Source organism: Paenibacillus terreus (genome assembly GCF_042138595.1).
Taxonomy (GTDB): domain Bacteria; phylum Bacillota; class Bacilli; order Paenibacillales; family Paenibacillaceae; genus Paenibacillus; species Paenibacillus terreus.
In genome coordinates, this window is record NZ_JBHIRX010000008.1 from 1 (window position 1) to 230,686 (window position 230,686).

Below are 230,686 nucleotides of genomic sequence, written 5' to 3' on the forward strand. Positions count from 1 at the left end.
TTGGTGTTTGGTGTTTGGTGTTTGGTGTTTGGTGTTTGGTGTTTGGTGTTTGGTGTTTGGTGTTTGGTGTTTGGTGTTTGGTGTCTGGTGTTCGTTACCTGATGTCTGATGCCTGTTACCTGTTGCTTCTTCATACAGCTTTGCATGATTATCCCGTTTGCTCAGAATGTGGGGGTTGGGGAGCCTAAGGGAAGGAATAAAGAGAAAAGAGATACGAAAAAAAGAGGCAGCTTTAGTGGGATGTTCGACTTGAAATAGGAACATATGTTTGGCATAATGACAATAAGAACATATATTCTTATTTTGTTGATTCGGGGGCGAGCAGACATGGAAGTCCAAGCGGAAACGGAACTTCAATCCTTTAGCAGCCGTTTTCACAACGAGCAGGACTGCTTGGAGGCATTGATCGCGATGAAGTGGCCGAATGGCTTCGTCTGCCCGCGTTGCGCTCATACCCGCTGCAGTCGTCTGACTTCCCGGCGCATTCCCTTGTTCGAGTGCGCCAGGTGTGCGCATCAAACGTCGGCTTTGGTGGGCACGATTTTTGAACGAACCCATCTCCCCCTGACCAAGTGGTTCCAGGCGCTGGAGTTGTTCCTGCTGCCCGACGGCATCTCGGCGATGCGGCTGAGCCAGGTGATCCAGGTCACCTACAAGACCGCCTGGTTGATGCTGCACCGCATCCGCCAGACCATCGGGGAGTTCGATGCCCGGGAGCTGCTCTGCGGAGACGTGAAGGTGAACAGCGACCTGTATGGGCGTAATCCGGCCCGGCCACAGTTTCCTCATCCGCATGCTTCGGCAGTCGTAGCGGGATGCACGGTCACGGAGTCGGGCGAGCCGGAGCAGGTCAAAATCCGTCTGTTCCCGCAGATGAGGGGAGATAGAAACAGAGCGAATCGACTCGAACTCGCTGCGTTTATCCATGAACAGGTATATGTCCGTGCATCGGCGGTACAGTCGTTCCCTCAAGCCTTTCGGCTGTATAGACCCTTGCGGAAAGTCGTGAGTGAGGCGTGGACATCGCTGAAGAGTACATATGTTGCCTTGGGAACAAAATACCTGCAGGCGTACCTCAATGAGTACACCGTACGCCGACGACTGCGCCTGACCGAAGGGGAAGAAACGATGTGGCAGAAGTTGTTGTACATGGGCGTGGCGATTCCGGCGATCCCTTACCGCCGACTGATCGCGCGCCAACCATTTCAGCCTCTTGCGGCTGCGTCCTGATCACAGGGCTTGAGCGAGGAAAGGTGAGCATGATGTGCGTGGCTCGAACGGTGTGGGTTAGGATGAACGAGGACATCGAAAAAATTCAGGTTCAAGCGGCAACGAGGGCCAGACAGAGTCTTTTATTATTTCAGGGCTTTGCTCCGCTCCCACTCCTTCTCTCGCGGTCGGTTTCACATCACCTAAACGCTCTGCTTTCTGCTAAGATCACCTCATAATCTCGAACCGATCTGCTTTCTCCTAAGATCACCTCATAATCTCGAACCGATCTGCTTTCTCCTAAGATCACCTCATAATCTTGAACCGATCTGCTTTCTCCTAAGATCACTTCATAATCTCGAACCGATCTGCTTCTCCATAAGGCACGATCAAAAAATAATAGACCCATTCGATGGTCTTGAATAGCGTAACAACAGGCATTTTCGTGCCACACTTGATCCGTTATTTTCTTTAACGCGCCTAAAGTCTTTTTTCGGTTCCCGGTTTTCTGTTTTTCTTTACCTGATCCAACGGGATAATCGTGCAAGGCTTCCGGGCAGCGAGTTCACATGCCTTGCCACGATCGACGGGCAGCTTGACTGTCAAGCACGGATGATTAGGTGGAGTCCATAAAATGAGTTCACTTAATTTTCGCAGCATGAAACTGGCAAACTTGCAAGGAGGGGATTCGAATTCCTCAGAACCCAGCCAGCAGCTACAAAGGTTTAATTGGATTTGTGCTCTGCGAAAGTCGAGTAATAAAAAAGTCGAGAACAGGAACTGAAGTGCATCCCATTTCTCGACCATTTGTCCTTCACATCTGTGCGTTACCATGGTGATTTTCATCATTCAAGCCTGTCTGTTAGTATTTCAAAGTTAGTATTTCAAAGCTACTTAAGCAGCAAACCTTACTCAGTCCTGCGGCTGCCAGGTGAATGTAACGGCCGCGTGTGAGGGCAGCGTGTAGGCAAAGGATTTTGTGCCCTGCCTTACGGTAAATTCCCGGCTGTCCGCCGATACGTTGACGGCAATCAGCACTATCGTTCCATCCGGATTGCGAAAGGCGGCGTTTTCGATGCTGCCGGCCTGCTGCGTTGAATCAATGCGCACCGCGCCAGGCTGAACAAATTTGCTCGCATGCCCGATGGCATAATACTCTTCATTTTTCGTCACCGCTCCGGTGGCCGGATCGATGGTTACGACTCCGCGGCAGTTCTTGCATCCGCCATTAATCGGGCCTCCCTCGGGATCAAGCGCCATATTCCAGAGCAGCACATTTTGCGCCCAGTTGCGGGTTCCCCCGATAATCAAATTGGACAATTGCCAGCTCAAGTTGCCTCCGAAATCCGTGCTCCAGGCCCCTCCGCTGCATTCCGTCAAATAAATATGCTTATCAGGATAAGCGTCATGCATTCGCGACATGACATCAGGTGATCCCGAATAGCAGTGGTAGGCGGTGCCGTCAATATACCGGCTGGCCCCTTCATCGGAAAGCAAGGTACCCGCGTAATTCTCGCCAATATCCCAATTATGATCAAAGCCTATAATTTTCGTATTCAGCCCGTTTGCTTTAAAGGCAGGCCCAAGGTAATCCCGTATAAATTTTGCCTGCTCCAGCGCGCCCATGCTCATGCTTGGATAATCAGGGGTCGTGAACTCGGGCTCATTCTGCACCGTCACCGCCTCGACAGGGATTCCCGCCTGTTCGTAAGCTTTAATATAGCGGACAAAATACTCCGCATATGCGGAATACACACGCGGGTCAGTATAATTCAGATACCAGCCGTTCAGCGTTTTTTCGCCAAACTTCATCCAGGCCGGAGCGGTCCAGGGAGTCCCAACCAGCTTGATGCCTTCCTTTTTCTTCATTATATTCTGCAGCAGTTCCATGACATCGGCATCCTTGGCGACAGAGAAACGGTTCAGTTCATAATCCGGCTCGCCTGAATCCGTATCATCATAGGTATAGCTCGCAGGCTGCCCGTTCTCATCCACCGAATAATCGGAGGCCCCGATGGTATGCCGGATATAATGGATATTAATCCCCTGGGAAGTAAACAGGTCATTTAAAAGCGCATCCCTTTGCGTTTCAGACATCCTATGATTGATCAAATAAGCTGATGAGCCCGTTACAGCCGCCCCAAAACCCTCGATCGTTTGATAGGCAATTTGCGGATTTACATCAATCGTCAGCTCATCGCTGCCGCTGGCTGCATGCTCCGAAAAATGCTGTGCTGTCTGTGGTGTCAGCAGATTAACACGATCCGGCGTAGTCAACCATACGCTTGCATCCTCTTCCCGGGATGGCGGCTGCCGGTCCTGGTGCCCGTAAAAGCCACCAATTCCCCAAAACAGGAGCACACCGCACACGATGACCGCCAACAGCGGAAGAAGGATTCTGGCCATAAACTTGAAAATCTTCGCTCTGTTATCCCGCATGCTCCCCGCCTCCTTTTCGTATGAAAAAAGAGCCGGGGCAGACGCCCCGACTTCATTTGTATAACCGTATGACTGATAAAAGATTCCTTTACCCGTTGATCTTATTTTGCCTGTTTGGAATTCTTATCCTGATTGCCCTTCCCGGCATTCTTGGCCTCTGGAATTGTTACCTTTCCTTCGAGACGGATATCCGCAGATGAGCTTCCCACGTAAATCGGCACCTCGCCGGATGGCATAACCCATTGATCGGATTTTTCATCCCAGTATGACAAAGCTTTGTTATCCAGCTGAATGGTTACACGCTGCTGCTTACCCGGTTCAAGCTTGATTTTCGCAAAGCCCGCGAGCTGCTTGGGCGGCGTATCCACAGGTGCGGGCAGCTTGCCTGTATACACCTGAACCACCTCGGAGCCGGACACTTTACCGGTATTGCGCAGGTTCAGGGACACCTCCACGGTGCTTTCCTTTTTCCCGCTCTTATCCGCTTTGGTTTTCAGATTGCTGTAGTTAAACGTTGTATAAGACAATCCGTAACCGAAGGCGAAAGCGGGCTTGATGCCTTCCTTCTCGTAGCCGCGGTAACCGACATCAATACCTTCGGAGTAATCCCCGTTGCCATTGATGCCAGGGAACTGGGCTTCACTGGACACAGGTGTCGCTTTTTCATTGACAGGGAAAGTGACAGGAAGCTTGCCAGACGGATTCACATCACCGAACAGGATGTGGGCAAGAGCGCTGCCCTGCTCCTGACCGGCATACCATGCCTGGATAATGGCCGGTACGTCATGCTGCCAGCCGTCCATTTCAACCGCCCTGCCGCTCATCTGAACCACGATAGTCTTCGGATTCACAGCAGCAACGGCTTTGATCAGCCGGTCCTGATTGTTCGGGAGCTCCAGGTCAGAGCGGTCCACATAACCTTCACTGTCATACGTACGGGTCACAATGACCGCAACGTCGGACTTGCGGGCCAATTCAACAGCATCTTTAATGAGCTTATCCTGCACGTCGGCCGGCGGCTCCCAGCCGAAGCGGATCATGCCGCCGTAATCACTGTCGTCGAAGTTCGGCGAATCGGTGCGGTACTCAATACGTACGCTATGCTGTTCACCTTTCTTCAGGGTAATGCTCTTTTCCGTGGTTTCCAGTTTGGTTCCTTTATTGTCAATGAACAGTTCTCCGTCAAGGTACAGCTTGCCTGAACCCATGCTTGAGATCGACAGCTTGTATTCGCCTGTTTCAGGGGCGGCGATGACCCCCGTCCAGCGTGCCGACATCATGGAGTTGAACTTTGTCGGAACAGGGTCCACCTTCGGGGATCTGGCATTGAAGTCGAAATTATAAAAGCCCAGATTCATATTCACTTGTTTGTCTGTGTGCACAAAACCAGGGCTTCCTTCCATGGCGGCATTATCCCAATATTCCCCGCGCAGGCCGTTCTCCCCTTCATCGTAAGTGGCATATCCGACGCTGGCGCCTTTCTCCTCAGGAACAGCAGGATGGAGCAGAGAAGAAGGCACTGCGGACGGTCCGGGAATGATATCACCAGCCGTGATCGGGTCGCTGCCCGGCGCGTATTTCACATCCACATCATTACCCGCCCGCTCGCGAATGCCTTTGAGCGGACTGACCGAATACGTTGGATTGACTTTGGAACTGCCGCCTCCGGCTGCCGAACCATTATCAGCGTCCGGACCAATTACGGCAATCGATTTCAGCTTGTCCGCAGACAGCGGAAGCATGTTGTTATTGTTCTGGAGCAGCACCATGCTGTCTTCGGCAATTTTGCGAGCCAACGCGCCGTCTGCTTTAGCATCAATCAGATTGTTTTTGGCCGGATGATCAAACAATCCTTTTTCAAACATCTGCTGCAAAATGCGGCTTACCATGTCATCAAGGCGTTCTTCGCTGACTTCACCCTTCTTAACGGCGGCCAAAAGCTTGTCTCCCCACATATTATATGGAACACCCGGTGTTTCCAGATCGAGGCCCGCATTGGCGGAAGTCGCGGTACTCACGTTGGCGCCGTAATCGCTCATGATAAAGCCGTCAAAGCCTTTTTGGCCTTTCAGGACATCATTCAGCATCTCATCATTGTCACAGGCTGCCACGCCATTGATTTTATTAAAAGAGCACATGGCAGCACCCAGACCCGCTTGTACCGCCGATTCGAACGGCCGCAGATATACCTCCTGAATTGTACGTTCATCCGCTTTAACATTGGTGGTAAAACGCTCGGTTTCCTGGTTGTTCAGCAGGTAATGCTTGGCCGTAGCAATAACCGGATTGCTCTGAACCCCCTTCACATAAGCCGCCCCCAGCTTGGACTGCAGCAGCGGATCCTCGCCAAGCGATTCAAAGTTGCGCGAACCCCACGGCAGACGCGCGATATCAAGTCCAGGGCCCAAAAATACATTATGGGTTGTATTATAAGCCTCTTTGCCAAGCAGGTCACCGTACTGTGAAGCTGCTTCCGTATCCCAGGAAGCGGCCAAAGCAATCGGTGCAGGCAGGGCCGTCGCCTGCTTATCCTGGACGTCCGGATTGGCAACACGTATGCCAGCCGGCCCGTCAGCCATTTTTAGAGCCGGAATTCCCAATCTCTCTATGCCTTCGTTATAAAAACCGTAATTATTATTCACGTCACCGGTTACGAAATCTACTTTCTCTTCCAGCGTCATGGATTTGAGCAGCAAGGCCGTACGCTCCTTTGCGGATAACGACGCATTCATCCACGGCTTGTCGACGGCGGCCCCTTCCGCAGAGCTTGTGTTGAACGGTGCCATCACCATGGCGATCATGACTGCCACAACAGTCAAACGAATTACCAGCGGTTTCACTCTCACTCGTTGTTCACCTTCCCAATATGTATTTGCACACCCGAGCAAGGATATGCTGCCGGGCAGCAGCCAGCCTGCCCCCCTCTCAAACAGGCAGGCCGGCTGAACCCCTTAACACACTAGCCGATACAGCAACCGAATGCACTAGCCACATACTGGAAAGTGAGGGCAACAAAAGATATTAGGACCAGAATGAAATCGCTTTATGATTCTTGTAACAAAATGTTTAAGAAAAAGTAACAACTTTGTATCTTTTGGATAATAGAAGTTAAAAATGAGCTTTTGTACCCGGTCCCAATTTTCCTTCATTTTACTGTATTGTCTGTATAAGTTAGGTTATTCGTTTCTTCATTTAAAAAAATCCGCCGCAAAAGCCAGGTTCGGCTTTCGCGGCGGACGTACGTTATGGACGATATAAATTAAAATGCAGGAAGCGCAATATCGGCGTAGTTATCCTCAAAAAATTTCTTCACTTCCGGACCGCTCATGCGCTCCGCCAGCTTGCGGATTGCCGCAGAATCCTTGTTGTCTTCTCGCGCTACCAGCGTAATCGCAAATTTGGAGTCAACATCCTCTTTGATCAGGGCATCCTTTTTCGGCGTCAGGCCAAGCGGTGCGGCATAGGCGGGAGTCATCGCCACCAGATCAACGTCATCCAGCGTACGGGCCAGCATCAGCAGGTCGACTTCCTTGAACTTGAAGTGCTTCGGATTTTCCACAATATCCGCCTGGGTGGCGTTGATGCCTGCGCCTTCCTTCAGCTTAATCAGGCCGTTCTTCTCGAACATAACCAGCGAACGTCCGATATTGGAGGGGTCATTCGCCATGGCGATGGTCGCGCCTTCCGGCAGGTCCTCGATTTTCTTGTAACGCTTGGAATATCCGCCGTAAATCGCGTGATAGATCGGCTGTATCCCTACCAGATGTGAATCGTTTGCTTCATTATATTGTTCCATGTAAGGAACGTGCTGGAAGAAGTTAGCGTCCACTTCACCGCTGGCCAGCGCCGTATTCGGCTGTACATTATCGGACAGAACTACAATCTCCAGATTAATGCCGTCCTCTTTGAGCAGTGGCTTCACCAGCTTAAGCACATCCGTCATCGGCGGAATCAGCGTCGCGACCTTCAGCGTCGTTTCTTCCTTGGCTCCCGCGGCCTGATCGGCATTCTCCCCTGCAGTCCCCGATTGGCCGGATTGCTGTCCGCAGCCTGCTGCGATCAGCAACATGGCCGCAAGCAGCAGCATCAGCATTTTATTTTTCATATTTCGCATGGAATAACCCCCGTCTGTTTATTTTTTTCTAATTCAGGTAAAAGCCTCCCGGTTACCGTTTATCCAATAGCCTGGACAGCGCGCTGCCGGCAAACTGGATGAGTTGTACCAGGATAATCATAATGATAATCGTAAATACCATAATTTCTGTCTCAAAACGCTGATAGCCGTACCGGATGGCAAAGTCCCCCACGCCACCGCCGCCGACAACCCCCATAACCGTGGAATAAGAGATGAAGCTGATCGTTGCCGTGGTCAGTCCCAGTACGAGCCCGGAGCGCGCCTCCACATACAGGAATTTCACAATCATCTGGATTGTCGACGCGCCCATGGAAGAGGCGGCTTCCATCACCCCACGCGGAACGTCCAGCAGGGATTGCTCCACCAGTCTCGCGTAGTAGGCAATCGCCACAACCGCCAAAGGAACGGCCGCAGCCAGTGTGCCCAGCGCGGTTCCGACGATCAGACGTGTAAATGGAATCAAAAACACGACCAGCAGCAGAAACGGAAATGAGCGGACAATGTTTACGAAGGTGTCCAGAACCGTGAACAGCAGGCGATTCGCGTAGGGTTGTCCCTTTCTGCACAAAAACAAAACGGTCCCCAGCGGAAGACCGACGAGCAGCGCAGCCAGTATGGAAATACCGACCATGACAAAGGTTTCGCCGATGGCCTGCCAGATCTCGGACTGATATTTCATAACATCCGCCATCATCTGATCAAGCATCACCCATTCCCTCCAGTTCATCCGCCGCTACCGTCCGCACAATCTGCCCCTGCTCCATGATAGTCACCCGTCTGCATATCTTCTTTACGACGTTCATATCATGGGTCACGATGAGAATGGTCACGCCATAGGTTTGGTTCACATGGCGCAGCACCTCCAGAATGTCCGCGGTCGTCTGCGGGTCCAGCGCAGACGTCGGCTCATCGCAGAGCAGCACCTTCGGACCGTTGGCCAGTGCTCTGGCAATCGCCACCCGCTGCTTCTGTCCGCCGCTCAGCCGGGAGGGATATTGCTCTGCCTTATCCTCCAGCCCTACGAATTTCAGGCATTCCTCGATGCGTGCAAGCCGCTCCCGCTTCGGCACCCCGGCAAGCTCCATGGCCATGGAAATATTTCGGCTGACGGTGCGGTTCAGCACAAGATTATATTGCTGAAAGATCATGCCGATTGAGCGTCGGGCCTCCCGCAGCTGTCGGGCGGACAGAGCCGTCAACTCCTGCTCCCCGACAAAGACCTTGCCCCGATCCGGCCGCTCCAGAAGATTGACCATGCGCAGCAGCGTGGATTTGCCCGCTCCGCTGGCGCCGATAATGCCGTGAATCGTTCCTTTCGGAATATGAAGAGTAACGTCCCGCACCGCTTCCAACTGACCTTTTGGCAAGCGGTAGGTTTTGCTGACATACTCCAGTGAGACGATAAGCCACTCCTCCTTCCGACAAACAGGCCCACTGTATTACTTATTTATAAATCTGTTACATCGTCTGTGCACCTGTAAATTATAGGACATGAACTTATCTGTGTCACTATTTTTAATCTCAACCCCTTTTCACCACGTCAAAATTATTTTCAATCAGCAGCCAGTTTTGCGGAAAGCTGAGGCCCAGCTTCCAATAGCTCATCCCCCGCAGCCCCAGTTCTTTGACCAAATTGAATTTGGCCTGAATCGAACGGGCATCTTCAAACCATACCTCATGCTCGCTGCCTTCCCCGGTCGTATAGCGGAAAAACGGCGCCTGCGCCCTTGTGCTGTATTGAATCGCCACGTTATTGTCGGCCGCGATCCTGATCGCCTGCTGCGGACTGACTGCCCTCGCAACGGTTCCCTGCACAAACGGCAGGGTCCAGTCGTATCCGTACAGGTTTTGCCCCATCATGATTTTGGAGGCGGGCATTTCCGTCAGCGCATACTCGATGACCTTTCTTACCGGACCGATTGGTGAAACAGCCTGAGCCGGACCACCGCTGTACCCCCACTCATAGGTCATGATCACGACAAAATCGGCGATTTGCCCGTGTGACCGATAGTCATGGGCTTCATACCACGGTCCGGCCTGTGTGGCGCTGGTTTTGGGGGCGAGTGCGGTGGACATCAGCCAGCCTTGCTGCCGAAAGCGCGTTTTGGCTTTGCGCAAGAAATTGTTGTATGCCTCCCGGTCGGCCGGCCGCAAAAACTCGAAATCGAAATGGATATCCCGAAATCCATATCGGTTGGCGGTATTCACAATATTGTCCAAAAACCGGTTCTGAACGGCAATATCATTTAGCAAAATGCGCCCAAGCTCATTGCTGAACTGCCCGTTCTCCTGATTCGTAATGGCCATCATCAGCACAACCCGGTTGGCACCGGCGATCTGCGCAAAATCGTTCAGCAGCGGCTCCTTTAACGATCCGTCCCTGAGCGCTTGAAAGCTGAATGGCGCCAAATACGTCAAATGCGGGGCGGCTTCCCGCGCTCCTCGCACCAGCGCCGGAGCAACCGCTGTCCCATGCGGCTCCACGTAAGCGTTAAATTCGGCGTTCACACTGGAACGGGGCGGGATGTACAGCCGAAATCCAACCGACAGTGTCTGGTTTGGCGAAATCCCGTTCACACGTGCCAGTTCCTGATAAGTCACAGCAAACCGCCGGGCAATCGACCATAGGCTATCGCCCCGTCGGACCCAATAATAGCTGCCCGCAATGGGAATCACCAGAGTTTGTCCGATCACGAGACGCTCCGGGTTCGGCAGTTCATTCGCTTGGACAATATTCTCATAAGGAATGCTGTATGCTTCAGCAATGCTGTAGATTGTCTGATTGGCCTGGACAACATGAATCTGCATGCTGGTCCCTCCTCACCATAAGGTAACACTGCCACTATCCTATGAAGGGAAAGGATTGGCTTATTCCCTCGTTATCAGAACGCAGGCAGGGTGATTTCGGCGTTATTCATCCCCACACGGAAATGGAGGACATCCCGCATCAGTGAAAAATCAGACATGACAACCCCAGTTGAAGAATATTTTATTTACTGTTCTCTGCAAAAAATGCGAAATTAATGTTATCATTCATGACATATTCAATTTTTCGGAATCATCTCGGCAGCTCATTAACAAATCGTTGTTACGTTTTATTACAAATCATTTATTATACTGCTTTGTTGGTTAAAGGAGGGGGTCGAGTGAACAGATGGCTGGGCCGGTCATTAAAGAGAAAGCTGTCCTTTATTTTAATCCTGGCAATGATCATTCCGATTATATCTTTAGGCTTTTTTTCATACGCTACCGCATCCTCCCTCTCAGAAGAAAAAGCCAAGCTCACAGGCATGAATATCCTGCGCCAGCTCGATACCCAGCTCCAGCTGATGGTTAAGGATGTCGAAAGCATGTCGGTTTTTCTGATCGGCGATGAAGACGTACAGCAGTATCTGCGCGCTTCCCGCAGCAATGTCGTACTGCGCACCTCCATCATCGTTTTTCTTACCAATCTGGTTTTCTCCAAAGATTATATCGCCAACATCAGCATCATTCCGAACGACAGCAAAGAAGTCATATCTTATTCAGCCAAACAGTTTCAAGGACGTTCATTTGCCCTGCCGGAGGACAGCACACTCTCTGAAGAGGCTCCTTCCGAAAAGCTCTGGTCCATCCCCTCCGGAGAAGAAGCGGCAGCCGCTGGAAACACGATTACACTGACCCGACCGATCCGCAGCACCTATACGTACCAGCCGCTCGGTTTTCTCGCCATCAGTCTGAATCAGAAGGTCATTTCACGCTACCTCTATCATTCCGGCATGGAAGGTGACGGGTATGTGCTGCTGCTGGACAGGGATAATCGCATTATAGCCGGACAGGAGCAAGTATCCGGCGCAAGGGATCTGGCCACACTCTTCCCGGGGATCCATCTGTCGGAGACTTCCTCCGGCTTCCTGAATTACGGGAAGGGCAGTGATCGAATAACCCTGATGTATTATAAGATGCCCAATACGGATTGGACGCTGGTGGGTGTTATTCCTTTCGCTCAATACAGCAGCGAGAACCAGTATTTGCTCCGGCTGACCGCACTGGTCATTGCGGCCGCAGCCCTCATTATTGCGGCGATCCTCCTTTTTCTGATCTCCACCATCACCAGGCCGCTGCACCGGCTGTCCGTATTCCTGAAGCAGGGCAACCTGGAGGACAAGCTCCCCGTTCCCTCTGTGGATGAGGTTGGCCGGCTCATTATCAGCTATAACCGTTTAAGCCGCCGCATTCGGCGCCTGACCGCACAGGTCAAGGAGAACGAAGCCCGCAAAAAAGAAGCCGATTTGCTTGCGCTGCAGGCTCAGATCAATCCCCATTTTCTTTACAACACGCTTGCCTCCGTCCATTGGATGGCCTTGATGAACAGGGACAGCGGCATTGCCGTGATGGTGGACTCGCTGAGCAGCTTCTTGCGGTTCAGCTTGAACCAGGGCGAGGAGTTCTGCGAGGTTCAGCAGGAGATCGCCCATGTGGAAAGCTATGTACAGATTCAATCCATCCGCTACCCGCAGCAATTTACGGTGGATTTCGAGGTCGATCCCTGCTGCAGGCACCAAAAAATGCTCAAGCTGCTGCTGCAGCCCTTGATCGAGAACGCGATTCTGCACGGTGTGCTGCAAACCGGGGAGCATGGCCGCATAAGTATCAAAGTAGAACCATCAGACGATGAGATGAGGTTTACCGTTCAGGATAACGGGGCAGGCATGAGCCCACAGGTGTTGGAGCAGCTCCGTTCTTCTTTATCGATGGGAACACAGCCCCGTTCCGGAAGCGGCAGCTACGGGCTGCGTAATGTGCACAGCCGTCTCACGATGCACTATTCCGGAAATACGGGTCTTCATATCGAAAGCGAGCAAGGACGCGGCACCAGGGTTTCCTTTAAGATTCCAGAAAGTATAAACTTCTTGGCATAAGCTTCCTGGAAGCGCAAGAAAAACTTCCGCTAAACGCGGTCTGGCTTCTGTGAATGTACATCGATAGACGTTTTTCTTACCATTCCCTGCATTGGAGGAGATGAAGCGTCAACAACTCATGACTCAAGTCACGAGCTTGTCTCTGCCTACTTCGTAGACAGTGCTTGCGCTTCGCACAAGCCTTTTAGACTTATTCCTAACCGGTAGTGCGAACGCACCTTATCGTGCTCCTACCTTAGCGTGTTGGAACATCAGGACGGTTGACCTCGCCCCTACAACAAGAGCTATACTCCTGTTGTACCTGTACCGATGTACTCGATTCCTTTGCGGTACAGATTCATAGCGCCAATTCGGTCATCGTTCGAGCGATAGTGGCAGTTTCGGCATTCAAAAGCATGCATCTTTTTGTTTCGATTGGCTCGTTCCATATGTCCGCATTTCGGGCAGGTCTGGGACGTATACTTGGGATCGACTGCGATGACACCCTGTCCATTCAGTTGAGCCTTGTACTCCAACATCTCACGGAACTGGTGAAATGCCCAGGATACCGACACATACCGATGGCGAACACATACTTTTTCTGTTGCGGAACGAACATGCTTTAAATTTTCGATCACAAACAGAGTGCCTTTCGGATACGTTTCAACGAGTGCCTTGGTTACTTGATGGTTAACATCCGTAACATAACGGTTTTCTCTTGAACCGATCTGCTTGAGTCGTTTGCGAGCCGATGGGGTTTGTCTCATCTGAAGTTGTTTGCGTAAGGCTTTATATTGGCCTCGTTTGTGTTTCACCGTTCGTCCAGGATAAAACGTCGTCTGGCTTTGAGTGTCGTAGGTAGTGGCAAGAAAGTTAATTCCCAGGTCAATTCCTACGATGTGATTGACCTTTGTAGGATCCAATTCAGGGAACTCCTTGGTCATGGAAATATGCAAAAACCACTTCTTGCGTTTGTACACGAGCTTGGCCGTGCCCCATTTCCATGTCCCGTCAAAGAAGTGCTGCATGCCTTGTTTTTTGTAACGAAGCTTCACTCGCCCGTCCAGTGTGTTTATGCTAAACCGATCTTGGTTCAAAGAATAATCTCGATTCCATACCAGATCATATTCAGGTCGTTTGAATTGAACCAGGCTCCAATCGTGTCCGTTGGATCGGGCAGAGGTATAGCGAGCGATAACGGTTCTGATCACCGATTGCGCCATTTGGCTTTTCAAACCAAAACGACTTCGCAGCTCTCGATAATACAAGTCATGGAGTGCACGCTGACGTAATTCTTTGGTTTGAAAGATCATTGCAGAAAGATAGTTACATGCTTCGCGGTAGGTATGGATGGTCTTGGTGAGCATTTCTGTATGCTCATGCGGGACATCGATTTGGATTTTTGCTGTAATGGTCGGTATCGGATTCACCTCTTTTCACTGCATTCAATATAGCACACGATGTTAAATTCTCATGACGAAAGGAGGAAGCATGGACCTTTCGGCTTTCGAGCTACCAATGGTAGCCCTTATGCCGAGCACAATTCCTCACACGGCTAAAGTCGAGTGTGTCCATGCGCCGTTATGAAGCTGCTGATTGTGGACGATGAGGTTATCATACGCAACGGGCTAAGCACCGTAATCCCCTGGAAAGATCACGGTTTTACACTTCTCAGGCCTGCCGCTTCAGCGGAAGAAGCGCTCAGCCGTTTCCCGGGGGAGCAGCCCGAGATCGTGTTTACCGACATTCAGATGACGGGCAAAAACGGCCTGGACATGACCGCCGAAATTAAGGAAGCCTATCCGCAGACGGAAATCGTCGTGCTCTCCGTTCATGACCAATTTCAATTTACACAGCAGGCGATCCGCTACGGCGTAGCTGATTATATATTAAAAACGAGCAGCCCGGAGGAAATCATCAATGCCGCTGAAAAAGCGCGCAGCCGAATCCTGAGCAGAGCCGGACAAAGATTAGGCAGCAAGCCGGATGCAGATAAAAAAACGCTACAAATCAGCATGCTTGAAGATATGCTGCTGAACGGCCGCGTGTCCGAAAACGGGGAGCTGAACGAACTGGACAGCCTGCTGCCTGGAATCAGGCTGCCTCTGTCCCCGGACAAGCTCCTGCTGCCGCTGCAGGTGCTGATGATATCGCTGTTCTCCGGACAGCAAGACAACCTGACCGATGACGCGGTGTCCAAAATGGAGCAGGAGCTGAATAGCAAGTTCCCCGCCGCCTGCCTTCGGAAAGGGCAAAAAATGCTGGCTGTCATCAATCTCCACGAAGTTCAGAATCCTAATGCACGGCTCCTGGAGACAGTCGAGCATATCGAGCAAGAATTGGGCTTGCGCCTGTTCATTTCTGCCGGGTCAGTTGTTCAGAGCCTGCACCAGCTCCATTCCTCCTTTATTCAGGCCAAGCAGACCCACGGTTACCGCTGGTTTGCCGGCGGCGCCCGGCTGGTGACGTTCGACCAGATACAGGGACGGAAAGGAATCGATTTGGCCCGCTCCCCTGAGGATGAAGCCCGCCTCATAAGGGCGCTCAAGAGCGGGGAACGGGGGGAGCTGCGTCTGTTGTCGGAAGATTTATGCACAGCGGTTCGGGCCAATCCGCAGGCTACTCCCGAATCCTTTCACGCCTATATCCAGCTGCTGCTGATGACAGGCTACCGGTGGCTGGAGCGTTCCGCCCGGGACAGCGGTGCTGAAATGCCTGCGTCCGGGCTGCGGATGCCGTCACTGGAAACACTGCTCGCCGATCCCGAAGGGGCGTTTACCCTCCATCTGGAGGAAATGATGAATATCTATCTGACATGGTCCGACAGCACCAACTTGTATATCAAAGAGGCCATCGCTTTTATCCGCGGCAATCTTGTCCATAACATCACGCTGCAGCAGGTTGCCGCCCACATCCATGTTCATCCGAATTATTTAAGCGATTTGTTTAAACGGGAAACCGGAAGAAACTATATTGAGTTTGTGACTGCCGAACGGATGGAAAGAGCCATGGCTGCCCTTTCTGGAACCTCTCTTCGTGTTAAGGAAATCGCCAAAAACGTCGGTTATGAGGACATGAAATATTTCACCCAGCTTTTCAAACGCCATACCGGACTCACTCCGTCAGAATACCGCAGCAACTGCTGAATTTTATCCCCCCTCCCCTTAACTCTCTCCCCTTACCTGCGGGCGGGAGTTTTTATATTATAGGAGAAACATTTACGGATGGAGGTAAGAAAACATGACAAAAACATTCAAAGTTCTTATCACTGCACTTACACTGTGTCTGATCGTGGCCGGTTGTGGGGGCGGCGGAGGCAGCGACACAGGTGCCGCTGGAAATACCGGAAGCGGCGGAAGCGGTGAAAAAATAACGCTTTCCATCTGGCACAACTATTCCGGTGACGACCTCCGTGCGCAAACAATGCGCCGCCTGATCGACGAGTTTCAGCAGGAGCATCCGGATGTGACGGTGGATTCGCAGCCTATCCCTACCGACGCCTACCGCCAACGCATTCAAACGGTGGCAGCTGCCAAGGAAATGCCGGATCTGTTCCTTACCTATGCGGGCAGCTTCACGGATGAATTCCAGAAAGCAGGTCTGATTCAGCCGATTACATCGGTGCTGGAAGAACACAAGGACTGGGCCGACGGATTCCTGCCAGGGGCAACCGATATCTACAATTATGATGGCGATATTTATTCCGTCCCTGTCGCCATGTCTGCAACCTCCTTCCTTTTTTATAACAAAGAACTTTTTGAACAAAATGGCGTCAAAGTCCCTGCGACATGGGAAGAGCTGCTGGCAGCCATCGAAACGTTCAAAAAGGCAGGCATTACGCCAATCGAGCTTGGCAACCAGGCTCCATGGGTGGCGCAATCGACCCTGTTCAGCGTACTGGCTGACCGTGTAACGGGCAGTGACTGGTTCATGAACGCCAAGGACGGCAATGGAGCCTCCTTCACGGACCCGCAGTTCCTGGAGTCTTTAAATTACTTTAAGCAGTTGGTAGATTCAGGTGCATTCCCGGAAGGCGCCAACAGCCTGGATAATACGCAGGCTGAGCAGCAGTTCATTCAGGGCAATGCCGCCATGATCATGAACGGCGCATGGTCCATCAGCAACTGGGCCGCAGCCGCCTCCGAAGAGCAAATGAACAAGGTAGGCATTACGGTATTCCCTGCCATGCCGAACGGTCTTGGCGAAGCCAACACCATTACCGGCGGTCCCGGCGGCGGCTTCGTGCTTAACGCCAATCTCGAAGGAGAAAAGCTGGAGCTGGCAAAAGAGCTGTTCTACAAGCTGAGCAATGCGGATGCGCAAAAGGCGATTGCGGAAAGCAACTCCATGGTCATGTACAACGTGGACATTGATGAATCCAAAGTAACTCCTTTGTTCTATACAGCATTTAATCTCGTTAAGACACTCAAATTCAGCCCTGTATATGATCTGTATCTGTCCGCCGCAGGCGGTGAGGGCATCAACAACGGACTGCAGGAAATTATGCTGGGCGGAGAACCCGCCTCCGTGGCAGAGAAGCTGCAAACCACACAAGCAGCTGCTGCAGGCAAGTAACTTTTTTTGAAAATACAAATCATCGGCCCGCACCCATTGGGTGCGGCTTCCACTTGACCGGCCAAATGCCGCGCATTTGGTACAGCAGAAAAAGGAGGAGGAGGTTATGAGCACTGCCGCCGCACGTTTAAGAGGCTTTCTTTTACTCTGTCTGGTGCCTTCCATTGTTCTCTATGGATTTTTCGTCATCGTTCCTATCATCTGGTCAGCCTACTATGGCTTCTTTGACTGGAGCGGGATCGGTACAGCCAAGTTTGCCGGCTGGTCCAATTACATTGCGGTAATACAGGACCCGCTGTTCTGGCGCTCGTTCAAGAACAACATTATCATCGTCTGCGCATCGGTGTTCGGACAGGTTCCCATCGCCCTGGTGCTGTCGCTGCTGCTGCTTCGCAACCGCTGGTTCTATCGTGTCATTCGCTCCGCTGTGTTCATGCCGATGGTGCTGTCCACCGTCGTCATTGGACTGATCTGGAAGTATATCTATCACCCGCAAATCGGTATCTTGAACCTGCTGCTGAATTCGGTGGGCTTGAAGTCCTGGGCGCAGCCCTGGCTGTCCGATCCGGATATCAATATGTACGCACTCTCCGTGCCGATCATCTGGGCCAACATCGGTCCGTATCTGATTATTTTTATCGCTGCCATTCAAAATCTGCCCTCCGAGGTAGAGGAAGCCGCACTGCTTGAAGGGGCCACAGGGCCGAAGAAGCTGTTCTACATTACGCTGCCGATGATCTGGAATACGATCAAGGTAGCCGTGATCATGTGCATCGCGGGCAGCCTGAAGGCGTTCGACCAGGTATTCGTCATGACACACGGTGGCCCGGCTCACACGACCGAGCTGCTTGCGACTTATATGTACAACAGCACTTTCGCCGTGTACCGCTATGGCTACGGTTCGGCGATTTCAACCTTGATTGTTGTGCTCAGCGCGCTTCTGATCCTGCTCAGCCAGATCCTTATGAACCGAAACAAGCTGAAGGAGGGCTGATGCCTGATGAAACAACAACCTGATCTTATCTCCGGACTGCCGTTCGCCCGGCAAGGGGGCAGCAGGAAACGGCAGCCGGTTTCGCTTTGGATAAGGAATGCCCTGTTGGCATTCTATGCGCTGTTGACTCTTTATCCGTTGTATTGGCTTTTTATCAGCGCCTTTAAGACCAATGAAGAATTTTTCACACGCCCTTTCTCACTGCCGCAGGCCCCGTCCTTCGACAATATGATCCGCGCGTGGAAGCTGGCGGGCATGGGGCAGGCCATGATGAATTCTGCCATCGTGACCGTATTGGCTATGATTCTAACGCTGATCCTTGGAGCGATGTGCGCATTTGCTCTTTCGCGCTTCAGATTCCGGCTGCAGGGCGCCATCATGGCTTACTTCCTGCTGGGCATGCTCATCCCGATTCACAGCACGCTCGTCCCGCTGTTCATCATGCTGAAGAACATCGGCATGCTCAATACGCATTGGGCGCTGATCCTGCCTTATACGGCCTTCGAGCTTTCCCTTGCCATCTTCCTGATTGCCGCCTATATGACCTCCATTCCGAAAGAGGTTGAGGAAGCAGCACTGATCGACGGTATGGGCTATTGGGGGTTGTTCTTACGCATCATTCTGCCTCTGTCCGTCCCCGGCATGGCGACGGTAGCGATTCTCGCTTTCCTCCGTTACTGGAACGAGTTCGCCTTTGCCCTCGTGTTCATCAACTCACAGGCGCTCAAGACACTGCCGCTGAGCCTGTCCATCTTTTCCGACGGATTCGGGACAGACTACGGGCTGACCATGGCCGCCATGGCGATTGCCGTGGTGCCTACCATCGTGATTTATCTGATTTTCCAGGAGCAGATTATGAAGGGAATGGTCGCGGGGGCCGTGAAGGGGTAACGGCGCCTGCAACGAGACGCTCCGAGAACGAAGCATTCCTACAATCGCTGTTGACCCTCCGGGCCAATGGCGACCGCTGCGATTTCTAAAACGGCAAAGGTCGAGAACAGGTGTAAGCCCCCCTATTCTCGACCTCTTTTACACCTTATGCCCACCCGATCCGTGTTATGGATGGGGTTCGGACCGGAAAGCTCTTATTGCTGCAAAATTCAGCCTTTTTCGCTTTTATCGGACAGAGGTGCAGTTATCTGTACATTTTTCGGCCAATTAGACTCAGATCTTGACCGATAAGGTCCGTGTCGTCCGAAAGGTTGATCAAATGCCGCTTCTTTTTACAATTAGAGTCTCTCCAGTCCGCGAGGGCAATTATAGATAACAAGCACCCAAAAAGAGGCTTCCCCATAAAAATAACCTGCCCCTAGAGGAACTCAGCTTCCGGGGGCAGGTTATTTACATTTATACTCTTGCCGCCGTCAATTATCTCACGATCAAACCTGGCTTCAGCTTAAGCCCGGTGACCCGTTTGGCGTCGTTGATTTTAATGCAGCAGCATATTCAGAACCGCAGACCTCATTCGGTTACACGGCAACCTCACTGCCATCGGAAACAGGCACGGCTTGTTTGAGACATAGGGCTGGAATACGGTTCAGCTCTCTCCCGGGTAGCGAAGTCCCCACTGGCTGCGGCATGCATCCAGCAGCTTCATAATGCCCAGCGATTCCTCCAGTGTAATCGTTGGGCTCTCCGTAAGGCCTTCGCTCAGGCAGCGGCCTACTTCCTCCGCCTCGAAGGCGTAGCCGGTCGAAACACGGTCATCGTTGAAGGTCTCCGCCTCTTGGCCTCCGATATGCAGTACCGCCGTATTGGAATTCAAGAAGGACGGAATATGAATATAACCCTCGGTTCCATGGATATAGGCGTCATTGGTCAGACCGAGACGCACCGCTCCGTTCAGCATCGCTGACCGGCCGCCGCTGTAGGTCAGCATGATCGAGAACTCCTCATCGACACCCGTCTCCCCGATATGTGCCTTGCTGTATATATCCTCCGGCTCATAACCAAAGATCATGGAAGCGAAGGAAACCGGGTAGATTCCCGCATCAAGCAGCGCCCCGCCCCCCAGTTCGAGGTTCAACAGTCTGCCCTCCGGATTCCAGCCTGAACGGAAGCCGAACTCGGCCTTCAGCAGGCGCACCTCGCCGATCTTGCCGGCATCCAGCCATTCCCGCACTTTGCGGATCGCTGGCAGGAAGCGGGTCCACATGGCCTCCATGAGGAACAGATTTTTTTCCCTGGCAAGCTTGATCAGTTCCTCCAGCTCACCGCTATTAATCGTAAAAGGCTTTTCACACAACACAGCTTTACCCGCATTCAGGGCGGCCAGCACAGCTTCCTTGTGGAAAGGATGAGGTGTCCCGATATACACGGCATCCACTTCGGGATCGCTTAACAGTTCCTCATAGCTCCCATAGGCATGGGGAATCTGATACTTCCCCGCAAATTCGTTGGCGCTTTCGATTGATCTGGAGCCGACTGCATACAGCTCCCCATTCGCCACATGAGCAAAATCAGCCGCAAATTTGCCGGCAATCCAGCCTGTGCTGATAATGCCCCATTTCACTTTCTTCCCATCATTCTGTCCCATCTCTCCGCCTCCTCAAAGTGATCATCCACACTTGCCGCAAGCTGTCCACAGATATGTAATCGATTTCTTTTCCATTTTAGCAAAACCACGTACGCAAAAAAAGGTGATGCCTTCTTAATCCTTTAAGGCATCACCTTTTTTTCATCTGTCCGCTCTATCTAACGTGGCTTAATCCGCCTCCACATACTTCCATTCATCTTCAGGCATGTAATATTCATCTGACGAGAAGCGCTGCTCCTTGAACGGATCGGCTGTATTATGAAAGCCATTGCTCTCCCAGAATCCCGGACGGTCTTCCTTCATGAATTCAATCCCGCGAATCCATTTGGCGCTTTTCCAGAAATAAAAAGCAGGTACGACCAGACGCAGCGGCCAGCCATGCTTGGCGGTCAGCGGCTTGCCGTCATAGTTCCAGGCCAGCAGCACATCGTCCTTCAGCAAATCCGCCAGCTTCAGATTGGTTTCATAATCCGGATCAGCATGAATCATGACATATTTCGCTTCAGGCTTGACCTTGATTTCCTTCATCAGATCCGAAAAACGCACACCCTCCCAAGGGGTATCGAACTTGGACCAGCGGGTCACACAATGAATGTCGCTGACCGTACGGGTTACAGGCAGCGCCTGCAGCTCATCAAAAGTAAACGTTCGCTCCTCCTCCACCTCTCCGAAAATACGCAAATCCCATGCGGCCAAATCGTATTCGGGCACCGCTCCTTCATGCAGGATGGGAAAGCTCTCGGTGAGCGTCTGTCCGGGCGGCAGGCGGCGCGCCCGCTCCGCATCCAGTTCGGGACGCTCCGGCACCCGGGCCGCCTTAAGACGGTCGGCTTTGTTCTGCATCTGCTTCTCCTCCTATTACGAGTTTCAGGAGCTCGGTTCACTCCGGTTATATCTATCTGTATAAAACTATACCCTGATTGTCAACCCGTTAGCCATCCGTACAGCTACCGTACGTCCAGTGCATCGAAGTACGGATACATGCTCCCTGCCCATCCGGCAGCAGCAAACATCCCTATAAAATAAACCATCAGCCAAGCATCCGCCCGTGAGTACCCGATCACATAATAATACGTACGCTTCGCATCCGAAAATCCTTTGGCTTCCATCGCAACAGCAATGCGCTGCGCGCGGCGGATGCTTTGCGCAAGCAGCGGGATGGCATACATTTTGATTCTGGCATACAGATTCCAGCGGCCGACATGACGCTGCGCTCCCCGGATGGCCAGTGCATGCCGGAGCGTCTGGAATTCCTCGACCAGGATGGGTATCATCCGCATTGCCGCAAGAAAGCTGTATGCATATTTCGGAGGAAGCCGCCACTGCTGCATCAGGGAATAAAACAGCTTCACCGGCCGGGTCGTAAGTCCGAACAGCAGGCCTGCAGCGGCCATGCAGATGGCTCGGCAGCCCAGGTGCAGCCCCCGGTAAAAGCTTTCCTCCGTAATATGCACCAGCCCCCATTTCCACCATGTCGTTTCTCCTTTTCCGAAAAACATCATTCCTGTCGAAGTGGAGATAAAGATCAGGATAAACGGGGAAGCGTATAACAGCAGCCGTTTCCACGGATGCCCGGCCCCCGTAAGCAGCAGCAGCATTCCCGCCGCAAGATTAATCATGATATTCAAATTATGAATCCATATCACAGCCGGAAACAGCAGGGCGAACAAGAGAAGCTTCAAGCCCGGGTTTACCTGGTGCAGCCAGGTCTCGCGATGGGGAAAAGTCAGCTGCACAGCTCAACCCTCCCATTCCGTACCCGCCATTCATCCGTGCAGTAACGGCGGACCACTTCGGAATCATGGGTAACCATGATCACCGCTGTGCCCGCCCTGCGGAGTGATTCGAGCAAGTCCAGAATCGCAAAGGTGTTGCGGGCGTCCTGGCCGAAGGTGGGCTCATCCAGCAGAAGGACTTTCGGCTCACGGATGATGGCAGTTGCGATGCTTAAACGGCGTTTCTGCCCGAGCGAGAGCTGATAAGGATGCCTGTCCTCCAACTTCAGCAAGCCGAAGCGGTCAAGCAGCTGCCGCACCTTCGTCTTCCGCTGCTCCGCGTCCGGGAAATCGAAGAAAATTGAATATTCCACTTCTTCATATACCGAATTGGTGACGAACTGAAGCTCCGGATTCTGGAATACAAATCCTATGTTTTCGGCCAGCTGTTCTGTTCGGCCTGCAGTCCGTTCGCATACCTCGTACCGGCCGTCCGTCTTGAGCAGGCCCATCATGGACAGGAGCAGGGAGCTTTTGCCCGCTCCGTTCGCACCGGTGATCCCGATCCATTGACCTGGGAATACCTTCGCTTCCCCGACCCGAATGACGTCCGTTCTGCCGCGCATTCCGGCAAAACCGCTGAGCTCCAGTACCGGAGAAGCGTCGTCGTGGCAGGATGAACTCCCTTTTAAGCAGGACACCGCTCCTATAACCGGCTCAGCCGATGCAGTGCTCAGGAGACGCGGAGAAGCCGCTTCCGTCCACACCCCCGGGTACCAAATGCCATACTCGCTTAACCTTTCCCTCTGTGTGGAGAACACCTCATCAGGCGTCCCGTCGGCAATAATTTCTCCAGTGTGAGACAGAACTGCAACCCGGTCCACCTCATGAATTACTTCACTGATCTTATGCTCCACGATAATGAGCGTCTTGTCCGCCGATATGTTGCGGATCGTGTCCCAAACCTGTGCGGTCCCCTCTTCATCCAGCAGCGCTGTCGGCTCATCCAGGAACAGCACCTCCGCTTCCGCTGCCAGCACAGTCGCAACAGCAAGTCGCTGCTTCATTCCCTGTGACATTTCCTGAATGGGCATGCCTGCTATTGCCTCTGCCAATCCGACATGTGCCAGGCAATCACGGATGCGGAAGGGCATTTCCTCACGCGGAATCCGGCGGTTTTCCAGCACAAAAGCCAGCTCTTCATCCGCAAAAGGCATGCAAAACTGAGTATCAGGGTCCTGAAACACCACTCCGGAACGTTCCGGGACAATGACTTCATCGCATTTCATCGGCACCTCCACAGCAGCGGGGATCAAGCCGCTCAGCACCTGGAGCAGCGTTGATTTGCCGCAGCCGCTCGGTCCGAGCAGCAGCAGCTTCTCCCCTTTACGGACGGAAATGGACAATTCTTGGAAGAGCAGGTTTTGCTCTCCAGGGAACTTCAGCCTCAGGTTGGTAACACCCGCCGCAGCAGAGAAATCAAGCCCCATGCTCAATCCAGCGCCTCATAATCTTCCCTAGAGACGGGACGCAGCGATTGAGTCACACCTGTCAGCTCTAGCGCTTTCGAGAGATAATAAGCGAAGAAACCCGCAATCACGACACTTCCGAGCAGACGCAGGCCGATGAACAACGTATAGTTCCATGCCGTCAAGGATTCAATGTAGCCGTAATAGAAATCAAGGATAAGCGATCCGGCTGCCGCGCCGACTGCGGCCAGACTCGTTACAAGCAGATTATTTTTCCGGTACAGGAACAGGGCAAAAAACAGCTCCGCCCCCAGCCCCTGCAGCAGTCCGTAATACAATGTGGAAATCCCCCATTCGCTGCCCAATAAAGCGCTGACGGTTGAAGCGGCCACCTCCGCCAGAACGGCCACCCCCGGCTTGCGGATAATAAGATAGGCAAACGTTCCTGCCATAAACCACATTCCATAAGTAATTTGCTCCGCATGCAGGCCCAGCGGTTTAACCATGTCATAAGCCGGACCCCAAATTTTGTACACAATGCCGAATACCACCGCAATCACAATGGTGACCAGAATATCGGTCAGTTTCAGCTTGCTTCCCCTTTTAGGACTCAATGCTGTCATATCCTCTAACTCCCCCATTCAAAATAAAATAAAAAAGCCCGCCCCGATCCGGGCAGGCAGCTGCGCAGTATGAATTCATTTGCTGTCAGTTATCCCGGCAGGGCAGACTGCGGGAAACAGCAGGCAATCAGCTGCGGCGTTTCCGCCTGCAGGGCTGTTGCATGCATACTGACTGCATTTGTTCTTCTCTACGCTGGCATTACCCAGATCAGATTTCACGGTCGGCGGCATGCGGCCACCCTCTCAGCCTGACTTCATCAAGCTCCCGATTCTTTTTGGAATCATGAATAATGTACACCACATTTACAAAGCTGACAATATCCCGCCTGCAATAGTCCCGGAATACATTACCGGTTCAGACAGGGTTTCACTCTTCATAGGAATGTAGTATACTCATAAAAAAACGAACAAATGTTCCTACACAAGGAGGCATTGCCCATGGCTCGAAAAACCTATGAACAGACGACGACCAAGCAGACCCTGAACCGGGTTAAGGCCGAAAGCATGCCTTTTGACTGGTCCATTAATCCTTACCGCGGCTGTGCGCACGGCTGCCATTTCTGTTATGCCAGAGCCTTCCAGAGCTATATCGGCAAAGAAGCGGACGATGAGTTTCAGAACCATATTCTCATGAAAATGAACGCACCCGAGGCGCTGGAGGCCCAGCTGTCCCGGATGGCGCGCAAATATAGCTATGATATCGGCGAATTGGTGGACCGTATAGGCCACGTTGCCATCGGCACCGCAACCGATCCTTATCAGCCGGTGGAAGGTAAAACGAAAATTACGCGCGAATGTCTAAAGGTGCTTGCGAAATACCGGATTCCCACCAGCATTACGACACGCTCCCCTTTGATTTTGCGTGACCTCGACGTGCTGCGGGAAATGAATATTACCTCTGTAAATATCAGTCTGGGCACACTCCACACGGAGATTATCCGCAGGATGGAGCCTGCCGCCCCGCTGCCGGGCAAACGGCTGGAGACTGTCGGAGAACTGTCTGCAGCAGGGATACGAACCGGATTGTTCATCGCTCCCATTCTTCCCTATCTGACCGATTCGGCCGAAGATCTGAAGGGTCTGTTCTTGGCTGCACAGCAGCATAAGGCATCGTTTGCGATGACCTCCATACTGAGGCTGACACCAGACGTAAAAGCATGGTTTCTGCATGCCTTGGAGCAATACTACCCTCATCTTCTGCCCGCATACAGGAAGCTATATAGAGGAGCTTATGCAGATTCCGATTACAGGGAGGCGAAGAAAGCGGAAATCCGCAGCCTGCGTGTGCAATACGCCCTGCAGGACGATGTACCGTCCACTCCCCAGACCGCGTATATCAGCCAGGCAAGCTCCTGTCCAATGACCCCTTTTGAGCATGCTCTATCCCCTTCTGTTTCTAAAACCGGTCCGGAAGTGGAGCAGCTCAGCTTTCAATTCTAGCACGGACAAACAAGTCTGAGGACATGTCCCACCGTGATCCTCAGGCTTGTCTTGTTTGCGCAAATTATTCATCTAACATAGATATAATGAGCCTTAAAACCCATAGACGAATATCATCAATTCTGTTAAAAAATGTGTAGAAAGATAAATATCTTTCAAATCCCATAGACAAGGAGGTTATTCATCATCAAGCTCACATTACCAACCTATAGGTAAAAGAGTGTTGACCATTTGATGAAACCGCTGAACCTTCCTTCCGCTTTTACTCCACTAGTATCCAGACCGATCAGTCTTCTGCTAACAGACTTTATTTGTCCGTGCATTCCATAACATTCTGAAACTCCATACTCAGAAAGGCAGGAATCGATATGTTAAAATTCAGCCTTCGTTCTTTCAAAAGAGTGGGCCGCCTATGGTGTACACCGCTGCTCTGCCTGACGCTTGCCGTATCTGCACTCGGCTTGACCGGCCCGGCTCCCAAGGCGAGCGCAGCCGGAGAACAAAAACCTTTCCCGCAGCAGATCAGCTATTCGGGAGTCATCAAACCCAATCATGTAAGCCAGGCGTCCATGAACCAGGCCGTTGCTTCCTATTACGATTATTGGAAGTCGGCTTACCTGCGTAATGATCTGTCCTCCCTGCCCGGAGGATACTATGTAAGAGGCGACATCACCGGCGACGCGGAAGGCTTCGAGCCGCTTGGCACCTCCGAAGGCCAGGGCTATGGCATGGTCATCACTGCCCTGATGGCTGGCCATGATCCGAATGCCCAGACCATCTATAACGGCTTGTTCAAAACGGCGCGGGCCTACAAAAGCTCCGGCAATCCGGCCCTGATGGGATGGGTGGTTGCGGATGACCCCGCAGCCCAGGGACATTTTGGCTCAGCCACAGACGGAGACCTTGACATTGCCTACTCCCTTATCCTGGCCCATTACCAATGGGGCTCCGGTGGTGCAGTCAACTATTTGCAGGAAGCGACCAATATGATCAATGCTATTAAATCCAGCTACGTGACCACCAACAACGGGCTTAATCTGGGCGACTGGGACTCCAAAACGACCTATAATACGCGCCCGTCCGACTGGATGCTCAGCCATCTGCGTGCCTTCTATGGGGTCACAAACGACCAGACCTGGCTGAATGTCATCAATAACCTGTACAGCAAATATACGCAGTTCAGCAGCACGTACTCACCGGCTACCGGCCTGATTTCCGACTTTGTCGTGGGCAATCCCGCTCAGCCCGCCGGCCCGTGGTTCCTGGATGAATCCCAGTATACGGGAGCCTATTACTACAACGCTGCCCGTGTTCCGCTGCGCATCGTCATGGACTACGCGCTGTACGGTGACCAACGGGGTAAAACGATCTCCACCAAAATCGCCGGCTGGATCAAAGGCAAAACCGGCGGCAATCCGGCCAATGTCCGGGACGGCTACCAGCTTAATGGAACGGTGTTTGGCGGATATGCTACCGCCGTGTATGTAGCCCCGTTTGTTGCGGCAGGTGTGTCCGATAGCAGCCATCAGGCCTGGGTCAATGCCGGCTGGGACTGGATGGTCAGCCACCGCGAGAATTACTTCAGCGACTCCTACAACCTGCTCAGCATGCTGTTCATTTCAGGCAACTGGTGGAAGCCCGGCTCCGGTGGAACGCCGCCTCCCGCTTCAGGCACGAATCTGGCGGCGGGAAAGAACGCACAAGCAAGCTCTATGGAAGCAGTCGGCTTTGAGCCTTCACGCGCTTTCGATGGCAGTACCTCGACCCGCTGGGCCAGCGCGGAAGGCATCGACCCGCAATGGCTCTACGTGGATCTGGGGAGCACACGGAGCATCAACAAGATCATCCTGAACTGGGAAGCCGCCTATGCCACCAGCTACCAAATCCTGGTGTCTACAGACGGCGGCAACCCTGTCAATTTGACGACGGTATATTCCACGACCAGCGGACAAGGCGGCATCGAGACAATTGACTTCCAGGCTGTAAATGCCCGTTATGTCCGCATGCTGGGTACAGCCAGAGGCACACCGTACGGATATTCCCTGTATGAATTCGGCGTATATGGGCCAAGCTGATATAGCACCCAGGCCATAGACTTCCTCGTTAATGAACCCCGGTCAGCAGCAAATTTTGCCGCTCCGGGGTTCGTTTATTGGGAATTACGAGGATCCTGCTTCGCTAAGCGTTCCATACTTCCTGCAGTGCGGAACGAAAGAGCTTATCCAACTGCTGGTCATATGCATCCTCAGCCTGCCTCAGCGAAGGAGCGGTCTGTTCGTAATAGGCGATTCGCTCCTGAATAAAAGCATTCAAAGGTTTAAGCTGTGGCTCCAGATCCAGCTCCTCCCCGGCTTTCTTGCGCTCCAGCAGCTCTGTAATGATGTCATACAGCACGGAATCGGCCGGAAGCTGATCTTCGATCAGCTTATCGAATAAAATCGGCGGCATACTGTCATGATTTTCAATCCAGCCACAGGCCAACAGCGGGCGAAGGACATAAAAGTATTTTTTAATCTTCACCTGTTCGCCCTGCAAATAGTCCCGGAAATTGCCCTTCGCCATGTTCAGATAATGATACATACATGACTTCGGTGAAAAAGTTAAGGGCGAAATACCCCGGATTTGCTCGGCAACAGAATACTTTTCATAGTACGGCAGTGGAGATTGCAGCCATTCCAGCAGCGGCGGATTTGACTTGCGAAACAGCTTCAACGCCTTTTTCAAATCCCAGCCATTGATATCGAGCATGCCGCTTATGGGCTTCTCAATCACATCCCTCTTCTCAAAGAGCGACAGATACCATTCCACCGGCCGCACATATATAAACCGCACGTCATAATCGCTGTCCCGGGACGGAAATCCCCACGCCCGGCTGCCGGATTCGCATGCATATATGATTCTGACCTGCTCCTCCCGCTCAATACGCCGCAGTTCTTCCAATATTCTGGTGTTCATTTCAGTTTCAGACATGTGCTTCTCTCTCCTCTCGTTGCATCCGTTTAGTACCTGTATCATCTCCTATTCCTTTTCTCCTGAAAACGGTGAAAGTATGACGAGACCCCCCAAGATTAAAAATTCCTGTTACAATGTGGAAATGGGCTTTATTTGAAAACGGGGGGCTGAATATGGCCAAAGAAAGCTTCGACAAAGAAATCCAGTTCCTGCGCATGCTCGTATTAACGAGTGGCGCATACGGCCGTCAACAGTTTGCCGAGCGGCTCGGGATTTCTGTACATACGTTTGACAAGACATTGCGGCGCTTGAAGGAGATCGTACAAACCGTGCAGCGGAGGCTGCCGGAAGATCAAGGTAACGATTTTGCCGAAATGCTGCGTTATACCTATTATGATTCAACAGACCCGCTGCTGCTGTTTCTGTTCCGCGCCAAATCACTCAAGGAGACGGAAAGCGTGCGTCTCAGTAAAATCGTAACTGCGCTGCAGGAGCAGCCGCTCACCGTGCTTGAGCTGCTGGATCAATGCTGCAGCGATCTGCCTCCCGAGGCCGCTCTGCCGGATGAGAAGACCGTGCGCTCTGACCTGAAATACCTGGAGGAGGCTGGGGTCATCCGCAGGGAGCCTGGAGGAAGACCGTACCGTTATGCTGTTCGGAATGAATTGATCACTATGCTGGATGATGAAGAGCTTAACAGGTTGTATGATTTTGTGGATATTATGGCCAACACTCATCTTCCTTCGGTGCAGGGGTACCTGCTGCGCGACAATCTGAAGAAATCGCTGCGCCGCCTCTCTGCGGAGCGGGACATTGCAGAGCCTTTTCTCTATAAATATCACTATTATTCCCGCATTCTGGACGAAGCGCATCTGCATCCGCTGCTGCAGGCCATCCGGCAGCGCCGCAGCGTCTCGTTCCTATACTTTGCCGCAGGCAAGCGCAGCATGTACGGGTCCCGGAACACCAATCCGCTTTTTGCCAAAGAAACCGATGGCCGACTTCAGCGTCTGCTGCCGCTGCAGGTCGTCCATGATCACCAGTATGGCCGCTGGTATTTGCTCGGATATGACCGGCGGGGCATTGTCAAGATCAGAATGGAGGGCATTACACAGCTTCAGGAGGAAGAACCCGTATCAGAGGAGGAATTCACCGCCAAGCTGCAAGTGCTGGAAGAGCGGACACGCTGCAGTTGGCTGATCGATACGGGGCAGCCCGTGAAGATTAAGGCCCGTTTCTTCCGGCCCGAGGGGGCGAAGCGTAATTTCATTAAAGAACGCGTCCTCCTGCAGGGGCAGTGGGGAACCATCACGGAAGAAGACAGCGATTCCTTCATTTATGAGATCACGGTCAACGGCACAATGGAGATTAAGCCGTGGCTGCGCAGCTTCGGTTCAAGCTGCGAGGTGCTCGAACCTGCCCGCCTGCGCAGCGAATTCATTGCGGAATGGAAGGAGATTCAAGCGTACTATGAGCCTGTTCGAGAAAATATTTAACTACCAGCTTATTTCACGGCTCGACGAATCCGGCGCTTTTGCCACTACTTCGCAGGAACGGTCGTGGCTGCGCACGATGCTGGCGGACACGGCTGCCGAGAAGGCGTTTCTGCCGGTAACACTCGCCAAGTTGCGTTCGCTGCTGGAAGAGGATGAACCGCTTGATCCTGCCTCCGCCCTTGCCGAGAAAGCGGGCCTCCCGCCCGCTTCAGTCTTTCATCCGCTGATCCCCGAGCTGCGCACATGTATTGTGAACCATGCCGGGATTCGCATTTCCTTTCGGCTGCGGAACGGCAAGATGCATGAGGATTTGCATGGCTTTCCCTACAAGCTGGAATTTTCCATGGTCAAGCGGGACTGGTCCCTGCTCTGGTATAACATGAGGCATCGTTCCTTCATGTGCACCAAGCTGGAGAACATCGTTTCAGTCAGAGAGATGCCCCTTGACCCGGAACAGGCGGCCCAACTGGCGGCACGCATCGATTCCATTGTAGATTCGCGGAGGGAGCAGGCCGTCCTTGAAATTGTTCCTTTATATAATCCCGAGCTCTCCCGTATCCTGTACGCCTTCTCCTGCTTCGAGAAGGATGTGGTCTACCTGGACGAAACAGACACCTACCGCATGACCGTGACTTACCAGGCGGATGAATCTGAGTACGTGCTGTCCAAAATCCGGTTTTTGGGCAAAAGGGTCAAGGTGGTGGAAGGCTCATACCTCCTCTCCCGCTTGAGAGAAACGGCCTCCAAAGCTCTGGCTCGCTACGGTGTCACGTAGTAGAATCCCTGTGTTTATGCGCTGCTTTGGAAGGCTTTCTTCTCAGGCCCGTTGTCAGTTAAACTAGCGTTGCAGCACATCAGGCAAGGTACATTATCAGGACTACAAGTTGTCTTGTGCAAGAGGGGATGAAGCTAAAAAAGTCGAGAACAAGAGGCTCTTCTGTTCTCGACTTTTTTGTCAAATCGGAAATCAAAAAGGATTGCCGATTTCCTCATTTAGTTTGGGCATGCACGGTGCCTCAGGTCAATAAGCCTTGTAAAGTACTCCGTTTCAAAGCCGACTGCATTATGGCAGAGCTTTCCCTCTTGCACTGACATACAGGGTGTACCATTCTTCCCGGGTCATCAGCTCCGCCTGACGTTCCGCATCCTGACAAGCAGTAATGCGTTCAGGATTGGCCGTACCGATGACTGGCTGGATCAGGGCTGGATGCTTCATCAGCCAGGCGAGCACAATCGCCTCCCGCGTTGTCCCCTTTTCCTCTGCCAAACGCTTGACCAGCTCTGCTGTCCGCACAATATGCTCAGGCTCATCCTCCAGCGCTCTGCCGGAGAAGCGTCCCTGCGCGAGCGGCCCCCAGACCTGGATCTGGATATCCTTCGTGCGGCAAAACTCCATTAAGCCTTCTGCAAACCGCACAGCCGTGCCAGCCTGCTGGTTGACATGTACTGTTTCATCAAGGAAGTGCAGATGCGCCAGGCTCATCTCCAGCTGATTGACGACAAGCGGCATGGACAGGCTGCGCTCCAGAAACTGGATCTGCCCTGCACTCATATTCGAGACACCGAAATGACGGACTTTGCCGGATTCCTTCAGTTTTGTGAAGGCAACGGCCACCTCTTCCGGCTCCACCAGCGGATCTGGACGATGAAGAAGCAGCACGTCCAGATAATCCGTGCCCAGCCGTTTAAGGGACCCTTCTACCGATTCAAGAATATGCGAATAGGAGAAATCAAACATGCCCGGCAGTTCCCCCTCTGCCAGACGAATGCCGCACTTGGATTGAATCACAATCTGCTCCCGCAGGCCTGGCTGCGCTTTCAGAACCTTCCCGAATGTTTCCTCCGCTTTGCCTTTGGCGTAGATGTTAGCATGGTCAAACATTGTAATGCCGATGGAGCGTGCGGCTTCCACCGCTTTTTCAGCTTCCTTTATATGATCCTGCGTGATAGGCTCGCTGTTCCAGCCCCCGCCAAACGGCATGCATCCCAGTACCAGGCGGCTGTCCGTAATCCCCCGCTTCTCAATTGGCATGATTCTCATAGTGCATCTGTTCCTCCTCCGATTGGGATAAGTATAGAATGGATTCACGATCCACTCTATCTTACACCCAACCGGAGCAGGCTGTCATGAACTAATTGAAACGTTTACATTTGAAATATTCAACCAAAAATCCCCATGCTTATGTACCGCTCGCCAGTATCAGGGGCGATGCACAGCACACGTTTACCCTTGCCGAGACGCCGCGCTTCCTGCAGCGCCGTCCATACGGCGGCCCCGCCGGACGGGCCGATCAAAATCCCTTCCCTCACGGCCAGCTCCCGCACAGTCGCGATCGCATCCTCATCCTCAACCTGGATAATCTCATCATAAACTCCGGTGTTCAGGATGTCTGGAATAAAGCCGGGGCTTGTCCCCACCAGCTTGTGAGGACCGGGCTTTCCTCCGGACAATACCGGTGAGCCCTTCGGCTCGACCACCACGATCCGGATCTCCGGCAGATGTTCACGCAGCACCTCACCAGTGCCTGTGATGGTGCCTCCTGTGCCGGACGACGCCACAAATACATCCAGCCTTCCTTCCATCTGCTCCAATATTTCCAGGGCGGTCGTGGTGCGGTGAATGTCAGGATTCGCTGGATTTTCGAACTGCTGCGGAATGAAGCTGCCTTCAATTTCCGCCCCCAGTTCCTGTGCTTTGCGGATGGCGCCCGGCATCCGTTCCTCGGCCGGGGTCAGCACCACCTCGGCTCCATAGGCCTTCAGGATGTTAATCCGCTCTTTTGTCATATTGGACGGCATGACCAGGATCGCCCGGTAGCCCTTGGCGGCGGCATTCATGGCCAATCCGATTCCCGTATTGCCGCTGGTCGGCTCAATGATCGTTCCGCCCGGACGGAGGCGCCCGTCCTTCTCCGCCTGGGCGATCAGATTATAGGCCGCCCGGTCTTTCACACTGCCGCTCGGATTAAACATCTCCAATTTGACATAGACATCGGCATCCTCCGGACCTGTCAGCCTGCCCAACCGGACACAGGGGGTATCCCCGATTAATTCAGTTATATGTTGAACCACTTTGGCTGTCATTTGATCCCCCGCTCCCCCTCACCGATCAGGTCCAGAAAAGCCGCAGGCAGCCTGAACTGCCGGTTGTTGACGAGAATACTGCTGAATTCGTCCTCCGATTGCAGTGCATTGTTCTCCTTGATCTCCTTGATGTCGGTATGGAGGCGTTCCATTTTGCGGTCCAGTTCATCCGCGGCATCAGCGGCAGCCTTCAACTCCTGCAGGAGATGCTCCGGAACGGACTGATTGTATTTGTAAAATATTTTGTGCTCAAGACTGGCCCAGAAATCCATCGCGATGGTGCGGATTTGGATTTCTACGCACACCCGCTCCTGACGGTCCGACATAAACACCGGCACCTCCACCAGCATATGCAGACTTTTATACCCGTTCGGCTTGGGGTAGCGGATGTAATCCTTGATTTCCAGAATCGTGAGATCATCCTGATTTTCAAGCATGCTCTTAACCCTGTAAATGTCTGAAATAAAAGAGCAGGTAATGCGGAGACCGGCAATATCCTTAATGTTTTTTTTGATCTCATGAAGCGATATTCCGCTGTTTTTCCGGTATATTTTTTTCATAATGCTTTCCGGAGACTTCAACCTGGATTTGGTATGCTCAATGGGGCTGTAATCATGCAGGGATTGAAACTCTTCCTTGAGAATTTCCACTTTGGTTTCAATTTCATCGAGCGCAAATTTGTACATCATCAAAAAACGTGTTAACTCGGTTTTAATCTTTTTAAACTGTTCTATCTGTGCTTGTTCACCCATGCGGAATCTCCTTTGCTTGTAAAGCGCGCGCCCTGGTAACGGAAAGCTGTACAAAATCTTATCCGTGCTGATTAGGCGGCAAACGATTATGTAATTATCATATCATTGATTGGCTCAGCTTTCGAATTTCAGCCTGTATGCAGACCTGCCGCTGCAGGTTTTTTAAATTTTTACGTTTCCTTTATCCATGACAGGCTGTCAAATGCTATACTGAACAGAAACCGATAGATACATACAAATAAGGATAGGAGAATGAATCTTCATGAATACTAGCAGTCCCAATGTAAAGGGAAAAGACCGCTTTCCCTTCTCTTTGCTATGCCTGACGCTTGGGGCCTTCGCCATCGGGATGACCGAATTCGTCATTATGGGTCTGCTTCCCAATGTGGCTCAGGATTTGGGGGTGACGATTCCCCAGGCCGGGCAGCTGATCACCAGCTATGCCATCGGCGTTGCTGTCGGCGCGCCCGTGCTGACGATCCTCACCCATAAGGTTCCGCAGAAAAAGCTGTTATGTCTGCTGATGATCATTTTTATTCTTGGAAATGCCTTATCTGTCATCGCGCCAAGCTACGGTTTTCTGATTGCTGCGCGTATCGGAACTGCCTTTGCTCACGGCACCTTCCTTGGAGTCGGGTCCCTGATGGCCGCCCGCCTTGTCCGTCCGGAAAAAAGGGCCGGGGCTGTGTCACTGGTTCTGTCCGGACTGACCGTCGCCAACATTGTTGGCGTGCCGTTCGGTACGTTCATCGGACAGCAGCTGGGGTGGCGTGCGTCTTTCGCCGCCATTGTCATTATGGGGTTAATCTCCCTGGTAGGAATCATACGCTTTATCCCGGTTATGCGACAGGATCAGCATACAAGCATTGCCCAGGAAATCCGGAGCCTTGTGAATCCCCAAGTGCTGCTGATGCTGCTTACGGGGGCGTTTGCTTGTGCCAGCCTGTTCGCGGTATTTACTTACATTACACCACTGCTGATGGATATCAGCGGTTTTGCCGAGGCAAGCATCACATGGATTCTCGTTCTTTTTGGCATTGGGGTAACTATCGGAAACATCGTCGGAGGACGGCTGGCCGACTGGAAGCTGATGCCGTCCCTGATCGTCAACTTTGGCGTACTGGCCGTCATTCTGGCTGTACTGACCTTTGCTCTCCAGAGCAAAGCCCTGGCGATCATCACCGTCTTTATTTGGGGAGTCGCCGCGTTTGGCATGATGCCCGGGCTGCAGGTGCGCATCATGAACCTGGCGTCCGAAGCTCCTTTGCTCGCATCGACCAGCACCCACTCCGTGCTGAACCTCGGCAACGCCAGCGGCGCTTTTCTAGGCGGTGTGGTCATTACGTACATGGGGCTGCAGCAATTGCCTTGGGTATCCGGGATCATTGCTCTGGCCGGGATGGCGGGAGCGCTTGCCAGCCTGGCGCTTGAACGCCGTCTGAACTCCACTGACAAGCAGCCGGTGAAGCTGGGCAGCTCAGCCTAACTATATTTTTAACAATGAGAGGGACTTCCAGACAGCAGACTTGGAAGTCCTTTTTCAGCTTTAACCAGAAGTAGCAAATTTTCCAGTTAGCAAGCGAGTAAACAGGCGAAAACATAACTTTATCGTGGGAGTGTGAAATATGAAAAAAATATTATTGGCTTGTATCATGATAATGATGATGTTAGCATCGGCTTGTGGAAATGTTGAGACGACATCAAATCCAAATACCTCTAGTGAGCCTAAACCTGCAACGGAAGAGTCTATTATTCCAAAAAACACAGCCGATTGTCTTAATACAGAAGTTATAAATTTGGATAGTGAAACTGAGAAATATTTCTATGGAACTTGGAAAGTTGAGAAGCTTTTAGGATTTGCAAATTCATATAATGATGCTTCTGAATATCCAACAGGACAAAAATTTATTGGAGATGAAATTATAATCAAAAAAGACTTTTTTTCATCAAAAGGACTAAAAAACTATAAGGAATATCAATATGAACTAAAAAATCCAATATATAAGATTACAGCGACATGCTATAACTCTGACTCTTTTTATAGATTGTATAAAATAGATATCCCAGACTTAAATATAAATGATGTAGTAAAAGCAGTAGATATAAGTGACATATCTACAAAACTTAGCATACCTGTAAGTGTAAGTTTTTTTGTTGTTAATAACGGTAGGCTTATCTTGTTATCAGAGGCAACTATTTTTGAGCTTGAAAAAATGACTGATTAAATGAAGGAGCCTAGCCATTTTCTGTCTTGTGCTAAGGCTGGGCGGATGCAAGCTACTCTCCTTCATGCTCCAGCACAAACAGCCCTTCATCCTCCTCCCACTCTACATAAGCGAGCTGCTCGCGGTCGTCATAGCCCATGCGGTGCAGCTCGGCAAACAGCCAATTTATATCCTTTCCGATCTTGCGCAGGTTCTCTTCGTCAATCTGGCCATCCTCCAGCATCCGCAGGGCATAATCCGGCTTCTTGTCCTCCAGCTTCAAGTCACCGCGCTGTACATTGTCGTACTGCGGCTTTTTCAAAATGCTAATTGAACCGTTGGTTTCAAAGATCGCATAGGCGACTTCCTTAACCGCGAACACATCCTTCTGCCGCAGCAGCATGCGCAGCTGCTCCAAATCGAGACGATTGCGCTTTAGCTCCTTCAGATTCACCTTGCCATTCCTGATCAGGATGGAAGGCGCTCCTTCAAGCGGGCCGCGCAATCTCTTCACATACTGGGTGATTTTCTCGAAAACGTAAGACAATATCGCCCACAGCATCAATGCAAACAGCAGCTCGGGATAATGAACATCGTCCTGGTAGATGGTATTGCCAACCAGCTCGCTAAGCACCAGGGATGAGACGAAATCAAAAGGCGTCAGCTGGGAAATTTCTTTTTTTCCGAGAAAACGGGTCAGCACCCATAACCCGGCAAAACTGATTGCCAGTTTAAAAGCGATCATTCCGTAATCCATCGTGTTCCCTCCCTCGTTCCGGATAAAATTAATTACCCAGTTCACCGGAGGCGCCTCTAGGAATAATTGTCATCTGTCAAAGCACCTGTTTTCAGTGTTCACGTACAACAATCCATTCCTTTTGAATACTCATACATAACATGCATTATCACTCAAAGGAGGTTGATAAAATTTGTCTATTAACAAGTATTCTACCGGCCCTGTCGAAAATGCCGTTGGTAACGTCGGTGCTCCAGGGGAATCCAGAACCTTTTTTGTCAAAGCGTTAAATAACGGACACAAAGCAGCTAGAGTAAAAATTTTGTTATACCGTTTGAATGGCTCCAAGGTGCTTGTGGAAACCAGAACCTTCACACTCCCCGCCCAATCCTCTAATTTTCGGGCTTTGAATGTTGCAAATTTACTGCAATTTGAGGTTCAAATCAAAACAGACAGCCCCCGTGTGCTGGTGTCCGGATGGGGTAAGAACGCAAAAGGACGGCTCGTGGCCGCACATCGTTTTGTCCAGGAGGAACTGATTAAAATCAAGAAAAAACGGCGTCATCACCTCGGCGCTTAAGCATAAGAAAACAAAATCCCCTTCCTCTGGTCGATCTCGGCACAGAGGAAGGGGATTCATCTATAGAAGCGGGGAAGTGTGGGAATTTTATTCATGGTCGCCCCAGTCTATGTCAAGCTCCCAAGAGGTTGAATTCTCCTGTAACATACGGTCGCCAAAGCTTACGTTTAATCCTCTATTCCCCTGGACATTCTAAATTTTACATTGAGGATTAACAAAGGAGGCGCTGATGAAATGCCGCAGTGGGCTCTGGTCATTTTACATACGCTTGTTGCCATTCTGGTACTGTTCGTCATCACCAAGCTGCTCGGGAAAAGACAGGTGTCACAGCTCTCCCTGTTCGAATATATAACAGGGATTACGATCGGTAGCCTTGCCGCATACATCCCGCTGGAAAGCCCTGATACCTGGTACCTCGGTGTCCTCTCGCTGGTTGTATGGAGCCTTGTTTCTCTGGCCATCGAATACTTCCAGATCAAAAGTCAAAAATTCAGAAACATGGTGGATGGAACGGGAACGGTCCTCATCAAGGAAGGAAAAGTGCTGGAGGACAATTTGAGAAAAGAACGTGTATCCATGGAAGAGCTGATGAGCCAGCTGCGCAGCAAAGGAGCCTTCAAAGCCGCGGATGTGGAATTTGCAGTGATGGAGAATAGCGGCGAAATCAACATTTTGCTGACCAAAGAGAATCAGCCTCTTACGGCAAAAATGATCGGGCTTACCCTGCCTGCCGAGAAGGAACCGCAAAGCGTTGTGGTGGACGGCCAGATCCAGGAGAAAGAACTATCTGAAGCGAAAAAGGATAAAAAATGGCTGCAGTCCGAGCTGGGCAAACGCGGCGTAGAGCTGAGTGATGTGTTTCATGCACAGGTAGAATCAGACGGCCGCCTGCACCTTGACCTATATGATGACAAACTGCAGTCCGGCCAGCCTGCACAGCCCAATACGCTGTTGGCCGCGCTTGAGTCCTGTCAGGACGAGTATAAAAAGCAAACTGCCAATGCCAAGGATCAGCGCAGCAAGCAGCTTTATGAAGAAGGTTATGCCCAAATGACAAGGCTAATCAAGGAAACCCGGAAGAAGTTAAACGCCAAGAGCTAAAAAAGTCTGCCCCTGCCAAAAATCAGCTTTTCCTCACATCCCGGCATCCGCCTACATAGGATGTAAGAAAAACATCTGGAAACTAACGGATCGGGGGCAGAACATACAGATGGCAAGATTATCATTTGAAACGTCCTTGCGCAGCGCAATCGTTGCGGCGGCGCAAGCGTTGAACCGCAGCGGTGTCTCTTTCGCCACCTTTGAACGTGCTTACTGCAACCAGCGTTTCTGGATTCTGACCTCCAGGGGCGGATTCCAGATCAGACCGGAGGTTACTCCTGCTGACGGGATACGCAATATATTTTTGGAGGGCCGAAAATACGGGTTTGAATGCGCCACCGCCATGGTGATAGTGCTGTACAAGGCGGTGCTGGATTCCATCGTGGAGAGCGAGTTCAATCGCCTGTTTGCAGGCATGCTGCTGTATGACTGGCATTATGACAGTGATTTGCGCCTGATTGAGGTGCAGGGCAGCAGTCGCTCCGTTCCGGGGGACATCCTTTATTTTAAAAATCCGGATGTGTCGCCCTTTACACCTGAATGGAAAGGGGAAAATGCCATCAAGCTTGGTGATGATTTATACTACGGCCACGGAATCGGCATCCGTTCCGCAGAAGGAATTATCCAGACACTGAATAGCCACCGCCGTCCCGGCAGCACGGTATCGGCCTATTTAACAGATCAGGTCCTTTATCCGGATTTCAATTATTTGTCCCGTTTCGCACCAGGCTACAACACAGCTGCGGATACAACACCGCAACGGATCGAAGCGGGCGAAGGCGCGATCACGGCCGCCGTGGGCAGACGCCAATATATCCGCTACTGAATGCGGAAGGATTACGCAAAAAAGAGCATTCCCGTTCGATTTTATTCCGGGATGCTCTTTTTTTGATTCATGGCATTATGCGGATCGTTCATCCTGGCCGCCAGTATTGTTATTCCGTAACTTAAAAGAAGGACGAGCCCATTATGCCAACTTCATCCTTCTTGTGTGAAATTACATATTTAATAGGGGATTTGATTTAGTCGTCGTCCCCGTCGTCGTCATCCCAATCATGATCATCATGGTCTTTATCCACGGAGAGGACTTTGCCGGTATTGGCATCAATCTCCACATCGGCCTTACCGCCGCTGATGCTCACTTCAACCTCATATTCTAGGCGGCCGCCATCCCGGTCAAGGTCCAGTTCCAGCACTTTACTGCCCCCAGCCGCTTTGAGGGCAATCTTTACCGCTTCCTGTCTACTTACCTTCGCTGCCGCAGCGGAAGCCGTGGAAGCTTCGGTTTCGTCCGCCGCTTTATAATCGTCATCACCGGCATCATCATCCGTCCTTACACCCAGCGACTTGCCTGTATAAGCATCGATCAGCACATCGACATCCTGACCGCTGCTCTTCTCGATCTCTACCTCATAGTATAGAGCGCCGCTGCGGTTTCTTTCCAGTTCCACGCTTTCCACGGTTCCCTGCACAACAGCCAATGCCTGCTGGCTTGCCATAGCAACCCCAATTCGCTGCTTGGTATTCTGACCGTAGGTTGCCGAAGACGCATTCGCCTGGCCAAGCAGGGCGTCAGCACCGTAGATGCCGCCAAGCAGAAGGGCTCCAGCCAGTATGCCGATTCCCAGTTTCCGTTTTGTTGTCATCATGTCGATTGTCCTCCTCATGTTTCCAGCTGCTTACGTTATCAATATAACGGAGCAAAATGAGAACATAAGGAAAGCTAAATTAAAATTTGATGAGAAAACGCTAAAAATCAGCGTCACCCGCCTCATCTTCGTTCCGGTGCTATTCGTCATCCTCCTCCGGGTCATCCTCTTCATCCCAGGCTACCGACATAATTACCCCGGATATGGCGTTCACCTGCACGATAGCTTCGCGCTCATCGGGGGTATCAATCTCAACAAGATAGTACCGCACTCCTCCTTCAGTCCTGAAGTCCACATCTTCCACTTTACCCTGTACCTGCTGCAGGGCGATGTTTTTGGCTTCTTTGTCTGTTACAATACGAGCCGTTCTGACAGGCTCGGCATCCTCTTCCAGCTTCTCTTTCCCCTCATCCTGCTTGCCGGCTGAAACTGAATCTGAAGTAATCTGCGTATCGGTGCTTGCCTCCGCCTCTGCTCCCTTCCCATTCTTCATCTGAGTCTGCTGAGCCGCTTCGTCTGCTGACTGGCTCTCCCCTTGCTGTTCTGTCGGAAATGCGGCAGCCAGCTGCTCCTGTGAAAGCTCGCCGTCCAGCCGCTCAATCGATAGTATACTGCCTTGCTCCGCATCCACTTTCAGCTCATACAGGCCTGTGTGGGACTTCATCTGAAGCAGGTAAGCATCGCTTTGCAGCGAGACATCCAGCACTTCACCGGGATACTGGGCCAGCACTGCCGATACCGCCTCTTCCTCCGACAAAGCAGCGGCCTTGTTCTTCTGCGCATTCCATACCGTGCCGATGCTTATGATGCCTGCAATCAGCAGCACCGCACATAGGCTCCACAGGATAGGTTTCATTGAGTCATCACCTCGGGTTCATTGCTATTCCCGCAGCATACTACGGCCACATTAAAATTGGATGAGAACTTGGACTGCCCGGCTTACTCCTCCGGGCTTGCCTTAATCCAAATGACGGCAGTCGTCCCGACTCCCTCCAGGCTGTCAAGTTCCAGCCGGATGTCTGTAGCCTCGGCAATCTCAGCGGCAAGGGCAAGCCCCAGCCCGGCTCCGCCGCTTGTTCTCTTTCTTGCCTCATCCACTCTGTAAAACCGGTCGAACACCTTAGTTAAATGTTCTTTGGGAATACCAACTCCGCGGTCGGTGATGCGGATGAAGCGCTCCGCATCCGATTCGCCCACCGTTAGGGTGATCTGATCCTCGCTGTACTTGCGCGCGTTATCCAAAAAGATAAACAACAGCTGCTTCAGCTTCTTTTCATCGGAGTATGCATAAGCCGCCCGGCTTCCCGCCGCTTCCACCTCGACTTCACGGCCGTAAGCGTTGCGGAACGCCTTGGCAGATTCCGCCGCCAGCCGGAACAGGTCGATCTTCCCCTTCGTGACATTCCACTGCTCCTTGGGACTGGCCAGCAGCAGAAGCTGCTCCGTCATTTCCTTCATCCGCACGGCTTCGGAATGAATAGCATCCACGGATTCCTGAAACAGCTCGGGACGCTCCATCCCTCGCCTTTTCAAAAGGCTCGCATAACTTTCGATAATCGTAATCGGCGTTTTCAGCTCATGGGAAGCATTGGATACGAATTTTTCCTGCTTCTCATAGTTGCTCTGAAGCAGGTCGATCATTTCGTTAAAGGTGACGCCCATATCGACCAGTTCATCCCTTGACCGGGTATCCAGCTCCATCCGTCGAAACCTCCCGCTTCTCCGGATCTCCTTCATCGTGGACGTCATGCCTTTGATCGGCTGCATGATCAGGCGTGCCAGCACCCGGCTGGATATGAGCACAGGCACCAGCGCCGCCGCCGTAACTCCGATCAGTACCAGCCGCAGGGCCGCAAGGGTGTCCATGACAGCCTGCATGCTCTCCGTCAGCTGTACGTTCATAATTTCACCGTTCGTCCAGATGACGGGAACGGAGACCAGAATATAGCTGTGGCCCTCAAATTTTATTCTTTTCACGGACAGATTCGGATTATAAACGGCTTCCATTCGGCTCAGCTGTGAGGCAGACGGGGAGGTTACCGGGGCCGGTCCCTTCCCCTGCTGCCGCACGAGCCTCAACATGCCGTCAACAGGAACATACGCGCGCAGCAGCTCCTCTACGGCGATCTGGCCGGAGGCCTGGCGCATGCCCGCCGCTATTCTCGCCCCTTCCGCTTCCGCCCGCTGCATCTGGCTGCTGTCGGACAGGGAGCTGAACGTATAATAAATGGAAAGATTCATGACGATGAGCAGAACGGTGAAAAGGACGGACGAGTACAGATGGATTTTGCTGCGCAGTCTCACGGCGCCTCCCGCAGGACGTAACCGACGCCGCGTACGGTATGGATCAGCTCCGGCTCACGGTTAAAATCGATTTTTTTACGGACATAGCGAATATACACGTCGACGACATTAGTCTCACCGGCATAGTCATATCCCCACACCGCCGCCAAAATCTGATCACGATTTAGAACCTGCCTCTTATTACGCAGCAGATAGACCAGCAGATCGAATTCACGGGGCGTAAGCTCCACGGGATCATCCCCGCGAATAACCTCCCGAGTGCTTTCGTTAACCCTCAGGTCGGATGCCGTCAGCCAGGCTTCCGTATTCACGCCGCCTGCTGACGCAGCGCGCAGCCGGAGAGCGGCACGGATACGGGCCAGCAGCTCCTCTATCTGAAACGGCTTAGTTATGTAATCGTTCGCCCCGAGATCCAGGCCGGATACTTTATCCTCGACAGATCCCTTGGCGGTCAGCAGCAGAATGGCCGTCTGCGAATCCTGGGTCCGGATGCGCCGCAGCAGCTCAATACCGCTCATGCCTGGCAACATGACATCCAGCAGGATCAAATCGACACCGCCTGCACGGTATACTTCCAGAGCATCCAGACCATTATCGGCCTTAAGTACACGGTAGCCCTCACATTCGAGTTCGATTTCAAGCAGCCTTGCGATCTTCTTCTCATCCTCGACGATCAGTATGCACTCGTTCATTCCCTAGTTCCTCCCTGCTATCCATGGGCCTCCGGCTGCATTATCCCTTGGCAAGCTCACGATGGAGCAGCGACAATACGCCCCGCAGTTCTCCGACCGGAAGCTGCCCCGGAGCGGACGAACGGCCGGCCGAGCCGAAGGTGACAGCCGAACCGAACAGTTCGCCGGCCAGGCGGCTGATCACCCCTCGTCCTGTCATGGACATCGTAATGAGCGGGCGATCGGCATGCTGCTCTCTCATGATGCGCGTAGCCTCCAGCAATGTGAGAACGTCAGCCGTGCTTTCCGGCATGACTGCCATTTTAACGATATCCCCACCCAGCTCCTGGGCTCTGCACAGCCTGGATACAATCTCTTCTGCCGGAGGGGTTTTGTCAAAATCATGATTGGACAAAATGACCGCCACCCCGGACGCATGAGCGGCTTCAACCAACTCTGACACATACTGCTCCTTGTTGAACCACTCGACATCGATCATGTCTGCCTGCCCCGTGGCTGCAGCCGCTTTATTCAAAGCCACATAATCGGCAGGAGCAATGGGCCGCTGCCCTCCCTCATCAGCGGTCCGGAAAGTAAACAGCAGCGGAACCTCTCCGAGCTGCACGCGCAGCTCGTTCAGCGCTTTCTTCACCCTTTCGATATCATCCGCATGCTCGTAAAAATCGACACGCCACTCCACGATATCAAGATCAAGCGTACGCAGCTGCTCAACTTCTGCAATCAGCCTGGACAGAGTCTCCCCCGTGATCGGCACGCATATCTTGGGCTCTCCTTCTCCGATGACCACGTTTTTTACCTGGACTGTTTTGTACATCGTCTCTGCTCCTTTGGCATGTCTTCGTCTATTATTAATCTACAACGGCCGCTCTCAGCTCTACAAGCGTCCGCAGCACATGATCGATCAGCTCCGGAAGATCCTCCATCTGTTCTTCGTTGATTTTGCGGCGGAAATCTAGCTGCATCGTATTCAGGAATGACTCCGCTTTCTGCCCGTAAATATAACTGATCCGCTGCGCCAGATCCGTGGTCTGCCCCCAAATTCCGCGCACGGCCTCTTCCAGCCGCGGACATTCAGCTGACACATCCCGGACAGGCAGCATAAACCGCAATTGCAGACGGCAGCCCGGCTCCTCTCCCTCCTGCTCCAGAATCTCCGCAGCCAGCTCGCGCAGGGAAGCCTCCAGACGAATCTCGGCCGTAATCCTCTCATCCCCGGACACCTGGAACCGGATGGCGAATTCTCTCGCCATCACCGACATCTCCAGCCTGTCATCACGCCCGGTGACACGAATCACGCCATCAATATTATCCAGATCATAGATCTGGTTCTCTATAGCCACTTTTAAATTATCAAATACGGTGGGATCAAACACGGTTTTTTTCACCTCTGCAGATATGTATAGTCCATTTCAGCACACAGGATTGCCGCCGTGCAAAGCAAGAAAGCAGGCCTTCTGCGGCCTGCTGCTCCACGTTTTCCCTTAATATTGCGTGTTCAAAAAGTCAGGTTTTCAGCACCGAGAAGGTTGAATGAAGCCTGGGACTGAGGAGCGGAGCGTACTTAGGGTACGTGAGCACCGGAGGGCCCGGCTGAATTCAAGATTCGATGTCGAGTCCACTTCCTGATTTACTTCGTGATCAAAAGATGACTTTTTGAACATCCTCTATTATATCCTTACGATTCGTCGGCTGCAAAGCGTAGCCCAATCTGCTGTCTCGCTTCCTCCATCACCTCGGCCACCGCCAGCGAGTTGGCATGGGAATTGATCTTGCTGTCCCGGTCACCACACTTGATCATATCGATAAACTCAAGGGCTTCATAATACATCGGCTCATGAATTTGCGGTTTGGTCAGGTCTTCCACATTGCCGTCCCGATAATGAATTTTCACATCGTACGGCTGGTTGATCTTGTCAATGACCATCGTCCCAAGCTCGCCCTGGATTTCCGCAGGAAGATAGGAGTTGGAGATTTTGGAGTGCATCACCACACCCTCCATATCCGGGTAACGCATGACCATGCTTCCTTCCCCGTCCACGCCGGAAGCCAGCATGACACCGGTAGCTTTCACCAAGTCAGGCTTTCCAAACAGTGTGACCATTGGATAAAGACAGTAAATGCCCAGGTCCATCAACGAACCGTTGGAAAATTGAGGATTGAACGCATTCAGCAGTTTTCCTTCTTTATAAGCATCGTAACGGGAGGAATATTGACAGTAGCCGGCAAAATAGCGGCGGATCGGGCCAAGCTTGAAAAGATTTTCCTGTATTACTTTAAAGTTCGGCATGAGCGTAGATTTGAGGGCTTCCATCAGCACCACGTTGTTCTTTTCCGCTGCGGCGATCATCTCCCTCACCTCGCGCGCATTCGAAGCCATCGGCTTCTCGCACAGGACATGCTTGCCATGATTCATGCACAGGATCGCCTGCTCCGCATGAAGCGAATTCGGACTTGCGATATAGACGGCATCCAGGCTGCCCTGCTCAAGCATTTCCTGCAAATCCGTGAAAACCTCAGGCATATTGTATTGAGCGGCAAAGGCTCTGCCCTTCTCTTCCGTGCGGGAGTATACAGCGGTCAAAGCGAACTGCTCGGTTTCAAGCGCCCCCTGAATGAAGCGCTCCGTAATCCAGTTAGTTCCGATGATGCCGAATCGTATCAAAACATCTCATTCCTTTCACGAATAGTTATCATGATGACTATTTTCTCACTTGCGCATGTACCTGTCCATACAAATCCTGTATATGCCATTTCTTTTGCCGGACGGAAATTGCAAAAAAACACACATTAATGATGATAAAACGTTGTTTTACGATGTTATAGAGCTGTTATATTCATTTTAAAGATCGTTTAACGAATAAACAAACCCGGACCGCATCAGCGTATAGTGCAGGCTGATATCGAGCCGGGTCTTTTCTGTGATTACTTTTGATCCACTGATTCTATTTGCTCACTTCAACCTTGGCCAGTTTTTCATAATACTGAACCAGGCTGCCATGGTCGCTGTCTCCAAAGCCATCCACCTTCAATGCCTGCATCATTTCCATGACGCTGGCCGTCAGCGGCAAGGGCACACCTACTTCATGGGACGTTTCCAAAACATTGCTTAAATCCTTGATATGCAGATTAATCCGGAAACCGGGATCAAATTTGCGCTCCATCACAAGCGGCGCTTTGGCATCCAATACCGTGCTGCCTGCAAGCCCCCCGCGAATAGCCTGATATACGAGCTCAGGTTGAACACCGACTTTACTTGCCAGCACAAAAGCCTCCGACATCGCCGCAATATTAATAGCCACAATGATCTGGTTCGCAAGTTTGGTGACATTCCCCGCTCCAATATCACCTGTACGAACGACCGAGGCGGCCATCGCCTTCATCACATCATAACATTGATCAAAAACTTCCTGTTTTCCCCCGACCATGACGGAAAGCGTACCCTCAATCGCCTTTGGCTCTCCCCCGCTGACTGGAGCATCAAGCATTTCAATGCCTTTCTCCGCCAGTGCTGCCGCAATCTCCTGACTGGTCAAAGGAGCAATGGAGCTCATGTCGATCACCACCGTGCCCGGCTTGGCTCCTTCGAATATTCCGTCTCTGCCAAGCACAACATCTTTCACCTGGGGTGAGTTGGGCAGCATGGTAATCACGATATCCGTCAGCTCCGCTACGCGCTTGGGCGAAGATGCAGCCGTGGCGCCTGCTGCCACCAACTCTGCCGCCGCTTTATTGGTCTCAAGCACGACCAGCTCATAACCTGCTTTGATCAAATTTTTGCTCATCGGTTTACCCATAATTCCAAGGCCAATAAATCCTATTTTCATATCCTATCCCTCCAAAGTTTTAAAAAATGAATATCAGAGAGCGCCCATGTCCTGCAAAATACTTTTCAGTTTCGTTCGATTCACCTCAGAGGCGGCTGTATTTGGAAGAATCGAGGCACCTACAGGGACACCAATCAGATTCATGGCTTCTTTTGTGACCACAGGAAAGCTGGCCAGATTAAACGCCATCCGGAGCGGCGCCAGTTTAAATTGTGCTTCCAGCGCTCCCTGCAAATCTCCATTGATATATTTGTCATATATTTCAACGACGAGAGCCGGTACGATGTTAGCGGTTGATGCCACACAGCCCACAGCTCCATAGACCAATGAAGCCAAAATCATGACATCTCTGCCGGCCATCACTTTAAAGTCTTTGCTTCGGGTCCTGCGTATATATTCTGCAGTCAAGGTCATGTCCCCGCTGCTGTCTTTCATACCAACCAGGTTTGGGATATCAGCCAATCTTTCAATAAGGTTCGCGGAAATGTTATTTCCGACGCGATCCGGATTGTTATAGAGAAGAACAGGGAGAGATGTTGCTTCCACTATTTTGCGAAAATGCTGGTACAATTCTTCCTCCGTGGGTGTGAGGAACATAGGGGGCAGGATCGTCAATGCCTGGGCCCCCAGGGCTTCCCCCATTTTTGCCAGCGTCACACATTCCTTCGTCGTAATCGCACCAATTCCCATGTATACGGGAACTCTTCCGTTAACCTGATCAATGGTAGTACGAACGGCTCTCTCCTGCTGCTCACGGTCCAATCCATAAAACTCTCCATTGCTGCCAAGCGATAAAATCCCGTGTACCCCTCCGGCAAGAACGTGCTCCACCACGTTGCGAAGCCCTTGCTCATCCACAAGTTCATTTTCGTCTACCGGTGTCACAATAGGGGGGATGACTCCCCGAATCCAGGTTGTATCCATGTGCACTCTCCTCTCACAAATTGTTTTTGTCAGCATTCTCAGGTTACAGGTGCAGGGTTAAATAATGCCAAATCGTTGTGGATCCCCCAGTGATCCGCCCATGTCTTCTTGCGCCCACTGGCGACATCCAGGATCAGGTGGAATAATTCCCAGCCCACGTCTTCTATGGTCGCTTCTCCGGTTGCAATTCGGCCTGCATTCAGATCAATGAGATCATGCCATTGCTCAGCCAAAGAATTTCTGGTGGAAACCTTAATCACAGGAGCTACAGCCAAGCCGTATGGCGTCCCTCTGCCCGTAGTGAACACCTGTAAATTGATGCCGGAGGCTAGCTGCAAAGTTCCGCATACAAAGTCGCTGGCAGGTGTTGCCGCAAAAATCAATCCCTTTTCTGCAGCCCTTTCCCCGGGAGATAAAACGCCAACAATGGGGCTGGTGCCTGATTTAACAATGGATCCGAGCGATTTTTCCACCACATTGGCGAGCCCGCCCTTTTTATTCCCGGGTGAGGGATTGGCGCTCCGGTCTGCCTGACCGCGCTGTAAATATTCGTCATACCACTGCATCTCCCGAATCAGGGCCCGGCCGACCTCTTCACTGGCTGCGCGGGGAGTTAATAAATGAACGGCATCCCTGACTTCCGTTACCTCTGAAAACATAACCGTCGCGCCTGCGCGTACCAATAAATCAGCGGCAAAACCTACTGCCGGATTAGCGGTCACCCCGGAAAAGGCATCACTCCCCCCGCACTGCAGACCGACTACCAGATCGGAAGCGGGGCATGTGACACGCTGACGCCGATTCAGCTTATCCAGCCGGGCTTCAGCCATCTCCATAATGGACTTGACCATGGGAATAAATCCGGCATGCTGCTGTAGGGATACGATTTTGCCCATATCCCCGTCCGGCACCAATCTTTCGGGAACCAGCTTCTCACAGCCTAACCCGACAACCATAAGCTCCCCGCCGAAGTTCGGATTCTGAGCCAGGTTTTGAATCGTTCGAATGGGAATCACCGCATCCGGCGCATTAATCGCAACCCCGCAGCCATAATTATGGGTTAATGCTACGACGTCCTCGACATTTGGATATTTGGGCAGGAGCTCTTCTTTTATTTTCTTTACGGCATATTCCAGCACTCCGACAACGCATTGCACACTGGTCGTAATCCCCAGTATATTTTTCGTTCCGGCACTGCCATCCTCATTGCGATATCCCTCAAACGTGTAACCTTCCAATGGGGGGAGCCGCTTCGGCACATGGGTTGCAATCGACAGTTCCTCCAGACGGGGAGGGGTCGGCATTTGGATCAAAGCCTCCTCGACCCAGCTGCCTTTTGCAATCGTTTTCAATGCAAAGCCGATCATTTCACCATAACGAATAATGGGCTCACCTTCACTAATATCATGCAGCGCTACTTTATGCCCCTGGGGTACTTTACTGATCAGCTCGAGACCGCAAGGAAATTTCGTCCCTTTAGGCAGCCCGCCTGTATTAACGATAATGGCAATATTATCTTGCGGATTCACTTTTATATATAGGGGTTCTTCACTTTCGGTCTGTTTTATAGTCATGTCGGTTATCTCCTATCCGTACGAGATTCCAGAAAATCAGATTTGCTTTAACTCAAAACGTTTAATCTCTCCAACGATAAACAAATAACAAATGATTACCATAAAGGCATTGGCCCCGACAAAAATGAGCGCCCCATTAAAAGAGCCCGTTGCCTGCAGAATATACCCGATCACGATGGGTGTCGTAATCCCTGCGAGATTGCCAAACGTATTGAACATTCCGCCGCTCAGTCCCCCCATCTCTTTGGGAGAAGTATCCGATACAACCGCCCATCCCAATGCGCCTATGCCTTTCCCGAAGAAAGCCAAAGCCATAATGGAAACGACCAGCCAATCCACTTCTACATAATTGCAGATCACCATGGAGGTCGACAGAAGCATGCCAATGACGATTGGGATTTTTCTCGCTGCTGACAAGGACTTTCCTCTTCTTAGCAGGAAATCGGAAATGATCCCTCCCAAAATTCCGCCTGCAAATCCGCAAAGGGCGGGCAGTGAAGCAACAAAGCCGGCTTTCAGAATGGACATTCCGCGCTCGGTAACAAGATAGACAGGAAACCAGGTCAGAAAGAAATAAGTAAGCGTATTCAAACAATATTGCGCAATATAGATTCCCAGTGTCATACGATTGGTAAGCAGCTGCTTTAAGTAACCCCATTTGGGCGTGCTTTGTTGACTTCCCTCCTTAGCCTGATCCAGATGAACAAGGGCACCGCCTTCCTCAATATATTCCAGTTCCGCTTTATTTACTTTGGGATGATCTTTCGGGCCATATACCGTCTTCACCCATACACCGCACATGGCCATACCGACAAGGCCCATAATGATAAACACGAATTTCCATCCGAAAGAGCTTGTGAGCCAGGCCATAATGGGAGCAAAGATGACTGTTGCAAAATATTGGGCTGAATTAAAAATAGCCGATGCCATGCCGCGTTCCTTGGTCGGAAACCAGGCCGATACGATTCGGCTGTTCGCCGGAAACGACGGAGCCTCCGCCAAACCCACCATAAAACGAAGCACAAATAACATCACGATCGTCAACCCTGCGCTAAAGAATCCTACGAAACCCTGCAATAACGTAAACAGTGACCAGAAAAAAATGCTGAAGGTATAGATCTTTTTCGAGCCAAAGCGGTCAAGAAACCATCCTCCGGGCAGCTGACCCAGCACGTATGCCCACGAAAAAGCCGAAAATACATATCCCATAAGAACCGGATCCAGGCCAAGCTCTTGCGACATGGGGGTCCCGGCGATCGATATCGTTGCACGGTCGGCATAGTTAATCGTCGTGATGACAAACAGTATAAATAAAATCATGTAGCGGACACGGGTTTTCTTTCCATACTCTACCCCAGGAGAAACTTGGTTTGAAACCTTCGGACTGTGTATAGCCATGCTTCAGTAGCCCTCCCTAAAATGTTTTAGTATTACATGCTCACCCGTGAGTTGAATAAAACGCTTTCAAAACACCTCCTCAATATCTTGTTCTTTTTCCAAAACCATCGTAATCTGTAAGCATACAAGAAGTAAAAGTCATAAATCTTAGTTTTCTCTTAATAAATTTAAGAGCAAGGAAGGGGAATTCTGATCATGGACTTAAAGCAGCTGGAATATATCATCCACATTGCAGAAGAGAACAATATCACGAAAGCCTCGGAAAAGCTATTCATTACCCAATCCGCATTAAACCAGCAGCTTTTAAAGCTTGAGAAAGAGCTAGGCACACAGCTATTTGTCCGTTCAAGGAATAATTGGCACCTGACACAAGCCGGCAAAATTTATGTAGAAAACGCTAAAAATATACTCAGAATCAAAAAAGATACGTATAACCAGATCAACGATATTCTTGAAACAAGGGAAGGAAATTTAGTTATCGGGTTAACGCCGGAACGCGGTACGCAAATGTTTGCCGCGATCTATCCAACTTTCTACAAAAAGTTCCCAAAGGTAAAAATTGACCTGATCGAAATGCCCGTCAAAAAACAGCAGGTTGAAATTTTGCAGGGGAACATCGACATCGGTTTTTTAACTCTGCAGGATTTTCAAAAAACGAATGATAACTACATCCATTTATGCTTTGAAAGCATTATTTTAGGTGTTCCCTCTGCTCATCCCCTTGCACAAGTGGGCGGAAAACTCGGCGAGCCCCTTCCGGAAATCAGTCTGAAGCTTCTGGAAAACGATTCTTTTGCTGTCATGCAAACAGGCTCCACCCTCAGGGAAATCTTTAATCATTTGATCAATGAAGAAAACATAAGCCCTCATATTTTATTGGAAACCAGAAGCTGTCATACTTTATTTGAAATGGTTGCTCAGGGCATTTGCTGCTCCGTATTTCCCATTACTTATGCAAAGCCAAGCTCTGCGGTATCCTATTTTTCCATTCGTCAGAACCCGGTGTGGGAAGTAACGGCCAGTTATAAAAAGGACAGCTACTTGAGCAATGCGGCAAAAGAGCTGATTGCCATGGCTACGGATTATTGGCTCGACAGGGTACAGGTTTGCTCGTGAAGCTTCTCCGATTTCTATTTTAAAAAAGGTCGATCGCAGGTGTACTTCCCCCCTGCGCTCAACCTATGGTGCTTATGACTGACTTTATACGAACTATCTTTCATCTATCAACCAGCTATAACACATGGTATAATATGCCTAACAACAGAATGGCTTGGATGGGTGGTCGGCTAGTCTCCCGGAAGGGAGGTGAGGCCCGTGGAGGTTTATCAAGCGATATCATTGATGATTGCATTCGGAGCGTTAATTGTAACGCTTATTGGTGTGGTCATTACGATCGTGATTGCTCTGAACCAAAGCAAAAAGAAATAGACCGTCCCAGTGGAAGGGTTGACGGTCTATTTCTCGGACCCAAACTTTGAACACACAGCCTACCGCTCTTCAAAGCGGCTGTTGCCAAGAGTGGGGATGTTACCAGCATCCTTCACTCTTTTTTAGTATATACAACCTTTACTAAATAATATCACACCTCTTGCTGATTGTTAATCACATGTTCTTCTATACTTTTCTATTTTCATTTTTGGAGGAAAATGGCTTAGTCTTTATATGGGTCGAATTCGTTGGCCCCGGCCATGCATACACCGATGGGCTTCAGCACATGCAGCACCTCCAGCGTCTCCTTGTGCGCATCCAGCACCTCCTGCAGCTTGCGGTACACGAACGGGCTTTCATCCGTTCCTGCTCCGCGCAGCTCGACACCGTAATTGCGGACCGCCGTTTCCATCTGGGAAACCGTAATTTCACCCCCGGTTCGGGTGCGGGTCTTCCAGTTCATTTTTCCAGCTGCCCGGGTACGGCTCATAATGCGGCCTGCTCCATGAACCGTGCTGTAAAAAGCGTCCTGGTTCTCCGCCGTGTCTTTTCCTTTCACAATATACGCCATTGACCCGGCCCATACCGAATGAAATCTGGCGGGCAATTTCGTCCATGATCTTTCCGATGCGCGGCAGCACCTCGTCTGCCGTCAAATGTGTCCGCACCGCCTTGTTGCCTTGCCGCATGCGATATCATACCCCACGCCTGACGGGGAAATTTGTCCCTCATAAGCGACTACACCGCCGATCGGCTGGCTGTAGCCTTTATGATGGTCAGCCATCAGCAGCGCCTGCATGACATTGCCCGTTGCCGCGCAGATTACCTATCCTTATTTTTACGAACAGGGTGAAAGTATGACGACGTCTTTCGGCGTCTTTCTATGTTTTCTGTCAAAATCATAGATTTGTGTTGATATTTTCCATACTGGCTATTATGATAGTTTTGAAAGGAGGTATGATACATAATTTCTTAATTCAGTCTGCCAACCGGAGTCAGAACTCTTGAGCCCTCCCCTTGGTACATAACGCGCGGCGTCCAGCGAAATCCGGAAATTGTAACCGGCCTAGGCTAAAACGCTTCTTACGGCGAAAGTCTGACCTCCAATCGTTTTAAATTTAAAACAGGAGGTATATGTAACCATGACCAAAGCTGGCATCCGCAAATTTTTCCCGATATTTCTCATCACACTTCTCCTAACAACAAGTATAGGCAATAATATCATCACGCAGTCCGCATCCGCAGCGGCATCCAACGCAACGATTACATTAACAGCCGATAATGAATATACCCTTTATCACAATGGTACCCTGGTAGGCTCAGGAAATCAGTGGACGCAGGCTAACACTTTTAAGTTAGACCTGCAGCAGGGCAAAAATGTGATCGCCGTCAAGGCAACCAATCTTGAAATGCAGGCGGGTCTTCTCGCAGATCTTGTATATCAGGAAGAAAGCATCGTTTCCGATTTTAACTGGAAAACGACGGCAACCCATACCGCGGGGTGGGAGCAAACCAATTTTGATGATACTTCCTGGCAGCACGCAACGGATTTCGGAATGTACGGGATGTCTCCCTGGAACAAGTCTGTGACTGGAATGCCGGACAATACATCCGCCCGCTGGATCTGGATAGGAGATACCTACAATAATCCTTCGGTTAAAGAGGCCTATTTCCGCATGGAGTTCACGGTGTCTGACGATGGTCTTGATATCAGTAATCCGATTACAAACGTAGGCGAATTCGCCAATGTGCAATATAAGCTTAAAAGCAACATTCCTATGCCAAGCCTGATCAGGCAGAAAATAGGCATTACAGGAGATATGTTTACTGAAATCCCTGCAACCGGCAGCTTCTCGATTACTGCAGCTGAGTACGCACAGCTTTCGTCCACACTTGTAACCAATCAAATTTACCTGGATGAAGCGACCGACCAATCCATTAAAATTACCAAGGTGGCTGCCATCCTTACTTCATCCGGCTATGTTGTCGAGTACGCCATCCCCCAATTTGAAGAATTATTTGAATATTACAGCATTCCTGAACAAACCGTCACGTTTGATCAGAGCAACCTGGTCTATCCATCCGGCGGCTCCATTGTCTCCTTTTCAGATGTCTTGTCCTCCGTCTATAATGACGTTCCATCAGCGGTCTATTCGGATGTCCCCACATCTGTGTACACGGACATGGTTACATTCGGTGCCGATGATTTCATATCCTGCAGCAAATCCGGCTCTGACTTCGTCTGTAATTTCAAAAAAGAGCTGATCAACCAAAAGAGCGGCGGCAAGGAAACTCTCGTGGAAGCGGGCGGAACGCTGACCCTCAAAGCCCCAAAGCTCAAGGGAACTTACAAACATAATAAATTTGATCTGAAATTTACTGCAGGTGAAAGCGCCAATGTGTACGTTAAAGGCAAGGCACAGTTTGAAAAGGAAATTAAAGTGCCGCTTTACGGACTGGAGCTGGATGCCGGAAAAGTGGGGAAGGCGACGGTTGGCATCTTCCTTGTCATCGGCATTGATGGAAACGTCAGCTTTGAATTTGTTGTCGACCAGGGTTATTCCCTTGAAGCAGGAGTGAAAGGAAAAAACTTCTTATACATCCCTCGGCTTGGCACGATTAAGCCTTACAGCAGTGTGGACAGGCATTTAAACGTTACACACCAGATTGAAGGCACATTAACCGCCAGAGCGGGCGCACAGGCGGAAGTGGGTTTAGAGGTGCTCGGTATCAGTCTTGTGGGGGTCAAAGTGTTTGCGGGAATCGAGGGTAAGGGAGCCTGGACAAGCAGCCTCAATGTTCCATATACCATGACTTTGACGATTGACGCGCTGGTAGAGGGGGACGCTACTGCTATCGGCAAAAATTTTGATCTGTTTGAATTCCGCTGGAACCTGGTGAATCTGAGAAAAGAGCCGTCATCCGGCAGTTCAACCAATCTGGCATTGGGGGCAACAATTACCGCCGATTCCACCTATCCCGGATATTCGGTAACCAGGATCAATGACGGTGACCGCAACACGACGGTTGGCGAGGCTTATAGCTGGGCCAATGATAACAGGACGCCTCTGCCTCAATATGTAACAGTTGAAATGCTCAAGGCAGCCAGCATTAACCGGATTGATCTGTATACTTCTTCCGGATATCCCCTGGCCGATTACGATCTCGAGTACTGGAACGGCTCAGCCTGGGCCAGCCTCGTGAAGATCACCGGCAATACGGAAACGTACAGAACCCATTCATTCGCAGGCGTACAGACCTCCAAGGTGCGGGTGGTCGCCCGCAAAGGGCCTTCCCATCAGCTTGGTTATGTCCGTATTAATGAGTTGGAGATTTACGGAGCGGTGAACGTAGCCCGGTCTGCTTCCATTACAGCGGATACGACCTTTCCTGGTTACTCTGTTGCCAGAATCAATGACGGTGACCGCAACACCACAGTCGGTGAGGCTTACAGCTGGGCCAACAATTACGGCTCGCCTCTGCCGCAGCATGTTGTCGTCTCTTTTAGCCAGCCCGCAGCCATCAGCAGGATCGAGCTTTATACATCCACCGGCTATCCAATGGCCGATTATGACTTCCAATACTGGAATGGCTCGTCATGGGTAAATCTGGCCGCAGTTACAGGCAACACGAATGAGTACAGGTCCCATTCCTTCCCTACAGTCCAGACATCCCAAATCCGGGTGGTCGCGCGCAAAGGGCCGAGTCATCAACTTGGATATGTCCGTATTAATGAGTTGGAGATTTATTAAGTTTTAAGAACAAGTAAAAGATGCCGCCTTGTATTCGAAAGACGGCATCTTTTATTTAAACCAGCCATTATCCTTAAAGCGGGTAACGGCCTCGATCCGGTTGCTGACATTGAGCTTGTCGAGGATCACCGAAATATAATTGCGGACCGTGCCGGCCGTAAGATACAGCGCGCCGGCAATCTCTTTGGTCGTCTTGCCCTCGGCAATCATCAGCAGCACTTCCTTCTCCCTTTCGGTCAGCGGATTCTCCTCTCCAAATGCTCCATCCACTAGCTCGGGAGCGTATATTCTTCGCCCGGCCATGATGCTGCGGATGGAGAAAGCCAGTTCCTCGCTCGGGCTGTCCTTCAGCAGGTAACCATGTGCGCCTGCCTTCAATGCCCGTTCAAAATAGCCGGGACGCGCAAAGGTTGTCAAAATAAGTACTTTACAGCCAAGCCCTTTCATCTCCTCGGCGGCCTCCAAACCACTTTTCAACGGCATTTCGATATCCATAATGCAAACATCCGGCTGGTGCAAACGCACCAACTGTACGGCTTCCTCACCGTTTCCCGCTTGGCCGACGACCTTCATATCCTCTTCCAAATCCAGCAGGGAAGCCAGAGCCCCAAGCAGCATTCGCTGGTCTTCGGCGATTACAATCGTGATCATTTATCTGCCTCCTTTACCGGCTGTTCAAGAACATTGGGAACCTGTATGATCAGCCTTGTGCCATTGTCTGAACGGACAACCATGCTCCCATTGACAAACTCAAGGCGCTCTTTCATGCCGCGCAGCCCATTTCCCCGGAAATGAACGGTCTCCTTAGGCAGGCCTGTTCCGTTGTCTTCCACTGTTAATGTCAGCTCCGTTCTGGACGGCTCAATCCTGACGCAACAGGCGCTTGCGCTGCTGTGCTTGACAATATTCGTCACTGCTTCCCTAAGGCACATGCTCAGCACATTCTCATTCAGCAAGGAAACGTTTGTCAGATGGGGATCACCCTCTACAGTAAGCGTGATTTGGGCCGCCTTCAGCATTTGCCGAATCCGGGAAATTTCATCCTCAAGACTCGTCCCCCGCATCTCGGTAACCATATCCCGCACTTCCTTCAATGCATTCCTGGCTGTCTGACGCACATCTTCGATTTCGGCCTTGGCCCGTTCCGCATCCTGAGTGATCAGCTTGCCTGCCAGGTCACTTTTCAGCCCGATCAAAGATAGCTTCTGACCGATCGTGTCATGCAGATCCCTGGCTATGCGCTGTCTCTCCTCCAGCTTGACCAGCTCGGAGATTCTTTTGTTGGCGTCATTCAGTTCTCCCATCAGACGGTCACTTTTATTCCTGTTATACGTGGTGACAGGCAATAGAATGATGCCAAGCGTACTGACCAAAACAAAAGGCAGCTGTGAAATGAACACCGGATTCCGTGAAACGAAACCGTAATTGATCGTTGCAATGGCCGTCACAAGATGAATCGTGTATAACGTGACAAAACCGGCCCGGTTCCGGATATTCCCGATAAAGAACGCCAGAAAGAGTGAAAAATACACATAGCCGAACAAAAGCGTCATCGTAATGGAAATCATAATTTGCATGCTGGTCCAGAAGTATACGAGCCAGCCCTTTGACAGAAAAGACAAAACATAACAAGCAAAAAAAGCGATAATCATAATACAGCCCAGTACGACCTGATACGTAGAGGACGAACGAAATATAAAGTAAAATGGGAGAATATACAGGACAACCCATACATATGGACTAAGCCCTGTACTGCGATGAAAAATCTGATACCATTTCTGCATTGCCGTCCTCCCTGTGCCGCTTCTGATCACTGAACCGTTTAGCGTTTCAATCATTTTAACACAATTTCGGCTGAGGATTATTCACCTTGAACATTGGGCTTGGTGATGATCCGATTAGGCGCAGCATCAGGCTTGCTCTGCTTCCGTTTCACACTGCTGTAACCTACAAAAGCCTTCCTTTCCTCATCCCACAGCCGGAATTGCAGCGATTGCAAACTGGTTCGAATGGTGATGGTCGTCGCTTTCTGCAGCGGGGGCGCGGCATTATGAGCTTTTTCCAGATTGTAATTCGGTACCTTCGGACTCAAATGATGAACATGATGGAAGCCGATATTTCCCGTAATCCATTGCAAAGGCTTCGGCAGTTTATAGTAAGAGCTTCCTTCCACGGCCGCGTTCACATAGCTCCATTCTTCATCATGCTCAAAATACGATTCCTCAAACTGATGCTGTACGTAAAACAGCCAGATCCCCAGCATGCCTGATACAAAAAAGATTGGCGCCTGTACCAGCACAAAGGCTTGCCAGCCGATAGCCCAGCACAACAGGGTATATAAAATAACAATGGAAACATTGGTGATGTGGGTATTTACTCTCTCTTTGCGTTTGGCCCCTTTGCGGTTAAAGCGGTATGAAAACAGAAACACATAGATGGGCCCGGCAACAAACATGACGAACGGATTGCGGTACACACGATATGCCGTTCTCGTCCAAAAGAATGCCTGCGCATATTCCTCAACCGTGAGCACCCACATGTCTCCCGTTCCCCTCTTATCCAGGTTGCTGCTCGTTGCGTGATGGATCGCATGCGTGTTCTTCCACTGCACATATGGACAAAGTGTAATAATGCCTGTGATGGTGCCCAGAATATCATTGGCACGACGGCTTTTGAAGAAGGACTGATGACCGCAATCATGAAATATAATGAACGTGCGTACAACAAAACCGGCCGCGAGGATCGTAATGGGAAGTGTGAGCCAATAGGATACGGCGAGGCTTAAATAAGCCGCATACCAAAGCCCAATCAATGGTATAAGGGTGTTGGCAAGCTGGAATACACTCGATTTTTCATTAATTTGTTCATACGGGGCAACTTCCTTTTTCAAACTGGACAGGTTGTCATGTCGGGTCATACGTTGTTCCTCCTCCATATTGTCGCAAGTGCTGCCGTATTAAAACCTCCGGATGCACCCTATACCTATCATAGATAAATGCATCCGGAGCAGGTAGTCACAAACGTCAATGCTGGAGTATGACAAATGTCATATAGGCTACAAAAAACGGCAGGCAAGGAATGTCCTTGACCTGCCGTTTTTCAATGAGCCAAGCTCTGCGACTGGGATATCTGAGCTCTATCCTCCTTGGCTTCCGCCTTGCTCAGCTTCCTTTTCTCAACCGCCATCAAGACTAAAATGATCGCTGCAAATGCACTCAGCAAAATGAGCATGCCGCCCAGCTCGGGAATAAAATAGCGCAGCTCGCCACCTTTAAACCCCATGCCACGCAGAAACTTGAAGTGCCAGGTCAGAGGCAGGATGTTGCTGACAGCCTGCAGCGGACCGGGCAGCATCGCTACAGGAAGCTGGGCACCGCTCAGCAGGAATGAAGGCATCATCAGAATCATGATTCTTCCCGATGCTTTTGCCGGAGTTGCGGCACTCCAACCAAGTGCCATCGCAAACAGGCTGAGCGTTGTCGTATACAGCATAAACGGAATGAACATTTCCAGCATGCCCGCTTCAAACCTCAGTCCTCCAAGCTGCTTGATCAAACCGATGGACAGGAAGAACGAGATACATCCAACCAAAGCGTACGGCAATACCCGCAGCAGAAGCCCTACGGGATGATTCAATTCCTCCTGCAGACGCCCCTCTGCCCGCAGACGGGGAACAATGGACAGGCCAGCACTGCCGATCAGGGAAAGCATGACCGTATTGACAAATCCTATTACCGAGCTCATCAACGTGCTGCTGGTCGGATTGTACAGCAGTCGCTGCTGGACCACCATATTGGAGGTCATGCCTGAAATCTGGCTGTCGGTCAAACCAACAGCCTTCAAGCTACCGGCAGCAAGCGCAGCATTCTCTGCCGTGATTACTTCCGTTCCCCCTGTCCGCAAGCTGGCTGTGGCCTGTGCGACGGTATTGTCCACATAGAAGCCAATATTGCTTTGTTTTCCCTGCAGTCTGTTTGCTTCCAGTCCCGCGGGAAGGTAAATCACTGCAGAAAACTGTTCATTATAGAGCAGCATATCCGGATCGGTATCATTCTCGAAGACCCTTTTAACATTGATATACTGGGAAGCATCCAGCTTGGTAATCAACTGACTGCTATACGAGCTATGGTCCAGATCAACGACAGCAACCGGCCCTTCATTGATCTGGCTATTCTTAAAAACATAACCGAACACTGCTGCAACGACGATAGGCACAAGCAGCAGAATAAAAACGCTCTTGCCGCCAAGCATATGCTTCCATTCATCAATCAGCGCTTTCATCCACCTGTACCTCCACTGTCATGCCCGGAAGCAGATTTTCAGTGCGCGGCACCCGCACACGGACCTGAAATGAGCTGGTATCCGACTGTCCCTTGTCACGGCTCATTCTCATATTGGTGTATTGCGGGGCAGAAGTAACGTACTCCACCGTGCCTTCGACATCCTGCTTCAAGGCCACAATATGAGAGGTTACTTTGGAACCGGCCTGGAATTTGGCGACATCCTCTTCACCCACATAGAGATCGTAGTACAGTTCATCCGTTTCGATCATGATGACCGTAGAACCTGCGGATACGTTCTCCCCAAGCTTGGGCACAACCCTCGTTACTTTACCGTCTACAGGAGCCTTCAATACTGTACGGTCGCGCTGCAGCTGCAGCGATTTTAACTGGACCTGCAGAGCCTCCTTCTGCTTCACCAGCAGATTCACATTGTATTTCCCATTCTCGACTTCATCTCTGGACTGCGAGGTCTGGTTCAATGCCTCTTTGGCTTTCTCGGTCTTAAGACGGGCCTGCTCACGCTCCTCGGCTGTGGCTCCTGCCTGCATTTTCTCCAAGGAAGCCTGCTGCTGTGCAACCGCATTTTGCGCGATATCCGCTTGTTTGGATGCCGTTGCTACCGACGCATTGGCAATTTCGAGCTGACCCCGTGCCGTTTCGAGTGCGATTTTGGCCGAATCCAGGTCATTTTGTGCCTTGTCCAGGTCTGCCTGGGTCGCTACACCGCTCTCTTTTAAAGCTTTGACCCGGTTGTAGCTCGTCTGGGCCAGATCAAGCGACTTCTGCCGGGATGTGACCGTCTTTTTCGCGATTTCAACATTTTGTTTGGCTGTCTCCACTGCCGTTAATGCATTCTCTGCAGATTGTTTCGCAGACGCGACCGCCAGCTGCTGCTGCCGGATATCCTCGGCCCGGGCCCCTTGGTTCACCTGGCTTTCGGCTGTCTGTGCCGCCTGAATGTCAAGCTGGGCCTGCTTCTCGGATTCAGTGATTTTATCTGACTGGATGTTAAGCGAGCCCTTGGCCTGGTCAATTTGCACGTCCATCTGGGCAATTTGCGATTTCAGCTTTACGATTTCAAGATCTTTGTCCACCGGGTCCAGGGTCATGAGCACATCTCCCTTTTTGACCCGCTGCTCTTCCTTGACGTTAATGGTGCTGACCTTGCCGCCTACTCCCTGAAAAGAAGCATTCACTGTATCTGCGGCAAGCAGGGTGTCCTTCTCTTGCGCAGCCATGCTTACTGCGTCCTTGCCGCTCATCGCCATTAATATCCCTCCAGTGCCAAGGGCGACAACCAGTAGAATATAAGGGATAAATTTCTTTAGCATATCTATTCTCCTTTTTAAAAATAATTTATAAGCCGTCATATAGTACGACGTCGAATTATTAGGGAAAGAAGGGTTCAACTATCTTTGAACCTTTCTAATCCGGTGCGAAGCTTATGCAGAAGTCCCACAAATATCTTATGATCTTCCTCTGTAAAATCCTGCATTAGATTCGAGACAAAGGAAGCATACATTGGCACCACCGTATTTATATGCTCCACACCCTTCTCCGTCAGGTGAATGGCTGTCATTCTGCGGTCATTCAGGCTGGCCCGTTTGATATAACCGTCGCGTTCAAGACCGTCAATCACACTGGTCATCGTGGAGCGCGTAACCCCCGAGTAAACAGCCAGCTCCGATGGAGTCAAGGCTTTTCTATACGCAAACAAAGGCATCAAGATTTTCATTTTGCCGACCGAGAGATTGTGCTCGGACAACTTGCCGCTCATTTCATTGTATACTTCATGAGTTGTGTGTATGTAAGTCATCATGGTGTACAGGGAATCCCACTCCAATTGAGGAAAATGCTCCGCCAGCTTTCGTACCCGCACTTCCACTTCGTTACCTTTGAAGTTGACATCAAAGTTCATTTCCGCACTCCTTTCATAATTATTCGCAATCATATAATACGGCACCGAACTAATTTTGGTCAAGATAAAAATGGAATGGGCGTAAGGTACACAAAGAAACCGTTCCTTGTGATGTCGAATCAAAATTCCATTTACCAGGAGACGGTTTCTTTCCATTTTGCATTTTTTACGATTTTATGGATTTCCGGCAAAACGGCATCCTACCCTTTGACCGAGCCTGCCGCAATTCCTTCCACAATCCGGTCGCTCAGGATGAGGAACACCAGCAGAATGGGCAGGATGCTGATCATTAACGTGGCACCGATGGCTCCCCAGTCTGTCGTATACTGGCCGATGAAATTTTGCACACCGACCGTCAGCGTCTTATATTGATCCGAGCTGATAAAGGTATTCACAAAAATGAACTCATTCCAGTTGTAGATCATGTTAATGATCGCGGTTGTCGCCATGACGGAAGAAGTCATCGGCAGCACAATCCGGAAAAACATCCGGTTCACGGAGCACCCGTCCATCACCGCCGCCTCCTCCACCTCTCCCGGCAAAGCGTAATAAAATCCGAGCAAAATCATGATCGTAGTCGGCATATTAAAGGCGACGTAAGAGATGATCACGGACAGCGGGCTATCCGTTAAATGCAGCTTCTGGAACATGCTGAACAAAGGAATCAGCGTGGAATGGACGGGAATCATCAGCCCGACCATAAACAAGCCCAGCACAATGGAGCTGCCTTTCCATCTCATGCGCGTGACCGCAAAGGTGACAAAGCTGGCCAGCAGCACCGTGAGCACGAGCGATACGATCGTAATCCAAACGCTGTTCATGAAATAAGTGCCGATATTGCCGCTGCTCCATACCTTGACGTAATTATCCCAATGCGGCTGCGGCGGGATGGCAAAGGGCGGCAGATTGAACACTTCCTGATTGTTTTTCAGCGAAAAAAGCAGCAGCCAGATTAACGGGAGAAGCTGCAGGACGGCTGCGGCAATGAGAACCACGTACAGCAGGCCAGTTCCTGCCCGGCTCCATATCCCCCTGCTGTTCCCCAATCCGCGGTTCATTGCATACTGGGCCATCGTTCCTGATTTCATAGAGGCCCCTTCCCTCCTTTCCACCTATGAATACTGAATCGTATCCTTTGTCGCCGTTACCTTGCGGATCACAAATGTTGCGGCCAGACAGATGATCAGCAGAAAAAATGCGACAGCGCTCCCATAACCGAAATCAAAACCGCGGAAGGCCTGATGATACATATAAGATGCCATGACTTCACTGGCCCCGTTCGGCCCGCCGTCGGTCATAACATAGATCAGGTCAAAATATTTCAGAGACCCGACAAACGACAGAACAACCGTAACCTTAATGACCTCGCTCACAAGCGGAAGCTTGATGCGCAGCGCGATCTGCAGCGGGTTGGCCCCGTCAATCCGTGCCGCCTCAATGAGCGATTCGGGAATATTTTTAAGCCCGGCATAATAAATGAGGATATAAAAACCCGCATACTGCCAAATAATCGGAATAAACAGCGCAATCAGCACAATGGAGGGCTCCGCCAGCCAGGCTGGCGGGTTTTGAATGCCCATGGACATTAATACAGTGTTCAGCACTCCATTGGTGGGATGGTATATCTTCATCCACAGCTGTGCAATCGCTACCGAGGACAGCAGCATGGGAATCAGATAAATTTTGCGCAGCAGGTTGGCGCCTTTGATTTTGCCTGACAGCACAAGCGCAATCAGCAGGTACCCAATCAGGCTGATGCCTGAAAACAGGGCCAGCAGCAGCGAATGGTACGCACTCTGCCAAAAGGCGGCATCCGCTAACAGATCTTTGTAATTATCCAGCCCCACAAAGATCATGGGAGAGATGCCGTCCCATTCGTTCAGTCCGTAGTATCCTGTCAGCACGATAGGAACGTAGATGACCGCCAGCAGCAGAAGCAGGGACGGCAGCACGTACAGAGCGATGATGAATTTGTTGGACATGACTTTATTCACGGCTAGGGTCCTCCTCTCTCTATCCGGCTGCGGTCAATTGCCTTTCTCCACCGCCTGCTTGTGCTCCGCTGCAAACTGCTCCGGCGTTGTCGCTTTACCGAACAAGGCCTGAATCATATTGAGATGCACCTGGGCTGCATTCGGCTTCATCTTCACATCCGCGAACAGCGTGATGCTGCTGGCGTTGTTCAGCTCGTTCAGCAGCTCCACATACAACGTTGGCAGATTCCCTTTGGAGGTGTCCACCTTGGTCGCCGGGATGACGCCCGCGTCCGTAACGGATTGCTCGCCCCATTTTGCCACAAAATATTCCACAAACCTCTTCGCTTCTTCCTTCACCTTGGAGTTCTCCGCTACGAACAGGCCCACGCCGGGACCACCCACCCAACTGTTGATATTGCCTTTGCCGCCGTTCACAGTCGGGAATTTGAAAAATCCGACAGAGTCCTTAAATTCCTGCGGAATATCCGGGTTGGTTGTAAAATTCGGCAGCTCCCACGTACCCATCAGATACATGGCAGCTTTCCCGTTCATGAACTCCGATTTGCCTTCATCATTGGACAGTCCGTTAAAGCCTTTGTTAAACGCATTCATATCCACCAGGCTTTGAATTTCAGCCGCCGCCTGAACAAGACCCGGATCTTCGAACGACCCGGTGCCGTCGATGGCCTTGGCCAGCGCTTCATTCCCGGCAATGCGGTCAGCCAGATACATGTACCAGAGCGATCCGGTCCACCGGTCTTTATTGCCAAGCGCTATAGGTGCGACACCATTGCTGGCAAGCGTTTGCACAACCTGCTTGAATTCATCGTAGGTCGTAGGCACCTGAAGGTTATATTTTTCAAAAATGGCCTTGTTGTAATAAATAGGCGAAATGTTCAGCTCGATGGGCAGCGCATAGGTTTTGCCGTCCACGGCGTATGCTTCCGTCGTTCCTGCCACAAACTTGTCCTTAAGCTGCTCCCCGTTCAGCAGGTCGTCAAGCGGTGTGAACAATCCGCCTTTCACATAAGGCTCCATAAATCCGGCAGCCCACGTAATTCCGATATCCGGCAGCTCGTTGGACGCAGACAGCACCTTCAGCTTGTTTTTGTACTGCTCGTTTTCCAGAACCTCCTGCTTGATGATCACATTTGGATGATCCTTCTGATACTGCTCGATGATCTGGTTGACCAGCTTGTTCTGCTGTGCCGAGCTGCCAGCCGGCCATAGATGCATCATGTTGAGCGTAATTTTGTCGCCTCCGCCGCCAGCCTGCGAATCCCCGCCGCTTCCTGTATTTCCTCCCGCTCCGCCGCATCCGGACAGTACCAGCATCAGCGCGAGCATAACGATAAACCCTGCAAACACTTTGTTTTTGGACATTCCCAAATCCTCCCCCAGTGTGATTACAAGCTTTTAATGTAACCGCTATCAAAAATCATTGTAGCACCGGGTTTTCATCGTTCACAGATCACAGTCATTGGCAATAACTCCACTATTATTGGATTTCTTCCGGAATGCCTGCCATCTGCTGTCTATACCGGCTTGGACTTACGGATTCCAGCTCCTTGAACACTTTAATAAAATATTTATCCGTCCTGTACCCAACCCGGCTGCCGATCTCCGCCACCGAGAGCCGGGTTTGCAGCAGCAGCTCCTTGGCACGCTGAATGCGCAGCCGGGATACATATTCACTGAAGGGCGTCCCTGTCTGTTCTTTAAAAAGCACGCTGAAATAGCTGGCGTTCAGATGAAGACGCGCCGCCATATCCGCCATCGTTAACGGTTCGTGGATATGCTCTTTAATATAGTCCAGCGCTTCCTTTACCGGCTCGCTTAAAGCTGCCTCCCTGCCGCCAACCTTGAGCAGGGTGGGGTCTACCAGCTTCTCCAGCTTTTCATGCAGCTCTCGCTCTTCCTCCAGCCTTAACGCCTCACCGGCCGCCTTCAGCAGCTCCTGCTTGTCGATCGGCTTCAGCAGATAATTGACGGCTCCAAGCCGCAAAGCCTGCTGCACATAATCAAATTCCGCATATCCGGAAATGACTACAATGCACGGCTTGCGTGCATGTCCTTCCAGGGAACGGATCAGGTCCAGACCGCTGATTTCGGGAAGCCTGACATCCGTAATCAGCAGGTGAAACGCCTGCTGCCGCAGTTTATCCAGCGCCTCCACCCCGTTCTCCGCCGTTTCAATCCGGTACTTTCCGCTGCCTGAGGTCTCAAGCGTCTGCTTAATGCCCTGCCGGGTACGCGGCTCGTCATCCACGACCAGTATCGTTTTTAACGTCAGTTCCATGCCCGCCGCCTCCATTTCCATTAGGAATGTCAAATGAAATCACCGTCCCCGCTCCAGGTGAGCTGACGATCTGCAAGCCATCGATTTCCCCGTCCGCTCCTGCGTAATACAGCTTTAACCGCTGCTGGACATTGGCCAGCCCCATGCCGGTTCCTTTCCCGGCAACAGACGGCCCTCCCTGCAGCGCTCTGTATAATGCCGCGTATGTATCACGATCCATGCCCGGGCCGTTATCCGATACGGCAACTCTTGTCCAGCCCTGCCGTGCGGAATGCCCGATTTGTACCTCGACAACTCCGTTCCCTCTGCTGTTCTCGACACCATGCAGGACTGCATTCTCCACAATCGGTTGCATGAGCAGCTTCGGAACAGGCATCGCAGCAAATTCATGAGGCATATTAATATGCCATGTCAGACGTTCCCCCAGCCTCATCTCCATAATTTGAAGATAACGCCTGATGTGCTCCGTCTCCTCGCCGATGGTTACCCATCCATCCCTGCCCTGTTGATCGATGGTATAGCGGAACAGCCTGGACAGGGACACCATCAATCCGGCCAGCTCCTCCTCCCCTTTATCCTGCAAGGACCAGTTGAAGGCCTCCAGCGTATTAAACAGAAAATGCGGATTAATTTGCGCCTGCAAAGCCTTCAATTCGGTACGGCTCTGCAGCACCTCTTTCTCGTATACCGCCCGGATTAACTCATTAATATTGGTAATCATGGCGTTGTACGTATGGTTCAGTTCCCGCAGCTCCAGTGCGGCAGGAGACTCGGGCTGCAAAGCCAGCGCGGCGGGGCGGGATTTGCGCATCGCCCGGATCAGACGGCTGATGGGCCGGGTAATCATGGTGGAGAGGAGAAAGGACATCATCAGGAACAGCAGGGTGCCGATGACACATGAGACGAGCATAATCGTCCTGAGCACCGAAAGGCCTTCCGTTACGAAGCTCACCGGCGTAAGCACCAGCAGCGTCCAGTTCGTTCTGTCCGAGTGCTGCTCCACTTTGACATATTCCCGGTCCCTGAATTTCACCGTCTGACCGCTGCTGTTCAATAGTCCCAACAGATCGGAGGCAGGAATGCCTCCGCTGCCTACCAGCTCCCCTTTTTCGTCCACCAGTAAGATAGACTCCCCGCCGCCGCTCCCGGCTATGGGATCATTCAATTGGAAGTAGCTGCGCTGTACACGGGCAATCAAATATCCTCCACGTGAAAACCAGCGGTCCAGCAAGCTGACCTGGCGAATGGCCAGCAGCGACTGCGGGTCATTCGGATCAACGCCGATCCAGACCAGGCGGCCTTTTTGCCGGTTGGCCTCCGTGATATAACTGCTGTCAATCCGGCTGTCCAAGGTCCCTTCGCGCAGCGGAAAGAGCAATGTGCCATCGGCATCGTACAGTTCGAGTGATCCGACGCTGGGCATGTAGGCCTGGTAGCTAAACATAATCTGCAGCAGGGATTGACGCTGACTGAACGGGACCTTCCGGCCGCTCAGCTCCTTCAGCAGCAGCTGCTGCACTCCCTGATGATTGGCCACCTGCTCCGTCAGGCTGTCAATTTGCCCGATCAGCGCATCCAGACGCCCATTGGCCTGCACCGCCGTCTGCTGGATGTGCCTCTCTGCGTTGTTCTTCAACACATAAGATACTCTATTGTAAATGAATGCCCCCGTCACCCCGATCATGATCACCATAACGAAGAAAAAACCGATAAAAATCTGATTGCGCAGTGTATTTAAGTTTTTCCATCTTTCCCCCATCGACTTCGCCCTCTCAAATTGTTATCTCACACAAACAAATATACACGAGATTAATTGATAGCGATTACAAAAATATTGTTTACGGCTTTGCTCGTTGTGTTTAAGCTGAAGGCAAAGCACTGAACGACTATGAAACGCCTTATAATGAAGGGACATTTTATCTGCCTTATCCCGTTGGATGCGATATAGGCAGAGTCTATTATTATGGGTTCCTCCATCAAGCAACGACTGCTATAATACGCTTAAGGGAGTGATTCGACTATTGAAGCAGAGCAAGTCCTCAAGATGCTTGAGACCGTTTTAGATGCTAAACTCAAACCTCTCCAACAAGAAATGACGGATATGAAGCAGGACATTACTGGTATTAAGCAAGAATTGACTGATATGAAGCAGGACATCACTGGTATAAAGCAAGAAATGACTGGTATGAAGCAGGACATCACTGGTATAAAGCAAGAAATGACTGGTATGAAGCAGGACATGGTCGATATGAAGCAAGATATCAGTGGTTTGCATAACAAATTGGATTTGCTCGCCTCCGAGCAACCGGATGATACCTTGGCTTTGCTGCAAATCATAAATACCAAACTGGACATCATTCAGAAGGATGTTGAATTTACTTTTTTGAAAACCTCGAAAAATGAGCTGGAAATCAACCGTTTAAAGACACAATGAAAGGCAGTAATGACTCGTATCGCGGGTCATTGCTGCCTTATTTGTCAAAATTAGATCACCGGTCTATCACCTATTCTAATTCAGTAACAAAGAAATCGACCACGGATAGAGGGACAGCTTCCGTGCTTTGTTGCTGCTGTTAACTGTTATATGGCGCACCTAACTCAATGATGTTGTGATCCGGGTCCAGAATAAAAATCTGCGCAAACCCGGCCACGCTGTCAGGACGCGCCTCATAACTGACGCCAATGTTCTCCAGCCAGGCAACGGTCTTCGAGTAGCTCTTCACCCAAATGGCAAAATGGCCGTCCGTCGTATCGATGCCCTTGGTGCGCAGCGTCTCCCCAGGCGGATGCTCCAACAGATGCAGCTGTTGATCCGCACCTACGGCATACCATACTCCTTTGGACCGGAACGGCGGCCGTTCGATTTCCGGGAAACCAAGCACCTCCGAATAAAACTTCTTTGCTCTTACAAGATCTCTTACAGCCAGACTTACGTGATGCAGACGTTCAAATTCTATCATTTTCGTGCCTCCCAAGTTTTCATGGATCCATTACAAATTCAATAAATTAACGTATACTTGAGGAAAATCATACCAAAGGGGTTAATATGAACTTTTACTCATTTTACTCACGCCTCGGATTTACATTCTTTATTTCTATGGCCTTGACATTATCAGCAGCCGGAGCACCTGTTCACGCCACTATAGAATCAGGTACGGGTCCCCGTCTTAACGGGGAATATGACGCAGCCTCCACGGGGGATATTGCCTATGTCGCTGCCTCTTCCTCTTTCTCCGGCAAGGATACTTTGATGCTATACAACCCGCTCAATCCGGAACAGCCGGACGGCAGGGAGTTGTACACTTCCAGCGGAAGTCTGCTGGATCCCGCTTTCTCGGCTGACGGAACTAAATTGGCGTTCATAGAGACCTGGGGCCAGGCCGGTTTTTTGCGGTTAACCTCTATGGATGACGACGACAACACGGTAAGCGCAATTAAAGTGCTTGATTTGCAGACAGGCAACCTGAGCAACATGATTAAAGTAGAGCATGCGATTTCTGAGATAGAGTTCGCGCCAGACGGAAAATCCGTGTTTTTTCTGCAGGCAGAAACAGCTAAATCCGTGCTTTTCAATCAAACTATAAGCAAAACTACCTTTGATGTTTATCAGATTCAGATAAATGCCAGCGCTCCAGTCAGACATACACAGTTGAAAAGCTCTGAAATCGAATCATTAAAAATCGCTCCGGATGGACAGTCTTTCTATCTTGCATTCCCAAGCGGTTCCCTGTCCAATAACCAGTACAAACAGCAGATCAGGGAGTTTCCTCTCGGAAGCGGTAATAATACCGGTTCCGCCATTTCCCATAGCAGCAATGAAAGATTATCCGAGTTCTCATGGAACAAGGACCAGACCTTGCTGTATTATCATTCGGAAGCCCGATCAGATCAAGACGGCTCTTATAAAGATAAGCTGTTTGTGTACAATCCTGTGACGAAAACGGACAAGCAGCTCACCACGCCGGACGGTTATGTCCACCGGCCTGTGGCCGTAGGTGACCGGCTGTATTTTATGACAGGCCTCACCCGTTTTGGATACGGCCAATCCGTATTATACGCCATGCCGGCAGCCGGCGGCGAGCCTGTTCCAGTGGAGCTTCCTGCGCCACCGGACAAGTCCCTCATCATTCCGCTTTAGCCCGTATGCCAGCGCCGCAACTTGCGGCGCTTTTTTCCTCTCCTATCCCGGATCTTACAGGCGGGAAGCCGGGCGGTTACGTGCCGGAAATGACGCGCCAAGCCTCCCCAATCCTTTGGCGAAATCATGCAAGCTCCTGACATTCGTGAGAAATTCATAGCTCAGAACGGAGCTTTGTTCCACGATCCGTGTAGCAAGATGACCTGTGACCTTGAACTGCTGTCTATGGATATCATCTCTTTCCAGCCTAAATTGAAGCTCGGGTTCAATGGCACTAAACCAACCCGTTTCCTTATATGTATTGCATAACGCTTCCGCCTCTGCCTGCCAGTGCAGGAGACTTCCACTTTCCAGATACGGACCATCCACTTCACCGGCAAAATTCAGGCATTCGACCCGCATTCGGCATTTCAACCAGTCAATATCCGACGCATCCAGCATTGCTTGAGGCAATTCGTATCCGTATACGCAGATTAAAATCCGGTCTTTTCCATCACTTGAGACCAGTTCAGCCGATGGATAGCTTTCCAGCAATTCCTTCCACTCTTTTCCGGACATTTGACTATCCCCCTCTACGTCAACAGCTTACCAGATAGCGGTTTTGGAAAACAATAGTAACCAACTGAAATAGAGCGTCTGCTTGTATCCTTTAACTCTTGAATTTATGGAAAACAAACAGGCCGGCTTCTGCCGACCTGCTTAACAGGACGGGTCCTGATTTACAGCGAATCAAAATTGAACAATGTATCCTGTGCTTGCAGGGCGGCCCCCATAACGATGGCTTTGTCGCCCAGCTGCGCATATTTGAAGGCCATCTGCATCGGAATAGGCTCGGAGACGGTGAGCTTGTATTTTTCCTCAACCAGCTTGCGGATTTCGGGGTAGTCCTCCAGAATCGGACCGCTTAATACCAGAATTTCCGGGTTATATAAATACAGACAGTTGGTGATCGTGACGGCGATGTAGACGGCCACCCGGTCCAGCAGGTTCAGAGCCCAGAGCTCTTGCTTGTTGTAATGCCCGATCAGTTCATGAACGGAAGTAATGGGAACAAAGCGCGCGGCCTGACGAATCATCGCTTTCTCTGTGACAATGGTACCCAGACAGCCGATTTTCCCGCATTTGCACTGCTCTCCGTTGATATCCACCGTCACATGCGATATTTCACCGGCCAGGTTGTTTTCTCCCCGGTAAAATTCTCCGTTCATAATAATGGCTACGCCGACACCCGATCCGAAGCCAAGCAGAACCGAGCTTTTGGAGTATTGTGCCGCACCGTAGCGGTATTCGGCCTTGGCGAGCATCTTCAGGTCATTATCGACGATAACCGGGTAGCCTGTCAGCCTTTCAAGGATGCCGGCCGCATGGATCTCACTCCAGCCTAACTGAACGGAATGGTTCACGACCCCTGAACTATGGTTGACAATGCCCGGAAGTCCAAGGCCGATACCTGCGATTTTGTCAGGCTTCAGATCCTGTTCCCGGATTGTGCGATTCACCGCTTCAGCGATGAACCGCAGTGTTTCCTCCGGAGCTTGAGCGAGCTCCATGCTGACTTTTTCCATGTAAAATACGTTGTCCGTAAAATCCATAATTCCGATCCGGCACATCCCCTCGGACAGATCCACACCGATGGTGTAAAGGGCATCTTCCCGGATATCCAGCAAATTAGCCTTCCGCCCCACCCCGCCGGACAGCAGCTCTGTTTCTCTCAGAAACCCTTCATTTTCCAGATCCTGTACGATCCGGCTGATGGATGTGGCGCTCATGTCCGTAATTTTGGCGATCTCCGCCCGCGAAATGGGCCTCCTGCTCTTCACGATGTCAAGCACCCATTTTTTATTCTGTTTCTTGATAAAACCGTTATCGTGCTTCTTCATGGGAATCGTCTGTCCTCCCGCTTTCGAATCGGTTTCCAGCCCCTTCCATCGTAAGCGACATGGACAGCTTGCCGCAAGTTCGTTGATCACGGCAGTGTGTTCGCAAGACTCGGTTATGTCTAATTGTCAGCAGACCCAGTGTTATCCCTCACGCCCGTTCAGCCTGACGACAGTCTCGTTCTCTTCTCACACCTCCTCCCAGAACCGCTTGACATTGGCCATGCCGATTCTGGAGCCGACTTCGCAGTCTTCCATTCCTTCAAACTCCACCGTAATGTAACCGTCATAGCCGGACTGCTTGACGATCCGGGTCACTTCGCGGATGTTGATATCGCCGTGCCCGATGATGGCGCCGCGAAGATAATTCTGATTCACTGTGATGAACCATTTTCCTTCTCCCGGATTCTCATAATAGGGTCTTATATAAAAATCCTTGAAATGAACCCGATTGGCGTATTGAATATTCTTCTTTACGCCCACCAGCGGAGCCTCATCCGCGCACAGGAAGTTACCGATATCAAGGGTCGTCTTGAAATTATCTCTGCCAACGGCATGGATAATGCTCTGCACCCGGTCGCTTGGCTGCACGTTGAAGCCATGGTTCTCGATGGTGGTCACTATACCGTACTGCGCGGCGTGATCGGCGATCATGCGGCTGCCTTGCACCATTCTGTCAAAATGCTTCTCGAAGTATTCGATACCCATATCTTCCGGCGGCAGCCTGAATGCCGTTACGTCGTGGCGAATACTGGCAATGCCCATCCGGTGGGCAATATCGACATGCTGCTTGATCCGCTCCACCTCGGTCAGAAACTCCTCTTCGTCCTCCTTGCACAAATCAGCCGGAAAAGAATAACCGGACAGCTCGATGCCTGCCTCTGCCGCTTTGTCCCGAATACGGTCGGCGAGCTCCACGTTATCCACTACCGTGAAGCCGTAAGGAACAAGCTCCATATGCTCGCCCCCATTATCCGCCACCCACTGTATGGCATCCAGAATCGTCATTTTTCCCGCATTGATCGCTTCCAGCAAACTGTACGAACTGAGTCCTACCTTCATGGCTAACACTCCTTGAAATATGGATTTGGATGAAGCTATTACACTCAGGCTTGCGCACGCACGGCTCCTTCGTCATACAGGTGACAGGCAACCGTATGTCCAGGCGACTGTACAACCGCGGCCGGTTCGGTCGTTCTGCACACCTCCATACACGCTGGGCAGCGGGTGTGGAACTTGCAGCCTGCCGGCGGATTGACGGGACTGGGCAGATCGCCTTGCAGCAGTATTTTTTCTCTTCTCAGCTTCGGATCAGGGACGGGAACCGAGGACAGCAGCGCCTGGGTGTAAGGATGAAGCGGCTCTTGGAAGATGCGGTCCTTGGGGCCGCATTCCACCATTGTACCAAGATACATAACGCCGACCTGATCGCTGATATGCTCGACGACACTGAGATCATGTGAAATGAATAAATACGTTAACTGAAATTCCCGCTGCAGGTCATCCAGCAGATTGAGGATTTGGGATTGGACGGATACATCCAGTGCCGACACCGGTTCATCCGCGATGATCAGCCGGGGCCTCATGATCAGCGCGCGGGCAATCCCGATACGCTGTCTTTGCCCGCCACTGAACTCATGCGCATAACGATTCGCCTGCTGCTCGTTCAAGCCGACGACCTCCATCATCTCGGAAACTTTAAGCCGCTTCTCTTTAGCAGATAGCCTGGTGTGAATATCAAGCGGCTCGGAGATGATATCCGATACCTTCATGCGCGGATTGAGCGAAGCATAAGGGTCCTGGAAGATCATCTGCACCTTGCGGCGGATTTCCGTCAGCTGCGATTCCTTATGTCCGGAGATTTCTTCACCGTCAATCCAGATTTCCCCGCCGGACGGCGTGACCATCCTGGAGATCAGTCGCCCTGTCGTCGATTTGCCGCAGCCGCTTTCCCCGACCAAACTAAAGGTCTGGCCTCCCGCAATGGAAAATGAAACTCCGGCCACCGCTTGCAGAAGCCGCCGTCTGCGGAACAGCCCTCCCCGTAATTCAAATGATTTCTTCAACTGCCTGACCTCGACCAGCATATCGTTCATGCCCTCCCGCCTCCTTCACATCAGCATACAGCCAGCAGCTGCAGGATCTCCCGCCCTCGAACACCGTCATATCCGGCTCCAGCTCAGAGCAGACGTCCTTGGCATGCTCACATCTCGGGGCGAACTTGCAGCCCGGAGGCATATGGGCGGGGTCAGGCACCCGTCCCCTGATCGAATCCAGCCGCTCCTTCTTCTGTCCAAGCTTCGGCACCGACGCGATTAGGCCGCGGGTATACGGATGCTTGGGCTCTTCAAACAGTTCATGAACAGGCGCCTCCTCCACCACCCTTCCCGCGTACATAACAACGACCCTGTCGCACATCTCGGCGACAACACCCAGATCATGGGTGATCAGCAGCATCGACATCCCCTCTTCGCGCTGCAGCGTCTTCATCAGATGCAGAATCTGGGCCTGAATGGTCACGTCGAGCGCGGTGGTCGGCTCATCGGCAATCAGGAGCTCGGGGCGACACGACATGGCGATGGCGATCATCACCCGCTGCCTCATTCCACCGGACAATTGATGGGGATATTCATGGATGATTTCATCCGCGCGCGGAATCCCGACCTTGTTTAGCATGCTGATCGCATGGGCTTTCGCCTGCGCCTCCTTTAATCCCAGATGGAGCCGGATCGGCTCCATGAGCTGCTCGCCGATCTTCATAGAGGGATTGAGCGAGGTCATCGGCTCCTGAAAGATCATGGCGATCTGCTTGCCGCGAATTTTCCGCATTTCGGATTCCGGGCACCTCGTAATGTCCCGATCCTTGAAGCGGATGCTGCCTCCTCCGATGGCTCCCGAGGTCCCGTGAAACAGACGCATAATCGAGAGGGAGGTCAAGCTCTTTCCACAGCCCGATTCCCCAACCAGGCCCACGATTTCACCTTGACGGATATCGAAGCTGACCTGATTTAAGATTTGGATTTTCTTCTTGTCTTTGCTGAAAAGGGTTTCCAAACGCTCGATCTGAAGAATCCGCTCGGCCACGGTTCCCACCTCCGTTACTTGTTCTTCGTCTTTGGGTCCAGCACATCCCGCAGGCCATCCCCGACCAGGTTAAAAGCGAGCACCGTCACAAAAATGGCGATACCCGGCATGATGACCACATGAGAGGCTGTGCCCAAATAATCTCTCCCGAGGGTGAGCATGCCGCCCCAATCCGGCGTTTCCGGGCTGGAGGCCAGCCCGAGAAAGCTCAAGCTCGCCGCAGCCAAAATGGCTGTGCCCATTCTCATCGTAAAGAAGACAATCAGGCTGCTCATCGTTTCGGGAAAAATGTGCTTCAAGATAATTCTTCTCTTCTTCGCCCCCATTGAGCGCGCGGCTTCCACGAAGACCGATTCCTTCACCTCCAGCGTTTCACCCCTGATCAGGCGGGCAAAGGTCGGGATGCTGAATATCGCGATGGCGATTACTACATTCGTCAGGCCCGGTCCGAGAATAGCGACAATGGCCAGGGCCAGGATCAGGTCCGGGAAGGAGAACATAACATCGCAGATCCGCATAATGAACCGGTCCAGAGCACCGCCGAAATAACCGCTGATCAGACCCAGCAGCGTTCCGAATACCGCGCCGGTGAGAACGGCTGTAAAGCTTACGCTGAGGCTCAAACGTGTCCCGTAAATCAGGCGGCTGAAGATATCGCGTCCGTATTCATCGGTTCCTGCCCAGTGCTCTCCGGACGGCGGCGACAGCGTGTTATTGTAATCCGGCGCAAGCGGATCATAAGGAGCAAGCAGTGGCCCAATACAAGCAATCAAGATCAGGAACAGAACGAAGATGCCTGCCGCAAAGGCCACCTTTTGCTTCTTCCAGTTGTGCCAGAACTCTTTGACCGGCGAATACACCGGGGATCGGGCGACTTGAAGGGTCTCCGTATTCTTCATTACCGTGCTCATAGCTTCCCTCCTTCGCTATTTATGCCGTACCGGTACGGATTTTAGGATTCAGGAAGCTGTATAGAACATCCACGATCAGATTCACGAGGATGAACTCCGCTGCAAATAGCAGGAGCAGCGCCTGAATCACCTGATAATCCCGGAAAGCAATGGAGTCGATCAGCAGCCGACCCATACCCGGAAAGCTAAACACCGTTTCGACAACGACCGAGCCGCCCAGCAGATAACCGAACTGCAATCCGGTAATTGTGACGACCGGGATCATGGAGTTGCGGAGCGCATGTTTGACGATGACCGCGGCATTCCCCAGTCCTTTGGCTCTCCCTGTCCGCACGTAATCCGAACCGAGCGAGTTCAGCAGAGACGAACGGGTAAACCTGGCGATCATGGCCATAATGCCTGCTCCCAGCGCAATGGACGGCATAATATAGCTTCTCCAGCCGTCGGCCCCGCCGGTGGGAAGCCAGCCCAGCGACACGGACAGCCACTGGATCAACAGCAGCCCCAGCCAGAAGCCGGGAATGGAGATGCCGGATACGGCCAGCACCATGCCGATATAGTCCGGCAGCTTGTTCTTGAAGACCGCAGACAAGGTCCCGATCAGAATGCCTGCAAAGAAGGCCCAAATGATGCTGGTAAAGGTGAGCAGAATGGAATTGCGGAAGCGGTTCTCGAACATCTCCGTGACCGGCTGTCCGCTTTTCACCGAGGTGCCCAAATCTCCAGCGAGCAGGTTCTTCATATAATTCAGATACTGCATCCAGATCGGGTCGTTCAGGCCCAGCTGCTCCCGAATGGAATCCACTTCGGTAATGTTGGCGTCCGGCCCCGCCACGAGGCGGGCAGGATCACCCGGAATGAGATGAATGAAATAATAGCTCACCAGGGAGACGATAAAGAGCGTCGGGATCAAAGCAAGAATCCTTTTGCCGATGTATTGAAGCATCATATCCTCCTTTCCGGGAGACGGGACGGGAACACTGAAGCCGGCCTCCCCACTCTCCTCGTCAAAAACGAAACTGCGGCGGTTGCTTTAGAGAATCTTCAGCAGTCACTTTAATGAAGCATTGTTGTAATTGATACGGCCCTGCGGGGTGATGAAAACACCGTCCAGGCTGCTGCGCTTGCCCGAAACGTTCTGATCGGAAGCGAGGAAAATCCATGGCGCTTCCCGGTAAATCGTGGACTGGACTTTTCCGTACAGCTCCTGCTTCTTCTCCCGGTCCGTCGTTTCATTGGCCGCTTGCAGCCAATTATCTACCTCGGTGTTACTGTAGTAAGACGCATTGCCTCCTGTAGGCGGAAAGTTGGCAGTGCCGTGAATGGGCGAAATGGCATTGTCGGTATCCGTCGCCTGGCTTCCCCAGCTTACATACCACATCTCCACCTCAGCTTCTTCCGGCGTGACGCCGCCGTAGATTTTATCCGACAGGGTGGCTTCTTCAATGGATTCGATCTTCAGCTTGACGCCGATCTGCGACAATTGCTGCTGGATAAACTGCATCCCCTTCAGCGTATCCGAGTTCGTATTGCCCCAGATGGTGGCGCTGAATCCGTCGGGGTAACCCGCTTCGGCCAGCAATTGCTTCGCTTTTTCCGGATCATAGGTATAGGTGCCGCTTTGCGGCTGATAGAAGTCGATCGTCCGCGTAAGATTGGAATCGAGTGGCGTTGCCAGTCCGGACATGACGACACTGATGTAAGCATCCTTGTTCACCGCATAGTTCAACGCCTGACGGACTCTCACATCATCAAACGGTTTCTTCATCGTGTTGAGGGTGACGTAACGAAGAATGGTGGAATCGCTGGCGGTCACCTCCACCCCCTCCGTAGCCTTCAGCTCTTCCATATTCTGAACAGGCAGCGGATAAATGAAGTCCGCCTCTCCGGTCTTCAGCATCGCAACTCGCGAACCGTTTTCCGGCACCGGCTTAAATGTGATCTTCTCAATCGCAGCTTTGGAATCGGGGTTCCAATAGCTCGGGTTTCTCTGCACGGTCAGGGAATCCCCCTGAATCCATTCCACAAATTGATAGGGTCCTGTACCGACAGGATGCTTGGAAATGTCGCCGGATTCCAGCGCTTTAGGACTTACGATTTTGGCCGGGACCAGCTTTGCCATGAAGCTGCTGTTCGGATGGTTCAGCGTGATTTTGATCGTGTAATCGTCAGGTGCCTCTATGCTCTTGATGTTGTTAAATCCTCGGCTGTATAAGCGAAGACCATTGGCCTCATCGGCGATTCGTTCAAGGTTCTTCTTCACGGCTGCCGCGTTGAAATCCGTGCCGTCGTGAAATTTGATGCCCTTACGGAGCTTGAACGTGTACTCGGTTGCCTCTTCGTTCGCTTCAAAGCTCTCTGCGAGCAGGGGAGCAATTTTACCGTTGTTCTCTTCCACCAAGCCTTCCAGAATGCCCGACTGAACCGCGCCGGAGTTGCGGTCGCCAGTAGCATGGGGGTCCATCGTAATAAAGTTCTCGTTAACGGCAATGACGATTTCATTATCCTTCACGCCTTGGGTGTCGGCATTCCCCTTCTCCCCGGCATTGCCTGAAGCTCCGGGTTCAGCCGTCCCGCCATTTGCAGAACAGCCCGCGGCAGCAAGCACCAGGATGATGATAAATAAGGCCCTCAGCATTGATTTCATTGAACAATCAACCCTCTCTTGAATTATGGATTTTCATGAATGGTTGTGTAAGCATTTCTCCACAGATGCAAGTGCAGCGGGATAATTCATAACACTATGTTATTTAAATGTGAAAAAAACAAACTTTAGACCACCTTTTAGCCCGCATTTAGAAATTATTTTCTTCAGTGGTGTTATTAATTGGGGTTAGATATAGAGAGTGTTTTATGAAAATAAATAAACTTTGTGAGGTTTATTCACATCACAACTGTGATAAAACCAGGACCGTAGTACATGCTTTTTATTAAGTTCCTGGATGGAAGTGAAGCCAACGATTGCAAACTTTCACGTGTGATTTTCCGTAAGATCATACGCAGATGTGGATGGAAGTGGTATACTTAAAGATGCAAATGGAATACTATAAATTAAACCAAAGGAGAGGATAGGGATGGGAACTGTGGTTAAACCGACATTTAACGTGGATCAAATGATAACCTCCTCCGAAGCCTCAAAAAAATTTGGAGAGCTTCGTAAAAGGGCACAGCAGCTTCCTCAATACATTACGGAAAATGGTTCAGTTGAAACGGTCGTGATTGGCTATAAAATGTTTGAACAGCTCTATGATCGCTTAACTCAGCTGGAGGAAAAAGAGGAAGAACGTATCTTGCTTGAACGTATCGAAAGCCTTGACGTGAATCCAGCAGCCACAAAATCCTGGAAAGAAACTCGCCGGACTTCAAAAAACTGAATGGAAGAACGGGGGCGATCACATAAACGCTTAAATACTGTCAGAAGTATTCCCAAAGACCAGATGAGGAAATATCTCGAAAAGTTAGAACAGTGGAAAACACGACCTCATTGAGACTGCGTATAAAGCAGTCTTTTATTTTTACGATTTTCACTCCACGCGTAAAAAGCCGCCTGAGATTCCAGACGGCCTATAAATCAGTGCGAGCTTGTTCAAACTATTTTGTTCAATCCGTTCAGCCTGTTGGCCTGAATGACCGTGCCGACCTCGGCCAGAATACCATCCAGCGAAGCCGGGTCATTCACATCGTATTCATCAATGTTCAGACGCAGCACCGGACAAGCCTTCAGCTGTGAGAATTCGTCGATCCAGGCGGAATATCTGGCATGCATGTGCTCCCAGTACGATACGTCAGTCTGAATTTCCATTTCGCGCCCGCGCTCCCTGATGCGGTCCAGAATGGACGGCAGACTGCCTTCCAGATAGATCAGCACATCCGGATGGGGAAAGTATGGCGTCATCACCATAGCTTCAAACAAACTGGTATAGGTCTCGTAGTCCGTCTGGGACATCGTGCCTTGATCCGCGTGCATTTTGGCGAAAATGCCCGTATCCTCGTAAATCGAACGGTCCTGCACATAACCGCCGCCTGCTTCAAAAATATTCTTCTGCTCTTTAAAACGCTCAGCCAGAAAATAAATTTGCAAATGAAAGCTCCAGCGCTCGAAATCATGGTAGAACTTCTCCAGGTAAGGATTATGATCCACCTTTTCCAGGGAGGTTTTGAACCCGAGACGATTCGCCAGGGCAGCAGTCAGTGTCGACTTGCCGACACCGACGGTGCCAGCCACCGTTATGATCGCGTCGGATGGAATATTGTAATCATTCATGATATAAGCTCCTTTACTTGGGCCACGATCCGGGCAAACTGCTCCGGATGCTCGACAAAATCAACCTCGCTGCCGTTAATCGGAACAATGACGGTGGCAGGCTCACGTTCAGCCAGGGAAGCCATCGCCGTATCGTAATCCTCGATCAGCTGTTGCAAATAAGCAGGATCGATCTGCTCCTCAAAGGCTCGTCCGCGTTTGCTGATGCGGTACAGCAGCGTGTCCAGATCGGCGCGGATATACAGAATGACATTCGGCTTGGGCAGATCGTCGGTCAGAATGTGATAAATCTGGCGGTACTTCTCTCGTTTGATCCCTTTGAGCGTGCGCTCGGCGAAGATCAGGTTTTTATAAATATGATAGTCCGAGATGACCGGCTTGTCCTGTGCAATGTACTGCAGATCCGTATCTTCAAGCTGCTTGTAACGGTTGCAGAGAAAAAACATTTCCAGCTGAAAGCTCCACTCATCTATATTTTGATAAAACTTGTCCAGAAAAGGATTCTCTTCTACGATTTCTTTCAAAATGGGGATGTTCAGTTCTGCGGATAACATGGAAGCAAGCGTGGTTTTTCCGGCTCCGATCGGTCCCTCCACTGCAATAAACGGGCCTCGTTTCATAAGTTCCTCCTCGTGCGGCATTGCGAGTAACAGCTCTAATCCTGATAAATAAAAAGACTAAAATATTGTACCACACGAGAGCGGATTAGCAGATATGTAAATTGTTCTTTTTACAAGGTCAGCCCATCACGGCATCTTTTCAATCTTCTCTTCCTGGGCGTCAAATAATGCCAGCTTGTAATTAATCTTTTCCAACGTTTTGATCAAACGCGATATTTGGTCCTCCACTTTACTTTTCTGGTGCATCATTAGCTTTTTCCGCTGTGGCAGCGTTTCACGCCCGCCCTTGTACAGCTCTACATATTCCCTGATTTCCCCCAAAGCCAGGCCTGTTGAACGCAGGACTTGTACCGTTTCAATCCAATCTATGTCAGTGTCACTGTACACACGTACTCCGTTCACGTCCCGCTTCACATGAGGCAGCACGCCTTCTTTTTCATAAAAGCGCAAGGTATAACCGGAAACTCCCGTTTTCTCGGCAACTTCCTTAATCGTGTAAGTCATGATCCGCACTCCCTTGTTATAGATTAGAGTTACTCTAACGCATTTTAGCTTAGCTATTCCCGCTTTTCAAATCAAAAGGCTTGAAATAACGGAAGTGGAATGGTGGTTGACTTAGAGAACTCTCTAGCCCGTATGCTTTTAATAGCTCGACCACTTCATAACCTGGAAAGGGGAAACTTCAAGTGAGTACAAATAAAGTTTGGTTTGTAACAGGCGCATCCAAGGGGATGGGGCTGACATTGGTTAAAATGCTGCTGGCAAGAGGCTACCAAGTGGCCGCTACATCAAGAACCGCCCGGGACCTTCAGCAGGCTGTAGGCGAACATGAACATTTTCTTCCATTACAAATGAACCTGTCGGATGAAAACGATGTACAAAGAGCACTCTCTGCAACAGTTGAGCGGTTTGGGCGCCTGGATGTGGTCGTCAATAATGCGGGCTATGGACAAACCGGACCTTTCGAGGAAATCCCGGATGCCGCAGCCAGGGAGAATTTCGAAGTCAATGTGTTCGGAACCTTTAATGTAGTGCGGCAGGCGCTGCCGCAGCTGCGCAAACAGAGATCAGGACACATCATCAACTTCTCTTCGATAGCGGGCTTTTACGGATTCGGTGGAAGCGCCATTTATGCGGCTACCAAATTTGCCGTAGACGGAATGAGTGAGTCATTGGCGGAGGATGTACGGCCTTTCGGCATTCATGTAACAGCCGTGAAGCCTGGATACTTCCGCACCCAGTTTTTATCTTCAGGCTCTTTGAAAACAAGCACAGCTCAGCTTATCGACGATTATGCTTCTCTTAGAGAAGCGCAGGAATCCGGCATCAAGCAAGCCGATCAGAAGCAACCGGGAGACCCGGAGAAGGCAACGGACATACTGATTCGCATAGCGGAATCCGACAATCCGCCGCTGCATCTGTTTCTTGGCAAGGACGCCTACGAAGCCGCCCGCAACAAGATCGAAAGTGTGGAGCGTGATTTGGCGGCATGGGAAGCGCTGGGCACTTCGACAGACTTTGAATAAGCATTTTTAATACGAAAGGAGTAAGGTGGCACTATTTCCTGCTAGTTCTGATTAGGCTAAGGATTCGAAAATAAGGGCATGTTCCCCCTTCTTCTCGGCTTGTATTCTTAGCCGCCATAGAGAGAAAGAGCGAGTATTGGCGGAAATCCAAGCACCATACTCGCTCCTTTAAATCATAGACGGTCAGCCGGGTATGAACATTCATATCTTCCCGAGCCGACGGTTAGAGTGACACCACCCTCTGTTTCCGAAATATCCAATACTCCCTTAGCCGTCCCGGCAGGATTGCCACTCTCAAGCAATTCCTCCATGCGAGCTCCCTGCAGCACGATTTCCGCGCTCGTATTGGCCGGAATTTGTACAATGACCGTCACCGTTCCATCGGCAATCTGCCAGGAAGACTCAATCAGCCCATAAGGCGACTCGAGAGCTGCCCGGGCCGAAGTGAGTTGTCCGGCAGCAAACCGCGGCTCGATGAGAATCTTTTTGTACGCCGGCTCCGCCTCATTCATATTCAAGCCTGCCACATAACGGTAGAGCCAATCCCCGACGGCCCCATAAGCATAGTGATTATAAGAGTTCATATCATCACTCCAGAATGAACCGTCAGGCTTGATGCCGTCCCAATGCTCCCAGATCGTTGTGGCTCCCTGCTTGACCGAATACAGCCAGGACGGATACTCCTCCTGCAGCAGCAGCTTTACGGCGGTATCGTGATATCCGTTGTCGGACAGCACGATGCACAGATAAGGAGTACCTACAAATCCGGTGGTCAGATGATAGTTATTCTTCACAATCAGCTCATTCAGCTCACGGGCTGTACGCTGTTTGGCCGATCCCTCTACCAGATCGAACATCAGGGCCAGCACATGCGCGGTCTGGGTTGGTGCCGCCAGCCGTCCGGCAGGCGTTACGAATTCCTCACGATAGGCTTTTTTAATTCCGGTCAGCAGCTCGCTGTAATGCCGCACATCCCCGGCACGTCCCAGTACTACGGCAGCATCTCTTACGATTCTGGTCGAATAGGCGAAGAAAGAAGTGGCCACCATATCAAGCGGTGTCGCTCCGACATAGCTGTTCTCCTTGGCGTCCAGGCCAAGCCAGTCGCCGAAATGAAAGCCTGTATTCCACAAGTATTCCTGCTCCCCCTGGCTGCGGATATAATCAACCCATGCTTTCATGCTGTCATACTGTTCTTCAAGCAGTCGAACATCCCCATAGCTGAGATACATCACCCACGGGCAGACGACAGCGGCATCGCCCCAGGCTGCCGAGGTTTGTTCTTTGCCTGGATTCTCCGCAGTACCTTCAAGGACATTCGGAATGACAAACGGCACGCTCCCGTCCTTATGCTGGTCCGCTTTGAGATCCCGGACCCATTTGCCGAAAAAGGGGCCGACATGATAGTTAAAAGCGGCGGTACGTACGAACACCTGGGCATCACCCGTCCATCCCATGCGCTCATCCCGTTGCGGGCAGTCTGTCGGTACATCCAGAAAGTTGCCGCGCTGGCCCCATACGATATTGCGCTGCAGTTGATTAACCATCGGGTCCGAGCATTCGAAGGTCCCTGTTTTTTCCATGTCTGAATGCATGACTTCTCCACTAAAAGCTGCAAGCAGCTCCTCATCGCTCCATGCCTCCAGCCCTTCAACCTTCACATATCTGAAACCCTGGAAAGTAAAATGCGGGGCATAATCTGCTTCTTCCCCACCCTCGGCTGTATATTCAACCCGCTGCCCGGCTGAACGCAGGTTGCCGGTATAGAAATTCCCCTCCTGATCAAGCACTTCCGCATGCTGCAGAGTAATCGTGCTGCCCCCAGGGAGGTGCCCCTTGATCCGTATGCGGCCAACCATGTTCTGGCCCATGTCCAGCACTTTTTCACCCGCTGGAGTCGTGATGACTTTTTGCGGGTATATCATTTCCGTTACCCGTACAGGCCAGTTCTCCTGCGCTACCAGCGGTTCAAAAGGCAGTTCGCAGATTTCCGTGCCGCTCCAGCCGGAATCGTCAAATGCGGCCTCGCTCCACCCCTGCTGCTCAAGCCGAGCGTCATAGCTCTCTCCGTCGTAAATGCTGGAGAACCGGATCGGTCCCAGTGAAGATTTCCAATTCTCGTCGGAGACAAGAACCTCTTCACCCCCATCGTCATATTGAACATGCAGCTGCAGCAGCATCGCTCTGCGGTCCCCGTAATGCGCCAGTTTGTTATCCCAGCCCAGGCGTCCCTTGTACCAGCCGTCCGCGAGCTGTACACCGATCCCGTTGGCCCCGCTCTTCAGCTGTGCCGTCACATCGTAGGTCTGATACTGCAAGCGGTGATGGTAGCTGGTCCATCCGGGAGTCATCCACTCCTCGCCAACCCTGCTGCCGTTCAGGAAAATTTCATATAAACCTGCAGCAGTAGCATAAATGCGGGCCGATTTTACATCAGTCCGCAAGCTAAACGAACGCCGCATCATAAAAACCGGCTCCGCCTGCGGGTCAATGGTCTCCGAATCAGGGGTAATCCACTTGGCCTGCCACTCCCCGCTGTCCAGTAGTCCCGTCTCCCACCACGCAGGAGAGCTCCATCCGGAATCATGGCCCCGATCGTCCCAGCATCGGACCCTGAACTCATAGCGGCTGCGGGACTGAAGCGGCGGACCTTCATATTTAACTTGAATGGACCGGTCGGATTCGACACGGCCTGTATCCCAGAGTGGTGAGGCAAAATCATCCCCAGGCCGCGACACCTGAATCTGGTATGCCGCCTGAAGCGTTGCCCTTGCTGCTCCGATCAGCTTCCATCCAAAACGCGGCTCCCTCTCTCCGCTTCCCAAGAGTAAATCCCTGTATTCACACGTTAACCCCTCTATCTTGAACTGGCTCATTGCAAAACCTCCTTTTACCGGTTCGCCCATTCAGGCTTGCTATTGAATCCAGTTTCATCTTACGATGAATGTAAACGCTTGAAATGTGCCGATCCGGACATTTTCATATGGGTGATCGGACATTTATAGGAGGTACAGCTAATGACTGTCCGGCGCAGGATCGATTTGTTCAGCGGCTCCACTTTTTTCGCAGGAGGGCTTCCTTTATACGTAAATCGGGCCGTGGAGTCTTACGAGCTTCATGAACACCGGCATGATTTTCTGGAAATCAGTTATGTCAGTGAAGGTTCGGGCACACATCTGGTGGGAGATGACTCTTTTCCAGCCGCGCGAGGAGCTGTATTTTGGCTGCCGGTGGGTGTGTCCCATGTGTTCAGACCTGCGCGCATGGCTGGTGGGACACTGGTCGTCTACAATTGTGTGATCTCTATGGAGGCCCTGATGGGTTTGCTGCAGGCTTTTCCGGGGGGAACAGCTTTGCTGCCCCTGCTCGAAGCTGAACACTGCCTTCATTACCAGGATCAGTATGGAGAAGCCCAACGGCTCTTTCAGCAGCTGCACTATGAATATGAATCAGAGAGAGCCGGCCGTGAGGCGGCTTTGTATGCGCACGTTATTCAACTGCTGCTCTTGCTCCTTCGTCTGCATACGGAACCCGAACCGGAGGAAACACCTTCGTCCCTTCGACTTGGGGAAGTGCTGCATGAGCTGCATACCCGCTACCAGGAAAAGATTACAGTGGAGGAGATGGCCAGACGGATGGGCGTCGGCACGCGGCAGTTTCATCGTATTTTTCGCAAGCAGACCGGTATGAACATGTCCAAGTACCTGCAAAATGTACGGATCGCGGAAGCCTGCCGACTGCTTCGGACCGGGGAGGGCAGGATTGGGGATATTGCTTCTGCGGCGGGGTATCAGGATATTTCGTATTTTCACGCTCTTTTTAAAAAGAAAACCGGCGTCTCTCCACAGGCCTACCGGCTCCAAAACAAAAAATAACCTCCACAGGATATGGAAAACCACCCCAAAAGCTCATCATATCTTTCGTGGTAGCCTCTGAGGTGGTGGGATTTATCCTAAAAATGGGGTTTCCGCAAAAGTCGGAAACCCCGTTTATTTCTGTCAGCTCAAGTCCGCCCCGTTGGAGGCAATCACTTTTTTGTACCAGTGAAAGCTCTTTTTCTTGTACCGGTTCAGCGTTCCATGTCCCTCATCATCCTGATCCACATAAATGAAGCCATAACGCTTGGACATTTCCGAGGTGGATGCGCTGATGATGTCAATCGCTCCCCAGCTGGTGTAGCCCATCACCTCCACGCCATCCTTGATCGCTTCCGCCAGCTGCCCGATATGCTGTCTGAAATAATCGATCCGGTAGTCATCAATGATGGAACCATCCTCTTCCACCTTGTCCCTCGCGCCCAAGCCGTTCTCAACTACAAACAACGGAAGTCTATAGCGGTCATAAAACTCTTTCAATACAACCCTCAAGCCGATGGGATCAAGCTGCCAGCCCCATTCCGTCACCTTCAGGTTCGGGTTCTTGACCGTGCTGTACAGGTTGCCTCCCGTTACGCCATATTTCTCAGGAGTGGTGGTGGAAATCAGGGACGTGTAATAACTGAAGGAGATAAAATCCACCGTATTCTCCAGCAGAATTTGAGCGTCTTCCGGCTCCTGCACAATATGAATATTATTTTCCTCGAAATAGCGTTTAACAAACGGCGGATAACTGCCCCGTACCTGGACATCGGTATGCAGCAGGTTCAGCTGGTTGTCCACCTGGGCTTGAAGAACGTCCTCCGGGCTGCTGGTCGCCGGGTAATGGATCATGCGGGCCAGCATGCAGCCGATGCGGAATTCAGGGTTGATCTCCCGCGCTTTGCGGGTCACGAGTGCGCTCGCTACAAACTGGTGATGGAGCGCCTGATAGGAAGCCTGCTGCAGATTGTATTCGCGGTCGCCAATAATCCCACCACCTGTAAACGGCTCGATGATCGTTGTATTGATCTCATTGAAGGTCAGCCAGTATTTTACCTTGTCCTTGTACCGTCTCATAACCGTTTCGGCATATTTCTCAAAAAAGGAGATCACTTTTCTGTTTTTCCATCCGCCATAGTTGAGCACAAGCGTCATCGGCATCTCATAATGGGACAGCGTGACCAGCGGTTCAATATTGTATTTGCGCATTTCATCGAACACATTATCGTAGAACTGAAGCCCCGCTTCGTTCGGCTCTGGATCGTCCCCGTTGGGGAAGATGCGGCTCCAGTTCATGGAGAGACGGAATACTTTAAATCCGAGCTCCCCGAACAGTGCGATGTCTTCTTTATACCGGTGATAAAAATCGATGCCATAGCGCTTTGGATATCCGTCGGCGGTCTTGACTTTCATTGCCTCCGCGATCGATTCACTGGAGACGTGCATCAGAGCGCTGAGATTGGCGTAATCCTTTTTCTTATGGTAAGGAACCATATCGGCGGTCGATAATCCTTTTCCGTCAGCGTCAAAGGCGCCCTCCGCCTGATTGGCGGCGATAGCGCCGCCCCACAGAAAATTCTCCGGAAACACATATTTTGTACTCATATTTGTCAGCTCCTTTTTGCTTTGATCAAACTTCCACTTTCAAAACAGGCTCCTTGATGCTGATCTCCCCAAGCTTCGCAGGAAGCACCGTTTGATAATCACTGGTGTTGGTAACCACCATGGCGGTTGTAATGTCATACTCCTTAGCGATATTTTCGAGATCAAACGTCAGCAGCCTGTCACCCGCCTGGACTTTGTCTCCAGTCTGTACATGGGCTTCAAAATACTGCCCGCGCAGCTTGACCGTATTGATGCCGACATGGATGAGCAGCTCAACGCCGTCATGGCTGCGGATGACCATGGCATGCTTCGTTTTAAACACATTCATCACGGTGCCTGTTACAGGAGAAGCCAGTTCCCCCACCTCCGGAACAAAGGCAACCCCTTTCCCCATCAGTTCATCGCTGAAGGTCGGGTCGTTGACTTCGCTGAGCGGAATCGCTTTACCGGTCAGAGGAGAGTAAATTATTTCGTTAGAAGCCGGAATGGGGTTGTCCGTCTCGATATCAAGCGGAGCTTCATCTACTGTGCTGGGCTGTGCTTGTTTTTCCGTTCCGCCTACTGTCTGAACAACAGCATCGCCTTGCTCTTCTTTAATTCCGAGGATAACAGCCGCAATGGCGGCCACCACAAACGCAATCACCATGCCTCCCAAGCCAAACCAGAACGTCGGTCCGATCAATGCAGGCAGTCCCGGGATACCGCCGTTACCTGCCAATACATAAGCATTGGTGCCAAAAGCAAGGGCAAAACCGCCGCCTGCGGCACTACCAATCATCCCGGCGGTGAACGGTTTTTTGTAACGCATGTTGACCCCGTACATGGCCGGCTCGGTTACCCCCATGAGGGCGGTAAAGCTCGTCGACAACGCCATGGACTTCAATTTTTTATCCCGTGCGCGGAAGAACACCCCCAAAGTGGCACCTGCCTGGCCCATATTGGAGATATAGGTAAGAGGCAGGAACTTGTCCACACCCAGCGTGGCCAGATTGCTGATGATGACCGGAACGAGCGCATAGTGCATACCTGTCATGACGATCAGCGCCATAGCCCCGCCCAGGATGATACCGGCAATCACGCCGCCTTCCGACAGCAGCCAGTTGATGCCTCCTGACAGCGCATTACCAATAATCGTACCCAACGGACCGATGGCAACCAGTGTGACTGGCACTACAATCAGCAGCGTAAGCAGCGGCACAAGCAGCAGCTTCAATGAAGAAGGAATGATGCGGTCAACGCCTTTTTCGACGTAAGACATCAGCCAAATGGCCAGCAAAATCGGAATGACCGAAGATGCATAAGTAACGGCGGTGACGGGAATGCCGATAAAGGAAACCGGCTCACCGGATGATAACAATGCAGTAATATCCGGGTACATCAGCGCTGCGCTTACGCCTACCGCCACAAACGGATTGCTCCCGAATTTACGGGCCGCGCTGAAAGCAATCAGCATCGGGAGATAATTAAACACTCCGTCGCCGATAGCTGAAATAATGCGGTACGCATCTGTGCCGGCCGTCATCCATCCCAGCCATACCAGCAGAGCGATCAGTCCCTTGAGCAGACCCGCGCCCGCGATGGCCGGCAGAATCGGAGCGAAAACTCCTGCAATAAATTCAAACAATCTTGAAATGACATTTTGCTTCTTTTCTTCCGCAGGCTTTGCTCCCGCCCCGTCACTGTTCTTGAAAGCGGGATATTCCTTGACCATTGCATTAAATACACTGGCCACCTGATTACCGATAATGACCTGGAATTGGTCTCCAGAGACATTCGTGCCCATGACTTTATCGAGCTTTTTCAGCTCTGCGTCGTTTACTTTACCGTTATCCTTCAGATCAAAGCGCAGACGTGTGACACAGTGATACACAGAGTTGATATTCTTCGTCCCGCCGACGGCATCGACAATTTTGCGGGCCGTTTCCTGATGATCCATCTTTGATTCCTCCATTTTTGGGCCAAAAAAATACCCGAACGAACAGACACGTTCAAAACGCGCCTTGTTCATTCAGGTATTGCCTGATTTAACAGTAACAAGCCCGGAATACGTTATTTGTTTTTCATAAGCCGTTCCAGATGCAGCGTTAAGTACAGCTGCTCGGAATGCGTCATCGTGTACTCGTAGTTCTTGTAGATAAACTTCTCAATCTTCCGGATGCATTTGAAGGTCTCCGGGTAATTCTTTTTTACTACCTCGTATAAATACTCCTCCGCGTCATCATGGCTGGTATGTGTAATGACACGCTGGCAGAAATATTTGAGATGTGTGATAAAACGGAAGTAATTCACACTGTCCTCATCAAATTCCACATTAAAGTGATATTTGATAATGTTCATAATCTCCTGAAGCAGCTTCATCATTTGCGTCACATCACTCATGGAATCATTGATTTCAGCATTCACAAAATGCAGTGCGATGTTGCTGATTTCCTCTTTCGGAAACTCAATCCCCAGACGCTCTCGCAAAATGTGCAGCGCTTCCTTTGCCACATCATACTCGGCTTTATAAAAATGCTGGATTTCCCACGACAGCGGGTTGCGGACGATCATGTCCTGCTTCATCCGCTGCACGGCGAAATGAATATGATCGGACAGGGAGACATAAATCCCGTCACTGATTTTTTTATTCAACTGGGTGCGCGCCAGACTGACAATATCGTCGGTCACCTGCAGAATTTCGATCGGAACCTCCATCACGGTCGCTTTGAACTTCTCATAAATTTTCGCGTCCTGGAGGCGGAATACTTTCTCGATCCTGCTTTCATCGATTGGATCGCCTGCACGGTAGTTGAAGCCAATACCCCGGCCGAGGATAAGCAGCTCCTGATTTTTGTCGTCCACCGTACTGACAATGTTGTTATTAAAGATTTGTTTTATATTCACATCGGATCACCTGTTTGTGAGGATTAAAAAAGGGCAACACCAAAACAGAAACAGAAATTAATCCATTTCTATTTATGGTATTGCCCGCATTACCGGTAACAAGCCTCATAACGAAAATAACATGTACTGTAAACGGTGTCAACCCTGTGGCTTTGAACTACGAACAGGTTGCTCAGTAATCACGCGAAAAAGAAACCTTGAAGGACCCAAGTAGCCATAACACAAAGAACCTGCAATAGGATCGATGAGAAAACAATCAAGAATAATAATTATATCTAATTTTTATTAACTCACTTATGTTACTACTCGTCCATCTCCCAACGAAAGTATTTAGAGAGGTTATTGTTTGCCTTGCTAATATCATCATCTGCACACTTATTAACAATACGGCTTAATGTTTCTTCAAGTTTATTTTCATTAAAATCACTCGTAATCATATGACCGCGTCCTATGATAATACCACCTTGATCTGCCATCCTCTCCAACCTTTTAGGACTGACTAATTCAAATGAAAATAAGTCTGATGCTCCATTTATCTCCTTAGGGCCGATATCTATATGATCAGTAATATAAAAATCGTCTATATCATCACCCCAATCCTCATATATCCTGGTTAGAGTTTTTATAACTAGCATTGAACTGTTCTCCTAATCCAAAATATCGATATGGAATCACCCGATTCAATCTGGTAATGGCCTGCTCGAAAGCTTTCAAATGCCTCTCACTGGCTGCAATTCCAGTTAAAGAATTATAGATTAATTGTAAGAATCAAATTATCAGCTACTTCTTTAAGATTCCATTTGGATAGTACAAAAAGTCCTGCAGAGAACTGGTCGATTTCAACCATCTTGTTAACTATTGTATCCTCCTCAATGTTTTCTGAAGCGCATGATATGATGATTAGTTTCAAAGACTTAATGTTCAACTTGCTGCAAAATCCACTAATTTCTTCTTTTAAGTTGATGAGTTCAATGGGTGGATTTTCTTCCTCCTTCCAATCCTCAAATATACCTATAAATTCTTGGTCGAATAGCTTGAGCACTTCTTCTTGCAGGACAGCACTCAAATACGTTAGCTTCTTTTTAGTTATTTCTTCTTTTAACAACACTTTCATTCCTAGTCTTTCAAATCGTGCTGCTTCATTCTTAAAAATTTCCTCTTCACAGTTAAAAGTCAGAAACTGAGAGCAATCAAAAATAACATATGACATTATACACCTCTTAAAAGTTAAGGTCTTCGAAAAAAACCAGTAATTGTTCAACTCACTAGTTACTCAATACGACTTTTCATGATATTTAAACGTTCAAACGATAATTTTGTAACTTTTGAGCAGTTTCAAGATCAAATCCATTGTTTAACAACTCTTCGGCAATCTTTATTCTTGCAATTAATTCACCATCAGCCACTCCATTTCGGTAGTCCTCATCCCTTCCTATTACTCTCTCACTTGATGCTTCTTTATGTGTACCCGGATCCAATTCGATATACCATTGCAGATCCTCTTGTTGAGATGAATCAAAATGAATAACACCCTCCCATTCATCCTCATCTTGGTACGTAACAACATTATCACCCACTGATAATCCAAATTTCTCTATAACAAGAGGTGGCACAACAGGTTGACCCGTATCCGGGTTACAAAAATTAGTGTCAATTAGAATTATTTTACGAGCCATGTCTTTCACCCTCTGATCACTTTACTTTCAAACTTTTTTTTCTCTTTGAAATATATACGATAACCCTCTGCCTATATAAGCGCCTTTCCAGCGGGAGGAATGATTGAACACTGCCAATTGTTCAAAGTAACTGGATATTCTTTTTTATATTGTATGACATTTATATGCATACATTTGATTCCGAGATACCCTCATATAGATATTACATGCGTTATACGTGTAGTCGGTTGGATGATGAATCCATTCGTCACTCCCCTCCAAAAAAGAAACCTTGAATGGCATGAAGCCAATCAAGGTTATTATGGTGTCAATAGCTTTCTAATTCTTCCTTTTGTAGCTGAGCGATTTTTTTAAAAGGTTCGTATAATATAGATATTTTCTTTTGAAAGTCAATGTCCTCCATTAGAAGTGTATCTTTTTCTAAGGCATTACTAATTGCATAAAACTCTTCACATTCAACAGATGCACCTTCACCACCATCTGCCTCATCCCCCGACTTCAACAATAAATCTTGAAGAGATAATTTGCCGTCTAGATACATTAAATAAAAATATCCAATTATTGCATCACTAGAGGGATCTAGATTTTTTAACTCGTACCTCTCCGAAATTAATAAATCACTTAGCGCGTTACTTAACATATCAATACTATTGGCTAACGAAATGTTAATCAACCAATTTTCCACTGATGTTTGGTTTACAATACGTTGGTCCGCCCAATTTTGCCAGTCCTTCTTTTTGTAATAACCACTAAAAGAGATCGCAAAAAGATAATGGGCTATTGGTATCATACTACCACCTCGGAGTATTAGGATGAAGACCAGGAGTATTAGGGCCGTGTTGTGTAGGATTCTGCCATGGGTTTGGATGATGGTGTGGACTTTCATGATGATGTGGCTTCCCATGGTCTGTATAATCATTATTTCCGATCCTTCTACCGAACTGATCATAAATTGTTTCTCTCTCGTACAATTCACCAGTATTGCTCAATTTTTGGTCTATAATGCTCCGCGTACCAGGTGTAGCATACGTTCTCATTCTTGTGTTAGGTGCTCCCTTATAGTTTGGATTTATATCCTGCTCCCAATACCTTTGATATCGAGCTGCTTCTGAAGCATCCATCTCATCAACAAAAGTCCTAGGACTCCCCGCTCCCCCACCAAACATCTGCAAATCCAGCTTGTATCTCAGTGGAGTTGAGGCAGCTTCTTGTGTTGCTTTCTTTTTAAACAATCCCTTAATCGCGTTCCCCGCAAAAATTACGCCTTCCGTGCCGTACTTCCCGGCCTGCTTCATGCCCGGAATCGGTATAAAGCTCAGTGATGCTCCTATACCTTCTGCCCAGCGCTCGGAGACGGACAGCTGCTCTCCTGTCACCAGATTCACTCCGGTAAAGGCCTGCTGGAAGCCTTTCAGGGTGCCTACTCCTGGGATCATGTCCACCAGGAAGTCTCCTCCCTTGAGCATCCAGGAGTCCGAATCCCGGCTTAAGCCGAACGGATCGACGTAGGAGATCGGGTTGCCGTTTACGTAAGCATACCGGTTAAGCGTCGGCGTATCCGCGATTGTGCCTGTCACGACATCCCGGTTGATAAACCGTTTGGTTTCCGGGTTGTAGTAGCGTGCACGCATATGGTACAGACCGTTTGCATCCGTCATGACACCGTCACGGCCGTTGTACAGGAACGGCTGCGCTGTATTGCCTTCATGGGAAAGCAATTCACCGTAAGGACCATATTCATACGTATCCGTCACTTCACCCGCTGCATCGGTCAGCGCCACTGTGCTGCCGCGGCGGTCGTAATGGTACGTCTGGTAGGCGCCGGACGCATCTTCACGGCCCAGCAATCCCAGCCCGTATACATAATACCCGAGCACATTGCCGTTTTCATCCGTTTCCATCAGGACCTGAGACAGATTAGCATGCGGGTTGATTACGTACTTGGTGGTTACTCCGTCTACCGTTACCGAAGTGCGCCCATTCTCGCTGTTATAACCGTAGCTTACGCCTCCCGCTTCAAGCAGACGATTGCGGGAATCATACGTGTATGCCTGCATCGTGCCCTGCAGCGGACCTGTGATCATATTACCGTCCGCATCATACAGCACCGGTTCCCCATTCATGGTAGCGATCCGGTTATCCGCTGTATACGTCAGATTCAGATCAGTCTGCGGCCCAGTCGGACCGTATACATCCTCGCTGACGCTGACGCTGCTGCCCGCTTCCGCTTCCGGTGCAGGAGATAGCCCTGGACCGTATACATCAAAGGTAACAGAATCCAGCCCTGCCGAGGTAACTCCACCAGTCTCGGAAATGACATTGCCTGCGGCGTCATAGGTGAAGACATAATCCGTAATGCTTGTACCGTCCGCTTTGGTGTCGGACAGGGTCAACAGACGTCCGTTCGCATCATAGGTGCGGGACTCCGTGCTTCCATCCGGACGGTGGGTCGAGGTCAGGCGCCCGTTCTTGTCATAAGCATAGCTTGTAGTACGGCCCGCCCAATCCGTAACCGTGCGCATTCTGCCCGCACCGTCATAGGTGTAAATCACCGTCTTGCCATCCGGATAGGTCAGCGTGGTTAACTGGCCTGCCGCATCATAGGCATACTTGATCGTATTGCCGTCCTGATCCGTGTACGCTGTCACCCGGTTCAGGGCATCGAACTTGCGGGTAATGGCCTGCCCTTCGCTGCTGACGGTCGTTACATTGCCGTTGGCGTCATAATCATAGGCTACACTGCCGTCAGGATCGGTGAATTTCGCGAGCTGGCCTGCCGTATCGTATTGATACGCCACGTTCTGGCCGCGCTTGTTCGTTTCGCCTTCCATCAAGCCGATGGCATTGTATCTGTACGTATGCACGCCTCTGGCGGCATCCGTCTCACTGACAACCCGTCCGACCGGATCGTATTTGTACACCGTCGTATTTTGGTTAGGATCCGTCACTTCCGTCAGTCTTCTCAAAGCATCAAAGCTTTGACTGGCTGTTCCCTGCATCGGGTCCGTTACCGAGGTCAGACGGTTAAGATCATCGTAGGTGAACACAGTCTTGCGGTTCAGCGGATCCATGCTCTCCTTCAGCCTGTTCAGCGTATCGTAAGAGCCGCCATAGGCCAGGTCCAATCCATCCTTGATCGTAACCGGGTTGCCCGCGCTGTCGTAGGATACCTGATATACAAGCTGATCAAGCGCATCATACGCCTTAACCAGTCTGTTCAGTTCATCATACACATAACGAACCTGTTCACCCTCTGCATTCGTTTCATTTAACACATTGCCCGCGGCGTCATAGGTGAAGCTCATGCGCCGTCCCAGCGGATCAACCGCTCCAGTCAAACGTCCTTCCGCGTCATATTCAAGCGTTACCGTTTCATTGAGTGCATTCGTGACCTGTGTAAGATTGCCGTTGCCGTCATACCGGTACTTCGTGGTATTTCCGCGCGCGTCCGTTTCCTCGCTCAGCATTCCTTGGCCGTCATACACATATTTCAAGGTACGGTTTAATGGATCGGTATAGGAAACAAGCAGATCATTGTCAGTGTATACCGATTTGGACTGATTGCCTTCTTCATCAGTCTGACTGGCCAGGCGTCCGGCTTGATCATAGCCGAATGTCAGCGTTTCGCCTGCAGCCGTCGTCACCTGCTTCAGGCGCCCTCCGTCATAGCCGTAGGTTGTTTTATTGCCAAGCGCATCCGTAGCGGCCAGCAGAAGACCGTTCTCGTCATATTCGTATGAAGTTTTATTCCCTTGGGGATCGGTTGTTGTCAATAAACGGCCTTTTTCATCATATTCATAAGCGACCTTTTTGCCGTCAGGACCGGTTACCCCTGTCAGATTGTTGTTCTCGTCATACGTCATGCTCACAGACTGTCCCGTATGGTCTTTGGCGCCTGTCACATTGCCGTAAGCGTCATAAGTATACTGCACGGTTTGACCCAGTGAGTTCGTGATCTGAGTTCTGTTGCCCTTATCATCGTACACATACTCTGTACCGCGGCCCAATGCGTCGATCGATTGAAGCAGTTCATAACGGGCATTGTGCTTCCGTTTCTGGATATTGCCATTGCGGTCGGTAATCGTTGTAACGAGCTCTTTATCCTGCTCTTCATAGCTGAAGGAGGTGGAAGCAGAGTTGGCGTCACTTTGCTTGATGATCCGACCTTCCGTGTCGAACGTATTTTCGAACAATTGGACGCCTTCCGTTACAGCGGAGACGATTTGGTCATCGGCATTATACGTATATTGTGTCTTATGACCGTCGGCGTCCGTAATTTCCGTGAGTCTGCCTTTGGCATCATATGCGAAGCTTACCTTTCTGCCGGATTGTTCTTCGGCAGTCACCATATCGCCCGCTATGTTGTAGGTAAAGGTTAACCCGTCTCCGGTCAGCGGCTCTGTTACCGAAGCCAGCTCGCCAGCATTCGAATATTTCAGGACAAGCTTCATTCCGCCGCGTTCCGCCACAGAGCTCAACGTACCGTCTGCTGCAAACGTATAGACGGTTCCGTCATTCCGCTTCAGCACATAACCGCCGTCGCCCGTTTGAGTCAAGCGGTCATGCAGAACAGATTTGTCGCTGGAGGTATACGTTCCATCCGCACCCTTCACAAAGGAATTGTAGCGGAAAGCATTCCAATATACCGAAGCGGATTGCCCGTCTGCAGCCGGCTTCAGACGAATTTCATAGTTATGGCTCCAGCCAATGCCCAGCGCGCCGTCTCCGGTAAGCAGCGAGTAGTATTGAGCCTGGAATGGAACCGGCACTGCAGCATGGGACGTTAGCAGCGTATGATTCATAATCTGAGCCCCGGTTGCTGTATCAATTGGATCAGCGTGAAGCGTCAGCGGATCGTAGCCGCTAGGATCAACCTTGCGGATATTGTCGACCGCTTTTTTGCCTGAAATAGCTTCCGCCTCTTCCTGACGGGCATCTTCGTACTTAAAGAATCCGTACGGACTGTATACCTGATAGGCCGCCATGCCCGGGTTGCGAATAATGACCGCTTGGGCTGCAGACACAGTGAACGGACTTTGCCCCTGCTTCTCTTCTTCATTCCCAAACCGGTACATAAAGTTGCCTTCGGCTTTAAAGGTACGGGCTGCCGAAGTTAAATTGGTCACCTTCAATGCGCTGTTTCCGTTCATACGGACGTTAATCAGCGCAGGCTCTTCCAATTCCTCTGCCTTCATGGCTTCGAAAGGACCCCATAGCTCCAATGTGGATGCGGAAGGAGTAACCTTCAGCGGCTGGGACGGCTCCATCGTATAGGAAGTATGATTGCTGCCCTGCTCATAATCCAGCACTGCTCCGGAGGCATCGTAACGGACCCAATCCGCCGCTCCCCGGGTAGACAGCGTCCAGCCGACCGTGCTGATGTTTTGAATCTTTGCGCTTCCTGCCGCAGCAGGTGTAACAACCCGGATCGCAGGATTTGCGTGTTCCGAGAACTCAAAAGCTGACGGGCTGCCGCTGATTATGGTCGGCTCCTGGCGCTTTCCTGTCACAACAGCATAATAACCCGCCGGCAGCGACAATTTCGCAGCAGAAGTACTTCTGGAGTAACTTACGGGCTGCTTCGCGGAATTATACACGGCAACGTCGTAGATGCCCCGCAGAGATAGCTGCTCCGCCGCAGCAGATACATTGGTGACTTTCAAAGTCGTATCCATGGCCAGCGATTTTACTACAAGATCCTGACCATCCGTCTCCATCACAGCTTCCGTAGGAACTGTCACCGTTACGGTCTCCGTGCTTGTGTTGATGACGACCAGTCTATACGAATCCTGAATCATGCGGATGGAGTTCGTACTGTTGTCGTACGAGCTTCGCAGCTTACCCTCCGCGTCATAGGTACGATAGCTGTAGGTACCGCTAAGTTTTGCGCTGAATCCGGCAGGCGAAACATTCACTATGGAATAGCTTTCTCCTGGATTCAGTGTCTTAACAGTCACAGGCTTGATTGCCGAATTTTTAATGGTAAAACCGTCAAACGGTCCCCGCACCGTTAAGCTCGAGCCGTCGGCCGGAGTGACGACAATTCTGTTATTCCGGGGAATACTGGCGGCTGCAGCCGTATCGGAAGCGGCAAACCCGTTTACTCCCCCGTCATTTTTATATTGCGCGTAGTCGTATATGCCGCTCAGTTTAAGAGGCTCATACGGCTCATTCGTTTTGTGTGCAAATTCCAGAATATCTCCAGTGGAGAGAGTACGTTCAAACGTAACCGGATTCTCTCTTCTCTGGAACGTGAAGTCCTCAAACGCAGCATACATCACAATATTGGCGGCATCGACGTTTTGCACGGCCACTTTAACGCCCGGCGCATAAGAGTGGACCGATGCATTGGTAGCCTTCGTGTCGTACAAATCAAGCATGCCGGATGAATCGTACCTTGCCAGATCGTAGGTTCCTGTCGATTTCAACCTGGCGTCCGTCGTCCCGGTGTTGACAGCTTCCATGCTTTGCCCTGGAGACAGCTCAATCTTGGACAAGGCCGGATTGGCTCTGAATGTCACGGTAAACGCATCGTAGGAGCCTTCAATCGTCACCGGGCTGTTCCCGGAGGCGGAGACTGCGATTTTCTCCCCTCTGGATACAGACAGAATCCGATCTTCATTCGCATAATACAGGTTCTGCAGCTTGCCGTCGCTGCTGCGAATGACGTTGTCATACACACCGTCAAAATACAAACTAAACGCTTTGGTGGCATGCTTGTTCACAATATCCAGATGCTTGCCGGCATCCAGACTCGTCCGGAAAGTAACCGGATTGGCCCGTCCCGTAACCGAGAACACATCAAATGCCCCGTAAGCCGTAATAGGCTCTGCTTCAGCATTCATTACAGCCAGCCGTTCCCCTGGACTGACTGATCTTGACAGAGACTGATTGCGGAAATAGGTGGTCAGAACGCCGTCCGTAAACATGGCATAATCATAATCGCCCGTAAAGTAGACATTTCCGTTCCCCGGTCCGGTGTACACCGTCTCCATGCTCTCCCTTGGCTGCAAAACACGCTCGAATAGGGCCGGTTTGGTTCTATCGCTTATTTTGATAGCATCGTATGGCCCTTCTATGATCATGGACGAGGAAGAAACATTCGTCATAGCCAGCCGTTCTGCTGCACTGATCAGCTTCAGCCCGGAATCGGTACCCCGGCCGACACCATCTGCGTCTCCTTCCGCATCGTATAACGCAAAGTCATATGTCCCTTCCGGATAGATATAGAAGGATCTGGCCGTTACATTTTTGAAGTCCACACTGCTGCCGGCCGTCAATGTCCTGCTGAAGGTTACCGGGTTGCTGCGTTCCTTCATTTCAAATATTTCATAAGCTCCATAAACTTCAATTGCTTCGATATCGGTGTTCATGAATGCCGTCTTCTGTCCAGCCGATATGGATTTGTACCCGGTCAACCGGTCACGGTTGTACAGATATGGGCTTCCGTCTTCCGCGTAATCCATCAGGTCATGAATGCCGGTAATCCGAACCTGTTCGGAAAGAGCGGATTTATTCACAAACTCCACACTGCCGCCCATCAAAAGTGTTTTTACAGCAAGCGCCGGTGTTGAACTTGTCTGAGCGGTCGTCACATCATAAGGCGAGAGAATGACCAGCAGCGTATTCCCTGTATTGGTTACCGTTGCGCGCTCATTGGCCAACAGTGCCAGATCGCCGGTCTCTTTCCGCCCGATAGAACGCGGAATATTATCCGTGTTATAGCTGGCATAGTCGTAGGTTCCATCTAAATAGACATCAAAACGGTATGGGCTTGAGCTTTTCAGCTTCACACTCTGACCCGTTCCAAGATAACCTTTATACAGAGCAGGCTCTGTACGGGACAAAATATTAAACGCATCGTAAGCGCCCGTTACTTCCATGTCGGAAAGCCCGCTGTTGGTCACAACCATCCATTCTGAATCTGCAACAGAATGACGTTCTCCCACAACAGGATTGCCGTAGTCGCGGACTCTTTTATTTTCATCGTACGTCGCGTAGTGATGCTGTCCGTCCACATTTACGTTAAAGGCGTAAGCTGCCTTGTTATCCAGCTTGAGAGACTGGCCGGGGGATAACACCCGGTGGAAAGTAACCTCTGCAGCTCTATCCATAAACCTGAATATCTCATACGGAGCGTAAATCTCTCTGGTCTCTGTTCCGATATTCGTAAATGCCGCACGTTCCCCTGCCCGCAGATTAAGAAGATCGATGAGTGAATTCTCATAGTGGGCAGAAATACCTGTGGCATTATAGAGAGCGTAATCGTATCTGCCTTCCATCTCCAAGTAAGCATTACTGCTGCTGGTATTCAGTGCTTCCATGCTTTTTCCTGGAGAAAGAGAGGACACGGACAGCGCAGGGTTGATGCTCCTTTCGATTTTAAAGGCTCCTTTTGCCAATGTAACTGTAACCGGAGAAAGATTTCGGTTGGTGACGACTACATAATCATTCGCAATGATACTGTTATAGGAATAATCTCCTGTCCAGTCATGCCCGAAATCAAGCACTTTTCCCGTTGAATCATATTCTGCAAAATCGTATGTACCATCATAAGACAGCCCCAAGGTTTTGCTTTGAATATTGGTAAATTTGTAGCTCTCGCCGTATTGGATTTTTTGTTCGACATAGGCTGGGTTATTTTCGTTTGTCACGCTAAATGCATCGTAAGGACCGATCACAACAAGGGGATCACTCCCGCGGTTCGTGACAACCAGCCGTTTTCCCGTGCCGATTAAATCATATGAGCTTTTGGCGCTCGTGGAGGATGAATCGACCGTTCCATCCGCTTTATATACTACATATTCATAGGATAATGTTCCTTCGCTTTGGTAGTACACATTAAAGGCTTTACTTGCTATGTTCTCTGCTTCAAGCGATTCGCCCGTTTTCAGTGTTTCCCGAAACGAAGCGGGAGTCGAATCCGTGAACGTAAATGTCTCGCTGGCTCCGATCAGCTGAAACGTTTGCTGATCTCTGTTGGTGATTACGGTTCCCCCGTTGGCGGAAACCGCGATAGACCCGCCTTTATCGTTGCGCGCAAAGGTGGTGAGCACCCCTTCATCATCGTACTTGGCGTAATCGTTCAGCCCGCCGAATGTTACACTTTCGGAAGCACTGCTGGAATTGCGAACCAGCACACTGGCACCTGGGGCAACATTTCTTTTTTGCATAGCCGGTGTTGAGCTGGCTGTAAAATTAACTGGCCTTGTCTTGGATGTGATCGTTACTTCGGATGAGGAAGTGTTGGTAAATACGGCCCTTTGCCCTGAATACAAAGTTACACTGTAGCTTCTCGTGTACTGCCCGCTTGCGGACAGCTTGCCATCATCCGTGTACTTGACATAATCAAAAGAATCACCCTTCACCGTGAAAGCGGTTGTGCTGCTGGAAGCCAGGGTTACTGAAACGCTCTGGCCGCTGTACAGCGTATAAGAGTTCGCTTCCGCCGCAAATACCGGGTAATTCTTTAGTCCAATCATTACAAAAATGGAAACAAGGATCAGCGAAACCAAGCGCATGCTTGTACGTAACATATCTGCTCCCCTTCCTTATTCATCATTACGCTTAGGCTGAAAGGAGACATTGGCAAAACCGGCTTCGCCAGACCCGCTCTTCTGCAAAATCGTAATTTGTAAATGAACTCTTGCTTTTACTGCATTTTGGGGAGAAACCGTTTCAGAATAGAAGCTCTCCCAGCCGCTTGCCTGCGGCAGAATCAACGCATTATGATGCGTGATAAATTTCCCCTTGGCATCGTAATAATTAACGACCACCTTTACCACCGACTGTTCGATGAGGGGGGCTTTAGTCAAACCCTTAACAATATATGTCTGCCCTCCTGAGATATCCAGATCACGGTAAATGTTGACACCGCCGGTCTGATTCGCCCGGGCGCTGATATTTTGCACGGTCATGGTTCCCTGATCAACATATGTATCTCCTGTAACAGAATACTCATCCTGACCAACGGAGCTGTACACGTCCTTGGTTACTGCAGATTGCGGCTGATCCTGGTAAACAGCTTCAGTAACTACAGTAAACTCTGCCTCAACCCCGCTGGTGGCATAGGGAACCCATCCAGGAGCAATGTCCGTTGTTACGGGAAAAGAGGAAGCGTCCATTGGTGAATGAGCAGCACTTAACAGGTTTCCGCCCGCATCGTAGGTGTAGGTGGTTCTGCCGTTTTCAGACTCAACAGCTGTAAGGCGGTTCAGTTCGTCATATTCGTACTGCTTGGCTGACACCCCATGGCTGAATCCCGCGGAAGCTCCAATGAATAACCCCGCAGCAACAAGTAACCTGATCATCTTTTTCAAATAACTCTGTCTCCCTTCGAAAAATTAAAACTTTCTTTTTAAGAATGTTTCTGGTGAATCTAATCTCCAACCCCCTTTATTAGTAATAAAAACCATGTAAAACAAAGGCGTATTTCCCATGGTAAATAAATCCTTATACCTAGTCAATAGATTTTACAAACTTATATAGCCTGGTTGAATTTATTTTACGTTCCGGATTTCTAACCATTGCCTCAGGCTCAATGGCCTATATCGAACAAAAAATAACCCCCAGATAAATGGGGGTTATCAAGCAATTCTTATAGAATCGGCGACAACAGCCGTGAGATCGATTCCTTAATCTTTATCCAATTCGGCCGCTTCAAATATTCATCATAAGTAAGCTGATGGGATACGGCGATGTCCTTGTCGAAAATGCGGGCCATATGCTCAGCAATCCCTTCGTCATACAAGAAAGCGTTCACCTCAAAGTTCAGCCTGAAGCTGCGCACATCGATGTTGGCCGTGCCGACCGAGGCGATTTCCTCGTCCACCACAATCGTTTTCGCATGAATGAACCCATTATTATAAATATACACACGGGCGCCGACCTTCAGCATCTCACCGATATGCGACAGAGTCGCCCAATAGACGAACATATGATCCGGCTTGTCCGGAATCATGATGCTGACCTCCACCCCGGATAGAATGGCAATCCGCAGCGCATCCTGCAAACTGGCGTCGGGGATAAAGTAAGGCGTCTGAATCAGGATGGACTTTTTGGCTGACGAGATCATTTTGATAAGGCCGTACTTAATCTGCTCCGACTCCGAATCCGGGCCGCTGGTTACGATCTGCATGCCTACGCAGCCATCAGACACCACCTCCGGAAACAGGTCCAGCTCATAGCTGATATCATGGTTACGGGACGCCTGATTCCAGTCCAAAATGAACCGGGTCTGCAGCGCATACACCGCCTGGCCCTGAATCCTTAAGTGCGTATCCCGCCAATAGCCGAATTTAGGGTTCATCCCCAGGTATTCGTCTCCGACATTAAAACCGCCAATATAGCCGATTTTGCCGTCAATAATGACGATTTTGCGATGGTTGCGGTAATTCAGCCGCAAATTGATCAGATGAAGCTTGGACGGGAAAAATACCTCCACTTCACCACCTGCCTCGCGGAAGCTGCGGAAAAAGCCTTTCGTCAACGAACGTGAGCCCAATTCATCATACAGCACCCGCACTTTAACGCCCTGCCTCGCTTTTTCCGTCAAAGCCTTGAGCAGCCGCTTGCCAAGCGTATCCCTTCTGATGATGTAATACTGTATATGAATAAAATCCTGCGCATTCTCAATATCCTCGAACAGCTGGCCGAACTTGTCCCTTCCGTCCGTAAACAGAAGCACTGAATTATCCTCCGTATACACTGCCCGATTATTGACAAGATGCATGTGGATCAGCTCTTTGTACTCCAAAGTGGCCGGATTGCGGAAATGAAAATCGTCCGAGCTGAGACTGTCCAGCTGCCTGTGCAGCACTTTGTCTGTCCCCAGCTTGTTCAGATCCGCCCATTGAAACAGATGCCTGCGGGTCAGATTCTGTGCGAACAGCAGATACAGCACAAAACCAAGCACCGGAATAAAGCTGAGCACCAGCAGCCAGGCCCAGGTCGTGCCTGCATCCCTTCGTTCCTGAAACACAATGAACAGTGAAAAAATGATATTCAATACAATAACAAGGCCAAGCAAAATGGAAGTAATGTGCATGCTGCCTCCTGTTAACCCCTTTTTCTATTCTCTACGCATCGTTAACCGCCTGTGTTCCGGTCATCCGCTGCATTCCGATAATCATTGTATCATGATTTCCATAGATTTCTATTCAAAACTTAAGTATTTTACCTTAATGGCCGGAGATGTTCAACACGGTGATGTCAAAATTTCAAAAAAATATATATTTACCTTCCTGCCGTTATTTGATATTATAATCGCAATAATTCAACTGCGATGAAGAGATGAGTAAATAAATGAATTCTTTTGCAGAGAGCTCCGTCCGCTGAAAAGGAGTAAAGAATCGTTTATTGAAAAAAGACTCTGAGCAATACGCCGGAACCTTCATATATTATTAAGGGGATGGTGTGTCAGGAGCTCCTGTTACAGAGCTAGAGTATTAGCATGCATGTGCAATGCAGTACTCGAAGAGGCTGATATGGCGACATATCGGCGAATTTGGGGTGGTACCGCGAGTATACATATCTCGTCCCTAAGACGAACATTCCGTCTTGGGGGTGAGATTTTTTTATTTGTATTAGAGGAACGCACTGTAAGGATATACCACAGTTTAAACGGAAAGGATCTGAACATCGAATGACTGAAAAATTGAAAGTTGGTATTGTCGGAGGAACGGGTATGGTGGGCCAGCGGTTTGTTCAGCTGCTCGATCAGCATCCATGGTTTCAGGTTACAGCCATCGCAGCAAGCGCAAATTCTGCGGGGAAAACATATGAAGAATCCGTTCAGGGCAGATGGAAGGTTCCAGGCTCCATTCCTGAGGAAGTGAAAAACATCGTCGTGCAGGACGCCTCTAAAGTGGAGGAAGTTGCCGGCCAGGTTGATTTTGTATTTTGCGCGGTAGACATGAAGAAGGATGAAATCATGGCGCTGGAAGAGGCCTATGCCAAAACAGGCACGCCTGTCATCTCCAATAACTCCGCTCACCGCTGGACACCTGATGTGCCAATGGTCATTCCGGAAATCAATCCGGGGCATATTGAAGTGATCGCCGCCCAGAGAAAACGGCTCGGAACCTCCACAGGTTTCATTGCCGTGAAGCCGAACTGCTCCATTCAAAGCTATGTGCCGGCATTGCACGCCCTGCTGGATTTCAAGCCGACCAAAGTGGTGGCCTCTACTTACCAGGCCATTTCCGGGGCAGGCAAAAACTTTAACGACTGGCCGGAAATGCTGGACAATGTCATCCCTTACATCGGCGGCGAGGAAGAGAAGAGCGAGCAGGAGCCGCTGCGCATCTGGGGCAGCGTTGCCAATGGCGAAATCGTGAAAGCCGAAGCGCCGTTGATTACGACCCAGTGCATCCGCGTGCCGGTGACGGATGGGCATTTGGCGACGGTATTTGTATCGTTCGAAAAGAAACCATCGAAGGCTGAAATTTTGGAACGGTGGCAGCAATTTAAAGGACGGCCGCAGGAGCTCGGGCTGCCAAGTGCTCCGCAGCAGTTCATTACGTATTTTGAGGAAGAAAACAGACCGCAAACGAAGCTGGACCGTGACATCGAGCGCGGCATGGGCGTTTCTACGGGCAGATTGCGCGAGGACACGATCTACGATTACAAATTCGTGGGACTGTCTCACAACACCCTGCGCGGGGCCGCAGGTGGCGGCGTACTGATCGCCGAGCTGCTGAAAGCGGAAGGATACATTCAGGCGAAATAACTTCATTTGAAATAACCTGTATATATTTAATGAAAAAACATAAACAGCAAGCACCCCGATATTGTTCAGGAGCTTGCTGTTTTTTTACTGTGGCAGCAAAGATATTAGTGGGCTCCGGCCTGCACCTGCCCAGTCGCCCCTGTCGGCTTGGGGGCAAGTTCCTTTTGCAAAGCGACACGCAGGAGCGTAATCCCCCAGGTGGCGATACAAATCAGCAGCAGATGAATGGCAAACACGGAGACCGGGGAGCCGCTGTAAATCAGGCGCATAAACCCCTGAATACCGTTCGGTGCCGGCAGGAAGCTGCCGATATGGCGATAGAACGGAGTAAGCATGTCCGCAGGAATAATGTTGCCTGCCGTCATCAGCTGCAGGGGAACCATGGCTACATTAAAGAGCGGGCCCGCATTGCCGAACAGGGCAAACGCCATCTGCGTGAAACAAGCGCAAGCGAGGAATACGAGCACATGGTAAATATAGAGCTGTCCATAGGGGCTGGACGCATCCGTGAACAGCAGCGCCACACCGTCAACAATGAGCGGAACGATGACGGAAATACACAGCAGCAGAAACTGTCTGCTCCAGAAAATCTGCCACTTCGGATGGCTTCTTTTCATCATCATCGAAGAGATATTAAACTGGATATTCGCTGTCATCATTGCAATATACGTAATAAAACCGAGAATCATCGGCAGCATGGATGTCGCAAAATCGCCGATCTGATTCGTCTGCACCAGCTTGACTTGCACCGGACTGCTCAGGAACTCCTCCAGCGTTTTATCGACAGCGCTGTTCAGCTCTGCCGAGATGCCCTGACCGACTTCCGTGCTGATTTGCACAGCCGCCTGTTCAGCGATCGTTTTGGCAATATCCGCATTTCCCTGGTTCACGTAAAACGTCAGATCAGCGCTATGGCTACTGTGAATCGTCTCGTTAAACCCCTCCGGAATCACGATCACCATGACATAACGGCCTTCATTCATAAGCGACTGGGCTTCCTCCGACGAATTCAGGACATCCACATGAAATGGGGCGTTCTGCTCAATATGCTCCTGAACCGTCAGGCCCTGCTCCCCGTCCTCGTTGACCAAAGCTGCGTTCAACTGATCGATTCGTTCCGTTGCTCCCTGATAACCTGTCATCCAGATCAATACAAACAGCAGCGGAACGACACAGGCGAACACCAGTCCAACTTTGGTCTGTGTAAATTTGAGATAGTTTTTGAAGCTTTGCATCGTATGGTTTTCTCTCCCAATCCTTAAAATGTTTTTAGATGCACGGTCAATAGATGCACGTGCATGTATTTCGCGAAAAAAATTTATTTTACCTGCTCGTATATTCTGTTGAATACCTTGTAGAAAACGGCCAGTTCCTCCTGTGTGATTCCTGCGGTGATCTCTTTTTGATAGCCGATCATAAGGGGAAACAACTCATCATGAAGCTGCCTGCCTTTGTCGGTCAAATATAACTGCACCGCCCTTCGGTCCTCCGGATCCACCGTTCTTGTAACCAATTCCTTCCTCATTAATTTATCCACTATCTTACCAACTGTCGTCTGGTCCCTTACCAGGATTTCCGCCAGTTTTTTTTGCGAAATGCTATCTGCCTTGCTAAGCTCGTTGAGGATGGCATACTGCTCGGGGGTAACGTCATATTCAGCAATTAAACGGGTTGCCCGTTTTCTGAAAGACAGATAGGTGCGTGACAAAAACTTGCCCAATGGGTATTCTTCCAGTTTTTCCGGCATTTTTGGCATCTCCTTTCTAAAAATACTAGCATGGCCCATTAATTTTTCATGAGAGTTATTTTATTGGATTGTATCGTTCCCTGTCAAACTTTTTAATAAGAAAAACGTCTATCGATATACATTCAAAGAAGCCAGACCGCGTTTAGCGGAAGTTTTTCTTGCGATGATAGAATTGTTCAGCTCCGCTGAAAACTTATACATTCTAGCATCTAAAAAAACCAGGTTACTGGTGCTCAGTAACCCGGCTTTGACACCGTCTACAGCTTATATTTCCGGATAAAATAAGTCGGCGTACAGCTCCAGGCATGACAGTAGCTGTTGATCAGATAGCTGCCATATGGCGAAAACTTCTTGTTGTGCAGGTCATACAGCTCCCAAAACGTATCCGCTCCGTCCCGGACCATCCCGCCCCAGTATTGCTTCATTTCCAAGATGGCTCTATCCCGCTCCCCAACCTGAATAAGCGCCTCTATAAGGTGATGCATCATGTAAGGAGTCATCAGGGGAATTCCAGGCTGCTCAGCCAGCAGCCTCAGCAGCAGTTCCCTGCTCTTCTCCTTATCCAGCACCCCGGCCAGCACCATCCATACCTGGGTTGCCCAGGATACCTGCCGCCCCTTGCCGCTAACGAAATACTGTTCCACTTCACTCCATAAATGCTGGATCGCTGCTGCCTGAACCTCGTCAATTTGGCGGCGCAGAACATCCCGGCTGTCATCCTGAAGCAGCTCTGCCAGATGGAGCGCCTGCTTCATGGCATAGATCAGCACTGCCTGTGAAGGGGCCTGTTTGTTCAGCTCGGGATGCCAATCGATGAAGGAATACCAGATCTCACTGTCCTGGACAATGAGCCGTTCATCCAGCTGCTCCAATCCGATTTCAATTTGGCGCAGTGCGGTCGGCCATAACTCTTCCAGCGTCTCCTGATCCTTTGTAACCAGGTAGTAATCATGCAGCGTCGAGACGAACAGCAGTGAATAATCAAATAGAAAGGTATCATCCGGGATGACCTCAGGTTTGATAAACAGGTTGGCTGCCACCTGACCCTTATCATTCGGGAAAGCGGCGAACAAGTAAAGACATCGTTTAACAAGTTCATTGTTCTGGAAGGTGTCATAATTAGCGATGGCCTGCAGCCTCAGATCTCCCAGCCAGAGGCGGCGGTCCCGTTTGGGCCCGTCTTCGAACACCTCCTGCATGCAATCTTCCAGCGTCTTGATGCTGACACGGTCAATCGCCTGTAGCTCCGGATCGCTGTGATGGAGCTCCCGAACTCTATTGCGGTCACCCGAGGTAACGGTTGTGCAGCAGATATCCTCAAAGCTGACTTTATATTTCGGCGATGTGTCCACTACTTCCAGCTTCAGGTAGCGGAAGCTATATCGCCGGTCGAGCTTGAGAACTCCAGGAAGCACATCCACATGCACATACTCCTCCTGCAGCCAGGAACGGCTCAGCCAGCCATCATATTCGAAGAAAGGCACGGCCATTTCCACTGGCATTTCCCCGAAAGTCAATTTGAGATACAACGGCGCGTCCGGCGGACTGCCAACCGGTTTGATCTTGATGGACAACGATCCGACCTGGTGGTCGCCAAAATCGACAATGACCTGATCCCCTTTGCCTAAAACACGGGCAGGCAAATGCTCTGCAACTGCAGCTTCTTCCTGTTCCACCCGCCAGCCGTGAATCACCTGCTCATCCGGCACCACCCGTACAATCCGTTCTGGCCTTTGCTCCCGTTGAAGCAGCGTTGGCTTCAGGGTCTCCGCTTTGGCGGCAAAGGACTCATTTTTCTTGATGATCGAATTGTCGATCTTTTGCAGCATCTCACTCATATCCGTTCCTCCTTCGTTGACATGTGAACCCCCGACGGCCCCGCGGCTGGCTCTTCAAGCGGCCATTCTCTCGCATATTTTTGGGCGACTTCATCCAGCTCGGCACGGATTTGACCGAACTTTTTGTCCAGATTATAAAACGCCATGATGATCATGGAGACAACAATCGTAAATGCCGGGATGATGATGTAGTTCAACTGAATGGCGAACAAAGCGTTTGTGGCCTGAGGCTGATTCGGCACATACCCTCCCCACGTCAGCAGCCAGCCTGATATGGCCCCGGCAAGGGCCATCGCCACTTTGCCGATGAACCCGTTGAGTGCGGAAATCAGGCCGGCTGCGCTGATACCTGTTTTCCATTCCCCGTAATCCACCGGGTCCGCCTGCATGGAGAAGTAAATGCTTTGGCGAAGCCCGCCGCCGACCGCAGCAATCACTATCCCTGTCATCAGCAGCGGAATGTGCACGCCGGCCATCCACATGACCAAAATACCGGCAAGGTTGATGGCGCTGCCAATCATGAACAGCGTTCTTTTATACATGAACCTTGCGATAAAAGGAGTGGCGAACACTCCGGCCAGCGGAACGAACGAGGTCAAGCCCGCTGCCAGCGCGCCCAGGCTGGTGTCCCCCACGTAATAAGTGAAGTAATAAATAAGCGCTCCGGACTGAAAGAAGACACCGCCAAACATGAACACGATATTCAGGCCGAAAATATGCCAGGGGCGATTTTGCTTCAGACTGCCAAAGGATTGCTTGACTGAAATTTTGCGCTGCCGGATTTTCACCTTTTCTTCAACATTTTTGAATGTAACAAAGAACATCATCGTACCGACAATGGCGAAAATCAGAATCGTCAGGAAGTAACCCCTGCTGCCTGAGCCTCCGCCAAAGACCTGCACCAAGGGCAATGTTAATACACTGACCACCGTGGCCCCTATACAGGAGAAGATAATGCGAAAGGTGGCAAGCACCGTACGTTCCTGAGCGTCGCTGGTCAGGCTGGGCAGAATGGAAGCCAGCGGAATATTGACCATCGTGTAAGCGATAGACAACCCCATATAGGTAATATAGGCGTATACGAGCTGCCCGGCCGGCCCCACATCCGGGACGTAGAAAGTAAGGATGGAGAGCAAACCGAAAGGAATGGCACCGATCAGAAAATATGGCCTGGACTTGCCCCACCGGGTTTTGGTCTTATCGATAATAACTCCCATCAGGGCATCCGCCACACCGTCCACAATGCGGGTAACGAGAAACAGGATACTCACTTGTGCTGCTGCCAGACCGACAACATCGGTATAAAAAATCATCAGGTACAACGTGATCATTTGCCAGATTAGATTGCAGGCGAAATCCGCCGCCCCATAACCGAAGCGTTGTCTCCATTTGAATGAAACCGCATTCATTTTGTCACCTCAGCTCCCACAAAATAACGATAACGTGCGCACGATGATCTGTTTTTCTGTGTGTTTATGTTTGTTAGTTTCTGTATCACCATTAAAGCGCTTTATTTGTAAGGCGGCAATGATCGGATTACGGGCAAACTTGCCCTTTTTACATATAGTTCGTTCACGTAGTGTTTCAGAGCATACAAAAAGAGCGCCCAGACCGGTCAATGGACCTTTTGGACACCCCTTACGGTTGTTCTCGTTTGCGATATTGTCCTGGCGTTACGCCGTAGTGCTCTTTAAATTTCCGATTGAAGAAGCTGATTCCCTCATAACCAACCTCCGCAGCCACCTCGTGGATTTGTTTGTCCGTGAGCCGGAGCTGCTCGCCCGCCCGGATCATCCGCTGCGACTGCACCCATTCCAAAAACGTTCTGCCCGTCCGCTCTTTGATCATGTTCCCCAAATAATTGGGATTAAAATTAAAGCGCTGCGCCAGTTCCGTCAAAGTACAATCGTTATAATGGGCTTCGATATATTCCAAAATATCAACTATGCTCCCTCTACGGGTTTGATGTTCCAGCTCAAAATTTTTATCGTGCTGATACACCCGCATCAATTCCGTGAACACAAGTGGGATATAGTGCTTCAGCATATCCTGCGAGTACTCCCGGGGGTCCATAAATTCACAGATCATATTTTTAATCAGATACTGCAGATTTTCATTATCCTCGGAATGAAACAGGATATACCGGTCATGCCGCCTGTTCTCCACCACCGCATTCGCCAGAAAATCATACACAAGACCGTGCTGATGGAGACGGCTGAAGAAAAGCTGCGAAACGGTCTCATGCTTCATGATGATGTTGATAATGATATCATTTTCCTCAAGTGGCGCAATGCTGTGCGGTACGTCTACATCCAGAAGGCAGCACTGGCCCTGGGCGAGCTTCACTTCCCGGCCATTGATCACCTGACGGCATTCGCCGGAATACACGTAATTGATTTCGATGAAATCATGATTATGAAGCGGCATATTGGCAAAGCGATGGTGCTTGCTGATGAATACCGGATTTTTTTTGAAAAAGAACTCGCCCTTCATGCGGAACACGTTGGTGCCAGGCTGGGGCAGCATCTCCACACCCAGATCGTTAATATTTCGCCGTGTAACCACCTGAATTTTCTCTATTTCATCGAACTGGCGTAAATGCCTGTCCAACTGTTTGTGGTTCATGATTGGTCCTTCCCTCCAGAGTCCTGGCATTCAGGGAATATCGGTATGATCGATGTTGCGGAAAGAGAGGTAGGCCATTAATATGCCAAAAACGGCTAATGTCAGCGGTATCGCAATAATCGAGCTGAGGCTGAACCCCATATTATTGGACGAGACTACCGAAATAATAACAATGGACGATACGACCGTCGCCGCCTCCGATTTCCAGCGAATCCCGACAGCCAGCGGCAGCAAGCTCATGCCGGCAGCAGCCAAAGCCTGAATCATCGACTTCAAGTAGTGCTGATACAACATTTCCGGCGTCATCACCACAGGGATATCCCCGAGCGTACGGTTAACAAGCAATAGCAGCGAGCTGATCAGCAGGTTGGAAATGACAATGTTTATAAATGTCCATACGGCCACAATAATCAGCTTTGCAAAAATGATTTTTTTACGGCTGACCGGGTAAGTAAACAACAGCTCCATCGTCCTGTCCTTATACTCCCGGATAATCAGCCTGGACAGGAGAACGGATGCGTAAATCACAAAGGTGATACGGGTCAGAGTATCGATCACGGTCAGCATCTCCGCATCATTAGGGAAGACCTCTTCAAGAGTATCATCCACAAACAAGACGAGCAGCATCAAACCTGCAATGATGGCATAAGCGGTAATCGCTCCCCATAGATAGCTGCCTTTCCGCCCTTTCATCAACTCAAGCTTAATGAGATGCAGCATGCTCTTCACCTCCACGGACAGCTTCCAAAAAATACTCTTCCAATGACCGACTGCGGCGGTTAATCGCTTCAATCGGCACTTCGCGGGTGATCAGCTGCCTGGACAGCTCGCTCTGGGAAAGTTTCATATCATAGATCTTCAACTGTCTGTCTCCCGACACTTTAAAGTTGCGGATATTCAAATCATGCTCCAGCACGTAGGCTGCCCGGTTGACATTAAGCGTAATAATCTCTACATACTCTGTCTGCGTGCTGCGAATCCGATCCATGGACACTTCCTCGATCAGCCTGCCGTTGTTGATCACACCAATCGTATCCGCAATTTGCTCGATCTCCCCCAGGATATGACTGGATATGAGCATGGTAATTCTGTACTCATCACAGAGCCGCTTAAACAAGCTTCTCATTTCCAGAATTCCATTCGGGTCCAGTCCATTGATCGGCTCATCCAGAATGAGCAGCTCCGGCTTGGTTGACACCGCACGTGCGATACCCAAACGCTGCTTCATGCCCAGCGAATATTGGTTTACCGGCTTGTGACGCGCGTTGCCTAATTGCACCAGTTCCAACGCCTCTTGTACCATTTTCGGGTTATGCATGCCCATATATTCGCAGTGCAGCTCCAGATTGCGCTGCCCCGTCAGGTTTCCGTAAAAGACCGGAGTCTCAATAATATGGCCGATGCGTTTAAACGGTTCCGTAGCTCCGACCGTCAGCCGTTCCCCAAACAGCTCAATCTCGCCGTCTGTCGGTTTAATCAAATTCAGTAACAAACGCATCACCGTTGTTTTACCGGCACCATTCGAGCCGAGAAATCCATAGATCTCCCGTTCCTTTACCGTCATGTTCACACCTGAAATGACGGTGCTGCCGCCAAATTGCTTTGTTAAATTACGTGTTCTGATCATGCTACTCATTCGCCTCATTCCTCATTTTGTCCTTGAGATGATCATACTGCGGCAAATGTTCTTTTTTATTAACCGATCCTTACAAAACTCTTACTTTATTCAGAAGCAGCCCGTAGCCTCACTGTAAAAACAGTTTGTATTCCCGGACGGCTCTTCAGCTCGATGCTGCCTCCCATCCGTTCCGCCAGACGTTTGGTAATCGTCAAACCCAGACCGCTGCCCTGCACTTCACGGTTGCGGGAGTCATCCAGCGTATACAATCGCTCAAAGACACGGCTCTGCTCCGTTTCCTGTATGCCCTTGCCCCGGTCCGCAACCTCAAACAGGATAAATCCCCCTTCTGTCCGCAGCGTCAGCCCCAGGTATTTACCGTCCGCTCCATAGCGGATTGCGTTCGAGATCAGATTGTCCAGAATCCGTTGCAGCGCTTCACCATTGGCATAGATCCAAACCGGCTTGTCCGGGATATCAATGGCTACCTCAAAGCCGCGATACGCCAGGATATCATAATAGGATAATATGCTTTGACGGCAAAGATCCGCTGCATCAAACCGCTCACAGGCAAGAGGATAATCACCCGATTCCAGCTTGGCCAAATCAAAAAATTTATTCATCAGCTCCAGAACATCCAGCGACTTTTGATGAATTTTACCCAGCAGCCGCTCCCGCTCCTCTGCGGGCATTTCGCTGTTCCTGGAGAGCGCCTCGGCATATCCAAGCACTACGGTCAGCGGAGTTTTCAAATCATGTGAAATATTGGACAGCATTTTACGCATGGCCTGCTCGGTTCTGACATAATCATCGGCCGACCTTCGCGCATAATCCAGGAGCTCATTTATGCCTTGCAGCACGCTCCGCAGCTCTGGAGTGCCGGTTACGACCTGAATATGCCCACGATCCTGTTCATGAACAAGCTGCTCCAGCCGCCTTGCGACATAGGCCAGCTCCCTACGGTGAGCACGGTTCTTCAAATGAGCCAGCAACAGCAGGATCAGCAATGAAAAAATGAGAATCAGCAGCACCCAGATCACGTTACATCTCTCCCAGCCTGTAGCCGATTCCCCATAAGGTGCAAATGATTTTCGGATTGGACGGGTCATCCTCGATCTTCTCACGCAGCCGCCGCATATGGACATTGATGACATTTTCGTCGCCGTAATACTCCTCGCCCCACACGGAATTGTAAATCTGGGCTTTCGTATACACCCGCTTCGGGTACTGAACGAACAGCTTGAGAATTTGAAATTCCTTCGCTGTCAGCTTCAGCGGCTCGCCGGATTTGGTCACTATAAAACTATCCGGGTCCATGCTCAAAGTCCCCACTCTAATGACTCCCTGCCCGGCTGTATTCAGGGCTGAATCCGCATACTCCGTAGCCCGGCGAATAACCGCCTGCACCCGGGCGGATAGTTCAATCAGAGAGAAAGGCTTGGCGATATAGTCATCAGCGCCGAATCTCAGACCAAGCGCCTTATCCACTTCTCCATCCTTAGCGGATAGCATCACAATAGGCACACGGCTCAAGGAACGAAACTTCTGCAGCAAATCAAGCCCGTTTCCTCCCGGCAGCATAATATCAAGCAATATCAAATCGAACCTGCCCGACTCAAACCGCGTTGCCGCTTCCCCGGCATCCTTGGCGGTTTCAACCCGATAGCCTTCTTTCGTCAAAAAATCTACAACCATCTCACTGATCGAGGCATCGTCCTCAACCAGCAGTATCTCGCCAAGCATCCTGTTGGCCTCCTCTGGAGAAACATCTTATTTATTCAAAAAATGATCAAGTCATTTGCTGTTCCAATGGTTCAAGTATACTGAGCCGCCGTAATCAAGGCAATGCAATACACAATTTGGTGATGGATATGTTGTATATAATAATGATAAAATAAAGTCAAAAAAAAGCTATATAAAGGGAGTGTGTGGCAATGCAAATCAAACCCTCCAGTACGATACGTCAGGACTACAACGGCTTTTCGAAATTTTGCCATGAAATAGATGAACCTGTTGTTTTAACCCGTAACGGAGAAGCAGACCTGGTTGTCATGAGTCACGATGCTTATCGACGCATGGAGGCACGAATTAAATTACAATCGAAGCTTCTTGTTGCTGAAAAGCAAATTGCTGATGGCGAGGAGCTATTAGACCATGACGAGGTCATGGCACGAATGCGGAGGAAAATAAATGCCGCAGAAGAAAATTAAAATAAAATACACTCCAGCAGCAGTTGATGATATGGATGAAATTTTTTCATACATCGCCCAGGAAAATCTGGCCTGGGCCGAAGAAATGCTATTGAAGTTAAATAGTAAAATCGGCGGACTTGCGGAATTTCCCCACATGGGTTCAGTTTTGTCTGAGGATGACTTTCCCTTAATTCAACGCGGTTATCGCTTTATCGTTGTCCCTCCATATCTGGTTTTTTACAGAATAATAAATGATACGGTTGTTATTCATCGTATTCTCCACGGTCGGAGAGATTATCTGCGGGACTTGTTTTCATGACACTAAAAAAGGTCGGGAACAGGCTAATTTACTCCTGTTCCCGACCTTTTGGACAAAATCAAAGTCAGAAGAAATAATGATGAATAGCTAATAATTTACTCAAGGAGTGATACAAGTTATGCATATCGAATGGACCAGTCTCATTATTACATTGTTAGTCATTGGTGCTGTACTGGGAATATTCATTTGGGGAATAGTCTCTTTGCTCAAATGGCTCCTTGTAAAACGGAAGTGATTTGTTATGGCTTCTGAACCGTAGCTACAGAGAGAAAAATTGCGTTTGTCGTGCCTCCGCCAACATTGTCAAAAGAATATATAGCTGTAGGAACACCTGTAAGAGTAATCGTATCTCCATCCAGAATACTACCGGTTGAACCAAGGAAGAAACCTATAACGGAGTTACCGTTATCATCAAGGATATGGATTGATGCTAATGTGTAGCCGCTGGAGCTGTCTTCTTCAATTTGAACGACCTCTCCGGTGATTTTAACCATCGTATCCAGATATGGTGTGATGTTCTTGAAGATATGTCGGGTGGTTATGGATTTGTCCGCACTTGCTCTGGCCGCTTTTTTGTCCTCAGCCGATTTTGCAGGGAACCATTGGGCATTTTTTGTAATGTAATCGTATGTAACGCTGTCCATTTCCGCCTGGTTATTAGTGGCCCACGGAACCAGTTGAGACAACAAATCAGCATTGGTGTACTCGGTTTTTTCCGGTGCATCCTCTGCAGTAACAGCTTCGGTTTCAGTATCGGCTTCAGCTTCGGTCTGAACTGCGGTTTCTGTCTGTGTTTCGTCAGCTGTCGCTTCCGTTGTGGTCTCTGCAGCAGTTGTAGTCTGCTGTGTGCTGCCTGCTTCCTGGCTTCCGCATCCCGCAATCACAAAAGCGGAAACCAGCAAAAGAGAAGCTATCTTTGGTAATGTCTTCATGTTTCCCTCCAGTTTCGATGAAATCTGTAAATTTTCGATCCTCTCAAATAGTCTATCAGACCCAGGTAAATTTTTCTACACAATTCACCAAATAGTCCTTAAGATTCACCCGTAAAAATGCAAAAAAAGGTCGGAAACAGGCTAATTTACTCCTGTTCCCGACCTTTTGGACAAATCAAGTGTCGCGGCTAATTTGAGCCGAGACTCCTTTTTCTTTACTCAAGTAGGTATAAGCACGCAGCAGCGGAGAGGACGAAGCAATTCCGAAAAAGCGGAGCGGTCGTCTCTATACCTATACCATCACTTTGCAGATATCATTCGTAAATTCGACAGGGTCCTGAATCGGCAGCCCCTCGATCAGCAGGGCCTGGTTGTACAGCAGGCTGGTGTACAGGCTCAGCTTCTCCTTGTCTTGGCCATAAGCATCCTGCAAGGACTTGAATACATCGTGGTTCACGTTAATCTCCAGCACCTTGTCAGCTTTGATGTTCTGGCTGTCAGGCATCGCCTGCAGAATTTTCTCCATCTCGATGGACAGCTCGCCGTCCGCGGTCAGGCAGACCGGATGGCTTTTGAGACGCTTGGAAGCGCGCACGCCCGTAACTTTGCCGTCCAGCAGCTTTTTCATTTCCTCGAAGAGCTCTTTATGTTCGTTCTCTTCCGCTTCGGACGCCTTGTCTTCATTCTCGGATTCAATGCCCAGATCTCCGCTGGATACGGACTTGAAGGCTTTTTCCTTGTAGGTGCCGATCACCTTGATAGCGAACTCATCAATGTCGTCCGTAAAGTACAGGATTTCATAGCCCTTATCGGCCACAAGCTCGGTTTGCGGCAGCTTTTCAATCCGTTCGACAGATGTGCCTGCGGCATAATAGATATACTTCTGATCCTCAGGCATTCTGGAAATATATTCGTCCAGGGTAACCATCTTCTTCTCTTTGGAAGAGTAGAACATCAGCAGATCCTGCAGCACATCCTTGTTCATGCCATAGTCGTTATAAACGCCGAATTTAAGCTGTCTTCCGAAAGAGGTGTAAAATTTCTCATATTTCTCCCGCTCATCCTTCAGCAGGCTCAGCAGCTGGCTTTTGATTTTGTTCTTGATATTTTTGGCGATCAGGCTCAGCTGGCGGTCATGCTGCAGCATTTCCCTGGAAATGTTAAGCGACAGATCCTCGGAGTCGACCATGCCCTTGACAAAGCTGAAATAGTCCGGCAGCAGGTCCGCGCATTTGTCCATGATCAGAACGCCGTTGGAATACAGCTCCAGTCCTTTTTCGTACTCCTTGGTGTAGTAATCGAACGGCGTTTTCTCCGGAATAAACAAAATGGCATTGTAGACGACCGCGCCGTCCGCACTGATATGGATGTGCTTGATCGGCTTGTCGAAGCCATAGCGCTTCTCGGCATAAAAGTTTTCATAGTCCTCGTCCGTCAGCTCGCTCTTGTTTTTCCGCCAGATCGGAACCATACTGTTGATCGTCTGTTCTTCAACCGCTTCCTCGAACTCGGTCTCGCTGCCTTCAACCGGCTTGCTGACCTTCACGTCCATCTTGATCGGGTAGCGGATGAAGTCGGAATATTTCTTGATGATCGCCTTCAGGCGGTATTCTTCAAGGAATTCGTCGTATTGGTCCTCTTCCGTATTGCCTTTGATTTTTAAAATAATATCCGTACCGACGGTCTCTTTCTCCGCAGGCACAATGGAATAGCCATCGGCTCCTGTGGATTCCCACTTGAAGGCTTCATCACTGCCCAGTGCTTTGGTGATTACGGTCACCTGATCCGCAACCATGAACGCGGAATAGAAACCGACTCCGAACTGGCCGATGATGTTGTGACCGTCCTTCAGCTCATTTTCATTCTTGAAGGCCAAGGAGCCGCTCTTCGCAATGACACCCAGATTGTTCTCCAGCTCTTCCTTGTTCATGCCGATCCCGGTATCGGAAATGGTCAATGTCCGGTTCGTTTTGTCTGCCGTGATTTTGATATAATAATCCTCTTTGTTGAATACCAGATTCTCATCCGTCAGCGCTTTGTAATAGATTTTGTCAATCGCATCGCTGGCGTTGGAAATCAGCTCACGCAGAAAAATTTCGCGCTGCGTATAAATGGAGTTAATCATCATTTCCAGCAGGCGCTTGGACTCGGCTTTAAATTGCTTTTTGGCCATAAAATGGATCCCCTCTCCCAAATCAAAGTGTATGTCGTGAAGAACTGTTATCCGCTTCATTGCAGCCAATTAGCACTCACTAATCATGAGTGCTAATCCTTCTTTTTATATAACATATACTAATTTTGGATGTCAATTGGGGCCGGCAAGAATGCCTCTGCCGCAGTAAAAGCTTAATTCACCTTCAGTCCAATGACGCCTAATACAATAATAGCAATACAAATCCACTGCCGCAGCGAGATCGTCTCATGAAACAAATAATACCCAGCGAGTGAAATCAATAACGTACCCAAGCCGGACCATATCGCATAAGCAAGGCTTAGATTCATTGTACGTACCGCCAGGTTCAACGAAGCGAAGCTGAGGCCGTAAAAGAAAAACATCAGCACAGATGGCAGCAATCTTGTAAAACCGGCTGAATATTTCATAATAATTGTTCCTGTCAGTTCCAAAGCAATCGCCATGGATAAATAAATCCAGCCCACATGTCTTCATTCCTTTTTGCCTGACAAAATATTGTTCGTGACTAACCTTGCTGAAATTCAGGCATCTTGGGGCGCGGAGTGCTCAACTCGTTCAATCCGCAGCTCATCATACGAACGGATCATCACGTCGGCTTCCGCCAGCGGCTCTCCGCCAATGCCAATAGTCAGACGGACACCGGCCAGTCTCCCTGTCTGCATGTCCCCTGCCGTGTCGCCAATCAGCACCGTTCTTGCCGGCTTGACGCCCAGCAGTTCACAGGCTTTGTATACAATTTCGGGCGAAGGCTTGCCGTTGATCACCCGGTCTCTGCCCATAATTGCCTTGAAGCGATCCGCCACGCCAAGCCATTGCAGATGCTTCAACGCTTCCGCCGTCTGATCTGCCGTCACAACGGCCAGCGGCAGGCCCGCTTCCGTGCAGTGGGACAGAAAGGAGAGCAGGCCGGGAAGCGGCACCACCGGCCGTTCCCGCTCCACCTCCTCGTCAGCCGCGGCCCGGATTACCCTTACCCGCTGTATCGCCTGATTCCAGGACATGCCGCGGGTATACAGCTGCCATGCCAGGGCTCCTTCAATCTCCGGTATGGAAGCGATCGACAAGGGACCCTGGAGATCAAAACCAGTTACCTGGGACCTCTCGTCAAGCTCGACACCGAGCAGTAACTTCGATTCAAAGTCCATGCCTTTTCCCAACGTCCGGATAGACTCTGTCATAAGAGAAGTCATGACTCCGGCCCATTTTCCCCACAAGGGCAAAAATTGCAGCAAGGTGCCGTCTTTGTCAAAAAGAATCGCATCGATCTCAATCTCGCGGGTCTTCACCTGCAGTACAGCCGTCACTTCCCCAACTCCTCATTTACAGATCAGCGCGCCGCCGCGGCTGGCTCAAGCTTCCGCTTCAGGTCACCCCATGTGGCAAGCGACGGCACTGGCTCCCCTTTGTACACCGGGTTCGTAAACGCCAGCAGCCTTCCATCGGCATCCCGCACCTCTGCGCGCACCCAGTGCAGACCCTCATCCGGCCAGTTGACTTCATAACTCAGCTGATGGAATGTGTCCGGGCTTTCACAACCACAATCCACCTTGGACTCGGACACGGCTACACCGTCCACAATCCACCGGATGGAAGCACCGGAAGGAGCGCCGCGCAGGCCCAAATGACAGACGACAGCTTCCACTGCCTCCACTTCATGCGGAATGCGTTCCCCCGGTCTGAACAGGCGCTCTCCCGCCGCAACATAGGGATCAAGCTCCGGCCCGCGTGTCACATAGACATGCCCCTGCCTGATGGCATCCATAATGCCCTTCACCGACAGCTCCCCGCTCCAGACGCAGGTTGTCGGATCGCCCACGACCGAGGGAGGACCGCCCGGCTCATAGCTTTCATGCGGCAGGTTATGCGTATCGCTGCCGCCAATGCCCCAGAGGATCACGCCGTGAGCCCACAGGATATCCCACAGCTGCAGCGCCTTTTCCGTTGCGGCCGGATTATCCGGATAAGTCGGATCATTCCAGATTTCAATCGTATCAAAGGCAGCCAGACGAACATCATGCTGCCATTCCCATGGAACCAGCTCCGGATGATTCATGCTGCAAACCGCACCCTGCTCTCTCGCTTCTTCCAGGATGACCGCCATGCCTTCCAGCGTTTCAAACACCGGCTGGCTTCCACTGCCAAACCATTCAATCCATTCGCGGATGCCAAGGATGTTGAAATGCCCCTTGGAGGAAGTCACCTCCACGCCCGGTATCACGAGCAGCTCCGTCTCAGGCCAGCCTGTCGTGAGAAAGTTATGCTCCGTAATCACCATGAAGTCCAGTCCCTGTCCCGCTGCTTGAGCAGTCAGTTCCGCTGGAGTTTGCTTGCCGTCCGTCAGGCGGGTATGCATGTGAAAGTCTCCGCTGTACCAGCGTGGTCCAACTGCAGCCACACGGTCCCACGGATAATTCTGATAAGACATCGCCGTACCGGTGGCTGCGGACACTGCCCACAGATGCTCGCCCACGGGCGGCAGCGTCCCTTCGCTATCGGGAGCACCCGTCCCTATCTGAATGGTCAAGGTGTAGGATGCCGTCACTTCAGGCTTCATCCCGCAGACCTGAACCGTCCACTCTCCCTGCGGAAGCGGCCCCGGAACGGATCCGCAGGTGGAGCGCCCGGGATCAGCGCACAGCACCAGCGTTTGCTCCACACCTTTGGTCAGGTACTGCATTCGCACCCTGCCCTCCGCATCCCTGACCACCATCTGCAGCCAGACATTCTCCGGATGCTCGGCGTGCAGGATCAGCCATTCGGCAGGACTATCCAGCTTAAAGGAATGTACAGCAAGTGAATGCTCTGGCTGAAATCCGGTCGAAGTCATCGTTATCATTCGCCTTATCCTCCCGTCACCTGATCCAATGCGCGCTGTGCGGTTTCCTTGGCTTCCTTCAGCGCCTGCTCGGCAGGCATGTTGGAGATTTGCACTTTGTCAGCCGCTACTTTGAGCGCATCCATAATTTTGCCGCCTGTCGGATCGATGAAAGGCTCCGAAGCATGCTGCGCCTGCAGCAGAGGCTGTCTGCTGTGTGGATTTTGCTCGCTGTACTCCTTGAATTCCGGTACTTCCAATGCGGATTGGCGTACGGCGATATAACCGGTATTCATGGACCATTTCGCGGTATTTTCCGCCTTGGTGAAGAAGGTCAGCCATTTATATGCCGCTTTCTGCTCCTCAGGCGATGCTTTGGCCAGGATGCCTGCCTGCAGGGCCGATGCGACCGGCGCCGGATCATGACCCTCCCAGCCCGGTTGCGGCGCCGCGGCAAGCTTGTTGAAATCGAGATCGCCCTGGTCCCCGCTGGAGCCTGTATATCCAGCCGCCTTATCCTGCAGCACATCGTCAATCGTCTTATACCAGTACTCCCAGCCCTGTCCGCCGGAATGAATCGCCATGCTCTGATCCTCGAAAATCCATTTGCGGAAAGCATCCCATGTCTCAACCCACTCGGGGCTGTCAATCATGACGGTTTTGCCGTCCTCGCTCAGAATGTGACCCCCGCGGCTCAGTGTCGCGTCAATCATGTTATCCGCACCCCACATCGGCTCCCAGCCATACACGGTTGTTTTCCCGTTTTCCTTGACGGTCAGCTTCTCGGCAGCCGCCGCCAGCCCTTCCCACGTCTTGATGTCCTCTTCCGTGATGCCGGCCTTTTTGAACATTTCCTTGTTGTAATACAGCAGTTGGGTCGTTCCGTACATCGGCAAGAAATACTGCTTGCCGTCCACTTTGCCCTGGTTTAGAAACGCGGGAATAAAGTCGTCCGCTTTGAACGCATTATCCGCAGCAATGAAATCATCCAGAGAAGCAAAATAACCATTCTTAGCCCAGACTACATCAGAGGCGAGAGCCGCGGCCGGCACCTTGCCGGACGCAATAGCCGCCTGCAGCTTCTGCTTCGTTTCATCATAATTGCCCTGCACCACCGGCTTGACGATCACTTCATTCTGGGAGGCATTGAATTCGTCAATCAGGCTTTTCATCTCATCACCGAGCTTCCCGCCCAGACCATACCAGAACTCGATTTCAACCGGCTTTCCGTCGGCAGCACCAGCGCTTTGGTTCTCAGTTGCTCCCGCCCCTGTACTTTGATTACCACCGCAGGCCGTCAGTATAATAAACGACAAAATAAGAAGTCCTGACAAAATGCTTTTCATTTTCAACATCTTCAACATCTTCAACATCTTCAGAAATCCCTCCATTTTTTTGATGCAATTCGTGCCCGATGTATGTACCAACAGCGCGAGAAACTTGTCCCCGCACCCTTATCCCTTGTTCACGCTGAACGCGTTGTTCACCCCCTTAATAATCCACTTCTGGGCGATCACGAACAGTACGAGCAGCGGCACAATGGTGAACGTGCTGCCTGCCATGATGAGCGGCCATTTCATGCCATAACCCCCGCCCTCCACGAAGAAGGAACGCAGACCTGCGGACACCAGGCTGAGCTCCGGAGATTTGGTAATGAGCATGGGCCAGAAATAATTATTATAATTCGAGATGAAGCTGAGTAGCGCCAGTACGATAAATGAAGAGCGTGCCAGCGGAAACAGCAGTGTGAACAGGATGCGCAAATGACCAGCCCCGTCGATCTTTCCGGCTTCCACCAGCTCCTTCGGCAGCTGCATGAAAGCCTGGCGGATGAGGAAAATGGAGAATACGCTGACCGCATTCGAGATAATCAGACCTGTGTAGGTATCGATCAGGTTCAGCTTCGACAGAATCATATAGCTCGGCAGATACGTAGCGGATACCGGCAGCATATACATCGTCAGAATGATTCCCAGCAGCACATTTTTGAAGGGAAAACGCATATGGGTCAATGCATAGGCCATCATGGCCGACAAAATGATCTGGCAAATGACGATCGTACCTGCCACAAACACACTGTTCATTAGATATTGTCCAAACGGCGCGGCGTTCCACGTTTCCACGAAGTTGCTCCAGAGAGGCACCTCCGGCAGCAGTACCGGCGGAAAGGCCCGGATTTCGTCATTGGATTTCAGCGAACTGGTCACCATCCACAGGAAAGGAAAAGCCATAGCCAGGCTGATCAGAATCAGCGCCGCATGTCGAATGACCCGGATCAGGATGGATGAACGATACATAACATGCCTCCTCTAGCGTTTACTTGTAAACGCGATGTTCAATAAAAAAGTGATTTTTACCGAAGGTAAAATATCTTTCCTCTAAGAGAGATAGTGTACATTTTTGCGTGATACGAGAAATGAAACGACTGCGAACAGCCCGATAAATACGACCAGCATGAGCGCCACCGCCGAAGCCTGTCCTACATTGAACTGGTCAAAGGCCGCCTGATAATACAGATACAGCAGAGTGCGTGTTGAGCCTGCAGGACCGCCCTGGGTCAGAATGTTGATCTGGTCATACGCCTGAAAGGCGTCAATCATCTGGATAATGAACAGGAAAAAGGTTGTTGGCGAAATGAGCGGCAGTGTGACCGCGAAAAAGGTCCGCAAGCGTCCTGCACCGTCGATGGCCGCCGCTTCCTTTAGACTTTCGGGGACGGACTGCAGGGCTACCAGATAAAAGACCATCACCCATCCGAGGCCCTTCCAGATCGTAACGATCAGAATGGCAACCATCGCCCACGCCCCATCCTGCAGCCACGGAATGGCTTCAATCCCAAATATGCTGAGCAATGCGTTCGCCAGACCCGATCTTGCTTCGAAAATCCAGGCCCACACAATGGATACTGCAACGGTCGGTGTCACCCAAGGGGAAAATATAATCGCCCGGTAGATACCCGACCCGGCAAGCTTGCCGTGCAGAAGCAAAGCCAGCAGCAGCCCGGCCGTCATCGTCGGTATGACACTCCCGGCCGCAAAGATAAGCGTCGCCCGGATCGTGGCATAAAACTCGGGGTCCTGGAACAGATATTTGTAGTTGTCTAGGCCGACAAAGGTTTTCACCGGACTCATGAAGTCCCAGCTCGTGAAGCTTAAATAAGTAATGTAGATCATCGGGATGATCCAGAATACGATCAGGGGGGCCATAGCCGGGAGTATGAAAGCGTACGCTTGCGGTTCCCCCCATCTTTTTCTCCAATTCAATGCCTGACAACTCCAATCTATCATTCAATTTTTTTTGAATATTTTCTCCAAAGGCACTATAAACACACTATGATTCGCTTCCGTATAGTTATTATTGTACTTTCATTTTTTCAGACTGGGTTATCTCTATGTAATTTCAAAGGCATTTCTTCGTAAAATCTGCATTTCCAGCCTACATTTATTGGAATTCGACTTACATCCTTGTCAATAGCGGGGTATAATGATGAATATTCAAGAAATTTTGTATCTAATAAGCACATACCGGTAATCTGGAGGCTGCCATAGTGAATCAGACGGGAAATGAGCTCCCTGCACTTGCCCAGTGGGAAGAGCTGCGGAAGAGGGTTGTTGAGGCCATCGGGGACACGATGGATTTGTATGGAGTGACCCGCTCGGCGGGGTTATTGTATGGAAGAATGTTTTTCGAGGATAAACCGCTGACGCTTGAGGAAATGAAAGACAAAATGCAGATGAGCAAAAGCAATATGAGCTATGCGGCCAGATCGCTGCTGGATAACAGCATGATTGAGAAGCTGGACACCAAGCTTGACCGTAAGGATCTCTACCAGGCTCAAAGTGATTTTTATATCTTTTTTCGCAAATTCTTCTCCACCAAGCTGCAGCGTGAGCATGATGTGATGACAGCGTCCATTGATCAGGTCATGCCTGAGCTTAAGGAGCTGATTCTGCATCCGGGTACCCCTGACGATGTGCGGCAGACGGCATTGAAGGACCTGCATAAGCTGTACCATGCGGTTGAATTTTACGAGTGGCTGCAGACCTTCATTGATCTGCTCAAGGAAGGCGAGCTGGAGAAATTCATCCACGACGCGCGTCAGCAGCGGCAAAATGACAAAGACCCCGCCGCCGAATAATTCGGAGCAGGGTCTTTGTTTGATTTCAATGTTGGTTAATCTCGTTTGCCGACTAAGACTGTCAGGTCCACGGTAATGTCCATACGCTCCTGCCGCAGCACCTGCCGAACCTCCTCTGCCGATGCGTGCCACGCTAAGGGCGTCATCTGCAGCAAGTGCTCCAGCAATGACCCAGCCAGAGCCAGCTTGTAATGAACCCGCTGCCTGTCGATAAGCTGGAAATGGCTCTTGAACAGCTCCAGCGTAGCTTGATTCGAATAGCTGTGCGCTTCGGATGCTCCGTGCAGCGCCTCTCTAAGCTCTTGCAAATATCCGCTTTCCGGCACAACCTTGATGACCATTCCCTCATCCGCCAGAAGCCGCTTGAACTCCCCGTAGCTGGAAGGCGAAAGAATATTCAAAATACAGTGAAACTGTCTGTCCGCAAAAGGAGCTTTGGCCAGATCAGCGGTACACCAGAGCGCCGTATCTGTCGCTTTGGCGGCCATGCGAATACCCTCTTTGGAGATGTCCACACCTACGCCCAGCAGATCATGGGCTGTCTTGTTCTGCATGCTGCTCAGTACATCCACCAAATGCGAGCCTTCGCCGCAACCGGCATCCATTATTTTTATAGGCCTTCCGATTTCGGAGTATTCGGAGGTTCCGGAGGCTTCGGAGCCCATATGCTCTATTATGGTTTCAACAATACACTCCGTCAGCGGCGCAAAAAAGCCATGCTGGTGCAGGCTGCTGCGCGCTGCAAACAGGGACTGGTCATATTTCGTTTTGGGCGCATGTGAGAGCCAGTTCACATAACCCTGTCTTGCAATATCATAACAATGCCCGTTCGCACACTTCAGGCTCGCTTGATCGACAACCTGCATTGGCGTTGAGCAAAGTGGGCAGGCAAAAATATTGACATGTTCAGTCAAGAGACGAATTTTCCCGTTTTTGGACACAAAAAACACCCTTTCATGCATTAATCGAGAATGAAAAAGGCACAGAAAAATAAACCCTGGCATCATACGAAAAAAATTAGCCGGGCCTATAGGTCTGTACCTCTCATTAACGATAACGAATGAATTGGATGATCATAACGGTTCGTTCCTCCTGTGGTTGAGCAATGCTGTACAATGCTTTGGGCTACCCCCAAGCCATTGAGGAGCATGAGGCTCCTCCTCCCATTCTATCGGTATGGAATGGCTCGCGCAACCCTTAAGAACATACTAGCCTTTAAACATCAGCCGGATAGCCACAATAAACAGACAAACGGACAGGATGCGGATAATGACCTTTGCCGGGATTTTGGATGCAATTTTTGCGCCGATCTGCCCTCCGACAAGCGCTCCTATGGCGAGCCAGACGAACGTGCTCCACATGACATGGCCCAAAGCTACATGGGAGACCGTTCCCACCAGAGAAGAAAGCAGGATGGAGAACATGGACGTCGCCGTCGCAATATGAGGCGGGAAGGCCAGAAACAGAATCATCGTGGGTACCATGACCGAGCCGCCACCGATGCCGAACAGACTGGAGATGAACCCGACAAAAAACGCCACCGTCGCGCCGAACCACATGTTAAACGCGTAGCTGTGCTCCAGTCCGGATACGTCCGTTATAGCCCTGGATACTGTTGGACGCAGAAAGCCTCCCCTGCTGCGCGTAGGCTTGAAGTTAATCACCACAGCCATAAGCATCAGAAACAGCCCCAGCGCAATAAAGAACACACGACTGCCAACGACGCTCGTAGTATAGGCGCCAAGCACAGAGCCAGGAACCATGGCTATCGAAAAGGCGAGACCACTGCGGTAATCAATTCTTTTCTGTCTCGCATAAGCCAGCGTACTGGAGATCGCACTGACAAACAGGACAGCCATCGACGTTCCTGAAATGCTGGACACCGGGATGGTGTACATGAACGCCAGCACCGGCACAATAATAAATCCGCCGCCCAGACCGGCGATGGCTCCGCTTATCGCGGCGAGCATGCCAATCAGGACCAGCAAAAGGCTTTCCATATGTAGTTCATTCCTTTCCAAGCAGCAACTGCGACAGTTTTCTAATCTTGATAAACAACGGCAGACCGGCCTCCACGGCCAGTCTCTCATAACGTTACCACATTCCTGCTTTCTTATGAAGCTTTTGCCCCGCTCAGGCATAGTATCAACAGGGAGTATGAATAACCTCCATAATTCCCCAAATATAAACACAAAAAAATAATATGTTGGATATTATATTGTTTCCTGGCAAAATTACAGGTATAATCTACCTGTTGACTAGTCCCTAAAGACTAGTTCTAAAAGACTGATATTTTTTGGAGGGAACAAATTTTGAAGAAAATTGCTTTATTTTTTTTGGGCATAGCTAGTCTGTTTGCTGTTACGGCCTGCGGCAGTGATCCGGTTCAGGATGAGCTCGTTACATATTTGAACGAAGGCATTCAGCCTTTGGTAGAACAGGAATCTAAGATTACAGCTCTCTATGAGTCTGTAACAGGGAATAACTATAAAGACGATGCAACGCTGTACTATACACTCAAAGACGAGATTATTCCTCAATATTCAGACTATATTAGCAAAATTGAAAGCATTCAAACTACGACACCTGAGGTCCGCGAGGTTCACGAAACTTTGATTAAAGCTGCAAATACACAGAATTCCGCATTTATGACTACTCTAACCGCCCTGGAAGCCCAGGATTACGCCAAAGCTGAAGAGGCCAATGCAAAACTGGCCGAAGGAAGAAAGCTGTTTCGTGATTACCAATCCAATTTGAGCAGCCTTGCAAGTGAACATGATGTAACCTTTAAAGAAGCACAGGAATAATAAGCATAAAAGGCCAAGTACAGTGTAAATCAGCTCTGTTCTTGGCCTTTTCAAATAGAATCGAAGGGATTGGGTCTCAGGGCGAGTATCCGATATTAAAAAAATACAAATTCACGAATCAGTAATAATGTGTCCCCTGCCTAGCCTCGTTTCCCGGAACCCGGCCATATGCCGCTCCTGAAACAGGATCGGACGGGCTCCACCCATTAGTATTACATTCCTGGTAACCGTACCTCCATCCGCCGGCATCGAAAAAGCCTTGGTATACGGAAACTCTGCGCTTAACGTCGTATGGATAGCCTGAATATGCTTGTCCTTCGTCCCTCTTCCGATCAGATTCATAATGACCGCTCCTCCGGGGTGCAGCTTCTCTGCAGCCAGCCTGAAAAATTCTCTGGAGGTCAGATGGTGCGGCGTCCCCTTCTCTGTAAAAGCATCCACAATTACATAATCGAAAAGGTTCGGCTCTTCACGGCTCAGCAGCTCACGCCCGTCACCTATCACAACCTGCTCCGTTGCACTGCCGAAATAGGCACGGCTTAGTTCAACCACCTGCCTGTCCAGTTCGGCGACCTTGAAGCGTCGATCCACAAAATGCCCGGCTATCGTCCCGATGCCATGTCCAATCAGGAACACATCCTCAAAGTCGGGTGTATTGCATTCCATTAGGTGAATGATGGCTCTCGGATACTCAAACAGAATCCGGTCCGGATGCTCCAGATCAAGCGCCCCCTGCACCGCCTGATTGGAGAACTCCAGTACACGGAATTTCCCCTTCTCACCGAATAACTCCGCCGTATCGTATACCTTAATTTCATGATTCTCACTTTTTTCGTGGAATAATATATGCAATATACATGATCCCCTTCATCCTTATTGATCAGCTGCAGGCTTATCCTGTATCGTTAAGCTATCTTATTTTACACCATTTCAGGCAAGAGGCCTTGAAATCTGAAGACCTTGAATGTAAGGAGCAACGCTGACATGATTGATTTTGAATGGTACAGAAGCTTTATCTATATATACAAATACAACTCGGTCTCCGAAGCGGCCAAAGCCAGAATGATGACGCAACCGGCCATGAGCCAGCATCTCGCTTATTTGGAATCAGAAGCAGGAGAAGCTTTATTTATCCGAACCGCCAGAAAAATGATCCCCACCGAAAGAGGAAAAGCATTATACTCTCAGCTTGCTCCCCTGATTGAATCCTTGGAGGAAGCCTCATTAAACATCAAATCCGTTTCTTTGCCTACACTGTCCATTCTCAGAATCGGCTCTGCCATTGAATACTATACCGAGCACATTCTTCCGAGGCTGTCCGACTACAATACAAGTACCGTTACCCACTTTGGCACGGCCGACCAACTGCTGGAATTGCTGAAGGAAGATAAAGTGGACATTGTTTTTACGTCTCAAAAATATCAAACACCGGGCATCGAATATGCCAAACTAAATGATGAAGAGTTTGTGATCGTGGCACCAGAGACGATACAGATCCCGCCAAACCTGGATGACAGCCATAGGGAGCAATGGCTTTTATCCTGCTCATGGCTCAGCTATGGACTGGATTTGCCGATCATCAGAAGATTGTGGAGGGAGCATTTTAAAAAGAGACCGCTGCTCAAGCCCGCTCATGTCATTCCGAACCTGCATCTCATTCTTAAAGCCATCGAGAACGGTGCCGGTGTAAGCCTGATTCCCACCTACATCCTGGAAAATGTAATGAACAAGGCCAATGTCAGGGTCATTTTCGAGGATTTAAGCATAAAAAACGAATTATATATTGCCTATAAAACGAAGCATAAACACCTGTCCGATATAAATCGTATCCGATCCACCCTGCTTGCAAGAGCATCAAATGACCAGCCTAATCCATAAATATATTTATAGCTTCCCCTCAAAAACATAATTTGTTTTATAGTATACACGTGATTAGAATGGGCATGTGTAAGAAAACAAATTTTGAGGAGGCTATAAAGATGGCTAAAAAGGTTTTGATCGTTGTCACAAACCACAGCGAAATTAAAGACGGCAAGCAGACGGGAATTTGGCTGTCCGAGTTTGCAGAAGCATATATCGAATTTACGAAGAAAGGATACGAGGTTACGGTTGCCAGCCCGCTGGGCGGTAAGGCCCCCATTGATCCCGGCAGTGTAGACACGAATACTCCCCAGGAGATTCTGGATGCAGAAAAGTATTTGCAAAATACGTTGAAGCTGGATGAAGTATCTCATGAAGACTTTGACGCCATCTTCCTGCCGGGTGGGCATGGAACGATGTACGATCTTCCGGATAACCAAAAGCTGCAGACTTTGCTGCGTGAATTTTACGAAGCAGACAAAATTGTCGCCGCCGTATGCCATGGCCCGGCAGGTTTGGTTGGCGCCACACTGTCCAATGGACAGCCGCTCGTTGCCGGCAAACGGGTCAGCGCGTTTACGGACAGAGAAGAAGCAGATACTGGCTTGAGCGCAAATCTGCCATTCCTGCTGGAAAGCAAGCTTCGTGATTTGGGGGCAATCTATGTCGCTGCTCCAAACTGGAATTCTCACCACGAGGTAGACGGCAAACTGATCACAGGCCAAAACCCTCAATCCACGCTGGCTGTAACCTATGCAGTTATTGAAAAATTAGGCTCCTGATTCAAAAAGCTTTTGCAGATTCATATTTACAATTTGACTGGATTTAGAGAAGGTATTTGCAGGGCCGAAGGACAAAGGTCGAGAACCGGGGAAACTTACCTGTTCCCGACCTTTTTGTTACTTCAGAAATCGGAGGAGATTGACGATTTCTTCTTATTATTGTGAAGTATGGGATATGCACGCAGCAGCGGAGAGAAGTGCAGCCGCTTTTAGCCTTCGGTCATTTTAAGCCTTCACGGTTGCCGGTTCCCCGGCAGAATTTGATTTGTTGGCGGCAAAAGAACGGGTCAATGCGCTGACGATCAGGGATACAATAATGTTGGCCAGAAGTGCAGTTATACCGACATTCAGATCCTGGAACCAGCTTGGAGCAGTCGGGAAGAATGTGCCCATATTCGCTCCAACCAGATTGATATAAGCCACAATGAGCACCCCTGCACCGACTCCCGCAAATACGCCGTACTTATTGAGCGGATTCCACTTCAAGAAGCTGCAAACAACGGCGGGCGTCAACTGGGAAACGAAACCGTACCCGCTCAGCATAAGCAGCAGGATAGCCGAGCCGCTGTTAAAGGTGCAGATCAGTGCAATCAAGGCTACGACCGGCACGAGCCAGCGGGCAAGCGTCATCACCTTCCGGTCGCTCAGCGAGGGCCGCAGCGCCTTTACCACATTGTTTGCGACGAGAGAAGCCGTGGTCATCAGCAGCATGGAGCCGGGAACAAGCGCAGTCAACAACCCGGCAGCTCCCAGCAGGCCAACAACCCATGGGCTGAAGGTTTGCTTCACGATGGCGAAAATCGCCACATCGTTATTACTGATGCCATCCACATGCAGGACGGCGGAGGTGCCGATAAACAGCACAAACAATGTAAACAGCATGTAGATCGGAAGAAGAAGCGTGTTTTTCCGTACAGATCGCGCATTTTTACCGGCATAGGTGGCGATGAAGCCGTGCGGCCACATGTAATATCCGAGCGACAGCAGAATCAGGCTGGATACATACCAGGATGTGCTGTACCCTTTGTCTTCCAGACCCAAAAAGCCCGGCTTCGCCGTTTCCACTGCTTTGAACATTTCACCGATGCCGCCGAAATAGTGAAACGGCAGATACAACCCCAGGAACACCACAACAACCACAATCAGGATATCCTTGATGACGGCGGTCCATGCCGAACCATGAATACCGGAGAACATGACATAGACCGTCACGGCCAGCACGCCGACCCAGATGGCAGCCGTGGGTGAAATCATGCCATAAGAGGCTTCGGAGATGATAATCCCCAGTCCTTTGAGCTGAATAATCAGATAAGGAATCATCGAAACAAAGCCGACAGCCGCTACAAAAACACCAAGTGCGGGACTGTTGTATTTCTTTATAAAGAAGTCGGATTGCGAGATCAGTTTATGCTCTTTTCCATACCTCCAGATTTTAGGAAGAAGCCAATAACCGATTATAAAATTAAGCATCGTGATGTTATAGAAGGCCGCTCCCCCGCGCCCGAAAGCCCAGCCGCTGATCCCCATTAAAGCGTTGACCGTATACAGCTCACCGGCCATGAGGAGGAAAATGAGTACCGTACCGAAGCCGCGGCCGCCGACAGACCATTCTTCCAGATTCATTTTCTTGCCTTTCGAGGCTCTGATGCCTAGATACAGCGAGATGACAAGAAACACACCGATGATGGAAATCGAGATTGCCTGCTGCGCCATCACTCTGCCGCCTCCTTCTCTTCATGAAGTTCAGCCCGGTTATCCGGGTTCAAAAAATCAACGAGCAGCATGATGCCGACCCCCAGTATAATCCACATGACCATCCAGAACAGTAAAAGCGGCAGTCCCATAACAAAGATGTGGCGCTCTTCGAAAATACGGTTCATCCAAATGACGCCGAGCGGCATGCCCAGATACGCAATCAGTGACAACAGATACAAAGGAACTTTGCTTCTCATGTGAAAATCCCCCGTTCGTTGATTTCCCCTACAAGGTATGTTACATTTAATGCCTGCAAATTTTCTTTGGAGGGTGACGTGCTAAAACGTCCCCCCCATTTTTTTAATCTTATTTATTCAATCTCAACAATAATTTCCACTTCAACCGGCGTATCAAACGGCAGCTCATTTGTGCCTATGGCCGACCGTGCGTGCCTTCCTTTATCGCCAAAAACCTCGATTAACAGATCGGAGGCTCCGTTTAATACATAAGGCTGATCCTTGAATCCCGGCGCGCTTTGGATAAAGCCGAGCATCTTCACTACTTTTTTGACCCGGTTCAGATCACCGAGATACGCCTGCAGAGAAGACAGAATATTAATCACGCATCTGCGCGCCGCTTCCTGCCCCTGTTCAATTGTGAGCTCCGCGCCAAGCTTGCCTGCCAGAATCAGTTCCCCGTTCTTGCGGCAGTCATGACCGGATGTATACAGCAAATTTCCCGTCTGGGTCACCGGGACGTACGAGAATTTGGGAACACTCGCCGGTTCAAGCTCGATATTTAATTCCTTTAATCTTTCCTGAATTGTCATATTGCAGTTCTCCTCCTGAGCATGATGAATTATTGAAGTATGGACATAGCCAGTTCTCTGTAGATTTTCGATGCTTCGATGAGCTGTGAAATGGGAACATGCTCATCTTTTACATGGGCCTGCAGAAGCGATCCCGGACCGAAAATAACGGTTGGAATTCCCAGGTTCACGGATAGAAACGGCGCCTCGCAGCTTGCTTCAAATATGGTTACCTCCGGACCGGTGCCTCGAACACTCTTCACCGCGTTGGCGAGTTCAAGCACCAGAGGATGGTCCTGCTCAATCATGGTGGCAGGGATGAACAGGTAATCCTCGATTTCATAAACAAAGCCGCCTGCTGCCGCCACACTCTCAACCACTTGGCTCAACTGCTCCAGCACGCTCTCCCGTGTCTCCCCCGGGATCACGCGGCGGTCAATCTCAATTTCGCAGCTTTGCGGCACGATATTCGGGGCCGTACCACCCTTGATCTGTGTCACATTCAAGGACGGGCTGCCTAAAAGCGGATGCACCCGCTCCTGAAGCTCGTGTCTGAGCGGTTCAAGCCCTTCTATAAGCAGCGCCATTTTCGGAATGGCATTGTCAGGCTCCTTCACCTTTCCAGCGTGCGCTGCGATCCCGGAGGTACGCACCCGATAGCGTCCTATCCCCTTATGGGCAATGCAGATGTCCAGTTCCGTCGGCTCGCCGATCACGGCATAATCGGCGGCAAGCGGATGTTCCAGAAAGTGACGCATCCCGAGGTTCACCCTCTCCTCGTCGGCATTGAAGAACAGAATCAGCTCTCCTGCGAACGGGTTACCGCATCGATGCAAGCAAATGGCGGCATACAGCATGGCCGCAACACCAGACTTCATGTCCGCTGCCCCTCTACCGATAAGGCGTCCTTCCTGTATCACTGCCGAAAAAGGATCAACACTCCAGTTCTCGCCTGCCGGTACGACATCCAGATGTCCGTTAAACAGGAGTCTTGGCCCCTCCTTCTGTCCCTTTAGAGCGGCCGTAAGATTCGGCCTTCCCGGCGCAGGCCACTGCATTTCGGCATTGATCCCCTCCCGCTGGAGAAGCTCATATATGTAGCGCGCAGCCACCTCCTCATAGCCTGGCGGGTTCACGCTTTGGCATCGGATCAGGCCGCAAGTAATCTCCAGCAGTTCCTGTTCATCAAATACTTCTTGCCAAGGGTTTTTCATTTTCGATCAACTCCCGCTGCGCCCATAGTTAGCTGCTCTTGCCTCTTGCATCAATCTTGATACGCTCCACAACCTTACCGGCACGAACACCCAAAACTTCATCGCACAAATTCGGAATGACGCAAGCGTGATTGGGGATGATCGTAAGCTGTTGGCCAATTTGCAGGGATAGTGACGGATCGTACCGCAGGAAGCCATGCTCCTCGTTCAGCTTGAAGATTTCGATCTCCGGCTGCTCGATGATATAGCCGTATCCTTTGGAAAAAGGCATCATGTCCGTCGTCAGCGTCTTGGACCCGGCATCGATAATGGCTCTCCCCGGAGCCGGCACACTGACTACCGTTGTCACCACACGCAGAGCGCAATCATCCACCGTTACCATCCCCATGGACAGCTGGCCTACATCATGGAATAGATAGTTGCCGGCACGAACCTCCGTCACCCCATCCAGGTCTTGTGCAAACTTGGATGAAAGCGAGGACCCGCCGCTGACGACCGTAAGATCGATACCGGCTTCGCGAATCATGTCTGCCGACTGCTTCAACAGCAAGGCTTCGCTTTTGGCCATGGCCCGGATGCTCTCCTTGGAGCTTTCGCCATAAATTTGTCCGGCGTAAGACAGCACACCAACAACTTCTATCCCGGGAAGGCTGTGAATCTGCTTGGCAAATTCCAATGTGTCTTGCCCTGGCTGCCGGCCACAGCGGCCAATGCCTCCATCCACTTCGATGCAAAGAGGAATTCTGCTCCCCAGGCGCTCACCGACGCGGGAGACTGATACGGCCCCTTCCATACTGTCAGCTACACAAGTGACCTTGATCTGCCGGGCCAGGCGAAACAGCCGCTCCTGTTTATCTTCTCCGATGATGGGAAAGGCGATCAGAATATCATCGAAGCCTGCCTCGGCCATGACCTCGGCCTCGCCTAATTTGGCGCAGGTAATGCCTGTGCATCCTGCTTCAAGCTGCTTGCGTGCGAAATAGACGGATTTGTGTGACTTAATGTGTGGACGGTGGCGGATACCTGCGCTTCGAACAACCTCAGCCATTCGCTGGATATTGCGTTCCGTAATATCCAGGTCAACAATAACAGCCGGTGTAGATACGTTCATTCCGTTCATGCTCCCTTCTTTGCAGTAATAAAAAACGAGAATCTTCACCCCTTTTTAAAAATAAAAAAAATTAGATAAAAAAAATATTTTTTAGATCATACACAGTATGAATTCAATCAGCAGAATTTGTCAATATAAAATTCAAATAAAGTAAGATAAGATAACATGAAACTAACCGCTCAAATGGCTGCGCTTTCATTTTATTCGAGGAGAAAATCCATTTACGGGGACACCGCAACTTCTCATCGCGGAAGGATTGTGAGCCTGTGAATCTGGATTTTGAGAAGCCAAGCGATGTACCCGGCTAATATTTTTTGGGAATGGCCGGGGTACATGGATGCTGCGTGAGCAGCATGTGGGGATTCTTCTGTTTTACCGCGTGTTTTGAGGTGTGTTTTTATCCGTCTGGGCTCTGACTTCATCGAGATAGTTGTACAGCGTAAACTTGGAAATATCTAAAAATTGGCACACCTTGTCTCCAGCCTTCTTGACCAAAAAGGCTCCGCGCATGTCAAGAAACTGGATCGCTTTCAATTTATCTTCCTTGTTCATATGGGATACCGGCTTGCCGATTTCTTTCTGGCACTCCTGCAGAAGATATTCGACCAGTTCATTTACATCATTGACGAACACTTCCTTCACCTCTTGATCAAGGCTGTGCATCGTGATGGACCGAAGTGTATTCTCCGCAACCAGGAAATCCGAAATATCCAAATTGATGCAGAGCGCTCCCACAGTCTCACCCTTGCTGTTCTTGAAATAGGTGGACGACGAACGAAGAATCTTCCCGTCCTTCGTTTGGGTGATATAGTTGTACCGATCACCGTCGGCAACCGTTCCCCGGAGCACCTCGAGGCCCAAATTGCTTCCGCAGTCTCCAACCTTTCTGCCGGTAATATGCCCGTTCTCAATCGCTACAATTGTGCTTTCATAGCCCTGAGTCAGATCATGAAGCACAACCTCGCATTTATTGCCGAATTGTGCAGCAATGCAGCGGACCAGGGGCAGAAGCGTGTTCATTTCATCCTTAATATTTTCCATTTCACACACACTTTCCGCAGTTATCTCAAAAAAAGTTTGATATCCAAACAAAAGTTGTTATCCCTAGTTTCCTCAAAGTTCGTTATTTTGTCAAGCGGAGAAGGTGGAAGAAAACAAAAGAAGCCCTCCTTTTAGATGGTTGCTGGTTCACATCCATTTACTAAGGAGAGGCTTCTTTTGGATTATAGTCTACCTTCAAATATTATCTCAATTGACGGTCGTCAATCAGCTTGCTTTCGATCAAAAAGCGCTGTACGACTGCTGCGGTTTCAGCTCTGGTAAGGTTCACGATTGGCATCAGGCTTTGGTTCGATCCCTTGACAAGCCCATGGCTTACCGCCGTGGCAACCGCCTCATCCGCCCAAGGAGCGATTTGCTCCCGATCCGCAAACGCAGACAATGAAGCTTCCGCATTTGCACGGTCCGCATCAGCTCCTGCAAACCTCATCGCCCGATCAATGATCACTAACGCTTCTTGTCTGGTTACTGTCTGGTCAGGCAGGAAAGCCCCATTATTATAGCCGTTGATCAAGCTATACTCCGCCGCTCTCGCCACAGCCCCCGCATACCAATCCTCTTCAGAAACATCTGTAAACTTATTATTGATATCTGCCTGATCACCCAGTCCCAGCGCCCTTACAACAATCGCCGCAAATTCCGCCCGCGTAACGGATGCGTTCGGCTGATAGCGCTTCGCGTCAACGCCTTTAACAATCATTCGCGAAGCCATATCGTTCACGGCTTGTTCAGACCAGTGACCCGTTACATCATCAAATGTTCTGGAATTCCAGATCAGTGTATAATCACCGTTCGTTAGGCTGTTGACTACGGCATAATACTTCCCGTCACGCACCGTAACAGCTGTTGGTACATGGAGTACGCTGCCATCCTGGTTAATAACGACCGCTGTTGTCACCCGGCTTGGGTCAATCCCCCCCGGAAGTGCAATTTCACGCTTTACATAGCTGTTGAATTGCTCGACATTTACGATTTTTCCGTTTGCCGATGCTGATACCTGAAAATGAACTGGTGAAGCTGTAACCGTGAAGCCATCTTGTGCGGCTGCATTTTCTACACGTTTTACCGTATCCTCATCGCTTTTTCCGATCTCAATTTGTATTACAATGTCGGACAGCTTTACACTCTCCCCCAATTCACTGGAAAGCTTGTCGATATCAATCTGATCAGCAGGCAGCTTGTAACTTCCAATCTGTGTTTGAACATCCAGAAGCGTCTGCTTGTCTTGCATTGCTTTTACCGCATCTGCCTTCAGTACAACAGAAACGCTGTCCGCACCATCACCTGCTGGAATGGTAACGGTAGGCTGTCCATTCGCCTGCTGGAGCTGTGCAACCAATTTGGCGGTATCCACTGCAACGGTCAGTACGGAACGCCCGTTAACATTCGTTTTCGTATTCGTTGCAATTTGTTCATATGGCTGCCCATCCACAATAATTTGCAATCCGGAAGATACGGCAGCTGTTGGTTTCGATACGGAACCACCTCCACTGTTCGTCTTGTTCCTATCATGCGAACCTGAATCCGAAGAATCTGAAGAACCCGAGTCCGTACCTGGAGCTGGAGAATCTGGATCTGGCAAATCCGGATCCGAACCAGGAGAATCTGTATCCGGCAAATCCGGGTCCGTACCTGGGGAAGGCACAGCTTCAGCTCTATTAACGGCCACTGTATAGGTCTTGGTGCTGCCATCCTGAGCCGTTACCAGGATTTCAATTTTATTTTCGCCCACTTCCAAAAGCAATTCCGGTGACTCTTCCCCGTGCTTGAACACATAAGGACCGCTGGTCAGAAGACCGGAAGGGCCATAAACACTGGCTGTCACGGTTCCATACACATCATCGGCAACACCTGTCTTGACAGTTATACTGCTGACATTGTTGTCTACGCTGGCCGTATAATGCGTAATATCCGGCGCAAATACAGGATTCAACCCGATGCCCTTTAACACAAGACCGTCCACATCTGCATTGTTGGATAATGGCGTGACACTGACTTCGTTGGAGTAATCACTGCTGCTTGTCCCAAAGTTGGCTTTGACTGTAAAATAATAAGTTTTTCCGTTCGTCAAGCCGGCAGCATGGTAGGAAGTTTCGTCCACAATCGCCACAGGCAATGAACCATAAACTCCGGATTTCGTGCTTTGATAGACACTGTACGTGACAGCCCCTTCTGCGGGATTCCATGCAAGCGTTGCCTCTTCGCTGCCCGCCTCTGCTGTCAAATGAGTTGGGACCGGACTCTCAATCGTATACGTGAAGGTTGCGATATCACTGGCCACCAGGTTTGCACCCTCTGCGATAGCTTTAATGGTTAGGGTCTCCCCCGGCAATCCATTGACGGTTACACGATCACCGATTGGACTTTGCAATGTCGGATCCGTTCCATCCTGCGTGAAGTGAATCTGTGTCCCATAAGATGAGCTGTTTAGATTGATGCTGCTGTTATTGGGAACAACTGCACCGCTGGAAGGAGATGCCGTAGGCTTGTCTGCCTTCGGCTTGATCAGAAAGTTAAATGTGCGGGACACCTTGCCGCCTACCCCGTCACTCACCTCTATCGTGAATCTCTCCGTGCCAAAGTAGCCTTGATCCGGCTTGTATGTTATAGGGCCCGCTGGCGCGATATCCGCTCCACCACTTGGCGCGGTATTTTGCTCGAAACGGAGTGTGCCGTGCGCCGGCGCGGCAGTGATTGTCCAGGTCATGGTTTGATCAGCGTCTGGATCACTTACGCTTAACCAATTTTTCAAATCAACAGCTGGAGTATCCTGGTCAATCATCAACAAATTATCGATACCATTTACAAACGTCGGGTCAACATTCTGGCCAAGGATCTTCACAAAATGGCCTTGTGCATCAAACATGAATATTTGGTTTGAACCATTCACAACATAGGCATGACCTCTGTTGTCTGTTGTCGTATGATATGGGCCCGAAAAATTCGGATGAATGAGTGTCAACCTGTAACTTCCATCGCTATTATAGACCTGCACCCGGTTATTACCTCTGTCCGTAACGTACAGCATGTCGTTCTCATCCACATAAACACCCCAAGGGTTATTAAGGTGGCTGTTATCCGCCCCAGCAACGCCTTTCTCACCAATCGTTTTCAAGTAAGTGTAGCTGTCATGCACATGATCATATGCATAGACAAGCACGATATGATTAAAGTATTGTGAGACATAGAGATTCCCCTTCGAGTCTGTGGCAACTCCCATAGGTCTGTCCAAAATTTGAGGCGCGAGCAAAATATCGCGATAAAGACTTCCATCGGTATTCATACGGTATACTTTGTAATTTTGATCTGTTACGAAGATATGTCCGTAAAGATCAAGTGTTATGGATTCAGAAGCATTACTTTGGGCTATGGATAAATCTATCGTCCGCAACCAATCGCCCTCGTGGTTAAATACTTGAATGCGGTTGTTCGAATAATCCAGCACATAAATCTCACCGGAAGTTTGATCAACCGCCACACCTTTAGGTACGTTGAGATGTTCGTTATCCGATCCGCCCTCCCCCACCCCAAGAGTCATGGCAGGAGTCATATCATTGTTATACACCCGCACAACATCGCCGCCAACATCAGCTACATACAATCGCCCGCTGCTGTCCGTGGCCAGTCCACGCATGTCTTTCGCCTCCCAGCCCGATTGGACACCGGCAAATGCTGGAGGTACCAAACTAAAGAGCAAGAGACATGCGGTCAAAAACGATACCCATTTTTTCATCTGTGCTACTCCCCCTCAAAGCTGTCAGAGCACTTACCCGCTCAGTGGCTTTAGCGTAGCAAAAAAGCACTTAACACTTTCTCAACATTTTTCTTCAAAAAACGACAAAAAGGTCTTCAGACCCGAGTCTAAAGACCTTGATTATCTTATTTTCAAATTTCCTCGGACCAAATTTGTCTCTTTAGCCGCTCTATCTTTGCTGCTCCCATCTGATCACCAGCCTGACTCAGACCGCTCACCAGCATATCGTAATAATCCTCACAGAAAGGGTCCAGCTCAATGAGTTTATTGAGGAGAGTTATCCTGGACGTATTCGACAGAAGACCCAATGCACCTGCTAAAAAGGATAATACTGCAGAACGCAGTTCAATTCGATAGCTATTCGCCCAATCATAATGCTCCGTCTCCAGGTAATCGCCGCTATAGTATGCAACGGCTTGCATGACCGTCTTTTCCGTGGCTTCCATCTTCATTAGCTCCAGCAGCTCTTCAAGATCACTATGAAGGACTCTGGTATCAATAGAATAGCGCTCATCACCGTACTTCACAATCTCATCATAACCCAGTGACTTGAACAGGCTGCGCATATAATATAGCGTGGTGTGCAGCAGCTGCTGCGCCTGTTTCGCCGATAGATCCGGCCACAACCGTTCAAGAATTGTATATTTGTATACCGGGCTGCCTCGGTAATGCCAAAGAAAAGCAAAAAGCTCCTTTGTTTTCTTCGTTCGCCATTTCAACAAATTCCCGGATGGATCGTATAATTCCATGCTTCCCATCATTTTTAGCGTCAGCGTTTGCCTTTTACTTGTGTCGGGCGCAGACCCGGCTGAATTCGTTTCTATTTTTCTCGCCCTGCTATCGGCATCACCGTCGCTCCAGCCACGCATTTTTCTCTGCAAGTTGGAATAACGGGAAAGGGTCTGAAGAAGCTTAGGCTTGGCAACAGGCTTGAGCAGGTAACCGATCGCTTCGGTGTGGAATGCATCCACCGCATACTGATCATGTGCGGTCACGAAAACGATCTCCGCGTCAGGACAGCGAAGCTTCAGCTGCTCTGCAGCTTCCAGTCCGCTCATCCGGGGCATCTCAATATCGAGAAAGATCAAGTCCGGCTCTAATCGCTCGCACTGGCCGAGCGCATCCGCCATGAATTGAAACCGCCCGACGACCTCTACGCCGCCAACATCCTTCAGTATAATTTCCAAAACATCCAGTGCAATTTCTTCATCATCAATTAGAACGGCTTTCCACATGATTGCCCTCCGCCAAATGGATTGTGATTCGCGTTCCCTTCCCGTAACGACTAACCATCTGCAGCTTTTGACCGTACCTCATCTGCAGCCGCCTGTTCACATTGCTAATGCCAATTCCGCTCTGAAGCCCTGTTTCCAGCAGCATGAGCTCTTCATCACGCATCCCGACGCCATCGTCCTCAACAACTATTTCCACACCGCTTCCGGCATGACGAACGATGATATTTACGGTGCCTCCCTCCGGCTTCTGACCAATCCCATGCCGAACCGCATTCTCTACAATCGGCTGCAGCGTCAGCGGTGGCAGCAAAGCTTGCGCATGCTCATCAATATCATACTGCACGCGCAGACGCTGACCGAATCGAAGCTGCTCGATCGCCAAATAAGATTGGACCAGCTCCAATTCCTTTTCCAAGGGGACTGCTTCCCCCTGAAAAACGAAGGTAAACTTGGCGCGCAGATAAGTGGTCAAATGCTGGATCGTTTCCCGGAGTTTATCCACGTCTTTATAACTAAGTCCAACTAGAGCGTTTAAACTGTTATACAAAAAGTGCGGGGTAATCTGTGCCTGCAAAAAATCCATTTCCCGGCGCACGGCATGCTCCGAGGAGCTTTTCATCGCCAGCAGCGACTGAACGCGTGCCTTGAGTTCCGCAATTTCGAACGGTTTCTGCAAAATGTCATTGGCTCCCGCTGCGAAAGCGGCAATCGTATCAGCGGTTTGCCCGGAGGCGGTTAACATGAGAACCGGAAGCTCGGACATGCCGTGCAAGGAACGAATGTTACGACAAATATCAAGCCCGGATACGCCCGGCATCATCAGATCCAGCAGCACCAGATCGGGCATCCTGCGCTGCAGCAATTCCAGTGCTTCCTCACCACTTCTTACTGCTGTATAAGCGAGATGCATTGAAGCAACCGCATCCATAGCCACTTTCAGATTGGAAAGCTCGTCATCCACAATCAGGATATGAAACGCCTTCTCCTTCCCTCCCGGTTTGGAATGCATGGCGGCCAATTCCGCAGTTTCCTCTTTCTTCACCATAACCCTGGAATCTGAAGAGACGGCGGTTTCTTTCTCCACATTACCGGCCAGCGGCAGTGTAAAGGTAAATTTTGAGCCTTGCCCAACCGCCGATTCCACTTGCAGGTGACCTCCCTGCAGCTCAACAAGCTGCTTCGATATACTTAATCCAAGACCAAGTCCGGCATTGGAATCTATTTTTGTCTCATGATCACGGAAAAAGGGTTGAAATAGCTGACTCATTAATTCCGGTGAAATGCCCCGCCCTGTATCGGCAACCGAGATCGCCAGCAGATCCCCTTGCACCTTCGCCGATAAGGACACCGTCCCGTGCTCCGTATACTTGAGTCCGTTCTCAAGCAAATTGTGCAGGATTTGACGCAATCGGTTCTCATCCGCCATCACTAACGGAAGCTTGGAAGGCAGCTGATTGATCAGGCGTACATTGTCCTTAAAGGGAGTGATCGACAACGTCTCCATGACAAATTCGCTTGAAATGTGCAAATCTACCGGTTTGATATGCACCTGCAGCCCTCCATAGCGAATCCGGTTCATATCGAGGATGTCGTTCACCAAGCTGGCCAGCCGCCGTCCGAGCAAATGCAGCAGCCTGATATTTTCACGATGCTCTCCCGGCAGCGGAGTCTCGATGTTATTCAGGAGGGCTTCCGATAAATTAATAATGCCATGGAGCGGCGTCCGAAGTTCATGCGATGTTTTGGCCAAAAATTCATCTTTTTGCTGATCATGCACCAGCAATTGCTCAGCCAATTGCTCACTTTGCAATAAAGCCTCCCGGAATCGGTCTGTCATCATAAACGATTGTGAAAGCACGACCAGCAGCAATGTAACAATGATGTAATAAGGACTATCCAACGCCAGCTGATAGCGGGTCTGGGCGAAGATCCAGCTTATAACCACAAAGAATACCCCAAGCAATATGTAATACACTCGCGCTCCGTAGTGCCGATAACGGAAAATCCAATAGAACATCATGATAAAGGCCCCGATCTGCAGCAATATGCCCGGCCAGCGCAGAAATAACAATATATTATTCGGAACCACTGCCAATAAAATCAGATAGATATACGAAACCCACTCAAACACTCTAAACCAGCGGTTACTCCGGTCATTCAAATAATAGCGTACATAGTAGATTAAAAACAGAATGGCCAGATATGGCAGAATAAAAAGCAATTTTTGCAGCAAATAAAAAGACAGGGATGGGATTATAGACGCCAGTACGATCTCATTGTCTATGGAAAAAAACAGTCCAAGTGCCAGGCAGAACAAACTGAAGAATAACAGGTACGGCTCCTTTCTCCATTGTCTGAACATCCCCGCGAAATAAATACCAAATACCAAGAGCGTTGTAATGACAATCATATCCGCCAGCCTTGCGGTATCGCGTCTTGAGATCACTTCGTCCGCCAATCCGAATTCCGGCGCTTGGACCAGACCGCCTTTTAGCGACTGATAGCTGGCGACTTGGATGATGATATCCATGGTCTGCCGATCCTCCTCAACCACACCAAAGACTGGGAAATTGCTGGGAACAAAGCCTTCCTCGGAAAGCGCAGGATTACCTGTACTGCCGACTTCCCGGTTGTCCATAAAAACACGGCTGGACATGCGTATTTTTTTTACTCTAAGGCCGTAATCTCCAGGTGAAGCGAGCATTATTTTTAAACGATATGTGCCTGCCCCGTAACCGTCTTTTGAAACCTTCCCCTCCCAATTTCCCGGTACAGGCAGATAACGCCGCTCTTTTTGCAGCTGCTTCATGGAAGCATGATTCGCAAAATCTGCGGGCGTCAACAGCCGGTCCTTATAAAACTCCCATTCCCCTTGCAGCGGAATCACGCCCTCAGAGAAGTTCCAATCTCTCGCGTCCAATATCCCTTGCTGCGCTTCCGGGTATACCTGGCTGGAATGGAGCCATTGAAAGATTAATAAAAAAGTGGCAACAGCAAATATCGTAATCATGCTGACCAGGCCCAGAGCTTGCTTTTTCATGTATGGCGAATTCCTTCCGTTTCTATTCTTCTGTAACTTTTCCCTTTAATCTTTCGAGTTCTTTTATGATAAGATCCAGGCGGTCCAGCATCTTTTTATCAATTTCCATTTTTCTTTTGAATCTAACCTCAATTATGATTAGTTCTACCAAAATGACGATCAGTAATAAGGCAATCAACGGAATCAAATGTATCCTCCTTAACTATTCTACTTTTTTGCCGACTCCGGACACGTATGAGGGATCTATTTCGCTGGCATGCGGCCTGTTCGGGATCCCGAACGAAATTACGTTTGAAGTGGTGGGTGTGGAATTTATTATAATTAGATAATCAACCTTTTTTTGATTATAGTACATCTAACACAAGATAAAATTCACAAATTTATGTACTCATACACAATTAACAATTTTCGTGATAAACTATCATCTAACTAACTTGCCTCGTTATTAGCTTGCAGCTGAACAAAATTCTATTTTCGCAGAAAACCGGGGGAAATTATGAAAACAGTACTGCTCAAGTGGAACGAATTGAGCCTGGTAAAACGAATACTTGCGGGGATTATCGTTGGGATTATCCTGGCTTTAACCGTTCCCAAGGCAACAGGGATAAGTATTTTCGGTTCCCTGTTCGTATCCGCCTTAAAGGCGGTTGCACCTCTGCTGGTATTGCTCATCGTCATATCAGCCATCTCGCATCATAAAAAAGGCCAGCAAACGAATATGAAATCCATTCTTGCCCTTTATGGTGTGAGTACTTTTCTGGCGGGGCTTACTGCGGTGATTGCCAGCTTTATATTCCCTGTAACTTTATCTCTCGTCAAAGGTTCTCAAGATCTGACTCCGCCGGATGGAATTGTAGAGGTGCTGAAGACCTTGCTGTTTAATGTGGTGGACAACCCGGTAAACGCCCTGATGACTGGTAATTATATTGGAATTCTGGCTTGGGCGATCGTGCTTGGTATTGTTCTAAGAAATGCCCATGACAGTACGAAAACCCTGCTTGTCAACTTTTCAGACGCTGTATCCCAAATCGTCAAATGGGTGATCAATTTTGCTCCGCTTGGCATCATGGGACTTGTCTTTGATTCCATTACAACGAACGGGCTGTCTTCCCTGCTTGATTACGGTAAATTACTGCTCGTACTTATTGGATGTATGCTGTTTATGGCGCTTGTTGTGAACCCGCTGATCGTCTACCTGAACATTCGCAGAAATCCTTATCCGCTTGTGCTCAGCTGCCTGAAGGAAAGCGGGATAACCGCCTTCTTTACCCGCAGTTCAGCCGCGAACATTCCGATCAACATGAAGCTATGTGAAAAGCTGAAGCTGAACCCGGATACGTATGCGGTATCCATTCCGTTGGGTGCTACGATCAATATGGCGGGCGCGGCCGTAACCATTTCCGTCCTGACTCTCGCAGCGGTTCATACGCTTGGTATTGAAGTGGATTTTGGTACAGCGCTGATTCTTTCCGTAGTATCCGCTATATCTGCGGCTGGCGCTTCAGGCGTGGCCGGCGGCTCACTTCTGCTTATTCCGCTGGCATGCAGCCTGTTTGGGATCCCGAACGAAATTGCAATCCAGGTGGTTGGTGTGGGATTCATCATCGGTGTCCTGCAGGACTCTTGTGAAACCGCGCTGAATTCCTCCTCAGACGTCCTGTTTACGGCAACTGCCGAATACGCCAAGCAGCGTAAAGAGGGCACGGAATATACAATGAGTGCATAATGCAACTAAAAAGCCACTTTTAACAGCAGCTGTTTCCTGGTTTTATAGGGAAATGGTTGCTTATTTTTTTCCGTATTGATTTTCAATGTATAATGAATTAGGGTAAAGATATACTTAAAAGTAGAAAAACTTCTAAGAAAAGATGTGTCATATTATGATCGAAATTAATTTGCAGGATATTGCGGGTATCAAAAATAATAGAGCTCGTGTCAATATAATTAAAACTGCAGCTTCCCAAAAAAAACGTCCCGAGGATGAAATGGTCATATTAATGAAGGCAGCACGTAATCGCTTTAATAAGGCTGTATCTTCTGGACGGATCGAAATTGTGGGAGAACGGGAATGGATGCTGCATTAAAAAGTAAAGGTGAATCTATGGATAATCGGTTGGAAACTCCAGAAATGCAAGAACGTATTAAATGGGCTAAAACCAAGATATCAGAGCTCGTAGAAGAGCCCTCAAAAAATGAGTTTCAAGCCATATTTGTTATGGCAATTGTAACCCCGATACTGGATGAATTGGGTGCTGACCCGGCAGTCATCGTGGGCGGGCACGCTGTTGAGCTGTATACTTCCGGGAGCTATAAAACGGCTGATGTCGACTTGGTGATGATTCGAGATGATTTGGCACGTATGTTATTCGACAGGTTGGGATTCGTCCGTGAAGGTAGATTTTATTTTGTTCCCGAGCTGGATATTCCTATTGAAATACCGTCAAGTGATTTAGCTGGATCTAAAGATAAAATCTATAAAGTAAATACCCCTGATGGCTACTGCTACGTAATTGGAATTGAAGATCTAGTCTTAGACAGGCTGCGTGCCGCAGAGTATTGGACAGATGAACGTAGTCTAGAATGGGCTCGATATCTAATGTCTGCGCAGTTTAATTCCATAGATATAGACTATATGAGAGAGACTGCGTCCCAAGAAGATCTTAAGTTGCTTGAACGCCTGAATCGGGAGTACACTTGGGTAGTGGAGCACATGGATAGTAATGATAAGTAAAAGGAGCCCTTTCGTTTCAAGGCTCCTTTTTTGGCATTAATCACAAAACTTACTTATTGATCTTCAGCACAGAAGCATCATTAATATCGTACAGCTTACCCTTGGTGGTATCAACAAGCTGAACAATTTGCTTTTGGGCTGTTCCGCTTGTTGGTGCGATGGCATCAAGAGTGACATTGTTCTTTTTCAGCTCGTCGATAATTTGCTGAATAGAATAATCTGCTTTCCCTTGAGCTGTGCCCTTGTCGTGAACCGGGGCATCCGTGATAAAAATGATTCTTTTGGCGTTCTTGCTGCCCGACAGCTTGGTAACGGCCATATGAATCGCATCCAATCCGGATTCCGCTTCATCCCCTCCGCCGGCAGCCGTCAATTTATTTAAATTGGCCTTCAGCGCATTTTTATTGTTCGTAAATTCAAAAAACTCCAGATTTTTATTCGAAATATCCACATAATTCATATCCCGGTAAGCCACGATTGCAAAATTAGAGCCGGATGGTACGGAATCGACAAAGCTTTTCACCGTGTCTTTGATGTAATCTATGGTCTCCCCCATACTGCCAGTTACATCCATGACAAAAACAATATCGGCGGAACCGTTAATGCCTTGCGATATTTTTTCAAAAATAGGCGAAGTACCGGACGATTCAGTTCCCGTATCTTCCTCTGCTTTTTCGCTTTCAGCGGTTGTAGGGATCACGGGCTCGCTCTGGAAAATGATAACCGAGCTATACGCGCTGCTCCACTCCACAATTCCGCCAAACGCCTCGCCAATGAAGCGGATTGGAACCATCGTTACTCCATTGATTAATTGGGGGGCCGCACTCAACTTAATAGCCTTGCCGTTCACGTATGCAATCTTGGAGCCAATCGTTAGTTTAAGGGTGGTTCCGCCTTTGGTTGCCGTGATCGTTTTGGTGGCGCCATCCCATTTGACCTTTGCACCAAGCGCTTCAAAAAGAGCCCGGAACGGAACGAGCACACTTCCCTTCACTTTGACAGGCGGCTGTACATAAGCTTGTCTCTGTCCTTCAATAAGCACTTGAATCAGTGAAGATTCGTTGTTGATGGGCACAAATTGCGGGATGGATGCTGCCAGGCCCCCATATTGATTGATTGTTTTCAAATAAAAGTAATACCCGCCTGAAGGCAGTCCAAGCTGATTCATAGAATAGGTTGTAGATGTGCTTGTGTTAATTCGGATTCGTTTAACGACATTCCCTTTTGCATTCTTGATGATCAGATAGGAAGTGTAGGTTGGCTGGAACGCCGCAGCTTTTATACTGACCGTAAACGTAAAATTCGACTTGATCGTAATACGGCCAGGATACTTCTCACCGGTAGGAACGTTAAATTCTACTACCTCATTATCTGAAGACCCTGTTTCAGTGGACGGAGTATTCTCCGTTGTTTCACCGGAAGACGTCTGATTATCTCCTTGATTCCCAGTAGATGCTCCAGTATTTCCGGTCTTGTCGTCAGAAGCTTCAGTATCCCCTGCATCACCTGCCGACCCTTGAGTACCCTCTGTTTTATCCACAGACTCTTGAGGACCTCCGGTTTTACCGGCAGATGCATTAGCCCCACCTGTTTGATCGGTGGATGCCTGATTATCTCCTGTTTCACCGTCAGGGGTCACAGCATTCCCCGTTTCACCGGAAGACGTCTGCGTACCGACAATTGACGTAACAGGGAAGTAGAAGTAAATTTTCGAGCCGGGTACCAGGCCATCGTATTTTTTCGATATCGTTATGATGCCGGTTTCTTGATTAAAAGTAAAACTGGATGCAGGGACTTCTGTAAAACTACCTATGTTTAAAACGACATTTTTACTCGAATTCAAAACATAGTTTGTCGCTAAATGAAAAACTCGTGTTGAACCGTCCCACTTACCAAGGAAAATTCCGATATGTTCTACATTTGAGAGAGATGTTTTCCATTCAAAGTTTGGAAAAATCAAGTATGTAAAATAAATCTCTGCTCCAAGACCCGGAGCTTCACTCAGCGTTATTGTGTTCGTGCCATAGTCAACCTTATACGTTGTGGGATCGATTTCGACTCTGTTGATATACAAACGAAGCTGGTTATCAGGCGTAATTTTATTCTTTGTCTCGAATTTAAAGACACGCGACTGTCCATCCCCATCCGGAAGGACATAGATCATATAGTCGCCTTCCATCATTTCATGTGTATCGGGGAATTTCAGATAATCTTTCATTTTTTTTGTAACTAATGTAGCTTCTTCAGCTTTTGCAATTCCTGTATAAAGCTCCAGATTGCCCACCAAGAAAATAGAAAGAATAAACAAAATCATCAGTTTCCTGTACTTCATACCATCTTCACTCCGTTTTCATTGATAAGTCTATGAACGACAGTTCATTCCTGTATGTGGAAATCACGGCCGATAACTTACTTTATCACAGAAAACGATACTTTAATACTATATTTTCTACATTCTAAGTATAAAAGACCTACTATTCGTTCCCTACATGTAAGTCTATGGAATCACGACTCTTTAATACCAAGAAAAAAGGACGGTCATAACCGCCCTCTAAATCTTGATTTTCTGTATTTGAATATTGGCAGCCGTGCCTCCCACTTCTATTCTAATTATGTCGCTTGCTTCGTTCACAGCCAGCCTTGCCCGAATTTCTGACGGGGAATTCATCGTATAACCCTGTTCAAAAATAAGCTGCCCGGCTTGCGCGGACGTAATTTTTCCGTGTTTATATAAGTAGCAGGTTAGCGCTCCATTAGAAGTCCCCGTGGCACTTTCTTCAGGAATGTCATACAAAGGAGCAAAGTTTCTGCAGCGGGCAATGGCGTCAGTCAACGTATCCAAAGTGAATAGATGATAGCCGATGACGTTATGCTTTTTGCTGATGTCTTTGACTTGCTCAAAATCAGGGTGAATTTGTTCCAAAACATCTAAGCTTCGAACAGGAACCAAAATATCCCGCAAGCCTGTAGAAACAATTTGGATGGGCAAATCAGAAAGCAGTTCATCCGGACTAATCCGCAAGGAATCGGCAATGATTTGTCGATCGATTTCTTCATAAAATTGCGGCAGAGCCTGTGCAAGAAACACGCTGCCACCCTCTTTTACAGCCACCTCCAATACTCCGGCCTTCGTTTCCAGAGTGTACGTTCCGCTGCGGATCAACTTTCGGGACATCATCAGATAAAAGGCTGCAATCGTTGCATGTCCGCACAAATCAACTTCATCGATAGGAGTAAAATAGCGGACTTTAAAATCGGCATGCTGCGACTTTTCCACAAAAGCCGTCTCCGAAAAGCCAACGATCCGTGCCACCTGCTTCATTTCTTCCGCTGACAACGAATCGGCGTTCAGGACAACCCCGGCCGGATTCCCACCCTGCTGCCCTTTCGCAAAGGCGTTTAGTGTATAGACTTGAACATTCATTTAAATTCCCCATCTCGTACTTAATAAAAATATTTTACAGGCTCTACTGCAAAATAGATATGGCCATTACAGTATTTTGCCGATCAGGTGTGATTGATGTCATCAACGTAGAATATAAAAATGGTAGGAAATCAGTTCTTAGGTGCAGTTTGAGCGTTTAGTACCTTGTTTTATTTAGGACCATCCGGGAAAATGGAAGAAAGACTGTTTTCGTACCTATTTAATTCGGGAGGTAGACATGAACAGCACAACGATCATTACCCTGCTCATCATTTTCGGGCTGACTACGGGTTTAATTACGCTGATTGTCGCCTTGAAATCAGTTCGTACCCATCTGAAAGCCCAGCAGAGCCGTAAGGAGATCTTGGCCGACGGGATCAAGGCAAAGGCGCTCATTCATTCCGTTCAACAAACCTCATCCACCATGGGGGGACGCCCAGGTATCCAGCTCGATTTAACGGTCACCCAAGAGGACGGCCAAACCTTTCGGACCACGGTGGAAACCTTTATTTCCGTCGTTGACATTCCCCATTACCAAAATGGTGCTGTCATCGATGTCAGATACAAAATGATTGGCAATGAACGAAAGGTCGAAGTGGAGAATGCTTATATTCCGTCCGCCTAAACCGGGCATCCTCATTTTATGCCCTCCTTTATTTCACCTTTAATCCAAATGATCAGACAAAATACGCCTCCGGCAGCCTGAATCAGGAGCAGGAGGCGTTGCAACAGCCGTTAATCCTTATAACGCTGCAATGCTTGATTTATTTCCACTTCGGCCGTGGCCTTATCAGCAAACCCACTTGTTTCCACAACCTTGCGGTTGGATGGAAGCAGCTTGTATACCTTGAAAAACATCTCGATTTGCTCGGCTTGGATTTTCGGTAGATCGGAAATGTCCTGTACGTTATCATAAGTCGGATCAACGTCGCTGACCGGAACTGCAATAACCTTGTCATCCTGTTCGCCATCGTCGATCATTTTCATCATGCCAATCGCACGCACCTTCACGACTGTACCGGGGACGAGCGGCTCTCTGGTCAGAACGAGCACATCCAGCGGATCGCCGTCTCCGCCGATCGTTTGTGGAATAGAGCCGTAGTTGCCCGGATATTGAACAGACATGGACTGATACCTGTCAGCAATGACATACCCGGTTTCGGCGTCAATCTCATATTTGATCAGACTTCCCTGCGGAACTTCAATGACTGCATTAATTTCTTCCGGATAATTATCCGTCTGAGGATAATCGAAAGGATGAATCCTGTTCGAGCTCCCGCTGTCCGCTGCTTGCACCGACGGTGAGGGTGAAAGTACGCTAATGAACACAGAAACCAGTAATATGAGCGTTAAATTTTTCTTCATCTGCGCCTCCGCCTTTTATGGTATTAAGTTGTGAGTTTAATGCTCATTTATATGGCGGATATAAAAGGGGTGTAAAATTTGTGTTAAGTAAAAAGCCGCCCTATTAAAGGACGGCTGTACAGTATTGTCAAAGCTTATTTTCGAGTCAATCAGTGTTATTGTTTAATTCTATGCGGTAAATAGACATTACTTTTGTGTGTCACCATATCCTTCCGGGGCAGGAATCCCCTTTTCAGCCGATCTGCTTACAGATTCCCAATCCTCCCATGTTTTGATGCGCTCTTTGTAGGTATTCCTAACGAGGTCAAAGATCATACTTCCCAAGATCAGTCTTAAGGGAGGATCGTCACTTTCCACCAACCTCATAAGAGCCTCAGCAGCTAAGGTGGGATCGCTATCTATCGAGCCTTCCGCATTTTGTTTTGCCAATTCTCCCCTAAGGGGATCGTAGGCGTCCAATGGATTGCTGTAACGCATGGCTGTATACATATCTGTCCAGTAGCCGCCAGGTTCTACCATCGTGAGCTTCACCCCAAAGTGGGCCGCTTCTTGTGCCAAAGCTTCACTCAACCCCTCCAGTGCAAACTTACTTGCACTGTATAAGCCTGACATTGGGCCTGAAATCAATCCTCCGATACTGGAAATCTGAATCAAGTGCCCTTTCCTCTGTTCGCGCAGGTAAGGCAATACCGCCTGACAGACCCAAAGAGCCCCGAAAAAATTGGTTTCCATCAGGTCTCTTGCATCGGTCTCGCTCAATTCCTCGACCATACCTAAAGTCATAACACCCGCGTTATTCACCACGATATCCAGATGTCCAAAATGTTCTACTCCCACTTTAACCGTTGCAAAGACAGCATCCCGATCCCTTATATCGAGCTTCAAAAACAATAACGAGTCTTGATACTGCTCCTGAAGCTTTTCTAAATTACCGATAGTTCTTGCGACAGCCACAACTTGATCCCCTGCTTCCAAAGCAGCACTGGTGAATGCAAAACCAAGCCCCTTACTGGCTCCCGTAATAAACCAGACACGACGTTTTCCAATATTTCTATCTGACAGCTTATCTGACTTTTGTATGGTCATTGAAATTCCTCCTATTAAGAAATAAAAAAACACAGGCCATTCTCTGCCTGTGCAAATCGTAATCGAATAGGAATATCCATATGAGTCCATATTAGCAGCAAGAATAAAGAAACTTCTCCAGAAAAACAACGGAGATAACTCTTTATACTTACACTTAAATGAACAAGACAGCATATGGACAGACTCATCCCGATTACTCTGCTAACAGGCAGAGCAAAAAGAAAGCTCAAATTAATGCAATATACATTAACGTTTGCTTATCGGGAAGAATCAATCACACATAACCCTCCGTTCATTTCAGATAGTGCCAGTATAACAATGCCAACCACAATTTTCAACTAAAGTCTTCTTCCTTCATGAGGATTCCAAGCGCTTGCTTAACTTCTTCTATGCTCATCCAGCCCTTTTCTTTGCCGGCTTGCTCGCCCTCAGTCAGCTGAGACATCAGTTTTAGCGACGCCCTTAATTTCTCATATTCATTATTTTCCGACAGCATATAACTCACAACTCCTTTCTTACTAGTATCACAATAACATACCTCGTCATATAACTGAAAAGCCCGCTAGAGCAAGTACATGCTCCGGCAGGCTCCAGAATTACGCTCAGGCGTGCTCCCGTTCTTTGATCTGTGTGTTATTTCAGCTTGGCCACGGTTACGGCCACTTGTTCAAGCTGCTTCTGACTCAACGTATGGTCAGGCGAGCTCAATGTGACAAAACGGTCGTTCAGCGCAAAGCTTAACATCGGCGTCTTATCCGGCGTGTACCATTTAGCCTGAACTCCGTTCGACAGTTTTACCGTCTTGCCATCATACAGATAGGCATAGTCCCGCGGCGATACGGTCACCGTCATGTGCTTAAAGAGCAGATTTACGCCATCCTCCGAGGCGCCAACCTTATTAAAGGCATCCCCTTTGACCATTTGTGCCGGAGCATAAGGCGTTTCGAAGGATTCGAATTTTGCATACGCCTTGGTGATCTCCTTCAACTGCGCTTGGGTAAAATTCACCCCGACCAGACCCGCATTGGCGTTGTTGTCCCCGCCTTTCCCGCCGCCAACCAGCACCTGCTGCTTGTTGGCGTCATAGCTAACCGGCACATCCAGCACATCGCCAAGCGCCCGCACCGGCAAATATGTCGAACCGTTATAGGTGATTGGCGTTAATTTGTTGCCTTGCCCGTCAACCAGAGAATAAGCTTCTCCATTAACCTGAATGCCGATCGAATGATTGAGATAAGCGGTGATTTTTTGCAATTGCGTGCCTGCGTACACTCCGGCTGCGCCTGTTAAAGTCATGCCGGCTACGGCGATGGTGATGATCGATTTTTTCATGTTGTTCATATGATTCGTTCCCCTCTGTTCAATAGTTGTGGATGCGTTTATTTAAAATCAATAACATGCGTGACGAGCAGCGACTTCGGATCATCCAGGGTGAATCCCAGCCTGCTGCCGGATGGGCTCCAGCTAAACGGATACACGGGATGAGGCATCGGATCGCCGGCGGCATAATACTGCGCAAGCGGTATTACCCGGCCCGAGCGGGTGTCGAAAATATACACCCCGTTCATACCCGTCTTATCCTCGGTATAGATATCAAACGCCAGCTTCGCGGAGTCCGGGGACCATGAGATGTAGGAAATCAGGTCACCTTTGCCGATCAGTGAGCCTTGCAGGCTCCCGGCGGCATCGTAAATCAGCAGCTCGCTGCCTTTAAAATCGCCGGACTGCGAGACTGTGGATACCGCGATATATTGGCTGTCAGGCGAAATTTCGAAGCTCCAGACATCCTGAATCAGACTGACCGGCTTCGATTGCCCCGGTTCAAACACCTTCAGCACATGGTGATCATCGGTATAATAAATCCGGCCATGGCTGGCGCCAAACTGTCCGAACATCTCGGCATCAGGGTCATCCAGCGTTACAGCGGTCACCCTCCCGTCCGCAGCCGAGATTTGGCGAATTTCTCCACGCCCGCTCATGGAGCCTGCGGCCAGAATATACGTGTCCGCGTTCAGCCAGCCGCCCCGCTCCAAATAGTTATCGCCCTTGATCTGAATCGTCTCGCCTGTATGGAGATTTTTCACGAAATTGTCTGCGATATATTTGTCCTTCCATTTCTGAATGAAGCTGTATCCGCCGTCCGGTGAAATGGTTTCTTTAATGAGCATATATCCGTTCACCTGCTGTCCTCCCTCCCCGGTATTTTCCCTGCTCTGGCCGGAGTTGATATTCATGATGGAAGACGTGTACTCATATTTTGGCTCCTCCGTCGCGGTTCCCGCTTTCACCAGCTTGGTCGTCTCGATGCTGACCTCGTCCTCCGACAGCCAGGATTGAATGCTCGCAGCCTCAATCCGATGCGTGCGGGCGACCGTGAGCTCCCGGCCAGCCTGCTGCGTTGGCTGCTTGACGACAGTCAGCTTGCGTTCACCGCCCGGAGCAGGCTCCGTGCTCTGATCCGTCTGCGTCCCGGTTCGGCTGGCATCAGGGTCGACCACTGTAAGCCGGTCCCCGGACGATTGGCAGGCCGTCACGGCCAATGACAATACCACGGCCGCAAAGAGCTTGATGCCGTACATTCCAGCATTTTGTTTCATCATATAGGCACCTCCAGCGCCGCCACAGGGGCACAGTCTCAAGCGGCCTGCTTCATTGGCTTCGTCCGCTTCAGCATCCTCTGTTGACCCTATTGTAGAAAAAGAATATCCCGAAAACATATCCGACTTGTAACGTTCCTGTAACATCCCCGCCTCCAATGCAAATAACCCCACGAAGTGGGGCCTTGCACCGAAGTCTATCCAGGTACTTGGCGGGGACCCCGGAAACTTGTAAACCTATTCAGGCCTTATTCCAAGTTTGGACTGTTACCTGCGGAAATAGTCTCCGGGTGTTCCGGCCGCTGCAGAGGCAGCGTAATGACAAATATCGAGCCCTCCGGCCCCGAAGCTGCAAGCTCGACCGTTCCGCCCTGCTTCTCCGCCAGACCCTTCACGAGCGGCAGACCGAGTCCCGTACCGCCGTGCGCTCTGGAGCGGTCGTCGCTGACGGTATAAAAAGGATCGAAGATTTTTGCCCTCGCCTCCTCCGGAATACCGATTCCGGTATCCCGGACTGTGATGTTCATCCAGCCTTGCCCATCCTGATCCCGCACCGCCTCATTGGATAGCAGCACCTTTCCGCCCGGTTTATTATACTTAATCGCATTATCCAGCAGATTCTGCACCATATGAATGAGATTTTCCGGATCAGCCCACACGGAGCCTTCCTCCAGCGTTGAGACCATCTCGACCCCATGCCTCTCCGCCTTCGCCTGCAGGCGGTCCGCCGCTTCCTGAAGCAAGGGCAGCAAACTGACGGATTTCGCATGTGTCTCAAACTCGTACACATCCATGGAGGACAGCTTCAGCGCCTTCTCCACAAGCCCGTACAGCCGCTCCGCCTCCTTGCCGATTTGCTTTCCCGCCTCCTCCAGAAGCCCCGGGTCATCCCGGTACATGTCCAGCAGGTCGGTATAGGCGAGAATGGAGGTCAGCGGCGTTTTGAGCTCGTGGCTGATATTACCGATAAACTGCTTCTGCTGCTGCTCCAGCTCCTGCAGACGGGCAACAGCCTCAAGCAGCTTGCTTTTTTCTTCCGTCAGCTGGGCGAGAGATGAGGAGATTCGCCCGCTCATCTCATAAATGCCCTGCGCCAGCTCACCAAGCTCATCGGCCCGGCGCACCGTGGGGGCAGATAGATACTTTCCTTCCCCGATGCCCTGGGCAGCCTCGTTCAGCCGCTCAATGACACGGGCCTGCCGCCATACATAAAGGAAGCCGAGCAAGAAACCCGCCGCCAGCACCAGCACGCCGGTAACCCAAAACAAGCGCTGTATCCCTTCGTAAAAAGCATGCTGCTCGGCAAGCGACACGTGAAACTGAATCGTGCCCACCAGCTTGTCATCGGCTTTGTAGAGGGGCGCCAAATACAGCAGCCTGTCCCCTTCCGTAATATAAGCCGATAGCCCTTGCGCCGTATGGGCGAGCGCATCCTTCACATCCGCCTTCGGCTGGAACGGCAGCGAGGTGCCGGCCAGTGTGCCGTCCTGTTTATACAGCGTGACAGGCAGACCGCTTTGGGCGCCAAGATCAACGGCAAGCCGCTGGCCGCTTCGCTCCATGAAATCGTCCGCGGAAAGCGCACCGCTCATCATCGCCTCCTGGCGAACCCGCGAATTGGCAGCCTCCACCTCCCCGGCCAGCGTTTGCTCCAGCCGGGCACGCTGGTCGTTCCGGATGCCGGCAAGCACAAGGAAGCTGAGCACCGCAATCACGGCAGCCAGCAGAAGGGCCAGCAGAAGGGCGGCCTTCCACTTGAGCCCCAGCCGCCAGGCTCGCCGCCTCATGGCAGCGACTCCGTGCTTTTATAACCGATGCCGTACACGGTTTGGATCACGTCATGCCATTTGCCCAGCTTCTTGCGCAGCCGCTGGACATGGATGTCCACCGTTCGTGTCCCGCCCGCGAAATCCATATCCCACACCTGCTCCAGCAGCGACTCCCGGGAGAAGACCCGTTCCGGATTCCGCGCGAGCAGCGCCAGCAAATCAAATTCCTTGGGCGTCAGCTCGATCACCGCTCCCTCCGCGTGAACCGTGCGGTTCGGCAGGCTGATCGACAACCCGGCAAGCTGAACCAGCTCCTGCACCTCCACGGACGTTTGCGGTCTGCGGCGGGATAGCGCTTTAACCCTGGCGATGATTTCCCGCATATCAAACGGCTTGGTCATGTAATCGTCCGCCCCCAGCTCCAGGCCGAGCACCTTGTCAACGATATCGTTTTTCACCGTCAGCAGCAATATCGCCGGTCTCTGCGGCCGCCCTTCCAGCCTGCGGCACACGTCGTACCCGCTCATGCGCGGCATCATCACATCAAGCACCATAACCTCCGGCTTGAACGTGTCGACACGGTCCAGTGCTTCCTGACCGTCCGCCGCCGTCTCTACAATATATCCCTCTCTCCGCAGCGCGTAGGCCACCGCCCCGGAAATGCTCGCTTCATCATCAACTACAAGTACCTTTGTCATGCAAAGACTCCTTTGCTCGTTACTTGAGGCGTTTAGTGATTACTATTTTATCTTCCCAATAATGAAAAGCAACAAAAAAGGACAAATCCAGCTCAAAGGATGGACTTGTCCCGTTTATTTCTCAGGAAATGCTGTCATTTCAATAAGTTAATAAGCACAAATACAAACGCTATACATGCCGGGAGTCCCTGCGTAATCAGGATCGATCTTTTCGCAGTCACACTGCCGTAAATGGCAGCAACGAGAACACAGATCAGAAAGAACATTTGAATTTGGATGCCGACCGAACCGTCCGGATGCAGGAGTCCCCATATCAGCCCAGCCGCCAAAAATCCGTTGTACAGCCCCTGATTCGCAGCGAGCGCCTTCGTCTCTTCCGCAAACTGCCGGGTTGTTCCAAACGTCCTCATTCCTCTCGGCTTGGTCCACAAGAACATCTCCAGGATCAATATGTAAATATGCTCTATTGCAACAATCGCAACTAATATGGAGCTAATCAAGGCCAATGGGCTTCCACTTCCTCTACATAAAGGTATGTGCTGCTTAATCGTAATAACTATAATAACCACTTCATGAGAAATTACCAAGGCTTTTATTATACGCCCAAAACAAAATGTGACCGATTCCCGTCCGTAACTGTGTTATTGGTAAAGGAGGACAGAACAACCATGCAGCGATCCATGACCCGGCCGGGGAATCATGTGATGAAGAGCTACGAAGCATACGCCAGCATGCTGTTCCGGATTGCCATGATTCATCTGGGCAGCCGCGAGGATGCGGAAGAAGCCACTCAAGAAACCTTCATCAAATTAATGGAAAAAGCACCTGAGTTCAAGGATGCCGAGCATCAGAAAGCCTGGTTGATCCGGGTGATCACCAACCATTGCAAAACCATGCTGGGCAGAGGCTGGCGCAAGCGGGAGATCAAGCTGGAAGGGGCTGAGCCGGTTACGGCCGAGACTTCTGAGGATTGGGAGCTGCTCCAGCTTGTGATGGCACTGCCTGTAAAGTATAAGACGGTCATTCATCTGTATTATTACGAGGACTACCGAATCCAGGAGATCAGCAGGATCTTGCGGATCAGCGAGTCTGCGGTGAAGATGAGACTCCAACGGGGACGGCAGCTGTTAAAACTGAATCTGGAAGGAGCGGAACCGCAATGAATGAAGAACAGTTCCGGATAAAATATAAGAAAGCGGTGGATACGATGACAACAAATGAAGCGATGAAAAAAAGAATGGAAAACAAGCTGCAGGAGCTGCAGCAAGAACGGAAGCGCCCGCGCAGGACCGTATATATCGCCGCCAGTATCGTACTCGCTGCCGGTATCGGTGTGGCTGCATCCAGCTTCTTGAAGCAAGGGGACGGACCGGGAGTGCCCAGTCATGAGGCAGCCCAGCTAAATCCGAACACACCTGCCTCAAACTCATCCGACAGTGTCGTCATTCCCAAGCTGGAGCTGCCGGATCAGAACTCCGGTGTCAAGGCGAGTATGGTTCCTCTGGTCGTCTATCAGGGCAATGTCTATACTCAGGCGGCAACCCGCATCGACGCCGCCGATGCGGCCGCGCTGCGCGGCGACAAGCTCGGGCGGACAACAGGCGGCATTAACGAACTGAGCGGAAAAGACAAGTACACCGAGCTGGCCTCCAACATCGGCGAAACGGACATTTATGCCGTAAAAGGATACGATTCGGACTTCCGAATTATGTCCTACACCGAGATCGACGGCCAAGTCTATGCCGAGCTGTTCGAGCATACCAACGGCATTACCGTGAGCAGCGGGGCCGACCTTCTTGGCAAGCTGAACCTGCAGGACCGGATCGCCTCAGCCGAGTGGCAAAGCTTCGAGAGCTGGAACAACGGCCTGCAGCAATATGAGCCTCTGGCCAACGACGAGTCGCTCGCCAGCTTCCTGACCGCCCTTCAGGATGCCAAACCGCTGGCAGCCGAGCCGTTAATCAATCAGGGCATCTACGATGACGAGAACCGCAAGGTCCTCTACTTGAAGCTTGAGGATAATACCCAGGTAGAGCTGACGCTGTTCGGCAAAGGGCTTGTGCGCTATGGCAATGCCCCGGTATTTTTCGAGGTCGAGTCCGACGCGTTTCAGGCGCTTTGGAAGGGTATGAGCTTGTAACAAAAGCTACAAAGCAGCGGCTTGTCTCAAGGAGAGCAATCCGCTGTCTTTTTTTGAATCCGATGGAGATCCCTCCAATTGAAAACAAAAACAGCCTTTCGGCTGTCGAGGATCTACTACTTTCAATGTACAACAGTTCTTAGTTGATGGCTTGCAGCGCCTTGATTTCTTCTACAGACATCCCTGTTGCCTCTGCGATGGTTTTCAGGTCTATGCCCATGTTTAAAAGCCTGGCAGCAATTTCTGCAGTTGTTTCTGCAGTTGCTTCTGCTTTTGCACCTTCTATACGTGACTTTTCATCACTAAGCGCCTTCATCCGGGCATCATAGGCCATGCGTGCTGCCGCATCCTGGCTCAAAAACTCCAGCGTGTCCATCGCCTTTTTCAGCATCGGCTCCTTCATCGTCAGCACCTCCCAACTGGATTTGTCCACACCCTTCAAAAATAGCAACCAGTTCGCTAGCATTTCCTTGTCGTTTGATGAATAGCCGGGTGGATTGAAGCTAAACGTAAAAGGGATTTTTTAAATGTCCTCATTTTTTAATAATTCAATAAAATCTGTAAGAATGCATTGAATCGCATCTTCACGTGACATCCGAATGTACTTGCTAACGTGGAGAATATCTTTCTCAAATATTGAGAGTATGTTGAACATGGCTTCCTTGTTTCCTTCCTGGGCTAGATGGAGGAGCTCGTTAAACTCGGTGTCTGAGATAAATGTTTGAGCATTTTCTTTTTCCATTTACTCACCGCCTGTTGTGTCATGTTCAATTCTCTGGCAACCTGAGCTTCGGTTTTATCATTTATGTAGAGTTCGTAGATGATCTTCTTGCCTGTCGTTGATGGCAACGAATTAATTAAGTCTTCAATGAACAGTTCGTTGTCTACCCCGTCTGTAAATGAGGTTGTATAAAATTCTCTCTCTTCTTTTACAATTTCCCGATTTGAAATCACTCTTGCCCTGTACTGAATCCTCCAGCCAATGCGATACAATTCTTTTCGATATTGCTCTACCAAGGGTAATTCCTCCATCATATCCCTCCTCATTATATAAGGAAATGGCGGAATAGATTTTACAACCTTACCCAAAAATAATTCGAACATTTGTTCTTATATTATATCATATTTTTTATTTTTCGGTTGTTTTATGAACTGATTATTTTCCATTACTTATATAAACCATGAAGAGAGGAGGGACAGGAATGGAATTTGAAGAGGTGCTTTCATTGGTGGCAAATGTAGGGTTTCCGGTCGCATTATGTCTCATTCTACTTCGCTACATTCTGGATACTATTGGCGAGAAGCTGGACAAGCTGGATGAATCACTTAATCATCTGACTAAGGTAATAAGCGGGATCGAATCGGTTAGCAGGACGGACGAGAACAGATGATTTAAAAGCCCGTTGCCAATCGGTAACGGGTCGTTTCGTTTTACAATTCAATTAGGCTATCCGGTAAGCTCTTAATTCACTAATCAATTGTTCCCAGCTATTTATGCAATTTTCGTTGACTGAAGTGATTATGCTCGGCATGTTCTTGTTGGCGCTGCTCACTTTCTTGAATAGACGAAAATAACCCGCCCAGGTTGACCGCCTGCGGGTTATTTTCTCGCTTGGGCTGGAGGTTTCCCACCCAAAATGTTGTGCAAGGAGTCGGATGGCGGTCCGGCTCCTTCCTTCTATTGTAATCATACCATCGCTGTTTCATTCACGCAATTTGAACATGATATTTAAACCGATATCGATTCGATCTATCAATCTTATCAAACAATTGCTGCCGGTAAGCAACGCGCAAGCACAGTTCGTCAGCCCAATATTTGCCCACCTGATCGAGAACAAGGCGACCGAAAAATATCCGTTCTCGTTCATGGCGATCTATGCCGCTGATAGAGAGACATCGGGCAAATCAGACCCTTTCCCTGACTATAAACATTGCTTTTACCAATTTAACCAAGCAGGCTTGCGGCAAAGGCTCCTAGCGTCTCTCTACATACAGAGGCAGATTGCAGCTCAATGCAGATCTGCGGCTCAGTATTCCTGTCCTTTTCCTGGTTGCGAATAACCCAGACACCTTCATCGGAAGGAAGAAGAAACAAAATATTCTCTATCATCGTCTGATCCCCATGGGCTATTCTTATCGTGCTCAGATTATCCATGCTGCCGACATTTGCTTGAAAAGCCTGCTGCCATTTTGCTATCAGATTTTGCTCGTCTGGTGAAAGATCGGTACAGAGAGTGGGTACAGCCACAGAGACATGACCCGGCTCCGTCAATTGGTTCCATAATCCTTCAGTAATCACGGCCTTGGCTCCAGTTGAAGCTGCAGGCGCAGCCCCTGACTTCTCAACTCCATAAAAACGAACAAGCTCCTCTTCCCAATCCTCCGGTTCAGTCCAGGTGAAGAAGTGAACCGTATTGCCATCAGACAAGTGATACAAGTATCGCTGCTGCTGGACGTGAATGGACAAAACTTTAGCTGAATCCCGCTCCGTCACCCCTCTCAGCATGTAACTGCTGCTTAACAAATGCCGGATAATTTCCGCAATCGCGGGAATAAATGTGACTTCTCCGTCCGCCTCGCGAATGGACTCAATAAAACCTTTGGCTATCAAGCTGTGAGTGGCCGCCTGGAAAAGCAGCTGCCAGCTTTCCTCAGGCAAATCCCCATAAAAAGCCTTCATCAGTCCAGCAGCCATTTCCTCCCCTTGATGAACGGCCAGGGCGTACCCCAGCTCTTCCAATGAAAATATATAAGTTTGCTCGCTCATGTCAGCCAATCCTCCAACGTAGATCTATTTCGATTCTTTCCCGCCACGGCTGATCAGTCCGCGCAAAAGCTTCATGACTGACTGGATTTCGGTATCCGTCAGCAAATAATAGGTATTCACTGTCCAGGTCTCCCGGTTCTTCAAGTGAAAAATAAGCTCAGGAAACTGAGGAAGCAGCCACTTTCGAATGGAAGCACCATTGTAGCTTATTTTCGAAATCTCCGACCACTCCACTGTGCGCGTGCCATCTGAGATGGAATTTTGATCATAGGCAAGCAGCTGTGTATTCGATTGAAGTGCCCTTGGCAAGCAGACAACCAAATATCCTCCAAAAAACGGAATCCCTATAATAGCGGCTGTAATGCAAAAAAATTTACGAAGCCAGGTCGTATCCATGAAAAAAGCTGCATACAGCAGAAAAAGACAAGCCAGAACAAACAATAAGCTGCCAAGGGCTTTGCCCCAGGCCACGGACTTTCGATAAGATATCGTGTTCATCTTTAAGCGCCTTCCCAAATTTATTTAAACAGCCCGCTGATCCAGCGAACTCCCTTCTCAACCACCTTGGCTGCGCCGTCACCTACAAAAGCCCCTACCGTTCCGCCTACATAGGAGCCCACAGCAGCACCAACCGGGCCACCGATCATCGCACCTAACGCTCCTCCGGCAACAGCCCCGCCATAGGTCACCGCTGTTTTCACAACAACGTTGGATGCCGCAACAGCCACTTCTTCCCCGTTCAGCTTGCCTTCACGATATTTGCTGACAAGCGAGGAACCTTCACCGATCACATTAAAAGTAGCATTAAGCGGAAAAATCTTTTTGGCGATCATACCGGGAATTTTGCTCGTAGTGATCCCGTACCTGCCCTTTTCCACACCGGCAATCACCTGTCTTGTCCATTGCGGAAAGTTCTTGGCTTGGCTGAGTCCCAGACCGTAATTGAGACCGAACTTGCTGGCTACCGCATCAAAACCTTTCAGCCCTTTCATGATGATGCCCGGCTTAGCCATCTGGCGATTGATGCCTTTTGCCAGGTTCTTCAAGAACTCATTGTTGCCCTTTCCTTTAACCCATGGCGCATTATGAATTTTGGTGCGAGTCGGGTCTCTGGGATCCACTCTGAATCGGACCGATTTGGACAACACCAAAGAAGCGCCTACAGAGCTGTAGAGGAGCGTGCCCCATTTCTCCAAATTATCTCTTACGCCCAGCGAGTCATTTAACCAATTTTGCGCTTGATCCCATGCATTGCCCGAGCTCCCGGAAGACAGGCTGCTTGCGGAGGAAGCAAGCTTAACGGAATTCATATCGGTTTCGTTGCCGGCATCCGCTTCCGTGAAGCGCTGGGCAATCGTATATAGCTGGGTGCTTACTGAGCCCATTGCAGCTGTAAAGTGGTCCATTTGCTGACGGGCCTGCTGAAAATCCTGATAGAACCTTTGCTGTGTTGTACCCGCCCACCCGCTTTCAAGAAATTGAATCTGCTGGGTAAGATGGCCGCAAATTTGCGCCCCTGTCTCCCTGGCCTGCGCGAACTGCCGGGAGATCTCCACCAGTCTTTCCGGGGGAACCAATATTTTGCCCATGGTAATCACCTCAACGATTAGACAGATTAACTGTAATTCATTGTAGTAAAGCTCTCCAATATTAGCAAAAGCATCAAGTAATAAAACACGAAAAAAATCTTAGTTCCCTGGGACTATTCATAGTGGTCGGTAATAGCAAAAGGACAAGTTCAGCAAGTGCATTGAAATAATTTTCGAAAGTGGTTGTAAAACTAGGGGCTCAAATCTCTTTATATAGTGAGACGCCGGTGATCTTAAAAAATATCTTGGAGGTAATAACTATGGCAATTGGTGAAAAATTAACTTCGAGATCTCAACTTTCCGGACGTGATAGCGTCGATCTGTTGGCAAGAACACTTTACGGAGAAACCGAAAATGATTCTGAATCCCGTGTAGGTGTAGCTTATGTCGTCATGAACCGCAAAAACGATAAAAAATACTATGAGTTTAGAGATCTTAATACCATTGAAGCAGTTGTTCTTGCTAAAGATGCATTCTCTTGTTTTTGGGATGATAATTTGGCTAAATGATTGGCGATAAATTGTTCTACAACACAATCACTAAATTTAACGAACTGAGTGAACCCAAAAACGGAAAACTCTACTATAAGTTCCCTGGGGGACGAACGGTTGAAATCAGCTCTAAAATCCCAGTTGGAAAGCACATGTTTTTTAATTACGTCCAGTAATTTATCGATATGCCAAAAAAGCTGGCCAAATAAATGGTCAGCCTTTTTTGTGTTTCTCAAAAGGTTCAACTTCAATTTGATCAACAATGAATTCATTCTTGGCGTTATCAAATTTATATGTGATGTTAATATCACATACGTAAGCTGGAGATATTCCAACACTGGCACCGAGTCTGACTTTTACTTTTTGATTCTCCAGTTCATAAATGACTACACCACCGAAAGCAAGCTCCTCTTGATTAAAATTCGGCGCCGGATCATGATCATAATTGAAATTATATTCCTTTCCTTGCGCCTTAACTTTTATGGCTAAAGTATCATCACCATTTTTAGCAACATGTGTTTCAATTTGACTGTTAACAATCTCTTCGTAATTTTGCACCTTAATTTCAGATAAATCCTCAGCATTAAGGATATGAATATCATAAGTATTGAAGCCTGTCCCACGGCCAGTATTGATTATGATAATTGCTTCTGGCTTACCATCACTTGTAAGATCAGTATGGAACACCTTCGGTTTAGTTCCCGTATCTATTATCTTCCAGTCAAATTCTTTTTGCTGGCCATGAATATCCAAGGTTACCCTCTCAATTACACCTTCCGTTTCTTTCAAAGCATAGAGCTTTACTTCTTCATTTTCCGAAGCAGCAATCAGTTTTGCATCGCTCTCATGTGTAGCTTCCGTTGTTACCGGATTGCTGGGAGTCTCTCCTGCCTCAATCGTAACAGCTCCCGACTTATCTGAGACACATCCCGAAAGCAAAACAGCACTCAACAGCATCAATACGCCAATTTCTTTTTTCAACTCATGTGCCCCTTTCATGTTAACTCGCAGAAATTATATCAGAACCAAAGACGTGACGAATTACATAATTTTAACATTAATTAAAATAAAGTTAAATTTATGTAAACAAATCAAAATACATGACCAATTGCGACTTGAAACGAGTCGAAGTGGCAACAGGAGGATGGTCTTTGGCGATAATCAAATTTGCCATTAGAACCTTTGATGAACCTCCATTTTAATCTATATCCGTTATAAACCACTCGTTCTCTTTTTTATTGAACGTATAAGCAGCTATGCTTGGTTCGGTGGAGTTCTCGTATTGCACTATAGTACGGACACTGCCAACCTTTTCGGACATAAAATTAATTTTATCGATTTGGATACCAGTAATTTTCGAAGAAGGTAGGGATGTAATCGTAACTGAGTCAAACAATTTCAAGTACTCTTGTTCATTACCTTCATTCCTGTACTTGGTAGATAAATGAATGAGTTTAACAAGCTTCAACTCATCGCCTTCATATTTAGACTCATCAATATAAATTTGCTGCTCTTCATTGACTTGCTCATTGGAATTCTCAGTTGGATCAGCTTCTCCGTTCGCCGGCTGGACGGAATCAATTCTCTTCGTTTCACTCTCACCGCATCCAGCCAAGAGAACTACGGAAACAATGAGACTGCTGGCCAATAAAGCGCCCCCTCTTATGAACATTCCCAGCTCCCCCTAATCAATTGTTCCCAGCTTCCATTTCCCTTGTTTGTTCTGCCGGAAATAGTTGATATTATGAACCTCACCCATCTGCCCATTATGTAGCCGTCACCCTTGGACGATCATGGATATTCTCCCGGATCCCTTGTCTTTCTTGAAATAATCAATTTTTTCAAACCTGTAGTCTGGTCCGATCCTGTCCAAATTTACTTGTGCGCTTTGTTCGTCTATGAACGGTTGTTTAAACGATTCTTCATCCTTGTCTACCAATGCCTGTAATGCTTGTTGCAGATCATTTTTTATTTCCTCGTTAAACAGAGGATCATTAATGTCCTCCCATTTGATACAACCAGATAACAATAGGCCAAAAGAAGTCAGGATAATAGAAACATACTTTGGTTTTATGCCTGAGTCCCCTTTCTGGTTTAAAATATAGACGAAACCATTCTGGAATATGTTTCAAGTTCAGAACATACAAGGAGCCCCTCTGACCTCACAGGAACTATCGTGTTCTTGCTCTCATTTTTGAGAAAAACACGCAACAGAAATTGGAAATTACCGTCTTTTATATAAACGGGAGAGATATGTTAGATGAAAAAAAAGACCATAACGCTGATCCTCAGTCTTATTTTATCCACGGTTGTTATTGTAATTTATCGTCTGTTTAGAGGCACACTGGATGAAATGAATTGGGTTGAACATCTTTACTTTGTTTTGTTTACCCTGGGAGTATATCTCTTGCTTATCTTTCTGGATCGGAGAGGAAAACATTAGAATCCGAAAACACCTCCAAATTGTTCTTGAAATTTAATGACAATTGGAGGTGTTATTTTTGATTTTTGAATCTACTTTTCTAAAGCATTAAAAGTTATTATTCTTCTTGCTCTTGTTCATCATGAAGCATCATCTCTAATACGGCATATACGAGCTGCACTCCGTCCTTCATGCCCTGCCTATACAAATATTCATTCTCCAATGCTTGCTTGTAATGATGCTTATCCTCCCATTCCGAGAACTCAGGTTTATTCACAATATCCATATCAGAAAACAGCTTCTGAAATGCCGCATACTCTTCCTTATGTAACTTACTAATCTCTGGATGGCGTATGGTGCGAGCTGAGACATCATCAAGCCGATGCTGAATAATGCTTTCAAACCATACTGGGAGCTTCAAAATTAGTTCCTCCTCGCACATATTGTCTTTCTGTTTGTTCGACTTTTGCATAATGCAGCTGCATCATTAACTGATCAACCTTCTGACTTAATGCCAGCAGCTCGTCATGCTCAGACAAAGGGATAGACTGCTCCAGCAAAGCTTGGCCGAGTTCATTCATCCTCCGTCTCTCTTGCTCCATTTCTTCAAGTAAACGAATCATCATTTAGCCTCCAGTTCCCTTCTTTGGGTTACTCATGCAATTGCACCACAAATTTACCTCGTTAGTTTTAATGCGAAAATCGGTTTATTTTATTTTACTCCGATATTCGCATTAAAACAACAATTCTATCTCGTACAATTTGGGTAAAATGAGAGGTGCATATATATGAAGCATCGCAAAGAACCACCCGGCGATAAAAACATTATTGGTTCCCGAGTAATCGCCATACGCAGAGCAAAGGGAATGAAGCAAAAAGAATTTTTAGCCAGACTGCAAACCTTCGGGCTGGATATTAGTCCAACCAGCCTATCACGCTTGGAAGGACAGTACCGACTTGTTCAAGACTATGAGATCGTGATCATCGCCAAGGCCTTGGAAATTTCCGTTGGTGAATTGTTAGGTGAACAACCTGAGTGAATACCGTCGTATCTACGAATAGCACGAGTTTATAACATACAAAAGAGAAAGTCGAATTGAAATGACGTTCTCTTGGGGGATTCTCGTCTTTGTATAAAAGCTGTCTCTGTTGCTGAAGCCCCAGACAGCAAACAAATTAATACCCGGCTATTAACATTTCAACAAACTTAACATCTGCATCTGCAAACCTGTAATTGCCTAAATCATCGATGTCGATCCACCTATATTCGTCGTGATCAATTAATGTGATTTCCCCGCTTACAAAAGTGACTTTATGTGCATACAAGCGAATGTGTGTAGATCCGTAACAATGATCATTCACACCGAACGCATTTGCAAAAAAGTTGGCAGAGATCCGGCGAAGAAATACACGCTAACCTTAGCTCGGCATGCAGACGTTTATCAAGCAATTCAAGAGCTGCATGCTGAAAAAGGTTACGCGATCACAAAGCTCTGTGAGCTCGCAGGAATCGCCCGATCTGCCTACTACAAGTGGCTGAAATGGACGCCATCCGCTAGAGAACTCGAAAATATTGCCCTAGCCGAGGAAGTCAAATGTCACTATGACAAGCAAAAGGGAATACTCGGTTATCGTCAAATGCGTATTCAGCTGAATCGTAAGCTGAAAAAGAACTACAACCGCAAACGGTATTACCGTATCATGCGCGAACTTGAACTCAAGGCAGTCATTCGAAAAAAACGACCACATGACGTGAAAGCTCCAGCCTTTCATATCGCTGAGAGTGTCGTGAACCGAGAATTTAAGGCGGACATACCAAACCAAAAGTGGTGCACGGATGTGACCGAACTGAAGTACGGGAAGGGTCGTAAGGCCTACCTGAGTGCCATTATTGATGGATATGACAACTCGATTATTTCGTGGGTTTTAAGTCATTCCAATAACAATAAGCTTGTTATGGATACCATAAAGAAAGCGTTCAGAAGAAACCGAGGGACTAAGCCGCTTTTGCACAGTGATCGAGGTTTTCAGTATACTTCGGTTGAATATAAACGACTTCAAAAGAGATACAAATTTAAGAAGAGTATGTCTCGTGTAAGCCGATGTTTGGATAACCAACCCATTGAGCGATTCTGGAGTACCTTTAAAGCAGAAAGCTATGATCTGAGAAGTATGACACGTACGATGATCTCCTCCAGAGTGTAAAAACCTATATGCGCTATTACAATAATGATCGGTACACCGAACGACTAAACGGTTTATCCCCTAACGAATATCGACGAACAGCTTAACAACAAAAAACAATCCCCTTGGCTTTGATAACCGAGAGGATTGAACACTTTGGTTTTTTGGTCTGTCTACTTGACAGGGTGCACATCACTCTGGGTGCCCTAATGTAATTTTTGGGATTTTTTAAAAATTTAATTAATTCGTTATCTTCAATTGCTGTTTACATAGATTAAGGTTCGCCGCGGCGGGATAAATTCCGATGAGATGAACCAAACTTTCGACGTCGTTGTTCCTTTAAATAATTTTCATGTTGTGCGAGATGGACCCGTATGCTTAATCCAATAACTTCCCCTAACTTCACTGGTACCGCGTTTCCGATCAAACGTCCGATTGTTTTAATTGCTATGGGTTCTCCAGGTGGCACAAACTTGTATTCTCTAGGAAAGCTTTGCAAAATAGCTCCTTCCCTTAAGGAAATTGCTCTATCTTGCTCGGGATGACCGAATCTGCCATTCCCAAATCCAAAAAATTGAGTTGTCATTGTTGGAGCCGGCTCATCCCAGCTCATTCGACCGTATACGCTTTGATAAGTTTTTCCCGATCCTTTTTTATGACATTCTGCCACTAATTGTTCTTCCCAATCTCTCCAAGTCCCACCTGGTCGAGATGCTTTAATTCGATCCATATTAGTCGGGGACAATGAAGATGATTGATGCAGTGGGTCAGCTTCATTAGCTTCTCCAGCCTGTAATGGAGGTAAATCGGCAATTGCCTCGCGAACCGTTTGCGAATTGACGCCAATTTCATGAGGCTGCAGCAAATTAATAGAACCTAATTTCGAAGCTAGAAGAACCAGCCTCTTTCTATGTTGAGGTAAGCCGTAATCTGCACAATTCACAATCTGATAGGTTACGTGATAATTTGCTTGTTCTAGTTCCTCAACGAAGCTCTTAAATACATTCTGGTTGATTAAACTGGGTACATTTTCCATTGTGACAAGTTCAGGGGCTGTTTCCCTAACTAGCCTTGAAAACTGTAGAAGTAACCACCAACGCTCATCGTCTTGGCTAGCCTTACGGTTATATGTTGAAAAAGTCTGACATGGTGCACATCCAGCCAATAAATTTATCCCGTGTTTACGAAAAGCTTTTCTAACTTCATCTGCACGTAAATCCTCTACAGATTTCAACTCAAATTTGGCATTATTATTAGATGAGTATGGGTAGCTACACGCTGGGTCAATATCCACTCCGAGCCGAACATCAATGCCTGCTCTCTCTAATCCGTGTGTCAACCCGCCAGCTCCACAGAACAAGTCCACTGCATAGACTTTTCGCTTAGTTAAGTTATTCTGTTTTAGACTAGCTGCTGACATCTCTAAACCCCCTAAATTTTCCATTACCTTGATAGTTGCTATTCGACAAAAACTGCAAAATCCCTTTAAACCACCTATATACTAACTCCTAGTCTCAGAAAAAATGCAAATATAATTAATTATACTCTCCCCCCCTCCATAAGTCTAATGAAAAAAAGAACCGAGCTGATCCATATTTTCAATTAAGTAACACCAATTCATTGGATTAATTATTAGAAAAATGGAAATATAATGATGGAGATGAATTCATGGATAAATTCACTAAAGAAAAACGAAGTCAAATTATGAGTAAGGTAAAGAGGCTAATCTTGGGATGATAATTAGACAAAGATTACACCGGTTAGGTTATTGATTTAGAATTCATCGTAAAGATTTACCGGGTAGTCCTGACATCGTCTTGCCAAAGTATAAGAAAGTTATTTTTGTCCATGAATGCTTTTGGCACAGACACGAAAACTGTCCAAAAGCAAAGTTACCAAAATCTAATATAGAATATTGGGAACCAAAAATCGAAGAAAAAAAAGAGACCTGAGAAATATTGAAGATCTCTCAAAAATGGGTGGGATTCACTAATTATTTGGGGATGCTAGATAAAAAAACGGAAGAAATAGAAGAAACCCTTATCGAATTTCTGAATAATAATTAAATCGTTAAGGGCTCAATATATAAAAGAGGAAACCGTATAGCGGTTCCCCCTTTATATTAAATCATATCAATTCTACAATCCCCGTATTAATTAATGCCTCTAAATGGCATTCCAATTGATCAGGAAGAGTTCCCCATTTAACCAAAACGCCTAATTCCATGTTTCTTTCCATCGCTGCTGCACTCAGATTAGCACTAGTGATGAATGCGAACTTTCCGTCGGCAACCAGGCATTTGGCATGAACTGCTCCGCCTACTTGGCCGTAACCTTTCTTTTTGACGTCTGTGTTCCAAACATAAATATACGCTAAAGGTAAAGATTCTCTCATTGCCTTAACTGAATCGAAATCCAATCGCCCTCCATATTCTTGCGAGGATTCAAGCAACACATTAACTTGCACTTGCCGATCCATTGCATCCCTTAACGCCCGGATAATGGAATCAACCTCATAAGCGACAAAACTAACTAGGAAAAGTCTCTTCTTAGCCGACTCAATAATTTCTCGAAGAACTTGTTCAGTATGTCTTACAGGAACCATTCCGGTTGATGGTCCCGTCCAAACTAACTCAATTGATCCGCGGTGTTCTGAGATAGAAGATGTCGCTGAAGCAGCAAGTAATCCAGCTGCTACCTCCTTCGGTCCGACTTCTGCTGCATCTCGCCAAGCTTTTTTTAATCTGTCAACCAGTCGCTGATCAATATATGGTCCGAAACTGGTTTTAACTCGATCCATCTCATCAGCCGATCTCAATGATTTGATTCTTGTGGCGATGATCGCTATCCGATCCGGGTGTAAATCATTTCCTAATTCAGCGATAACCTGCCAGAGATCATCCATAACTGTTTCTGCCCCCCTCAAAGAAGGCTGCATCTTGACACTCGAATGTTCTCACAAGCAACGCCCGATCAAGATAACGATTTCCTCGTTCACAGGATGTTTCGGGAACTAAAGAGCATGCATGGCAAGAGGCTGAATGAAGTGAGCGATCGTCTCCAGGATTATGTTCCGAGCATAAAGGATCGGATGAACAAATAGTTGCTCTCGTCAACGCTTGTGTAATAAGCCGTTCAAGATTCTCCGGCTTACCCAACTCGACCAATCCACCTAAAGTACCATCTGAATCAGCAGCAGCTGTATAAAGCAATACACCCGCCATACGGGAATTCGGATCATCAGACGCATATATTCGTTCTCTTATACTTGCAGCATTATACCCGCACTCCAAGGCTAATTCACGAATTAACAAATGGGCGAAAGTATGCAGCATTGCGTATCGGATTGAAGGGTACCCTTCTTCCGGGTTAAGCCCACGTGTATTACGCCAGCCTTGATGCCCTTTCCTCAATTTTTGGTCCCGTCCATGCACGGCTATACGTTTTGCCCAATTTTCGACCTCTTCTTCTTGAAATTTAATAAAAATTCCTTCACCATATACCTCGCCGGCGGGTACCCATGTAGGGCGACCACGACTCAGATTTGCCATAGGAGGACGTTCCTCTTCATTCAAGGATTCTTCTGGAGCCTCTACTCTAGTGTACCCTATCAGGGCATTCACTTCCCTAAGTCGCTCTAAAAGCAATACACTATCAATTTTGTCCTTGTAAGCAGTCGGCGTCTCAGTTTTTCGGCTCAGAAACTGTGGGAAATCTGATGGCGGGGATGCCATAGTTAATACATCCCATTCTGGTATTTTTATGTCAACCTCGGAAATAATATCGGTCTGTGAATTTCCATTATTCTTTTCTTGAATTGCTTGCCAAATATCCAGCGGTTCATATTGCTCAATACCTGGGAGTCCACCACTTTTTGATAAGGTCTTGACTATTACTCTGACTTCGTCAGGTGACTCGACATCCGAAAAATATTCCCACCCGTCTAGAACAAGTTGGCTCAAATGGTTTTTTTCCAATGGAATTGCTAATACGGAAAGAGTTACAGGGAACCAACTGTTTGTAGCTCCCAGCAATACGGCCCTAGGGGCTTCACTGCAAGAATGATCATAGCTATCCAGATGGGGGTGCCTACCGCGGCAAGCAGGGAGATTCTCCTGTGCTTCCTTGCCAAAAGCATGAACGAGTGACCGTGACACCCCGCATGAATCGCATTTTACCCACAGGTTCTCTGTTTGTAAGGAAGCCCCCCGCTCGAAGAACCGTAATGTTCCTCTGCATTCGCTAGGACCCGAATGAACGAACCAGTGCCAAGGAAAATCATCTAAATGTCCATTTCTGCACGCTAAAAGGAAACGGGCAGGTACAGCATCCGACTTCGTACCTTTTTCACAGTTTGCATGGACAAAATGCGTCTGCTCCGGACGATATGGATTCGGTTTTATATTGAATAACCCGGAATCGAATTCCCCCAGTAATCCGCATTTGACACATCTTAGCCAACGAGGAAATGGCCTTACCGGGACACCAATTTTCCCCTCGGCGGACATTGGATTTACCCCCTCGTCTATTAGAAACGGAGGTGTACGCAAACGTTCCACCTGAGGTCCAAGTAACCGGGATACGGCTGCGAGCAACCTAGCTTCTTCGACGGGTGGACATCGATTGATGTCCCAACGATCCAGCCCCATTGTAATAACCGATAGATTAGGTAGATCAATCAAGGCCCCAGGGCCATATGTCCAGAGCAACTGGCTTGGCCTTACTTGGCCTACAAGATGTGTGCTCACCTCTTACCACCTTCTTTCTTATTTTCATCAACCTTCGCATGCCATTTTGGTGGATCGGGAAGCTTGGTCACATCCATTACTAACTGAACACCTGGTTCCACTTCACGCATAGACATAGGTACGGTCAACTCATCCCATACTGTAATACCAGGCTTCTTTAACAAGCCCGCAATATCCCCTTTCCCATATTCCGTCTCATATCCTAATCTGCGTCCACTTCTACTTGACTCCTTAACCCAGCGGTCGATACGATCGGCCACCATATTTTCTGCATTGTGTTTCGCCGCTTTATCACCTTTTACTTTCCATGCCCTATCGGAAACAATCCGTTTAATTCTTTCGACTTCCAGTTTTGTCGTGCTGTCAAGCTCTTGTGCACCGATGTTCGGGTTCAGGGAATCGTTATCGAGTCGTAAGAAACTCACCATCGTCCCTGTCAGACCTCGATCCAACGCCCGTGGAGCGAAAGGCGTAACCGACTGAGCCTCAACATGCTTATAAAAGGTCGCGTGATAATGTTCAAAGGTCTCGTAATGTGAAAGATCCCTTGGTCGTGACCATGTAAGTACGGTACAGACAAGACCTGGGAAAGAACGGCCGACTCGGCTTGTAGCTTGAATGTACTCAGCTGTACTTTTCGGTTGACCGTTTACAACCATAAGACCTAGACGATTTACATCTACGCCGACCGATAACATATTAGTTGCCAGTACAATATCAATGGCCCTGGTCTCACCTTTTTCCCAATCAGACTTAAACTTGATTTCAAGTTGATCAAGTTTTTTGGGAATATCCTTATTTGAAACTCGGGAAGTTAGTTCATCTACATTTCGGACAGAACGTTGACTTAGTCCAGGTCGCTTCACATGGCTCATTTCAACACGATAGGAACGCGTTTGAACGTCGTCCTCGGCAAGTCGTCTCATACCACCTAATTCTCTCAATGAATTGAAATAACCAACCACTGTCATGAAGGGATCTGAAGCCTGCCCAAAATGTTCGAATAATGATTGAGCCGCCGTTAGAAACGCTACATATACTCGAATTAAGACAGCAGGGCGGGAACTTCCCGGTGAACAAACTCCAATGTAACGACGCCCCGCCTTCTCTTCAACCGGCCTTTGAACCGCAAAAAAATTATCCTCCACGTCAAGACCATGTGGCGGAAAAACAGCTACCTGGCGAAGGAAAACATTATTCATCTGTTCTTCTGCCTTACGAACTGTTGCCGTTGAAGCGATGATTTTAGGTCTGATCATCTTTCCTCCGATCTTCCAAGTTGAGAGTTCATCTACGGCAGTCTCGTATAGTCCTACCATTGTACCGAGAGGCCCGCTGATAAGATGAAATTCATCCTGAATAATTAGATCCGGTGGGCGAATTGGTCTTATTTCGCAAACAGTTGTAGCAGGTAGAAGTCCTTTTTTTCTATGATTTCCATTGCAATCTGATTCCGGCCAAAGCAGACCATGCCGAGAGCATTCGTACGACGCCCGACCAAATAATGTACGCACCTCTCCGCGCCAAGCCATCATCGCGAATTTATCCACGGTACCAATTAGCATAGAGGGAGGCCGGCGATAAATCTCCTCATCTACTACAAGAACCGGTAAGCCTAAATTCCTTGATCTGGACTGACTAAAATCACAACGTCCATACTTGTCCCCGCAAAAGATAAATGTTTTACCTATTTCTCTGTCAACGCGAATATCGCGACCTGGTAAAATTTCAGATCCACACCATGGACAACTGGTTAGCTGCGCTGGCGTCGAACTATTACCGTACTTACCTTCTCGCTCTTTTTCTATGGCATCATGACTCTCTTGTGTCGTATTAGGTGTTACTCGTTGCCCCACCCATAAACCAATGGTAAAGGGCTCCTCTCCCCAATACTTAGTATTAGACCTACGCTGAACCTCCATAGCACAAATGAGTGCTGTCGCACGTTGAAACTGCTGTAATGTTAAAAGTCTTAGTGTATAACGCATGATCACGGATAACCCGCGTCCAGCATCGAATCCACCTAAGTTTCCTTGCAACCTACGAATTGCTATAGTGAAAGCGGCGACCCCTAAATACGCTTCCGTTTTACCGCCACCTGTCGGAAACCAGAGCAGGTCTGCATAAGCCTCTAATGGTTCCGTACGATCTTGATGACTCGGGTCTACTAATGCCGGAATAGACAACAACATAAAAGCTAACTGAAAGGGTCGCCAGGATCGGTTTTTTGAAATATTCAAATCTTCAAGATTTGGATTCTCACCACGTCTTCTCTTCAATGCATAGATGCTTCGGATACGCTGCGAAGCCATGGCACGATTTGCGAAGCGAAACGCATTAAGTGCTGCGTCGTTATCATCCGAACCAAGTACCGAAACACCCTCTCTGAGTCTTTCCAAAATAAGCATGCACCGATCAATAGCGTCGGAAGCGACTTTGTCATATCCATGTACCGAGGTATTTATACGTAACTTCTGTTCACGAATCCATTCGTCATAATCATCAGTGAGAATAGTAAGTGCTTCTACAAGCTTGTCACGATCCAATTCTGCAAGGCATTCCATATCAAGGAAACCTTCATCAACCAAGCGGCGCAAGCCTAGCCGATCAAATGGTTCCAAACCAGGCGTTTCGGTGACCGGCACCTCATAACAAGGTAATACCCTGGTCTTAATTTGGACTGCACGTTCCGTATCAATATCGGAAACCGTTGCATGGACCGATATTCCATGACCAACGGCAAATTCGGCCTTTTTCCTATAGATCATTTCCAGCGCTTCTCGCTCTTCGTCCGTTCCTTCAACAGCTACTACCGGACGTTTGCGAAATATTGGCCTATTCATCGAATCGCGCAAAATCAACTCGGGTTGAAACACCCAAGCCTGGTCTTCATTCTGCTCGGGCAGAGTCTGATTATTTATTAAGAAAAGGGTTACCAATCGATCACCCTTATCAAGGGTAGCGCTCACCGAACCTTGAATGATAACATCCGTGCAATCCCTATCTATTACAATAGGCCCGATGGATGCCTGATCCAAGTCAATGGATACAGTTCCTCCTGAGGGAATTCTTCTCCAAGCTCGGAATGGTTTCCCGGTTTTCTCATTAATTCGCTGACTCTCACCGCGTTCATATCTCCCCCAATTTGCTTGCAGCTCTACACTTTTAATCGTTGCATCGACGCAAAATGTAAGGCCCAATGAAGAAGGTACGAGTGACTGATTCGTTGAGGCCTCTACCTCTCCCTCTGACTCTTCAAGTTCAACCTTTCCACTAGCACTTGATGGATCTGCGGAAGTTTTAAAAAGAGGGAGATCCGCATTCTCCACACGGGTATCTTGAGGTGCCAGTTTGCCAATGAGATAACGATCGCGGACACCCATCCCGATGATTTCCTCATGAGGACCGTCAGCGGGGCCAAGCAGGTCATCCGTAACAGCATATTGAAGTAACTCCCTAATATAAGCCTGTTCTTTTGGGGTATCACCAGTAAGCATTGGAAACGACGAGTAATCAAGAGCACAAGCAGTCTTTAAAGCCCGTTCGAAAACCAGCCAATCAAGCCGAGTAATAACTGGTTTAGAAATAAGAGGTGGAAAACCTAGATCATTTAATGATATTCGTGGCTGAACTGGCACAATTCCATCAAAAAAGAACGTTGTGTGTTCTAATGTCGAACGTTTACGATAAATACGCGTAAAAGCAACTGCTTTTAAATCTTCCGTTCGGTCAATTACAAGAAGAAATACATCACCTTCATGTACGCCGCGGCATTCTTCTGAGCTTAAGTTCAAAGTGAGTGTGAAGTCTTTGATTTGACCCTCGACTGTGATCCTAACGAGCCAAGCGTTATAGTTTTCGCCTTTAAAATTGCTTGGTTCACCCCACTTGATAACTTTTCTACTTTCTTCGCTCATAAATCCTCCTTCTTCTTTCAAAGACCACTATATTTCTCAAATGGCGAAAATCTAATCGTTCATCAATTCGAAAAGATCGGGCTCGAGATTCAAAGCCTCCGTTTTTTTAGAACGCCGAGTATTAGTTAATTTACCAGCTTTTTGGGACTCCCTGGTTTCCATTTCAAAGCGTTCCTGATTCAGGTTCAGAAGGCGGTTAAATATTTCAGTTCGAACTGATTCAGATATTGTAAAACGCAACCCTTGTTTCGTTTCATAAAACCCATGATTAAGATCTAGATCCTCCCATCCATAGGCGGATGTAACTGATTGATCCAATTCAATATGCAACTTTCTAAATTTCATGATCTCTTCATCTACTTCGAATGGATTATGGAATGAGTTGTAGATGTTCGTTAGGCCAACAAGTCTAGTTTTCATAAGTATTTGCCGAAATTCGTAATATTTTAGAGCTATATTATTTATTTCTTCCAAGGATTCAGGAAATGGAAATGTCTCGAAACAATTGGTTGGATTATATCGATTACGAGTCTCCAAAGATGAACCATAATATCGAGCCCAGGATTCGTGTAACGTGCTTTGCAATAGACCAAAATGCTTATAATCATCTGTAGCAAACACATTTAATACATTTGTAAAAACATTTTGTTTAGGCACAAACCCGAAACAAATATATTTTGATACTACACAATTCACTAGCACTCTATCTAAATTCTTAATTGCATTATATAGCCCTGGACAGGTTTCTCTGTACAACCACCACTTTAGTCGGGTAGCTTTACGCTTTTGAGTTTGTCGTTCTGGTAAAACTCTCGTTTCAACGATTTTCATCAATAGCGGATGTTGTCGTGCCTCTTCTTCTGTCATTCCTGTAAAATTTATGATCATCCGTGTAGGTTTTTGTTCTGGGTCACTCAAAAAGTCCTCTCCATTTAGCATTGGCCAAATTAACCCAGTTGACATAGGATTATCCTGTTTAACTTTCTCAATTTCATTTTCTTCTAGGACAAACCCTAATCCCCCAGTAATCACACCCTTAAAACTTTTATTCTTTTGTGAGGGGAGAGCATAGGGATCAGAATTCGCTGTATCTTCGTTCAAATAACTTGAAATACTATTGACTTCCTGCCCATCAAGTACAAGCTTACCTTGATACGGACCCTTATATATACACACTATTGCTATATGAATTGTTGCGGTCCCAGGCCAAGGTATATCTGAGATAGCCCAATAAATACTGCTATTATTTTCAATAATCGGTACAAGGGAAGACACTCGATTAACCGTTTGACATATTGAATTCGTAGAGATAAGGCCCATACATCCTCTTCCTAGAAGATCGTGTGCCCTTCTAAAGAAGTGTGTGCATAAATCGGCACCACCAACTGTCTCTTCATGCGAGTTTAACAACCACTTCAGGTATTTGTCTCCATGAAATGTACTAATGCGGTTCCCCCATAGGAAGGGAGGATTTCCTACAATCGCATCAAAACCATCCCCTAAAATGAACACTTCTGGAAACTCTAGCGGCCAATGAAATGGTACTTTCTGCAGATTACTATCCGGTAGGTTTTTTACAAATGCCTCCCGTGTCGTACGCTCAAGGGTTATACCTATTTCTGAGTTACCCGCAAGGAACTCTCCGGCCATAATAGCAAGTTGATTTAATGCTCGTTCAAGCTTAATGTTATTACCACCACTCTGAATTACTTCACCGACCATTACATCCGCAATCAAATGGATCGACTTGAGCTTATTCCTTACTTCTAAATCAATTCTTTCCATCGTTTCAATGTCACGGATATCACGGATTGATACTTCCCTCAATCTATTACGAAGCTCAATCGCTTCATTAATTGCCTTTTCAATATTGTCTTCAAATATTCGTAACTGGTGTTCTCCCTTATCAGGATTCATGCTCATTTTAGTTAACTGGTCTAGACGATAAATACCAAGCAGGCTATCCCCATGGCGCAAATTATGATCAAGGAAACCAAAAGGGCGACCTTTGGCCAATGTAACTAACCAAATTGAGAGCTTCGCCAATTCTACCGCAAGTGGATTCGCATCGACACCATATAAGCATCTCTCCGCAACCAAACGTTTAGCAATAACTAAGCGTTCGTCAAGTTGAGAGGGCATTGGATCGGAATCATTAAGGTTCTCAGATACCTCTCCTTCTATAGTGACGACCTTTCCATTAGCTTCCTCGATTGCCCAAGATTCTACTACCCTTTCGGCAAGCCACCTACACGCCTGGACAAGAAATGCTCCTGACCCCATGGCAAGATCGCAGATCTTAAGATTCAGCAATTCCGAAGACTTCCTTAGTTTCCATTTTTCGCGTTGCTTTCCTTCTACCGCCCCTAAATAGGTCAATGGTTCCAATGTTGTGACAACGACACTCTCAGTTAGAGATTTAGGCGTATAATGTGTACCAGTTTCACGACGATCGGCTCCAAGAGTTACCATGAAGGCGTTGGCTTTATATACTATTGGATCTCCCCAGGCATCCGTTCGCAATAAATTACTAAACGGACGTATACGATTTGCTAGTTCAATATCACCTCCGCATAACGAAAGTAGACGACTAAAGTTTGTAACATCTAAGGACCGAGCCAAAGCGTTACGGATAGCCGATTCGCTACGTTGAGTTACTTCTTGCAACTTGGTGAATAACGTTGATTCATGCTCCAAACGTGCCGATTCCATTTCGGACAATAAAAGATTAGGATTTTTAGCCTTATGAGAACCAATTAACCCCAAAGTTATTTGTGGTACGCGCACAACGGTATGTTCCAACAAACCCTCATAGACATGACCAATTTGTTCTACATCTAGTGCCCTGTAAGACATTAATAAAGCACCATTTCGTTGTTCCAATACCTGCAATGCGTTAAGTAGAAATAATACTGTCCGATTGTCAATAGGTAGCGGAGTACTGGTAGTATCGTACCAATCTGTCCCCTTCGGTCTTCCCTCTAAAAAAGGAAATCGGTTCGGATCAAAAAGTGAGCCACCTAATGCGGGCATTCTAAGTGTCTCATGTTCAATACCGCTATAAATTACACGAAAGACGGCCAAAAGTCGTGCCCATGCATCATGTCTTCGATCCAATATTTCCGGTCCAAATTGTTCCGCCTCTTCAGAAAGCTGCCCTCGTAAAGTTGATATTGCATAGTACTGATCGTAAATGGGATCACCTAATAAGAGTAATCCGCGTTCTTCCGCACTTAAAATAAACACTATCCTCATCATGATAGTAAGCCCGGCTTCATATAGTTCCCTAGGAGAAACGTCATGTAATAGTTCACGATTGCGGTCTTGGTCTGCTTTGTCAAGGCACTGGATTAGAACCTCTACAGCACGGCGTACTTGTTCTCCAAGGGTGTCTGTCACTTCATCTTGATATTTAAGCGACTCCTCCAATAGAGTTTCTAGATTGTTTTCAACCGGGCCAAAACAACGACGAACGCCCAGTAATGATTGAAATGCCTTGAGTGTAATCGGTTCCTGGAACCAGAGCCGAGCATACCAGGATGCATAACTTGATGTATTTCCAATCGGAGCGTTTACCAACATCCAACGTTCTCCATTGGTAATAAGTCCCAACCTAACACCGTTACTTCGGCAAAGTATAGTCATTCGTTCTGCAAGAGATGACGGCCACCCATCATTCTGCTTTACTGATTCAAGATCCGTACTAGGAGGCACAATGGATATAAATAGTCGTGGATTCTCGTCAGATTGATCTTGAATAACTAAATCTGGTATAAATGTACCGTTATATGCTGGTGGTATAAGGTTATATGGTTTTTTAAGTCCAATATTAGAAAAGAGAGTTAGGTCATCATACTCTAGAATTTCGGTAAGCACGAGCCGAACCCACTGCTTGTGAAGCTCAAGTAATTGTGGATCATTCTCGTCCACTGCTTCATACCATTCGTCATAGGCTGCACGGAGATAATGCCTTCTTGGAGTCTCAACAGATTCCAGTCCTTGTGGAAAGGCCTGTTCCAACATTCTGAGTGTCAAAAATGGGCCTGATACCTCAATTAAAGACAGCCACTCTGTATGTCGATTTATATTTCTCATGTGATTAATGCCCTCCTCCCAGTTGTGATTGTGGTATGAGGAATACGATTGCTACGGGAAATGTCCGACTTTCAAAACCTTGATAGCGACTTTCTATTATGGCGATTTCGTTCCTTCTCTCCTCAGGTATTCGTGAAAGTCGTGCCTTAAGTGATTCTAAATCAAGTTGAAGCTGGTTTCGTTGTTCCTCTGGCCAAAGTATAAGCTCTAATTGCTGTGGTCCCTGATTTTCAAGTTCCTCTTTTATGTTTTTTTCTAGATCGTCAAGTATCGTTTGTACATCCTGGATTTCACTTTCCTTCCGACGATTAAGTGTATTTCCCAAAAACTTCAGTCTCTCACGTGAACGTGCTTCAACTGCCAAGCGTATAGACTCATCCTGATTCTGATATCTGTTTTTAAGCACTTCAAAGAGAGTCGAATTGGGTTCCGCAGGTTGGGATTTATCATATAACGCTTCTAATCTGCTTATTTGGTTTATTCTTGAAAATCCCGTATGCTTTAGTTCCCCTCCAGATAAAGTCATTTCTTCGTGAAGACGGTGATGATTGCCCCCAGTAATAACCAGTCTTGACCAAACCACTACTGCAGGAGAATTCAATTCTTGGTCTGGAACGGAACGAAATATTACTCGATGTAGCAATTTGTTGTCATCCAATTTCCAAAGTTCCTCGCGAAGGAGACGTAAGCTCATCTGCACGAGTCTATGATTTAAATGTAAAAGAACGATATCATCACTTCCTCTCGCCACATCATGATCGAAAGTGATAGGACGACGTACCCCCGTATGAGGGTGTTCCAATCCCGCAGTGGCTTTTCCCCATGAACCCGGTAATATGGGTACCTCGAACACTTTTCCTTCGGGAACACCATGCAAGGAAATAGGCTTCAACCCCGGTTTCCCTGCAAGCTCCAAAGCAATTTTTACAGCCCGGGAAATTTGTTCGGGAGAAAGATGTAACTCCTCTTTAGCCTCCAATAGTCTTTCGTGAAGACGCGTAATCCTTTCTTGCAATCTTCTCTCAGTTGCTAGAAAACGATGTGCATTTGCTGCTTTTTTCTCAGCGATACTTGTATCCATGGAATTTCCCCGTCCAAGCATCGCTTCCTCAATTCGTTGAGCGATAACAGGTCCTACACTGCCGAGATCCTCACGTATTCTATCAATCTTTAATACTGCACGCATTAAGTATTCATGGTCGCCAGCTAGCTCTCCAACCTGCATGTTACTAGTCGAATCATTATATTTGAATCCTTTACCAACGGGATGCCAGATATATACATAAGGTTCTTTTTGACCATGACGGTCTATTCGACCATTACGTTGTTCCATCACATTTGGGTTCCAGGGTATCTCAATGTGAATCAGATAGTTACAATAATTTTGAAGGTCAATTCCTTCGGCAGCTGCATCCGTAGCCAATAGAATTCGAACGGGTGAAACATCCGAATGAGCTTGAAAGGCTGCTTTGACAGTCTCTCGTTCTTCAGGCAGCATGCTACCGTGGAGGAACATCAATCGCTCCCCTCCGTAACCATGTGCTGCCAGAATTTGATGAAGCCATGTATGTGTCGCACGGTACTCAGTAAATAAGATTACTCGTTTATCATTCCATTCGCCACCGGTGGTCTTAAGATATGATTCCAACCATTCCAAAATTGCTTTCGCTTTAGCGTCAACTCGGTTCTTTGATTCCTCCGCCCAATTTGAGAGTCGATTCAGTATGGTGAGTTGATCCTCGGTGAGTGGAAAGAAAAATTCACCCATTAGTTCCACCGCTTCTAGTTGAAACTCTTCAGCAAGGTTATCGTCTGAATGATCTTCCTCTGTGCGCATGATGGCCTTCCGGAGAATCCGGTCAGACATTTTATCTTTATGATCCTTAGGTAGATAGCCCCTTTCAAGGCTCTCACGATGCTTAGCAAGTGTAAGAGCAAATGCCATCGGTGAAGAAAAAAGCCTTTTCTTGAGCAGCATGTGAACGAATTCCGCTCCATATTCATACCGAGTACCACTAACACTTTTCGATCTGCTCTCTATGTACTCTTGGAGAAGCCGATGAATAGCACGCTCTTCATCCGTGTAGTTAACTTCTAGAGCCTCAAGTTCCCTCGTCGGAAAAACAGGGTTCCCATCAGCATCAGTGATTTCGTTTTTTAGACGCCGAACCATTACTCGTTGTAGCTGTTTTTCATCAGGCATAATGGTTCTAGCAAATCGTTGATCATCAAGAAGTTCCAGTAAAGAAGTAAATGACTCCTGATACCCATTATGTGGAGTTGCACTTAGAAATAGCCGATGTGTGAAGTGTGGTGAAATAGTACGAATTAGCCTAGTTCTCAAACTTTCAATAGCATATTGGGACGCCGCGGCAGGAGCTACATTATGAGCTTCGTCTACGACTAGTATGTCGAATTTCCGGGGATAAGTGACTTGTGGAGGAAGGCTATCTTTTAATAAGCGTAATCCTTCTCCACTTTTCATCCAGTCCATCGACGAGATCAATCGGGGAAATGAAGTCCATGGATTTGCATGAATCCCACGTTCACGACGGAGCCGCTTGATATATTCGGTATCCACAATTCGAAAATCAAGACCGAATTTCTCTCTCATCTCATTTTTCCATTTTATTTGAAGTGTAGCCGGGCAGACAATGAAGACTGTCCTTGCTCGATGACGAACAAGAAGTTCTTGAATAACAAGACCAGCTTCAATTGTCTTACCAAGCCCCACATCATCGGCGATCAAAAGATTGACACGGGCCATATCAATGGCCCGGACCAAAGGGTCAAGTTGATAATCCTCGATTGTTATTCCGCTACGGAATGGGGCCTGCAGCAATGAACGATCTGCGTTTGTAACTGCCCCCCACCGAACGGCATCAAGGAATGCTTCAAGTTGTTCGACTTTGTCCCAGCCAGAAATTTGTGGGAATCCTGCTTTCTCAATAACCTGAGCCCCAGGTTCTAATTCCCAAACTATTTGAATTTCTTCACCGAGAGAGTCTTCGTCAAGGGAAGAAAGTGTGATAAGGTGTTGCTTTTTATAATCTATAGTTGAGAATGCTGAAGCTTTTACATCACTCACAACCCAGTGCCTTCGGCGTACCTCAACTAATTGACCTGATTCTGGAACAGTATGCTTGTATGTATTCTGATTTGACTGACCTTTAGTTTGCATGTCTCGACCTCCACTGTGTTTCATCATTGCATTTATTCATCTATCATCCAAAAGCGACAAATTATTTGATAGTTGCAAAAAAAAGACACACAACAAGGAAATACTAACGCAGTGTGCCATTTATTAACTTTATCCATTTCGATTGACACTTAATAATATGGGATTGATAAATATGACGATCTGACACTAGCACGCGACTCAAAAATTATTATCTATACTACATTAATATTTTCGTCAACTTTTCATGTAATCCTTCTTAATGACAATGTCATCATAGTTTAAATCCAATATCCTTTGACTAAAAATATACAGATTCGGAAATTGGCATCTTGATTATCAACTCTACTTAAGACCTCAATATATTTCCCATTTTCATCATCGTCAACACGATTTTTCTTCGATAATTGATCGAGAAAACTATTTTGAAAACAGTTCTATTACATTGGACATTATAATCCCCTCCCTGTCCATACCATACACAGGCGTCTTTCATAATTCCAATCGTAAAAAGCAGTCCTATATCCCCGCTTTATTATAAAATGTGATACATCTACTGATAGGTAGTCCTATGAATAGTCCAGCAGACGGAAGCCGCCATCTTCTCCCGCGCTGTTGAGTGGAAAGTTATCAAAGACAATCCAGCAGCGGAAGTGAAAAAGCCAAAATTAGTGCATAAGGAAATTGTTCCTTACGATGAAGAAGAGATAAGAGCCATGTTACAAGTCCTTCAAAAGGAGCCGTACCATTGGCGGATGATGATAACGTTAGCATTGACCACTGGAATGCGACGATCGGAACTGCTTGGGATGGAGTGGAAGCAAATTTACTGTAAGACTGGCGTTATCGACGTACAACAAAGCGTTTCTATTTAAAAGGCGAAGTCATCGTAAGGGAACCTAAGACCAAAAATTCCAAACACAAAATTTGCTCTTCCCCTCTGTGCCAGAGGAATTGCGGGATTATTACACTTGCCGAGTTAAGGAGCGGAATAAAATTGGTGACGCACGACAAGGCGGCGAACACTTCTTTGTATTCGCCCATGCGGACGGTAGAGCCTTTCATCAGAAACGCCCTTACCTTTGGTTTCGGCAATTCATAAAAAAGAATGGTTTCCGGTATATCCCTTTCCACGATTTGCAACATACATCGGCAACGCTGCTCATTAATCAAGGCGCCATGCTAAGCTGATTTCAGAGCGGCTTGGCCATGGCAGCATCACCACCACAATGAACATATACGGACATGCCTCACGTTCCGCCGATCAAGCTGCTACCAATAAGTTCGAAAATCTGTTCTCATTGGATACGAAGAAAGCAGACAAAAAGACGTTGGGGTAATATTCCCTCAGCGTTTTTTCCTTTCTTTTATGCTGTCTTAGTCTGCTTTTTGCACATAGCCATGCGGCATATCGCTGCAACTCTTTGAAAATTCCCTGTTTCACCAATCCCGCAAAATCTGTATCAGTTATAAACCCATAATCAAAAGGTTTCAAACATCTGTATCACTTCTTACAAGCAATGCAACATGTTCAATATGGAATGAATGCTGACGGTAGATAAAAAATAAATGAGATGTTGCTGTGTTCACCCGACATAATCATCTTAAACAAATTTCAGTATTTGAAATTTCAGAGGGAGGAGGATTAAGGTGCACCCTTGTTCTCTATCTAAGTTCCAGGAACCTATTACTGTAAACAATACCGACCTACAAACATCCCTTCAAATTAGTCATTAATAATCAGTTCATTAATATGCGTGTATTCCGTTAAGTTAATATCATGCTCTGAACAGAACATTACAATTTTATCACGACAGTTAGATACTATTGTCTTATAGGTATCTATCCTTGTCATACCATTAGATTTTGAATCAGTATTCGTTCTGCTTTTAACATTTTCTAATAGATAACCAAAGCTTGAATTAATCCGACATAGCATTTCTAAATCCCATTTCACATAATTAAAACACTGTACCACATAGGTGTCATCCTTTATATTACCCCAGGCATAATAACTCCAATGGTCGGAAGAATCATTATTAAACAAATCTCTACCAGCATTAAAAATAAATGATTTAAAAACATTGTGCTCATTCAATAAGGCCTTTTGATACCCATCCACTTCAATATGTTCAATCAATATAAAATTTTCGTAGTTAGATGTTATTGTTTGAATTGCAATACTTTGAGGCTGTATTTCTAATGAATTAATAAGTATGTCCCAAAAATACGATTTATATGCATATTTGAATCTAAGTTCCTTACACAGTAATGGGTTAATATAATCTTGAATAAACCTTGAATCAATGCTTGTTATTAATTTTAAAAGTGTTGGATAGTACTTAAAAAAATCAAGAAATATTTCTTTCTTCTCACTAATACTTGATACAAAAGCATCTGTAATAGCTTCTTCAATACAGTTTATAATACCACCCCAAAATTCATAATTTACATCATCTATTAAGTCTCTGTTTTCTGCCATTAATTGATTTAAAAACTCAAGAAAAAACTGTTTTAGTTCTTGTTTATATACTATCTTTATATCCATTAATAGACGGGATATGTCTTTCTTCTCATCAGAAATGTAATATTTATAGCAATCTATCAGTTCACTCATCAAATACTTTTTACCACCAAGAACATAAAATTCACTCAAATTATCCCGTAAATAATTCCAGAACTGTTCAACCGTGGCTGAAGTTATAGTCTCATCTTTTGCATGAGCACAGCTATTTCTAATATTTTTCCAATAGCTATATTTATTTAGGCTATTTTCTCTATTTCTATATATGAAAATATCTTTGAGTTTACCTGTATTCGCTTCAACAATTTCATTAATGAAATTTTCCCACTTGTCACCTTTTTCAAGCACTTTTAAAACATTTCTATCCCACTCAATTCTATTTGCATAACATTCTGGGTATGCTGGTGATCTAAGAATTCTATCTTTTAATGTTTGCTTGAATGCAAGATATGACATAAGGTAGGCTGAGCGATATGCACCTATTTTATAGCAAGCTACTGATTCTTGCATTAGACTTAGGGCATCTTCTTCCAAATTGTTCCGTGCCCAATTTTCTATTTCAAGTTTCATAAAAATTAACATCCTTTCATTTGAAATATGGCTCCTCAGTCTCCAAAGTATTTGATTTCTGCTCAGATCTTATTTAGTTTGAGACATACCTACTACAACCTTAGGCGTTTTCTTCTTAGTCTATATTCCCAACCCATCTTATTTTTTATAGAATAGGCTTCCATATCTCCTGTGTTATAATTCTATTAATTGCCCCCTTACTTACTTGAAATTCATTATTTAAAAATAGAGTTCTACTTTCTAATATAGAATATCGTTACAGGAGGTAACCCAATGGAAGATAAGAACATGTTGAATTGTTTGACTCCAGATCTATTGAAAAAGTCTCTTTCTACTATTTTAAGTACAAATACTGATGATATTGATAATTTTATAATTAGTCAAAGATTTCGCGTGAAACAAAACGGTATTCGTTGGGATTACGATAACTTGGATTTGAATAGTATTCTCTCCTACTTTAATGTGTCAACTGAAGAGCTTGCCTTTGATTCGATAACCGTAAGCCATATTGCCGCCATATTAGATAAGGAGAGCTTCTTTAAACACGGTATGTTAAGCCTGAAAGATCTGTTTGCAACCGAAAATACATTCAAATCATTTTTGTCAAAGCATGGAGTGACGCTTGAGGTTAAGGAGGAAAATATATCGATTTTTGTACGTGAGAAAAAAGTGTCTACTGACTACCTTGATTATCGAGTAGAAAAAGATCAATGCATCAATGGCTTCATGTTTGGTGATGATCCAGAAAACGATCGAAATATATCGAACATTAAGCGTTGTCCTGAAATTGTTAGTCATATAGGAAGAGAGCTTTTACGAGATTCCAATCTGGAGAATAAATGGATTAAGTGTTCAACCCCTTCTGTTATTACTTTAAAAGTCAAAATCGATAAAATCGATCCAACAACATTCCCTTCGGCGGTTATTGATGATACAGGAGGTAGATCGTATTTGTTACTAAAAGCATTTGAACGGCTATTGTTTATTAATACAAACTATCCATCTGACAATCCAATGATCTACCTAAAAGAGACAGCAAGTATTAGTGCTGAATGCATTATTGATATAAGGGAAATAAGAGAATAAGATTGATATTAGAGAATTAGCTATAGTTTCATATAGGGTCAAAAAGGTTTCGCATGATTAATTAGTAACATTAATAGCACCTCTATTATAATGATCTTATCATATTGTAGGAAGTACGTCCTAATACTGGGTTATGTCATCTAAAATTAACATTAATCTTATTACTAATAATTTCAAAAAAATGTGTACATCATTTGCTTCCAATCGATAATACTAAGAAAGTCTAACAACAGAAAAGGAAGGAGAGAAAAACTCATCCCTTCCTTTTCGTTCGCCTTTATTATAGTTCTTTACTTTTACTGGTCATCTTACTTTTTACGTTTTATGTCATAAAACTGAAAACATGTACTACATAGTACACCTGATTTATTTACTTTATGTTATATGCAGAAACATCTCAACTTAATCGCTTTCTTCATCATTTTACATAGACTTCTTTTAAAATACTGAATATTTCTACACCGTCATTACATTTGACTGCCTTAATGTTCTATTTAATGTTGCGATTCTTCAACAATACTATCTCTAAAGCCTGACCAGAGTAATACTCCATTTTGTCCAATTTCCTAACTTGACCCACGCAACACGAGAATCCATATAGCTCTCTACTTATATACGCTACCTCATACTTCTATAACTTCTTGCCTCCCCGATCACCTCGCCTTTATATTTGTAGTTTGTAACCTCTATATGATTGCGGCTACATCGATTTGTTTTTAATATGGCGGTTTGAGACAGGAAAACGGCTCAATGCCCCCCCTGCTACACCAAACAGATTTTTTAGGTGTAGCAGGGGTGAGCTGTGTTAAAATATGGCGTATAATCACTCAGGTATCCGTATCATCAGCCTCGCAAATAGCGACAAGCTCAGCGGAGCCAAGGTCTGGTATCAAACGCTCCGTAATCACCATTGCTTGCCCCCCCTATCCCCTTCGAAGGCTCGGGCCTAATTTCTGCCCTCCCCTACGCATCGCATTCGGTTTGTCTATACTCCGAAGCATTGTTTTTCCTGGCTGAATCAGATCGAGATTTGGTTCAGTATTTTGGTGCGGTGTCTACTGAAGCACGGTAGCTTTACCACGAAGAAAGATCTAAAAACTAAGATTTTACGTTTTATTGATTACTTTAATCAAACTATGGCGAAACCTTTCCAATGGACTTACCGTGGTAAACCACTTCACGTTTAATGGATTGATGATTTACGCTCGACTGTACTAGATACTTTATAGAATTAAAGCATATTCTTTTGCCTTAATTGCCAGATGAAGAGGCAATGGAAATAGAGTATCATCCCCGTATTGATAACTTGTCCCTTTCCTTAGTTGATGAGTTAGTATCGCAAGCTTTTCTTGAGTTTGCGAAGCTCCAACTACAGGAACTATCACTTCCACTGCCGTCTCTTTACGATTATATTGGGACGGGTTATCCAACTTAGTTGCTCCTGCGGCCGCCTGAACCGAACTCGGTTTTTTAGCAATACTGAAGTACACAGAATCATTAAGTTTATAAAGATTGGTGTTTGTAGCTTGAGGCCAAACCTCTTCCTTCTCGTGTTGTTTTACCCCACCAATCTTTTTATATCCGATCAATGACCACTCTGGAACTTCAGATCTCGTCTCATCTCTAAGACGAATTACGGAGATCTCTTTATTTGATATTGAGGTTTCTTCATTAAAATGAAAAAATGAATTATTTATCTGACCATTTGCAAACCATGGTAATGTTCCACGAATGTTCTGTGCATGAGCAAATAAGATAACCTTTTCGGATTTTAGATTTTGTATTGCCTGCAGAATAAAGTTAGTACTCTTTTCAGGTAGAGGTACATTTTTATGAATGTCAGAGGATTTCCTACCTAAAGTAATTAATGCTTCACGATATGGCAACCACTCCATCCCAGGAGCAGTTAAATAGACCTGCCCCTGTTCGATTGAGCATAAAATAGGAAAATCTAATCCCTGATTTTTCTTTAAATTTTTCCTTTTATCTATATTATAAATTCCGACATATGCTGTATCCTGTTTAATCAACCCCAGAGCTCTCGCCCCAAAAACTCCTAGTTGCCTTAATAAATCTTGAACTCCACGGTTGAATCGATGGGATCCATTCTTGGCAGGATCATCAGACCATTCATTGATAAATTGGACAATGCGAAAAGACTTTGCGAATGCATACCTTAGCAATTGTTTTGGATCCAAGAGCTGATCTGAATATTGATCTTTAAATGGTAGTTCAAACAAACACGCTGTAAACCGTTTAATTGGCGATAACTCATTCAATAATACAGGTAAGTGCTCTTTTAAAGCAGCAGTTCGACTTACTCCATCTGCTTTTATTATATTGATATTTAAACTACTACGAATAGGAATTATATTCACAACGCTTTGACAGTGCCTCAATTCTGTTAACAAACATTCTTTAGTAAGATTCAACCATTCTTCATTTTCATAATAAATCTCAAGATCAATCTCTTCTGAAAAGGAATAACTTGACTCTTTTTTTAAGATACGAGGGGTCGATTTGATTTTTGGTACTTTTGTCAAGGAGTTTCCTAGTTTATCTGCGACAGCTTTTGCGATTTCATACCTCTCTGGCATACCTGCACCGGCTTCTACATAGGTATTATTTCTAATATGGTTTCCATGTGGAACAGCCAATACGCATGCTGTATCAACAGCTTCCAAATATTTAGCTGTATTATTCATCCAGTCTGAACAAGAAGGAAGTAACGAATTAAAACCTGTCTTTTTCAGTATCACTCCAATCCTATTTTTCCAATGCCATCCTTCATCATTTCTCGTAGCTTCAATTAATGTGAAACTTGATGATGCATCTCCTATTGACCAGGGAAACTGTTCTTTAAAATAAACATGAAAATTCCGAGTGTTCGGAAAGACTTTATCTTGGTTCACCCATCTCAGCATTTGGACATGGATATACAAGAACGGATTGGGGATAAAAGGAATCGTTTGGACACTCAAATTTATCTTATATGAAAACTTATTATTTTTCTTTTCAAGAGGAGGCCAGCTTACCAATTGTCCATAATTGTCATTTTGTGTTGGAATAAAGTTAAGCGTTTGATCAAGTGAATCAATCAAATAACTTCCCTTTAGACGTCTTGCAAGAAACTTAGGCAAATAATTATAGACAAACGTATCATCAAACTTAACTCTTTTTAATTCATCAATACTAAATTTAAACTCTCGTGCGGCCTTTACCCAATGTAAATCCTCTAGCTCTCCTACTTCTAATCGAGTTTTGAATGTCATTTCAAACCACGCAGATATCAAATTTTTGATGTGTCCCAAATCTATTGGACTCTCTGCAAACAACCATGGCTCACTGATGTTCCGGTCAATACGATTATTAATAAACAATAGGTCCGATAATAAACTTGACATAGTATCATGCAGGGATGTTAAAGGCATGTTTTGTAGGTTTTTCCCGTTTTCGACTCTTATTCGTTCTTGAAGTCTAACTGGAAAGAATAATGAAAATCCTTCAATTTTATATGCAGATTGATCGAGAGGAATCATATATAAATACGCATGATCCCCCACATATCTAGGCCTTTTTTCCATATCTTTCTTCAACTTTATCATTATAAATTACTCCTTCGAGATTATTCAAACCCTTGATCATTACATCAAATAATACCTCAATAATAGTGGAATCATCATTAGAATTAAGCTTTTCTGCTAACTCTGCTCTCATAGCTAAGAGCAAGCTAGTGTCATAACTGTCCTCTCCATACTCAGCGCTTTTTGGAGCAAAACTGGCATCAAGATACAATATTCTAGCATCAACACCACCGCGAATTAACCTACCAGTTAATTGCCATATATTCACAAACAAATCAAAGATTAGATGTTTTCTTTCATTTTCATCCATTGTTTTGAATCCCTTGTTTCCTCGAATTACTTCTTTTTGAATTGCATAAGCAATTTTTCTGAAGTACTCTGCTTGATTTTTTAAATCTTTATGTTCGGTTGATTCTCGGTATGCCTTAATAGCGAACTCATTAATCCGATTTATGACACGCGAGGTATCATAGGGCTTGGGAAATGGTCGTACCATAAAAATTGCAGTAGAAAAAGCACCTACTTTCTGGCCATTATAATATGTTAAGATGTTATGGCCTCTTTCAAGCGCCATCAAAGGAGCAACTAGAATATTTCCGCCTGATTTAGCAAAAGATGAAACTTTTTGTCGTGGCAAAGCCCCCTCTTCACTTGTATTGCTTTCTTTCACTAAATAATATATTCTTTCAGGGTGTTCTGCATTTTTTCTTAATTCACCCGCCACATGACTAGCCTCAGTATAGGAACCTACAACAATTAGTAAGCGCTCCCTCTCAATAGAGCACTTAAATAATTCATCCTTTAGAATCTCTCTTGTTACAGGTCGTCTTGCTAGAGATTTAAGTGTTTCGTAACGTTCTTCACCTTTTTTCCCGGAGATTTTGAACGGCTCATTTCTTCTGTTATAAATCGGTTTGAATACCTGTGTAATTTCGGGTTTTTGTTCATTTTCACGCTCCAGAACATATGAAACAGGTAAGTCGATATGGTACTTAGAAGATCCAGGGAGATAACTTGTGCCACTTAACAATACTGCAGGTGCACCACTGCCTCCATCCAGTTTAGAAAAAAGTGAGCTTAGATTAGTCAATATATGCCGGCCCACACCTATATATCTCATTAACTTTAGAACTCCATTCTTTGCATGGGCCTTTTCGTCACTTTCGTATTGAAAACCTAACCATATCCCTGTTGGAGCTGACGGAACAATTCCATCATAATCTCGCGGAACGCCTTTAAATATCGAATATAAATTACCTAGGTTTTCAAGCGCTTCATCCAAGTCAGATTGTATACTCTCGAAATTATGAATTAAATAGAACAAGCGATTCTCCAAGTATAACACTGCTAAAGCAAACTTTAGCTTATTTTGCAATTTTTGCAGATGTCCTTTTGGAAATAAATGTTCAGTTGAGAGTTGCTTTAAGAACATTTCTAAATACATATCCGCATTTTGATCAAGAATGGAATGATAAGCAAAGTATAATGAAGGATATTCATCGAGATTCACCGATTCACCAAATTCTTCGTTCGATCTAGCAACTTGAATAAGCTTCAAAAATCTGTCGTGTAATTCTTGATAGTACTCCAATTTAGTACTTTCATCTTCGTCAATTAAATCAAAAGAAAACGCTTCTGACAAAAACTGTTTGATAAGTTTGTATCCTGTAAAGAATTGCTTTCCTACAAAGTCAAATATACTTTTTTCTTGATGTAGTTGTCCGTAGATGTGAATTGTTGCCCCCATTGCATTATGAACTGCTCTTATCCATTCACTCACGTGAGGCTTCTGTAAGCAAGTTTTATCTTTTCTTAAATAAGTAATAATCCGATCATGAATATTTTCAAGCCAACTTCCTGCTGTTCCAGCGATCTCCTCAGTCGGCGCAAAAATTTCATCTAATTGAGATTGGACTCGATCCGCCTCATCCACTAATATAAGATCAGTTTGGCGAAGAACATACTCCAGCATTCTCATATCGCTTTCAGAAATTGCTGGCGGAAGCGAACTTAGAACCAAACCTTGGATTGTAGAAACAATTATATTTGCATCAGGCAGATCATGAAAAGCATTATGATATTCACACTGATGGAAATAAGGGCATAATTTCTTTACGTCCCCCTGCTCCATCCGAAAACATGGGGGGCGTGACGAACTAATTCCATCCTGTAAACTTTGAACAATACAAACATTAGTTAAATAACGCATAGCAGGTCTTTTTAATTCCTCGAAACTTTCAAATTCACTTGGTAAAGAATTAAAATATTGTTGGATATGTCTTTTCCGTTCATTTGCGCTTATGATGGGTACGCATTTGATCTTCATTTTCTGAAACATATCTACTTTTTCTAACGCTGATGCCACATCGCCAACAACGAGTACCGTCCTTCCTTTTTTATATCTTGCAACATGATATGCTATAACATCCATAATTGTGGATTTACCTGCCGACAATGTACCAAGCCAATGTTGGGTACCGTCGATATGCAATTCCTCAAATTTCGTTAAATGCGAGCCCGACCATTTTGAAAAACGAAGACTACTGATTCGACCCTCCCAATCGTTTTTCTGATCAAACTGATCCATCTCTATCGCCGTTAGGATTAGATCTTCCTTAGTTATTTCCAATCGCCTAGCTTGCTTTAATGAACTTTCAATTAAAGTATCGGACTTTTTACGTAGGTATTCAGGCAGTACAACTGAGACAGTACCGTGATTATCTTCATCGTAATATACAATTTGCTTCTCCACGTCCGCATAGTCACGTTTATTTAATTTATGGGATAGCGTACTGTTGAGTATTTTTTCGTATGCCTCCGTGCGATTCTTTCCCTGTCTAGGTATTTGCCAATGAAAATTTCCGTTATTATCAATGTAAATATGAAGATATCTCGAAGGGACTAAAGAGTAATGGTTCATTACATCTTTAATACATCGTTTTGCTTTAAATTGCGGAAGAAGAACTTGAAGATTCTGCCATATTAATTGATTATATTCATTATGTTCCTTTAAAAACGGGTAATATGTACCTGTAAATAAATAAGGCAGTTGTTCAGTTGTGTGCAGCTCTACAGGCAAAAGTTTCGACATACCATATACAGCTAGTTCCAAGGAAACAATAGCCTTAACCTTCACGTCATGTATATCAGTCCTCAATAAGGCAGCTACCGTTTTCAACTGATCTTTCGCAACAATTGTTAAAGGAACTCTCATTATCCTTTCGCCCCCAACTGTTTTATTTTTTTTTCGATTTCTTGTATAGTCTGGGTAACGCTTTTAACAAGAACACCTTCTTGAGCTTTTGGTTTGTACTGATAGATAAATCTATCAAAATAAGCATCAGACTTATAATCAGGGAATACCAGAAGTGCTTTCTCCCAAGTGTGCTGATCAGAAAAATAAGGGGCCCTTTGCGCTAAGTTGGTAGAACTCGACCAATCCTTCAAATCAATTACCCAAACACCCCCATCCTCGAATTGAAGTCGTATATCAAACTTGTCAAAGTCGGGATATAATTCGAGCTTAATTCTCTTTTGATACCGTTTTAATATTCTTTCATATAGTGATAACTCTGTTAATCCAGGATCGACAATATAACGACGAATTCCTCGCTTCACCCTCATCAATTTATTGCATAAAAATGTTTTCTTTTTTAATTCAAAATTTCCAGTAAGCCGTCTACATTTCTCAGTGTCACATTCAAAATGACCGTCCTTTGTCTGTTTTAAGGTCCATCCACACCTTGGACAGAGATGGATACCACCATTAATAAAATAGTAAGCTGGAACAGCTTCATAGAAAGAACGAAGTTCACCCTCATAATTAAGCAATTCTTCATTACCATTTTCTATTGGGAGACGTACATTAGGATCAATAGTACAATTTTCAATAAGAAACTTGCGAATATCCCTATATACAGATTCTTTTCCAGCCAACCTTAAATTGTTTCTCAGAATCACAAAAGCTTTTGTATCTTGTTCATAAACAGGATCATCACCTTCTTGCGCAATATTCACACAAAAATCTGTAATTCCAAATCGTTTATCATATAGTAACGGAGGAGATTCTTCTTCCTCGTACGCAAACCATTCCTCACAACTCGGAAACTTCCATTTATTCAAAGGAAGAGACCACCAATCTATCTGCTCATCGAGCGTCAGAGGGAAGCGATTTTTGATTTGATTGGCCAAAGAGATTAACTGTAAACGTCCAGAAGCAACCTTCCATGTTGATGACAGTCCTGCTAAATTTCCATTTTCTCTTCTTTCATCCATTTCACATATTCCTCTTGCAAGTAACCGTAATGAATCAAAGAAATAGTTTCGATACTCATCTGGTTGTTTTTTTTGATCGAACACCTGATTCTCTCCCTTTTGTAATGATGTTTATCATAATAGAATTTTTCAGGCTTACACATATCATTCGATAAATTTATCTTCGCACATTTCACGAAAGTTGCATCCTTTACACTTCATTTTTGATGGTGAAGCAGTAAAATTTCCCTCAGGCATGGGTTTATTAGTTAGTTCATCCTCCAGCAGTAATTTCATTTGTGCAGCACTGCTATTAACTCGTTCAATTGTTCGCTTTACTTCATCCTTCTTAACATGGATAACTTTACACTCACCCGTTAAGAGATATTCAAGTCTAATTTCAGTCTTTTCATAGGGGACTTGGTACTTATTGTTAAGATACATTGCATAAAGTAATAATTGATCTTCATTTTCCTCATCATCTAAGCCAGTTTTCCAATCAACAATAATCCAACGATCATCACCTGGTTTGAAATACAATACATCCATTTTCACAAAGACAGGCGTCTCAACTATTAAAAACGAATTCAGCTGCTCTATTTCAATGATATTTACTTTATTGTGCATTAACTCACGAAGACTCAGGCAGTGACGCAGATTGCTTACACATTGAACAATTCGTTCATTGATTTTATCTATGCGATTTTGATTAAGAACGCCTTCATAGTACATTTCATGAAGCATCATTGAGCGTTTGGGAGCTTGCATCCATTGTGAAACATTACGAGAGTCTATGAACGCACGATTAAGATAGTTCTTCAATTTCTTCTGTAAAATTTTTGCATCCACAGAAATAACGTCTGTTTTCAAGCTGTCGTTCAATAACCTTTCCATAAGTTGATGCAATGCATCTCCAAATATAATATACAAATTAGCAATTTGTTTAAGCCGATATGCCGATTTAGATAGCTTACTCGCCTCAGGCAACCAGCCGTTATGTGAAGCATAATAGTGATAGTAATATTTTCTCTGACACTCCTTAAAAATTCTATCTCTCGTTTGCGACCAAGACCAGTCTGGATATTCTCGATATTTAAATCCCATATTTTCTCTCCTCAACGCACAAAAACATCATATTATGTATACACTCTCACTTTAAAGGGTAATTATTAGCTGATGATAATTTATTTTATAAATCACTTTGTATTACTTTCGTGGATTAGCTTCTACGGACAGGTTTCACCATACTTAGGCACCCTAGCTATTTGGGGCTTGGTTTCTTCCACACTACCGAATTGTTTTCTAGAAGATGTTTGTTCAATCGTATATAACGAGTAAAAAGAGCCAACGATACTCAGGGGACAAAAACCTGAATTCTGTCGGCTCTTAGACAGATTTATTGTAAGGAAATACCAGGCTTTGTGGCAAAGATGTAGACTTATTTCTAATTCCTCACCAACAAAACATCCTCCACATACACCGTATGCATGAGCTGACTTTAATAATATGCGTTAATCCAGAACTCTCAATAAACAAGTTTTTTGTGAACTTCGCGTTAATCATGGAATAAATAGACGTTGAAGTAGCTTTTGCCTCCAATTCTAAATTATTATACCAACAAGAGACCAACAAAGTGAGTGGATATTAAGTCTCAATAAAGGACCTCTTCAATGTCTTCCATTGTGATAGAATTGTCGCTAGCTAGTTGTTTAATAACATCTAGTGCCCATGCTTTCCTTTGTTGCTCCCCTTTTTCAGCCGACCATTCTCCGTTGATCTTCTCAGCATGATATAAAGATAACAATCCTGGAAATAATATTGTGTATATCAAAATGGATGTTTTCGGGAAATCATCCACAATTAAACTCGAACCACCTTCTTTTGAAATTACAGAACGAGTAGAATCAAGAACACATGTACACGATTTTGTTACTTTAGTAAGGAGTTGCATATCAGGCATAATGATATGTAATCCACCTTCATAAACATTCTGGTTTATCCCTAATCCAGATAGTGTCGGTATGGACCCCAAGACACCAGCGCCCTCACTTTTATTATCATGTACATCTCTTTCAGACAATTGAGAGACAGCATGAATATCGATAAGGTTAATAAAGTAATCTTCTCTATCTTTTGCTGGCTGTATATTAATTTTTTGACCTCTCTTATTAAAAAGCCAATAGAAGAAGTCACTATCCAAAGTATACTGCATTAACTTATCGTATTGGACCTTGCCCCATTCTTCTTTTTTCAGTTTTCGATAGCCCTGACCAAACAAAACTGATCTAACTCTTTTTTCTTGACTTACACTTACATCAAGAATACAGTAGACACGCCCATAGTTCTCAAAAAATACCACATCAACAGTTTTATTAAATACGCGATACTCCCTTGGTAAAACCCTTCCATCAATAACCGCTCTTTTTTCGCCTAACAAATCTTCATATTTACCAATAACAGAAATATAGTTATATTCTACATCTCCTATTTTAAGACATTCAATCGAAAAACCTTCGCTAGCAGCAGGATGCCACTGTATCTGAAGCGTTTTTTCGTAATCTGTTAAATCATCTCTTTCGGAGAGATAATCTATCGGTATATTATAATCCATTCTTAAAACATCAATTATAGATTTTAGAGTATGTACTTGATCCATTGCCCAAATCACTAAACGCTTATCAAAATCGAATGCCGCCAATATACGTTCACTCCTATCTTCTGAAAAAAACAACCTGATGGTTAGTTGTTTCATATTTTATAAACAACTTTAAGAATATTGAAGGTCTATCCCCAATGTACAACTTCGGCTGAATTACTGCACTTAAATTATATGCTATGTGAATATCAGGATGATCTGCGATAATGTATGGAAATGATTTGTTAATAGAAAACTTACCGTTTCCAGATCCCATACTTTTTATGAGAGGATTAATGTCAATTTTGAATCCTGTGTTACTCACTATCACTTCATTAATTAGAAAAGGATCTGTTGGCTGTAATAACAATTCATCAGGCGTAGAATTAACTACTATGTTCACTGTCTTATTCCTTAAATACCAATTTAGAAGTCTCCACCAAACACTTCCTCTTCTAACAATCTCTATTGAAAGGTTAACCGTTCTAAGCATTTGATGGGTCCTCATGGAATTATTCTCCACAAAAATGGGAGTTACTTCAATTCCTCTCCCCAGCCTACTTTCTTGTTTAAGTGTGATAGTTATAGGACGGAAAAGCCATGAGAAGAAAGGGATTACCATGAATATAACATAGCTCATGGTTAAGATTATACTGTCCCTAATTTTGTTTTCAAACCAAGGTTGTCCAGTTGATTCGTGGAAAAAGACGAGAATTAGAATAAATTGTACTGTTTGTGTAAGTATCATTTTGAAATATTGATTCAATGCCGAAACGTCCCTTCATCAGGAAACTTCTTCAATCCGGTGACCATTGCTAATGGGGTATTGAGTGTTAGAAAAGGAATCTCATCCCAGTCTCCGATTATTTCCGCAACCGCGTATTTTGTTACTCGATATTGACGGTCGTTATAATTGAAGGTGATCGCCCTAATGTCAATGTTCTCAGAACGGATAACGTTAGTTAATTCAAATAAATAAGAGGGGCGTTCACTCAAAACTTCTTTTAACTCCTCCTCTAGCTCAAAATCAATGTCATCAAATTCGACTTTCAAAATCTGTATATTTAATTCCTCACAATGAGAAATTAAAGAGTAAAGATTGTTTTGTTGCAACTCAAAGGGCCTCAGATTTAAGTTTATTTTTTTTGAATCGCTTGGATTCGTTAATCCCGCGACTGGGTAAGAGTCCAAAACAAAAAAGCTATCGGAAATAATTCTGCCAGATCGCTCTCCAATTGTGTAATAAAAATACACTACATGCTTTTCCACTGGACTCCCCTCCTTAGTTATATTTTACACAAAACAACGTTAGAATGATACAGCATTGACTGGAAAAGAATAAAAAAGGCTATACCAGCTATATTCCTGCCAGCAGAGCCTAATCGATACTTCGAATTACCTATTTATTAAGAAAAATTCCGTCTTTATCGGCCAGCAAAGCTTGATTGATTGTCTAATCCGTTTGCAACAACCTGATCAAGTACACTTTAGTTCCAGCCTGACTTTAAATTGTGCCCATCCTATCCACTTCTTGCGTATACATCAGGAGCATCCATAATCTCTGGGGTCGATCTCTTTGAGATTTGGGGCGTTCTATCACCCAACCAACCTCTTTAAACATCTTGGCTTGATATGTAAATATTTTCCATTCAATCTGTTTATCAATCAGTGTGTCCTTGTGAAGGTTATTTCGAAACACTTTCGTTATAGAAATATCACCCCAGGGCATGCGCTTTAAGCCATTAATCAAGCCGCTATCGATGAGCTTTAGCACTTCCTTTTTAAGTTCACCCCCCAACAATTTACAATAAACAGTTCATCCCCTTGTTCACATTGAATAAACTCCTGCCAATAAGCAGCTCCTGAACCCTTATTTCACCATAGCACAATTTAATAAAGTATTGCTAAAAATCATGCACTTCCCCAATTTTGCCTCAGCTTTTTATACCGCAGCTATATTAATGTTTGAATAATATCTTGATAAAAAACTGGGAAAGGCTTGATGGATAAGGCTTATTCCCCCTTATTATCACGCCTTTATTCTAATATTGGTAGGTCTTTATTATGTTTCACATGACTTTTTTTAGAGTCTACAATTCAAGTCCCAGAAGAGCCACGCACTCCACATGCACCGTATGCGGAAACATATCCACCGGCTGTACCTCTACCGTCCTGTACCCCCCATCCTCTAAAACCCGTAAATCTCGCGCCAGCGTCGAAGGATTGCAAGACACATACACCACCCGCACCGGCTTCATCTCAAGAATCGTATCCAGCAGCCTCGGATCACAGCCTTTACGCGGCGGATCGACAACGATCACATCCGCTTCAATGCCTTGTTCCTTCCAGCGCGGGATGACGTCCTCGGAGGCGCCAACCTCGAACTGCACGTTGCGCATGCCGTTCAGTTCGGCGTTGCTGCGCGCGTCGTCGATGGCTTCCTTTACGATCTCGACGCCGTACACCTGGTCGGCGTGCTGCGCCAGGAAGAGCGAGATCGTGCCGATGCCGCAGTAGGCGTCGATGACGGTCTCCTTGCCGGTCAGGCCGGCATATTCCACCGTCTTGCCGTACAGCGCCTCCGTCTGTACCGGATTGACCTGATAGAACGAGCGGGCTGAGATGGCGAACTGTACGTTGCCGATATAGTCATAGATGACGTCCCGGCCCCACAGTACCCGCGTCTCATCGCCGAAAATAACATTGGTCTTCTTCGTATTGATGTTCTGCACGATGCTCGCCACCGCCGGAATCTGCTCTCGGATGCTGCCGATCCAGGCGTCGCGGTGCGGGATATCGCGGCCGTTCGTCACAAGCACGAGCATGAGCTCGCCGGTGCGGAACGCTGTCTTCACGACGACGTGCCGCAAGAGGCCGCGCCCGGTCTCCTCGTTATAGGCGCTGATACCGAGCTGGCTGCCGATCTCCTTGACGCGGGCGACTACCTGGTCGTTGCGCTCGTCCTGGATCAGGCACGCCTCCATATCGATGATGCGGTGACTTCCGCGTGCGTAGAAGCCGCCGATGAGGCCGCCTTCGGCCGTGCCAATGGGCACCTGCGCCTTATTGCGGTAGCGCCACGGATCGCTCATGCCGAGTGTCGGATGCACCACAACGCCCGCAGCACTCCCCTTCTCACCAGCCGCCCCGCTGCTGCCCGCTATCTTCAGCTTCCCAATGCGTTCCAGCACGTCCACGACATGCTGCCGTTTCCAGGTCAGCTGCCCTTCATAGCTCATATGCTGGAGCTGACAGCCTCCGCACTGGTCGAAGATCGGGCAGGGCGCAGCGATCCGGTCGGAACTGGCCTGTACGACGTCCAGCAGCTTGGCGTAGCCGTACTGCTTCTTCGTCTTCAGCACCTTGACGCGAACCTTCTCCCCTGGGAGGGCGCCGCCTACGAAGAGGGTATACCCCTCAATCCGACCTACACCCTCGCCCTCATGGGTCATACCAATGATGTCAATCACGGCTTCGTCGTTCTTCTGCACAGGCACGCCATCCTGAGCCGCAGCAGCACGTCCACTCGCAGACGCATCTCTGCCACCATGAACCAGCCCATTCGCTTTTGCTCTATCTCCAGCAGCAACCTTTGCTGTGCCTTTATTCTTCTCCCTGATTACCGCATCTCGCCCGACATTGGCCGATACCTTCGCTCTGCCTCTATCTTCAGCACCAGTCTCCCGGCCTGCCTTATTCCTCTTCCCGTCTACCGGCTTTCTTCCATCAGCCCGCATCTCTGGCTGGCTGTTCCGGCGGCTTTTTCCACGGCCGCTGCGGTGGTTGCTCATCTCTCAGGTCACTTCTTTCTCCATATGATAATTACAGTATTGCCTCATACTTATCTTCCAACTCGAAAAATGCCGCCCTCCCCATGGGAGCAACGGCATACCTTCGTGGTACCAGCTTTCATTACAACGATACTTCCGTCCGCCAACGATCAGCGGAACACATGCAAATGCCGGGGCAGGTTGCGGAAGGTGGCTGGCAGCGTACCGCCAAGCTCGCCGTCCAGGTTAAGCAGCACATGGCCTGGTGAAGTGACTTCCATATAATCGGTCTTGAAATGCACGATTTTCTTGTCATTCACATGCTCGCCGCGCAGCGCCAGCGTTACCAGCCGGATCATTTCCGCCAGATTGCACTTGCGCACGGCGATCACGTCCAGCAAGCCGTCATCAATCGTGGCCCCTGGCGCCAGCTTTTCGAAGCCGCCTACCGAGTTCGTGTTGGCGATGAAGAAGAGCATGAATTCGTCATGCAGCTCCTCCTGCCCGGCCGCCCGGATGTTCAGCTCCTGCGGGGCGAGGCTCACCATCTTCTCAAGGCCCTTCCAATAATAGGCCAGCTGCCCGATCATGGTCTTCAGCTTGCTCGGCACCTCATAGGTCAGCTCCGTCAGCGTGCCGCCGCCGGCGATATTAATGAAGTATTTATCATTGGCCTTGCCGATATCGATCGGCTTCGCCTCCTGCTTGATGACGAGATCGCAGTAATCCTCCCAATATCTCGGGATGCCAAGCGCACGCGCAAAATCATTTGTTGTTCCGAGCGGGAACACGCCCAGCGGCGGGCGGTTCTCCTTCTCCGCCATGCCGTTGATGACCTCGTACAGCGTGCCGTCGCCGCCGGCGGCAATCACCAGATCATATTCGCCACGCTCTACCGCATCTGCGGCAGCGGCCGTGGCATCACCTTCGCCGGTTGTCGCATGCACCGAGGCCTCGATGCCCCCCTCATCGAGGCGCTGCAGGATGTCGGCCAGCCGCCGTTTCATTTCCTCACGCCCTGAGGTGGGGTTGTATATCAAGCGAGCTCTTTTCATTCCGTTACTCCACCTGTGTATTTTTATTGTTCAACGTGTATTCATCGTCCAAGGGAGGTGTGCAAACTTCTAATGCTCACAACCGGTATGGCCATGAGCGAATGTCATTATTTTGCAGCTTCCTTTAAGATATAATGATAACGAAAAAAATCGCATTTTACAAACGACATGCCCTGATACCGATCCTGGAACGGTGCAAAACTCACACTGCTATTCCGGAAGCATACCACAGTCGCACTCCGATTCGGACAGTTCATGCTGCTCTGCCCCTCCGATCCAGGCTATTGCCGCTCCTCTCCCCCCTCCGCCTTGCGCAAAAGCCCGGATATCTGATGCTCCATCCAGGTCTTCAGCAGCGGATGCGGCAGCAAGGCCTCTCCCGAGTAACGGTAGTCCAGCCCGTCCAATCTTCCGGGAATGACTTTGGCCGTGAAGAAGCCTGAGCTGAGAAACAGCGGGGAGACGATGACATCATATCCCTTGTCCCTGCTCCAATACTCCGCCTTGCCTCGTACGTTGTCCGGATTCAGCAGGGCGTAATCACACTCGGTGCCGCTGATCTCGCTGACATCCGCCGCCAGGGAGGACATGCCCTGCTCCCAGCGCTGGCGGAAGCCGTCGTGCACGCTGCCGTGCCCTATGAGCAGGACAACCTCCCGCTCAGGCTGCTGCGACATACCGCGTACCTTCTCCCACACCAGCGCCGCCACATCCGGACCATGATCGATGGGAGTGCCGAAGTATACACGTGCGCGAACCCGAAAAGGCTCCAGATCCGTTTCCTTCTCTGGAACCTCCTTAACTCCCAATGCATAGCTGATCTCGTCCACATGCGTACTGCCTGACGAGACGAACAAGGGCACCACGAGCAAATCCGTGGCACCCGCTTCCTCCAGCCGGTCGATACCGTCCTGAATCAGTCTTCCCTCCACATGCTCGAGAAAAGACACTGCTACCGGGCAACCGGCCGGCAGCTGCAGCTGTCCGGCAGCCTCATCCACCAGTTGAACCCAAGCGGGCGCAGGTGAACCGTGGCTGATGATCAGAACGCCCGGCTTCATGTTAACGGCCCAGCCGTTCCAGCGTCATTTTATACCCGTCATTGCCGTAATTCAGACACCGCTTCACACGGGAAATGGTAGCCGTGCTGGCGCCGGTCTCGGCTTCGATCTGATTGTATGTGCTGCCTTTGCCCAGCATGCGCGCAACCTCCAGACGCTGGGACATGGACTGAACTTCATTGATCGTGCACAGGTCATCAAAGAAAACATAACATTCCTCAAGATCCTTAAGTGTTAAAATGGCCTCAAACAATTGGTCAATACTCTTATCATTAAGCTTCTTCAGCTGCATAGATTATCATCCCCTACGGAATACTGTAGCTTCATTGTAACTGAGCAGTGCACAGTTTTTCAAGCGTTAACGATTTCACGCATTACAGAACAGAACCACGAAGGCCTTTACCCCGCCCAAATCCGCATTTATCCCGCTTTTATGGACGTGTGCCTAATCGCCCTGCGCACCTGATACATACAATAGACTATCAACCTGTAAAGGAATGTGATCTGCATGCCTCAAAACTATACAAAACGGAGGGCGCACTCGTATCGTTCACTGGCCGATTATAACTCATCCGCATACCCCGGGGCCGCCCCTTCTCTAGATCCGCTTACGGCAGAGGCCACTTCATTGGTGCCTTATAATCCATCCTATAACCAATCCTACAATCCGGGTGGTGCTGTTGAAACGGTGAACCCTGTCAGTCAGCCTTCCTCCGGCGGCAGCGGCGGGCTGCTCAGCAATTTGCCGAATCTCGGCGAGCTCAAGGGCATGATCGACCGGATGGGTGGCATTGACGGCGTGCTCACCACGCTTGGTAAGGTGCAAAAGGTGATGACGAGCATCCAGCAGTTCGCCCCGATGGCCAAACTGATTATGGGCGCGCTGCCCTTTGGCGGGAAAGCAAGCAATAAAGCAGCAAGCGGTATCGACGAGTATATCCCCAAGCGCCGCAAAAGAAAAAAAAGCAGCAGCCGCAAACGGAGCATCTCCAAGTCCGGCCGCAGCTCGACCAAGCGCAAGAAGCGCTAAGCTCTATTGTAGTGCCATCACTTGAACCAGCCTCTTCTGGAGAACCAGTAAATCATGCCGGAGCCGAGCAGGCCCATAACAGCAAGCACCGCAAAATAGCCGTATTTCCAGCGTACCTCGGGCATGTACTTAAAGTTCATCCCATAAATGCCCGCGATCAGGGTCAAAGGCATGAATACCGTCGTGATGACCGTCAGCGTCTTCATAATGGCGTTCATCCGGTTGGAATTGAGCGAAATGTAGCTGTCCCGGAGATCGGCTGTCATTTCGCGGTCGGCATCAATCATATCGGAGAGCTTCAGCAGATGATCATAAATATCCGAAAAAAATGCCTTATGCTCGCCCTGTCCCTGGATATGCTCGGAATTGACGACCCGGTACAATAAATCCCGCATCGGTACGATCGTGCGCCGCAGCTTCAATAACCGGCTCCGCAGCTCGAATACCTGGTTCATCAGCTCCTCGACCGACTCGCTGCGGCTCCGGTTCTCCAGCTCGGCCAGCTCGTCTTCGATCCTGAACAGGCAGGGGAAATATTGGTCCACCAGCTTATCCATGACCGTGTATGCCGCTCCCAGCGTGCCATGCGCCCATAGTTTACCGTTCCGGGCATGCTCCACGACCCGGGCCCAAGCCTGGTCGAGCTCCTCCAGCGGTGTTTTATGATAGGACACGAGAAAGCGATAGCCCATAAAGAGATCCACTTCCTCTACCGTCAAGTGATCCGGGTCCAGGGCATGCAGCACAAAAAAATACACATCCTCATAGTAATCCACCTTGGGCCGCTGCAGCACATACAGGCAGTCCTCAATCGCCAGCGGGTGGAAATGAAAATAGGTATCCAGCAGCGCGACTTCCTCGTCCGTAGGATCGCAGAAATCGGCCCATATCCATTCATATTCATCCGGCTGTATCTCGGTCAGTGGAATGTCGAGCTTTAACTGATGATCCTTGCCGATTGCAAGTGTCCTGATCAATGCGCCTCATCCCCCTCTTCTGTGCTGGCAAGATCCAATCATTTTGCCTTCATACTACATAGCTTGTCCCGTAAAGCAAAAAAAGCCCCCGCAGGGGCTTACGAATTTTGCATCAGCATTTAATCGGATGGCTTTCAGCCTGCCGCACACTAGAACAGCAGTTTGAAGATCAATCCCGCCAGCACGGCGGAAATCGGAATGGTAATAAACCAGGTCACCACAATGCGTCCCGCCAGCGACCAGCGCACGGCCCGGAACCGCTTGGCGGAACCGACACCCAGAATCGCCGAAGTGATGGCATGGGTTGTGCTGACTGGCAGATGCAGGAGCGTACAGGTGAAAATAACGGAGGCCGCCGACATATCTGCCGCGAATCCGTTGATCGGCTCGATTTTGAAAATTTTCGTGCCCATCGTCTTGATGATTTTCCAGCCGCCGATGGACGTGCCCAGAGCCATGGCTGTGGCCGCCGAGATTTTAACCCAAAGCGGCACCTCCAGATGATCCTGATATTTGGCCGATACGAGCGCAAAGGTAATAATGCCCATCGCCTTCTGTGCATCGTTCGTACCATGCGTGAAGGACTGCAGGGCTGCCGTAATAATTTGCATGGTGCGGAAGCCCTTGTTTACGGTATGCGGACTTCTGCGTGCAAAGATGAACTTGAGGATCATCATGACGATATAACCGATGGCAAAAGCGATCAGCGGCGAGAAAATCAGCGCCTCCACAATTTCGATGAAGCCTGACCAGTTGACCTTGTCTGAACCCGCGCCCACAAATACCGCACCGGCCAATGCACCGATCAGCGCATGGGACGAGGACGACGGAATACCGAACCACCAGGTAACCAGGTTCCAGATAATGGCCGCCAGCAGCGTGGCGATGACGATGTCGATTCCGTTGGACAGCTCCATGGGATTAGCTACGCTTCCGCCGATCGTCTTGGCGACACCGGTGAACAACATGGCACCGACGAAGTTCATGACCGCTGCCAAAAGTATGGCCCGCCGCGGTGTCAGCGCTCTCGTCGAGATGGACGTGGCGATGGCATTCGCGGTATCATGAAAGCCGTTAATGAAGTCAAATGCCAGTGCAAGAAATATGACGATGCCTAAGATGAGTAAACTTGTATCCATGAAAATAGGACCCCTTACGAGTTGCGCATAATGATGGATTCCAGCTTGTTAGCTACATGTTCACAAGAATCAGTAGTCGTTTCCAAGCGTTCGTAAATCTCTTTGCGCTTGATCAGCTCAATCGGGTCATTAACGGTCGCAAACAAATTTTTAATGCAAATACGAAGCAGCTCGTCCCCCTGGTTCTCCAGGTCATTCAGACGGATGGTGTGCTCGCGCAGCGCAAGCAGCTTCTTCTGGGACAGAAGATGAACGGCCTTCTGAATCTCATAGGCAGACTGGCGCAAAATATCCGCAAACTGAACGATATATTCGTCAGGCTCGTGAAGATGGTACATATAAAACCGTGACGCTGTCGCTTCAAGCCCGTCCAATACGTCGTCCATGGTGGTTGTCAAATCCATAATGTCGTCCCGTTCCAGCGGCGTAATAAACGTTTTGTTCAGTTCTTTAATAATCGTGTGTGTAAATTCGTCACACTTGGATTCGTATTTCTTCATTTCTCCGGCAAACAGCGTGACGTCCTGCAGGTTTGAAATGTTCTGCGCAAAATAATCGGCAGCCTGCACGATCGTATCCGCCATATTTTCCAACGTCTCGAAAAAGATATCCTTTTTCTTCAGTTTCATACGATTACCCCTTTACCAAAATTTGACGCTTGATGGGTTCGACTATATTAGACAACCTTTGCTATCTTATCATAAGTGACATCCGTTTTGTAAAGACCCTGTAAACATTGTAAACGCTATTTTAAAATTTCTTCATCTTTCTTTTTATTACCCTGTCGAGTCACCCTTGATTCTCTGCATTTAATTGGGCCGGCTAGGTAATGGAGACATGTTCATCCAGCGGCTGGTCATTCGGCACAATATGGATATACGTCTGTCCGGGAACCAGTGAAACTTCCGTGTCTCCTTCATAAAAACGGATGGTATCCCCATTAGCATGCTTCCATTTTCCCTGAATCATCCGTCCCTCGCGGAAAATGAGCGCATCCCCGCCGCTGTTCAGATCGACAGCCAGCCGGCCGACATCATCCAGCACCCGGTGGCTTGTGCTCATCACCACTACATTCGCGGCGCTCAATTGATCCCCGTTATTCAAATCGACATGCGGCTCCCCGTTCACCGATCTCATATAGATCTGCTTCTCCTTATTATATGTATAGGATACGCGGTAGCTTTGCAGCAGAAATCGGATATCAAAGGCCGTCACCTGTTCGCCGTCCGTGATCTGCTCCGGCTTGGCAAACGTATATTCAGGTACTTTGGAGGTTAACGGATACCCCCGCTTCTCCGCTCCTTCAAGCAGCCTTGGCAGACTGGTATATAAATTGTGCGGGGCTTTGCGGTCCTTGCTGCGCCAGAAGGATGTGCCTGCATTCGTAATTTCATCAAGATGCTGTTTCCCCTGGTGCTGGAATTGGTCATAGGCGTCATTGCTGCCCCCAGCATGAATAGGCAGTGCCCCGTAAATTTCCGCCAGCTCGATCAGATAAGGCCGGATGCTGCGCACAGGGCCGATGTTGACCTCTCCGCCTCCGCTCTGGTAAAACGCCACCAGACGTGTGATCCCGCCTTCAGCCAGCACCTCATAAACGATATCCGCTCCGCTCAGTCCCGATTGCGGGCGTGCAGCAGGAGCGTTGTTGATCATCACCGCAAGCGGCCGCCGATCCGAAGGTTCATCTATGGCCAGGCCTGTGAGAGGCGCGGTGTATTTCGGTTCCGTCTCTGCCGGGGGCTCCACCGGTTCCGGAGCCGGGTCCTCAATGACGACAGGCGGGGCCTGCGGTGGGGCTTCCTGCATGGGAGAACAGGATGTCAAACCTATACAGGCGCACAGCGCCAGCGTACCGCAAACTGTGTTTTTGCTTAACCGAATCAACATACATTCCTCCTGGGTTCCATTTTCTACATTATAAGCAAAGTATGGCAGGGTTGTCTCTTACAAAGAAGCCCTTCAATTTTGCCGGAACCGTCGAGAGATAAAAATTTTAAGAAAATTTCCGAGTTTGTGATTTTTGTCACAAATAAAACTCCAGACCTATTCTACAATAAAGACATGAAAGAGATGATCATCTTCCAAAACAAAACCAAGGTAAAACACCTTATGAAGGAGTGGTAAATATGTTTAACACATGGCTTAGAGAAAACCCGGTGGCAATGTGGATTCTGACGGTAGTGAGGGTGGTGCTCGGCTGGAGCTGGATGACCCACGGCTGGGAGAAATTAACGGGAGGCGGATTTGATGCAGGAGGCTTCATGACAGGAGCCATCGCCAAGGCAACAGGTGAACATCCGGCGGTGCAAGGCTGGTGGGCTAACTTCCTTGAAGCCTTCGCCCTGCCGAATGTAGGTCTCTTTAACTTCCTGATTCCTCTGGGTGAATTCCTGGTCGGTGTCGGCCTGATTCTCGGCACATTGACCACCCTGGCCGCACTGATGGCCATGGTCATGAACTTCGCCTTCCTCTTCTCGGGCACCGTAAGCACCAACGCAGTGATGGTCCTGTTCGAGATCTTCATCGTGGTCGCAGGCGCCAACGCCGGCCGCATCGGCTTGGACCGCTGGGTACTGCCTTTCCTGCGCGGACTGTTCCGCAGACATGAAGGCGGCGGGCATAAAGCGAAGGCTGCCTGATCAGGATGACTAAGTAAATAGCAAATGCAGCTCAAGCGCCGATGAAAATCGGCGCTTTTTTTATAGATATCGGACTTCAGACTTCGTGCCGCTACGCGGACAACTAATAGCGGACAACTAATAGCGGACAACTAATAGATGAAAGCTTTGCCGAACTCCCCGGCACATTTCTTTGCTAACGGGTGTGACAGAGCTTATTCGGCCAAGAATAACAAGGTTTCTTTTCTAACGGTTGCAGTCGCACCTATTTAGGTGAAACAACCCCGTTACGTTCGAAATACGGGAAATAGGCTCGCTCACAACCGTTACACCTTTTTCCCCTCCAATTTTACGCATATAGCCTCGCTCACAACCCTTAGAACTTTTTACGCAAATTGCCCAGCTCACGACTGTTGGAATTTTAAAGTTCAACTGTCGGTTGGCCCTGCTTTGACTGCCAGGAAGTTGGTACCCCTGAATTGAAATTAAACCATCGTACTAAAATTCAATTGAATTAAGGCCAATGCCTTCCCCGTCTCTGGTCCGGTGTGCATTCCATGAACGACGTATATAATACAGTGGAGATACGAAGAAAGGCGGAAGCAGACTCATGGCCGAAGCAATGCTAGACATCTTGGAGAAATGGGGAATTTGGGGCATTCTCGCTTCGCTGTTCATAGAAGGAAGTGCCTTTCCGTTTATCGGGACTCTTTTTATTGTTACTGTCGGTTTTCTCATGGATTTAAGCTGGTTCGAAATCACCTGGATTTCCGTGCTGGGAAGCCTGTTTTACGCGGTGGGCAGCTATATTCCTTATTCTATAGGCTTTTTTCTGGAGGGCAGGCTGATGAAAAGGCTGAGTCCTGCCACGCAAGCACGGCTGGCACAAGCTCAGGCGGCTTTCAGCAAATACGGAATATGGAGTGTGGCGATATCCAGTCCACTTCATTTGGGCAATGTGGTTCCATTCGTGGCCGGCATGGCCCGCATGGATCTGCGCATTTATACGCTTCTGACCATGCTCGGCATCGCTCCTACCACCTTCCTGCTGCTCAGCATCGGCCGTCTCTATCCCGGAGACACCGACACGGTGATCCATACGATCGATCAATATCAGGGCATTGTCCTGGTTGTCTTTATTGCTGTAACTGCGGTTTACATGGCATGGAAAATCATCAGCAAACGCCGCAAGCAGAGCGAGGACATCGGGATCAACAATTAAACGGCAAACCAAACAAAAGCACCCTGAAGCGGGCCTGAATATCTTGAAAAAGATATCATGCCACGCTGCAGGGTGCGTCTTCATATTAAAGCGTTGTTGTTCCGAATAACCAGCAGTTCAGGCTCAGACATCCATGGTCATAGACCTGAAACAGCTTCTCCGCCCTTCTGTCATTGTCCGTCGCCCCCATCGCATAAAACAGGGGAGCAAAATGCTCCTTGGCGTAGGACGGAACGGCCTCCTCGGCAAAAGGCGCCTTCTTCCGATAATCAAACAGCTGCTTAAGATTCCAGGTCTGCAGCTGCTCCCCAATCCAATCATCAAAGTCGGTCGCCCAGCTTTCGGGCTCTTCGTTTTTGCACAGTCGGCGCAAATTATGTACAAGCCCTCCACTGCCGACAATCATGACTCCTTTCTCGCGCAAGGAAGAAAGCATGCAGCCAATAATGTACTGCTCCTTGGGAGAACGTCTGGAATCAATGGACAGAGGAATGATGGGGATATCCGCGTTCGGATACATGTGGTGCAGGAAAACCCATACACCATGATCAAGCCCCCTGTTCTGAACAGGCCGGGCATGCAGATTGTGCAGCTTGAACAAATTTAGAACTTCATTATGGATCTCCGGATCTCCGGGTGCAGGATATTCGATCGTATACATCTCTTCAGGAAAGCCATAGAAATCGTACAATGTTGAATGCTGTTCATCAACGTCTACGCATTGATCGGGACTGTCCCAATGAGCGGAAAAGACAACAATTCCGCGGGGTCTGGGCAGCCGTGACCCCAGTTCCTCCAGAAAACGGGTATACGCATTGTTCTCCACAGCCAATGCCGGTGAACCATGCGCAACAAATAATGCAGGTACTGTCATCGCTGCCAACCTCCACACGCCAATTTAATCGTTGCCCCTCTATTTTACTCCTGCGCATGGGTATTTTCCAATGGTGTCAAATCATCCAGTGCTGCCACTCTTTTTCGAGCCGCTCACGCTCATCCAGCCATTCCACGGTCCGCTGAATCAACTGCGTACGCTCCGGGCCCGAAGAGTAGGTATGGTCAGCCTGAAAAATAATCTCCTTGTCACACCGGCTTTCCGAACGCATCCAGAACACCTTCTGGTACAGGAAGGCATAGTCCACGGGAATGACATCATCCGATGTGCCATGCACAACGAGCACGTCCCCGCTGAACTTGACCGCCTCCTGGAAAGGCTGGAATTGTGCCAGGGACTCGAAAAAAGCAGGAGTAAACCGGTAGCCCAGGTAATCCGCCTCTCCTTCTTTAACTGCCTGATCATACACATTCCGTCCGGTAAGCTTCACGATGTCATTAAATGGATAGCCTACGGCAGACCAGAGCACGAGATTCTTCACCCGCTTATCCCGTACAGCCGTCAGAACGGCGACCGCGCCGCCAAGACTGTGGCCGATCAGTGTAATCTTCTGCGGATCCACATCGGCACAGCTTACAGCATAGTCCAGTACGGCACGCGTCTGATTGATCATGCCATTGATGCTCTGTTCCCCATATTCACCGGTGCTCTCGCCACAGCCTGCATAATCAAAACGAAGCACCATGTGACCCGCATCCGCCAGTCTGCGCGCCGTATTCACAAACAGCCTGTCAACCCCGATACGGCTGCCCACAAACCCATGGCAGATGATAACAAGTGAATTGCGGTTCTGGCATCCCGTCTTCTCCACCCCGCGCGGATAGTGCAGCGTTGCCGCCAGCTCCTCACCTTCAAAGCGTATTCCAATCTGTCTTTCCATATGCCTCTCCCCCTGTTCCTTGATCCCCATCATTTAACCGTTAATTCCGATCAATTTAATAAGGATAATTGTACACGGAGCACTCTTTAGTGTCAATGAGCCTTTACACACGGCCACAAAAAAAGGCGCCTGCTTCCCGAAAAGGCAATTTCCTCTTCTGGGCAGCAAGCGCCGCCGGAGGTCAGCAGTCTGAATTACTCGTAGCTGCGTCGGTACATCGCATGGGTCTCGCTGCGACCTTCCCAGCCCTTCAGGACGGAATTGCCGTGCTGATCATCCAGCACATGGTCTCCCCGTCCTTCATCAAAGTCATCGCCGAATTCCGTATCCTCGACACGGTAACGCGGAGCATTGCCCTGAACAATATGCCTTACTTTCCCGGAGTTCAGTCCGCTGTTCATATGCTGGCCCCCTTCCTCTCCTGTAAAAATGGATTGCAGCTCTCGCAGCATCCTCCATATTTTCCAGCAGGAAGCGTTGCCAATATACATGGATGGCAAATAATTCTGTGTGCAGGACTTTGCCATAATCCGCCTGCTCACGTATACTGGATTTCATATGGATTGTTGGCAGGAGGCCTGACGAATGAATCAACAAACTTCCGGAAAGCAGGGGCAAGACAAGCCTGAATCCCGGCTCAAATATTTTACGATGATCGTCTGGATCGCTCTAACCTTCTTTTTCACAGCGGTTGCGCTGCTCGGTCTGGTTGTGCTTGCGACTGGTGGGAGTACAGCCCCTTATGAGAAAATCAGCATCTCGACCCTGCTTATAATCGCAGCTGGTGCGATTCTGCTGATTGAAGCATTAACCCGCTTTATGGGCAGCCCGGAAGAAGACGCCGCGCAAACCACGGCTCCCGGGGGCAAGAACGGACAAGCACGCGTGCCCGAAAAGCCGAAGCTTGATCTGAAATCGATGCTGCTGTACGTGATCCTCGTTGTGGTGATCCTCGTTGGAGGCATTGTGCTCAACAGAAGCCTGCCGGTGTTCACCGTATCCCCATGGGTAAGCTTAATCATCGCCGTTATCGGCTGGGCCGGGCTTAAACCGCTGTTTCTGCGCAAGAAAAAATAGACAGAGCATCACGCCGAGCAAGGCTATAAGAAAAACTTCTATCGACGTAATTCACAGAAGACAGACCGCATTTAGCGGAAGTCTTTCTTGCGATGATAGAATTGTTCAGCTCCGCTGAAAACTTATAACTCAACTTTCGCAGAGCACAAATTCAATTAAACCTTTGCAGCTGCTGGCTGGGTTCTGAGGAATTCGAATCCCCTCTTTACAAATTTGCCGATTTCATGCTGCGAAAATGAAGTAAACTCAATTTATGGAATCCACCTAATCATTCGTGTTTAACAGTCAAGCCGCCCGTTGACCGTGGCAAGGCATGCGAACTCGCTGCCCGGAAGCCTTGCACGATTATCCCGTTGGATCAGGCAAAGAAAAACAGAAAACCCGGAAGCGAAAATCGACTTTAGGCGCGTTAAAGAAAATAACGGATCAAGTGTGGCACGAAAATGCCTGTTGTTACGCTATTCAGGACAATCGAACGGGTCTATTATTTTGGGATTGTGCCTTATGGAGAAGCAGATCGATTCGAGATTATGGGGTGATCTTAGGAGAAAGCAGATCGGTTCGATATCATGAGGCGATCTTAGGAGAAAGCAGATCGGTTCGATATCATGAGGCGATCTTAGGAGAAAGTAGATCGGTTCGAGATTATGAGGTGATCTTAGCAGAAAGCAGAGCGTTTAGGTGATGTGAAACCGACCAAGAGAGAAGGAGGGGGCGGATCAGAGCCCCGAAAAAATAAAAGACCCTGGCCCTCGTTGTCGCTTGAACCTGAGTTTTTTCGATGTCCTCGTTCATGCTAACCCACACCGTTCAACCCACGCACATCATGCTCACCTTTCCTCGTTCAAACCCTGTGATCAGGACGCAGCCGCAAGAGACTGAAATGGTTGGCGCGCGATCAGTCGGCGGTAAGGGATCGCCGGAATCGCCACGCCCATGTACAGCAACTTCTGCCACATCGGTTCTTCCGCTCCGGGCAGGCGCAGTCGGCGGCGTATGGTGTACTCGTTGAGGTACGCCTGCAGATGCTTCGTCCCTAAGGCTATATACGTACGCTTCAGCGATGTCCACGCCTCGCTCACCACTTTCCGCAAGGGTCTATACAGCCGAAAGGCTTGAGGGAACGACTGTACCCCCGATGAACGGACATCTACCTGTTCGTTGATGAACGCAGCGAGTTCGAGTCGATTCGCTCCGTTCCCATCTCCCCTCATCTGCGGGACCAGACTGATTTTGACCTGCTCCGGCTCGCCCGACTCGGTGACCGTGCATCCCGCTACGACTGCCGAAGCATGCGGATGAGGAAACTGTGGCCGGCCCGGATTACGCCCATACAGGTCGCTGTTCACCTTCACGTCTCCGCAGAGCAGCTCCCGGACATCGAACTCCCCGATGGCATGGCGGATGCGGTGCAGCATCAGCCAGGCGGTCTTGTAGGTGACCTGGATCACCTGGCTCAGCCGCATCGCCGAGATGCCGTCGGGCAGCATGAACAACTCCAGCGCCTGGAACCACTTGGTCAGGGGGAGATGGGTGCGTTCAAAGATCGTGCCGACCAAAGCCGACGTTTGATGCGCACACCTGGCGCATTCGAACAAGGGAATGCGCCGGGAAGTCAGACGACTGCAGCGGGTGTAAGCGTAACGCGGGCAGACGAAGCCGTTCGGCCACTTCATCGCGATCAATGCCTCCATGCAGTCCTGCTCGTTGTGATAACGACTGCTAAAGGATTGAAGTTCTGTTTCCGCTTGGATTTCCATGTCTGCTCACCCCCGAATCAACAAAATAAGAACATATGTTCTTTTTACCATTATACCAAACATATGTTCCTGTTTCAAGCCGAACATCCCACTAAAGCTGCCTCTTTTTTTCGTATCTCTTTTCTCTTTATTCCTTCTCCTAGGCTCACCTCAACCCCCGCATTCTGAGCAAACGGGATAATCATGCAAAGCTGTATGAAGAGGCATCAGGCATCAGGTAACGGACACCAGATACCAGATACCAAACATAAGATACCAAACATAAGATACCAAACATCAGATACCAAACATCAGATACCAAACACCAAACACCATACCCTATAGACACCCGTCTCACTCTGGATACTGGACTCTGAGCGGGGCGAATCCCCTTCTTCCAAGAAAGCTAGAAAAAAGTGTCCGCTTTGATACAGCGTTAACTCCAGCAGTGGATCCCTGTTTTGCCCAGTTGCATCAAGCAAGGCCTGTTTGCCGATTTCATGCTGCGAAAGTTGAGTTCTAAATTCTATAATCTTAAGAAAGGGGAGTCCCATTAATCTGGAACTCCCCTTTTGCATGCTCTGTGGCACTCGATGAATGAAACATTTTTCCACCAAAGAAAACTTCAATCTTCTGCGGCGGGGTTCAGACAGGAGAGCTGTTATTCCTGCAAAATCCCGCTTATTTCACTTTTACCGGACCGAGGTGCCGTTATCCGTGCATTTTTCCGTCTGTTCGCCTCAAATTGGGGCCGATAAGGACTATGGAGTCCGAAGTTTTAAAAAAGCAGCTTAATTAGCCGATTTAACGTTTTTCCAATCCGCGAAGAGGAATGTTACTGCTCTTTTCCATCGAAATTTGAAACTGCCGGAATCTCATTTGAAACACACTTAGTGGAAAGGACTCCTTAATTATGGGTCTTCTATACCACAAATCAGATCAGCATATTGAACAGATCCACGTCCTTGTTCAGCTCCGTATATCGGAGTCCCTTGCGGTTCATTCGCTCGATCAGCGGCAAATAGTCCTCTTTATGCAGGAGCTCGATGCCGACAAGGGCCGGTCCGTTCTCCTTGTCGTTCTTTTTCGTATATTCAAAACGGGTGATATCGTCGTCCGGTCCGAGCACGTCTTGCAGAAATTCACGCAAAGCGCCTGCACGCTGCGGGAAATTGACCATGAAATAATGCTTCAGGCCCTCATACATCAGCGAGCGTTCCTTGATCTCCTGCATCCGGTCGATGTCATTGTTGCCTCCGCTGACGATACATACGACCGTTTTACCCTTGATCTGCTCCCGGTACATGTCCAATGCGGCCACAGGCAGCGAGCCCGCCGGCTCCACCACGATGGCACTTTCGTTGTACAGCTCCAGAATGGAGGAGCAGGCTTTGCCTTCCGGCACCTTCACAATGTCGTCCAGCACGTTCGAACAAATGCTGTAGGTCAGTTCGCCAACACGCTTGACGGCTGCGCCGTCAACAAATTTATCGATTTCCTCCAGGGTGACAACGCCGCTCTGGCGCAGCGCCTCGCTCATCGAGGCCGCACCCAGCGGCTCTACTCCGATCACCTTGGTAGACGGACTTACGGTTTTGATATACGTGCCCACACCGGCTGCCAGCCCGCCCCCGCCAATGGTCACAAACACATAATCTGCGGGAGCATCCAGGCTCTCCATGACCTCCATGCCGATCGTGCCGTTGCCTGCAATAATTTTTGCTTCATCAAAAGGATGAATGAACGTCATGCCCTGCTCTTCGCACGTCTTGATGGCTTCTTCGTAGGCATCATCGAACGTATCTCCCGTCAGAATGACCTCCACACTGCTGCCGCCGAAGCGGCGCACCATTTTGACCTTCTGGTTGGGCGTCGTGCTGGGCATATAGATTTTGCCATGGATGCCGAGAGCGTTACAGGAAAAAGCGACACCCTGGGCATGGTTGCCTGCGCTGGCGCACACGATGCCCTTGCTTAATTCCTCCGTCGAAAGGCTGCGAATCATGTTATAGGCTCCGCGTATTTTGAATGAACGCACTACCTGCAAATCCTCACGTTTCAAATAAACGTCACAGCCATATTTGGCCGACAGCATCGCATCCCGCTGCAAGGGCGTCCGCACAATCACCTCGCGCAGCATATGATGCGCCCGCACGATATCCTCCATTCCCACCGATAGCTCCCGCTGGGAAGTATGCTCCTGTTTCATAAGTTCCCCACACTCCGCTTACTTTATATATATCTATATCCTATGAATCCGGCTGCTAGAAAACACCGCTTCCGTTATCATACCACGTTTATCAGCGGAATGCGTAAAGTCGGCCTGTTTTTTGGGACAGCCAAAAAGGCCGCCCGTTCCATGGAAACAGGCGGCCCGCACAGCTCGATGCCAAGCTGATGTCAGCTTATGGCTTCATCGGCTTTTTATTCAAATTTTCGATCAGCTCCGCAAGCTTGGCGTCTCCCTCAGCGGAGCCGCTGAAGGCGGATACGGCGCGCAGCGGCAAATATTTCATCATCGCTTCGCCCATCTCGCCCATGGATTCGTTATCGAACAAGCCTGGCATGGAGTAATTTTTCAGGAATGTATGCACGTGTTCTCTCTCTTCATCGGTCAGGCCCGGATGGTGCAGCAAATCGCCGATGAGGGAATTGCGGTGAACCCGTACAGGAAGCGGCTGTGCAGATACGACCTCTACTTTGTCGGTGAGAGCGATATCCGCCGAGGAAGAACCGGCCAAAATCGTAAATGTGCCGCTCTCCACATGCCAATCCTTAAGCTCCACGTTGTAGTAAGCAAAGGCGCGTTTGTCCAGCGTGATGGTTACCGTTTTTTCCTCTCTAGGCTGCAGCTCCACCTTGGCAAAACCTTTCAGCTCTTTGGCAGGGCGGATAACGGAGCTCTCATCGTCCTTCACATAGATCTGGACGGTTTCCTTGCCGGCCATGCTGCCTGTATTTTTTACGCTTACCCGCACTTCAAGGGTATCGGTGTCCTTGATGCTGGAGGAGCTGAGTGTCAAGCCTGTATATTCGAACGTCGTGTAGCTCAGACCGTAGCCGAACGGGAACAGGGGCTTCACATTTTTGGTGTCATAATAACGGTAGCCTACGAAAATGCCCTCACGGTATTCCACACGGTCCCCTTCACCCGGGAAGAACAGGTAGGAAGGGTTATCGCTGAGCTGCTGCGGGAATGTTTCCGCCAGCTTGCCGCTCGGATTCGCTTTGCCATACAGCAGATCCGCGATGGCGCCCCCGCCTGCTTGACCGCCGAGGTAGGCTTCGAGCACTGCTTTTGCGGAGCCAAGCCATGGCATTTCCACTGGAGCTCCGTTGCTGAGCACCACTACCGTATTTGGCTGCACAGCAGCTACGGCCTCGATCAGCTCAATATGCGCTGGCGGCAGCTGCAGATGCTGACGGTCGTAACCCTCGGATTCATAGCGGTCAGGCAGCCCGGCGAAGATGACGGCCACTTCCGCCGCTGCCGCTGCCTTCTTGGCTTCTTCCACCAGCTGCACGTCCGCCTCATCCTGCTCAATACGGTAGCCCTGCGCATACTGCACGCTGCCTTCGCCCGCCAGCTTGCTCAGCTCTTCCAGAGGTGTGTCCAGTTTGGTCGGCACGATATGCGAGCTGCCCCCACCCTGGAAGCGCGGTTTCTGCGCGAATTCCCCGATTACGGCAACTTGCTTGCCCGGGGCAAGCGGGAGAATGCCGTTCTCGTTCTTGAGCAGCACCATGCTTTCCGCTGCGACCTTGCGAGCGAGCGCGTGGTGGGCTTCCGCGTCATAGGTGGCGTTCTCCTTTTTATGGTCAACCGCTTTGAAAATAATCGTCAGCAGACGCTCAACGGCACGGTCCAGCACCTCTTCGGACAGCTTGCCGCTTTTCACCGCTTCGACAATCTTGCTGTCGCCGATGCCGCCGCTTGAAGGCATTTCCAGCTCCAGACCCGCTTCAAGACCCTCAGCACGTTCGTTAACTGCACCCCAGTCGGACACAACAAAGCCTTCCAGGCCCCATTCGTCCTTCAGGATGTCTGTCAGCAGGGTTTTATTTTCCGAGGCATAGGTTCCGTTTACCTGGTTGTAAGAGCACATGACCGTCCAAGGCTGGGATTGCTTCACGGCCCCTTCAAAGCTGGCCAGGTAAATTTCCCGCAGCGTACGCTCATCCACGACGGCATCCACAGACATCCGGCGATGCTCCTGGTTGTTCACCGCAAAATGCTTCAGCGAAGTGCCGACGCCCTGGCTTTGTACCCCCTGGATATGGTTCGCGGCCATCTCTGTGGACAGATAAGGGTCCTCGGAGAAGTATTCGAAGTTTCTGCCGCAAAGCGGGGAACGCTTGATGTTGGCGCCGGGGCCGAGCAGAACGGCTACATCCTCAGCCTGACATTCTTCACCAAGCGCTACGCCCACTTCCTGTACAAGCTCCCGGTTCCATGAGGTAGCAAGACCGGCCGCGGAAGGAAAACATGTGGCAGGCACACTGTCCATCAGTCCCAGATGGTCCCCGCCTTCTCTTTGCTTACGCAGCCCGTGAGGCCCGTCCGTCACCATAATCGAAGGAATTCCGAGACGCTCAACACCCTTCAAACGCCAAAAATCCTTACCGGAGCACATGCCTGCTTTTTCCTCAAGTGTCATTTGCGCGATCAATGCTTTAATATCTCTGCTCATGGTTGATTGCCTCCCTGCGGTAAAAAATATATTTGGGCTAACATTTATAATAGCGTTTACATTCTTTATTTTATGGTTGTTGCCGCAGCAGTTATGGTATTTATTTTGGATTTTCGGTAAAATTTTTATGAGAGCTATAGGAAAGGATGTTTTTCACCTTGGGTACACAACAGGGTTTGCCATTTGAAGCAGATTATATTTGCCGCTTGATTTATGATGCCTATCAGATCCCGGTCTGTTATCTTGATCCGTCCGGACAGCTCGCCGCGGCGCAGCCTGAACCTGCCCGTATTCCGGTAAACCCGCTTCACGCTTCGCTCAGGGATGCGCTTGATGGATTGCTTGAGCCTGACGAACCCAGGGACTTCCCTATTCTGAAAGCTACCGCTTATCTCGAACGTTATGTCACAGTCAGGCATGATGCCGCGGATGGAGAATCCGGGTGTTTCCTCCTGGGACCGGTATTGTTTTACCGCATGAACGAGCAGTCTGTAACGGGGCTGATGGCCGATTGCGGCATTCCGCTTAAATACAGGGACGAGCTGATCAGCTATTACAATTCTGTGCGTTATGCCGGGAAAACCCCGCTGCTGCAGGCCGGCATTCTGCTGTATTCCCTTATCAGCGGCAGGCAGCTTGAATTGGAAGAGGCCTTGTCCCGCAACCGTGCGTACAAGCTGTCGGCGGATTGGCCTGAGGATAATATTTATTTGAGCCTGGCCGACCGGCGGGAGAACGTTATGCTGCATAATGACCCTGTGCTGGAAAAAACGATGCTCAACTATATCCGGGAGGGCCGCAAGGAAGAGCTCGTCGAATTTCTGGAGGAAGGCAGAGGTTTTGAGAATCCGGGGGTGCTGTCGAAGAAAAGCAATTTGCGCAGCCAGAAAAATCTGTCTATCTGCGCTATCGCCCTTGCCACCCGCGCCGCTGTGGATGGGGGCATGCCACTTGAAATGGCTTTTACCTTAAGCGATCTCTGCATCCAGCACATCGAGGAACTGCATGAGGTTGGAGAGGTCATTCGTTATACGAATGAGGCTTTGTGCGATTTTACGGACAAGGTGCGGTCTGTACGGGAAAAACGCTATTCCAGGCCGATATCCGTCTGCCTGAACTATATTTACAACCACATTTACGAAGACATCGGCCTGAATCGGCTGGCAGAGGAGGCCGGGCTTCATCCCAGCTATCTCTCCAGCCTCTTTCGCGAAGAAACCGGGCTGTCCATTACGGAATACGTGCAACGGGCCAAAATCGAAGAGGCCAAGAAGCTGCTGACGCTCACCGATTACTCCCTGGCCGATGTATGCAGCAGGCTGCGTTTTAATGATCAAAGCTATTTCACAAAGGTATTCAAAAAATATGCGGGGGTCACTCCTCGCGTATTCCGCAGCCATCCGGGGGAGTAAGAAAAACCGTCTATCGCCAGAGCATCGCTGCCTTTTAGACGTAGACGGTTCATGTCTAAGCTCGGTCAATCGGTCAAACTGTGTACTGTTCCGCAAACCAGCGTGCGGCAGCCTCCACCTCTGTCCGTGTAAGCTGATGGCCGTGCCGCTCCCAGTGCATCGTCACTTCGGCGCCTGCGTTTTCCAGCATGTTTTGCAGCTCCTGCGTGCCCTGTACCGGAATCATGGAATCATTCTCCCCTGCGCCGATAAACACCGACAGGCCGGCCAGATCCGGAAGCTGGATATCACGGAGTGGCACCATGGCATGATGGAGAATCGCACCGCGCAACACATCCTTTTCATGAAAAATCATGCTTGCCGCGATATTCGCGCCATTCGAGTACCCGATGGCCACCACGTTGCGGCGGTCAAATTCATAACGCTCCGCAGCTTCATCTACAAAAGCGGACAGCTCCTTCGTGCGCAGCACAAGGTCCTCCAGATCGAATACCCCTTCAGCCAGCCTGCGGAAGAAACGCGGCATTCCGTTCTCCAATACATTTCCCCTTACACCCAGAACGGAGGAGCCAGGAGATATCATTTCCGCCAGCGGCAGCAGATCATGCTCGTTGCCTCCCGTTCCGTGCAGCAGCAGCAGTACAGGCGCGTCAGGGTTGCTTCCTTTACGAAATATATGGTTCATAACCAACAGCCACCTTTCATTTAATTTTAATATTAAGATTCTTATATTTGAATATTATTATACACAAGATCAAGCTACCACACAACCACCAATCGAATCTTCGTCCAACACGCAAAAAAGCGTTCCGCTTCCGCACCCTTATAAGCACGGAAGTGAACGCTTTTCAAGTCCTTAGAACAAAAACTCGTCCGGATTGGAGCCTGTACGCTCGTTCTTGTTCAGTGCGCTGATCCGGCTAACTTCCTCTGCCGTCAGCTCGAAGTCAAAAATATCGGCATTCTCGCGGATGCGGGACTCTGTAACGGATTTTGGAATCGTTACAATCTCCTGTTGGATATGCCAGCGCAGAATGACCTGCGAAGAGGTTTTGCCGTATTTAGAGGCAATTTCGGAGATATCGGCATTGTCCGTCAGTTTCCCCTTCATGAGCGGGCTCCAGGACTCGATCTGAATACCTTTATCACGGCAGTAGCTGTACAGCTCCCGCTGCGTCAGGCAGGGATGAAGCTCCACCTGGTTCACTGCAGGTACGATATTGCTGTCCTTCAGCAGGTCCTCAAGATGATGCACATGGAAATTGCTCACCCCGATGGCACGGACGCTGCCTTCTTCATACAGGCGCTCGAAGGCTTTCCATGTTTCTTTATATTTATCTTTGCCCGGCCAGTGGATCAGGTATAGGTCGATGATGTCCAGGCCCAGACGCTTGCGGCTTTCTTCGAAGGTGCTGAGTGTGGAGTCGTAGCCCTGTCTGTCATTCCACAGCTTTGTCGTAATGAAGAGCTCTTCTCTTGCAACTCCGCTGTCCTTGATAGCCTGTCCGACTTCCTCCTCGTTCCCATAAATCGCTGCTGTATCGATACTGCGGTAGCCGGCGTCAATCGCGACTTTAACCGCCTCATACACTTCATTGCCTGTGGCCTTGTATGTACCAAAACCGAACCAAGGCATCTTTACGCCATTGTTAAGGGTGGTAGTATCCGTGATTTTACTCATCCGGTTCTCCTCCTTTTTTACTTCACCTGATCGGCGTTAGCAAATACGTTCACCTGCAGAGGTTCGGCCAGGCATTCCGGAGCAGCCGCTACAAAGCTTTGAAAATGCGTCGTCTGATTATGAAAATCAACCGCCGCCTGATCCTTCCATTCCTCCACCATGGTAAATTTATTCGGATCATTCACATCCTGCATCAACGTGTAACGCTGGTTGCCTTCTTCCGCCTGCGAAGCTTTAACCAGTTCCTCCGTCAGCTTCAAAAACGCCTCCCGTTTCTCCGGCAGAACGTTCAGGTTGGCATGAATAATAATCATGGTTCATCTCACCTTTCACTTCGTTTGGTATGTATTTCCCGAAAATAGACCGCTTATTAAAATGCCGTTAAGCAAGCACTAATTTTATTATATCGTAACCAAAAAATCGTGTGAACTCTATTCCAACTCCGCTGTAAAAAAACAAGACTCCCAACCGTCTAAAATCCAGTCGGTTGGGATGGCAAAGTCTAATTTTAATTTGATGAAGTCGCGGTTAGTATCAACGTCATTGTTGTTGATTTGGATATTGTAAAATTATTGTTACATGACGTTTATTCTGAATCCTATGGCGATTTGCTGTACGCTCCGCATTGTGTTTTACCAAGGTACGACCCCGTTTTCATCAAAAAAACCTCCGGTAGGACCATCATCTGCTATTGTGGCAAGTTTCACTACAATGGAAGCCGCTTGTTCAACTGAACGATAGCCGCTATTTCCATTCAAATCGGTAGCTGTAAAGCCAGGGCAGACTGAGTTAATCTTAATTGAAGAATTGCTTAATTCTTTGGCAAACAACACGGTTAAAGCATTCACCGCCGTTTTGGAACTGTTGTAAGCAAGTGAATTCACATTATAGAATTCGGATTTTGGATCCGTATTTAAGGTTAATGAACCCAATCCGCTGGAAAGGTTGATAATCCTCCCGGAGTAAGACTTTTTAAGCAATGGGATCATAGCCTTTGTGACAGAAAACACCCCAAAAACGTTTGTCTCGTACGTTCTCTTGAGATCCGGCAGCTCCAGTTCACTTGGAGGAACGTTGTCTTCCAAGAACACGCCTGCATTGTTAATCAGTATGTCAAGTAATCCATACTGCTGCTCAATTTGTTTGGCTGCGGATTGAATGATACTAGGGTCAGTAACGTCAAGAACCAGTGCTTTAGCCTTTATGTTCTCCATTTCCAACACCCTCACAGCTTCTTGCCCTCTTTTTTCATCTCTTGAACCCACTAAAATCTCAAATCCCATTTTACCCAATTGTCTGGCCGTCTCAAACCCAATGCCTTTATTTCCCCCTGTAATCAATACTTTTCTGGAATTATCCATTATTCTTCCTCCTTCTAATTTCAAAAAATTCCTTCCAGCAAACTCGCCTAAGAGTGCAAATAGCTATGGCTGCCTTTATTTGAACTTCCATAACTTTCCCCCCATACCGATTACATACGTATTATCATAATGAGCACTCCCTTCGTTTGGGTTGAAATATCTGATATAGTTAGCATAATAAAAATGATTGAGTGATGTAAGTGCGCACATTTTTGTAACTTAATGAATGGGGTGACAAAATGGGGAAAGGATATGGCGATTGTAGTTTAGAGGTCACAAGGGCCTGTCCCATCGAAATGACCTTACACATCATAGGTGGGAAATGGAAGGGCATCATTATCGATATCTTATCTGAGAAATCTGTCAGATTTAATGAACTTAAAAGATTAATTCCAGGAATTACGCAAAGAATGTTAACGCTACAGCTAAGGGAATTAGAAACAGATGGAATTGTGAAAAGAAAGGTAGAGGATACTGTTCCACCAAAAGTAGAGTATTCTCTAACCGATCAGGGGGAGAATTTATCTCGCATTCTCGAATCCATGAGAGTTTGGGGGAATAAATATTATAAGTAAATAGTTAGAAAAGGGCGCTCCCCGGCCCAAACAGCTCAGGGAACGCCCCATAAGATTTAAATCAATGCTTTTGCTGCAATATCCGTACGATTGTGTTTTCCTTCAAAAGTAATCCGCTCAGCCTGTTCGTAAGCCTTGGCACGTGCGTCAGCGATATCGCGGCCCAGTCCGACGACACCCAGCACACGTCCGCCGTTCGTCACCCATTCTCCAGCCTCGTTCACGGCTGTGCCGGCATGGAATACGATGGCTTCCTCCGCTTGGTCAAGGCCGTGGATCGGCACACCTTTCGGATAAGAGCCAGGATAGCCGCCCGATGCCAGCACAACACACACCGCTGCTTCATCCTTCCACTCAATTTCCACGTCAGCCAGTGTTCCATTCACCGCAGCAAGGAAAATCGACAGCAAATCCGATTTCAGACGCGGCAGCACCACCTGGGTCTCCGGATCGCCAAAACGGGCGTTGAACTCCACCGTCTTCGGCTTTCCGTCCGGCGAAATCATCAGCCCGGCGAACAGCACGCCCGTAAACGGTCTGCCTTCCGCCACCATAGCCTTGGCCGTCGGCTTGATGATCGTCTCCACCGCTTCTTCAATGATGGAATCCGCAATATGCGGCAGCGGAGAATAGGTTCCCATGCCACCGGTGTTCGGTCCTTTGTCTCCGTCATAAGCAGGCTTATGATCCTGCGCAGCCGCCATCGGGCGTACAGTCTCACCGTCCACGAAGGACAGAATGGACATCTCCTGC

The 230,686-nt window shown here is 48.6% G+C and carries 199 protein-coding genes, 1 pseudogene and 1 other annotated feature (1 of these 201 cut by a window edge); of the genes and pseudogenes, 52 read left to right on the plus strand and 148 right to left on the minus strand.

Annotation, left to right across the window (positions count from 1 at the left end; translation table 11 throughout):
• The first annotated feature begins 327 nt into the window (after positions 1–327).
• On the plus strand, positions 328–1,230 hold the full coding sequence (locus tag ACE5KN_RS15400; protein WP_375533105.1) for a transposase: 903 nt from the start codon (positions 328–330) through the stop codon (positions 1,228–1,230).
• A gap of 891 nt (positions 1,231–2,121) precedes the next feature.
• Here the strand turns inward: ACE5KN_RS15400 and ACE5KN_RS15405 are convergent.
• The 6 genes from ACE5KN_RS15405 to ACE5KN_RS15430 form a co-directional block, all read right to left on the minus strand.
• Positions 2,122–3,615, minus strand: a complete 1,494-nt coding sequence (locus ACE5KN_RS15405) for a glycoside hydrolase family 30 protein (RefSeq protein WP_375528890.1) — start codon at positions 3,613–3,615, stop codon at positions 2,122–2,124.
• Positions 3,616–3,749: 134 nt separating this feature from the next.
• Positions 3,750–6,494, minus strand: coding sequence for a beta-glucosidase H (locus ACE5KN_RS15410; protein WP_375528885.1), 2,745 nt, complete (start codon positions 6,492–6,494; stop codon positions 3,750–3,752).
• Between the two features lie 413 nt (positions 6,495–6,907).
• Positions 6,908–7,753 (minus strand): MetQ/NlpA family ABC transporter substrate-binding protein, encoded by an 846-nt coding sequence (locus tag ACE5KN_RS15415; RefSeq protein ID WP_375528891.1) that lies wholly within the window; start codon positions 7,751–7,753, stop codon positions 6,908–6,910.
• Between the two features lie 61 nt (positions 7,754–7,814).
• Positions 7,815–8,510 carry a methionine ABC transporter permease gene (locus ACE5KN_RS15420; protein WP_375533106.1) on the minus strand — a complete coding sequence of 232 codons (696 nt, stop codon included), beginning with the start codon at positions 8,508–8,510 and terminating at the stop codon, positions 7,815–7,817.
• Complete coding sequence (locus ACE5KN_RS15425) at positions 8,482–9,186, minus strand: methionine ABC transporter ATP-binding protein (RefSeq protein ID WP_375528892.1); 705 nt, start codon at positions 9,184–9,186, stop codon at positions 8,482–8,484. Before ACE5KN_RS15425 ends, ACE5KN_RS15420 begins: the two co-directional genes overlap by 29 nt.
• A 118-nt stretch (positions 9,187–9,304) precedes the next feature.
• Positions 9,305–10,591, minus strand: coding sequence for a LysM peptidoglycan-binding domain-containing protein (locus ACE5KN_RS15430; RefSeq protein ID WP_375528887.1), 1,287 nt, complete (start codon positions 10,589–10,591; stop codon positions 9,305–9,307).
• 338 nt (positions 10,592–10,929) lie between these two features.
• Between ACE5KN_RS15430 and ACE5KN_RS15435 the strand changes: the two genes are divergently transcribed.
• Positions 10,930–12,684, plus strand: a complete 1,755-nt coding sequence (locus ACE5KN_RS15435) for a cache domain-containing sensor histidine kinase (RefSeq protein WP_375528888.1) — start codon at positions 10,930–10,932, stop codon at positions 12,682–12,684.
• Positions 12,685–12,968: 284 nt separating this feature from the next.
• On the opposite strand, the gene ACE5KN_RS15440 is transcribed toward ACE5KN_RS15435, so the two are convergent.
• Complete coding sequence (locus tag ACE5KN_RS15440) at positions 12,969–14,084, minus strand: RNA-guided endonuclease InsQ/TnpB family protein (protein WP_375533113.1); 1,116 nt, start codon at positions 14,082–14,084, stop codon at positions 12,969–12,971.
• 162 nt (positions 14,085–14,246) lie between these two features.
• On the opposite strand from ACE5KN_RS15440, the gene ACE5KN_RS15445 reads away from it, so the two are divergent.
• From ACE5KN_RS15445 to ACE5KN_RS15460, 4 genes are all read left to right on the plus strand, one after another.
• A complete protein-coding gene (locus tag ACE5KN_RS15445; RefSeq protein ID WP_375524609.1) occupies positions 14,247–15,809 on the plus strand; it encodes a helix-turn-helix domain-containing protein in 1,563 nt (520 codons plus the stop codon).
• Positions 15,810–15,903: 94 nt separating this feature from the next.
• Entirely contained in the window at positions 15,904–17,238 is a 1,335-nt protein-coding gene (locus ACE5KN_RS15450; RefSeq protein WP_375524610.1) for an extracellular solute-binding protein, read from the plus strand.
• A gap of 106 nt (positions 17,239–17,344) precedes the next feature.
• Positions 17,345–18,232 (plus strand): carbohydrate ABC transporter permease, encoded by an 888-nt coding sequence (locus ACE5KN_RS15455; RefSeq protein ID WP_375524611.1) that lies wholly within the window; start codon positions 17,345–17,347, stop codon positions 18,230–18,232.
• Between the two features lie 6 nt (positions 18,233–18,238).
• Positions 18,239–19,123, plus strand: a complete 885-nt coding sequence (locus tag ACE5KN_RS15460; protein ID WP_375524612.1) for a carbohydrate ABC transporter permease — start codon at positions 18,239–18,241, stop codon at positions 19,121–19,123.
• Between the two features lie 646 nt (positions 19,124–19,769).
• Here the strand turns inward: ACE5KN_RS15460 and ACE5KN_RS15465 are convergent.
• The 5 genes from ACE5KN_RS15465 to ACE5KN_RS15485 all read right to left on the minus strand — a co-directional run bounded on the left by ACE5KN_RS15465 (position 19,770) and on the right by ACE5KN_RS15485 (position 24,575).
• Positions 19,770–20,768: a Gfo/Idh/MocA family protein gene (locus ACE5KN_RS15465; protein ID WP_375524613.1), complete on the minus strand. Its 999-nt coding sequence runs from the start codon at positions 20,766–20,768 to the stop codon at positions 19,770–19,772.
• 168 nt (positions 20,769–20,936) lie between these two features.
• The gene (locus ACE5KN_RS15470) at positions 20,937–21,611 is read right to left on the minus strand and encodes a sulfite oxidase-like oxidoreductase (protein ID WP_355316262.1); all 675 of its coding nucleotides are present in this window, start codon (positions 21,609–21,611) and stop codon (positions 20,937–20,939) included.
• Positions 21,612–21,715: 104 nt separating this feature from the next.
• Positions 21,716–22,504 (minus strand): energy-coupling factor transporter transmembrane component T family protein, encoded by a 789-nt coding sequence (locus tag ACE5KN_RS15475; protein WP_375524614.1) that lies wholly within the window; start codon positions 22,502–22,504, stop codon positions 21,716–21,718.
• Positions 22,495–23,973, minus strand: a complete 1,479-nt coding sequence (locus ACE5KN_RS15480) for an ABC transporter ATP-binding protein (protein ID WP_375524773.1) — start codon at positions 23,971–23,973, stop codon at positions 22,495–22,497. Before ACE5KN_RS15480 ends, ACE5KN_RS15475 begins: the two co-directional genes overlap by 10 nt.
• A 2-nt stretch (positions 23,974–23,975) precedes the next feature.
• The gene (locus tag ACE5KN_RS15485) at positions 23,976–24,575 is read right to left on the minus strand and encodes an ECF transporter S component (RefSeq protein ID WP_375524615.1); all 600 of its coding nucleotides are present in this window, start codon (positions 24,573–24,575) and stop codon (positions 23,976–23,978) included.
• Positions 24,576–25,013: 438 nt separating this feature from the next.
• Here ACE5KN_RS15485 and ACE5KN_RS15490 point away from each other — a divergent pair, with 438 nt between their 5' ends.
• From ACE5KN_RS15490 to ACE5KN_RS15500, 3 genes and pseudogenes are all read left to right on the plus strand, one after another.
• A complete protein-coding gene (locus tag ACE5KN_RS15490) occupies positions 25,014–26,015 on the plus strand; it encodes an SPL family radical SAM protein (protein WP_375524616.1) in 1,002 nt (333 codons plus the stop codon).
• A gap of 491 nt (positions 26,016–26,506) precedes the next feature.
• Positions 26,507–27,655: pseudogene (locus tag ACE5KN_RS15495) on the plus strand (family 8 glycosyl hydrolase); the annotation flags it as partial.
• Between the two features lie 39 nt (positions 27,656–27,694).
• Positions 27,695–28,090, plus strand: a complete 396-nt coding sequence (locus ACE5KN_RS15500; RefSeq protein ID WP_375524774.1) for a discoidin domain-containing protein — start codon at positions 27,695–27,697, stop codon at positions 28,088–28,090.
• Between the two features lie 103 nt (positions 28,091–28,193).
• Here ACE5KN_RS15500 and ACE5KN_RS15505 read toward each other — a convergent pair whose 3' ends face one another.
• Positions 28,194–28,985 carry a nucleotidyltransferase domain-containing protein gene (locus ACE5KN_RS15505; RefSeq protein ID WP_375524617.1) on the minus strand — a complete coding sequence of 264 codons (792 nt, stop codon included), beginning with the start codon at positions 28,983–28,985 and terminating at the stop codon, positions 28,194–28,196.
• A gap of 155 nt (positions 28,986–29,140) precedes the next feature.
• Here ACE5KN_RS15505 and ACE5KN_RS15510 point away from each other — a divergent pair, with 155 nt between their 5' ends.
• Entirely contained in the window at positions 29,141–30,463 is a 1,323-nt protein-coding gene (locus tag ACE5KN_RS15510; RefSeq protein WP_375524618.1) for a helix-turn-helix transcriptional regulator, read from the plus strand.
• Complete coding sequence (locus ACE5KN_RS15515) at positions 30,438–31,238, plus strand: WYL domain-containing protein (protein ID WP_375524619.1); 801 nt, start codon at positions 30,438–30,440, stop codon at positions 31,236–31,238. The genes ACE5KN_RS15510 and ACE5KN_RS15515 overlap by 26 nt, the downstream gene beginning before the upstream one ends.
• A gap of 288 nt (positions 31,239–31,526) precedes the next feature.
• Here ACE5KN_RS15515 and ACE5KN_RS15520 read toward each other — a convergent pair whose 3' ends face one another.
• From ACE5KN_RS15520 to ACE5KN_RS15530, 3 genes are all read right to left on the minus strand, one after another.
• A complete protein-coding gene (locus ACE5KN_RS15520; protein ID WP_375524620.1) occupies positions 31,527–32,504 on the minus strand; it encodes an aldo/keto reductase in 978 nt (325 codons plus the stop codon).
• A 119-nt stretch (positions 32,505–32,623) separates the two neighbouring features.
• Positions 32,624–33,547: a cysteine synthase A gene (cysK, locus tag ACE5KN_RS15525; protein ID WP_375524621.1), complete on the minus strand. Its 924-nt coding sequence runs from the start codon at positions 33,545–33,547 to the stop codon at positions 32,624–32,626.
• Positions 33,544–34,299 (minus strand): GTP pyrophosphokinase, encoded by a 756-nt coding sequence (locus ACE5KN_RS15530; RefSeq protein WP_375524622.1) that lies wholly within the window; start codon positions 34,297–34,299, stop codon positions 33,544–33,546. The genes cysK and ACE5KN_RS15530 overlap by 4 nt, the downstream gene beginning before the upstream one ends.
• Positions 34,300–34,561: 262 nt before the next feature.
• Between ACE5KN_RS15530 and ACE5KN_RS15535 the strand changes: the two genes are divergently transcribed.
• On the plus strand, positions 34,562–35,785 hold the full coding sequence (locus ACE5KN_RS15535) for an MFS transporter (RefSeq protein ID WP_375524623.1): 1,224 nt from the start codon (positions 34,562–34,564) through the stop codon (positions 35,783–35,785).
• 139 nt (positions 35,786–35,924) lie between these two features.
• Positions 35,925–36,524 carry a hypothetical protein gene (locus ACE5KN_RS15540; RefSeq protein WP_375524624.1) on the plus strand — a complete coding sequence of 200 codons (600 nt, stop codon included), beginning with the start codon at positions 35,925–35,927 and terminating at the stop codon, positions 36,522–36,524.
• Between the two features lie 52 nt (positions 36,525–36,576).
• Here ACE5KN_RS15540 and ACE5KN_RS15545 read toward each other — a convergent pair whose 3' ends face one another.
• A complete protein-coding gene (locus ACE5KN_RS15545) occupies positions 36,577–37,260 on the minus strand; it encodes a YetF domain-containing protein (protein ID WP_375524625.1) in 684 nt (227 codons plus the stop codon).
• Between the two features lie 172 nt (positions 37,261–37,432).
• Between ACE5KN_RS15545 and ACE5KN_RS15550 the strand changes: the two genes are divergently transcribed.
• The 3 genes from ACE5KN_RS15550 to ACE5KN_RS15560 all read left to right on the plus strand — a co-directional run bounded on the left by ACE5KN_RS15550 (position 37,433) and on the right by ACE5KN_RS15560 (position 39,746).
• Complete coding sequence (locus tag ACE5KN_RS15550) at positions 37,433–37,819, plus strand: hypothetical protein (protein WP_375524626.1); 387 nt, start codon at positions 37,433–37,435, stop codon at positions 37,817–37,819.
• 234 nt (positions 37,820–38,053) lie between these two features.
• Positions 38,054–38,920: a DUF421 domain-containing protein gene (locus ACE5KN_RS15555; protein WP_375524627.1), complete on the plus strand. Its 867-nt coding sequence runs from the start codon at positions 38,054–38,056 to the stop codon at positions 38,918–38,920.
• A 109-nt stretch (positions 38,921–39,029) separates the two neighbouring features.
• The gene (locus ACE5KN_RS15560) at positions 39,030–39,746 is read left to right on the plus strand and encodes a protein-glutamine gamma-glutamyltransferase (protein WP_375524628.1); all 717 of its coding nucleotides are present in this window, start codon (positions 39,030–39,032) and stop codon (positions 39,744–39,746) included.
• Between the two features lie 196 nt (positions 39,747–39,942).
• On the opposite strand, the gene ACE5KN_RS15565 is transcribed toward ACE5KN_RS15560, so the two are convergent.
• The 11 genes from ACE5KN_RS15565 to ACE5KN_RS15615 all read right to left on the minus strand — a co-directional run bounded on the left by ACE5KN_RS15565 (position 39,943) and on the right by ACE5KN_RS15615 (position 51,285).
• Positions 39,943–40,569, minus strand: a complete 627-nt coding sequence (locus ACE5KN_RS15565; protein ID WP_375524629.1) for a PepSY domain-containing protein — start codon at positions 40,567–40,569, stop codon at positions 39,943–39,945.
• Positions 40,570–40,708: 139 nt separating this feature from the next.
• On the minus strand, positions 40,709–41,425 hold the full coding sequence (locus ACE5KN_RS15570; protein ID WP_375524630.1) for a PepSY domain-containing protein: 717 nt from the start codon (positions 41,423–41,425) through the stop codon (positions 40,709–40,711).
• Positions 41,426–41,508: 83 nt separating this feature from the next.
• The gene (locus ACE5KN_RS15575; protein WP_375524631.1) at positions 41,509–42,873 is read right to left on the minus strand and encodes a sensor histidine kinase; all 1,365 of its coding nucleotides are present in this window, start codon (positions 42,871–42,873) and stop codon (positions 41,509–41,511) included.
• Positions 42,870–43,565, minus strand: a complete 696-nt coding sequence (locus ACE5KN_RS15580; protein WP_375524632.1) for a response regulator transcription factor — start codon at positions 43,563–43,565, stop codon at positions 42,870–42,872. The genes ACE5KN_RS15575 and ACE5KN_RS15580 overlap by 4 nt, the downstream gene beginning before the upstream one ends.
• 40 nt (positions 43,566–43,605) lie before the next feature.
• A complete protein-coding gene (aroD, locus tag ACE5KN_RS15585) occupies positions 43,606–44,379 on the minus strand; it encodes a type I 3-dehydroquinate dehydratase (RefSeq protein WP_375524633.1) in 774 nt (257 codons plus the stop codon).
• 34 nt (positions 44,380–44,413) lie between these two features.
• The gene (locus tag ACE5KN_RS15590; RefSeq protein WP_375524634.1) at positions 44,414–44,950 is read right to left on the minus strand and encodes a hypothetical protein; all 537 of its coding nucleotides are present in this window, start codon (positions 44,948–44,950) and stop codon (positions 44,414–44,416) included.
• A 290-nt stretch (positions 44,951–45,240) separates the two neighbouring features.
• On the minus strand, positions 45,241–46,224 hold the full coding sequence (locus ACE5KN_RS15595; RefSeq protein ID WP_375524775.1) for a Gfo/Idh/MocA family protein: 984 nt from the start codon (positions 46,222–46,224) through the stop codon (positions 45,241–45,243).
• A 283-nt stretch (positions 46,225–46,507) separates the two neighbouring features.
• Positions 46,508–47,389, minus strand: coding sequence for a 2-hydroxy-3-oxopropionate reductase (garR, locus tag ACE5KN_RS15600; RefSeq protein WP_375524635.1), 882 nt, complete (start codon positions 47,387–47,389; stop codon positions 46,508–46,510).
• A 33-nt stretch (positions 47,390–47,422) separates the two neighbouring features.
• Complete coding sequence (dapA, locus tag ACE5KN_RS15605; protein ID WP_375524636.1) at positions 47,423–48,313, minus strand: 4-hydroxy-tetrahydrodipicolinate synthase; 891 nt, start codon at positions 48,311–48,313, stop codon at positions 47,423–47,425.
• A gap of 38 nt (positions 48,314–48,351) precedes the next feature.
• Complete coding sequence (gene garD, locus ACE5KN_RS15610; RefSeq protein WP_375524637.1) at positions 48,352–49,887, minus strand: galactarate dehydratase; 1,536 nt, start codon at positions 49,885–49,887, stop codon at positions 48,352–48,354.
• Between the two features lie 36 nt (positions 49,888–49,923).
• Complete coding sequence (locus ACE5KN_RS15615) at positions 49,924–51,285, minus strand: MFS transporter (protein ID WP_375524638.1); 1,362 nt, start codon at positions 51,283–51,285, stop codon at positions 49,924–49,926.
• A gap of 195 nt (positions 51,286–51,480) precedes the next feature.
• Here ACE5KN_RS15615 and ACE5KN_RS15620 point away from each other — a divergent pair, with 195 nt between their 5' ends.
• Complete coding sequence (locus ACE5KN_RS15620; protein ID WP_375524639.1) at positions 51,481–52,401, plus strand: LysR family transcriptional regulator; 921 nt, start codon at positions 51,481–51,483, stop codon at positions 52,399–52,401.
• A gap of 198 nt (positions 52,402–52,599) precedes the next feature.
• Positions 52,600–52,713: a putative holin-like toxin gene (locus ACE5KN_RS15625; protein WP_375524640.1), complete on the plus strand. Its 114-nt coding sequence runs from the start codon at positions 52,600–52,602 to the stop codon at positions 52,711–52,713.
• A 223-nt stretch (positions 52,714–52,936) separates the two neighbouring features.
• Here the strand turns inward: ACE5KN_RS15625 and ACE5KN_RS15630 are convergent, their stop codons facing one another.
• On the minus strand, positions 52,937–53,284 hold the full coding sequence (locus ACE5KN_RS15630) for an RtcB family protein (RefSeq protein WP_375533107.1): 348 nt from the start codon (positions 53,282–53,284) through the stop codon (positions 52,937–52,939).
• Between the two features lie 81 nt (positions 53,285–53,365).
• Positions 53,366–53,512: an RtcB family protein gene (locus tag ACE5KN_RS15635; protein ID WP_375533108.1), complete on the minus strand. Its 147-nt coding sequence runs from the start codon at positions 53,510–53,512 to the stop codon at positions 53,366–53,368.
• Positions 53,513–53,855: 343 nt separating this feature from the next.
• On the opposite strand from ACE5KN_RS15635, the gene ACE5KN_RS15640 reads away from it, so the two are divergent.
• Entirely contained in the window at positions 53,856–56,465 is a 2,610-nt protein-coding gene (locus ACE5KN_RS15640; protein ID WP_375524641.1) for a discoidin domain-containing protein, read from the plus strand.
• Between the two features lie 51 nt (positions 56,466–56,516).
• On the opposite strand, the gene ACE5KN_RS15645 is transcribed toward ACE5KN_RS15640, so the two are convergent.
• From ACE5KN_RS15645 to ACE5KN_RS15695, 11 genes are all read right to left on the minus strand, one after another.
• Positions 56,517–57,116: a response regulator gene (locus ACE5KN_RS15645; RefSeq protein ID WP_375524642.1), complete on the minus strand. Its 600-nt coding sequence runs from the start codon at positions 57,114–57,116 to the stop codon at positions 56,517–56,519.
• The gene (locus ACE5KN_RS15650; RefSeq protein ID WP_375524643.1) at positions 57,113–58,249 is read right to left on the minus strand and encodes a sensor histidine kinase; all 1,137 of its coding nucleotides are present in this window, start codon (positions 58,247–58,249) and stop codon (positions 57,113–57,115) included. The genes ACE5KN_RS15645 and ACE5KN_RS15650 overlap by 4 nt, the downstream gene beginning before the upstream one ends.
• A 77-nt stretch (positions 58,250–58,326) precedes the next feature.
• Complete coding sequence (gene desA / locus ACE5KN_RS15655; protein ID WP_375524644.1) at positions 58,327–59,382, minus strand: Delta(5) desaturase DesA; 1,056 nt, start codon at positions 59,380–59,382, stop codon at positions 58,327–58,329.
• A gap of 182 nt (positions 59,383–59,564) precedes the next feature.
• Positions 59,565–60,746 carry an ABC transporter permease gene (locus ACE5KN_RS15660; protein WP_375524645.1) on the minus strand — a complete coding sequence of 394 codons (1,182 nt, stop codon included), beginning with the start codon at positions 60,744–60,746 and terminating at the stop codon, positions 59,565–59,567.
• Entirely contained in the window at positions 60,730–62,079 is a 1,350-nt protein-coding gene (locus ACE5KN_RS15665) for an HlyD family secretion protein (protein WP_375524646.1), read from the minus strand. Before ACE5KN_RS15665 ends, ACE5KN_RS15660 begins: the two co-directional genes overlap by 17 nt.
• 74 nt (positions 62,080–62,153) lie before the next feature.
• A complete protein-coding gene (locus ACE5KN_RS15670) occupies positions 62,154–62,666 on the minus strand; it encodes a MarR family winged helix-turn-helix transcriptional regulator (RefSeq protein ID WP_375524647.1) in 513 nt (170 codons plus the stop codon).
• A gap of 200 nt (positions 62,667–62,866) precedes the next feature.
• On the minus strand, positions 62,867–63,724 hold the full coding sequence (locus ACE5KN_RS15675) for a carbohydrate ABC transporter permease (protein WP_375524776.1): 858 nt from the start codon (positions 63,722–63,724) through the stop codon (positions 62,867–62,869).
• Between the two features lie 54 nt (positions 63,725–63,778).
• A complete protein-coding gene (locus ACE5KN_RS15680; RefSeq protein WP_375524648.1) occupies positions 63,779–64,660 on the minus strand; it encodes a carbohydrate ABC transporter permease in 882 nt (293 codons plus the stop codon).
• A gap of 33 nt (positions 64,661–64,693) precedes the next feature.
• Positions 64,694–66,025, minus strand: coding sequence for an extracellular solute-binding protein (locus tag ACE5KN_RS15685; protein ID WP_375524649.1), 1,332 nt, complete (start codon positions 66,023–66,025; stop codon positions 64,694–64,696).
• 115 nt (positions 66,026–66,140) lie between these two features.
• Positions 66,141–66,941, minus strand: a complete 801-nt coding sequence (locus ACE5KN_RS15690; RefSeq protein ID WP_375524650.1) for a response regulator — start codon at positions 66,939–66,941, stop codon at positions 66,141–66,143.
• Positions 66,904–68,700 carry a cache domain-containing sensor histidine kinase gene (locus ACE5KN_RS15695; RefSeq protein WP_375524651.1) on the minus strand — a complete coding sequence of 599 codons (1,797 nt, stop codon included), beginning with the start codon at positions 68,698–68,700 and terminating at the stop codon, positions 66,904–66,906. The genes ACE5KN_RS15690 and ACE5KN_RS15695 overlap by 38 nt, the downstream gene beginning before the upstream one ends.
• Before the next feature lie 285 nt (positions 68,701–68,985).
• On the opposite strand from ACE5KN_RS15695, the gene ACE5KN_RS15700 reads away from it, so the two are divergent.
• Complete coding sequence (locus tag ACE5KN_RS15700) at positions 68,986–69,375, plus strand: coiled-coil domain-containing protein (RefSeq protein WP_375524652.1); 390 nt, start codon at positions 68,986–68,988, stop codon at positions 69,373–69,375.
• Positions 69,376–69,514: 139 nt separating this feature from the next.
• Here ACE5KN_RS15700 and ACE5KN_RS15705 read toward each other — a convergent pair whose 3' ends face one another.
• On the minus strand, positions 69,515–69,901 hold the full coding sequence (locus tag ACE5KN_RS15705; protein WP_375524653.1) for a VOC family protein: 387 nt from the start codon (positions 69,899–69,901) through the stop codon (positions 69,515–69,517).
• 86 nt (positions 69,902–69,987) lie between these two features.
• Here ACE5KN_RS15705 and ACE5KN_RS15710 point away from each other — a divergent pair, with 86 nt between their 5' ends.
• Positions 69,988–71,079, plus strand: coding sequence for a YncE family protein (locus tag ACE5KN_RS15710; RefSeq protein WP_375524654.1), 1,092 nt, complete (start codon positions 69,988–69,990; stop codon positions 71,077–71,079).
• Between the two features lie 54 nt (positions 71,080–71,133).
• Here the strand turns inward: ACE5KN_RS15710 and ACE5KN_RS15715 are convergent, their stop codons facing one another.
• The 8 genes from ACE5KN_RS15715 to ACE5KN_RS15750 form a co-directional block, all read right to left on the minus strand.
• Positions 71,134–71,637: a WapI family immunity protein gene (locus tag ACE5KN_RS15715; protein ID WP_375524655.1), complete on the minus strand. Its 504-nt coding sequence runs from the start codon at positions 71,635–71,637 to the stop codon at positions 71,134–71,136.
• Positions 71,638–71,798: 161 nt separating this feature from the next.
• Positions 71,799–72,959: an ROK family transcriptional regulator gene (locus tag ACE5KN_RS15720; RefSeq protein ID WP_375524656.1), complete on the minus strand. Its 1,161-nt coding sequence runs from the start codon at positions 72,957–72,959 to the stop codon at positions 71,799–71,801.
• Positions 72,960–73,145: 186 nt separating this feature from the next.
• Positions 73,146–74,018 carry a sugar phosphate isomerase/epimerase family protein gene (locus ACE5KN_RS15725; protein WP_375524657.1) on the minus strand — a complete coding sequence of 291 codons (873 nt, stop codon included), beginning with the start codon at positions 74,016–74,018 and terminating at the stop codon, positions 73,146–73,148.
• 44 nt (positions 74,019–74,062) lie between these two features.
• Entirely contained in the window at positions 74,063–75,052 is a 990-nt protein-coding gene (locus ACE5KN_RS15730) for an ABC transporter ATP-binding protein (RefSeq protein ID WP_375524658.1), read from the minus strand.
• The gene (locus tag ACE5KN_RS15735; protein ID WP_375524659.1) at positions 75,006–76,040 is read right to left on the minus strand and encodes an ABC transporter ATP-binding protein; all 1,035 of its coding nucleotides are present in this window, start codon (positions 76,038–76,040) and stop codon (positions 75,006–75,008) included. Before ACE5KN_RS15735 ends, ACE5KN_RS15730 begins: the two co-directional genes overlap by 47 nt.
• 14 nt (positions 76,041–76,054) lie before the next feature.
• Positions 76,055–76,939 (minus strand): ABC transporter permease, encoded by an 885-nt coding sequence (locus tag ACE5KN_RS15740; RefSeq protein WP_375524777.1) that lies wholly within the window; start codon positions 76,937–76,939, stop codon positions 76,055–76,057.
• A gap of 31 nt (positions 76,940–76,970) precedes the next feature.
• Entirely contained in the window at positions 76,971–77,897 is a 927-nt protein-coding gene (locus ACE5KN_RS15745; protein WP_375524660.1) for an ABC transporter permease subunit, read from the minus strand.
• A gap of 105 nt (positions 77,898–78,002) precedes the next feature.
• Entirely contained in the window at positions 78,003–79,598 is a 1,596-nt protein-coding gene (locus tag ACE5KN_RS15750) for a glutathione ABC transporter substrate-binding protein (protein WP_375524661.1), read from the minus strand.
• 427 nt (positions 79,599–80,025) lie between these two features.
• Here ACE5KN_RS15750 and ACE5KN_RS15755 point away from each other — a divergent pair, with 427 nt between their 5' ends.
• Entirely contained in the window at positions 80,026–80,325 is a 300-nt protein-coding gene (locus tag ACE5KN_RS15755) for a type II toxin-antitoxin system Phd/YefM family antitoxin (protein ID WP_375524662.1), read from the plus strand.
• 212 nt (positions 80,326–80,537) lie between these two features.
• Here ACE5KN_RS15755 and ACE5KN_RS15760 read toward each other — a convergent pair whose 3' ends face one another.
• From ACE5KN_RS15760 to ACE5KN_RS15770, 3 genes are all read right to left on the minus strand, one after another.
• The gene (locus ACE5KN_RS15760) at positions 80,538–81,215 is read right to left on the minus strand and encodes a deoxynucleoside kinase (protein WP_375524663.1); all 678 of its coding nucleotides are present in this window, start codon (positions 81,213–81,215) and stop codon (positions 80,538–80,540) included.
• Positions 81,212–81,835 carry a deoxynucleoside kinase gene (locus ACE5KN_RS15765; protein ID WP_375524664.1) on the minus strand — a complete coding sequence of 208 codons (624 nt, stop codon included), beginning with the start codon at positions 81,833–81,835 and terminating at the stop codon, positions 81,212–81,214. Before ACE5KN_RS15765 ends, ACE5KN_RS15760 begins: the two co-directional genes overlap by 4 nt.
• Positions 81,836–81,961: 126 nt before the next feature.
• On the minus strand, positions 81,962–82,339 hold the full coding sequence (locus ACE5KN_RS15770) for a MerR family transcriptional regulator (RefSeq protein ID WP_375524665.1): 378 nt from the start codon (positions 82,337–82,339) through the stop codon (positions 81,962–81,964).
• Positions 82,340–82,521: 182 nt separating this feature from the next.
• On the opposite strand from ACE5KN_RS15770, the gene ACE5KN_RS15775 reads away from it, so the two are divergent.
• Positions 82,522–83,361, plus strand: a complete 840-nt coding sequence (locus ACE5KN_RS15775) for an oxidoreductase (protein WP_375524666.1) — start codon at positions 82,522–82,524, stop codon at positions 83,359–83,361.
• Between the two features lie 173 nt (positions 83,362–83,534).
• On the opposite strand, the gene ACE5KN_RS15780 is transcribed toward ACE5KN_RS15775, so the two are convergent.
• Positions 83,535–86,237, minus strand: coding sequence for a family 78 glycoside hydrolase catalytic domain (locus ACE5KN_RS15780; RefSeq protein ID WP_375524667.1), 2,703 nt, complete (start codon positions 86,235–86,237; stop codon positions 83,535–83,537).
• A 141-nt stretch (positions 86,238–86,378) separates the two neighbouring features.
• Between ACE5KN_RS15780 and ACE5KN_RS15785 the strand changes: the two genes are divergently transcribed.
• Positions 86,379–87,236, plus strand: a complete 858-nt coding sequence (locus ACE5KN_RS15785; protein WP_375524668.1) for a helix-turn-helix domain-containing protein — start codon at positions 86,379–86,381, stop codon at positions 87,234–87,236.
• 123 nt (positions 87,237–87,359) lie between these two features.
• Here ACE5KN_RS15785 and ACE5KN_RS15790 read toward each other — a convergent pair whose 3' ends face one another.
• The 10 genes from ACE5KN_RS15790 to cls form a co-directional block, all read right to left on the minus strand.
• Positions 87,360–88,823, minus strand: a complete 1,464-nt coding sequence (locus tag ACE5KN_RS15790; RefSeq protein WP_375524669.1) for a glycoside hydrolase family 1 protein — start codon at positions 88,821–88,823, stop codon at positions 87,360–87,362.
• Positions 88,824–88,848: 25 nt separating this feature from the next.
• Complete coding sequence (locus ACE5KN_RS15795; protein ID WP_375524670.1) at positions 88,849–90,759, minus strand: beta-glucoside-specific PTS transporter subunit IIABC; 1,911 nt, start codon at positions 90,757–90,759, stop codon at positions 88,849–88,851.
• Between the two features lie 113 nt (positions 90,760–90,872).
• The gene (gene licT, locus ACE5KN_RS15800; protein WP_375524671.1) at positions 90,873–91,706 is read right to left on the minus strand and encodes a BglG family transcription antiterminator LicT; all 834 of its coding nucleotides are present in this window, start codon (positions 91,704–91,706) and stop codon (positions 90,873–90,875) included.
• A 302-nt stretch (positions 91,707–92,008) separates the two neighbouring features.
• On the minus strand, positions 92,009–92,341 hold the full coding sequence (locus ACE5KN_RS15805; protein ID WP_375524672.1) for an Imm8 family immunity protein: 333 nt from the start codon (positions 92,339–92,341) through the stop codon (positions 92,009–92,011).
• Between the two features lie 113 nt (positions 92,342–92,454).
• Complete coding sequence (locus ACE5KN_RS15810; RefSeq protein ID WP_375524673.1) at positions 92,455–92,916, minus strand: hypothetical protein; 462 nt, start codon at positions 92,914–92,916, stop codon at positions 92,455–92,457.
• A gap of 85 nt (positions 92,917–93,001) precedes the next feature.
• On the minus strand, positions 93,002–93,382 hold the full coding sequence (locus tag ACE5KN_RS15815; protein WP_375524674.1) for a hypothetical protein: 381 nt from the start codon (positions 93,380–93,382) through the stop codon (positions 93,002–93,004).
• Positions 93,383–93,689: 307 nt separating this feature from the next.
• Positions 93,690–94,172, minus strand: coding sequence for a hypothetical protein (locus tag ACE5KN_RS15820; protein ID WP_375524675.1), 483 nt, complete (start codon positions 94,170–94,172; stop codon positions 93,690–93,692).
• A gap of 1 nt (position 94,173) precedes the next feature.
• Positions 94,174–102,918, minus strand: a complete 8,745-nt coding sequence (locus ACE5KN_RS15825) for an RHS repeat-associated core domain-containing protein (protein ID WP_375524676.1) — start codon at positions 102,916–102,918, stop codon at positions 94,174–94,176.
• A 15-nt stretch (positions 102,919–102,933) separates the two neighbouring features.
• Complete coding sequence (locus ACE5KN_RS15830) at positions 102,934–103,692, minus strand: RHS repeat domain-containing protein (RefSeq protein WP_375524677.1); 759 nt, start codon at positions 103,690–103,692, stop codon at positions 102,934–102,936.
• A gap of 287 nt (positions 103,693–103,979) precedes the next feature.
• A complete protein-coding gene (gene cls / locus ACE5KN_RS15835; protein WP_375524678.1) occupies positions 103,980–105,428 on the minus strand; it encodes a cardiolipin synthase in 1,449 nt (482 codons plus the stop codon).
• Positions 105,429–105,656: 228 nt separating this feature from the next.
• Positions 105,657–105,926, plus strand: a binding site (T-box leader).
• Positions 105,927–106,025: 99 nt separating this feature from the next.
• Between cls and asd the strand changes: the two genes are divergently transcribed.
• Complete coding sequence (gene asd / locus ACE5KN_RS15840; RefSeq protein ID WP_375524679.1) at positions 106,026–107,111, plus strand: aspartate-semialdehyde dehydrogenase; 1,086 nt, start codon at positions 106,026–106,028, stop codon at positions 107,109–107,111.
• A 104-nt stretch (positions 107,112–107,215) separates the two neighbouring features.
• On the opposite strand, the gene ACE5KN_RS15845 is transcribed toward asd, so the two are convergent.
• The 9 genes from ACE5KN_RS15845 to ACE5KN_RS15885 form a co-directional block, all read right to left on the minus strand.
• Positions 107,216–108,346 (minus strand): YhgE/Pip domain-containing protein, encoded by a 1,131-nt coding sequence (locus ACE5KN_RS15845; protein ID WP_375524680.1) that lies wholly within the window; start codon positions 108,344–108,346, stop codon positions 107,216–107,218.
• A gap of 83 nt (positions 108,347–108,429) precedes the next feature.
• Positions 108,430–108,858, minus strand: a complete 429-nt coding sequence (locus ACE5KN_RS15850; protein ID WP_375524681.1) for a MarR family winged helix-turn-helix transcriptional regulator — start codon at positions 108,856–108,858, stop codon at positions 108,430–108,432.
• Between the two features lie 257 nt (positions 108,859–109,115).
• Positions 109,116–110,696, minus strand: coding sequence for an alpha-L-rhamnosidase-related protein (locus ACE5KN_RS15855; RefSeq protein ID WP_375524682.1), 1,581 nt, complete (start codon positions 110,694–110,696; stop codon positions 109,116–109,118).
• Positions 110,693–112,105, minus strand: coding sequence for a glycoside-pentoside-hexuronide (GPH):cation symporter (locus tag ACE5KN_RS15860; protein ID WP_375524683.1), 1,413 nt, complete (start codon positions 112,103–112,105; stop codon positions 110,693–110,695). The genes ACE5KN_RS15855 and ACE5KN_RS15860 overlap by 4 nt, the downstream gene beginning before the upstream one ends.
• A 229-nt stretch (positions 112,106–112,334) precedes the next feature.
• Entirely contained in the window at positions 112,335–113,321 is a 987-nt protein-coding gene (locus ACE5KN_RS15865) for an AraC family transcriptional regulator (protein WP_375524684.1), read from the minus strand.
• A 30-nt stretch (positions 113,322–113,351) separates the two neighbouring features.
• The gene (locus tag ACE5KN_RS15870; protein WP_375524685.1) at positions 113,352–114,041 is read right to left on the minus strand and encodes an ABC transporter permease; all 690 of its coding nucleotides are present in this window, start codon (positions 114,039–114,041) and stop codon (positions 113,352–113,354) included.
• A complete protein-coding gene (locus ACE5KN_RS15875; RefSeq protein ID WP_375524686.1) occupies positions 114,025–114,957 on the minus strand; it encodes an ATP-binding cassette domain-containing protein in 933 nt (310 codons plus the stop codon). The genes ACE5KN_RS15870 and ACE5KN_RS15875 overlap by 17 nt, the downstream gene beginning before the upstream one ends.
• A gap of 86 nt (positions 114,958–115,043) precedes the next feature.
• Positions 115,044–115,979: a sensor histidine kinase gene (locus ACE5KN_RS15880; RefSeq protein ID WP_375524687.1), complete on the minus strand. Its 936-nt coding sequence runs from the start codon at positions 115,977–115,979 to the stop codon at positions 115,044–115,046.
• Position 115,980: 1 nt separating this feature from the next.
• Positions 115,981–116,682 carry a response regulator transcription factor gene (locus ACE5KN_RS15885; RefSeq protein WP_375524688.1) on the minus strand — a complete coding sequence of 234 codons (702 nt, stop codon included), beginning with the start codon at positions 116,680–116,682 and terminating at the stop codon, positions 115,981–115,983.
• A gap of 191 nt (positions 116,683–116,873) precedes the next feature.
• Here ACE5KN_RS15885 and ACE5KN_RS15890 point away from each other — a divergent pair, with 191 nt between their 5' ends.
• Positions 116,874–117,149, plus strand: coding sequence for a type II toxin-antitoxin system Phd/YefM family antitoxin (locus ACE5KN_RS15890; RefSeq protein WP_375524689.1), 276 nt, complete (start codon positions 116,874–116,876; stop codon positions 117,147–117,149).
• Positions 117,130–117,450 (plus strand): type II toxin-antitoxin system RelE/ParE family toxin, encoded by a 321-nt coding sequence (locus ACE5KN_RS15895; RefSeq protein ID WP_375524690.1) that lies wholly within the window; start codon positions 117,130–117,132, stop codon positions 117,448–117,450. Before ACE5KN_RS15890 ends, ACE5KN_RS15895 begins: the two co-directional genes overlap by 20 nt.
• A 239-nt stretch (positions 117,451–117,689) precedes the next feature.
• Here the strand turns inward: ACE5KN_RS15895 and ACE5KN_RS15900 are convergent, their stop codons facing one another.
• The 8 genes from ACE5KN_RS15900 to ACE5KN_RS15935 all read right to left on the minus strand — a co-directional run bounded on the left by ACE5KN_RS15900 (position 117,690) and on the right by ACE5KN_RS15935 (position 126,597).
• Positions 117,690–118,382, minus strand: coding sequence for a hypothetical protein (locus ACE5KN_RS15900; protein WP_375524691.1), 693 nt, complete (start codon positions 118,380–118,382; stop codon positions 117,690–117,692).
• A gap of 292 nt (positions 118,383–118,674) precedes the next feature.
• Positions 118,675–120,555, minus strand: coding sequence for a molecular chaperone HtpG (htpG, locus tag ACE5KN_RS15905; protein ID WP_375524692.1), 1,881 nt, complete (start codon positions 120,553–120,555; stop codon positions 118,675–118,677).
• A 173-nt stretch (positions 120,556–120,728) separates the two neighbouring features.
• Positions 120,729–121,040 carry a DMT family transporter gene (locus ACE5KN_RS15910; protein ID WP_375524693.1) on the minus strand — a complete coding sequence of 104 codons (312 nt, stop codon included), beginning with the start codon at positions 121,038–121,040 and terminating at the stop codon, positions 120,729–120,731.
• A gap of 57 nt (positions 121,041–121,097) precedes the next feature.
• The gene (locus tag ACE5KN_RS15915) at positions 121,098–121,880 is read right to left on the minus strand and encodes an HAD family hydrolase (protein ID WP_375524694.1); all 783 of its coding nucleotides are present in this window, start codon (positions 121,878–121,880) and stop codon (positions 121,098–121,100) included.
• A gap of 23 nt (positions 121,881–121,903) precedes the next feature.
• Positions 121,904–123,412 carry a CehA/McbA family metallohydrolase gene (locus ACE5KN_RS15920; RefSeq protein ID WP_375524695.1) on the minus strand — a complete coding sequence of 503 codons (1,509 nt, stop codon included), beginning with the start codon at positions 123,410–123,412 and terminating at the stop codon, positions 121,904–121,906.
• 5 nt (positions 123,413–123,417) lie between these two features.
• Positions 123,418–124,746 carry an ABC transporter substrate-binding protein gene (locus ACE5KN_RS15925; RefSeq protein WP_375524696.1) on the minus strand — a complete coding sequence of 443 codons (1,329 nt, stop codon included), beginning with the start codon at positions 124,744–124,746 and terminating at the stop codon, positions 123,418–123,420.
• 99 nt (positions 124,747–124,845) lie between these two features.
• Positions 124,846–125,688, minus strand: coding sequence for a carbohydrate ABC transporter permease (locus ACE5KN_RS15930; protein ID WP_375524697.1), 843 nt, complete (start codon positions 125,686–125,688; stop codon positions 124,846–124,848).
• A gap of 81 nt (positions 125,689–125,769) precedes the next feature.
• Positions 125,770–126,597, minus strand: a complete 828-nt coding sequence (locus ACE5KN_RS15935; RefSeq protein WP_375524698.1) for a carbohydrate ABC transporter permease — start codon at positions 126,595–126,597, stop codon at positions 125,770–125,772.
• A 341-nt stretch (positions 126,598–126,938) separates the two neighbouring features.
• Between ACE5KN_RS15935 and ACE5KN_RS15940 the strand changes: the two genes are divergently transcribed.
• Positions 126,939–127,529, plus strand: a complete 591-nt coding sequence (locus tag ACE5KN_RS15940) for a GbsR/MarR family transcriptional regulator (RefSeq protein WP_375524699.1) — start codon at positions 126,939–126,941, stop codon at positions 127,527–127,529.
• A 35-nt stretch (positions 127,530–127,564) separates the two neighbouring features.
• Here ACE5KN_RS15940 and ACE5KN_RS15945 read toward each other — a convergent pair whose 3' ends face one another.
• Together ACE5KN_RS15945 and ACE5KN_RS15950 are read right to left on the minus strand one after the other, a co-directional pair.
• On the minus strand, positions 127,565–128,470 hold the full coding sequence (locus ACE5KN_RS15945; RefSeq protein WP_375524700.1) for a putative RNA methyltransferase: 906 nt from the start codon (positions 128,468–128,470) through the stop codon (positions 127,565–127,567).
• Positions 128,471–128,737: 267 nt separating this feature from the next.
• Entirely contained in the window at positions 128,738–129,529 is a 792-nt protein-coding gene (locus tag ACE5KN_RS15950; RefSeq protein WP_375524701.1) for a sulfite exporter TauE/SafE family protein, read from the minus strand.
• A 312-nt stretch (positions 129,530–129,841) separates the two neighbouring features.
• Between ACE5KN_RS15950 and ACE5KN_RS15955 the strand changes: the two genes are divergently transcribed.
• On the plus strand, positions 129,842–130,336 hold the full coding sequence (locus tag ACE5KN_RS15955; RefSeq protein ID WP_375524702.1) for a hypothetical protein: 495 nt from the start codon (positions 129,842–129,844) through the stop codon (positions 130,334–130,336).
• Positions 130,337–130,447: 111 nt separating this feature from the next.
• Here the strand turns inward: ACE5KN_RS15955 and ACE5KN_RS15960 are convergent, their stop codons facing one another.
• Positions 130,448–131,188, minus strand: coding sequence for a spermidine synthase (locus ACE5KN_RS15960; protein WP_375524703.1), 741 nt, complete (start codon positions 131,186–131,188; stop codon positions 130,448–130,450).
• A 132-nt stretch (positions 131,189–131,320) separates the two neighbouring features.
• Between ACE5KN_RS15960 and ACE5KN_RS15965 the strand changes: the two genes are divergently transcribed.
• Both ACE5KN_RS15965 and ACE5KN_RS15970 read left to right on the plus strand, forming a co-directional pair.
• Positions 131,321–132,214, plus strand: a complete 894-nt coding sequence (locus tag ACE5KN_RS15965) for a LysR family transcriptional regulator (protein ID WP_375524704.1) — start codon at positions 131,321–131,323, stop codon at positions 132,212–132,214.
• Positions 132,215–132,315: 101 nt separating this feature from the next.
• Positions 132,316–132,978, plus strand: a complete 663-nt coding sequence (locus ACE5KN_RS15970) for a type 1 glutamine amidotransferase domain-containing protein (RefSeq protein WP_375524705.1) — start codon at positions 132,316–132,318, stop codon at positions 132,976–132,978.
• 225 nt (positions 132,979–133,203) lie between these two features.
• Here ACE5KN_RS15970 and ACE5KN_RS15975 read toward each other — a convergent pair whose 3' ends face one another.
• From ACE5KN_RS15975 to ACE5KN_RS16020, 10 genes are all read right to left on the minus strand, one after another.
• Positions 133,204–134,691 carry a sodium:solute symporter family protein gene (locus tag ACE5KN_RS15975; RefSeq protein WP_375524706.1) on the minus strand — a complete coding sequence of 496 codons (1,488 nt, stop codon included), beginning with the start codon at positions 134,689–134,691 and terminating at the stop codon, positions 133,204–133,206.
• Positions 134,691–134,930, minus strand: a complete 240-nt coding sequence (locus ACE5KN_RS15980; RefSeq protein WP_375524707.1) for a hypothetical protein — start codon at positions 134,928–134,930, stop codon at positions 134,691–134,693. Before ACE5KN_RS15980 ends, ACE5KN_RS15975 begins: the two co-directional genes overlap by 1 nt.
• A gap of 113 nt (positions 134,931–135,043) precedes the next feature.
• Positions 135,044–135,502 carry a RidA family protein gene (locus ACE5KN_RS15985; RefSeq protein WP_375524708.1) on the minus strand — a complete coding sequence of 153 codons (459 nt, stop codon included), beginning with the start codon at positions 135,500–135,502 and terminating at the stop codon, positions 135,044–135,046.
• A gap of 29 nt (positions 135,503–135,531) precedes the next feature.
• Positions 135,532–136,695, minus strand: a complete 1,164-nt coding sequence (locus tag ACE5KN_RS15990) for a M20 family metallopeptidase (RefSeq protein WP_375524709.1) — start codon at positions 136,693–136,695, stop codon at positions 135,532–135,534.
• Positions 136,696–136,723: 28 nt separating this feature from the next.
• Positions 136,724–137,806: an alanine racemase gene (locus tag ACE5KN_RS15995; protein WP_375524710.1), complete on the minus strand. Its 1,083-nt coding sequence runs from the start codon at positions 137,804–137,806 to the stop codon at positions 136,724–136,726.
• Between the two features lie 372 nt (positions 137,807–138,178).
• Positions 138,179–138,847: a helix-turn-helix transcriptional regulator gene (locus ACE5KN_RS16000; protein ID WP_375524711.1), complete on the minus strand. Its 669-nt coding sequence runs from the start codon at positions 138,845–138,847 to the stop codon at positions 138,179–138,181.
• A gap of 202 nt (positions 138,848–139,049) precedes the next feature.
• Entirely contained in the window at positions 139,050–142,598 is a 3,549-nt protein-coding gene (locus ACE5KN_RS16005) for an S-layer homology domain-containing protein (RefSeq protein ID WP_375524712.1), read from the minus strand.
• A 152-nt stretch (positions 142,599–142,750) separates the two neighbouring features.
• Positions 142,751–143,854 carry a response regulator gene (locus ACE5KN_RS16010; protein WP_375524713.1) on the minus strand — a complete coding sequence of 368 codons (1,104 nt, stop codon included), beginning with the start codon at positions 143,852–143,854 and terminating at the stop codon, positions 142,751–142,753.
• A complete protein-coding gene (locus ACE5KN_RS16015) occupies positions 143,832–146,894 on the minus strand; it encodes a hybrid sensor histidine kinase/response regulator (protein ID WP_375524714.1) in 3,063 nt (1,020 codons plus the stop codon). The genes ACE5KN_RS16010 and ACE5KN_RS16015 overlap by 23 nt, the downstream gene beginning before the upstream one ends.
• Before the next feature lie 22 nt (positions 146,895–146,916).
• Entirely contained in the window at positions 146,917–147,081 is a 165-nt protein-coding gene (locus tag ACE5KN_RS16020; protein ID WP_375524715.1) for a hypothetical protein, read from the minus strand.
• A gap of 309 nt (positions 147,082–147,390) precedes the next feature.
• Between ACE5KN_RS16020 and sstT the strand changes: the two genes are divergently transcribed.
• From sstT to ACE5KN_RS16035, 3 genes are all read left to right on the plus strand, one after another.
• Positions 147,391–148,620 carry a serine/threonine transporter SstT gene (gene sstT, locus ACE5KN_RS16025; protein ID WP_375524716.1) on the plus strand — a complete coding sequence of 410 codons (1,230 nt, stop codon included), beginning with the start codon at positions 147,391–147,393 and terminating at the stop codon, positions 148,618–148,620.
• A 154-nt stretch (positions 148,621–148,774) separates the two neighbouring features.
• The gene (locus tag ACE5KN_RS16030; protein ID WP_375524717.1) at positions 148,775–148,978 is read left to right on the plus strand and encodes a hypothetical protein; all 204 of its coding nucleotides are present in this window, start codon (positions 148,775–148,777) and stop codon (positions 148,976–148,978) included.
• Positions 148,963–149,625 (plus strand): hypothetical protein, encoded by a 663-nt coding sequence (locus ACE5KN_RS16035; protein ID WP_375524718.1) that lies wholly within the window; start codon positions 148,963–148,965, stop codon positions 149,623–149,625. Before ACE5KN_RS16030 ends, ACE5KN_RS16035 begins: the two co-directional genes overlap by 16 nt.
• A 49-nt stretch (positions 149,626–149,674) precedes the next feature.
• Here the strand turns inward: ACE5KN_RS16035 and ACE5KN_RS16040 are convergent, their stop codons facing one another.
• Positions 149,675–151,957: a stalk domain-containing protein gene (locus ACE5KN_RS16040; protein WP_375524719.1), complete on the minus strand. Its 2,283-nt coding sequence runs from the start codon at positions 151,955–151,957 to the stop codon at positions 149,675–149,677.
• A gap of 219 nt (positions 151,958–152,176) precedes the next feature.
• Positions 152,177–153,049 carry a PhzF family protein gene (locus tag ACE5KN_RS16045; protein ID WP_375524720.1) on the minus strand — a complete coding sequence of 291 codons (873 nt, stop codon included), beginning with the start codon at positions 153,047–153,049 and terminating at the stop codon, positions 152,177–152,179.
• Positions 153,050–153,287: 238 nt separating this feature from the next.
• Here ACE5KN_RS16045 and ACE5KN_RS16050 point away from each other — a divergent pair, with 238 nt between their 5' ends.
• Complete coding sequence (locus ACE5KN_RS16050) at positions 153,288–153,674, plus strand: hypothetical protein (RefSeq protein ID WP_375524721.1); 387 nt, start codon at positions 153,288–153,290, stop codon at positions 153,672–153,674.
• Between the two features lie 110 nt (positions 153,675–153,784).
• On the opposite strand, the gene ACE5KN_RS16055 is transcribed toward ACE5KN_RS16050, so the two are convergent.
• The 8 genes from ACE5KN_RS16055 to ACE5KN_RS16090 form a co-directional block, all read right to left on the minus strand.
• Complete coding sequence (locus ACE5KN_RS16055) at positions 153,785–154,414, minus strand: inorganic diphosphatase (RefSeq protein WP_375524722.1); 630 nt, start codon at positions 154,412–154,414, stop codon at positions 153,785–153,787.
• 186 nt (positions 154,415–154,600) lie between these two features.
• Complete coding sequence (locus tag ACE5KN_RS16060) at positions 154,601–155,500, minus strand: SDR family oxidoreductase (protein ID WP_375524723.1); 900 nt, start codon at positions 155,498–155,500, stop codon at positions 154,601–154,603.
• A gap of 334 nt (positions 155,501–155,834) precedes the next feature.
• Positions 155,835–155,996 carry a hypothetical protein gene (locus ACE5KN_RS16065; RefSeq protein WP_375524724.1) on the minus strand — a complete coding sequence of 54 codons (162 nt, stop codon included), beginning with the start codon at positions 155,994–155,996 and terminating at the stop codon, positions 155,835–155,837.
• 137 nt (positions 155,997–156,133) lie between these two features.
• Entirely contained in the window at positions 156,134–156,841 is a 708-nt protein-coding gene (locus ACE5KN_RS16070) for a stalk domain-containing protein (protein WP_375524725.1), read from the minus strand.
• A gap of 38 nt (positions 156,842–156,879) precedes the next feature.
• On the minus strand, positions 156,880–158,100 hold the full coding sequence (locus ACE5KN_RS16075) for a WD40 repeat domain-containing protein (protein WP_375524726.1): 1,221 nt from the start codon (positions 158,098–158,100) through the stop codon (positions 156,880–156,882).
• A gap of 245 nt (positions 158,101–158,345) precedes the next feature.
• On the minus strand, positions 158,346–159,884 hold the full coding sequence (locus tag ACE5KN_RS16080; RefSeq protein WP_375524727.1) for a sensor histidine kinase: 1,539 nt from the start codon (positions 159,882–159,884) through the stop codon (positions 158,346–158,348).
• A complete protein-coding gene (locus ACE5KN_RS16085; protein WP_375524728.1) occupies positions 159,881–160,564 on the minus strand; it encodes a response regulator transcription factor in 684 nt (227 codons plus the stop codon). The genes ACE5KN_RS16080 and ACE5KN_RS16085 overlap by 4 nt, the downstream gene beginning before the upstream one ends.
• Before the next feature lie 134 nt (positions 160,565–160,698).
• Positions 160,699–161,070 (minus strand): DUF1304 domain-containing protein, encoded by a 372-nt coding sequence (locus tag ACE5KN_RS16090; RefSeq protein WP_375524729.1) that lies wholly within the window; start codon positions 161,068–161,070, stop codon positions 160,699–160,701.
• 162 nt (positions 161,071–161,232) lie between these two features.
• Here ACE5KN_RS16090 and ACE5KN_RS16095 point away from each other — a divergent pair, with 162 nt between their 5' ends.
• Both ACE5KN_RS16095 and ACE5KN_RS16100 read left to right on the plus strand, forming a co-directional pair.
• Entirely contained in the window at positions 161,233–161,727 is a 495-nt protein-coding gene (locus tag ACE5KN_RS16095; RefSeq protein ID WP_375524730.1) for an RNA polymerase sigma factor, read from the plus strand.
• Positions 161,724–162,704, plus strand: coding sequence for a hypothetical protein (locus ACE5KN_RS16100; RefSeq protein ID WP_375524731.1), 981 nt, complete (start codon positions 161,724–161,726; stop codon positions 162,702–162,704). Before ACE5KN_RS16095 ends, ACE5KN_RS16100 begins: the two co-directional genes overlap by 4 nt.
• Positions 162,705–162,843: 139 nt before the next feature.
• On the opposite strand, the gene ACE5KN_RS16105 is transcribed toward ACE5KN_RS16100, so the two are convergent.
• Both ACE5KN_RS16105 and ACE5KN_RS16115 read right to left on the minus strand, forming a co-directional pair.
• Complete coding sequence (locus ACE5KN_RS16105; RefSeq protein ID WP_375524732.1) at positions 162,844–163,170, minus strand: Rpn family recombination-promoting nuclease/putative transposase; 327 nt, start codon at positions 163,168–163,170, stop codon at positions 162,844–162,846.
• A 212-nt stretch (positions 163,171–163,382) separates the two neighbouring features.
• A complete protein-coding gene (locus ACE5KN_RS16115) occupies positions 163,383–163,739 on the minus strand; it encodes a sigma-70 family RNA polymerase sigma factor (RefSeq protein WP_375524734.1) in 357 nt (118 codons plus the stop codon).
• Between the two features lie 167 nt (positions 163,740–163,906).
• On the opposite strand from ACE5KN_RS16115, the gene ACE5KN_RS16120 reads away from it, so the two are divergent.
• Positions 163,907–164,095 (plus strand): hypothetical protein, encoded by a 189-nt coding sequence (locus ACE5KN_RS16120; RefSeq protein WP_375524735.1) that lies wholly within the window; start codon positions 163,907–163,909, stop codon positions 164,093–164,095.
• A gap of 554 nt (positions 164,096–164,649) precedes the next feature.
• On the opposite strand, the gene ACE5KN_RS16125 is transcribed toward ACE5KN_RS16120, so the two are convergent.
• Genes ACE5KN_RS16125 through ACE5KN_RS16135 form a run of 3 tightly spaced genes read right to left on the minus strand, consistent with a single transcriptional unit; the run spans position 164,650 to position 167,060 of the window.
• The gene (locus ACE5KN_RS16125) at positions 164,650–165,471 is read right to left on the minus strand and encodes a YfjC family protein (RefSeq protein ID WP_375524736.1); all 822 of its coding nucleotides are present in this window, start codon (positions 165,469–165,471) and stop codon (positions 164,650–164,652) included.
• A 24-nt stretch (positions 165,472–165,495) separates the two neighbouring features.
• A complete protein-coding gene (locus ACE5KN_RS16130; protein ID WP_375524737.1) occupies positions 165,496–165,969 on the minus strand; it encodes a DUF5381 family protein in 474 nt (157 codons plus the stop codon).
• 20 nt (positions 165,970–165,989) lie between these two features.
• Entirely contained in the window at positions 165,990–167,060 is a 1,071-nt protein-coding gene (locus tag ACE5KN_RS16135) for a WXG100 family type VII secretion target (protein ID WP_375524738.1), read from the minus strand.
• A gap of 260 nt (positions 167,061–167,320) precedes the next feature.
• Between ACE5KN_RS16135 and ACE5KN_RS16140 the strand changes: the two genes are divergently transcribed.
• Positions 167,321–167,569: a hypothetical protein gene (locus ACE5KN_RS16140; protein WP_375524739.1), complete on the plus strand. Its 249-nt coding sequence runs from the start codon at positions 167,321–167,323 to the stop codon at positions 167,567–167,569.
• A gap of 195 nt (positions 167,570–167,764) precedes the next feature.
• Here ACE5KN_RS16140 and ACE5KN_RS16145 read toward each other — a convergent pair whose 3' ends face one another.
• From ACE5KN_RS16145 to ACE5KN_RS16160, 4 genes are all read right to left on the minus strand, one after another.
• On the minus strand, positions 167,765–168,532 hold the full coding sequence (locus ACE5KN_RS16145) for a hypothetical protein (protein WP_375524740.1): 768 nt from the start codon (positions 168,530–168,532) through the stop codon (positions 167,765–167,767).
• A 217-nt stretch (positions 168,533–168,749) separates the two neighbouring features.
• On the minus strand, positions 168,750–169,199 hold the full coding sequence (locus ACE5KN_RS16150; protein ID WP_375524741.1) for a hypothetical protein: 450 nt from the start codon (positions 169,197–169,199) through the stop codon (positions 168,750–168,752).
• Between the two features lie 892 nt (positions 169,200–170,091).
• Positions 170,092–170,394, minus strand: coding sequence for a hypothetical protein (locus ACE5KN_RS16155; RefSeq protein ID WP_375524742.1), 303 nt, complete (start codon positions 170,392–170,394; stop codon positions 170,092–170,094).
• On the minus strand, positions 170,372–170,596 hold the full coding sequence (locus tag ACE5KN_RS16160) for an aspartyl-phosphate phosphatase Spo0E family protein (RefSeq protein ID WP_375524743.1): 225 nt from the start codon (positions 170,594–170,596) through the stop codon (positions 170,372–170,374). The genes ACE5KN_RS16155 and ACE5KN_RS16160 overlap by 23 nt, the downstream gene beginning before the upstream one ends.
• 165 nt (positions 170,597–170,761) lie before the next feature.
• Here ACE5KN_RS16160 and ACE5KN_RS16165 point away from each other — a divergent pair, with 165 nt between their 5' ends.
• From ACE5KN_RS16165 to ACE5KN_RS16175, 3 genes are all read left to right on the plus strand, one after another.
• Entirely contained in the window at positions 170,762–171,013 is a 252-nt protein-coding gene (locus ACE5KN_RS16165) for a helix-turn-helix domain-containing protein (protein ID WP_375524744.1), read from the plus strand.
• Between the two features lie 310 nt (positions 171,014–171,323).
• On the plus strand, positions 171,324–172,178 hold the full coding sequence (locus tag ACE5KN_RS16170) for an IS3 family transposase (protein WP_375524745.1): 855 nt from the start codon (positions 171,324–171,326) through the stop codon (positions 172,176–172,178).
• A gap of 8 nt (positions 172,179–172,186) precedes the next feature.
• Complete coding sequence (locus ACE5KN_RS16175) at positions 172,187–172,264, plus strand: IS3 family transposase (protein ID WP_375524778.1); 78 nt, start codon at positions 172,187–172,189, stop codon at positions 172,262–172,264.
• Positions 172,265–172,431: 167 nt separating this feature from the next.
• Here the strand turns inward: ACE5KN_RS16175 and ACE5KN_RS16180 are convergent, their stop codons facing one another.
• Complete coding sequence (locus tag ACE5KN_RS16180) at positions 172,432–173,577, minus strand: DNA cytosine methyltransferase (RefSeq protein WP_375524746.1); 1,146 nt, start codon at positions 173,575–173,577, stop codon at positions 172,432–172,434.
• Positions 173,578–173,935: 358 nt separating this feature from the next.
• On the opposite strand from ACE5KN_RS16180, the gene ACE5KN_RS16185 reads away from it, so the two are divergent.
• Entirely contained in the window at positions 173,936–174,109 is a 174-nt protein-coding gene (locus ACE5KN_RS16185; RefSeq protein ID WP_375524779.1) for a hypothetical protein, read from the plus strand.
• 175 nt (positions 174,110–174,284) lie between these two features.
• On the opposite strand, the gene drmC is transcribed toward ACE5KN_RS16185, so the two are convergent.
• Genes drmC through drmD form a run of 5 tightly spaced genes read right to left on the minus strand, consistent with a single transcriptional unit; the run spans position 174,285 to position 188,097 of the window.
• Complete coding sequence (drmC, locus tag ACE5KN_RS16190; protein ID WP_375524747.1) at positions 174,285–175,061, minus strand: DISARM system phospholipase D-like protein DrmC; 777 nt, start codon at positions 175,059–175,061, stop codon at positions 174,285–174,287.
• Positions 175,054–176,904 carry a DrmB family protein gene (drmB, locus tag ACE5KN_RS16195; protein WP_375524748.1) on the minus strand — a complete coding sequence of 617 codons (1,851 nt, stop codon included), beginning with the start codon at positions 176,902–176,904 and terminating at the stop codon, positions 175,054–175,056. The genes drmC and drmB overlap by 8 nt, the downstream gene beginning before the upstream one ends.
• Positions 176,901–180,821: a DISARM system helicase DrmA gene (gene drmA, locus ACE5KN_RS16200; protein WP_375524749.1), complete on the minus strand. Its 3,921-nt coding sequence runs from the start codon at positions 180,819–180,821 to the stop codon at positions 176,901–176,903. The genes drmB and drmA overlap by 4 nt, the downstream gene beginning before the upstream one ends.
• A 51-nt stretch (positions 180,822–180,872) precedes the next feature.
• A complete protein-coding gene (locus ACE5KN_RS16205) occupies positions 180,873–184,916 on the minus strand; it encodes an Eco57I restriction-modification methylase domain-containing protein (protein ID WP_375524750.1) in 4,044 nt (1,347 codons plus the stop codon).
• Positions 184,917–184,920: 4 nt separating this feature from the next.
• Complete coding sequence (drmD, locus tag ACE5KN_RS16210; RefSeq protein ID WP_375524751.1) at positions 184,921–188,097, minus strand: DISARM system SNF2-like helicase DrmD; 3,177 nt, start codon at positions 188,095–188,097, stop codon at positions 184,921–184,923.
• Positions 188,098–188,765: 668 nt separating this feature from the next.
• On the opposite strand from drmD, the gene ACE5KN_RS16215 reads away from it, so the two are divergent.
• The gene (locus ACE5KN_RS16215; protein WP_375524780.1) at positions 188,766–188,969 is read left to right on the plus strand and encodes a tyrosine-type recombinase/integrase; all 204 of its coding nucleotides are present in this window, start codon (positions 188,766–188,768) and stop codon (positions 188,967–188,969) included.
• Here ACE5KN_RS16215 and ACE5KN_RS16220 read toward each other — a convergent pair.
• Positions 188,962–189,237: a hypothetical protein gene (locus ACE5KN_RS16220; protein ID WP_375533115.1), complete on the minus strand. Its 276-nt coding sequence runs from the start codon at positions 189,235–189,237 to the stop codon at positions 188,962–188,964. The two genes, ACE5KN_RS16215 and ACE5KN_RS16220, sit on opposite strands and share 8 nt — an antisense overlap.
• 583 nt (positions 189,238–189,820) lie before the next feature.
• A complete protein-coding gene (locus tag ACE5KN_RS16225) occupies positions 189,821–191,188 on the minus strand; it encodes a hypothetical protein (RefSeq protein WP_375524753.1) in 1,368 nt (455 codons plus the stop codon).
• A gap of 273 nt (positions 191,189–191,461) precedes the next feature.
• Here ACE5KN_RS16225 and ACE5KN_RS16230 point away from each other — a divergent pair, with 273 nt between their 5' ends.
• Positions 191,462–192,274, plus strand: a complete 813-nt coding sequence (locus tag ACE5KN_RS16230) for a hypothetical protein (protein ID WP_375524754.1) — start codon at positions 191,462–191,464, stop codon at positions 192,272–192,274.
• A gap of 974 nt (positions 192,275–193,248) precedes the next feature.
• Positions 193,249–193,461 (plus strand): hypothetical protein, encoded by a 213-nt coding sequence (locus tag ACE5KN_RS16235; protein ID WP_375524781.1) that lies wholly within the window; start codon positions 193,249–193,251, stop codon positions 193,459–193,461.
• Between the two features lie 36 nt (positions 193,462–193,497).
• Here ACE5KN_RS16235 and ACE5KN_RS16240 read toward each other — a convergent pair whose 3' ends face one another.
• The 12 genes from ACE5KN_RS16240 to ACE5KN_RS16295 all read right to left on the minus strand — a co-directional run bounded on the left by ACE5KN_RS16240 (position 193,498) and on the right by ACE5KN_RS16295 (position 208,925).
• On the minus strand, positions 193,498–195,879 hold the full coding sequence (locus ACE5KN_RS16240) for a pPIWI_RE module domain-containing protein (RefSeq protein WP_375524755.1): 2,382 nt from the start codon (positions 195,877–195,879) through the stop codon (positions 193,498–193,500).
• Positions 195,842–199,072, minus strand: coding sequence for a pPIWI_RE_Z domain-containing protein (locus ACE5KN_RS16245; protein WP_375524756.1), 3,231 nt, complete (start codon positions 199,070–199,072; stop codon positions 195,842–195,844). Before ACE5KN_RS16245 ends, ACE5KN_RS16240 begins: the two co-directional genes overlap by 38 nt.
• The gene (locus ACE5KN_RS16250; protein WP_375524757.1) at positions 199,072–200,217 is read right to left on the minus strand and encodes a restriction endonuclease-related protein; all 1,146 of its coding nucleotides are present in this window, start codon (positions 200,215–200,217) and stop codon (positions 199,072–199,074) included. The genes ACE5KN_RS16245 and ACE5KN_RS16250 overlap by 1 nt, the downstream gene beginning before the upstream one ends.
• A 60-nt stretch (positions 200,218–200,277) precedes the next feature.
• Positions 200,278–201,216 carry a PD-(D/E)XK nuclease family protein gene (locus ACE5KN_RS16255; protein ID WP_375524758.1) on the minus strand — a complete coding sequence of 313 codons (939 nt, stop codon included), beginning with the start codon at positions 201,214–201,216 and terminating at the stop codon, positions 200,278–200,280.
• 547 nt (positions 201,217–201,763) lie between these two features.
• Positions 201,764–202,810, minus strand: a complete 1,047-nt coding sequence (locus tag ACE5KN_RS16260) for a hypothetical protein (protein ID WP_375524759.1) — start codon at positions 202,808–202,810, stop codon at positions 201,764–201,766.
• 13 nt (positions 202,811–202,823) lie between these two features.
• A complete protein-coding gene (locus tag ACE5KN_RS16265; RefSeq protein ID WP_375533109.1) occupies positions 202,824–203,387 on the minus strand; it encodes a hypothetical protein in 564 nt (187 codons plus the stop codon).
• A 122-nt stretch (positions 203,388–203,509) separates the two neighbouring features.
• The gene (locus tag ACE5KN_RS16270; protein WP_375524761.1) at positions 203,510–204,016 is read right to left on the minus strand and encodes a hypothetical protein; all 507 of its coding nucleotides are present in this window, start codon (positions 204,014–204,016) and stop codon (positions 203,510–203,512) included.
• A 235-nt stretch (positions 204,017–204,251) separates the two neighbouring features.
• A complete protein-coding gene (locus ACE5KN_RS16275) occupies positions 204,252–204,545 on the minus strand; it encodes a hypothetical protein (protein WP_375533110.1) in 294 nt (97 codons plus the stop codon).
• Positions 204,546–204,837: 292 nt separating this feature from the next.
• Positions 204,838–206,484 (minus strand): 23S rRNA (uracil(1939)-C(5))-methyltransferase RlmD, encoded by a 1,647-nt coding sequence (gene rlmD, locus ACE5KN_RS16280; RefSeq protein WP_445993921.1) that lies wholly within the window; start codon positions 206,482–206,484, stop codon positions 204,838–204,840.
• Between the two features lie 203 nt (positions 206,485–206,687).
• Positions 206,688–207,572, minus strand: a complete 885-nt coding sequence (locus ACE5KN_RS16285; protein WP_355324671.1) for a diacylglycerol kinase — start codon at positions 207,570–207,572, stop codon at positions 206,688–206,690.
• Positions 207,573–207,853: 281 nt separating this feature from the next.
• Complete coding sequence (locus ACE5KN_RS16290) at positions 207,854–208,633, minus strand: sirohydrochlorin chelatase (protein WP_375524763.1); 780 nt, start codon at positions 208,631–208,633, stop codon at positions 207,854–207,856.
• Position 208,634: 1 nt separating this feature from the next.
• Positions 208,635–208,925, minus strand: a complete 291-nt coding sequence (locus tag ACE5KN_RS16295) for a YerC/YecD family TrpR-related protein (protein ID WP_355324665.1) — start codon at positions 208,923–208,925, stop codon at positions 208,635–208,637.
• A gap of 216 nt (positions 208,926–209,141) precedes the next feature.
• Between ACE5KN_RS16295 and ACE5KN_RS16300 the strand changes: the two genes are divergently transcribed.
• Positions 209,142–209,663, plus strand: coding sequence for a tyrosine protein kinase (locus ACE5KN_RS16300; protein WP_375524764.1), 522 nt, complete (start codon positions 209,142–209,144; stop codon positions 209,661–209,663).
• 17 nt (positions 209,664–209,680) lie between these two features.
• Here ACE5KN_RS16300 and corA read toward each other — a convergent pair whose 3' ends face one another.
• The 4 genes from corA to ACE5KN_RS16320 form a co-directional block, all read right to left on the minus strand.
• Positions 209,681–210,640 carry a magnesium/cobalt transporter CorA gene (gene corA / locus ACE5KN_RS16305; protein WP_375524765.1) on the minus strand — a complete coding sequence of 320 codons (960 nt, stop codon included), beginning with the start codon at positions 210,638–210,640 and terminating at the stop codon, positions 209,681–209,683.
• A gap of 149 nt (positions 210,641–210,789) precedes the next feature.
• Positions 210,790–211,779, minus strand: a complete 990-nt coding sequence (locus ACE5KN_RS16310; protein ID WP_375524766.1) for an inorganic phosphate transporter — start codon at positions 211,777–211,779, stop codon at positions 210,790–210,792.
• 14 nt (positions 211,780–211,793) lie between these two features.
• Positions 211,794–212,408: a DUF47 domain-containing protein gene (locus ACE5KN_RS16315; RefSeq protein WP_355324653.1), complete on the minus strand. Its 615-nt coding sequence runs from the start codon at positions 212,406–212,408 to the stop codon at positions 211,794–211,796.
• Positions 212,409–212,601: 193 nt separating this feature from the next.
• The gene (locus ACE5KN_RS16320; protein ID WP_445993920.1) at positions 212,602–213,666 is read right to left on the minus strand and encodes a DUF3048 domain-containing protein; all 1,065 of its coding nucleotides are present in this window, start codon (positions 213,664–213,666) and stop codon (positions 212,602–212,604) included.
• Positions 213,667–213,908: 242 nt separating this feature from the next.
• Here ACE5KN_RS16320 and ACE5KN_RS16325 point away from each other — a divergent pair, with 242 nt between their 5' ends.
• Entirely contained in the window at positions 213,909–214,421 is a 513-nt protein-coding gene (locus ACE5KN_RS16325) for a DoxX family protein (protein WP_375524767.1), read from the plus strand.
• Positions 214,422–215,022: 601 nt separating this feature from the next.
• Entirely contained in the window at positions 215,023–215,622 is a 600-nt protein-coding gene (locus ACE5KN_RS16330) for a DedA family protein (protein WP_375524768.1), read from the plus strand.
• Between the two features lie 85 nt (positions 215,623–215,707).
• Here ACE5KN_RS16330 and ACE5KN_RS16335 read toward each other — a convergent pair whose 3' ends face one another.
• The 3 genes from ACE5KN_RS16335 to ACE5KN_RS16345 all read right to left on the minus strand — a co-directional run bounded on the left by ACE5KN_RS16335 (position 215,708) and on the right by ACE5KN_RS16345 (position 217,939).
• Positions 215,708–216,496 (minus strand): DODA-type extradiol aromatic ring-opening family dioxygenase, encoded by a 789-nt coding sequence (locus tag ACE5KN_RS16335; RefSeq protein WP_375524769.1) that lies wholly within the window; start codon positions 216,494–216,496, stop codon positions 215,708–215,710.
• Between the two features lie 76 nt (positions 216,497–216,572).
• Positions 216,573–217,397, minus strand: coding sequence for an alpha/beta hydrolase (locus tag ACE5KN_RS16340; protein ID WP_375524770.1), 825 nt, complete (start codon positions 217,395–217,397; stop codon positions 216,573–216,575).
• Positions 217,398–217,591: 194 nt separating this feature from the next.
• Positions 217,592–217,939 carry a hypothetical protein gene (locus ACE5KN_RS16345; protein ID WP_375533111.1) on the minus strand — a complete coding sequence of 116 codons (348 nt, stop codon included), beginning with the start codon at positions 217,937–217,939 and terminating at the stop codon, positions 217,592–217,594.
• Positions 217,940–217,982: 43 nt separating this feature from the next.
• On the opposite strand from ACE5KN_RS16345, the gene ACE5KN_RS16350 reads away from it, so the two are divergent.
• Entirely contained in the window at positions 217,983–218,474 is a 492-nt protein-coding gene (locus tag ACE5KN_RS16350; RefSeq protein ID WP_375524772.1) for a hypothetical protein, read from the plus strand.
• An 857-nt stretch (positions 218,475–219,331) separates the two neighbouring features.
• Here ACE5KN_RS16350 and ACE5KN_RS16355 read toward each other — a convergent pair.
• The 3 genes from ACE5KN_RS16355 to ACE5KN_RS16365 form a co-directional block, all read right to left on the minus strand.
• Positions 219,332–220,234, minus strand: a complete 903-nt coding sequence (locus ACE5KN_RS16355) for a transposase (RefSeq protein WP_375533112.1) — start codon at positions 220,232–220,234, stop codon at positions 219,332–219,334.
• Between the two features lie 913 nt (positions 220,235–221,147).
• A complete protein-coding gene (gene ilvA, locus ACE5KN_RS16360) occupies positions 221,148–222,422 on the minus strand; it encodes a threonine ammonia-lyase IlvA (RefSeq protein WP_375528595.1) in 1,275 nt (424 codons plus the stop codon).
• Positions 222,423–222,618: 196 nt separating this feature from the next.
• Positions 222,619–224,904, minus strand: a complete 2,286-nt coding sequence (locus ACE5KN_RS16365; protein WP_375528596.1) for a beta-glucosidase — start codon at positions 224,902–224,904, stop codon at positions 222,619–222,621.
• A 158-nt stretch (positions 224,905–225,062) separates the two neighbouring features.
• On the opposite strand from ACE5KN_RS16365, the gene ACE5KN_RS16370 reads away from it, so the two are divergent.
• On the plus strand, positions 225,063–226,316 hold the full coding sequence (locus ACE5KN_RS16370; protein WP_375528597.1) for a helix-turn-helix transcriptional regulator: 1,254 nt from the start codon (positions 225,063–225,065) through the stop codon (positions 226,314–226,316).
• Positions 226,317–226,389: 73 nt separating this feature from the next.
• On the opposite strand, the gene ACE5KN_RS16375 is transcribed toward ACE5KN_RS16370, so the two are convergent.
• The 4 genes from ACE5KN_RS16375 to ACE5KN_RS16390 all read right to left on the minus strand — a co-directional run bounded on the left by ACE5KN_RS16375 (position 226,390) and on the right by ACE5KN_RS16390 (position 229,358).
• Positions 226,390–227,001: an alpha/beta hydrolase gene (locus ACE5KN_RS16375; protein ID WP_375528598.1), complete on the minus strand. Its 612-nt coding sequence runs from the start codon at positions 226,999–227,001 to the stop codon at positions 226,390–226,392.
• A 171-nt stretch (positions 227,002–227,172) separates the two neighbouring features.
• On the minus strand, positions 227,173–227,997 hold the full coding sequence (locus ACE5KN_RS16380) for an aldo/keto reductase (RefSeq protein WP_375528599.1): 825 nt from the start codon (positions 227,995–227,997) through the stop codon (positions 227,173–227,175).
• A 17-nt stretch (positions 227,998–228,014) separates the two neighbouring features.
• Positions 228,015–228,311, minus strand: a complete 297-nt coding sequence (locus ACE5KN_RS16385) for a putative quinol monooxygenase (RefSeq protein ID WP_375528600.1) — start codon at positions 228,309–228,311, stop codon at positions 228,015–228,017.
• Positions 228,312–228,629: 318 nt separating this feature from the next.
• Positions 228,630–229,358 (minus strand): SDR family oxidoreductase, encoded by a 729-nt coding sequence (locus tag ACE5KN_RS16390; RefSeq protein WP_375528601.1) that lies wholly within the window; start codon positions 229,356–229,358, stop codon positions 228,630–228,632.
• Between the two features lie 239 nt (positions 229,359–229,597).
• On the opposite strand from ACE5KN_RS16390, the gene ACE5KN_RS16395 reads away from it, so the two are divergent.
• The gene (locus ACE5KN_RS16395; protein WP_375528602.1) at positions 229,598–229,933 is read left to right on the plus strand and encodes a winged helix-turn-helix transcriptional regulator; all 336 of its coding nucleotides are present in this window, start codon (positions 229,598–229,600) and stop codon (positions 229,931–229,933) included.
• 56 nt (positions 229,934–229,989) lie between these two features.
• On the opposite strand, the gene purD is transcribed toward ACE5KN_RS16395, so the two are convergent.
• Positions 229,990–230,686, minus strand: the 3' portion of a protein-coding gene (gene purD, locus ACE5KN_RS16400; RefSeq protein WP_375528603.1) for a phosphoribosylamine--glycine ligase. The gene runs 569 nt beyond the window's last position; the window shows 697 of its 1,266 coding nt (coding positions 570–1,266); its start codon lies beyond the right edge, outside the window; it ends in the stop codon at positions 229,990–229,992.

Bases quoted from the DNA above. Each gene is read 5' to 3' on its own strand.
- ACE5KN_RS15400 (WP_375533105.1), top strand. From the start codon at position 328: ATGGAAGTCCAAGCGGAAACGGAACTTCAATCCTTTAGCAGCCGTTTT.
- ACE5KN_RS15405 (WP_375528890.1), bottom strand. From the start codon at position 3,615: ATGGCCAGAATCCTTCTTCCGCTGTTGGCGGTCATCGTGTGCGGTGTG.
- ACE5KN_RS15415 (WP_375528891.1), bottom strand. From the start codon at position 7,753: ATGAAAAATAAAATGCTGATGCTGCTGCTTGCGGCCATGTTGCTGATC.
- ACE5KN_RS15420 (WP_375533106.1), bottom strand. From the start codon at position 8,510: ATGAACTGGAGGGAATGGGTGATGCTTGATCAGATGATGGCGGATGTT.
- ACE5KN_RS15430 (WP_375528887.1), bottom strand. From the start codon at position 10,591: ATGCAGATTCATGTTGTCCAGGCCAATCAGACAATCTACAGCATTGCT.
- ACE5KN_RS15445 (WP_375524609.1), top strand. From the start codon at position 14,247: ATGAAGCTGCTGATTGTGGACGATGAGGTTATCATACGCAACGGGCTA.
- ACE5KN_RS15450 (WP_375524610.1), top strand. From the start codon at position 15,904: ATGACAAAAACATTCAAAGTTCTTATCACTGCACTTACACTGTGTCTG.
- ACE5KN_RS15455 (WP_375524611.1), top strand. From the start codon at position 17,345: ATGAGCACTGCCGCCGCACGTTTAAGAGGCTTTCTTTTACTCTGTCTG.
- ACE5KN_RS15460 (WP_375524612.1), top strand. From the start codon at position 18,239: ATGAAACAACAACCTGATCTTATCTCCGGACTGCCGTTCGCCCGGCAA.
- ACE5KN_RS15465 (WP_375524613.1), bottom strand. From the start codon at position 20,768: ATGGGACAGAATGATGGGAAGAAAGTGAAATGGGGCATTATCAGCACA.
- ACE5KN_RS15470 (WP_355316262.1), bottom strand. From the start codon at position 21,611: ATGCAGAACAAAGCCGACCGTCTTAAGGCGGCCCGGGTGCCGGAGCGT.
- ACE5KN_RS15480 (WP_375524773.1), bottom strand. From the start codon at position 23,973: ATGGGGCTTGATTTCTCTGCTGCGGCGGGTGTTACCAACCTGAGGCTG.
- ACE5KN_RS15485 (WP_375524615.1), bottom strand. From the start codon at position 24,575: ATGACAGCATTGAGTCCTAAAAGGGGAAGCAAGCTGAAACTGACCGAT.
- ACE5KN_RS15490 (WP_375524616.1), top strand. From the start codon at position 25,014: ATGGCTCGAAAAACCTATGAACAGACGACGACCAAGCAGACCCTGAAC.
- ACE5KN_RS15505 (WP_375524617.1), bottom strand. From the start codon at position 28,985: ATGTCTGAAACTGAAATGAACACCAGAATATTGGAAGAACTGCGGCGT.
- ACE5KN_RS15510 (WP_375524618.1), top strand. From the start codon at position 29,141: ATGGCCAAAGAAAGCTTCGACAAAGAAATCCAGTTCCTGCGCATGCTC.
- ACE5KN_RS15515 (WP_375524619.1), top strand. From the start codon at position 30,438: ATGAGCCTGTTCGAGAAAATATTTAACTACCAGCTTATTTCACGGCTC.
- ACE5KN_RS15520 (WP_375524620.1), bottom strand. From the start codon at position 32,504: ATGAGAATCATGCCAATTGAGAAGCGGGGGATTACGGACAGCCGCCTG.
- cysK (WP_375524621.1), bottom strand. From the start codon at position 33,547: ATGACAGCCAAAGTGGTTCAACATATAACTGAATTAATCGGGGATACC.
- ACE5KN_RS15530 (WP_375524622.1), bottom strand. From the start codon at position 34,299: ATGGGTGAACAAGCACAGATAGAACAGTTTAAAAAGATTAAAACCGAG.
- ACE5KN_RS15535 (WP_375524623.1), top strand. From the start codon at position 34,562: ATGAATACTAGCAGTCCCAATGTAAAGGGAAAAGACCGCTTTCCCTTC.
- ACE5KN_RS15540 (WP_375524624.1), top strand. From the start codon at position 35,925: ATGAAAAAAATATTATTGGCTTGTATCATGATAATGATGATGTTAGCA.
- ACE5KN_RS15545 (WP_375524625.1), bottom strand. From the start codon at position 37,260: ATGGATTACGGAATGATCGCTTTTAAACTGGCAATCAGTTTTGCCGGG.
- ACE5KN_RS15555 (WP_375524627.1), top strand. From the start codon at position 38,054: ATGCCGCAGTGGGCTCTGGTCATTTTACATACGCTTGTTGCCATTCTG.
- ACE5KN_RS15560 (WP_375524628.1), top strand. From the start codon at position 39,030: ATGGCAAGATTATCATTTGAAACGTCCTTGCGCAGCGCAATCGTTGCG.
- ACE5KN_RS15565 (WP_375524629.1), bottom strand. From the start codon at position 40,569: ATGATGACAACAAAACGGAAACTGGGAATCGGCATACTGGCTGGAGCC.
- ACE5KN_RS15570 (WP_375524630.1), bottom strand. From the start codon at position 41,425: ATGAAACCTATCCTGTGGAGCCTATGTGCGGTGCTGCTGATTGCAGGC.
- ACE5KN_RS15580 (WP_375524632.1), bottom strand. From the start codon at position 43,565: ATGAACGAGTGCATACTGATCGTCGAGGATGAGAAGAAGATCGCAAGG.
- aroD (WP_375524633.1), bottom strand. From the start codon at position 44,379: ATGTACAAAACAGTCCAGGTAAAAAACGTGGTCATCGGAGAAGGAGAG.
- garR (WP_375524635.1), bottom strand. From the start codon at position 47,389: ATGAAAATAGGATTTATTGGCCTTGGAATTATGGGTAAACCGATGAGC.
- dapA (WP_375524636.1), bottom strand. From the start codon at position 48,313: ATGGATACAACCTGGATTCGGGGAGTCATCCCCCCTATTGTGACACCG.
- garD (WP_375524637.1), bottom strand. From the start codon at position 49,887: ATGACTATAAAACAGACCGAAAGTGAAGAACCCCTATATATAAAAGTG.
- ACE5KN_RS15615 (WP_375524638.1), bottom strand. From the start codon at position 51,285: ATGGCTATACACAGTCCGAAGGTTTCAAACCAAGTTTCTCCTGGGGTA.
- ACE5KN_RS15620 (WP_375524639.1), top strand. From the start codon at position 51,481: ATGGACTTAAAGCAGCTGGAATATATCATCCACATTGCAGAAGAGAAC.
- ACE5KN_RS15630 (WP_375533107.1), bottom strand. From the start codon at position 53,284: ATGGCGTATATTGTGAAAGGAAAAGACACGGCGGAGAACCAGGACGCT.
- ACE5KN_RS15635 (WP_375533108.1), bottom strand. From the start codon at position 53,512: ATGCAGGCGCTGCTGATGGCTGACCATCATAAAGGCTACAGCCAGCCG.
- ACE5KN_RS15640 (WP_375524641.1), top strand. From the start codon at position 53,856: ATGACCAAAGCTGGCATCCGCAAATTTTTCCCGATATTTCTCATCACA.
- ACE5KN_RS15645 (WP_375524642.1), bottom strand. From the start codon at position 57,116: ATGATCACGATTGTAATCGCCGAAGACCAGCGAATGCTGCTTGGGGCT.
- ACE5KN_RS15650 (WP_375524643.1), bottom strand. From the start codon at position 58,249: ATGCAGAAATGGTATCAGATTTTTCATCGCAGTACAGGGCTTAGTCCA.
- desA (WP_375524644.1), bottom strand. From the start codon at position 59,382: ATGACCCGACATGACAACCTGTCCAGTTTGAAAAAGGAAGTTGCCCCG.
- ACE5KN_RS15660 (WP_375524645.1), bottom strand. From the start codon at position 60,746: ATGAAAGCGCTGATTGATGAATGGAAGCATATGCTTGGCGGCAAGAGC.
- ACE5KN_RS15665 (WP_375524646.1), bottom strand. From the start codon at position 62,079: ATGCTAAAGAAATTTATCCCTTATATTCTACTGGTTGTCGCCCTTGGC.
- ACE5KN_RS15670 (WP_375524647.1), bottom strand. From the start codon at position 62,666: ATGAACTTTGATGTCAACTTCAAAGGTAACGAAGTGGAAGTGCGGGTA.
- ACE5KN_RS15675 (WP_375524776.1), bottom strand. From the start codon at position 63,724: ATGAACCGCGGATTGGGGAACAGCAGGGGGATATGGAGCCGGGCAGGA.
- ACE5KN_RS15685 (WP_375524649.1), bottom strand. From the start codon at position 66,025: ATGTCCAAAAACAAAGTGTTTGCAGGGTTTATCGTTATGCTCGCGCTG.
- ACE5KN_RS15690 (WP_375524650.1), bottom strand. From the start codon at position 66,941: ATGGAACTGACGTTAAAAACGATACTGGTCGTGGATGACGAGCCGCGT.
- ACE5KN_RS15695 (WP_375524651.1), bottom strand. From the start codon at position 68,700: ATGGGGGAAAGATGGAAAAACTTAAATACACTGCGCAATCAGATTTTT.
- ACE5KN_RS15700 (WP_375524652.1), top strand. From the start codon at position 68,986: ATGCTTGAGACCGTTTTAGATGCTAAACTCAAACCTCTCCAACAAGAA.
- ACE5KN_RS15705 (WP_375524653.1), bottom strand. From the start codon at position 69,901: ATGATAGAATTTGAACGTCTGCATCACGTAAGTCTGGCTGTAAGAGAT.
- ACE5KN_RS15710 (WP_375524654.1), top strand. From the start codon at position 69,988: ATGAACTTTTACTCATTTTACTCACGCCTCGGATTTACATTCTTTATT.
- ACE5KN_RS15715 (WP_375524655.1), bottom strand. From the start codon at position 71,637: ATGTCCGGAAAAGAGTGGAAGGAATTGCTGGAAAGCTATCCATCGGCT.
- ACE5KN_RS15720 (WP_375524656.1), bottom strand. From the start codon at position 72,959: ATGAAGAAGCACGATAACGGTTTTATCAAGAAACAGAATAAAAAATGG.
- ACE5KN_RS15725 (WP_375524657.1), bottom strand. From the start codon at position 74,018: ATGAAGGTAGGACTCAGTTCGTACAGTTTGCTGGAAGCGATCAATGCG.
- ACE5KN_RS15730 (WP_375524658.1), bottom strand. From the start codon at position 75,052: ATGAACGATATGCTGGTCGAGGTCAGGCAGTTGAAGAAATCATTTGAA.
- ACE5KN_RS15740 (WP_375524777.1), bottom strand. From the start codon at position 76,939: ATGAAGAATACGGAGACCCTTCAAGTCGCCCGATCCCCGGTGTATTCG.
- ACE5KN_RS15745 (WP_375524660.1), bottom strand. From the start codon at position 77,897: ATGCTTCAATACATCGGCAAAAGGATTCTTGCTTTGATCCCGACGCTC.
- ACE5KN_RS15750 (WP_375524661.1), bottom strand. From the start codon at position 79,598: ATGAAATCAATGCTGAGGGCCTTATTTATCATCATCCTGGTGCTTGCT.
- ACE5KN_RS15755 (WP_375524662.1), top strand. From the start codon at position 80,026: ATGGGAACTGTGGTTAAACCGACATTTAACGTGGATCAAATGATAACC.
- ACE5KN_RS15760 (WP_375524663.1), bottom strand. From the start codon at position 81,215: ATGAATGATTACAATATTCCATCCGACGCGATCATAACGGTGGCTGGC.
- ACE5KN_RS15765 (WP_375524664.1), bottom strand. From the start codon at position 81,835: ATGAAACGAGGCCCGTTTATTGCAGTGGAGGGACCGATCGGAGCCGGA.
- ACE5KN_RS15770 (WP_375524665.1), bottom strand. From the start codon at position 82,339: ATGACTTACACGATTAAGGAAGTTGCCGAGAAAACGGGAGTTTCCGGT.
- ACE5KN_RS15780 (WP_375524667.1), bottom strand. From the start codon at position 86,237: ATGAGCCAGTTCAAGATAGAGGGGTTAACGTGTGAATACAGGGATTTA.
- ACE5KN_RS15785 (WP_375524668.1), top strand. From the start codon at position 86,379: ATGACTGTCCGGCGCAGGATCGATTTGTTCAGCGGCTCCACTTTTTTC.
- ACE5KN_RS15790 (WP_375524669.1), bottom strand. From the start codon at position 88,823: ATGAGTACAAAATATGTGTTTCCGGAGAATTTTCTGTGGGGCGGCGCT.
- ACE5KN_RS15795 (WP_375524670.1), bottom strand. From the start codon at position 90,759: ATGGATCATCAGGAAACGGCCCGCAAAATTGTCGATGCCGTCGGCGGG.
- ACE5KN_RS15805 (WP_375524672.1), bottom strand. From the start codon at position 92,341: ATGCTAGTTATAAAAACTCTAACCAGGATATATGAGGATTGGGGTGAT.
- ACE5KN_RS15810 (WP_375524673.1), bottom strand. From the start codon at position 92,916: ATGTCATATGTTATTTTTGATTGCTCTCAGTTTCTGACTTTTAACTGT.
- ACE5KN_RS15815 (WP_375524674.1), bottom strand. From the start codon at position 93,382: ATGGCTCGTAAAATAATTCTAATTGACACTAATTTTTGTAACCCGGAT.
- ACE5KN_RS15820 (WP_375524675.1), bottom strand. From the start codon at position 94,172: ATGATACCAATAGCCCATTATCTTTTTGCGATCTCTTTTAGTGGTTAT.
- ACE5KN_RS15825 (WP_375524676.1), bottom strand. From the start codon at position 102,918: ATGTTACGTACAAGCATGCGCTTGGTTTCGCTGATCCTTGTTTCCATT.
- ACE5KN_RS15830 (WP_375524677.1), bottom strand. From the start codon at position 103,692: ATGATCAGGTTACTTGTTGCTGCGGGGTTATTCATTGGAGCTTCCGCG.
- cls (WP_375524678.1), bottom strand. From the start codon at position 105,428: ATGCACATTACTTCCATTTTGCTTGGCCTTGTTATTGTATTGAATATC.
- asd (WP_375524679.1), top strand. From the start codon at position 106,026: ATGACTGAAAAATTGAAAGTTGGTATTGTCGGAGGAACGGGTATGGTG.
- ACE5KN_RS15845 (WP_375524680.1), bottom strand. From the start codon at position 108,346: ATGCAAAGCTTCAAAAACTATCTCAAATTTACACAGACCAAAGTTGGA.
- ACE5KN_RS15850 (WP_375524681.1), bottom strand. From the start codon at position 108,858: ATGCCGGAAAAACTGGAAGAATACCCATTGGGCAAGTTTTTGTCACGC.
- ACE5KN_RS15855 (WP_375524682.1), bottom strand. From the start codon at position 110,696: ATGAGTGAGATGCTGCAAAAGATCGACAATTCGATCATCAAGAAAAAT.
- ACE5KN_RS15860 (WP_375524683.1), bottom strand. From the start codon at position 112,105: ATGAATGCGGTTTCATTCAAATGGAGACAACGCTTCGGTTATGGGGCG.
- ACE5KN_RS15865 (WP_375524684.1), bottom strand. From the start codon at position 113,321: ATGAACCACAAACAGTTGGACAGGCATTTACGCCAGTTCGATGAAATA.
- ACE5KN_RS15870 (WP_375524685.1), bottom strand. From the start codon at position 114,041: ATGCTGCATCTCATTAAGCTTGAGTTGATGAAAGGGCGGAAAGGCAGC.
- ACE5KN_RS15875 (WP_375524686.1), bottom strand. From the start codon at position 114,957: ATGAGTAGCATGATCAGAACACGTAATTTAACAAAGCAATTTGGCGGC.
- ACE5KN_RS15885 (WP_375524688.1), bottom strand. From the start codon at position 116,682: ATGCTTGGCGAGATACTGCTGGTTGAGGACGATGCCTCGATCAGTGAG.
- ACE5KN_RS15890 (WP_375524689.1), top strand. From the start codon at position 116,874: ATGCAAATCAAACCCTCCAGTACGATACGTCAGGACTACAACGGCTTT.
- ACE5KN_RS15895 (WP_375524690.1), top strand. From the start codon at position 117,130: ATGCCGCAGAAGAAAATTAAAATAAAATACACTCCAGCAGCAGTTGAT.
- ACE5KN_RS15900 (WP_375524691.1), bottom strand. From the start codon at position 118,382: ATGAAGACATTACCAAAGATAGCTTCTCTTTTGCTGGTTTCCGCTTTT.
- htpG (WP_375524692.1), bottom strand. From the start codon at position 120,555: ATGGCCAAAAAGCAATTTAAAGCCGAGTCCAAGCGCCTGCTGGAAATG.
- ACE5KN_RS15920 (WP_375524695.1), bottom strand. From the start codon at position 123,412: ATGATAACGATGACTTCGACCGGATTTCAGCCAGAGCATTCACTTGCT.
- ACE5KN_RS15925 (WP_375524696.1), bottom strand. From the start codon at position 124,746: ATGTTGAAAATGAAAAGCATTTTGTCAGGACTTCTTATTTTGTCGTTT.
- ACE5KN_RS15930 (WP_375524697.1), bottom strand. From the start codon at position 125,688: ATGTATCGTTCATCCATCCTGATCCGGGTCATTCGACATGCGGCGCTG.
- ACE5KN_RS15935 (WP_375524698.1), bottom strand. From the start codon at position 126,597: ATGGCCCCCCTGATCGTATTCTGGATCATCCCGATGATCTACATTACT.
- ACE5KN_RS15950 (WP_375524701.1), bottom strand. From the start codon at position 129,529: ATGGAAAGCCTTTTGCTGGTCCTGATTGGCATGCTCGCCGCGATAAGC.
- ACE5KN_RS15965 (WP_375524704.1), top strand. From the start codon at position 131,321: ATGATTGATTTTGAATGGTACAGAAGCTTTATCTATATATACAAATAC.
- ACE5KN_RS15970 (WP_375524705.1), top strand. From the start codon at position 132,316: ATGGCTAAAAAGGTTTTGATCGTTGTCACAAACCACAGCGAAATTAAA.
- ACE5KN_RS15975 (WP_375524706.1), bottom strand. From the start codon at position 134,691: ATGGCGCAGCAGGCAATCTCGATTTCCATCATCGGTGTGTTTCTTGTC.
- ACE5KN_RS15980 (WP_375524707.1), bottom strand. From the start codon at position 134,930: ATGAGAAGCAAAGTTCCTTTGTATCTGTTGTCACTGATTGCGTATCTG.
- ACE5KN_RS15985 (WP_375524708.1), bottom strand. From the start codon at position 135,502: ATGACAATTCAGGAAAGATTAAAGGAATTAAATATCGAGCTTGAACCG.
- ACE5KN_RS15990 (WP_375524709.1), bottom strand. From the start codon at position 136,695: ATGAAAAACCCTTGGCAAGAAGTATTTGATGAACAGGAACTGCTGGAG.
- ACE5KN_RS15995 (WP_375524710.1), bottom strand. From the start codon at position 137,806: ATGAACGTATCTACACCGGCTGTTATTGTTGACCTGGATATTACGGAA.
- ACE5KN_RS16000 (WP_375524711.1), bottom strand. From the start codon at position 138,847: ATGGAAAATATTAAGGATGAAATGAACACGCTTCTGCCCCTGGTCCGC.
- ACE5KN_RS16005 (WP_375524712.1), bottom strand. From the start codon at position 142,598: ATGAAAAAATGGGTATCGTTTTTGACCGCATGTCTCTTGCTCTTTAGT.
- ACE5KN_RS16010 (WP_375524713.1), bottom strand. From the start codon at position 143,854: ATGTGGAAAGCCGTTCTAATTGATGATGAAGAAATTGCACTGGATGTT.
- ACE5KN_RS16015 (WP_375524714.1), bottom strand. From the start codon at position 146,894: ATGAAAAAGCAAGCTCTGGGCCTGGTCAGCATGATTACGATATTTGCT.
- sstT (WP_375524716.1), top strand. From the start codon at position 147,391: ATGAAAACAGTACTGCTCAAGTGGAACGAATTGAGCCTGGTAAAACGA.
- ACE5KN_RS16030 (WP_375524717.1), top strand. From the start codon at position 148,775: ATGATCGAAATTAATTTGCAGGATATTGCGGGTATCAAAAATAATAGA.
- ACE5KN_RS16035 (WP_375524718.1), top strand. From the start codon at position 148,963: ATGGATGCTGCATTAAAAAGTAAAGGTGAATCTATGGATAATCGGTTG.
- ACE5KN_RS16040 (WP_375524719.1), bottom strand. From the start codon at position 151,957: ATGAAGTACAGGAAACTGATGATTTTGTTTATTCTTTCTATTTTCTTG.
- ACE5KN_RS16045 (WP_375524720.1), bottom strand. From the start codon at position 153,049: ATGAATGTTCAAGTCTATACACTAAACGCCTTTGCGAAAGGGCAGCAG.
- ACE5KN_RS16050 (WP_375524721.1), top strand. From the start codon at position 153,288: ATGAACAGCACAACGATCATTACCCTGCTCATCATTTTCGGGCTGACT.
- ACE5KN_RS16055 (WP_375524722.1), bottom strand. From the start codon at position 154,414: ATGAAGAAAAATTTAACGCTCATATTACTGGTTTCTGTGTTCATTAGC.
- ACE5KN_RS16060 (WP_375524723.1), bottom strand. From the start codon at position 155,500: ATGACCATACAAAAGTCAGATAAGCTGTCAGATAGAAATATTGGAAAA.
- ACE5KN_RS16065 (WP_375524724.1), bottom strand. From the start codon at position 155,996: ATGCTGTCGGAAAATAATGAATATGAGAAATTAAGGGCGTCGCTAAAA.
- ACE5KN_RS16070 (WP_375524725.1), bottom strand. From the start codon at position 156,841: ATGAACAACATGAAAAAATCGATCATCACCATCGCCGTAGCCGGCATG.
- ACE5KN_RS16075 (WP_375524726.1), bottom strand. From the start codon at position 158,100: ATGATGAAACAAAATGCTGGAATGTACGGCATCAAGCTCTTTGCGGCC.
- ACE5KN_RS16080 (WP_375524727.1), bottom strand. From the start codon at position 159,884: ATGAGGCGGCGAGCCTGGCGGCTGGGGCTCAAGTGGAAGGCCGCCCTT.
- ACE5KN_RS16085 (WP_375524728.1), bottom strand. From the start codon at position 160,564: ATGACAAAGGTACTTGTAGTTGATGATGAAGCGAGCATTTCCGGGGCG.
- ACE5KN_RS16095 (WP_375524730.1), top strand. From the start codon at position 161,233: ATGCAGCGATCCATGACCCGGCCGGGGAATCATGTGATGAAGAGCTAC.
- ACE5KN_RS16100 (WP_375524731.1), top strand. From the start codon at position 161,724: ATGAATGAAGAACAGTTCCGGATAAAATATAAGAAAGCGGTGGATACG.
- ACE5KN_RS16105 (WP_375524732.1), bottom strand. From the start codon at position 163,170: ATGCTAGCGAACTGGTTGCTATTTTTGAAGGGTGTGGACAAATCCAGT.
- ACE5KN_RS16115 (WP_375524734.1), bottom strand. From the start codon at position 163,739: ATGATGGAGGAATTACCCTTGGTAGAGCAATATCGAAAAGAATTGTAT.
- ACE5KN_RS16120 (WP_375524735.1), top strand. From the start codon at position 163,907: ATGGAATTTGAAGAGGTGCTTTCATTGGTGGCAAATGTAGGGTTTCCG.
- ACE5KN_RS16125 (WP_375524736.1), bottom strand. From the start codon at position 165,471: ATGAGCGAGCAAACTTATATATTTTCATTGGAAGAGCTGGGGTACGCC.
- ACE5KN_RS16130 (WP_375524737.1), bottom strand. From the start codon at position 165,969: ATGAACACGATATCTTATCGAAAGTCCGTGGCCTGGGGCAAAGCCCTT.
- ACE5KN_RS16135 (WP_375524738.1), bottom strand. From the start codon at position 167,060: ATGGGCAAAATATTGGTTCCCCCGGAAAGACTGGTGGAGATCTCCCGG.
- ACE5KN_RS16140 (WP_375524739.1), top strand. From the start codon at position 167,321: ATGGCAATTGGTGAAAAATTAACTTCGAGATCTCAACTTTCCGGACGT.
- ACE5KN_RS16160 (WP_375524743.1), bottom strand. From the start codon at position 170,596: ATGATTCGTTTACTTGAAGAAATGGAGCAAGAGAGACGGAGGATGAAT.
- ACE5KN_RS16165 (WP_375524744.1), top strand. From the start codon at position 170,762: ATGAAGCATCGCAAAGAACCACCCGGCGATAAAAACATTATTGGTTCC.
- ACE5KN_RS16170 (WP_375524745.1), top strand. From the start codon at position 171,324: ATGATCATTCACACCGAACGCATTTGCAAAAAAGTTGGCAGAGATCCG.
- ACE5KN_RS16175 (WP_375524778.1), top strand. From the start codon at position 172,187: ATGCGCTATTACAATAATGATCGGTACACCGAACGACTAAACGGTTTA.
- ACE5KN_RS16180 (WP_375524746.1), bottom strand. From the start codon at position 173,577: ATGTCAGCAGCTAGTCTAAAACAGAATAACTTAACTAAGCGAAAAGTC.
- drmC (WP_375524747.1), bottom strand. From the start codon at position 175,061: ATGGATGATCTCTGGCAGGTTATCGCTGAATTAGGAAATGATTTACAC.
- drmA (WP_375524749.1), bottom strand. From the start codon at position 180,821: ATGAGCGAAGAAAGTAGAAAAGTTATCAAGTGGGGTGAACCAAGCAAT.
- ACE5KN_RS16205 (WP_375524750.1), bottom strand. From the start codon at position 184,916: ATGAGAAATATAAATCGACATACAGAGTGGCTGTCTTTAATTGAGGTA.
- drmD (WP_375524751.1), bottom strand. From the start codon at position 188,097: ATGCAAACTAAAGGTCAGTCAAATCAGAATACATACAAGCATACTGTT.
- ACE5KN_RS16225 (WP_375524753.1), bottom strand. From the start codon at position 191,188: ATGAAACTTGAAATAGAAAATTGGGCACGGAACAATTTGGAAGAAGAT.
- ACE5KN_RS16230 (WP_375524754.1), top strand. From the start codon at position 191,462: ATGGAAGATAAGAACATGTTGAATTGTTTGACTCCAGATCTATTGAAA.
- ACE5KN_RS16240 (WP_375524755.1), bottom strand. From the start codon at position 195,879: ATGATAAAGTTGAAGAAAGATATGGAAAAAAGGCCTAGATATGTGGGG.
- ACE5KN_RS16245 (WP_375524756.1), bottom strand. From the start codon at position 199,072: ATGAGAGTTCCTTTAACAATTGTTGCGAAAGATCAGTTGAAAACGGTA.
- ACE5KN_RS16255 (WP_375524758.1), bottom strand. From the start codon at position 201,216: ATGGGATTTAAATATCGAGAATATCCAGACTGGTCTTGGTCGCAAACG.
- ACE5KN_RS16265 (WP_375533109.1), bottom strand. From the start codon at position 203,387: ATGAGCTATGTTATATTCATGGTAATCCCTTTCTTCTCATGGCTTTTC.
- rlmD (WP_445993921.1), bottom strand. From the start codon at position 206,484: ATGCGGGCTGATGGAAGAAAGCCGGTAGACGGGAAGAGGAATAAGGCA.
- ACE5KN_RS16285 (WP_355324671.1), bottom strand. From the start codon at position 207,572: ATGAAAAGAGCTCGCTTGATATACAACCCCACCTCAGGGCGTGAGGAA.
- ACE5KN_RS16290 (WP_375524763.1), bottom strand. From the start codon at position 208,633: ATGAAGCCGGGCGTTCTGATCATCAGCCACGGTTCACCTGCGCCCGCT.
- ACE5KN_RS16295 (WP_355324665.1), bottom strand. From the start codon at position 208,925: ATGCAGCTGAAGAAGCTTAATGATAAGAGTATTGACCAATTGTTTGAG.
- ACE5KN_RS16300 (WP_375524764.1), top strand. From the start codon at position 209,142: ATGCCTCAAAACTATACAAAACGGAGGGCGCACTCGTATCGTTCACTG.
- ACE5KN_RS16310 (WP_375524766.1), bottom strand. From the start codon at position 211,779: ATGGATACAAGTTTACTCATCTTAGGCATCGTCATATTTCTTGCACTG.
- ACE5KN_RS16315 (WP_355324653.1), bottom strand. From the start codon at position 212,408: ATGAAACTGAAGAAAAAGGATATCTTTTTCGAGACGTTGGAAAATATG.
- ACE5KN_RS16325 (WP_375524767.1), top strand. From the start codon at position 213,909: ATGTTTAACACATGGCTTAGAGAAAACCCGGTGGCAATGTGGATTCTG.
- ACE5KN_RS16330 (WP_375524768.1), top strand. From the start codon at position 215,023: ATGCTAGACATCTTGGAGAAATGGGGAATTTGGGGCATTCTCGCTTCG.
- ACE5KN_RS16335 (WP_375524769.1), bottom strand. From the start codon at position 216,496: ATGACAGTACCTGCATTATTTGTTGCGCATGGTTCACCGGCATTGGCT.
- ACE5KN_RS16340 (WP_375524770.1), bottom strand. From the start codon at position 217,397: ATGGAAAGACAGATTGGAATACGCTTTGAAGGTGAGGAGCTGGCGGCA.
- ACE5KN_RS16350 (WP_375524772.1), top strand. From the start codon at position 217,983: ATGAATCAACAAACTTCCGGAAAGCAGGGGCAAGACAAGCCTGAATCC.
- ACE5KN_RS16355 (WP_375533112.1), bottom strand. From the start codon at position 220,234: ATGGAAATCCAAGCGGAAACAGAACTTCAATCCTTTAGCAGTCGTTAT.
- ilvA (WP_375528595.1), bottom strand. From the start codon at position 222,422: ATGAAACAGGAGCATACTTCCCAGCGGGAGCTATCGGTGGGAATGGAG.
- ACE5KN_RS16365 (WP_375528596.1), bottom strand. From the start codon at position 224,904: ATGAGCAGAGATATTAAAGCATTGATCGCGCAAATGACACTTGAGGAA.
- ACE5KN_RS16375 (WP_375528598.1), bottom strand. From the start codon at position 227,001: ATGAACCATATATTTCGTAAAGGAAGCAACCCTGACGCGCCTGTACTG.
- ACE5KN_RS16380 (WP_375528599.1), bottom strand. From the start codon at position 227,997: ATGAGTAAAATCACGGATACTACCACCCTTAACAATGGCGTAAAGATG.
- ACE5KN_RS16385 (WP_375528600.1), bottom strand. From the start codon at position 228,311: ATGATTATTATTCATGCCAACCTGAACGTTCTGCCGGAGAAACGGGAG.
- ACE5KN_RS16390 (WP_375528601.1), bottom strand. From the start codon at position 229,358: ATGGATAATTCCAGAAAAGTATTGATTACAGGGGGAAATAAAGGCATT.
- ACE5KN_RS16395 (WP_375528602.1), top strand. From the start codon at position 229,598: ATGGGGAAAGGATATGGCGATTGTAGTTTAGAGGTCACAAGGGCCTGT.